Source organism: Nocardia sp. X0981, from assembly GCF_977089955.1.
Genome location: NZ_OZ372435.1, coordinates 5,904,999 through 6,132,320 on the forward strand (window position 1 = coordinate 5,904,999; position 227,322 = coordinate 6,132,320).

Sequence of the window (227,322 nt, forward strand, 5' to 3'; positions counted from 1 at the left end):
ACTCAGACTATCGGTAGGGCGGCCGACTACTGTGCACCCCATGACCTCACGGGGACCATCGGGCGGTTCGACCAGCGACGCGTCCGGTACGCAGACCGCCGCGGTGCGGGTGCGTCGGGCCCGCACCTCCGACGTCCCGGCGATCAAGGCGCTCGTCGATGTCTACGCGGGCCGCATTCTGCTGGAGAAGAACCTCGTCAACCTGTACGAATCGGTGCAGGAGTTCTGGGTTGCCGAGCTCGGCGGCCGGGTCGTGGGCTGCGGGGCGCTGCATGTGCTGTGGGCCGATCTCGGCGAGGTGCGCACGGTGGCGGTCCTGCCCGATGTCAAGGGGCACGGTGTGGGCAAGCTCATTGTCGAACAACTCATCGAGGTTGCCCGGGAGCTGGAGTTGAACCGGCTGTTCGTACTCACTTTCGAGGTCGACTTCTTCGCCCGGCACGGTTTCGCCGAAATCGACGGTACCCCGGTGACCGCCGAGGTGTACGCGGAGATGTGCCGTTCCTACGACACCGGTGTCGCGGAATTCCTCGACCTGAGTTATGTGAAACCGAACACACTCGGCAACACCCGGATGCTGCTCACTCTGTGAGCGGCGATCTCGCGGGCGGGCCTCCCCGTCGGCGGCACTTCCCCGTTAGAGTCCTCTGGTGCCGATCTTCGCCGTTCACTACACCTATTCCGAGGCCACCGTCCCCGCTCGGGACACCCATCGCCCGCGACACCGTGCCTGGCTCGCCGGTCTCGTCGAGGACGGCACGCTGCTCAGCAGCGGCCCGTATCCCGACGGTTCCGGAGCTCTGCTGCTGTTCCGGGCGCCGGACAGCACGGCGCTCACCGAGTTCCTCGGCGGAGATCCGTTCGCTCGGGAACAGCTGATCGACGAGGTGCGGGCCGTGGAGTGGCAGCCCGTACTCGGCGCGTTCGCCGACTGACCCGCTTTCCGCCGCGCCGGCCGGGGCCACCCGGCCGGCGCGGTCGGCGCTATTGCTTCGATTCCGGTGCGGAGCGCGGACGGGTGTTGCCCCGGGTGCGCAGCAGACTGGCCACCGTCGCGACGACCAGGATGCCGAGGATCACCGACAGCGACAGCGCGGTCGAGATCTCCGGCACACTCACGTGCTCACCGCCGTTGATGAACGGCAGCGTGTTCTCGTGCAGTGCGTGGAGCACGAGTTTGACGCCGATGAAGGCCAGGATCGCGGCCAGCCCGTAGGAGAGGTAGACCAGCCGGTCGAGCAGACCGCCGATGAGGAAGTAGAGCTGGCGCAGCCCCATCAGCGCGAAGGCGTTGGCGGTGAATACGAGGTAGGGCTCTTCGGTGAGGCCGTAGATCGCCGGGATGGAGTCGAGCGCGAACAGTAGATCGGCGAAACCGATGGCCAGCAGCGCGAGCAGCATCGGAGTCAGCGTCCGGCGGCCGTCGATCCGGGTCACCAGTTTGTCGCCGTCGTAGGTGTCGGTGGTCGGGAAAATCCGTTTGGTGAGCGCGACGATACGGCTGTCGCGTTTCTGTTCCTCCTCGACCTCGTGGCCGCTTTCCTTCAGGAGGTTGATCGCGGTGTAGACCAGGAACGCGCCGAAGAGGTAGAAGACCCAGCTGAACGCGCTGATCGCGGCGGCGCCCACGGCGATGAAGACACCCCGCATCGCCAGGGCGACCACGATGCCGATCAGTAGCACCTTCTGCTGGTAGATCCTGGGCACCGCGAAGGTGGACATGATGATCAGGAATATGAACAGGTTGTCCACCGAGAGCGCTTTCTCGGTGACGAAACCGGCGTAGTACTCGCCGGAGAACGTCCCACCCCATTTCCAGGCGACGAAACCGCCGAAGGCGAGGGCCAGGCCGATGTACACGGCCGACCAGAATGCGGATTCCCGGAAGGTCGGCTCGTGCGGGGTACGGACGTGGGCGAAGAAGTCGAAGACGAACAAGCCGAGGATCACCGCGATGGTGATTCCCCACACGAGAGCGGTTACCTGCATAGGGCGATCCGTTCAGCGGTACGAGTCATGCGGCCCATAATGCCCGATATGCCCGATTCGGGTATTTCAGGGTGGCTGTCGCATATCCTCGCATACGCCCGGACCGCAGAGCGGACCCCAGCCGCGCGCGTCACTACCCGGGCTGCTCCCCCGCCTCGTCACCACCACCGCGAATGGACCACAGCAAACCCTCGAGTTCGTCCGGTTTGACCAGGACATCACGTGCCTTGGAGCCCTCGCTCGGTCCCACCACACCCCGGGTCTCCATGAGATCCATCAACCGGCCCGCTTTGGCGAACCCCACGCGCAGTTTGCGCTGGAGCATGGAGGTGGACCCGAACTGCGAGGTGACCACCAGTTCCACCGCCTGCAGGAAGACATCGAGGTCGTCACCGATATCCGGATCGACATCCTTCTTCTCCCCGGCCTTGGCCGCGGTGACGCCCTCGGTGTAATCGGGTTCGGCCTGGTTCTTGGTGAACTCGACGACCGCGTGGATCTCCTCGTCACTGATGAACGCGCCCTGCAATCGGGTCGGTTTACCGGCACCCATCGGCAGGAACAGGCCGTCACCCATACCGATGAGCTTTTCCGCTCCGGGCTGATCGAGGATTACACGGGAATCGGTGAGCGAGGAGGTCGCGAAGGCCAGCCGGGAGGGCACATTCGTCTTGATCAGACCGGTGACCACATCCACCGACGGCCGCTGGGTGGCCAGTACGAGATGGATACCGGCGGCCCGCGCCTTCTGGGTTATCCGGACGATGGCGTCCTCCACATCGCGGGGGGCCGTCATCATCAAATCGGCGAGTTCGTCGACGATCGCCAGAATGTACGGGTACGGCCGGTACACCCGCTCGCTGCCCAGCGCAGTGGTGATGGCGCCGGATTTCACCTTGCGGTTGAAATCATCGATATGGCGGACCTTGCTCGCCTGCATGTCCTGATAGCGCTGCTCCATCTCCTCCACCAGCCAGGCCAGCGCCGCGGCGGCCTTCTTCGGCTGGGTGATGATGGGGGTGATCAGATGCGGGATGCCCTCGTACGGCGTGAGTTCCACCATCTTCGGGTCCACCAGGATCATCCGGACCTCGTCCGGAGTGGCCCGCTGCAACAGCGAGACCAGCATCGAGTTCACGAAACTCGACTTACCGGAGCCGGTGGACCCGGCGACCAGCAGATGCGGCATCTTGGCCAGATTCGCCGAGACGAACTCACCCTCGATGTTCTTGCCCAAGCCGATCACCAGCGGATGGTGATCGTTACGGGTGGCGGGCGCCTTGAGCACATCGGCGAGACGGACCAGTTCCCGGTCGGCGTTGGGCACCTCGATACCGACCGCGGACTTCCCCGGGATGGGGGCGAGGAGACGGACGTTCTCGGTGGCCACCGCATAGGCGATATTGCGGGTCAGCGCCGTGATCTTCTCGACCTTCACACCGGGGCCGAGTTCCACCTCGTAGCGGGTGACCGTCGGGCCCCGGACGAACCCGGTGACCGCCGCATCGATCTTGAACTGCACCAGCACCTCGGTGATCGCCTCGATCATCGATTCATTGGCGGCGCTGCGTTTCCGAGGAGGTTCGCCGTCCACGAGCAGGTTCATCGGCGGTAACGCGTAATCACCTTCGATGACCCGGTCGGTGACGAATTCCGGCTCCGGCGGCGGAGGCGGGGTCTGGTCGATCGGGGCGGCCGCGGTGGGCTTGCGCTTCCTACGGCTCGCCGGCCGCTCCGCCTCCGGAGCCGCGGTGATCGGTTTGGCATCACGCAGCGGCGGTTCGCCTCCCGGCTCCGCGAACAGGCCGGGATCGGCGAATTCCTCCGCCGGATAGTTCTCCGCCGGAGTACGCCCGCGGCGCCGGGAACGCCCGGCCGGGGGATCCGCCGCGGCCTCGTACTCGTCGACCGGATCGTAGCCGTCCCGATAGTCGGCCCCGGCGAGATCGGGAGCGCCGAAGAACTCCCGCAACCGCTGCGGCGCCTCCCGCACCGTGGTGCCGGTGACCAGGAGCACCCCGAACACCATGGCCAGCAACAGAATGGGCACCGAAAGCCAGGCGGTGAGGCCGTCGGTTACCGGACCACCGATGACGAAACCCACGAATCCGGCACCGTCGGCCCGGCCGGCCGCATCCGCCGGAGAACCGTCGGCGATATGCCACAGGCCGAGCACGGGCATCCCGATCAGCAAACCACCCAGCACCAACCGCGGCCGGATATCCGGCCGTGGTTCGGTGCGCATGAGGACCACGGCGATACCGGAGGCCACGAAAGGCAGGAGGGCGGAGGCGGAACCGAGGATCGCGCGGACCACGGTCTCCACCGCGCGTCCTATCGGTCCTCCCGCCGAAAGCCAGACCGCCACCGCGATCACCGCGCTCAACGCGATCAGGCCCAGCGCGATCCCGTCCCGGCGGTGGCCGTGTTCGATTTCCCCGGCCCGGCCGATCGCCCGGGTCGTCGCGCCGAGCCCACGAGCCGTCATATTCCAGCCGCGGCCCACCATCCGGCCGACAACGGCCAGCGGGGCGGTATCCGAGCGCGGCGGCGCCGGAGGACGGCGGGCCGCACCGCGCCGGGCCCGAGTACCCGCCGCCGGGCGGGCCGCCGCCTTCCGAGTGGTTTTCCCGGACGGACCCTGGGTTCGTGCCGTACCGGCCGCCTGGCGCGAACTGCCCGAACGAGAACGCGCCGCGGTGGTCCGCCCCCGAGCCGATCCCGCCCGCGCACCAGAGGTGGTTGTGCCGCGGGACTTACCTGCCATGGGCTCAGGCTAGCCGCAACGACCCCACCGGGACCATCCGCAACACTGGTACCACCCCGGGCGGACGGGGGCGACCGCTGTCGTGGCCGGGCGCCGGGCCGTTTCGCCGCCCGCCCGCGGGACGCTCGGCCACCGCGTCACGCCCGAATCTCCGGCTCAGATCGAACGGTCGAGTTCCAGCACCTGCCGGACCGCCACCGGATCGCCTTCCGTCTCGATACGCACCTGCTCGCGCCCGAAGGCGTGCAGCAACAGTTCGGCGGGCGGCCCGACGAGGGTGACCGCCGGTCCCTCCCCGCCGACGACCCGGACCCGATCGCCGCCGGGTGTCGCCAATTCCACCGGCACCGGGGATTTCCGGTACGCCATCTTGCCCATCCGGCGCAGGACCGACCACAGCCGCCGCTGATCCGCCGCGGGCAGTTCCCTGGGTTCCCAGCCGGGACGCGCCCGCCGGACATCCTCGTGGTGGACGAACATTTCGCTGAGATTGGCGACCGCGTCCACCGGCCGCAGTGGTGACCACCAGGGCGGGCCGGTGCGGATCCGGTCGAGCAACTCGGCGAACGGGCGGGTCGCGGCCTTGTCCTGGACCCGGCCGAGATATCCCGCGAACGGACGCAACATGATTCCCGGCGCCGCATCGGGCCGCCGCTCCCGGACCACCAGGTGGGCCGCGAGCTCGCGCACCGTCCACTCACCGCACAGAGTGGGGGCGTCCGGGCCGGCCTCGTTCATCGTTTCGACCAATGCACGGCGTTCACGCTGAGCCATGTTCACACGATGAATTTAGCCGAGACCCGGCCATCGGGGAGGTAACGAGAACCCAACCGGTTGCCACACGGCAGAGATGCTCTAGTACTTTGTCATTCGCGGTCCATAGGGTCGTGGACCGAAATACACAGATGGGAACACCATTGAAGAAGATTCTCACCGTCGCCGCCGTTCTGGTGGCGACCATCGGTTCGTTGTTCGCCGCTTCGGTGACGCCGGCGCATGCGCGTGCGGGCAGCTACTACGGCGCGATCGCGGTCTCCCTGTCGACGGGCAATTACGGCTGGTCCTATGACTACGACAGCTACTCCGAGGCCGAAGAGGCCGCGGAGGACAGCTGCGCCGCCGCCGACTGCGTCGCCAAGATCTCCTGGCGCAACGGCTGCGGCGCACTGGCGGTTTCGGACAACTGGCTGAGCTACGGCTCCGGCTCCACCCGGGCAGCGGCCCGCTCCAAGGCACTGGCCAACAACCCCGGCAACGCCTACATCGAGCACTGGAACTGCACGTCCGGTTACGACCTGTGAGTTCGTACCGACCACATATCCCGGCCGAGGCCGGACCAGCCGTCAACTCCGTAGGGGAATCGAAATCGTGAAAATCCGCCCGTTCCGGGTCGTGGCCGCCGTGACGATGGCCGCCGCCGCCCTCACCTTCACCGCCTGCTCCTCCACCGAGGACACCTCCACCGACTCCGCCGCCACCACCACCGAGGTGGCCGCCGAATTCGAGTCGGGTAAGAGCCAGGACGGCCGCGAGGAGGGTAAGGCGCCCACCACCACCGCCGCGCCGAATCTGCCCAAACCCACCGCCGAAGAGCTCAACGACAAGATCAACCGGGCACTCGACGGCTCGGTGAGCGAAGAAGAGAAGCTCAACTGGATCGAGGACGCCGAACAGGATCCGCAGCTGGTCGACAAGCTCGTCGAGGCCGCGAAGAAGAACGAGGTCACGGTTCAGATCACCAATGTCGGCGAGCCCGCCGACGGGAAGGTGACCGCCGACGCCGACGTCACCATCGGCGGCAGCCCGGTGGAGAACGCGACGGTCGAATTCGTGGCCGAGGGCGATCAGTGGAAGATCGCACACGGATTCGCCTGCAATATCGTCAAATCCGCTCAGCTGGATTCGGCTGCCTGCCAGGCCGACTCCTGATCCACCGGATACCGGAAAACCCCCGGAAGGCCCAGCCTTCCGGGGGTTTTCGTCTGCGCGGTCCCGGTCAGACGCCGAGAACGGTGGGCACGATCATCGGACGCCGCCGATAGGTTTCGGCGACCCAGCGGCCGACGATCCGGCGCACCGCCTGCGCGATGCGATGCGTCTCGGTGACACCCTCACCGGCCAACCGGAGCAGCTCGGCTTCCACCAGTTCGGCCGCTTCGGCCAGCGCGGTGGGATCATCGGAGAATCCGCGTCCGCTCACCTCCGGCGGGCTGATCGCCTTGCCGGTGGTCGCGTCGACCGCCACCGTGATGGCGATGAAACCGCCTTCGCCGAGCACCAGACGGTCCGACAGTGTCGATTCCCCGACATCACCGACCGACAGGCCGTCGACGTAGACGTGCCCGACGGGCACCCGGCCGACGATGGAGGCGATCCCGTCGACGAGATCCACCACCACACCGTCCTCGGCCAGCACCACCCGATCCTCGGGTACCCCGGTGGCGACGGCCAGTGCGGCGTTGGCCCGCAGATGCCGCCATTCCCCGTGCACCGGCATGGCGTTGGTCGGCCGCACCGCGTTGTACAGGTACAGCAGTTCCCCGGCCGAGGCATGCCCGGAGACGTGCACTTTCGCATTCTGCTGGGTGATCACCGTGGCGCCGAGCCGGGCCAGGCCGTTGACCACCGTGAACACCGAATTCTCGTTGCCCGGGATCAGTGAGGACGCCAGGACGACCAGATCGTCGGCGCGGATGTGGATCTGCCGGTGATCGCCGCGGGCCATCCGTGACAGCGCCGACAACGGTTCCCCCTGCGAGCCGGTGGAGATGAGCACCAGTTTGTCCGGCGGGAGAGTGGCGGCCTGATCGAGATCGACCACGATACCGTCGGGCACCGACAGGTAGCCCAGGTCCTGGGCGATCTGCATATTCCGCACCATGGACCGGCCCACGAAACAGATACGCCGCCCGAACTTCTGCGCGACGTCCACCACCTGCTGAATCCGGTGCACATGACTGGCGAAGGATGCCACGATCACCCGGCTCCGCGCCTTACCGATCACCGTGTCCAGGACACCGCCGATCTCACGTTCGGGGGTGACGAAACCCGGCACCTCGGCATTGGTGGAGTCCACCAGGAACAGATCCACGCCCTCGTCGCCGAGGCGGGAGAAACCGGCGAGATCCGTGAGCCGGCCGTCGAGCGGGAGCTGGTCGAGCTTGATGTCACCGGTGTGCAGGATGGTTCCGGCGGGCGTCCGGATGGCCACCGCCAACGCATCGGGGATGGAATGGTTGACGGCGAAGTACTCGCAGTCGAACGGGCCGTGCTCGGTGTGCTCCCCCTCGGTGACCTCCACCAGCCGGGGGTGCAGCCGGTGTTCCCGGCTTTTGGCGGCGACCAGGGCGAGGGTGAACTTCGAGCCGACCACCGGGATATCGGGGCGCAACCGCAGCAGGAACGGCACCGCGCCGATATGGTCCTCGTGGCCGTGGGTCAGCACCACGGCCACCACATCGTCCATCCGGTCCTCGATCGGGCGGAAATCGGGCAGGATGAGGTCCACTCCGGGCTGCTGATCCTCGGGGAAGAGCACACCGCAGTCCACGATCAGCAATTTGCCGCCGTATTCGAACACGGTCATATTGCGGCCGATTTCGCCGATACCGCCGAGCGCGAACACCCGTAGCCCGTGGCGCGGTAGTTTCGGCGGCAGCGGGAGCCGGTCCTGAGCGGCGGCTTCCGGGCCGGGAACGGGCGCCGGACGGGCGGTGTCCCCGCGGCCCCGCCCGGATTGCTTACCGCGGCCGCGACGCGGCCGTTCCCGTTGACCGCGGTTGTCCGGGACGGCAGCCGCGGATCCCACGACCCCGGTGGTGGCGGCCGGCGCGACCTCCGTGGCGGCGGGCTCGACAGGTTCGACGGCTTCTGCGGGTTCCACGACTTCCACGGCTTCCGCGGCCGGTGGGGCCGGTTCGGCCTGCGGTGCGGGAGCGGGCGCACCGGCTTCGCGGCGTGCGGTACGACGGGGACGGCGGGCGGCGGGTCCGGTCATTCGACGACCCCGGCGGCACGCAGGTCGGCGGCCAGATCCTCGAGCTGTTCGGGGCTGGGCATGATCTGCGGAAGCCGCGGTTCACCCACGTCCACCCCGAGCAGCCGCAGCCCGCCCTTGGTCATCGCGACCCCACCGAGGCGGGCCATCGCCGCATTGAGCCAGAGCAGGCTCGTATTGATCTCCCGGGCGCGCACCACATCGCCTGCGTTGAAAGCGTCCACCATCTCCCGCAACCGCTCCGGGACCAGATGTCCGATCACGCTGATGAACCCGACAGCACCCATCGCCAGCCACGGCAGGTTCAACATATCGTCGCCGGAGTAGAACGCCAGATCGGTTTCCGCGATCAGCGCGGCACCCGCGTTGAGGTCGCCCTTGGCATCCTTGACCGCCACGATGCGTGGGTGTTCGGCGAGCCGGCGGATCGTATCCGAGGCGATGGGAACCACCGAGCGCGGCGGGATGTCGTACAGGGTCACCGGTAGGTCGGTGGCGTCGGCGACGGCGGTGAAATGCGCGAACAGCCCCTCTTGTGTGGGCCGGGAATAGTAAGGGGTGACGACGAGCAGGCCGTGCGCGCCCGCGCGCTGAGCATTGCGCGCCAGTTCGATCGAATGCGCGGTGTCGTAGGTGCCGGCGCCGGCGATCACGGTGGCCCGGCTGCCGACCGCGTCGACGACGGCGCGCAGCAGATCGGCCTTCTCCGATTCGGTGGTGGTCGGCGATTCACCGGTGGTCCCGGAGATCGCGAGCAGGTCGACACCCCGATCGACCAGACGGTGCGCGAGGGCGACGCCGGTGTCTATGTCGAGCTTGCCCTCGGCGCTGAACGGGGTCACCATCGCGACACCTACCGTGCCTGACGCGCTCAGCGCCGGAGGCGTCGATTCACCGTTGGTCATGGTCAGAAAGGCTACCCGGTCACCTGCCCCCTCTCGACACCCTCATCCGTGTTCCGGGCCGCGACCGCCACCGATGACAGCACTCCATCCCCTGGCGATGTCATTCGAGGTCTTGAACGACATCAAACGAGACGTCACAATGATGTCATGGATCTCACCCGATACACCGCCCGCATTCGCGACGACCTGGTGGCCACCGCCGCCCTGGGCGACGAGAAAACCCAGGCCACGGCCGAAGCACTGGCCAATACGGTGGAGAACTCCACCCGGCTGGCCCTGCTCGCCGCACTCAGCGACCTCGCCGAAACCGTCACCACCGAACTGGGCGACCGCACCGTGCGCGTCTCGCTGCACGGAAACGAGGCCAGCGTCGAAGTACACCGCACTCCGGCCCACGACAACCCCAGCTTCGAGGAAATGACCGGTGATATCAGCCGGGTGACCCTGCGCCTGGTGGAGCAGCTGAAATCTCGCGCCGAGGAGGCCGCCGCGCAGAGCGGGCAATCACTGAACTCCTGGATGGCGGGAGTCGTCTCCGGGGCGCTACGCGACCAGATGCGCGGCGGATACGGCACCCCCGGACGCGACGACAAACCCGAAGCCTGACCGGCCGGTCCACCCCCTCCGGTACCGCCTCAGGTGGAGACCCGCACTACACCGGTGGTAGCGACCTCGGTGCGCCGGTCTCCCCCGGGAGCATTGGCGAGCACCGTGGCGATATTCCGCCGCCCCACCGGAAGCACCCGGACCGTGACCGACCCCGCCTCGGCCGCGTCGAGTTCCCGCACGGCGAGTTCCACCACTTGCCGGCGCACCGCTGGGGTCACCTCCACGAAACCACCGTCGTCGAGCAGCAGTACCTCCACCCCGCGCGCCCGGGCGCCACGCGCGGCCCTGCTCAGCTCGTCGGTCACCAGCTGCGGCGCCCGCAGGCCATCGCGGAGTTCGGCCTCCAGCAGCCAGCATTGCGCCCGCTCGCGGGCGCTGAGCTCGTCACCGCGGGCGATCCGCTCGAGCATCGGCCGCGCGACCTCGTCCAATCGCTCGAGTTGGCGCACCCGCTCGGCCTGTTCGGCTGCTATAGCGGCCTCGGCGGCCGCGCGCATGGCCGTCTCCTCGTGCAGTAGCCGCAGCGAACGCTGCATAGGACGCAGGATCAGCGCGCACACCGACGCCCCGGCCACGGTCGCCAGCGCGGCGATCAACACGTAGAGCGAGCCGATCGCGATATCCAGCACGAGAACGACAGCCGCGATGGTCACCGCGACAGCCACCACACCCAGCCATGCCGCGCCGATCCGGTCGCGTAACACCAGCACGCCCAGCACATAGGAGAAGGCGAAAGCCGCCCACGGCTGGCGCAGCGCGTCCTCCGCGATGTTCAGGTGGGTCAGTACCACGGCGAGCGGTCCCGCGACCAGCACGAGCGCCGTGGCCGGCCAGGAGAGCGGGTCACCGGGCACCAGCATCAGGATCGCCGCGGCGGCCAGCACGGCCGTGAAAGCCAGGACCGCCTGGGCATTCGGCACATCGCGGAAGGGCGGCACCATGTACAGCGCGATCGTGACGACGAGCCCGCCCGCGAAGACCCGGCCCGGCCGGCCACGCATACCCAGCAATGCCGGAAGTTCGATATCACCGGCCCGATCAGGCATCGGTATCTCCCTCGGAGCTACCCCACATCAGGGTCACCGTGGTCCCCTCTCCCGGTTCCGATTCCACGAAACCCGCACCGCCCGCCAGTTGCCGCATCCGGCCGAGCACACTCACCGAGATACCGAGCCGGTCGGCCGGCACGGCCGACCGGTCGAAGCCCACACCGTCGTCGCGCATCACCACCCGCAGGCCGCCCGCACCGACGGTGACGGTGACAGTGCGCCGCACGGGGCGGCCGGGCATCCCCGCGTGGCGCAGGCTGTTGCGAACGGCCTCCGCCAGTGCCGCCGCCAGCGCGCCGGCGGCGGCCACCGGGAGCCGTAGGTCTCCCCCGTTACCCCCGCGGTAGGCCTTGAACTCGAGCTCGGTGTGCACCTCACGCACCGCCGAACGCAAGAAACCGATCGCCGCGTCGACGTCCAGGTATTCCGGACCGGTAGCGCTGACCCGCATCGCGTCGAGCCGCTCGAGGGTGCGTACGGCCTGGGCCCGCAGCGCCGGCGAGGGGGTTTCGGTCCGGGACGCGTCCAGAAGTGTGGACAGCACCGCGTCGTGGATGAGCGCCGCGAAGCGCGCCCGCTCCCGCTCCCGGGCCGCGGTACCCGCGACCTTCGCCGCGCGTTCGCTCGCCACCGCCGATTCCCGGTCCACCCGCTCACCAGCGGCCCGGGCGTGTACCACGCACCACAGAACGAGCAGGCACAGCCCGGCGTGCCGTACGATCCGGCCGGCCGTGGCCGACACCGATGTGTCGTCGAACATGAAGAACAGCGCGATACCCGGGATCGCGGAGGCGATCACGAGATAGCCGCCCGCGAACACCGGCCGCCAGGCCAGCGCGGCCGCCAGAACACCCACGGCGATCAACCGATGCGCCCAGATCGCACCGGGGTCCTGCGCGGTCTCGTAGTGGTAGAGCGTCGCCAGCGTCATCGCCGTGAGATAGCCGACCGCGGCGGTGCCCGCCACCGCCCGGATGAGCCGCGGCCCGGCGACCACCGATACCACCGCGAGCACCGGCAACATACCGAAGGCCATCGCCACGGTGAGCGCGGTCCGGATCAGGGGCCCCTCGTGCTGCTGCAGGACGATCTCGGGTAGTTCGAACACGGCGGCGACGGTTCCGCCGATACCGATCACCAGGCTCAACCGGCGCACCACCCGGTCCACGGCGGGTTCGGGGCCGGAGCGGAGGGAACGGGAGAGAAATACGCGCACGCCTCGCGACAGTGCCGGGAGGGACAGCGCGGCCGGGCCCGCCGTCACGGGAGTCGCGTTCACGACGGGCGATGTTCCGGTACCGGAAGCCAGCCGTCCTCGATCGCCCGTTTGTACAGGTCGGTCTTGGTGGGCGCGGGACGTCCCGCATCGGCGTACTTCTGCCGGATCCGGCCCAGATAATCGTTGACCGTCTGCTCCGAGAGCCCGGTCATCCGCGCCACTCTCGACGCTTTCTCGCCGGACGCGTACAGCGTGAGCACTTCTTCCTGCCGTGGGCTCAAACCGACGCTGGCCAGCTGTGGATCGCCGTCGATGGCGGCGGCCCAGTCGGTGGTCACCACCTGCTCCCCGGATGCCGCGCGCCGCACCGCCGTGACCACCGCCGAGACGGCCTCGGATTTGCGGACCACCCCGAGCACCCCGGCCCGGGCGGCCGAACGCACCAGATAGGGGTTCTCGGCACCGGTGAACACCAGTACCTCGACTCCGTTCTCGCGTAACGCCCGCACATTGTCGCCGGGGGCGGAATCATCGGCGAGCCGCAGATCTAGCACGACCAGATCCAGCGACCACACGCCACCGAGACGACAGTCCGGATGCTCGAGCAGTTCGGCGACAGTGCCGGCGGTCGCCACCAATTCCAGATCCGGTTCCGGTCCGAGCATCGCCGCCAAACCGATGGCCACCGATTCGTGATCCTCCACCAGGCCGATCCGACGAGGAACATCCACCTCCGCGACACTCGCTGTCACCGCACAACTCCCTCGGACACGATTCCCACCCACAGCAGTATGGCGGTCTCCGCGCCGCACGGTCAGCCCCGGATTTCAGGGGGTGCCGACCCGGCCGGGCCCGCTGCTTCACTCCATCAGCGTGGCCGCTACCGTCGCGCCCAACTCCCAGCACTTCTCCAGATCCGCCTTCGCCGGTTTCCCCATCACCACAACCGGTTCCGCGGCCTTGACCCAGCCCATACCGGTGGTCACCGATTCGACACTGCGCTGCGCGCCCTCGGTGCCCTCGTTCCCGTGCACGTACAGGCCGTACGGCCGCCCCCGCGTCGAGTCCAGGCACGGGTAGTACAGGAGGTCGAACGCCACTTTCAGGGCACCGCTCATATAGCCCAGGTTCGCCGGGGTGCCGAGCAGGAAACCATCCGCACCCAGCGCGTCGCTCGGTGTCACGGCCAATGCGGCTCGGCGCACCACTTCCACACCTTCGATCTCCGGGTCGGTCGCCCCGGCCAGCACGGCTTCGAACATCTCCTGCGTATGCGGAGACGGAGTGTGATGGATGATCAGCAACCTCGGCACAGCGCCGAGCCTAACGCCCGCATCCACCCGGCGACCCGTACCCGGCCCGTGCGGCGGCGGCCGGGACGGCGCTCCGGGGCCGGGTCAGCGGGGCCCCGCCTCGCGTTCGCGCTTCTCCAACTCCACTGCCCGGCGCATGGTCTCGCGGGCACGCGCGCGGTCACCGGCGTAATCGTAGGCGCGAGCCAGCCGGTAGGAGACCCGCCAGTTGTCCGGGTCGGCTTCCCATTCCTTCCGCACGGTGCGGAACAGGTCGTCGGCGGCCTGGCGCTCGATACGGCCCGACGGCCGGCGCGGCAGGCCGGACACATCCAATTCCCGCCCCTCCTCGTGCATACGGCGGGCCAGCCGCTGATGTTCCAGCGCGGACCGGAGGGTGGACACCACCATCCACACCCCCAGCAGCGGCAGGATCATCACCCCGACGCCGAGCCCGATGGCCGCCGCATCACCGGAAGTCAGCAGGCGCACCGCGATCCGGCCGAGCCACACGAAGTAGAAGATCAGCGCCAGGACCAGCGCGGCCACCACGGCGACGATTTTCACGACGGCGCGGTCCGGGCCGGATCCGCCGGATTCGCTCACAGGTCGAGGAACGGGTCGAGCCCGACGGTCAGTCCCGGTCGCTGCCCGATCTCCCGGACCCCCAGCAGCACGCCCGGCGCGAACGACGAACGGTCGATCGAATCGTGCCGGATGGTCAGCGTCTCACCCTGCGTGCCGAACAGCACCTCCTGATGGGCGACCAGCCCGGCCAGGCGCACCGAGTGCACTCGCACCCCCTCGACTTCGGCGCCACGTGCCCCGGCGAGCTCGCTGGTGGTCGCGTCCGGGACGGGCCCCGCCCCGGCCTGTTTGCGGGCCTCGGCGATGATCCCGGCGGTGCGATAGGCAGTGCCCGAGGGGGCATCGGCTTTGTTCGGGTGATGCAGTTCGATCACCTCGACCGATTCGAAGAACCGGGCCGCCTGCTCGGCGAAACGCATGGACAGCACCGCACCGATCGCGAAGTTCGGCGCGATCAGTACACCCACTCCGGGGTGCTCGGCCAGCCAGCCGCGCACCCGGTCGAGCCGGGCGCTGTCGAAACCGGTGGTGCCGACCACGGCATGGATATCGTTCTCCACCAGGAACCGGAGATTGTCCATCACGACATCCGGGTGGGTGAAATCCACGACCACCTGGGCCCCGGTCTCGGTGAACCGGGTAAGGGGGTCGTCCTTGTCGACCTCGGCCACCAACTCGAGATCACCGGCCGCTTCGACCGCCGCGCAGACGGCCCGCCCGACCTTGCCCCGTGCCCCCAGCACACCAACCCGAACCGGTGCCGTCACCTGCTCACTCCCTACTCTCGCCGGATTATCGGGGCCAGTTTATTCCGCGGCACCGGCGGCACCGGCGGCGCACAGCTCAGAAGAGAATCATCTGCCGCAGCGCGTGCCCCGCGGCGAGTTCGTCCATGGCCTCGTTGATATCGTCCAGCCCGATTCGCGCCGAGATCAGTTTTTCCACCGGAAGCCGGCCCTCCCGCCACATCCGGACGTATTGCGGGATATCTCGCGCGGGCACCGCCGAGCCGAGGTAGCTGCCGACGATCGACCGTCCCTGCGCCACCAAACCCAGCGGGGAGATACTGGCGCGGGCGTCGGGAGAGGGCAGTCCCACCGTCACCGTGACCCCGCCCGGGGCCGTTGCCGCCACAGCGCTTTCGAAGGCCCGGGCCGAACCCACCGCTTCCACGACCACATCGGCCCGGATTCCCCGGTCACCGATGTCCTCGGGGGTGTGCCCGCTCGTCGCCCCGAGCTCGCGGGCCAGCGCCAGTTTTTCCGGCACCGTATCGACCGCGATCACCTCGCGCACCCCCAGCGATACCGCCACCAGGACCGCCGCCATACCCACACCGCCGAGCCCGACCACCATGACCCGATCCGAAGCGGTGGGCCGCGCCGAGTTCAGCAGCGCCCCACCGCCGGTCAGTACCGCGCAGCCGAGTACGGCGGCGATTTCCGGCGGGACGTCGTCGTCGACGGGCACCACGGAGCGCCGGTCCACCACGGCGTGGGTGGCGAATCCCGAGACACCGAGATGATGGTGCACTTCGATACCCGCCCGGTGCAGCCGACGGCCGCCGCCCAGCAGTTCCCCGGCGTTGTTGGCGGCGCTACCGGGTACGCACGGTGTGCGGCCGCCCGAGGCGCAGCCGGCGCATTCCCCGCAGCGCGGCAGGAAGGTCATCACCACCCGTCGGCCGGGCGGCAGATCGGCGCCGGCACCCGCCCGGACGATCTTCCCGGCGGCTTCGTGCCCGAGCAGCATGGGCACCGGGCGCACCCGGTTTCCGTCGACCACCGACAGGTCGGAATGGCACAATCCGGCCGCTTCGATCCGAACCAGGAGTTCGCCGGGTCGGGGTTCGGCGAGGTCGAGTTCACTGATGGTGATCGGCGCCGATTCCGCGTACGGCGCGGTGGCGCCGATCCGTTCCAGGACTGCCCCACGAATCTTCATGGTCACCACGTTAGGCGGCGAGGCCGCGATCTCGATCCGGATCGAACTATGATGGAGCACCGTGACGGTGCTCCCGTTGGCCGCCTTGTACCGAGCCCGGGGTCGGGACCGTCACGACTCGAGGAGAGTTCTCTTTGTCCATCCAGTTCAACCACACCATTGTCGGCTGTCGTGACAACCGGGTGTCGGCCGAATTCTGGGCCGATATCCTGGGTTTGGAACCGGGCACCGAATGGGGCCCGTTCATTCCGCTGCCCACCGCCAACGGGGTGACGTTCGATTTCGCGAATGTCCCCGCTCATGTGACCGAGATCCCGGCCCAGCACTACGCTTTCCTGGTCTCGGAGGCGGAATTCGACACCGCGTACGCCAAGATCCAGCGCTACGGCCTCCAGCATTGGGCCGATCCGCAGCAGAAGCATGCCGGCGAGATCAATCACCACGACGGCGGCCGCGGTGTGTACTTCCTGGATCCCAGCGGTCACTACATGGAGTTGATCACGGTCCCCTACGGGGGTTGGCCCGAGTAGCCGGCGGTCTCAGCTGCCGCCGCGGCGCAATCCCAGCGTCGCGGCGGCGAGACAGGCCACCGCCACGATTCCGACGAACCAGGGAAAGACGGTGTGCAGGCCCCACGTGGTGGCGGCCCATCCGGCCAGGACGGTCGGCAGTGCCATCGAGGTGTAGGCGAGGAGATAGTAGGCCGACATCGTCTCGCCGCGGCGATGCTGCGGGACCACATGCGAGAGATGACGCAGGGATCCGCCGAATCCGAGGCCGAAGGTGGCGCCGAGCAGCACTCCGGCCGCCAGGACGGCGACCCAGTTGTGGGTACCGAGCGCCGGCACGGTGAGGAGCAGGGCGAAAGCCATCCCGATATCTCCGGCGACGGCGGCGCGGCGGGCCGGAATCGCGGTGGCGAACAGCTGGGCGGCCGCGGCCGCGCTCGCTGTCGCCGCGACCACCACTCCGCCGAACACCAGATTGTGGATACCGGTCTGCTGGGCGGCCAGGGACGGGTACAGCGAGAGCAGGACGCCCAGTACCGACCATGCCGCCATGACGCCCATGGCGGAGAACCAGAAATCGCCCCGGATCTCGTGCGGTATCGCCGGGCGGGCGATCCGGATACGTCCGGCGATCCGTTCGGCGTGCGGTTCGCGTAGGGCCAGCACTCCGGCTGTGACGAGCAGGCAGACGATGCTGATCGCCAGATAGGGAGTGCGCAGTGGGTGCGGCGCGTATTGGGCCAGCAGGGCCGAACCCATGATCGCCACGGCCATACCGACATTGAACGCGACGCCGCTGAGCTGGCCGGAGCGCGCTCCGCGGTGCGGCCGCAGATCCAGCAGCGCCGCGGCGCCGGCGACCACTGTCGCACCGACGGCCATGCCGTGCAGGGCTCGGGCGGCGAGCAGCATCGGCACGGTGTCGGCGAGGACGAAGATCCCCAGCCCGGCGATCATGAGGGCGAATGCGCCGAGCAGCACGGGTTTACGGCCGACGACATCGGAGATCCGGCCGGAGACCAGGACCGCACCGAGCGCGGCGATCGCATAGACCGCGAAGACGATGGTGGTGGTGAGCGGAGAGAAGTGCCACTGCTGTTCGTAGAGGCCGTAGAGCGGCGCGGGCACTCCGGAGACGCCGAGGGCCACGCCGGTGGCGGCGAGGACCAGGGCATACGCCCACGGTTGGTTGGTTCTGGTGCCGGTGGGTACCGCCGGTGTCGCTGACATGGAATCCCCGAACAGGTAAGTTTGACGTGTATCGAACTTAATCGAGCCTATCCGAGGTTTGATGATCATCAAACCCGAGTGAGTAGATCATGACGCACACCACACCCCTCCCGGACACCACGAACCCACCGGTGGCCGCACTACCGGTGGTATTGGCCGCGCTGCAGGATCCGGTGCGCCTCGAGATGGTCCGCCGGTTACACAACGCCGACGAAGCCGTCCGCTGCGCCGCACTGTACGACGTGATCAACAAATCGACTGCCACCCACCACTTCAAAATCCTGCGCGAGGCAGGCGTGATCGAACGGCTCACCGTCGAGGGACAGACCTACCAGCGGCTACGCCGGCACGACCTCGACCGGGACCTGCCCGGCCTGCTCGATTCGGTGGTGAACGCCGCCAACCGCGCGGCCCGGACCTGACACACCCGGACACGGAAACGGCCCGGTCGCCGAAACGAACCGGGCCGCCCCCGAACCGTCCGGAAGCTAACCGACGAGCCGGCGCACGGCAGCGGGTAATTCGCGGGTCGACCGGTACGGCCCGGCAACCGAAGCGGCGAACGGCCGCGCCAGCAACGTACGCGCCGCCGCGGTGACCTCCTCGGTGGTGACAGCGTCGATCCGGGTCAGGGTTTCGGACACACTGCGATGGTTGCCGTAGCTGAGTTCGCTACGGCCGATACGGTTCATCCGGGAGCCGGAATCCTCCAGGCCGAGCACCAGCCCACCGCGCAGCGAACCCTTGGCCCGCGCGCATTCCGCATCGGTGATGCCGTCGGCGGCGACCTCCTCCAGCACCCCGCGTGCCAGTGCCGCCACCTCACCCAGATTCTCCGGTTGACATCCCAGATACACCGAGAACGCACCGGTGTCGGCGAAGGTGTCCACACTGGAGTACACCGAATAGGCCAGCCCACGCTCCTCCCGGATGCGCTGGAACAGGCGCGAGCTCAAACCCCCACCGATCACCGTGTTCAGCACCGACAGCGGCCACCGCCGCTCTCCCTCGTGCCGTCCGTAGGCCCGTACACCGAACACCAGATGGGCCTGCTCGCTGTCCCGGTAACCATGGGTCAGGGTGGGGGTCGATTTCGGGCGGAAACGACCCTCCCGGCGGGGCGCCGGCACAGCTACCGGATCGAGCCGGCCGGCGACGGCGCGGTGCACCAGTTCCACGGTGTGCTCGTGCTCGATGTTCCCGGCCACCGCCACCACCATCCGATCGGGGGTGTAGCGGCGCTGATGGAAGGAGCGCAGCTGGCTCGCCCGCATACCCTCGATGGATTCGACGGACCCGATGATCGGCCGGCCGATCGGATGATCGCCGAACAGCGCGGTGAGAAACGCATCGCCGACGAGATCCTCCGGATCGTCGTCGCGCATCGCGATCTCCTCCAGCACCACCTGCCGCTCCACATCCACGTCCGCGGCCCGGCACAGCCCGTTGAGCACTACATCGGTGACCAGGTCGACCGCCAGCGGCAGATCCTCGTCCACCACATGGGCGTAGTAGCAGGTCTGTTCCTTGGCGGTGAACGCGTTGAGTTCCCCGCCGACCGCGTCCATGGCCTCGGCGATATCCAGCGCCGACCGCGTGGGCGTGGCCTTGAACAGCAGGTGCTCCAAGAAATGCGCCGCCCCGGCGACGGTCGGGCCCTCGTCGCGCGAGCCGACCCCCACCCAGACCCCGACCGATGCCGAGCGCACCCCGGGCACCTGTTCGGTCACCACACGCAGTCCACCCGGTAGGACGGTTCGCCGCACTCCGTTGTCGATATCGACCGTTTCGCCGATCCGCCACGTCGATGACGAGCCCCCCTGCCCACTCGGGCGCAGGGGGGCCGTCGTTTTCTGCTCCGTCACACGACCAGTACTACTCGGCCGCCGCGTTGTCCGCATCGGCGGGCGCCTCGTCGGCGCTCTCCTCGACGGGCACCAGCGAGATCTTGCCGCGGTTGTCGATATCGGCGATCTCCACCCGCAGTTTGTCGCCGACGTTCACCACGTCCTCGACCTTGGCCACCCGCTTGCCGTTACCCAGTTTGGAGATGTGCACCAGGCCGTCGCGGCCGGGCAGCAGCGAAACGAACGCACCGAACGCCGTGGTCTTGACCACGGTGCCGAGGAACCGCTCCCCCACCTTGGGCAGCTGCGGGTTCGCGATGGCGTTGATCGCGTCGATCGCGGCCTGCGCCGAGGGCCCGTCGGTGGCACCGACGAATACGGTGCCGTCGTCCTCGATGGAGATATTGGCGCCGGTGTCCTCGGTGATCTGGTTGATCACCTTGCCCTTGGGGCCGATCACCTCGCCGATCTTGTCGACCGGGATCTTGATCGCGGTGACCCGCGGCGCGTAGGGGCTCATCTCGTCCGGGGTGGCGATGGCCTCGGCCATCACGTCCAGGATGGTGGTCCGGGCGTCGTGGGCCTGGCCCAGCGCACCGGCGAGCACCTGCGAGGGAATACCGTCGAGCTTGGTGTCCAGCTGCAGGGCGGTGACGAAATCCCGGGTACCGGCGACCTTGAAGTCCATATCGCCGAACGCGTCCTCGGCACCGAGGATATCGGTCAGCGCCACGTAGCGGACTTCCTGCGCGCCGGCCTCGTTGGTGACGGTGTCCGACACCAGACCCATCGCGATACCCGCGACCGGCGCCTTGAGCGGTACACCGGCGTTGAGCAGCGACAGCGTCGACGCGCAGACCGAACCCATGGAGGTGGATCCGTTGGAGCCCAGCGCCTCGGAGACCTGCCGGATGGCGTAGGGGAACTCGTCCTGGCTCGGCAGCACCGGGATCAGCGCCCGCTCGGCCAGTGCGCCGTGCCCGATCTCGCGCCGCTTCGGCGAACCGACCCGGCCGGTTTCACCGGTGGAGTACGGCGGGAAGTTGTAGTGGTGCATATAGCGCTTGGAGGTCTCGGGGCCGAGCGAATCCACCTGCTGCGCCATTTTGACCATATCCAGCGTGGTCACCCCCATGATCTGGGTTTCGCCACGCTCGAACAGCGCCGAACCGTGCGCCCGCGGCACCACGGCGACCTCGGCGGACAGGGCTCGGATATCGGCCAGACCGCGACCGTCGATCCGGAAACCGTCGGTGAGGATGCGCTGCCGGACCAGCTTCTTGGTGACCGAGCGGAACGCGGCGCCGAGTTCCTTCTCCCGGCCCTCGAACGCCTCGCCGAGGCGGGACAGCACGTCGAGCTTGATCTCGTCGATCTTCTCCTCGCGTTCCTGCTTGCCGGCAATGCTCAGCGCCTCCGACAACGCGGTTCCGGCGGCCTCCTCGACGGCGGTGTACGCGTCCTCGGCGTACGGCGGGAACAGCGGGAAATCCTCGGTGGGCTTGGCCGCCAGCACGGCCAGGTCCTGCTGGGCCCGGCAGAGGCGGGCGATGAACGGTTTGGCGGCTTCCAGGCCCTCGGCGACGACGGCCTCGGTCGGCGCCTGCGCACCGTCGGCGACCAGCTCGATCACCTTCTCGGTGGCCTCGGCCTCGACCATCATGATCGCGACATCGCCGCTGTCGGTGACCCGGCCGGCCACGACCATATCGAAAACGGCCTTCTCCAGCTGCTCGACGTTCGGGAACGCCACCCACTGGCCACCGGCGCCGGTCCCGGCGGCCGGGTCGTTGATCAGGGCGACCCGCACGCCACCGACCGGGCCGGAGAACGGCAGGCCCGCGATCTGGGTGGAAGCCGACGCCGCGTTGATGGCGACCACATCGTAGAGATCCTTCGGATCCAGGCTCAGCACCGTCACCACGACCTGGATCTCGTTACGCAGGCCGTCGACGAACGACGGGCGCAGCGGCCGGTCGATCAGGCGACAGGTGAGGATGGCGTCGGTGGAGGGACGTCCTTCCCGGCGGAAGAAGGAACCGGGGATGCGGCCCGCCGCGTACATCCGCTCTTCGACATCCACGGTGAGCGGGAAGAAATCGAACTGGTCCTTGGGGTGCTTACCGGCGGTGGTTGCCGACAGCAGCATGGTCTCCTCGTCGAGGTAGGCGACGACCGAGCCCGCGGCCTGTTTCGCGAGCCGGCCCGTTTCGAAACGGACGGTGCGGGTGCCGAACACGCCGTTGTCGATCAGCGCTACGGATTCGAAAACACCCGGTTCGACCTCGATGGCCGAGCTCTTCGAGCGTTCGGTGGTTTCTGGCATTCTCTGTTCTCAACCTCTCGTCTCGCCGGATACGGCGCCACAGTGGCGCGATCCGGCTGTGTCAGCCGTACCAGGTATGGACGCGGCGCGACGGCGGAACCGCGGTGACCGTCGGCGGTCAGCGGTGGCCGTATATGGGCTGCGGCGCGTACACCCGGCCGGTTCCCCTTGGAGCCGGCGACGCGGAGGCGGTCATCGATCGAAGCTCTCCGGCGCATCGCATCCGGGCCGAAAAGCCACTACCGAAGACCGACGCCACGAGCGCGGGTGTGCACGGCTGGTTCTGTCGTTCTCGGGTGCGGGACGTGACCCGCACACGAAAACGCCGACGAGGCGATTGTATGCGCCCCGTCGGCATGTGTGCCGCCCGGCTCGGGGAACCGGGCGTTTCACGGTCTGTCAGCGCCGCAGACCCAGGCGTTCGATCAGGCTGCGGTAGCGCTCGATATCCTTGTTCTGCAGGTACTTCGACAGCCGCTTGCGGCGGCCGATCAGCGCCATCAGCCCGTGCCGGGTGTGGTGATCGTGCTTGTGCTTCTTGAGGTGCTCGGTGATCTCGGAGATCCGCTTGGACAGCAGCGCGATCTGCGCCTCCGGCGAACCGGTGTCCTTCTCGTGCAGACCGTACTCGGCGAGAATCGACTTCTTCTGCTCGGTGGTCAACGCCATGGGGCATCCACTCCTGTATCTCAGTTCCGCGCTCGAGGAACCCGGCCGCCGGACCGTGGCAAGGTACCGCCGTAGACGGTTCCTCCGGCCGGTCGATTCCGGGATGGGCGCCGCCGCGGACCGCAGCAGACCCGAGGGGCCACCTTACCCGAGCCCCGCGGCCGGATTCCGCCGGGGCGGCCGGTCGGCCGCCTCGAGAATTCTGCGGGCGGCATCCACGTCCCGGCCCATGGCGGCGATCAACTCGTCGAGGGAATCGAATTTCTTCATCCCGCGCAGGTGATCCACGAAGTCCACCGCCACGTGCTGCCCGTAGAGATCGGCCTCCCGGTCCAGCACGTAGGCCTCGACGGTCCGAACCCGGCCGGAGAAGGTGGGATTGGTGCCGACGGAGATCGCCGCCATCGCGGGTTCACCCGGTGTGACGGTACCGGTGGTGGGGCCGGGCCCGAGAACGGTGAACCAGCCCGCGTAGACCCCGTCGGCGGGAATCGCGGCGTGCATCGGCGGGGCGACATTGGCGGTGGGGAAGCCCAGCGCGCGGCCGCGACCGTCACCGTGCACCACCACCCCCTCGACCCGGTGCGGCCGGCCCAGCGCGTCCGCGGCGGCGGCCATATCACCGGCGTCGACGCACGCGCGGATATAGGTGGAGGAGAAGGTGACGGCGTGTTCGCCCAGCAGGGTGACCGCGTCCACGGCGAAGCCGAATCGGTTGCCGAGTTCACGCATGGTGGCCACGGTGCCCGCGGCCTTCTTCCCGAACGTGAAGTTGTCGCCGACCACGACCTCGGCGACGTGCAAGCGCTCCACCAGCAGATCGTGGACGTATTCGGCGGGGGTGAGTTTCATGAAATCGTGGGTGAAGGGCATCACGCAGAAAACGTCCACACCCAGTTCCTCGGCGAGTTCGGCCCGCCGGGTGAGGGTGGTGAGCTGCGCCGGATGCGAACCGGGCCGGATCACCTCCCGCGGATGCGGATCGAAGGTCATCAGAACGGCCGGCACGCCGCGCGCGGCAGCGGACTTCACCGCCCGGCTGATCAGCTGCGCGTGCCCGCGATGAACACCGTCGAAAACGCCGATCGTGAGAACGCACCGCCCCCAGTCCGCGGGTACGTCGTCGAGACTTCGCCACCTCTGCACAGACGCCAAGCCTACGCAAACAAGTGGCCGTACCGTATTACGGGTGCGACCGGTCCGCGGCCGCGTCACGCCGGAGCGGATACGGGGTTTCCCGGCGGTGGCGATCGATGGTCTCCGCCTCCCGCGGACCGCGGCCGACCGGACCGTCTAGGTGGAGCACGCCCGGAATGCCTAAGCTCGGGGTCGTGCCCGGAAAACGAGATATCGCCACCCGAAGGGACCTCGCCGACGCCGGGGAATCGGCCGCTCCGGGTCTGTCGTCGGTGGCTCAGGACTACCTGAAAGTCATCTGGACCGCCCAGGAGTGGTCGCAGGAGCGGGTGAGCACCAAACTGCTCGCCGAGCGTATCGGCGTCTCCGCGTCGACGGTGTCGGAGGCGGTGCGCAAGTTATCGGACCAGGGGCTGGTGGAACATGCCCGCTACGGTTCGATCGCGCTGACCGAGGAGGGCCGCCGGGCCGCGATCACCATGGTCCGCCGGCACCGGCTGATCGAAACTTTCCTGGTGAGCGAGCTCGGCTACGGTTGGGACGAGGTGCACGACGAGGCGGAGATCCTCGAACATGCCGTCTCGGAGCTGCTGATGGCGCGGATCGACGCGAAACTCGGTTTCCCGGATCGTGATCCGCACGGCGATCCGATCCCCTCGGTGGACGGCGCGGTACCCACTCCACCGGCCCGGCGGTTGAGCGATTTCGCGGCCGGTGATTCGGGCCGGGTTGCCCGGATCTCCGATTCCGATCCGGAGATGCTGCGGTACTTCGATTCGGTCGGCATCGCCTTGGATACTCCGATCGCGGTGGTCGAGCGGCGCGATTTCGCCGGCACCATCGCGGTACGGATCGGTCGCGACGAATCATTGACGGACCTGGGCAGTATCGCCGCGGAGGCGATCTGGCTGGGCGAGTAGCTTCCAGCGTTCCGCATTCCCGATATCCCTCGATTCGCGCTCTTGCGCGCGCAGGCATTGCCGCGGGTCCGGCCTACGTGCTATCCATATTGTCAACAATCCGACAATTTTACGATCTCGCCCACTCGTCGGTCCGCACCCCGCGCCGACCCTCCCCAGAGGCGGAAACATGGCCGAACTCTCTCCGATCCTGAAGCAGGCCACCCCGGTCGTCGTCGACCACGGCACGGGCTGCTACGTCTACGACGCCGACGGCCGTCGATACCTGGATTTCACCGCCGGTATCGGTGTCACCAGCACCGGACACTGCCATCCGCATGTGGTCGCGGCGGCTCAGGCCCAGGTCGCGAAACTCATCCACGGCCAATACACGACCGTGATGCACCGGCCCCTGCTGGAGCTGACCGAACGGCTGGGCACGGTACTGCCCGAGGGACTGGACTCGGTGTTCTTCGCCAACTCCGGCAGCGAAGCGGTCGAGGCATCGCTGCGGCTGGCGCGGCAGGCCACCGGGCGGCCCAATGTGATCGTCTTCCACGGCGGCTTCCACGGCCGCACCGTAGCGGCTGCCACCATGACAACCTCCGGAACCCGGTTCTCCGCCGGTTTCAGCCCGCTCATGCCCGGCGTGCACGTCGCCCCTTTCCCCACCGCCTACCGGTACGGGTGGAGCGAGGCCGAGGCCACCTCGTTCGCGCTACGCGAACTCGACTATCTGTTCGCCACCCTCACCTCCCCCGCGGAAACGGCCGCGTTCATCGTGGAGCCGATGCTCGGCGAAGGCGGCTACATCCCGGGTAACCGGGTTTTCTTCGAGGGGCTGCGCGAGCGCGCGGATCGCCACGGCATCCTGCTGATCTTCGACGAGATCCAGACCGGTTTCGGGCGCACCGGAAAATTCTTCGGCCACCAGCACTTCGACGTACGACCGGATGTGATCACCATGGCGAAGGGGCTGGCCAGCGGGTTCCCGCTCTCGGGCATCGCCACCTCCGCCGAACTCATGGCCAAGGCCTGGCCCGGTTCCCAGGGCGGCACCTACGGCGGCAACGCTGTCGCCTGCGCCGCCGCGATCGCCACCCTGGAGGTGATCGAATCGGAGAACCTGGTGCAGAACGCCGCGATCCGCGGCGACCAGTTGCTCACCGGGGTGCGCGCGGCCGAATCCAAGGCCATCGGGGACACCCGCGGGCTGGGCCTGCTCGTGGGCGCCGAATTCACCGCGCCCGACGGCACCCCCGACCGGGAGACGGCCACCGCCGCCCAGCAACTCGCGGCTGCCAAGGGCCTGCTCCTGCTGACCTGCGGCGCGCATATGAACGTGGTCCGCATGATCCCCCCGCTCATCGTCACCGAAACCCAGATCGCCGATGCCCTCGACCTCTGGTCCGATGTGCTCGCCGAACTCGATCGCTGACCCGAGCGAACCTCCCGGCGGCACCGCCGGTTCCCTACGCCCGACGATCAGGACGGATTGATGGCGCGCTATATGACGATCACCCTCACCAAGGCCGGGATCACCTGCCGAGCCCGCCTACTCGATACCGAGGCACCGCGCACCTGCGCCGCGGTATGGGACGCCCTCCCGCAGGAGGGTGACGCCTTCCACGCCAAGTACGCCCGCAACGAGGTCTATACCCTGGTCCCCCGGATCTCCGGGGCCCCGCATCGGGAGAACCCCACCGTCACCCCGATACCCGGCGACGTCTGCCTGTTCGATTTCGAACCCTGGGAGATCGGCAACCCCGCCTACGGCTACGAGCCCGGTTCCGCCGCCCACCACGCCCAGGGCGCCACCGACCTCGCCCTCTTCTACGGCCGCAACAACCTGCTCATCAACGGTGACCTCGGCTGGGTCCCCGGCAATGTGTTCGCCACCATCGAGGAAGGGCTCGGCGAACTGGCCACGGCCTGCAACAACCTCTGGCTGCACGGGGTGGCCGGGGAAACTCTCGCCTTCGCCCGGGCCTGAAGAGACCTCCCGGCCGCCCGTTCGCAGCCCTTGTCTCCGCGAACCACAGCCCACTGAGGCTCGGCTGCACGCCCGCCTCCTTCACATGGCCGGCGTCCATGGGCGGGCCCCGCCCCGCGCCGCCGCAGGCGGCGCCATCGGACACCGCTCGCCCCCGCGCCGCCGGAGGCAGGGCAATTAATTCAACACTGCTTCCGCGTACCGCCCCACCGCCAGCACGAGGTCGTCCGAATGCCGGGGCCCCACGATCTGCATCCCCACCGGCAATCCCTCGCTCGTGCGGCCCACCGGAATGCTGAGGGCCGGTTGCTGGGTGAGGTTGAACGGGTAGGTGTAGGGCGTCCACTCCGGCCACCCGCTCATACCGCTGCCCGGCGGGACGTCGTGTCCGGCCTCGAACGCGGTGATGGGCATCGTGGGGGTGATCAATATGTCATAGGCGGTGTGGAAGGTGCCCATGGTGATAGCGACCTGGGCGGCGGTGTTACGTGCGTCGAGATAGTCGATCGCGCTGAGCGTTTCGCCGTACTCCCAGACGCGGCGCAGCCCCGGGTCCGCGTTCTCGCGGGCACCGGGCGGGAAACCCGCCAGCATGGCGGCGGCTCCGGCGGCCCACATCACGTCGAAGGCGGCACGTGGGTCGGGGAAACCCGGGTCCGCGACGGAGACGCGCAGGCCCGCCTCGTCCAGTTGCCGCACCGCCGCGGCAACGATCGACTCGACCTCGGGGTCGGGCCGCACATATCCGAGGGTCGGAGAGTAGGCGGCGGTCACCCCGCGCACTTCACGCTGGATCTGGCCGCGGAAGGTAGTGAGGGTGGAAGCGAGGGCGGTGGGGTCGCGGGGGTCGGGCAGCGCCACGATATCCAGCAGCAGGGCCGCGTCCTCGACGGTGCGGGTGAGCGGGCCGGCATGCGCCAGCGGACCGAACGGGCTGGCGGGGTAGAGCGGGATCCGGCCGTGGGTGGGTTTGAACCCGACGATGCCGCAGAACGCCGCGGGAATGCGGATGCTGCCGCCACCATCGGTACCCATCGACACCGGACCCATACCGGCCGCGACCGCCGCCGCGCTGCCGCCGGAAGAACCTCCGGCGGTACGGGTGGGATCCGCCGGATTGCGGGTGATCCCGGTGAGCGGGCTGTCGGTGACCGCTTTCCAGGCGATTTCGGGTGTGGTGGTCTTCCCGACGAGCACCATGCCGTCCTCGCGGACCCGGGCCGCGACCGGGCTGTCCACGGGCCACGGCCCGGCCGGGTCGATACTGCGCGAACCGCGACGGGTGGGCCAGTCCTCGGTGAGGAAGATGTCCTTGAGCGAAATCGGTACACCGTCGAGCAGACCGCGGACGTGCCCGGATTGCCAGCGGGCCGCGGAATCCTTGGCCTGAGCCAGTGCCCGGTCGGGATCGACGAGGCAGTAGGCGTTGATCGCGCCGTCCCGTTCGGTGACGGCCGCGAGCACCGCCTCGGTCGCCTCGACGGGGGACAGCGCTCCGGCGGCGTAGGCCGAGACCAGCTCGACGGCGGTCATCGCCGTCGGGTCGGTGGGTCGAGGGGTCTCCGGTTGGCTCATGCGGCCCTCCTTCAGCCGGGCACGTACCCGAGCGTTTTGTCGACGACGTTGTCCAGCGGCCGGCCTGCCGACCAGTGCGCGAAATTGGTGGTGAACGCGGTGACGATCGCGGCACGCCAGCCGATGAAATCACCTGAGTTGTGGGGGGTGATCCGGGCGTTCGGCAGGTCCCACAGCGGATGTCCGGAGGGGAGCGGTTCCGGTTCCACCACGTCCAGAGCCGCACCCGCGATCGAACCGGACCGGAGAGCGGCCACGAGGTCGTCGGTCACCACGAGCTCGCCACGGCCGACGTTGACGAAGCGGGCGTGCGGTTTCATGGCGGCGAACGCGCGGCAGTCGAACATCTGCCGGGTCTGCTCGGTGAGCGGGGCGATGGCGATGACGTAATCGGCCGCGGGCAGTTCGGCGTACAGATCGGTACTCACGGTGCCGAAATCCGGGTCGCCGGTACGGGGACGGCGCCCGACCGCACGGATGTGCATACCGACGGCGCGGAGCAGTCTCGCGATGGTGCGTCCGATCGATCCGGTGCCGACGACGAGGGCGGTGGCTCCGGCGATACGCTCGGATTCGCGGTGCCGCCAGATCCGCTGCCGCTGCAGCCGGTTCGAACCGGTCAGGTCTTTCGCGAAATCGAGGATCTGCCCGAGGACATACTCGGCTATAGCCGTATCGAAGACGCCGCGCGTATTGGTGACCACCACGTCGCTGGCGCGCAATTCGGGGAACATCACCGTATCGACCCCGGTAGCGCCGATGTGCAACCAGCGCAACCGGTCGGCCGCGGGCCATGCGGCGGGGACCGCGCGTGTGTGGAAGTCGTAGACGAACAGCACATCGGCGCCGGGCAACGCCTCCGCCAGGCCGGCGGAATCGGTGTACCGCACGGTGGCCCGGGCGCTCACCGGCGCCATCAGGGCCGGGTCGGGCAGCTGGTCACTGTGTACCACGGTGACAACGGGACCCGATTTCATATTGACACAGTATGATCACATCGTATGATTGTCAACAATCCGATCGTCCTCGGAGGTCTTCCCGGCTGAGTGCGAGAGGGGCCACAGTGGAGTTCGATTTTCCCGATATCGAGGGTCCTGTCGCACAACGGGGCATCGGCGTCATCGCACCGTTCGACCTGGCACTGGAACGTGAGCTCTGGCGCTGGGCCCCGCTGGAGGTGAGTCTGCATCTGGCCCGGACCCCGTACGAACCCGTCCCGGTCTCGCTGGCCATGGCCGAATTGGTTTCCGATGCCGTACATCTGACCGCCGCGACCCGCAACGTGCTGCACGTGGAACCCGAAGTGGTGGCCTATCTGTGCACCTCGGGGAGCTTCATCAAGGGCATCGAATACGAACGGTCGCTGCGCGAGACCATCTGCCGGGCCGGTGCCCCGAACGCGATCACCACCTCCGGCGCGCTGCTGGAAGCCGTCCGGCACCTGAACATCGGTCATATCTCGATCATGACCCCCTACGACGAGATCCTCACCGGCAAACTGCGCGACTTCCTCGACGAAGCCGGATGCACGGTGGTGCGTTCGGAACACCTGGGACTCGGTGGCGGGATCTGGAAAGTCAACTACCGCACCATCGCCGAGCGCATCCTCGGCGCGGACGACCCCCTGGCCGAGGCGATCTTCGTCAGCTGCACCAACCTGCCCACCTACGACATCATCGAACCGCTGGAAAAGATATTGGGCAAACCGATCCTGACGGCCAATCAGCTCACCATGTGGGCCTGTCTCGGGCGGATGAAACTGCCCATGATGGGTCCCGGCCGGTGGCTGCTGGAGGTTTTCTGAAACATGATGCCCACCAACCGGACTTCGACCGGAAACGGAGTGCCCATGTCGGTACCGACCATCGGCTTCATCTACCCCGACCACGCCGCCGAGGACGACTACCCGCGGGCGGAGGGCCTGCTCGGCGTCCGGCTGCCGGTCGCCCATATCTACGGCACCGATCTGCACGCGGTACCCGAACTGCTGGACCTCGGCAGCCCGGACAAGCTCCGGCACGGGGCCGCGCAGCTGGCCGCGTACACACCGGACGCCGTGGTCTGGGCATGCACTTCGGGAAGTTTCGTCTACGGACCGGACGGGGCACGCGAACAGGTCCGTGGACTGGCCGAGGCCGCGGGGGTGCCCGCCTCCAGCACCAGTTTCGCGTTCGTGGCCGCCGCCCGGACCCTGGGTGTGCGGCGAGTGGCGGTGGCCGCCAGCTACCCCGAGGACGTGGCCCGGCTGTTCGCCGATTTCCTCGCCGATGCCGGAATCACCGTGACCGCGTTCGGCAGCGCCGGGATCGAGACCGCGGCCGAGGTCGGCACCCTGCGACCGGAGCAGGTGCTGGAACTGGCCCGCGCGGGCGACCACCCCGAGGCCGAGGCCCTGATCGTCCCCGATACCGCCATGCACACCCTGGAGGTCCTGCCGCGGCTCGAGGCCGCGCTGGGCAAGCCGGTGCTGACCGCCAATCAGGTCACCATCTGGGAGGGGCTGCGGCTGGCCGGTACCGTCCGGATATCGTCGTCGCTGGGGGCGCTGTTCGCGGAAAGGTTTGCTCATGTCGGTGGTTGATTTCGAACCGGTCAACCAGCGGTCCACGGCCGAGATGATCGCGGACTCGCTGCGTGAGGCGATCATGCGCGGCGGACTGGAACCGGGCACACAACTGGGCGAGGCCGATCTGGCGGCACAATTCGGGGTCTCCCGGGGCCCCGTCCGGGAAGCCATGCAGCGGCTGGTGTCGGAAGGTCTGCTGTACAGCATCCGTAATCGGGGCATCTTCGTCATCGAGCTCACCCTCGCCGATGTCGTCGATATCTACCGCTCCCGCACCGCGATCGAAAGTGGCGCGCTGGCACTGATCCTCGACGGCCGCCGGGATATCGCCTACCAGGCTCTCGGCCCGAGTGTCGCGGCCATGCTCGACCATGCCGCGGCGGGTGACGCGGCCGGTGTTTCCGATGCCGACCAGCAGTTCCATGAGGCCCTCGTAGCGGCCGCGGGCAGTACCCGGCTGGTCCGGGCGGCCCGCACATTGCTGATCGAAACCCGGATGTGCCTGGGCGCCCTCCAGACCACCTATCCCGATCTCCGCGTACAGGCCCGGGAACATGTGGCGTTGCGGGAGGCCATCGGCGCCGCCGCGCCGGCGAAGGTACACGGTCTGCTCCGCGACCATATGGACGACGCGGTCGCGCGGTTACGCGAGCGGTACGCCGAGGAGACGGTGCCCGGCTGAGCGCGGCGAGTCAGTCGATCAGCCCGCGCGGACGCACCACGAACACCGGGGCGGCACGTTTCCCCTTCTCCTGCAGCAGAGCGATCGCGCTACCGTCCGCGGTGAGCGCGGCATAGGTTCCGGTGATCCCGGCCGGTTCCAGCCACCGGCCGTCCCGCAACTTCTCGGCTTCGGCGGTATCGATCGTGCGATGCGGGAAGGAGAGCCGGACCGCGGCGTCGATATCCAGGCTCGGCACCGGATCCTCGGCCAGCTGTTCCAGCGTGCGCGCGTGCTCGAGCCCGAACGGACCGACACGGGTACGCCGTAACGCGGTGAGGTGACCCCCCACGCCCAGCGCCGCACCCAGATCACGGGCCAGGGCCCGGACATAGGTGCCGGACGAACATTCGACCACCACATCCAGATCGACCAGGCCCGTATCGGTGAGATCGCGCCGGGCCAGCAGTTCGAAACGGGATACGGTGACCGGCCGTGCCGCGAGTTTCACCTCTTCACCGGCGCGATGCCGGGCATAGGCGCGTTCCCCACCGACCTTGATGGCGCTGACGGTTGCCGGTACCTGCTGGATATCACCGGTGAGCGCACCGATTCCACCGGCGATCTCGGCCGCGGTGACATGACCGGCCGCCGCGGTGGCGAGCACCTCGCCCTCGGCGTCGTCGGTCGTGGTGGAACATCCCAGCCGGATGGTCGCCGTATAGGCCTTCGTGGTCAGGGTGAGCAGCCCCAGCAGTTTGGTGGCCCGTTCCACACCGAGCACGAGCACACCGGTGGCCATCGGGTCGAGGGTGCCCGCATGCCCGACCTTCCTGGTGTGCAACAGCTTGCGCGCTTTCGCCACGATATCGTGGCTGGTCGGGCCCCCCGGTTTGTCGACGATCAGCAGACCGCCCAGTGCGTCGCCCATCAGCTGTGCGCGATCGCGGTCAGGATCAACCCGTCGGTGATCCGCCAGCGGCCGTCGAAAGAGGTCAACGGGGTACCTCCGTCACCGGTCTGTCCGGGCACCAGCAGTTGCGACCGGAAGGTCCCCGCCCCTGTACCGTCGGCGGCCTCCTCCACGGTGAAGGTGATGTGCGCGTCCTCGAATCCGAGCCAGCGTGTGGTGAGCGGGAACCACGCCTTGTAGGTGGCCTCTTTGGCGCAGAACAGCAGCCGGTCCAGATGCAGGGCGGAATCGGTGGTACGCAACCACTCTCGTTCGGCGGGCAGACTCACCGAATCCAACACACCGTCGGGCAGGGTGTCGTGCGGTTCGGCGTCGATCCCGATGGACCGGTATCGCATCTTGTGCGCAAGGGCCGCACCACGGAACCCGTCGCAGTGGGTGAGGCTGCCGACGATACCCCGCGGCCAGACCGGCGCCCCCCGCTCACCCTTACCGATGGCCACCGCCGGTTCACCCAGCTGGGCCAGCGCCTGCCGGGCGCAGTGCCGCGCACCGATGAAATCGCGCCGCCGCTTCTCCACCGCTTTCGCGATGAGATGCTCTTCGGCGGGGTGCGCTTTCAGGTCCTCCGGGTAGGCGAGCAATTCGGCGGTGGCGACATCGGCGGGCAGGATTGTCTCGATCATCGACAGTGAGAGTACCGGGGGTGCCCGCCCACGATCTCAGGCGAGGCCCCGTCGCCGCTCCGCCGCCGCCCGCATCTCCGCCGCCGCGGCGGCCATTTCCGGCGTCACCCGGAAATGCCCGCCCCACTCGTTCAGGTCGCCCGGGGCGTATTGCGGATCGGGCAGGATCTGGCGGAGCAGTTTGTCGGGTTTACCACGCTTCTGCCATTCCCGCGGATAACCGAGCGAGACCTCCTCGAATCGGACACCGTCGTAGAAGGTGGTGCGCGGTATGTGCAGATGGCCGTAGACGGCACAGACCACGTTGTAGCGGGTGTGCCAGTCCGCGGTGTGCTCGGTCCCGCACCACAGGGCGAATTCCGGGTACCAGAGCATATTCGTGGGTTCCCGGACGAGCGGGAAGTGGTTGATCAGCACCAGCGGGGTGTCCGGCGCCAGATTGTCGAGTTTGCGCCGGGTGGACCGCAGTCGCGCGTCGCACCAGGCATCACGGGTGAGGTAGGGGTCGGGCGAGAGCAAGAACTCGTCGGTGGCCACGACATTGCGTTCCCGGGCGATCGCCAGCCCCTCGTCCTTGGTACGCGCGCCCTCGGGCAGGAAACTGTAGTCGTACAGCAGGAACAGCGGGGCGAGGGTCACCGCGCCGCCGTACGCCTCGGCGCCCGCCCCCGTCCACACCGGGAAAGGGTCCTCGGGGGTGAGGACGTCCAGATCCCGGCACATCGACACCAGATAGTCGTAACGGGCGGCCCCGTGCATCTGGACCGGGTCCTTCGAGGTGGTCCAGAGTTCGTGGTTACCGGGCACCCAGATCACAGTGGCGAACCGCTCGCGCAGCAGCTTCAGCGCCCACCGGATATCGTCGCTGCGTTCGGCGACATCGCCCGCGACGATCAGCCAGTCTTCCGGGGAATCGGGACGGATCTCCTCGACCACCGGCTTATTGCCCTGGTGACCGACATGGATATCGCTCACCGCCATCAACTTGGGTATCACCACACCCACCTTCGCATATCGACTACTTCGCCGGCACGGACACACCGGAGGCCGTATCGCGACGGCCGGTCATACCGGGACGGCGGCCCCGACCCGGACCCAGCGCCCCGAAAGCGCCCGGGCGCTCACCGCCACGAGCCGCAACAGCATGAACGCGATCAAACCGCACCAGATTCCGCCGATACCCCAATCGAAGACCAGGGACAACCAGATCGCGGGGAGGAAACCGGCCAGGGCGGCACCGAGGGTGGTGGTGCGCAGATAGGCCGCGTCCCCGGCGCCCAGCAGCACACCGTCCAGCGCGAACACCACCCCCGCCACCGGAATCATGATCACGAAGAACCACCACACCACTGCGGTCCGGTCCAGGACCGCGGCGTCCTCGGTGAACAACGGCGGTATCACCGTCGCACCCGCCGCGAACACAGCGGCGAGCCCGAGCGCGAAAACCTCCGACCACGCGGTGACCCGCCGGGCCAGCGCCCGGGCGTCGGCCGCGTTCCGGGCGCCCAGCGCCGCGCCGACCAGGGTCTGCGCGGCGATGGCCAGGGAATCCAGGGTGAGAGCGAGGAAGTTCCACAGCTGCAGCACCAGCTGATGCGCCGCCACCGACGGCGCCCCGAACCGGGACGCCACCGCGGCCGCCGATACGAAGCAGGCCTGGAAGGCGAGACTGCGCGCGATCAGGTCCCGGCCCATCACCAGCTGTGCCTTCATCACCGCCGGGTGCGGCGCCAACGGCACCCGGGCCCGGGCCAGGGCACCCAGGAACAACCCGGCCGTCACCGTCTGGCCCACCACATTGGCCACCGCCGATCCGGGTAGCCCCAGCCGCGGCAGCCCGGCCACACCGTGCACCAGCAGCGGGCACAGGACCGCCGACAATGCCAGCCCTGCCACCACATAGGTGAGCGGACGCCGGGTCTGCTGAACTCCGCGCATCCACCCGTTACCCGCCATGGACAGCAGGATCAGCGGCACCCCGAACAGCGCGATCCGCACCCACGACAGCGCCTCGCCCGCGATCTCGGCATCACCCGCGATGGCACCCACGATGGGTGCGGCGGTGAACTGCACGACCACCAGGATCAGCAACCCGATCCCCCCGGCCAGCCAACTCGCCTGCACGCCCTCCTCGACCGCGCCCGCCTCGTCACCCGCCCCGTGCCGTCGTGCCGACCGGGCGGTCGTCCCGTAGGCGAGGAAGGTCAGCTGCGAACCGACCTGAGCGAGGATCAGCCCGCCCACCGCGAGCCCGGCCAGCGCCAGCGCACCGAGCCGGCCCACCACGGCGAGATCGAACAACAGATAGATCGGCTCGGCGACCAGCACCCCCAGGGTCGGCAGGGCCAGGCCCAGGATCCGTCGCGGCCCGGCGGTGCTCATCGGCGACGCGGGGTTGCGGCCCCGCGGCGTCATCCCAGCGCCGACCGCAGTTGGGCGAGGATTTCCGCCGGCTCACCGTAGGTCGTGTAACCGGCGGCGTAGCGGTGGCCGCCGCCGCCCAGCCCGGTGGCCACGGCCGCCACATCGGCGCCGTCGTCCACACCCGGGCCGCTGTCCTTGGACCGCAGCGAAACCGTCCAGCGGCGCCGCTCGTCGGCGGACCGGGCCTCCTTGAACACCGCCGCGATCCCGGCCTCCGCCGTCGCGCGCACGATGTCGACCACACTTTCGGCCTCCTCTTGGCGCACCCCCACCAAGTCGCTGGCCAGGACGAAGGCCGCGACGAGCCCGGTACCACCGTGGGCCATGGGATCCAGTTGCGCGGAGCCGAGCACCGTCGACAACATCCGCAACCAGGCGAACGGGTGGGTATCCATCAGCGTGCGGGTGATGGCGGCCCCATCGATGCCCGTCGCCAGCAGGCGCTCGGCCAGCGCGTGGGTGCCGGGAGTCACCCAGCGGAAGGAACCGCTGTCGGTGGCCAGCCCGGCGAACAGGCAGTGCGCGATCTCCGCGTCGATCGGTTCCCGCCAGGCGTCCAGCAGAGCGGTGAGAACACTGGCGGTGGACACCGCGTCCGCATCGACGAGGTTGATGGACCCGAACCGGGTGTTGGACCGATGATGGTCGATCACCAGCGTGGTCGTCGCACCCGCCAGCCGGTCGGCCAGCGCGCCGAGGCGGCTCACGCTGCCACAGTCCACCGCCACCAGCACATCGACCTCACCCGGCACCTCGGCGGGCGGGACCAGGAAACGCAGCCCCGGCAAGGTGCGCAGCGCGACGGACAGCTCGGCGGGTTCGGCGAAGGACACCCGCACCGGAACCCCGCGCCGGTCCAGGACCTGCGCCAGGGCCAGCCCGCTGCCGAGGGTGTCGGCATCGGGCTGGACATGGCAGATGATGCTCACCGAGCGCGCCTCGTCCAGCGCCCGGACAGCCGCGGTGAAATCCACGGCGGCACCGGTTGTGGTCATATCGGCCGCGACTCAGTCGTCGTCGCGGGGGGGTTTGTACGGGTCCGCCTCACCCGCCGGGGTGGCCTCGGCCGCCACCCGCGCCACCCTGTCGTCGGCCTCCCGCGCACGGGCCAGCAGATCCTCCATCTGCCGGGCCGCGTCGGGCACGGTATCGAGCACGAAGGTGAGGGTGGGGGTGAACTTCACCCCGGTTCCGGCGCCCACCTTCGACCGCAGCACGCCCTTGGCCTTCTCCAGCCCGGCGGCCGCGGCGGAGTAGTCCGGTTCGGCGTCGACGGTTTCGCCCATCACCGTGTAGTAGACGGTCGCGTCACGCAGATCACCGGTCACCTTCGCATCGGTGACGGTGACGAAACGCAGCCGCGGATCCTTGATCTCGTATTCGATCGCCGTGGCCACGATCGCGGAAATCCGCTTGGCGAGCCGGCGTGCCCTGGCCTGATCCACCATGGCCGCTCCTTTCCCTTCTCAGCGACGGCGGACGGTCCACGCGCGGACACACCGCACGGGTCCGAGCACACCGCTGCTATCCCTCGTGGCCGCTCAATCCTCGGGTCCGAAGACACGGCGGCGTACTGCCAGCAACTGTAACTCCGGACGCGCTGCGACGTGCCGCTCGCACCGGTCGAGCACAGCCGTCAGATGGTCCATACCCGCCGAGACCATCGCCACCCCGAGCAGGGTGCGACGGTACCGGTCGTGTTCCCCCGCCTCGGCGGTGCTCACCCCGAAGCGCTGGAGTTCGGCCAGCACCGGCCGGATCACCGAACGCTTCTCCTTCAACGAGTGCACATCACCCAGCAGGATGTCGAATTCGAGTGCACCCAGGTACACACGCCCTCCCAGTTGTCACGACGGCACGACCGTACGGACACGCCGAAAGCGGCGGGACCGGCCCGTCGTACCGGTATCGATTGGCTCGGGCCGGGCGGTTACCACCGCCCGGCCCGTAGCACGATCAGTCGCGTGGCTTCTCACGCAACTCGTAGGCCTCGATGACGTCGCCCTCCTTGATATCGGAGTAGGTCAGCGTCATACCGCATTCGAAGCCCTCGCGGACCTCGACGACATCGTCCTTCTCCCGGCGCAGCGAGTTGATCGTCGTCGATTCGGCGACCACCACGTTGTCGCGGAGCAGGCGGGCCTTGGCATTGCGCTTGACGATGCCCGAGGACACCATGCAGCCGGCGATGAGACCGATCTTCGACGAACGGAAGATCGCCCGGATCTCGGCCCGGCCCAGTTCCACCTCTTCGTAGACCGGCTTGAGCATGCCCTTGAGCGCGCTCTCGATCTCGTCGATGGCCTGGTAGATCACCGAGTAGTACCGGATGTCCACACCTTCGCGGTTGGCCAGCTCGGTCGCCTTGCCCTCGGCCCGGACGTTGAACCCGATGATGATCGCGTTCGACGCCGACGCCAGGTTGACGTTGGTCTCGGTGACACCACCGACACCGCGGTCGATGACCCGCAGCCGCACCTCGTCGTCGATCTCGATACCGAGCAACGCCTCCTCCAGCGCCTCGACGGTACCGGAGTTGTCACCCTTGAGGATGAGGTTGAGCTCGCTGGTCTCCTTCAGCGCGGCATCCAGATCCTCGAGGCTGATCCGCTTGCGGCTGCGCGCGGCCAAGGCGTTGCGTTTACGCGCATTGCGCCGGTCGGCGATCTGCCGGGCGATCCGGTCCTCGTCGACGACGAGCAGGTTGTCGCCGGCGCCGGGTACCGAGGTGAAACCGACGACCTGCACCGGACGCGACGGCAGGGCCGCCTCGACATCGGCGCCGTGCTCGTCGACCATGCGGCGGACGCGACCGTAGGCGTCGCCCGCCACGATCGAATCGCCGACCCGCAGGGTGCCGCGCTGGATGAGCACCGTGGCGACCGGACCGCGGCCGCGGTCCAGATGCGCCTCGATGGCCACACCCTGGGCGTCCTGCTCGGGATTGGCCCGCAGGTCCAGGGCGGCGTCGGCGGTGAGCAGTACCGCCTCGAGCAGGGCGTCGATATTGGTGCCCTGTTTGGCGGAGATGTCGACGAACATGGTGTCGCCGCCGTACTCCTCGGCCACGAGGTTGTACTCGGTCAGCTGCTGCCGGATCTTCTCCGGGTTGGCGCCTTCTTTATCGATCTTGTTGACCGCCACCACGATCGGCACATCGGCCGCCTGCGCGTGGTTGATCGCCTCCACCGTCTGCGGCATGACGCCGTCGTCGGCGGCGACCACCAGGATCGCGATATCGGTGGCCTTGGCACCACGGGCACGCATGGCGGTGAACGCCTCGTGACCCGGGGTGTCGATGAAGGTGATCAACCGGTCGTCGTCGCCGAGATGGGTCATCACCTGGTAGGCACCGATGTGCTGGGTGATACCGCCGGCCTCGCCCTCGCGGACGTTGGCCTTGCGGATGGTGTCCAGCAGGCGGGTCTTACCGTGATCGACGTGGCCCATGACGGTCACCACCGGCGGACGCTGCTCGAGGTCCTCCTCGCCGCCCTCGTCCTCACCGTAGGTCAGGTCGAACGATTCCAGCAGCTCGCGGTCCTCGTCCTCGGGGCTGACCACGTGCACCACGTAGTTCATCTCGCCGCCGAGCAGCTCGAGGGTCTCGTCGTTCACCGACTGGGTCGCGGTGACCATTTCGCCGAGATTGAACAGCGCCTGGACCAGAGCGGCCGGGTTGGCGTCGATCTTCTCCGCGAAATCGGACAGCGACGCGCCGCGGGCGAGGCGGATGACCTCACCGTTGCCGCGGGGCAACCGCACGCCGCCGACCGAGGGGGCCTGCATCGAATCGTATTCCTGGCGCTTCTGCCGCTTCGACTTACGACCACGCCGCGGTGCCCCACCGGGACGACCGAACGCACCGGCCGCGCCGCCGCGACCACCGGGACCGCCCGGACGGCCACCGCCGCCGGGACGACCGCGGAAACCGCCACCACCGGCGGGTGCACCCGTACCGGCGGGCGCGCCGCCACCACCACCACGGTAGCCACCGCCCCCACCACCGGGACGCCCGCCGCCACCGGCACCGGGACGCCCGGGACGACCACCGGCCGCCGGGCCGGGCCGGGCCGAACGCTGCGGCATGGCGCCGGGCGTCGGGCGCGGCGGCATGGAGGCCGGGCTCGGCCGCGGACCGCCGGGGCGGGGACCGCCCTGGGCCGCTGCCGGGCGCGGGCCACCGGGACCCGGACGCGGAGCGTTCTGGCCGGGACGCGGACCGCCCTGACCCGGACGCGGACCACCCTGAGCGGGGCCGGGACGCGGGCCGCCCTGGCCCGGAGTGGGCCGGGGACCCGGCTGCGGACGCGGAGTGGGACGCTCACGTTCCGGCGCGGAAGAGTACGGATTGTTGCCGACCCGCGGGGGCTTGGGGCCGGGCTTGGGACCGGGCCGGGCGCTCTGGGCCGGGGCGGGCCGGGGGCCCGGCTGTCCCGGGCGGGGACCGCCGGCGGCCGGACGCGCGCCCGGAGTGGCCGGTTTCGGCGCGGGTGCCTGTTCGGTCTCCCGGGCCGTAGCCGGTCCGGGCTTCGCGGGAGCCGGACCCGGACGGGGACCCGCCGGTTTCGGCGCGCCGGAGGCCGGGGCCGCGGTGGCCTCGGGGGCCGGTGCGGTATCGGCAGGGCCCGGTTTGGCCGCCGCGGCGGGCATACGCGGACCCGGGCGGGGGCCGGGAGCCGCGGGTTTGGCCGCGGTCGCCGGGCCGGGGCGCGCCGGGGGTTTGTTGCCGTTGGACCGGTCGGATTTCGCCGGCGCGGATTTCGCCGCGAACGACTCGCGAAGCCGGCGCGCGACGGGTGCCTCCACCGTCGACGACGCGGACTTCACGAACTCGCCTTGCTCCTTGAGCTTCGCGAGTAGTTCTTTACTCGTGACACCGAGTTCTTTGGCCAACTCGTGCACGCGGGCCTTGCCTGCCACTGCTCTCCTCACTGAGAGGTCGAGCAGCGCCGCCCGCCTGCTGGCGGGGACCCGCACGACCTCGGGTTAACTCCGATGGACGTTCATCGTTGGTACTTCACGGTGTGCTCATGAGTGCTCGTGCCTGTTCTCGAGGTGGTGCTCCAGGGCTGAGATATCCAGATGTCCGGACACTCGTAGTGCTCTGCCGATCGCTCGGCGCCGGACCGCAGCGCTCAAACAAGCCGAAAAGGGGTGCAGCCAGGCACCCCGTCCGGGAAGTCTGCGCTGTGGATCGGGAACGACCGTGACGACGTCCGTACCGTTTCCGGCCGTACGCCTGCACGCCACGATCCGCAGCAGTTCGGCGGCCGGTTCGCGTTTCCGGCATCCGACACACGTACGAATCGGAATCACCCGGCGCCGAGACGCCGCGGACTCACGACCGCGTTCGTGGCCGGTGACCGAAAACTCGGACCGAACCTCACACCACTCTACCGGGGACCGGTGCATGCCCTCCAACCCCGCCCCCGGAGACGTACCCGGAGACGGGTCGGCGCGGCGTGTTCCCTGGTCGGAACAACGCGGCGGAACCGGGTTCGATTCCCGACGGCGTGTCAACGGCGATGCACCTCGGTCCGCACCGCGCCACCCGCATCCGGGGCGGCGTCACTGCGGATATCGATCCGCCAGCCGGTGAGCCGGGCCGCGAGCCGGGCGTTCTGCCCTTCCTTCCCGATCGCCAGGGAAAGCTGGAAATCCGGCACGATCACCCGCGCGGCACGCGCATCGGGATCCACCACAGTGACCGATACCACTTTCGAAGGTGAGAGCGCATTACCCACGAAGGTCGCCGGATCCTCGGCGTAATCGATGATGTCGATCTTCTCCCCGGCCAGTTCGCTCATCACGTTGCGCACCCGCTGCCCCATGGGCCCGATACAGGCGCCCTTGGCGTTCACTCCGGGCACGGTGGAACGTACCGCGATCTTGGACCGGTGCCCCGCCTCACGCGCCACCGCCACGATCTCCACCGAACCGTCCGCGATCTCGGGAACCTCCAGCGCGAACAGGCGCCGGACCAGATTGGGGTGGGTCCGCGACAACGTGATCTGCGGGCCGCGCGGCCCCCGCGAGACCCCCACCACATAGCACTTGATCCGGTCACCGTGCTCGTAGCTCTCCCCCGGCACCTGCTCGGCGGGCGGGATCAGCCCCTCGGCGCCGTGCAGCTCGCTGCCGATCCGCACCACCACGGTGCCGCGGGCATTGGCACGCGCGTCGCGCTGCACCACGCCGCCGACGATATCGCCCTCGTGCGTCGAGAATTCGCCGAAGGATTTCTCGTTCTCGGCATCCCGCAACCGCTGCAGGACCACCTGGCGTGCCGTGGTGGCGGCGATCCGGCCGAAACCCTCGGGGGTGTCGTCCCATTCGGAGATCACCGCGCCGTCGGCGTCGAGTTCGGTGGCCAGCACCCGCACCAAGCCGGTCCGCTGGTTGATCTCGACCCGGGCGTTGGGCTGATGCCCCTCGGTGTGTTTGTAGGCGGTCAACAGTGCCGATTCGATCGCGGAGATCACGGTTTCGATCGAGATCCCCTTGTCCGCGACGATGGCGCGCAGGGCTTCGATTTCGATGTTCATTCCATGGTCCCTTCGGTCGAATCGGACGCGGCGACGGTGGTTCCGGTGGGCTCCGCGGCGTCCGCTCCCGCGGGTGGGCGGCCGGCGGCGAAGCCTCCGGCGAGTTCGAGTTCACGCGCATTCGGTGGGGAGAACTCCACCTGCACCACCGCGTGTTCGATATCCCCCAGTGCGACGGTAACCGGGCGCGGTGCGCGTTTACCGCTCAGCACCAGCGTGATCCGGTCGCCCTCGAGGGCGCCCACGCGCGCCTCGAATCGGGCCGGTGATCCGGGTTCGGGGGTGGCGGCGCCGGGCCGCAGCGTAATACCGACTTTACGCCCGCGCGCCCGGCGCCAGTGCCGGGCGGCGGTCAGCGGGCGATCGATACCCGGCGTGGTCACCTCGAGCAGGTAGCGGGTGTCGCCGAATTCGTCCTCCGCCTCGTCCAGCCGCGCCGATACGCGTGTGCTGAGTTCGGCGATACTGTCCAGATCCGCGGCCCGGTCGCTATCCACGATCACTCGCACCCGGGTCTGCCCCGCCGCGGTCGATACCTCGACACCCTCGAGATCGAATCCTCGACCGGCGACGAGTCCGGCAACGAGCCGGCTCACCCTCTCCTCGGTCGGCATCGGCATATGGGCAGCTCCTGGTTCAGTTGTTACGCGGACGGAATGTTCTGTGCCGGTGACCTAGCGTAACGCGCCACGAGAGGGTGAAGGACCAGCGGTCGGCGGTAAGTTCCGCCGGGTGGTGCCCATGGGCCGGCGGCAGCGGGAATCTGGCACGATGGTCCGGTGACCGAGCGTGTTACCGACCGGCCCGCAGCCGGGTGTCCCCGCGGATCGTCCTCCGACCGGTACGACAGCAAACTTCGCGGCGTCGATCGCCGGACCGTGTTACGGGTCGCGGGCGGCGGCACGATCGGACTGTTCGCTCTCCCGGCACTCGCCGCCTGCGCCGAGGACCCCATCACCGAGCCGGATGTGCTCGTGGCCCAGGAGTTCTCGGCCCGATCCGATGCCGCGGCAGCTTCCGCCGCGATCGCCGTCGAGCCGCAGCGCACCGCCGCGCTCACCGTTGTCGCCACCGAACGCACGGCACATGCCGATGCCCTGCGCGCCGAGATCGATCGGGCCATCGGCGTCTACGGCGACGGCACCACACCCGCGGTGCGCACCCCGGCCCCCACAACGACCCCGGCGCCGGCGGAGCCGCCGAGTATCGCGGCGCTACGTGACCAGCTCACCGCCTCGCAACGCGCCGCCACCGAACTGGCCGTCACCCAGACCGGGTACCGCGCGGGGCTGCTCGCCTCCATCAGCGCGGCTTGCGCGGTACAGGTGGGGGTGCTGCTGGTATGAGCGGTACCGAACAGCAGGCCCTGCACGACGCGCTGGCCGCCGAGTACGCCGCCGTTTACGCGTACGGCCTGATCGCGGCCCATACCGACCCCGATCGGCGCCGGATGGTGGGGCAGTACACCGGCGCGCACCGGGCGCGGCGCGACGCGACCGTCGACCTCCTCACCGGGAAGGGGGGCACGGCACCTCCGGCGGAACCCGCTTATACCGTGCCGATCCCGGTGACGGACCCGGACTCCGCCGCCCGGCTCGCGATCGTGGTCGAAACCGATACCGCGGTGGCCTGGCGCGCGGTCGCCGAATACGCGCGGGGCGAGGCGGTCCGCCGGGCGGCGATCGAGGCGCTCACCGAATCCGCCCTACGGCGCGCGGCCTGGCAGACGATACGCGGCACCGACCCCGCGACCACCGCGTTCCCCGGCCGCCCCTGACTCCGGCGGCCGGCCGGTTCGCCGCCGGTGGCCGCATTTCATTCGGTCCGGCCGGGTGCGACCGGCTGCTCGGGGCGGGGCCGGGGGAACACCGTCCCGTTGCGGCCGGCCCGGTCCCGGGACCAAGGGGCGCCGCGTGGCGGCCGTTCCTGGGGGGTCAGCGAGCCCATACCGCCCGGCATACTCGGGAGGTAGGGCATCGACGAACCGGTACCGCTGTTCCACGGTGTAGAGCCCGGCGTATGCGCCGGATCGAGGCCGCCGGGCGCCGGCCCGGATGTCCACGGCGTATGCCCGGCGGACACCGGCGCACCCGTGGGATCACCGGGCGCCGAAATCGCCGTGCTCCGCGTCTCGGCGGCTTCGGGTGGGCTTCCCGCGGTGGCGGCCGGCTCACGCGCTCCGGCCGGCGCTTCCCTTGTATCCGGGCTGCCGGTGGGAGCCGCGGGTGCCTCCGCGACGAGGACAGGGGGGCCGTCGGCGCCGGTCCCGGCGGAACCGGATGGCATCGGGCCGGGAAGCGGGAGATCCGGGGGCGCCGGATTCGGCGGGCTCGTATCGGCCGCCGCAGGGAAGCCGGACGTGATTCCGGCTCCGGGACGAGAGCCGGGCGCGGGGTTTTCGGCCCGCTCCGCCGCACCGTGTCCGGCGTGGTCGTCCGGCTCGGGCCCCGCGATCCGCCGGGCGCCGTCCTCGTCCACCTGTATCAGCAGCGCAATAGTTTCCGCACCGCCCGCCGCATCCCGGACATTGCGCCGCATCACCGCACCGGCCGATTCCCCTACCGCACCCAGCCGCATCGCCAGCTGTCCCGTCACCGAGTCCACGGTCACGGAATCGGCAACCGGCGCACCCTCATCGGCCATCGGCACCCGCCTCACCCATCTCGCCGCGAACGCAACCTCCTGAGCCGGTGTGCGAGACCATGTCCCGTCCGGCGCCGCGGCTGTCGACCCGCACCGGCGGAATCGGAGCCACCTCGCCACCGTGGCATGTGACCGGCGTCATTTGCCCCTACCGGTATCACCGCGGCTGGGAAGCCCGGATCCGGGGCCGCCGTACGGCCGTCACTCGTACGAGGCCACCCCGACCGGGCCCACACCCAGGCATATATGCGATCCGGGAGTCCGGCCCTGTACGAGGAGCGCCGAACCGCTGCCGACGATCCGCGCGAAAACCGTCCCGGTCCCGGCTCGCACCGGAACCGGGACCTTCTCGCCGCGTTCGAATCCCACGGTGATCTCGCCGTCCCGGGCGGCGAAATAGTTGAGCTGCGCGGTCCATTCATGGGCGATCATGGGTCCGTCGAGCGGGACCCGCACGGGAAGGTCACCGTCGATGCGATGGCCGCAGCCCGGGACCGGCCCCGGCCGGATGGCACGGTTCCACCAGACCCGCGCGTCGGCGAACTTCCCGGTGTCGGTGATCATGCGCAGGCGCTCGGTGGCGGGGGCGAAGGCCCCCGGCGGAGCGATCGGGGACAGTACCCGGCTCGCCTCGTTCTGCGGGTGGGCCGTCGGGTTCAGCACTCCCCACGGCACCTCCTGTTCGAGCAGCGGATTGCCGTCCCAGTGGGCGAACTCCGATTTCACCGTGGTCACGTAGGCTTTCGTGGGTCCCTCGGCCCACAGGCGGGTGAAAGTGGCGGTCGACCAGAGGCTGCTCACGACGAACGCCGGCACCGCGGCGCACACCACGAGCGTATGCCGCCACCGGCGCGGCCGAGCCGCGGCCGGCGTCGTGGGGGCGGGCGCGAAAGCACGCAGCAGCAGCGCGCCCGCGAGCGTGAGAACCACCGCGGCATCGGCGAGATAGCGCAGTGACATCATCAGTTCGTCGACGGTGTTGGGCCCGGCGCGCATCAGCACCACCGGGATCTGTACCACGGGCACATACACCGCGGCCGCCAGCCAGACCGCCCCGGTCCTCCGTCTCGCCCGGACGGTTGTCACCACCGCCGCGACCAGCAGCGCCCACGACAGCCCGGCCGCCCACCCCGGCGCCACCGCCCAGGGCGCCGAGGGCACCCAGCGCTCCCACTCCCACGGCCCGCCGAGCAACGCCGTCACCACCCCGGCCCATGCCGCGCGCGGCAGCATCGCGGCCAGATCGGCCGACCCACCATCTCCCGCCGTGATCCCGGCCACGGCGAAATAGCTCAGTGCCCAGCCGGCGAGTACCGCCGCGGCACCGGCCCACAGCTCCGCACCCCGGCGCAGCACTCGCCGGGGCCTCATCCGCCGTCCGTCGACATACCGGCACAGCAGGACCACGGCGAAGGCCACGAACGGCACCACCACCGCTTTTTCGAAGAAGAGCAGAGCCACCGCCGTGACCATCACCCCCGAGACCGCGTACCGGCGCCGGCCGGTACGGTCCAGCAGCACCGCATCGGCGGCCACCCAGGCGAGCGCGAACTGCAGCGGTAGCGCGTTCAGCGCCGCCGACCACCAGGCGAACGCGGGCAGGGTCAGCGGGCAGAACAGGTAGAAGGCCAGCGGTATCAGCAGGGCCCGGCGCCGGCCGAGCAGCACCAGCAGCGCCCGCAGCACCGCGAGCGAGGCGGCCAGCTGCATGCCCAGCGCGACCGCGGCGGCCGCACTCCATTCCAGTGGCGCTACGGCAGTGACCAGCCAGGCCACCGCGAAGGCCAGCGGCATGAAATGTCCGTCGTGATCATGTAGCAACAGCTCGGCGGACAGCGGGGAATAGGTCCCGGCCCGGCCGGCCAGGATCAGATCGTCCCAGTAGAAGTATCCGTGGGCGGCCACCATCGTCCGGACCCCGAGCTGCGACAGGATCAGCAGACAGGCCGCGGCGAGTACGGCACGGCCGGGGGTCCCCGCCCAGCGCGCGAGCGCGGCCCGGGCCGGCCCGGTGGACGCGGGCACGGCGTTCCGGATAGACCTACGCTCCGCTGCGACGGCCGGAGCGCTTCCCATGTCCATCCACCCTACAAGTGGGTAGGGCAGAACACCGGCTGATCACGCCGGGGTTGTCGCCGGGTCGCCCGGCCACCCGGTCAGCGTTCGGACTCGCCCCCCGCCCCGGGATCGCCCCCGAGGTCGTATTCGCTCAGATCCACGGCATCGGTACGTTCGTCACCGATATCGAGCAACTGCGCGACGGCGTCGGAATCACCGTGAGCCGCACGTTCCCGCAGTTCGGACAGGTTCGGCTCGCGCGGGCCGGACCGGTCGGGTTCATACATACTGCGCAACCTTCCTGGGGTCGGCGACGAGCCGCCGGCTCGTACGCTTCGGTCACCGAGCTTAGGCGGGGCGGCGCGGCGCCGCCGAATCCGCGGGACCGAAGACGAGGTCAGGACGGAGCGGTGAGCGCGGGACCGGTGCGCACCGGCAGGTCAGCGGTGGTGCGGATACCCGGCTCGGCGGCTACGACCGCGGGTATGGCGTTGACCACCCGGCCCACCCCGGCCAGGATCGCGGCGTAGTTGTGGTCGCCGTCGCGGCTGACGGGGCAGATATCGATCCCGTAGGACGGTTCGCCGGTGATCTCCACCCGTCTCCGCCGCCGTCGCCCGGATCATGCGCCGTCTCGATACCCTCCCACCGACACCCCTGTCCGCGTTCATGCAGGACACACCGATCGACGTCGCAGGGGAACCGTTCGACCCCCGCGCCGCCCGGCGTCTCGCGGTCTATACGAGGGAACTACTCGACGGCGCCGGCCTCGGCCGCCGCTGACGACAACCGGAGCCGCCGGGGCCGGCCGACCCGAGCCGTCCCCGGACCGCGCGGATATCCTCCGCGACCGGCCGCCCCCGCCGGGCGCCGTCCTCCGGTACGGCATGGCGGATGCCGTGACCGGCGTGCACCCCGGCCGCGATATCACGTGCGAATCGGAGCAGCTTCCGAGCCGTTCGCCCCATACCGACCTCCGCTATACAGATCTGTGAAGTCCAGCCCCGGTTACGATAGGTACACAGACCTGTGAATGCAAGGGAGCCGGTGTGCCCGCACGCCACGAGAAAAGCGAGGGGAATCGCCCCCTCACCCCGGCGGCCCGGCGCATCCTCGACACCGCCGCCGAACTCTTCTACGAACGCGGTATCCACGCCGTTGGCGTCGATACCATCGCGGCGGAATCCGGAGTCACCAAGCGGACGCTCTACGACCGGTTCGGTTCGAAGGACGGACTCGTCGTCACCTACCTCACCGATCGCGACCGCCGCTGGCGCCTCCTGATCGACGCGCGACTGGCCGAGCGGACCGACCCGCTACAGCGACTGCTCGTACCGTTCGACGTACTTCCCGAATGGCTCGCCCACAACAGCAGAGGGTGCAGTTTCATCAACGCCTTCGCCGAACTGCCCGAATCGGAGCACCCCGGCCGGCAGGTGATCGTCGCCGAGAAGACCTGGCTGCGCGACTTCTTCCGCGAACTGGCCGGCGCGGCGGGCGCCGCCGCGCCGGAACTGCTCGCGGTGCAACTCCTGAGCCTGCACGAGGGCGCGATCATCAGCTATGCCATCGCCGGCGAGCGCGATGCCCCGGCCACGGTCCGCGCGGCCGCCACGGCACTCGCCGAACACGCCATGCGGGCGTGACCGGATCGTGCGGCGCCGTTCTCCGCGCCGCACGGGAACTCAGCCGCGTACCCGGGCAACCACCGTCTCGACCGCGGAGCCGGCGGGCACGTCCTGGGCCTCCCCGGTGAAGCGGTCCCGCAGTTCGACCTTGCCCTCGGCCCAGCCGCGGCCGATCACCAGCACATACGGCATACCGAGCAGTTCGGCGTCCTTGAATTTCACACCGGGCGAAGCGGTACGGTCGTCGAACAGGACATCCAGCCCCTGGGCGTCCAGAGCCGCGACCAGTTCCTCCGCGCCCGCCCGGGCGGCCTCGTCCTTGTTCGCGATCACCACATGCACGTCGTAGGGCGCGACCTCGGACGGCCAGCGCAGTCCCTTCTCGTCGTGCTGCTGTTCGGCGATGACCGCCACCAGCCGCGAGACGCCGATCCCGTACGAACCCATCACGAGCCGCACCGGTTTGCCGTTCTCCCCCAGCACATCCACTTCGAACGCGTCGGTGTATTTGTAACCGAGCTGGAAAATATGACCGATCTCGATCCCGCGGGCCGAGACCAGCGGCCCGCGGCCGTCGGGGGACATATCACCGTCCCGCACCTGCGCGGCCTCGATGACGCCGTCCGGGGTGAAATCGCGCCCGGCGACCAGACCGACCACGTGTTTGCCGGTTTCGTCCGCCCCGGTGATCCAGGACGTCCCGGTGACGACCCGGGGATCGACCAGATAACGGATACCGTTGGCCTGCAGTGCCTTCGGGCCGATATAACCCTTAACCAGGAAGGGGTTCGCAGCGAAATCCGCCTCGGTCAGCAGTTCCACCTCGGCCGGTTCGACCGAGGCCCCGAGCCGCTTGTCGTCCACCTCCCGGTCACCGGGCACCCCGATACCGAGGATCTCGGTTCTACCGTCCGGGTGCCGCAGTTTCACCATGACGTTCTTCAACGTATCCGCGGCGGTGACGGGCCGCCCGTACCGTTCCGCGATACCGGCCGCGTTGGCCCAGTCCACGAGGGTGGCGATGGTCGGGGTGTCCGGGGTGTCGTGTACCTGCGCCTCGGGCTGTCCTTCGATCGGCAGAGGATCGGGCGCGGGGGTGACCACGGCCTCCACATTGGCCGCGTATCCGGACTCCCGGCACACCACGTAGGTGTCCTCGCCGACCGGGCTGTCCGCCAGGAACTCCTCGGAGGCGCTACCGCCCATGGCACCCGAGGTCGCGGCGACGATCACGTACTCGACTCCGAGCCGGCCGAAGATACGCTGATAGGCCTCGCGATGGGCGTTGTAGCTCGCCTTCAGGCCGTCCTCGTCGAGATCGAAGGAATAGGAGTCCTTCATGATGAATTCACGACCGCGCAGAATTCCGGCGCGGGGCCGCTCTTCGTCGCGGTACTTCGCCTGGATCTGATAGAGAGTGACCGGCAGATCCTTGTAGGAGTTGTACTCACCCTTCACGGTGAGGGTGAACAGCTCCTCGTGTGTGGGGCCGAGCAGATAGTCGGCGCCCTTGCGGTCCTGCAGCCGGAACAGGCTGTCGCCGTACTCGGTCCAGCGATTGGTGGCCTCGTAGGGATCGCGCGGCAACAGCGCCGGGAGCGAGATCTCCTGCGCGCCGATGGCGTTCATCTCCTCGCGCACCACCTCCTCCACCTTGTGCAGCACCCGCAGGCCCAGCGGCAGCCACGAGTACACACCCGGCGCGATCCGGCGCACATAACCGGCACGCACCAGCAGCTTGTGGCTGGGCACCTCGGCATCGGCGGGGTCGTCACGCAGCGTACGGAGGAAAAGTCGGGAGAGGCGGGTGATCACGGTTGCTCAGCGTAGCCCCTGCCCCATCGCCACCTGCACTCTGTTCCGGGTGCGCGTCGGCCGGTGCGCAGCCGGGGCCGGCAGCGGATATCCGCGGTGATCAACGGGTGTCCCGGGCGGCCGGGCGACCGGCCGCGACGACCGGTACCGTACCGCTCGTGCTGGTGCTGCTCCCTCCTTCCGAAACCAAATCCGACGGCGGCTCCGGCGGCCCGCTCGATCTCGAGGCACTCGCGTTCGCTCCGCTCACCGATACCCGCGACGAGCTGATCGACGAGGTGGTGAAACTGTCCGGCGATCCGGAGACCGCCCGAGTGGCACTGGGCCTGGGCAAGAACGCGGCGGCGGAGCTGGCCCGTAACGCCGCGCTGCGCACCTCACCCACCCGCCCGGCACTCGAGCGCTACACCGGTGTGCTCTACGACGCCCTCGACGCCGCCTCGTTCACCCGGGCGCAGCGGGCGAAGGCCCTCGCCCGCCTGGCCATCGGGTCGGCGCTGTTCGGTGCCGTACGGGCCGGCGATCCGATTCCCGCCTACCGCCTCTCGGGCGGCACCAAACTCCCCGGCCGGCCGACACTGGCCGCGGTCTGGCGCGACCGGCTCGGCCCGGCCCTGGTCGAGGCAGCGGCCGGCGAACTGGTCGTCGATCTGCGGTCGGGCACCTATCAGCAACTGGGCCGGGTACCGGGTGCGGTCACCGCGACGGTACTCACCGAACACGAGGACGGGTCGCGCACCGTGGTGAGCCACTTCAACAAGCACCACAAAGGGCTACTGGCCCGGGCACTCGTACTCACCCGGGCCGAACCCGCGGATATCCATGCCGTCGCCCGGGTGGCGCGCAAGGCGGGACTGCGGGCCGAGGTCGCCTCCACACACGAATTGCTCGTCCTCACCTGACAGCTCCCCGCCGCTCTCCGCACGGTCCCGTGGGCGGGTGGCTACGGGTACCGGGGCACTGGGACGTAGGCTCGAGCCTTGTGCCGAATACGTCAGCCGATACCGACAACCTGTCCGCCGGGGACTCGAACTACCTGGTGGGACTCGATCTGAACGGGCGACGGGTCGTCGTCGTCGGCGGCGGTAGCGTGGCACAGCGCCGGCTGGGCCTGCTCATCGCCTCGGGCGCCGCCGTCGAGGTGATCACCCGCACCGCCACCCCCGCCGTCGAAGGAATGGCGGGAGCCGGACAGATCACGCTCACACTGCGCGCCTACACCGACGGGGATCTCGACGGCGCCTGGTACGCCATCGCCTGCACGGACGAACCGGAGACCAATGCCGCCGTCGTCGCGGAAGCCACCCGGCGCCGCATCTTCTGCGTCCGCGCCGATCACGCGCAATCCGGGACCGCGGTGACCCCGGCCACCGCCCGCTACGCCGGGATGAGCCTGGGCGTCCTCGCCGGCGGACGGCACCGGCGTTCCGCCGCCGTGCGCACGGCGCTCCTGGAAGCACTGCAGTCGGGAACGGTCACCGACGACGCCACTCCGATGACGCCGGGCGTCGCCCTGGTCGGTGGCGGGCCGGGGGATCCGGACCTCATCACGGTGCGCGGCCGGCGGCTGCTGTCCCGGGCGGATCTGGTGGTCGCCGACCGGCTCGCGCCGCCGGAGCTGCTGGCCGAGCTCGGTCCGGATGTGGAGGTCGTGGACGCGGCCAAGATCCCCTACGGCCGGGCAATGGCCCAGGAGGCCATCAACGCCACCCTCGTCGAGGGCGCGCGGGCGGGCAAATTCGTGGTCCGGCTCAAAGGCGGCGATCCCTATGTGTTCGGGCGCGGCTACGAGGAACTGGAAGCCTGTATCGATGCCGGGATCCCGGTGACCGTGGTCCCGGGTGTCACCAGTCCGATCTCGGTGCCGGCCGCGGCGGGTATTCCGGTCACCCACCGGGGTGTGACCCACGAGTTCGTGGTGGTGAGCGGGCATATTCCGCCCGATCATCCGGACTCGCTGGTCGACTGGCCGGCCCTGGCGCGGTTGCGCGGCACCCTGGTGCTCATGATGGCGGTGGAGCGCATCGAACAGTTCGCGGCGGTATTGCGCGAGGGTGGCCGCCCGGCCACGACCCCGGCCACCGTCATCCAGGAAGGCACGCTGCGCGGCCAGCGGGTACTGCGTGCCACCCTCGCGGATGTGGCCGAGCGGGTGCGGGCCGAAGGAATCCGGCCGCCCGCGATCGTTGTGATCGGGCCCACGGCCGGCTTCACCGGCGCACCGGAAGCCGCCGATAACGGTCGGTTACAGTGACCCACTGTGCTCGATAACCCCCCTGCTGTGCAGTATCCGGTGACGAAACGGGCCTTCGGACTCGCCATCCTCGTCCTGAGCGGGCTACAGCTGATGGTGGTGCTGGACGGCACCGTGGTGATCCTCGCCCTGCCGCGCCTGCAGGCGGAGATGGGCCTGTCCAGTTCCGGTAGCGCCTGGACCATCACCTCCTATGGACTCCCCTTCGCCGGGTTGATGCTGCTGGGCGGGCGGATCGGCGACTCCTTCGGCCGGCGGCGCATGTTCGTGCTCGGGGTGGGGCTGTTCACCCTCGCCTCCTTGCTGTGCGGGCTCGCCCAAAACGAAGCCATGCTGATCGCGGCGCGCGCGTTCCAGGGCACCGGTGCCGCGCTGGCCGCACCCACCGCGTTCGCCCTCGTCGCGAGCACCTTCGCCCCCGGCAAGGTGCGTAACCAGGCCTTCGCCATCTTCGGTTCCATGGTCGCGTTGGGCTCGGTCGGCGGGCTGGTGATCGGCGGCGCCCTCACCGAGGCCAGCTGGCGCTGGATCTTCCTGATCAATGTGCCGATCGGCATACTCATCGTGATCGGCGCCCTCGTCGCGTTGCGCGATACCGGCCACCAGCGCCTCACGCTGGATGTGCGGGGGGCGTTCCTGGGCACCCTGGCCTGCGCGCTGATCGTTTTCGGTGCCACCGAGGGGCCCGAACTCGGCTGGGACAGCCCGTATGTCTACGGCTCGCTGATCGCCGGGGCCGTGCTGCTGCCGGTCTTCGTGTTCGCCGAACGCTATGTCGACAACCCGCTGCTGCCGTGGTCGCTGTTCGACAGCCGCGACCGGGTCGCGACCTTCGTGGTGATCCTGCTCGCCAGCGGTGTCCTGGGCGCCACCACCTATTTCGCCGGGTTGTTCGTACAGAACGTGGTCGGTTACAGCCCTCTCGTGGCCGGGGTGTCGTTCATTCCGTTCACCGTCGGCGTCGGCGTCGGCAGCGCGGTGGCGACCCGGCTGGCGCTCTACATCGCGCCCCGCTGGCTGCTGGTGGGCGCGGCGGTGGTACTGGTGGTCGGGCTGGGTTACGGGTCCACCCTGGACGGCGGGGTCGGCTACTGGACCACCCTGCTGCCGCTGTTCCTGGTGATCGGCTTCGGTATCGGTATCGCCATGGTGCTGATCCCGCTGTGCGTACTGGTCGGGGTGCCGCCGGACGAGATCGGCCCGCTGTCCGCGATCGGCCAGATGTTCCTGAACCTGGGCACTCCCATCGCCATCGGCGTACTGACCCCGCTGGCAGCGTCCCGGACCCTGTCCGAAGGCGGCACCACCGGCAAACCGGCCGATATGACCCCCGCGGAGATCGTCGCGCTCGGCCACGGTTACACCCTGGCCCTGCTGGTGGCCGCCATCGGTGCGCTGCTGGTCGGGCTGATCGCGTTGACGCTGCGCTACACCGCCGCGGAAGTGGCCCGCGCCCAGCACGCCCAGGACGAGGCGCAGTCCGCGTGATCCCCTGCCGCGCCGATTCCGTCGGCGCGCGGCAGGGGAGGGTTACGCCCCTCGTCGGTCACAACTGTCCGGTGATCTTGGTGGGAGTGATCCGGACACTCACCCGGGGACCGTCGTTCACGGAGTCCGGATTGAACTCGGCATAGGGTTTCCCGGTGTATTTACGTGAGATCCGGTTGCCGACCACCATATCGGGGTCCGGCGTGAGGGTGGCGGTGCCCCGGATCTCCGCGTACACATAGGGATTGTCCGGCGGGTTGATCAGTACCGAGATCCGCGGATCGCGGGCGAGGTTCTTGCCCTGCACCCGGTCGGTGGTGGTGGAGTAGAGCAATTCGTCGCCGTCGCGATCGAGCCAGGTAACCGTGAGATGCGGATGCCCGTCCCGGCCGATGGTGGCCACGGTGACGAACAACCTGTTCTCATCGATGTATTTCTTGAGACTGTCGGACAACACGATCTTACTCATGCTCACGATCAACTCGCGGTCTCGCCCGATCATTCCGGTTCCTCCGTCTCAGCCGGCCGGATGCCGCCTTTCCCGCCGAGCGATGCCGATCGCCGGGGCCACCACCGCGGCGATACCGCCCTTCCGGCCGCTCGCGGGATCCGTCGAATCGACTCCACCCCACGATGAAACGCGTTACAGTTTCCGGCACCCGGGCGCCCCGGCGCACCTCCGGCGCCGCCGCGGTGGCCCGGGCCGGATCCGCGCCGTGGCCGGATGGCGTCAGGAGGACGATGATGCCCGACGAAATAGATCCCACCGAACATCTGCGGCTCACCACCAGCCGACGCGATCTGGACACCCTGACAGAACAGCTCACGCACTGGCTGGGCGATCGCGTACACGCCGACGAACCACCGGTGATCAGTTCGCTGTCCCGGCCGCAGGCCGGCGGACTGTCGAGCGCCTCGGTGCTCTTCGACGCGCACTGGATATCCGGTGGCGAGCCCGACAGCGGGTCGTTCGTCGCGCGAATGGTGCCGGAGGAGGGCGCCTTCCCGGTATTCCAGCACTACGATCTGGAACTGCAGTACCGGATCATCGGCGAGATCGCCGCGGCGACCGATGTGCCGCTACCCCGGCTGCGCTGGCTGGAAACCGACAGCGCCGCCTGCGGTTCCCCGTTCTTCGTCATGGACCGGGTGGCCGGGCGAATTCCGGGCGACAACCCGCCGTATGTCTTCGCGGGCTGGCTGTACGACGCCACACCCGCCGAACGATCCGAACTCGCCCACAACACGCTGGACGTTCTGGCCCGGATCCACGCCGTTCCCGCCCCGGCGCAGCGTTTTCCGCAATTGGACGGCCCCGGGACCGCCCTGCGCCGCCACCTCGACGGCCAGCGCACCTGGTACGAATGGGCCCTGGCGGCCGACGGATTCGACATTCCGCTGATCGAGCGGGCCTTCGACTGGCTCGAGGCGCATTTCCCCGCCGACCCCGGTCCCGAGGTACTCAGCTGGGGCGATGCCCGGCCGGGCAACATCATCTACGACGGGTTCACTCCGATCGCGGTCCTGGACTGGGAGATGGCCGCGCTGGGGCCGCGGGAACTGGACCTGGCCTGGATGATCTTCCTGCACCGGTTCTTCCAGGACATCGCCACCGGCTTCGATATGCCCGGCCTCCCCGACTTCCTGCGCCGCGACGATACCGTGGCCCGATACGAGCAACTCAGCGGTCATACCGTCCGGGACCTGGACTTCCATCTGACCTACGCCGCGCTGCGGCACGCGATCGTCATGGCGCGGATCAAACGCCGGATGATCCATATGGGTGAGGACACCGCACCGGCCGAGCGCGACGACTACATCATGCACCGCGCGTCCCTGGAAGCCATGCTCGACGGCACCTACGGATGGGAATGAGATGAGCGAGACCACCCCGGCCTCGGCACCGGGCCCCCTGGACGAGTATCCGATCCACCAGACCCCACTGCCGATCGGCCGGGCGGCCACCAGCGACCGGAACTTCTACGACCGCAGTTACTTCAACGCTCACAACCGGGACGGCGCGCTCATGCTGGTGACGGGGTTCGGGGTGTATCCGAACCTCGGTGTCCGCGATGCCTATGCCGCCCTGCGCCGGGGGGACGAGATCGTCTCGGTGCGGTTCTCCGACGCACTCACCGAGCGCAGCCTGGACATGGCGGTCGGCGGCTACCGGATCGACGTGGCGGAACCGCTGCGGCGGATCAGGGTGCGATGCGAACACGACGAACTCGGTTTCGACCTCCGCTGGACCGGCACGTTCCCCGCCGTCCAGGAACAGCCGCACGTCATGCTCGCCGGGAACCGTCCGACACTCGACGCCTCCCGGTTCGCGCAGGTCGGCTCATGGGAAGGCACGATTTCGGTCGCCGGCGAGGAGATCGCCGTCTCCTCCGAGGAATGGATGGGCACCCGGGACCGCTCCTGGGGTATCCGGCCCGTCGGTGAAGCCGAGCCGCCCGGCCGGTCGGCCGCCGAGAACGCGGGCGGATTCTGGTGGCTGTACGTACCGCTGCGGTTCGACGATTTCGCCGTCGTGGTGATCATCCAGGAGAACCCCGACGGCTACCGCACCCTCAACGACGCGGTCCGGGTGTTCCCGGACGGTTCGGTGGAGCAGCTGGGCTGGCCACGGATCACCATCGACTACCGCTCCGGAACCCGTCACCCCGAGCGGGCACGCCTGGAGCTGTGCACATCCGACGGGAAGCCGCTGACCCTCGATATCCGCACCGTTACCGGGATACCACTGCACATCGGCTGCGGCTACGGTGGCGACCCGGACTGGCAACACGGGCAGTGGAAGGGCCGCGACTGGGCGCTGGCCGGGCGCTACGACCTCACCGCCCCGGATATCGCCGGACGGATCCCGTGGGGGGTCACCGACCATATCGCGCACGCACGCTGCGGCGATGCCGAGGGCTGGGGCCTGTTCGAACACGCCAGTGTCGGACGGCACGACCCCACCGGTTTCGCGGATCTGGCGGCCGTGGCGCCCTGATACCGGCGTAGTGGGCTCCGGTTCCGGCTGCTGGGAATCAGGACACCTGATCCTCGCCCGGCCGGACCACGGCCGCGGCGACGACCACACCGGCCACCACTCGCCGGGGTACGACCAGCGGTCCCCCGCCGACGAGCAGGGCCGCGGCCTCGGCGACGCCCGGAATTCCCAGTGCCGCCGCGACGCGCGGCGACGGGTTGGGCACCCGGACACCGGCGAGCCGATCGGGAGAGCAGCCGTGGAGGGGCACTCCCAGCGTGGCCGCGGCGAGCCGGGGACCCGCTTCCGCGGCTCGGCGGTCGAGAGTCGCCAGGCAGGCGATCCGCTGTCCGGGCAGCGCCTCCGCCAGGGCCTCCAGGATGCGCTCGGCGGGAAGGCAGGGCCGTAAGCCCAGCCCGACGGCGAGTCCGTCCCGCGGCGATTCAGCCGAGCCCGCGTAGGTTTCCCGCGGTCTCACCGGACCGGAGCGGCCACGTCGCCGAGGCGGTGGGCACGCGCGGCGGTCACGAACCGGTTCACCGCCGCCGGGTTCCCGGCCGGGTGGGTGTGCAGATAGGACGCGTGCACGGCATGGACGAGCGCGCCTTCACGCACCCGCTCCCCACCCGAACGCCATCCCCATGCCGCCGGCGCCGCGGCGCTACGCAGCAGCCGGGTGCGGTGGAACTCGTGACCGAGCACCCGCTCGCCGGCCTGCCACAGCGGGGAGTCGGCCAATGCGACGGCCTCCCGATAGCCCAGGGTCAGCCGGGGCCCGAATTCGGCCACCGCATCGATCACACCCGCCATCGGATGGCCGTCCAGAGAGTGGGTCAGGTACAGCAGCCCGGCGCATTCGGCGTGCACGGGCAGGCCCTGCCGCGCCCGCCGCGCGACCTCCTGCCGGAGCCCGCTGTTGGCCGCCAGGGCATCCGCGTGTTCCTCCGGGAAACCACCCGGTAGTACCAGCCCGGCGGTGTCCGCGGGCAGCGGATCGTGCAGCGGATCGAAGACGACGACCTGCGCGCCCGCGGCGGTGAGCAGTTCCCGGTGCTCGGCGTAACCGAAGGTGAAGGCCGGACCACCGGCCATCGCGATCACCGGGCCCGTCCCTTCCCGATACGTTTCCCCCGTGGCGGATCCGGCCGCGGCTTCGATATGCGGATCCCAGGCGGGGCCGGGGGCCGGCGCGGTGGCCAGAGCCGCCACCGCGGGTAGATCGATATGGCGAGCGACCAGCTCGGTCATGGCCTCGACCGCCCGCACGGCCGCCACACCGTGTTCCACCGCGGGGATCAATCCCAGATGCCGGGAGGGAACCTCCAGATCGGGCAGTCGCGGAAGCGCGCCGAGTACCGGCAGGCCCACTCGATCACAGGCCGCCCGCAGCACCTGTTCGTGCCGAGCGCTGCCCACCCGGTTCAGGACGACACCACCCAGCCGGACCCCGCTGTCGAAGGTCGCGAACCCGTGCAGCAGCGCCGCCAGGCTCTGACTGTGCCCGCGCGCGTCCACCACCAGGATCACCGGCAGCCCGAGCAGGCCGGCGACCTGCGCGGTGGATCCCTCCGCGATCGGGTCCGCGGACCGGTCGTCGATACGCCCGTCGAACAGACCCATCACCCCCTCGACGACCGCGAGGTCCGCCTCGGCCGAGCCGTGGCGGTACAGGGGCGCGACCCGGTCCCGGCCGACGAGGACGGGATCGAGGTTGCGGCCCGGCCGTCCGGCGGCCAGCCCGTGATAGCCGGGATCGATGTAGTCCGGTCCCACTTTGAAGGGCGCGACCCGGTGGCCGGCCCGGCGCAGGGCGCCGATGAGTCCGGTGGCCACCGTGGTCTTTCCGCTGCCGGAAGCGGGTGCGGCCAGCACCACCCCCGGCGCCCCGGCGTTCATCGCGTCGCGCTCCGGCGGCCGGGGCACCGGTAGGACCCGTTCCGGGTCCGCGCCCCGCGGGTACCCACGCGGCTCACCATTCGATTCCCCGCTGGCCCTTACGTCCCGCGTCCATCGGGTGTCGGACCTTGGTCATCTCGGTGACCAGATCGGCCGCCTCGAGCAGCGCCGGGGGCGCGTCCCGGCCGGTGATGACGACATGCTGGTTGCCGGGCCGCGCGCGCAGCGTTTCCACCACCTCGTCCACCTCGACCCATCCCCACTTCAGCGGATAGGTGAATTCGTCGAGCACATAGAAACGGTGTTCCTCGGCCCGGAGCCGCCGGGCGATCTCCCGCCAGCCGGCCAGCGCCGCGGCGGCATGATCGGTTTCGGTGCCCTGTTTACGGCTCCACGACCAGCCCTCCCCCATCTTGTGCCACTGCACCGGGCCGCCCACACCGGTGTCGGCGTACACCCGGCCCAGTTCGCGGAACGCCGCCTCCTCGCCGACCTTCCATTTGGCGCTTTTGACGAACTGGAAGACCGCGATATCGAAGCCCTGGTTCCAGGCCCGCAACGCCATACCGAACGCGGCGGTGGATTTCCCCTTACCGGCCCCGGTGTGGACGGCGAGCACCGGCTGGTTGCGCCGCTGGCGCGTGGTGAGCCCATCGTCGGGCACGTGCTCGGGTACCCCTTTGGGCATGAGATCTCCTCGGTATCGTTCGGGATCGTGCGCGTCAGGCCGCTCGGCGACCGGCCGCACCGGTCCGGACCACCTCGGCCACCGCCGAACCGGTCAGTTCGGTGAGCCGCACCGGCGTGGCGCGTAGCGCGGCGGCCAGCTCGGCGGCCAGGCCGAGCCGGATCATTCCGCGTTCACAGTCGACGACGATCGCGGTGACGCCGTCTCCGGCGAGCGCGGCGGCGGCCGCCCGGGCCCGCGGGACGGGATCGGCGCCGCCGGTGGCGCGTCCGTCGGTGAGCAGGACCAGCATGGCGCGGCGCTGCGGATCGCGGACCCGTTCCCGCAGCACCACCTCCCGCGCGGTGCGCAGACCCGCGGCCAGCGGGGTCTTACCGCCGGTGCGCAGACCGGCGAGGCGGCGCACCGCGATATCGACCGAGGAGGTCGGTGGCAGTACCAGCTCGGCTTCGCTGCCCCGCACCGAGATCACCGCGACCTTGTCCCGCCGCTGGTACGCGTCGCGCAACAGTGTCACCACGGCTCCGGTCACCGCGGCGAGCCGGTCGCGGGCGGCCATGGACCCGGAGGTGTCCACCACGAACACCACCAGATTGCCTTCGCGCCCCTCCCGGTATGCCCCGCGCAGATCATCCGGCGCGAGCATCAGCGGCCCGGTGCGGCGGCCACGCGCGCGCTGATGCGGCGCGGCCGCCCGCAGGGTGCCCAGTAGATGGAGACCACCGGCGAGGTCGGGAGTCGAGTTCACCACCCGGCCCTGCCGGGTGCGGGCCCGGGAACGCCGGCCGGGAGCGCCTTCGCCCACTCCGGACACTTCCCAGCGCGGCGGGCGGACCGGGGCCGCCACCGGGGCGCTCGTCTGCCCGGTGCGGGCTGGGCCGTCCGGGGAGGTCGGCCCGCCCGGGTTCTCCTCCCCGGGCCGCCCGGCGCCACCGCCGGGTCCGTCGGGATCGTCGTCGGGATGCTCCGGGCCCGCCCCGGACTCCGGCTCGGGCCCCTCCGCGCCGGCGGGCGAATCCGGCGGATCTCCGGCCTGTTCCGCCGCCTCGCGCATGGCGTCGTCGAGTTGCTCCTCGGTGATGCCCGGTTCGTCGAACGGATCCCGGCGGCGCCGGTGCGGTAGCGCCAGCTCGGCGGCCACCCGCACATCCTCGGCGGTGACAGCGCCGCGGCCGCACCAGGCGGCGTGCGCGGCGGCGGTCCGGGCGACCACCAGATCACCGCGCATACCGTCCACATCGAACGAGGCACAGACCGCGGCGATCCGCCGCAGTTCGCCATCGTCGAGGGCGATCCCGGGCAACCGGTCGCGCGCGGCGAGGATGCGCTCGGCGATCTCGGCATCCGCGGGGGCGTAGGCGGCGGCGAAACCGGCGGGGTCGGCCTCGTAGTCCAGGCGGCGCCGTACCACGGCCATCCGCACGTCCACCTCCCGGGAGGCCGTCACGTCCACGGTGAGACCGAACCGGTCCAGCAACTGGGGACGCAGTTCGCCTTCTTCCGGATTCATCGTGCCGACCAGCACGAATCGGGCGGGATGGGAATGCGAGATACCGTCCCGTTCGATATGGACACGGCCCATCGCCGCCGCGTCCAGCAGAATGTCCACCAGATGGTCGTGCAGTAGGTTCACTTCGTCCACGTAGAGCACACCGTGGTGGGCCGCGGCGAGCAGACCCGGCCGGAATGCCTGCTCACCGTCGCGCAGGACGCGCTCCAGATCGACCGAACCGACAACCCGATCCTCGGTGGCCCCGACCGGCAGTTCCACCAGCCGCGCCGGGCGGGCCCCGGATTCGTCCACCACCGGCGGCAGCAGCCGCGCCAGCGCGCGGACCACGGTCGATTTCGCGGTGCCCTTCTCACCGCGCACCAGCACTCCGCCGATACCGGGATGTACGGCGCACAGGATCAGCGCCAGCTGCAGCCGTTCCTGACCGACCACCGCGGAGAAGGGGAACCCGGCCTCCCCGGCATCGGTGACGAGCGTGCGGGGGGCGGGCCGGGCGGTTTCGGTATAGGACACGGCCCCACTCTAAAACGTGACGGCCGCCGCCCGGCTCTCCCCTACCCGGACGGCCGGTCCCGCTTGCGTATCCGGCTAACCGCGGCGCATGGGCACGTGCGCGACCCCGTCCTCGACGAATTCCTCCCCGTCGACCTCGAAGCCGTGCTTGGTGTACAGGTCGATCAGATAGGTCTGCGCGCTCAGCCGGACCGTATGCGACCCGGCCTCCGCCAGCGCGGCCTGCAGCAGCCGGGTGGTGTAGCCGTGGCCGCGGGCCTCCACCGCGGTACACAGCCGGCCGATCCGGAACGATTTCACCCCGTCCTCGTGTTCCTCGAGCAGGCGCAGGGTGGCGATGACCTCGCCCTCGTCGTCCAGCCAGAAATGCCGTGTCTCGGGCAGCAGATCCTGCCCGTCGAGTTCCGGGTACGCGCATTTCTGCTCGACCACGAACACTTCGACTCGCAGCTTCAGCAGCTCGTACAGGATGGCGGTGTCGAGATCCTGCGCCCATGACCGTCGGAGTGCAACCGTAGACATCATCGCGCCTTGCTATCACACCTCGGCGCCGGATGCACGCGAATGCCCCCATGCCGCCGATCGCAGCCGTGGGGCATGCGCGAAAGGACCCACGGGCCGGTGCCCGTGGGTCGCTGCCGCAGCCGGACGCGGTGTCAGGCTCCGGCGTGGGCCCCGGCGGGGGCTGCCCGGCCGGTGAGCTGCAGGGTTTTACCGGTCCACTCCCAGACCTCGGCGAACAGCCCCTGGTTCTCCGAGAGCTTCACGCCCAGCGACGGAACCATTTCCTTCAGCTTGGGGGTCCAGGTGGCGTATTCGGCCGGGAAGCAGCGCTCGAGCACATCCAGCATGGCGGTCACACACGTCGAGGCACCGGGCGAGGCGCCCAGCAGACCGGCGATGGACCCGTCCTGCGCGGCGATCACGGCGGTACCCAGTTCGAGTACCCCGCCCACGCCCTTACGGCGGATCATCTGCACCCGCTGCCCGGCGGTGATCAGTTCCCAATCCCGGCCCTCGGCGCGGGGGATGAACTCCTCCATCGTGTAGACCCGGCCCGCCTGCGATTTCATCAGCTCGGTGACCAGGTACTTGACCAGCCCCAGCTCGGTGACACCGACACCCAGCATCGGGGCCAGATTGCCGGGTTTGATGGATTTGAACAGGTCGGCATAGCTGCCGTCCTTGAGGAACTTCGGGGTCCATCCGGCGTAGGGGCCGAACAGCAGACCCGGTTTACCGTTGATGACCCGGGTGTCCAGATGCGGTACCGACATGGGGGGCGCGCCGACCGCGGCCTTGCCGTACACCTTGGCCTCGTGCTTGTCGATCAGCTCGGGGTTGGTACAGCGGAGGAACTGGCCGGAGACCGGGAAGCCGGCGAATCCGCGGATCTCCTTGATTCCCGATTTCTGCAGCAGCGGCAGCGCACCACCGCCCGCGCCCACGAAAACGAACTTGCTGATCAGGGTGCGGCTACGCCCGGTACGGGTATTGCGCACGGTGACCTTCCAGCTACCGTCGCGCTGTTTGGCGAGATCGCGCACCTCGTTACCGAACGCGATCTCGCCGCCGCTGGCCCCGATATAGGCGAGCAACTCCTTGGTGAGCGAACCGAAATCGATATCGGTCCCGCCGTCGGTCCAGTTGAGCGCCACCGGCTCGGAGAAATCACGGCCGCGGGCCATCAGCGGCAACCGTCGGGCGAACTCGTCGGGGCTGTCGATGTACTCCATCCCCGCGAACAGCGGGTGCCGCGCCAGCGCCTCGTACCGTTTGCGCAGGTACTCCACATCGGCGGCGCCGTGCACGAAACTGACGTGCGGAATGGGGTTGATGAAGCGGGAGGGGTCGGACAGGATGCCGTTCTCCACCGCGTATGCCCAGAACTGACGCGATACCTGGAACCGCTCGTTGATATCGACCGCCTTGCCGACATCGACCGAACCGTCCGGCCTCTGCGGGCTGTAGTTGAGCTCACACAGCGCCGAATGCCCGGTACCGGCGTTGTTCCACGGATCACTGCTCTCGGCCGCGGCGGCGTCCAGTCGTTCGAATACCGTGATCGACCAGTCCGGCTGCAACTGGCGCAGCAGTGCGCCGAGGGTGGCGCTCATGATGCCGGCACCGATGAGGACTACATCGGTCTTTTCAGTCTGGGCAGCGTTCGGCACGGGTGTTCGACTTCCTTGTCCTGGTGCGCGGGGCGCACATCCGCTCGGGATGCGGCCCGCTGGGGCACGGGCGCATATGCAGTTGTGTACGGCGGCTGTTATCGGTGGCGACGCCGGGCCCGCGGGCCCGGCCGAATGTAGGTTACCCGTCGTTCACTACTGCTAATTGTGCACCTCGACACGCGCGGAATCCGCAGCCAGTGCGGCGATTGTGACGTAGATTCCTCCGCTGTGAAGCGGTCACCCGTACCGCCGCGGACAGGCCGTCACCTAGATTGGAGGCCGTGACGAACGAATTCCCGGCAGGTACGAGCGCGCCGGGACGGGCCGCTACCTGGCAGCCGGATGTCCTCGGCGACGGCTACGAATACCGCACCGTCGACCTCGGCCCCGACCCGGACGGCGAGGGCGATATCGTCGCCACCTTGGTCCGCCACCTACCCGAGCCGGATACCGCCGGCACGGCCGGTCCGGTGCTCTACCTCCACGGCTTCACCGACTATTTCTTCCACCGGCACGTCGCCGAACATCTGACCGCCCGGGGCCATCGGTTCTACGCGTTGGATCTCCGCAAATGCGGCCGCTCCCTGCGTCCGGGACAAACCCCCCACTTCATCGGCGATCTGGCGCTCTACGACCGTGAGCTGAACGAGTCACTGCGCATCATCCGCGCCGAGGCGGGGCCGGATGTGGTGATCATGGCCCATTCCACGGGTGGTCTGGTGACGCCGCTGTGGCTGGACCGGCTCAACCGTTCCGGCGGTGCCGCCGAGGCCGGTATCAGCGGCTTGGTCCTGAACAGTCCCTGGTTCGATCTGCAGGGTCCGGCCTACGTGCGCACGGTGGGCACCCAGGTGATCAACACCCTGGGCCGGTTCCGCGCCAAGTCGGCGCTACCGCTCGGCAAATCCAGCGCCTACGGCGACAGCCTGCACCACACCGCGGCCGGGGAATGGGACTACGACCTGGACTGGAAACCCCGGCACGGCTTCCCGGTGCGCGCGGGCTGGTTGCGGGCCATCCGCAGAGGTCACGCCGAACTGCACCGCGGCCTGGATATCGGCGTCCCCGCCCTGCTGCTGCGGTCCAGGCTCACCCGGTTCGCCCGGGAATACGGCCCGGCCGTGGACGTGGCGGACGCGGTGCTGGATGTCGCGCAGATCCAGCGCTGGGCGGGCTGCCTGGGCGACCGCACCAGTATCGTGCCGATCGACGGGGCGCGCCACGATGTGTTCCTCTCCGCGGAGGGCCCGCGGAACGAGGCGTTCCGGGAGCTGGACAACTGGCTGGACTGGCTGACCGGCTACCGCGCGTCCCGGCGTCCCTGACCCGCGCCGAAGCGGCTCCGGCCGCGTTCACCACATACTGGTGCGCAGGACGATCTCGGTGGCGAACTCCTGATCCGCCTCGGCAGCCACATTGTCGACATCGATACCCACCACCCGGAATTCGCCGTACACGTACCGCCCGGAGCTGTCGGCGACCGACCGCGGCAGCCCCTTGGTCACCAGAACGGTGGTGGGCAATTCCACCGCCGGACAGCTGGGGTCCCCGACCGCGCCGGAGCCGTGGGGGACCGCCGGATGACCGCGGTCGGCGACGATCAGGCTGACGAACCGGCCGAATCCGGTGGCGCACACCCGCCACGCCACCTCGGCGCCCGAACCGCGGGCAGCGACGTTCGCCCAGGGCACCCCGATCTCGTCGAGGGCCGCGTAGACACCCGCGGTGTCCAGTCCGTCGGTGTCCTCGAAAACAATGGTCCGCAGATCGGAACTGTGCAGCCGCGCGCATACCCGGTCGTAGACATCCGGTGGGTCACCGGAATCGGGGAACAGCAGGACACAGTGCCGGGTCACCGGTCCATCCACCCGGAGGGTCCAGCCCCGGTCACCGACCGTGATGCGCCGAGATTCCATGCCGCTCGACGCTACACTGCGCACCGGCGCGGCACGGCGGTCACCGCGGAACCGGAGGGCGATCGTGACGCAGTATCCCGCCCCGGGCCGACCGGATCCGGGTCATCGCTCAGCCGGTCTCCGAAAGCACCGCCGGGGTAACGCGGATCACCGGCAGCCCGGATGGAACGCCTTCGGCGAGGAGCCGGTCGAGCCGGGACACCTCGAGATGTTCGGCCACGAGATCGGCGAGCAGATCGAGCTGGGCGGCGCGGACGGCGGCCACGCGGGTGTCCGCGGCGACGGTGAAACCGGTCCGGCCCGCGGCCCGGGCGACCTCGGTGAGCCAGGCGCGGCGGAATTCGTCGGATTCCAGCAGACCGTGCAGGTGGGTGCCCCAGAGCGCGCCCCGGACGCTGCCCTCGCCATCCGCGGCGGGCTCGGCGCGGTCGGCCGTGGGCTCCGACCACCCCGTGAGGTGCAGCCACGCGGTCTCGGTGCTGCCTCGGACCAGACCGTGATGGATCTCGTAGCCGGACGCGGCGATACCCGCCCCGGCGGCGAGTCCCGGCGCACCCACCGCCGTGGTGCGCCGCAGCACCTTGCGCGGACCGAATTCGATATCCAGATCGAGCAGCCCCAATCCCGCGACCTCGCCCGCACCGGATTCCACGGTGTCCACGATGCGCCGGCCCAGCATCTGGTAGCCGCCACAGATGCCCAGGATCGGCAGCCCCGAGGCCGCCCGCCGGGCGAGCGCATCGGCGATTCCGGTGCGGCGCAACCAGTTCAGGTCATCGACGGTGGCCTTGCTGCCGGGCAGGACCACCAGATCGGCGCCCGCCAGCGCGGCGGCATCGCTCACCCAGCGCACCGCGACACCGGGTTCGCAGGCGAGAGCCTCCACATCCGTCGAATTGGAGATCCGGGGAAGCCGCACGGCGGCGACGGTGAGCCATTCACTGCCGACCGGTGCGCCCGGCCGGCCGACCGGTGCCCCCGATACCGTCCCCAGCGAGTCCTCGGCGTCGATCCAGAGATCGTCGCGGTACGGCAGCACACCCAAGGTCGGGCGCCCGGTCAGCGCGGCCAGCTGATCCAGGCCGGGACGTAGCAGCCCCACATCCCCGCGGAACTTGTTGATCACGAAGCCGGCGATCAGCCGTTGATCCGCGGGCTCCAGCACCGCGAGGGTACCGAAGAGATGCGCCAGCACCCCGCCACGGTCGATATCGCCGACCACCAGCACCGGTAGTTCGGCCGCCCGGGCCAACCCCATATTGGCCAGATCGGTGGCCCGCAGATTGATCTCCGCGGGTGAGCCCGCGCCCTCACAGATCACCACATCGAACTCGTCCCGCAGCGCGGCCAGTTCGGCGGCCACCACATCCCGCAGCCGGGCGCGGTGGGCCATGTAGTCGGCGGCGCCCACGGTGTCCACGACCCGGCCGCGCACCACCAGCTGCGAACGCCGGTCGCTACCGGGTTTCAGCAGGATCGGGTTGAAACGCACACTCGGTTCGAGATCGCACGCCTGAGCCTGTAGCGCCTGCGCACGACCTATTTCGCCGCCGTCCAGGGTGACGACCGAGTTGTTCGACATGTTCTGCGCTTTGAACGGTGCCACCCGGATCCCCCGGCGCCGCAGCATCCGGCATATCCCGGCCACCAGGACGCTTTTTCCGGCATCGGAGGTGGTGCCGGCCACGAGCAGCGCCGCACCGGGCCGGTTCACGGGAGGGTGAGGATCTCGGCCCCGGTCTCGGTGACCACCAGCGTGTGCTCGAACTGGGCCGTCCATCGACGGTCCTTGGTGACCACGGTCCAGCCGTCGTCCCAGATCTCGTAGTCGATACCGCCCAGGTTGATCATGGGCTCGATGGTGAAGGTCATCCCCGGTTCGATCACCGAGTCCACGGCGGGCTGATCGTAGTGCAGGATCACCAGGCCGCTGTGGAAGGTGGGGCCCACACCGTGCCCGGTGAAATCGCGCACCACCCCGTAGCCGAACCGGTTGGCGTAGGACTCGATCACCCGGCCGATCACGTTGAGCGCGCGACCGGGGCGTACCGCCTTGATGGCCCGCATGGTGGCTTCCTCGGTACGTTCCACCAGCAGTTTCACTTCTTCGTCGACATCACCGGCGAGGAAGGTGGCATTGGTATCGCCGTGCACCCCGTGGATGTAGGCGGTGACATCGATATTGACGATGTCACCGTCCTCGATCACCGTGCTGTCGGGGATACCGTGGCAGATCACCTCGTTGAGCGAGGTGCAGCACGATTTGGGGAATCCCTTGTAACCCAGGGTCGAGGGGTAGGCCCCGTGGTCGCACATGTACTCGTGCGCGATCCGGTCCAGTTCGTCGGTGGTGACACCCGGAGCCACCGCTTTACCGGCCTCGGCCAGCGCCCGCGCGGCGATCTGCCCGGCGATCCGCATCTTCTCGATGGTCTCCGGGGTCTGCACCCACGGTTCGGAGCCTTCCCGGGCCGTCTTCTTCCATACGTACTCCGGCCGTTCTATCGCCCGCGGGACCTCGCGGATGGGGGTGGGGGTTCCGGGGAGCAGTGGCTGTCGGGTACGCACGGACATGGTTCCAGAGTAGACTGCGCGCGCCCGCGGGTCGCCGGAACGGTCCGGCACCCGCGGGCAGACCCGTCCGCTCGCCCGGACGCCGCCGGGGCGCTCAGCGAGTGCGGCCGCCCGTGCGCGTCTCGAACGCGACCCGGTCACCGCGGTACAGCGCGGCCACTCGTTCGATCGGCCGGCCCTGGGTATCGATTCCGCGGCGCACCACCCGGAACAACGGCACGGCGGGGCGGCAGCCGAGCAGCCCGGCTTCTCGCGGCGCGGCCAGGACGGTTTCGATCCGCTCGGTCGTGCCGCCGTACTCGACACCGGAATCCTCGATGGTGGCCGCGAGCGAACCGAGCGGGTCGAAACCCGCGCGCAGCCATCCGAATCGGTCCAGCGACAGATCGATCCGCTCCAGCGCGATGGGCTCGCCGTCGGCGTGCAGCAGGCGTTCCAGGGTCATGATCGGGGTCCGGGGCGGTAGTTCCAGATCCCGCGCGATCTCGCCGTCGGCGATACCGTCTTCCCAGGAGAGCAGGCTGCGGACCACCCCGGTGCCGTCGTCACCGGTGGGTTCGGGCGCGAGTGGGCGCACCACTTTCGGCCGGGCCAGCACGGTTCCACGGCCCTGTCGCCGGATGCGGCCCTCCACGGCCAGATCTCGTAGAGCATGCCGGACCGTTTCCCGGGCGACACCGAAACGGCCCGCGAGTTCGCGTTCCGCGGGCACCCGATCACCGGGACGTAGCGCGTCGAGCATCGTATCGAGTTCCGCGCGTACGCGATACACCTTCGACAGGGACCCGATATCCGGCGGCACCGCGACCGCCGCACCGAGATCGTTCCGCGCCGTTACGGCGCCCTCCGGCTGCCTCATGGCAGAAGCTACCTCCCATTGGCCGTACCACTCGGTAACCGGTCGTTCGCCACCGACCGGCCTTCAGGTCTGGGCCATTCGATATTCCACGGTCGTTCACGGGCCGGTCCGCCACGCTCGGACAGCGGACCGAACGCGGCGGTGACCCGCGGACCCCTACTGCACCGGCAACCGGCGCCGCCCGCCTGCCACCTCGGCGATCAGATCCGTATAACCGTCCACGAGTTCGGCGAGGTGGTACCAGTGCCGATGTGTCCGGTCACTGCGCACCCCGTCGGCTTCGATGGCCTGGTTCGCCGCGACCCAACTGCGTGCCATCCGGTCGATCACCGCACCCAGGCTTTCGGTGTGCAGGGAGGCGCCGTTGCGGTGCTGTGGCATCTTACGGGTGATCCAGTCGTTGATGTCGTCCATGAGTTCGGTTCGGCGGCAATCTATTTCGACTATCTCGGCCATATCCCGAACATGCGCCCGGCGCTTGTGCAGTTCGACGAGCGCGTGCGCGAAGCGCAATAGCACACGCTCTTGGACCCGCCGCCCCTGGAACGCGCACAGGAGTTGCGGCGCGGTCGGCAGGGCCCCCAGAGTGGGTGCGCTCATCGGCACCCCTCGGGCTCACCCGGCACCATCACACTCTGTACCAACATGATCGGCTCTCGATTCGGTTATCCCGGACATCGGATCGTTGTTCACAACAAGGCTAGCTGGATCATGCTCTTACAAATGCAAGAACACAAGACTTCAGTACGCAATGTTGCGAACAGCGTCATGCGCAAGCCTAACGATCCTTCCCGTGGAACCAAGCGCGGTCCCGTCGAAAAGGCATACCCGCCATGCTCGTTCCCGCCGGCGGTCCGAATCCCCGCCGCGCCGAACGATACCCGCATTACCGCCCGAACCAGGCCCGACATGGCAATACGCGACCACATCGCAACCGTGCCGAGATGTATTCGCGGCGCGCCCCGCGGACCGTACCCGAGCCTATGGTGTTGTCGCGCAAGGACCCCGGGCCCGTCGCCCGCTTGTCCAGACGCCTTTTTCCCGCTGCGACGGCGATGTTCGGCCCGCCCGCCGGCGGCACCTCCCCCACCCCTGCGAACGCACGCGCACCGGCCATCGTGATTGCTCCCCATTTGCCGATGGTGTCCGGAAGCCCACCCCGGCTGCGGCGCGGTACCGGCTACCGGGACCCCGCGGACCCACCTGCACCGATGGCCACCTACGGACCGGTCGGATGCGGTATGGATTCTCGGGAGAGTTGTCGACAAGGATGTGGACGCCATGAGCAATGCAGCCGACCCGCGTGCCGCGCGGGTGTCCGCCGAACTCACGGGACCGGGTGGACCGTTCGAGACGACGGAAGAGGAGGTGCTCGGCGCCCGCATCTCGGTACTACGCCATCGGCGCCGATCGCTGCGTGAACTGCTCGACGCATCGACGGCCTGGGGCGAGCGCGATTATCTCGTCACCGCGCAACGCCGGATCTCTTTCACCGAACACGCCGCCGCCGCGACGGCACTGGCGCGCGGTCTGGCCGACGAGTACGGAGTCGGTCGCGGCGACCGCATCGGCATCCTGGCCGCCAACACCCCCGAATGGGTGATCACCTTCTGGGCGGCACAGTGCCTGGGGGCGATCGCCGTCGCGTACAACGCGTGGTGGGCCGCGCCGGAAATCGCCTACGGCCTGCGGCACACCGAGCCGGTCGTCCTGGTCGCCGATACCGCACGCGCCGCGGCCGCCGCCGGAGCCGGGATCCCGGTCCTCACCATGACCGAAGACCTGCCGCGCCTCATCGCCGAGCACACCGGCGTGGTTCCCGTCGTACCGGTCACCGAGGACGACCCGGCCGTCGTGCTGTACACCAGCGGGACCACCGGCCGGCCCAAAGGTGTGGTGCACACCCACCGGAATCTGATCGCCGTCAGCGACTACCACCGCTACACCGACGCGGCCGGCGCGCTGCTGGCCGGTCGGCCCCACCGGGAACCCAGTGACAAACGGTTCCTGCTCACCTCACCCCTTTTCCATATCGCCAGCCTGCACAATCTCGCAGTGCCCCGGCTCGCCACCGGTGCCGCGGTGGTCCTGCACACCGGCCCGTTCGACGCCGCCCGCGTGCTGTCGCTGATGGCCCGGGAACGAATCACCAACTGGGGCGCGGTACCGACCCTCGCCGCCCGGCTACTGGAACACGATCCGGCCGGCTACGACCTCTCCGCGCTCACCGCGCTGTCCCTCAACGCCGCACCGTCCTCCCCCGCCTTCCAGCAGCGGCTGCGGGCCCGCCTGCCCGCGGCGGGGGTCGCGCTCACCACCAGCTACGGTCTCACCGAGAGTGGTACCGCGGCGACCGTGGCCACCCCGGCCGAACTCGCGGCCGATCCCGAGACCGTCGGCCGGCCGATACCGGGCGTCTCGATCGAAATCCGTGATCCCGACGGGACTCCGCTGCCCGAGGGCAGCGAGGGCGAGATCTGGATCCGCAGTCCGTATGTCATGCGGGGCTATTGGCGCGACGAGGCGGCTACCGCGGCCGCCATCGACTCTCGGCGTTGGTTACGCACCGGCGATTTCGGCACACTGCGCGAAGGCCGGCTGCGGATGACCGGCCGCCGTACCGATCTCATCCTGCGGGGCGGAGAGAACGTGTACCCCACCGAAATCGAGAACGTGCTCGACGAACACCCCGCCGTACTGGAATCGGCGGTACTGGGTGTACCCGACGACGAGATGGGCCAGCGGGTGGCGGCGGTGGTGGTGACCCGGGACCCGGCGGCGCTCACCGCCGCGGAACTCCGGGCGTTCACCGCCGAACGTCTCGCCTACTTCAAGGTTCCGGAGCGCTGGAGCATCACCGCGACACCGTTACCGCGCAATGCCACCGGAAAAGTGTTGCGCCGCGAGGTCGCCTTGTGAAAGCACGCCGGTCCACCGGCCACCGGCACCGTCCGGCCGGCCGCGGTGTCGTCTCGTTTATTGTGGCGGCACAGAGTGTGCGGTATCCGGGGCCCACGGTCGCCGGATACCCACGGTGCGCCGGGCGAAAGGGATGACATGGCAGGCAAACGCACCGTCCTCACGGCGGGTTTGCGCCGGCTCTCGGTGTTGCTGCTGGAGATGCGCGAAGATGCCGAACTCAGCAAAGAGGAGGTCAGCGCCCGCACCGGAATCAATGTGACCACCCTGTACCGCATCGAGACCGCCCAGGCCCGTCCGCAGCGGCGCACCCTGATGACCATGCTGGATCTCTACGGCGTGGAGGCGGCCCGGCGGCAGGAGGCTTTGGAACTCCTCTCCGACGCGCAGAAACCCGGGATGTCGCGACCCTACGAGGCCAGCCTGTCCGAGGTGTACGCGGCGTACATCAACTTCGAATCGGTGGCGTTGTCGGCGCGGCACTATCAGACCTCGTTCATCCCCGGCCTGCTGCAGACCGAGCAATACGCCATGGCCGTGATCGATACCTGTATGCCGAAACTGGAAGCCTCCGATCTGGAACGCCGGGCGCGCGCCCGGATGGACCGCGCGGCGGTACTTGCCAAGGACGAACCGCTGGAACTGTGGGTGGTGCTCGACGAGGCCGCTATCCGCCGGGTGGTCGGCGGTCCCGAGATCATGAGCGGGCAATTGCGCCGGCTGGCCGAGGCGACCAAACGCAAGAACGTGATCCTGCAGATCCTGCCCTTCGACGCGGGGGCCCACCCCGGGATGGCCGGATCCTTCACCGTCCTCGATTTCCCGGACCCCACCGATCCCGAACTGGTCTACGTCGAAGGGATTTCCGGAGACGCACTCATCGAGGGACATACCGAGATCCGGCGTTTCGGGGTGATGTTCGACCAACTCCGGGCCATGGCGCTGAGCCCGCGGGATTCGGCGGAAGTGATCACCGCGGCCGCCGAATCCCTGGGCTGATCATGTGAACAGCAGGTGAAACAGGAGTTCGCGCACTGCCGAGTGGGTATATAGATCGAACGTGTTCGATCGGGGCACGTACCGGCCATTGTGGAAATGAGGGGTTCCCTTGGCAGATGTCACCGCCCGGCCCGAGCCGTCCCGGCAGCCCGAACTGAAGCGGGTCATCGGCCCGTGGCTGCTGTTGCTCTTCGTCGTCGGGGATATTCTCGGCACCGGTATCTACGCCCTCACCGGCCGCGTCGCCGGAGAGGTGGGCGGCGCCGTATGGGTGCCGTTCCTGGTCGCCTTCGGGGTCGCGCTGATCACCGGGTTCAGCTACCTGGAACTGGTCACCAAATATCCGCAGGCGGCCGGAGCCGCGCTCTATACGCACAAAGCCTTCGGCATCCATTTCGTGACGTTCATGGTGACGTTCACGGTTATGAGTTCCGGTATCACCTCCGCGGCCACCGCGGCCAAGGCGTTCGCCTCGAACTTCGGCGCGGCCTTCGCACTCGACCTCGGTGACGGTTTCGCCGTCACGCTGATCGCGCTGGCGTTCATGGCGGTCGTCGCCGCGGTCAACCTGCGCGGTGTCGGGGAAAGTGTGAAGGCCAATGTCCTGCTCACCTGCGTGGAACTGTCCGGCCTGCTGATCGTGATCTGTATCGGTATGTGGGCACTGGGCACCGGCGAGGGTGATTTCGGCCGGATCGTCGACTTCGACACCGGAGACCGCACCGCCTTCGGCGGCGTCATCGCGGCCACGACACTGGCCTTCTTCGCCATGGTCGGTTTCGAGGATTCGGTGAACATGGCCGAGGAGACCAAGGAGCCCAGCCGGATCTTCCCGAAGATCCTGCTCACCGGGCTCTTGATCACCGGGGCGATCTACGTGCTGGTGTCGATCACAGCGGTCGCGCTGGTGCCGCTGGAGCAGCTCTCCGAAGGCGATACCCCGCTCCTGCAGGTGGTCGAGATCGGCGCGCCCCGTTTCCCGACGGAGATATTCGCCTTCATCACGATGTTCGCCGTCGCCAACTCCGCACTGATCAATATGCTGATGGCGAGCCGGCTGCTGTACGGCATGGCCAAGCACAAGGTGGTACCCCGCCCGCTGGGCCGGGTACACCGATCCCGGCGCACACCGCATATCGCGATCGTCTTCACCACACTGCTGGCCTTCGGTCTGATCCTGTTCGTCGGTGCGGTCCCCGAACTCGGCGGCACCACCGCTCTGCTGCTACTGGTCGTCTTCACCATCGTCAACATCGCGGTGCTGGTGCTGCGCCGCGACGAGGTCGGGCACGACCATTTCCGCACCCCCACCCCACTTCCGGTACTCGCAGCGCTGGCCTGCGGCTATCTGGCCACCCCGTTCACCGATCGCAACCCCCAGCAGTACGCCATCGCGGGTGTCCTGCTGGCCGTGGGTGTGGTGCTGTGGGGGTTGACGGCGCTGTGGAACAAACCACACAATGTCCGGCCCGTCGATCCGGGGGTCGATCTCTGAGGTCACCATCACCTGCCCACCTCCGCCGGTTCACCAGTGGGAAGCGGGAATTCGTGGAAGTGACGAGCGCCCGTACGATCGGTAACGTATTCGCCGATGACAAGCATGGACGCCAGGTTCGGCGATGCTGCTGGGTCGGTGCCCCTGCCCAGCCCGTGGAACCTCAATGCCTACCTCGCCGAGGTGGCCGCACACCGGAAGCGGCCGATTTCCCTGCAGCCGGCGCACCGGTCGGCGCTGGCCGATCTGGGCTGCAACGGTAACGGTCTGTGGATCGCCCGCAAACACGACGACATCATCGTCTACGACGCCTCGGCCTCGGGCCGCAACGCCGATCACATCGTGCTGCACGCGATCGGTCATATGTTGCTGGGCCACGGTGGGCCGGCCGCGGAGGATCCCGAAACCACCCGGATCTCGCTCGGCGCGTTGAACGCCTCACTACTCGACGCGCTCGCGACGATCGCACCCGGCTCGATCACCCAGATCCTGGGGAAGGACGATTTCGGCGCCGACCGGGAACGGGAGGCCGGTGTCTTCGCCGAGATGACCATGGTCTACGCGGCGCTGCCGCGGCGGCGCAGCAGGTCTTTCTGGCCGTTCGGCCGGCGCCGGACCGGATAGGCGGACGGCACACGGGCGGGCAGGCGTATCCGGTTCCCGGCCGAACGTCTACGCTGTGCGCCGTGACCGAACCGCAACTCCCCCCGCATCCGGGGATCGCCCCGTTGGCCGGGCTGCTGGGTACCTGGTGCGGAGCCGGACAGGGCGACTATCCGACGATCGACTCGTTCGGGTACCTCGAGGAGATCACCTTCGGTCATCTCGGCCGGCCCTTTCTCACCTACCGGCAACGCACCCGCCATGCCGATGACGGCCGTCCACTGCACGTCGAAACGGGTTACCTGCGTTGCCCCGGCTCCGACCGGGTGGAACTCGTACTCGCCCACCCCACCGGCATCACCGAGATCTGCGAGGGCGAACTGATCCGCACCGGCGAGGAGATCCGCATGGAACTGGAGGCCACGTCGATCGGCACGAGCACGACGGCCAAGTCGGTTACCGCGCTGAGTCGCTCCATCCGCCTGCACGGCGATGTCATCGACTACACGCTGCGGATGGGTGCGGTCGGGCTAACCCCGCAGGATCACCTCACGGCGAATCTGCACAGGGTATGAACAGAACATAACGCGACGATCACGGACTCCACCCCGCCGGTCACGATTCATCCCGCATCGGTTTTCCTCGGCTGTCCGCCTTGTCTCGGTCCCTGATTCCGGCTTAGGTTGACCTGACAGCAAATCACCAGACAACTCTTCCGCAGAGCCCGGTAGCGCAGGAGCCCCCCGAGCTCGCTATCTGTCGAACCTCTGAATCGGAGGGAGCCGGAAATGAAGCGTTACACCGTTGCTTTCATCACTGCCGGAATGATTCTCGGCGGTACCGGTGTCGTCGAAATACTCGGGACCGACACCGCCTCGTCCGCACCGATCTCCGATCGGACCGTATCGGTCGTCGCGCCCGCCGGGGTGAGCGGGCCCGGATCGACCGATACCGCCACCACGGAAACCGGTGACCGTTACGCAACCGGCGCGGATACCACCACCACCGGGCCGTGACCGAGCCGGCGCTGCCGCCGGTTCAGTACCCGGGCGGCAGCGCCACCAGCATCTCCCGGGTCACCGCCACCGCGTTATCGGAACTACCACCCCTGACCAGCAATGTCGCGAACGCGAGATCGCCCCGGTACCCGACGAACCAGGAATGCGATCCGCCGTCTACCTCGGCTTCTCCGGTTTTGCCGAATACCGCGCCCTGATCGGCGATACGGTCGGCGGTGCCGCCCACCACCACCTGCCGCATCATCATCCGCAGCCCCCGCACCGTTTCCGGATCCAGTGCGGGTCGTTGCCCCTCGACCAGGGTGGGACGGTCGGCGATCAGATACGGGGTCGGCGCGGTTCCCGAGGCAACGGTCGCGGCCATGAGCGCCATACCGAAGGGGCTCACCACCACCCGCCCCTGGCCGATTCCGTCCTCCGTGCGCTGGGTGCGATCCTCGGCTACCGGCACCGAACCGGAAAAGGTCGGTAAACCGGGAATCGTGTAATCCGGTCCCACCCCGAAAGCGGCCGCGCTCTCCGACAGAGCCACGGGGGACAACCGGCTGGCCAATTTCGCGAACGAGGTATTGCAGGACCGCGCGTAGGCGGTAGCCAGCGGGACGTCACCCACGGTGAAGCCGTTGTAATTCGGAATGGTCCGCTCCCCGATGGTGATCGAGCTCGGGCACGACACCACCGTCTCCGGGCCCACCATGCCCGCGGCCATCGCGGCGGCCGCGGTCACCGTTTTGAATATCGAGCCGGGCGGATACTGCCCGATGGCGGCCACCGGTCCGTCCCGATCGGCGGCGGCGTTCTGCGCGATCGCGAGAATGCCGCCGGTCGAGGGCCGGATCACCACCATCATGGTTTGTTCGCGACGCCCGTCGACCGCGTGCTGGGCCGCGTTCTGGATCCGGCGGTCCACGCTCAGGGCGAACGACGGTGCCGGCTGCGCCGCCACCTCGTGCAGAATCCCTGTTTCCGCGCCGCCGGCATTACGCGCCACCACCCGCCAACCGGCTCGGCCGTCCACCTCGTCGATCACCGTCTGCCGGATCTGGGTCAGCAGATCGGGGGCGAAGTGCCGATCGGTGGGGGCCATATCCCACTCCTGGGTCACCCGCACTCCGGGAAGCCCGATGAGCTGGGGGCCGGCCCGGCCGAATTCCACTTCGTTGAGCACGATCACCGTATAGGCCCCGTCCGCCGCGCGAGCGGAGTTCAGGATCCGCGCCGGGGTGAGGCGTTCGTCGATCCCGATCAGCGCCTGCGACAGCGCCGCCGCCACCCGCCGCGGATCCGCGCCGGCGCCGGCATCGAAGGTCACCCGCGAGACCGTACCCGGTACCAGGACATCGCTACCGGACTGCTCGTTCACCCGGGCCTGCGGCGCGGGCCGCACCAGCAGCGCCATGGTCTGCGTATCACCGAGCCGAGGGTGTACCACGGTGCCGCTCCAGCGCACCGTCCAGCCGGCACCACTGCGCACCAGCGGCAACTGCCCGGTATAGGTCCAGCCGCGACCGCCGGCCAGCCGCCATTCGTAGGTGTAGTCGACGGTGGCGGTATCACCGGTGATCCGAGCCGCCCCGGACCGGGCATGTAGTTCCTCGGCGCCCAGCTCCTCCCATGCGGAAGTCAGCGCGGACAAGGCTTTCCCGGGCCGGCTGGTGCGGTTCGCGGCGGCCTCGATATCGCGGGCGGCGAAGGCCGCGAGGAAAGTATCCGCGGCGGTGATCGGGCCGTGTGCGCCCGCGACGCAGGCGGTCGCGGCGACAGCGAGTACCGCGACCACGACGGCGAGCACCCGACGGATCGTCATGGCCGCAGATCGTAGGCGACCGGTGGCCGTGATCACCTGCGGCACACCGGATCCTGTCCGATCAGTCCAGGAGAACGGTGGCGAAGGTGGCGATCTGCCGGAATCCGACCGTGCGGTAGGCGCGCCGCGCCGTCTCGTTGTAGTCGTTGACGTACAGGCTCGCGGTCCGGCCGGTGGCGACCACGGCGTTCGCCACGGCCGCGGTACCCGAGGTGCCCAATCCGCGTCCCCGATGCTCGGGATGGACCCACACTCCCTGGATCTGGCCGGTACGCCGGGACAATGCCCCGACCTCCGCCTTGTACACGACCTCGCCCTCGGCGAAGCGGGCCCAGGCCCGGCCCGCCTCGATCAGCCCGGCCACCCGCCGCCGGTAACCGCGACCACCGTCACCGGCGCGGGGATCGATCCCGACCTCCTCGATGAACATGGCGATCGCGGCGGCGAGATACCGGTCGAGTTCCTCGGGCCGGACCCGGCGCACCTCGGGGTCCGCGGCGGACAGGGCGTAACCGGTGAGAGCCAGGAGCGGCTGGGTGGCGCGCAGTTCCCGTTCCGGGCCCCAGTGCTCGGCGAGCATCTCCCACAGCGGCAACGCCAGTTCCTGCCGGCCGACGATCGAGGAACATAGTCGCGGCCAGCGGATCGCACGGTCGGCGAAAGCACGCAGCGCCTCACGACCACCCCGTAGCGGGATCAGGTTGACTCCGGAGAAGCACAGCGATTCGGCCGGCCCACCGTGACTCCACAGCTCGCCCTGACCGTAGCGGTTGTCCAGACCGTATTCCTGTAACCGGGCGGCGACCATACAGGTGGCCACCGGATCCTCGTCGAGCACCCGCAGCACCTGCGGCAGGTCACGCTTGGCGAGCTGGCGCGCGGGGGTATATCTCGCGCGCCGGGCCGGCTCCAGCAGACTCCGCACCACCACAGCCTGCCACGAACCACGACGGTACGGTACGAATATGCCGAAAGCGCCCGCTGTCACCGGCCGGCCGGGGCAGCGCGGCGCCGTCCGCCGGCGCCGCGCAGCGGTGGACGGTAACGATCAGCCCACGCTGACGACCGGCTGACCGGTCCCCGCGTCCTCACCCATCTCCTCGGCGATCCGCATGGCTTCCTCGATGAGGGTTTCCACGATCTGCGCCTCGGGCACCGTCTTGACGACCTCACCCTTGACGAAGATCTGCCCCTTACCGTTACCCGACGCGACACCGAGATCGGCTTCCCGCGCCTCCCCGGGGCCGTTGACCACACAACCCATGACCGCTACGCGCAGCGGTACCTCCAGCCCGTCCAGACCGGCGGTGACCTCGTTGGCCAGGGTGTACACATCGACCTGCGCACGACCACAGGACGGGCAGGACACGATCTCGAGCTTGCGCGGCCGCAGGTTCAGCGACTGCAGGATCTGCCCGCCCACCTTCACCTCTTCGGCAGGTGGCGCGGACAGCGAGACCCGGATGGTGTCACCGATGCCCTCGCTCAGCAGCGCGCCGAAGGCGACCGCGGATTTGACGGTGCCCTGGAACGCCGGGCCCGCCTCGGTGACGCCCAGATGCAGCGGATAGTCGCACTGTGCCGCCAGCTGGCGGTACGCCTCGACCATGACCACCGGGTCGTTGTGCTTGACCGAGATCTTGATATCGCCGAACCCGTGCTCCTCGAACAGGCTCGCCTCCCACAGCGCCGACTCCACCAGCGCTTCCGGCGTGGCCTTGCCGTACTTGGCCATCATCCGCTTGTCGAGGGATCCGGCGTTGACACCGATCCGGATCGGGATACCGGCGTCCCCGGCCGCCTTGGCGACTTCTTTGACCCGCCCGTCGAATTCCTTGATATTGCCCGGATTCACCCGCACCGCCGCACAGCCGGCGTCGATCGCCGCGAAAATGTAGCGGGGCTGGAAATGAATATCGGCGATCACCGGGATCTGCGATTTCTTGGCGATCACCGGCAGCGCGTCGGCATCCTCCTGCCGCGGGCACGCCACCCGCACGATATCGCAGCCCGAGGCGGTGAGTTCCGCGATCTGCTGCAACGTCGCGTTCACGTCGTGCGTCTTCGTCGTCGTCATCGACTGCACCGAGATCGGGTGGTCACTGCCCACACCGACACCACCCACCATCAGCTGACGGGTCCTGCGCCGCGGCGCGAGAACCGCCGCCGGGGCGGTCGGCATCCCCAATCCGATTGTGCTGGTCACTTTCGGCTGCCTACTTTCGTACTGGTCCGGCCGGTCGGTGCCGAGTGTAGTCCGGCCGGACCCGGGCGCCGCCGAGACATGGGCAACAGCGCAGCCCGTCGACCGCGCTTCGACGGGACGTAACCTGCCGGTACCCCGGCAGTACTGCAACCGTGACCGGAACAGCGGATCAGCGAGGTTTACGCCGCAGCACCACGTCGCGGATCAAGATCCCGGCCAGCAGGGCCGCGAATCCGACCAGGAAGATGTTCTCCACGTTGCCGGAGTGATTGCCGATCAGCATGCCGAGCAGGGCGATGATGACGAAGACCGCCGCCACCTGGTACGTCCTGCGAGATTCGCCGCTCCAGCCCCAGGCCGCGGACGGAACCTCCGCCGGGTCCACCTTGGTGACGGTACGGTCGGTGGCGGGTTCGACTTCCGTGGCGGCCACGATCGCTCCTCCTCGCGAGAACGGATACTGCTCGATATCGTGGCATACGACCGCCCGTCGTAGCCAGCAGGGGCCCGGTCGGTGACAATGGGCGGGTGTCAGATCTCCGCAGAGTCCTCCTGCTCGGCAGCACCGGTTCCATCGGCACCCAGGCGCTCGAGGTGATCGCCGCCAATCCGGACAGATTCGAGATCGCCGGTCTCGCCGCGGGCGGGGGTAATACCGAACTGCTGGCCGCGCAGATGGCCGCCACCGGCACCACGAATGTCGCCGTCGCCGATCCGGCGGCGGCCGCCCGGCTCGGGGTGCCGCTGTCCGGCCCGGACGCGGTGACCGAACTGGTGCGCCGCACCGACGCCGATGTGGTGCTCAACGCGCTGGTCGGTTCCCTGGGGCTGGAGCCCACCCTCGCGACACTGGAATCCGGCGCGACCCTGGCGCTGGCGAACAAGGAATCCCTGGTGGCCGGCGGCTCCCTGGTCACCCGGGCCGCGCGGCCCGACCAGATCGTGCCGGTCGACTCGGAACATTCCGCCCTGGCGCAATGCCTGCGCGGCGGCCGGGCCGAGGAGGTCGACAAACTCGTGCTCACCGCCTCCGGCGGGCCGTTCCGCGGCTGGACCACCGAAATGCTGGACGGAGTGAACCCCGCCGAGGCGAAAACCCATCCGACCTGGTCCATGGGCCCGATGAACACCCTCAACTCGGCCTCCCTGGTGAACAAGGGCCTGGAGCTCATCGAAACGCATCTGCTGTTCGGTATCCCCTACGACCGCATCGAGGTGACGGTGCATCCACAGTCGATCGTGCACTCCATGGTCACTTTCACCGATGGCTCCACCCTCGCCCAGGCCAGCCCACCCGATATGCGCCTGCCCATAGCCCTGGCCCTGGGCTGGCCGGACCGGGTGCCCGGAGCCGCCGCTGCCTGTGATTTCGGCACCGCCACCACCTGGAGCTTCGAACCCGTGGACGATGCGGTCTTCCCGGCCGTGCGCCTCGCTCGGGAGGCGGGCACGGCAGGCGGCTGTGTCCCCGCCGTGTACAACGCGGCCAACGAGGTCGCGGTCCAGGCATTCCTCGACGGCCGAATCCGGTTCCCGGAAATCGTGCGCACCGTGCAGGAAGCGGTCCACGACGCCGGCCAGTGGCGTGGCGAGCCCACCGAACTCGCCGAGGTGCTCGCCGCCGACGCCTGGGCCCGCGACCGCGCCCACACCCTGACCCACCGGTAATCCGTGTCCCAGATGGTCGAGGCCCGGCGCGCGGACGGTTACTGTGGACACGTGCTCGCGGCCGCTCCGGTCTTCGTGCGGGCCGGAGGTAATGATCTGCGCACCGCAGGAGGGCTGTAGACCACATGCTGTTCGTGTTGGGGTTCGTGCTGTTCGCCCTCGGCATCACGATTTCGATCGCGCTGCACGAATGCGGGCATATGTGGACCGCGCAGGCGACCGGGATGAAGGTCCGCCGGTACTACATCGGATTCGGTCCGAAGATGTTCTCGTTCCGGCGCGGGGAAACCGAGTACGGGGTCAAATGGCTACCGCTCGGCGGGTTCTGCGATATCGCCGGCATGACCGCGCTCGACGAACTCGAACCCGAGGAAGTCGACCGTGCCATGTACCGGCAGGCCACCTGGAAACGCCTGGTGGTGATGTCCGGCGGGATCGCGATGAACTTCCTGCTCGGTTTCCTGCTCATCGTCGTTCTGGCCGTCGGATGGGGTTTGCCCCAGCTGAACCAGCCGGAGACCGGCCTCGGCGCAATGAGCTGTGTGGCACCCCAGCGTCCCGACGGCACCCTCGAGCCCTGCACCGGCCTCGGCCCCGCGCAGCGCGCCGGACTCCAGCGCGGTGATGTGGTGACCGCCGTCAACGGTACGGAGGTGAGTACCTGGGAGGAGTTCCAGAGCCTCACCCAGGAACAGACCGGTCCCTTCTACTACACCGTCGACCGCGACGGGCAGACGATGGACATACAGGTCGTCCCGGAACGGACCCTTCGGTACCCGAAGGACGGCGGCCCCGGCCGGGAGGTCGCCGCGGTGGGTGTGGGCAAGAACTTCCTGGAGCCGGTCGACTACGACCTGCTGCCCGCGATTCCGGCATCCGCCGCGTTCACCGGCGAGATGTTCGTCCTCACCTTCCAGTCACTGCTGCAGATGCCGGCCAAGGTCGCGGCCCTCTGGGATGCGGTCACCGGCGGCGAACGCGACGCGGATACCCCGGTCAGCGTCTACGGTGCCAGCAAGATCGGCGGTGAGACCGCCGAACGCGGTTACTGGGACATGTTCATCATGGTGCTGGCCAGCCTGAATTTCTTCCTCGGCGCATTCAACCTCCTGCCGTTGCTGCCGCTGGACGGTGGGCATATCGCGGTGGTCTTCTACGAGAAGATCCGCAACACCATCCGCGGTTGGAAGGGGCTGGCGCCGGGCGGCCCCGTGAACTACCTGAAACTGCTTCCGCTCACCTATGTCGCGGTGGTCATCGGCGGCGCGTACATGATGCTCACCCTCGCGGCCGACATCATCAACCCGATCCAGCTGTTCCCCTGAGCACGGGACCGGTATGTGCCGGGCCGGCCCGCCGGACCCGGACACCTGCCTTTCGCGTGCGGAACGACACCGCCCCGCAGACCGCTTACCCACCGGATGCTCAGCGGATGGCCGGGTCCCTGCCTTCGATGACATCGACCACATATTCGGCGATCGCGAGCGAGGAGGTCGCCGCGGGGGAGGGCGCGTTACGCACAGCGGTCACCGGGCCGAGCCGATCGATCCGGAAATCGTCGACCAGTGTGCCGTCGCCGTCGAGCGCCTGGGCGCGCACCCCGGTATGCCCGCGCACCACGTCCGCGGCACCGATCGCCGGAATATATCGCTGGGCTCTCCGCATATACGCCCGGGTCGACAGCGACCCCCACATCTCCTCGATACCGGTCCGCCAGTGTTGTCGCGCCATGCGCCGGAATCCCGGCCAACGCAAGGTCTCCGTGAAATCGCGTGCCGAGAACTGCCCCCGCCGATACCCCTCACGCGCGAAGGCGAGAACGGCGTTCGGCCCCACTTCGACCGTCCCGGAAACCCGCCGTGTGAAGTGCACACCGAGAAACGGGTAGCGCGGATCGGGCACCGGATACACCAGGCCGCGCACCATCTCCGCTTTCGTGGCAACGACATTCATGTACTCACCGCGAAACGGGACGATCCGCGGGCCGGGAACCGCACCGGCCGAACGCGCGACGGTATCGGCATGCAGACCGGCGCAGACGATCACGCGGTCGGCGTGCAGCACCTCGCCCCCGTAGAGCACATCGAGACCCGCCGCACCGCGCCGGAACCCCGACACCGCGCACGAGAGCCGTATTTCGCCACCCGCCTCGACCAGATCGGCGGCGAAGGACTCCGCCACCCGGCGGAAATCGGTGATCGCGGTCCGCGGCGAATACAGGGCCGCGATTCCTTCCGCGAACGGTTCGATCTCCCGGATCTCCGACCGGCCCACCCGGCGCAATCCCGGGACCCCGTTGTCCCCCGCCCGCGCCTGCAGAGCGTCGAGGCGGGGCACCTCCTCGGCGTCCACCGCGATCACGAGTTTGCCGCATTCCTCGTAGGGCAGCCCTCGTTCGGCGCAGTGGTCCCGCAGCAGCGACCGGCCCCGGGCGCACAGCACGGCCTTCAGGCTTCCCGGCTGGTAATAGATTCCGGCGTGCACCACCCCGGAGTTGTGGCCGGTCTGATGCGCCGCCACACGATCTTCTTTCTCCAGCACCACGATCCGGTCTCCGGGGCGCCGGCGGCTGATTTCCCGGGCGATCGCCAGACCCACGATCCCCGCTCCGACGACCGCGACAACCTGATCGCCCATCCGCGATTCCTTTCGGTCCGTACCCGAGGCACGCTTCGGCCCGCGCCCCGGCCCGCCGGGATCGTCCCCGGCCGAAGCGCTACCTACCCGTTCACCCCTCCGCCGCGAGCTGCCCGCAGGCCGCGGCGATCTCCTGCCCACGGGTATCACGAACCGTGCAGGGCACGCCCTGCGCCTCGACCCGGCGGACGAATTCACGTTCCACCGGTTTCGGGCTGGCATCCCATTTACTGCCCGGCGTCGGATTCAGCGGAATCACATTGACGTGCACCCGGGGGCCGAGAGCTTTGTGCAGTTTCGCCCCCAGCATGTCGGCGCGCCACGGCTGATCGTTGATATCACGGATGAGCGCGTACTCCACCGAGATCCGCCGGCCCGTCTTATCGGCGTAGTAGCGCGCCGCGTCGAGGACCTCGCTCACCGGCCAGCGATTGTTCACCGGGACGAGGGTGTCACGGAGTTCGTCATCGGGTGTGTGCAGGGAAACCGCCAGCGTCACCGAGAGCCCCTCGTCGGCCAACTTCCGGATGGCCGGGGCCAGGCCCACCGTGGAGACCACCACATTGCGCTGGGAGATACCGAGCCCGTCCGGCGCGGGCGAGGTGATGCGGCGAACCGCGTTCACCACCCGCTTGTAGTTGGCCAGCGGCTCGCCCATACCCATGAAGACGATATTGGACAGCCGGCCGGGCCCGCCGGAGACCGCGCCGTCCCGCAGGTCGGCGGCGGCGGCGCGGACCTGGTCCACGATTTCGGCGGTGGACAGATTACGGTTCAGGCCGCCCTGACCGGTGGCGCAGAACGGGCAGGCCATCCCGCACCCGGCCTGACTGGAGATACACAGGGTGGCGCGGTCGGGATAGCGCATCAGCACGCTTTCCAGCAGCGTCCCGTCGCCCGCCCGCCACAATGTCTTGCGGGTCTCCCCGGCGTCACAGACCACCTGACGCAGCGGCGTCAGCAGCGGGGGGAACAAAGCCTCGGCCACCTTTTCCCGGACGGCGGCGGGCAGATCCGTCATCTGCTCCGGGTCGGCTTGCAGCCGCCCGTAGTACTGGCGGGCGACCTGATCGGCGCGGAACTTCGGCAGACCGAGTTCGGCCATCGCGGCGTGGCGGCCCGCAGCGTCGAGATCGGCGAGATGACGGGGCGGCATACCGCGGCGGGGAGCGTCGAAAACCAGAGGCAAGGGGGCGGCGGTCATAGTTCCTCCAGTGTGTCATCTCCGGGAATGTGACCCTCGTCGAGGCATCGCTACAGGACCACGATGAGCGATATCGACGAGCGGTCCGGAAATCCGTGCACGACTGATAGCAGTCGGGAATCATCGACATATGGCGACTTCAGACGACCGCATACCCGACCCGGGCTCTTCGACCGGGAACATCCCTCCGACGGGAGCCCCGGGCGGGGTACCACCGGCAAGCCCCGGCCCGGCAGAACTCGGGGGTTACGAACCGGTGCCCGGCACGCACGGTCGTGACCCCGCCGAGGCAGCGCACGGACGCAAGGAGATCGGCCGATCCCGGGTCGGCAACACCTGGGTAGCGCTGATCGTGGCCGCGCTGCTCGGCATCGTCCTGCTGATTTTCATCCTGCAGAACTCCGAGAACGCCGATGTCGAAATGCTGTTCTGGAACTTCTCCCTACCGCTGGGCGTGACCATCCTGCTCTCGGTGATCGCGGGCGCGCTGGTGATGGCACTGGTGGGCGGGGTGCGCATCGTCCAGTTGCGGCGCGCCGTACACCGGGAATGAGGGGGCAGCGGCTCAGGCCAGGGTGCTGAGCACGAGCCAGGACACGAAGGCCGACGGCAGCATGGAATCGAGCCGGTCCATGATGCCACCGTGCCCGGGCAGCATGGTGCCCATATCCTTGATCCCCAGCTCCCGTTTGATCTGCGATTCGACCAGATCCCCGAGGGTCGCCACGACCACCAGTCCGATACCCAGGACCACCCCGATCATCGAATTGGCTTCGAGGAGCAGCGTGACGGTGAGCAGCCCGCCGATGATCGCGAAAAGCAGCGAACCGCAGAAACCCTCCCAGGACTTCTTCGGGCTGATCGAAGGCACCATGGGATGGCGGCCGAACAGCACCCCGGCGACGTAACCGCCGACATCGGAGCACACCACCAGGATCATGAAGGTCAGCACCCGCAGGTTGCCGTCCGGCTCCTCCAGCAGGAGCAGCACCGCGAACGACGCCAGCAACGGAATCCACGCCAGGGTGAACACCGTGATCGCGGTATCGCGCAGAAAGTTGCGCGGCGCGGTACGCAGGCCGTGGTCGAACAGCCGCCATACCATACAGACCAGCGCCGTCGCCGCGAAAGCGCCGGTCACACCACCCGCGCCGAACGGCCAGCCCAGCCAGAACACCGCCTGGCCGCCGGCTATCAGCGGAACACGTGGCACCAGCACATCGGCTTCCCGCAGCCGCTTGGCCACCTCCCAGGTGGCGATACCCACCGCGACACCGGCAACACCGATGAACACCTTCGGTACGAACAGCAGGACGGCGATACACATCACGCCGAGGGTCAGGCCCACCGCCAATGCCGCGGGGAGATTCCGTCCCGCGCGGGAGCGCCGCGGCTCGGCGGCCGCGGACGCACCGTTCGGTGCCGGTGCCGGTTCGGATATGCCCTCGGCCGGCGGCTGCGGTCGGGCCGCACCGGTCGCGGCGGCTTTCTCGGCCACGATTGTCCCGTCGCTCAACTCGTCGTCGTTCCGTTCGTTCCCACCCGAAGCGGGCATCGCTCGCTCCGCTGTTCTCATTGTGCGGCAGATCCACCGGCTCGGGGCCGGGTGGGCTGCCGATTCCGGCGTCCGTTCGATCCGGACGCCGCGTTCCGCGCGGCACCACCACTCGTGCCGCTACCGGGCGGTCCGGTCACGAGGCCTACCGCGCTTGCGCAAGGTACCACCGCGCGGACAGCGGAGAAATCGCCGACCGCCGATCAGACCTCGAGCAGTTCGGATTCCTTGTGTTTGACCAGCTCGTCGATCTGCCCGACATATCTGGCGGTGGTCTTGTCGAGTTCCTTCTCGGCCCGCCCGACCTCGTCCTCGCCGGCCTCGCCGTCCTTCTGGATCCGGCCCAGCTCGTCCATGGCCTTACGCCGCACGTTACGGATGGCGACTTTGGCGTCCTCACCCTTCTGTTTGGCCTGTTTGACCAGTTCCCGGCGCCGCTCCTCGGTGAGCTGCGGAATCGTGATACGTAGGATGTCGCCGTTGTTCGTCGGGTTCACGCCCAGATCGGAATTACGGATCGCGGTTTCGATGGGGCCCAGCTGAGCCTGCTCGTACGGTTTGACGACCACCATCCGCGGCTCCGGCACGGTGATACTCGACATCTGGGTGATGGGCGTCGGCGAACCGTAGTAGTCGACCACGACCCGGGCGAACATACCCGGATTCGCGCGCCCGGTTCGGATGGTGCCGAGATCGTCCTTCGCCACCGAGACAGCCTTCTCCATCTTCTCCTCGGCGTCGAAGAGCGCTTCTTCAATCACGACCGTTCCTCCACTGCGTCGTCATCGTCATGACCCGCGGGCCCGCGGTATCAGGATCGAACCAATGTGCCGATCTTCTCACCGGCCACCGCCCGGGCGATATTGCCCTTCGTCAACAAATTGAACACCAGGATGGGCATCTGGTTGTCCATGCACAAACTGAACGCGGTCGCATCCGCGACCTTCAGATCACGCTCGATCACTTCCTTGTGCGTGATCTCCTGATACATGGTCGCGTCCGGATCCAGGCGCGGGTCGGCGGTGAAAACCCCGTCGACCGCCTTGGCCATCAGCACCACCTCGGCCCCGATCTCCAGGGCCCGCTGCGCGGCCGTGGTATCGGTCGAGAAATACGGCATCCCCATACCGGCACCGAAGATCACGACCCGCCCCTTCTCCAGATGCCGTTTGGCCCGCAGCGGTAGGTAGGGCTCGGCGACCTGCCCCATGGTGATCGCCGTCTGCACGCGGGTGTCCACCCCTTGCTTCTGCAGGAAATCCTGCAGCGCAAGGCTGTTCATCACCGTTCCGAGCATGCCCATGTAATCGGAACGAGCACGTTCGAGCCCGCGTTCCTCGAGTTCGGCGCCGCGGAAGAAATTCCCGCCCCCGATCACCACCGCGACCTGCACCCCGCTGGCCACCACCTCGGCGATCTGCTCGGCCACGGTCTGCACCACATCCGGATCCAGACCCACCGTGCCACCACCGAACATCTCACCACCGAGTTTCAGTAGTACCCGGCGATATCCTGGGCGATCGATCCCCGGGTGCGTCATCGGTCGGCATCTCCTTACTGCGGTCGGATATTTCTCTGCTCGGACGGAAGCGACTCGGAGCGGCCCCTATCCTGCCTTATCCCCTGGACCGGCGGCGCAAGCCCCCACCGATCTAGAACAACCCGACGGTGAACCCCTCGTCTCGTACGCCCCGGTAACGCGCACCGCCGAACCGCCGGAGCCCCGCGTCGAGCCGCGGTAGCAGTTCTCCCGCCTGACCGAACGGTACTCGGTATCCGTTGCGCATCCGATGGAACTCCCACAAATGCTCCATCTCCGGGTGCCGCTGCCGGACCCCGGCGTCCGCGGGGAACAGATCGAGACGCACCATCGTCTCGGCGGGTGTGAGCTTCGGCCGCCGGTTCACGGTCCGTGAGATCGATACGGCCGCGAGCTCCGGCCAGGCCAGCGCCCATGAGGTGCCCGCGGGATCCACCCAGCGCAGGCCCGCCTGTTCGATGATCAGACGACGGTCCCGCGTGAGGGTTTTCCAGGAAAGTGCCCCGATGAGCGCGAGTACCGTCAGCAGTCCGCCGAACAGCCCCGCCGCGATCTCGAACACGGCACCGCCCGGTACCCGGCCGGTGAGGGTCGCGGCCACGGCACCGATACCGGCCCCGCCCGCGACCAGCATCGCGGCGAGCGTTTTCGGGCGGGCACCCCGAGCAGGATCGATCACGACCGGGGCATCATCGGCTTGCGAATACACGGAAACAGCGTAGGCAGATACGGCTCCGCCCCGGATATCCGCCGGTTCCCGTCCCACCGGGTTCCCGCGCCGACGGCACGACAGAGCCCCTCCGGCACACACTGCCGGAGGGGCTCTGAGCGTCGTATCAGCTCGCGCCGACCTCGAACCGGGCGAAGCGGGTGACGGTCACGCCCGCCTCGTCCAGCAGCGCCTTGACGGTCTTCTTCGAATCGGTCACCGACGGCTGCTCGAGCAGCACGACATCCTTGAAGAAACCGTTGAGACGCCCCTCGGTGATCTTCGGCAGCGCGGCCTCCGGCTTGCCCTCCTCGCGCGCGGTCTGCTCGGCGATGCGGCGCTCGTTCTCGACGATATCGGCCGGGACCTCGTCACGGGTGACGTACTTGGCCTTGAGCGCGGCAACCTGCATGGCGGCGCCCCGGGCGGCCTCGGCCGCGGCATCACCGGAACCGGTGTACTCGACCAGGACACCGACGGCCGGCGGCAGATCCGAGGCGCGCTTGTGCAGGTAGGTCGCGACCGGGCCGTCGAGGGAGACGACGCGGCGCAGTTCCAGCTTCTCGCCGATCTTGGCGGCCAGCGCCTGCAGCGCCTCGTCGACGGTCTGCCCGTCGAGGGCAACGGCCTTCAGGGCGTCCACATCGGCCGGTTTGGCGGCCGCGGCGGCACCGACGATCTTCTCGGCCAGCGCCTGGAACTCGGCGTTCTTGGCCACGAAATCGGTTTCGGAGTTGATCTCGACCATCACGCCGTCCTTGGCGATGACCAGACCTTCGGCCGTGGTGCGCTCGGCCCGCTTACCGACGTCCTTGGCGCCCTTGATGCGCAGCAGCTCCACGGCCTTGTCGAAATCGCCGTCGGTTTCGGTCAGGGCGTTCTTACAGTCCATCATTCCGGAGCCGGTGAGCTCCCGGAGCCGCTTCACGTCAGCGGCGGTGTAGTTCGCCATCGGGGCGAGCCTCCTTCGAGAAAGTCAGATACCGGGCAGCGGTGGCCACGGACTCGCCGAGCCGTGACCACCGCTGCAGGAAGTTCGGTTCGGCGGCGCTCACCTTGGCAAGGGCCGGTGAGTGCCCGCCGAACGAGAGGTTACGACTCAGGCCTCGGCCGGGGTCTCCGCCGGAGCTTCGGCGTTCTCGGCGGCCGGCGCGGCCTGCGCCAGCAGCTCCTGCTCCCACTCGGGCAGCGGCTCGGCGGCAGCGGCCTCGGGCTTGTCGTCACCGGCGGAGCGGCCGGCCCGGGCCTGAACGCCCTCGGCCACCGCCGACGCCACGACCTTGGTGAGCAGCGCGGCCGAACGGATCGCGTCGTCGTTACCCGGGATCGGGTAGTCGACGAGATCGGGGTCGCAGTTGGTATCCAGGATCGCGATGACCGGGATGTTCAGCTTGCGGGCCTCACCGACGGCGATGTGCTCCTTGTTGGTGTCGACGACCCAGATGGCCGAGGGCACCTTCTGCATATCCCGGATACCGCCGAGGGTGCGGTCCAGTTTGTTCATCTCACGCGTGAGCATGAGGATTTCCTTCTTGGTGCGCCCCTCGAAACCACCGGTCTGCTCCATGGCCTCGAGTTCCTTGAGGCGCTGCAGACGCTTGTGCACGGTGGAGAAGTTGGTGAGCATGCCACCCAGCCAGCGCTGGTTCACATAGGGCATACCGACCCGGGTGGCCTCGGCCGCGATGGACTCCTGGGCCTGCTTCTTGGTGCCGACGAACAGGACGGTGCCGCCGTGGGCGACGGTCTCCTTGACGAACTCGTAGGCCTTATCGATGTAGGTCAGCGTCTGCTGCAGATCGATGATGTAGATGCCGTTGCGGTCGGTGAAGATGAACCGCTTCATCTTCGGGTTCCAGCGACGAGTCTGGTGCCCGAAATGCGCGCCGCTGTCGAGCAGCTGCTTCATGGTTACGACAGCCATGGCTCCCGTATCTCTCTTTCGTTGCCGGTTGTCGCAGCGGGCCGGCGGCCTGCTGCCCTGGCACCACTGACCCCTCGGACCCGATCCGCGGATCGGGACCAGCCGAGAGTCCCCTGTTCCGGAATGCGCCGACGGCCCACGGCTCCGGAGGAGCACGCGACGGGCGGCGCCGTGATGAACAAGCACGGTGGTGCGCGAAGTCGGCCGGCGCGAACACCGACCGCTCGGCCAGTTTACGGCGTGCGCTGCGGTAATCGGAAATCGGGCGGCCCACGGGTGCCGACGTCCCGGGCGCACGACACTCGAATGAAATATGAGTTGTTCACAGTGCCGAGGTTGTCCACAGGTGCCCGGATTGCGGGTTCCGGCCGGCTCCCGCTCCGGGCACGCTGAGCATATGACCTGTGACGATGCTCTCCACCGGCCCCACCCGGCCGGTACGACGCCCGCGGAGCTGCCACCCGCGCCGCGCAGCTGGCCCCATATCGCGGTCCGCGATCGCCCACCCGGCGGGCCCCGGCTGCCCACCGTCCGGCGGACGCCGCAATGGCCGCGCCGCACCGGCGGGCCCGCCGCCGGATGCCGCGGGCGTGCGGTCGGCGCGGAGCGCGCCGACCGCGACGAGGTTCCCCGGCGCCGGAGCACGGACCTCTACCGGGCCCGGATGCATACCGCCGCGGGCCGTGGCACCGGACAACCGGGCGGTACCGGCTCCCACCGCCGGGAGTCCCGCATCGAGTCGGCGATGGCGCCGCCGGGCCCCGGCGCGGACCATCCGGCCGGACCGAGCGATATCGAGCGGCGGGCCCGGCGCTACGACCGCAGAATGGCCCGCGGTACCCGCCGCGCCCGGATCCCGTCCTCGGCTGCTGAAGCGCTGCCCGCATACCCGGACCGGTGGTCACAACGCATCGCTCCCGTACGGACCACCCGTTTCCCGGCCATACCGCCGAACTCGCCACCGCTTCCCGGCGCCGTGCCCACCCGGCCCGGCCCCGAGCGCCGGTACCGGCGCTCACCCGAGCGGAATCCCATTCGCCGAACGGAGACCGAGGAACATCGGGCCCGCCCCGCCGCGGCTTCTCGACATCTCCGCCGGGCCCGCGTCCCACGACGGGCGGATATGCTGATCAGCGCCGCACTGACCACGGTATTCATCGCTTTTCCCCTCGGGCCGGGCACAACCGCCGCGGCGTACACCGGCGGCCCCGCCGTGCTCGCCCGGACCGAGGCCGCGCCACCGGACCCCGGTCCGGGAGCCCGAGTCGGCTCACCGGTTCCCACGCACCCGTCACGCACGCACGAGGCGGCGAACCGATCCCCGCGAGGAACGCAGCCGGCTTCTCCGGCCGTGGCGATCCCGGCGGCAGGCACGGCGAAGACCGCTGCCGACATTGCCGGTACCCCCGAAGGGATGATGAGCGACGGCGCGGAAACGCCGAGCGGCGATACAGCCGTCGGCGCCCCGGAAACCACAGTTACCGGCATAACCGTCAGCGGCCCGGAAATCGCGGTGTCCCCACCCCTTTCGCCGACCACGGCCGGCGAGACGGCCGCACGAAGGCTGCCGGCGGCCGGTTGCGGCACCGGATCGGGTTCGGGTTCCGCGAGCGGCTCGGCAAGCCTTTCGGCCTGCCGGCTGATCCCGCTCCTGGGGGATCTGGTGCGCGCGCTCATCCGGTTCACCCCGCGACCGGCCACGCCCTGTATGTGCCACGACCGTGAACCGTGACAGGTATTCGTCCGAGCCGGGCGTACGGAGGGGGTACGTCCGGCCCGGAACGGCTCGCCTGCTGTCGGTGCTGATACCGGCGCTGGTGGGCTCGGCCACCTCCTCCGGGACCGCCGCGGCGGTCCCGGAGGAGGGGTTCGGCTGGCCGTTGCTGCCGCGTCCGGCACTCATCCGGCCGTTCGACCCGCCCGAGCGGGAATGGCTACCGGGGCACCGCGGAGTCGATCTCGCCGGAACACCCGGACAAGCCGTCCACGCGGCGGGACCGGGAATCGTGGTCTTCGCCGGAACAGTGGCGGGTAAACCGGTCGTTTCCGTCCTTCACGAAGGAGGCCTGCGCACCACCTACGAACCGGTCGAGGCCGAGGTCCCGGTGGGAGGACGAGTGGCCCGCGGCACCCGGATAGGGATCCTCCGCGGTGGCCACGAAGGATGCGCGCCGACCTGCCTGCACTGGGGTCTGCGGCGGGAGAGCGCTCGATACGGGCGGTACGAATACCTCGATCCGCTCCGGCTCCTGCGGCCGGCGCCGATCCGGCTCGAACCGGTGGAACCCGGCGACCGGCAATCCGGGTGAACAGCGGTACACCGGCCGAACACCCGCTCTCGGCGCCGCGACCGCTGCGTGGCCCGCGCAGAGCAGGGGTCGAACGTTGTGGCTTCGATGTGGAGTGCGGCCGCACGATCCGGGTGGCCTGCGCTCGCGTAGTGGGCGGAACCCGGACCGGCCGCGCTGTCCTCGACGGCCCCGGGCGGTGCGTGGCCGTGCCCGGAACATACGTGGTACAGCCGCACGGTGTGGCCCCGAACGCCGGTGCGTTCACCCGCGGAAGGCCAGAGCGAACCCGGCGTCGATGAGCGCGGCGAGCGCCACCGCTACCGTCACCCAGGAGATGGCCCGCCCCGCCGATCCGCTCCTGGCCCGGCGCAGCGCCAGATTGCGCCGGTATCCCACCGCGGCAACGGTGAGCAGCACCAGACAGGAGCCACCGGGGGCCAAGGCGGCCGGATCCCACCCCGCTTCCAGGACGGCGCGCAACATCAGCAGAGCCACCGCGACGGAACCCAGGCAGGTACGCCGCCACGACAGAGCCGTTCGCTCCGCCGCCAGGCGCATCTCGGTGGTATCGGTCATCGTCGCTCTCAGTGCAGCAGAACGGCCGCGCACGCGAGGATCGCCACGAAAGCGGTTCCGGCGGACAACAGCGGCACGAGAACCGTGCCCGGCAACGGCCGGCCCGCATGCATCGCCGCGCGGATCCGCCGCCAGTGCAGATAGGCCCCGACGGCGACGAGCAGCGACAGCAGCAGGCAGCTGATCGCCAGCGCGGTACGGAAATTCGTTTTCCACTGCTCCAGCACGAGGGTGTGCACGGCCACTCCTCCGGCCAGCAGGCCGAGAGCGGTGCGGATCCAGGACAGAAAGGTCCGTTCGTTGGCGAGTGTGAAGCGGTAGTCGATCGGCGGTGTGATCTCTGCCCGGTCCCCCACGGCCTCCGGCTCGGAAGTATCTCCCCGCGCCGCGGTCATCCGGCGCCCGTATGGGTCATGATCTGCACCGCTACCTCCCGGATGCCGCTGCCAGACGGATCGCCGGCCAGCGTAGAACGCCGCACCGGATCCCGTCCACATCCCCGTTCCCGCCGGTCCGGCACGCAGAGGCGTTCACGCTCTGGGGTGGGCTCGATCATGCGCCCTGCGCAGACGGTCGACGGAGACATGGGTGTAGAGCTGTGTGGTCGCCAGGCTCGCGTGACCGAGGAGTTCCTGGACCACGCGCAGGTCGGCGCCGCCTTCGAGCAGATGGGTGGCGGCCGTGTGCCGAAGCCCGTGCGGCCCCATATCGGTGGTGCCGGGGACCGCGGACACCACCGCGTGCACGACGGCCCGTGCCTGGCGTTGATCGAGCCGGCGTCCGCGCCGGCCCAGCAGCAGGGCCCGGCCGGATCCGGGAGTCGCCAGCAGCGGCCGTCCGTAGCGCAGCCACTCTCCCAGGGCATGGTCGGCGGGTGTCCCGAAGGGCGCCGCCCGCTCCCGGTTGCCTTTGCCGAGGACCCGAACCACCCGGCGTTCCCGGTCCACATCGTCGATATCCAGCCCGCACAGTTCACTCACCCGGATGCCCGTCGCGTACAGCAGTTCGACGATCAGCCGGTCACGCAGCGCCGTGGGGTCCCGCTGCGCCGCTCCCGATTCCGCGGCCGCCATCACCCGGCCGGCCTGCTCCTGCCCCAGTACGGGGGGCAAACTGCGATGCGCTTTGGGCGCGGCGAGCCGTAATCCCGGATCGGTGCCGAGCCGTCCCGTGCGGGTGAGCCACGCCGTGAAGGAACGTGCCGCGGAGGCTCGCCGCGCGATACTGGTACGGGCCGCGCCCCGCTCGGTATGCATCGCCAGCCAGGAGCGCAGCGTCGTCAAGTCCAATTCGCGGATCGAGGCGTCGGCCGCGGGCCCGACCAGATATGCCAGTAGCGACCGGGTATCGCCCAGATACGCGCGCACCGTATGCGCGGACCGGTTCCGGCCGAGCCGCAGATACCTCCCGTACTCGGCCAGCAATGCTTCCAGATCCTCCGGCAACTCCTCCACCGCCCCACCGTCACCCGCCGGTCCCGGCAACGCAAGTCCCCGCGCCGCACCGGTTTCCAGCCGCCGCCCGCGCCACGGTACTCGCGGACCCGCCGAGGTCACCGCTGGACCGCCGCCGCGCCCCGGCGATCACCTGCGGCGCGGATGCCCCGGCCGGTACCATCCCGCCCGCCCGTTCTCGGCCAGACCGGCCAGTTCGAGTGCGGCCAAGGCGGCCCGCACCTCCTCCGCCGCGAGCCCGGTGACCGCGGTGAGGTCGTGCGGCCCCCGCCCGCCGGCCGCGGGTAGAGCCGCGTGCACACGCGCCGCTTCCGCGCCGAGCCGTTCGGCATCCGGAGGGCCGGTGGCGCCGGTGCCGGGCAGGTGCAGCGGTGCCGCTTCCGTGACCACATCGTCGGCCCCGGTGACGAGTACGGCTTCCCCGTCCCGGATCATCCGGTGACAACCCGCCGACGCCGCCGAATCCACCGACCCCGGAACGGCCAGCGCCGGACGCCCGATCCGGCGCGCCCATTTCACCGTATTCCGGGCACCGCTGCGTAGGCCTGCCTCGACCACCAGCACACCGTCCGCCAGCGCGGCCACGAGGCGGTTCCGAGCCAGGAAATGGTGCTTCCGTGCCGGGGTTGCGGGCGGGTACTCGCTGATCACCAAGCCGGTTTCGGCGATACGCGCGATGAGGCGGTCGTGCTGGGCCGGGTACGGGCGATCGGCACCGCAGGCCAGCACCGCGATGGTGGCACCGCCCACCGCGAGCGCCGCGCGGTGGGCCACCCCGTCGATACCGAAGGCCGCACCGGAGACGATGGTCCAGCCGTGCGCGGCCAGCTCGCCGGTTATCGCCGCGGCCACCCGATCGCCGTAGCCGCTACTGCACCGGGCACCGACCACTGCCAGCGACCGCTCGGTGAGCTCGACCAGGTTCCGGTTCCCGCGTACCCAGAAGACCAGCGGTACGGCGCCGTCGGGATCGCGCCCGGGGGTGAGCCGGGACAGGCTCAGCATCCGCCACGCCGGCCATTCCGCGTGCTCCGGAGTGACCAGCCGACCACCCAGGGCCCTGATGATCTCCAGGTCCCGGGCGGCGAGATCCAGTTCCCGGCGCTGTGCTGTCGCCGCGCGCAAAACCTCCGGCAGCGCCCGTTCCCGCACCGCCCGGGCGGCCTCCAGGACCCCTACCGAGTCGATCAGCGCCGTGAGGGCCGGACACGGTCCCAGCACCACCCGTGACAGATAGGCCCAGGCCAGTTCCCGCTGTTCGGTTGCGGCGGCTTCCGGCGCCGCCGGCGGACCGATCCCGGCGGAGCTCATTGCGCGCCCCGCTGCCGGAAGGTGAGGGCCTGCATCACATCCTGCGCAGTCGGGACGTCGCCGCCGCGCAGATCGCAGATCGTCCACGCGACCCGGAGGGCACGGTCGGCACCCCGCGCCGATATCCGGCCCAACCGCAATGCCGCCTCCACGGGGGCCGTCGTCTCCACCGGCAGCGGAAACCGGCGCCGCAGCATATGACCGGGCACCTCGGCATTGGTGCGCCATCCGTATTCGTGCCAGCGGGCGGCGGCGGCCGCCCGCGCGGCGGTGACCCGGCCGCGCACCGTGGCGCTGTCCTCCGCCTCCTCGGCCGCCAGACCGGCATCCGACATCGGATGCATCTGTAGCCAGATATCGATGCGGTCCATCAGCGGCCCGGATAGTTTGCCCAGGTAGCGGCGCCGGGCCAGGGGTGCGCAGATACAGTCCACATCACGAGCGGGGGCGCAGGGGCAGGGGTTCGCGGCGAGGATCAGCTGGAAGCGGGCCGGGAAACGAGCGACGCCGTCCCGGCGTGCGATACGCACTTCGCCCTCCTCCAACGGTGTCCGCATGGCTTCGAGAACCTTCGCCCCGATTTCGGGGCATTCGTCCAGGAACAGCACGCCGCGGTGCGCCCGGCTGACCGCCCCGGGCCCGGCCGACCCCGATCCACCACCGACCATGGCGCTCACCGAGGTCGAATGATGCGGGGCGACGAACGGCGGCGTGGTGATGAGCGGCTGGTCGCCGGAGAGGGTACCGGCCACCGAATGGATGGCGGTGACCTCCAGCGCCTCGTCGTCCGAGAGGGGCGGTAACACTCCGGGAAGCCGTTGCGCGAGCATGGTCTTCCCGATGCCGGGCGGGCCCGTGAGCAGGAGGTGGTGCCCGCCCGCGGCGGCGACCTCCAGCGCCCACCGGGCGTCGTGCTGCCCGGCGACGTCCCGTAGGTCTCCGGTCGGGGCCGCCGGCCGCGGGCGGGCTCCGGATGCTCCGGCGAGTTCGCATTCGCCCCGCAACCAGTCCAGGGCCGCGCGCAGCGTCGGCGCGCCGAGCACCTCGATACCGGTGACCAGCCCCGCCTCCGGTAGGGCCGCTTCGGGAACGAGCACGGTTTTCCGGCCGGCTCTCCGGGCCGCGAGTACGGCGGGCAGGATCCCCCGCACCCGCCGCAACCGGCCGTCCAGCGCCAGCTCGCCCAGCAGCACGGTTCCGGAAAGGCGCGCCGAGGGCACGATATCGGCCGCGTCCAGGACCGCGACGGCCAGTGCGAGGTCGTAGACCGAACCGACCTTCGGCAGCGTGGCCGGAGAAAGCGCCAGGATCACCCGGCCGTCCGGCCATTTCTCGCCCGTATTGGCGACCGCGGCCCGCACCCGGTCCCGGGATTCCTGCAGCGCGGTATCCGGCAGTCCGACCAGATGCACCGAGGGCAGCCCCTGCCCGATATCGGCTTCGATCTCCACGATCTGCCCGTCGATTCCGCGCACCGCGATCGAGCAGGCCCGGCCCAGCGGCATCAGAACACCGCCTCGAGGTGGTCGATCACCGGCTCACCGCTACGCGGCAGCAGTACCGAGACCACATCGAACCGGATGCGCTGCCAGGGCCGTTCCTGTTCGGTGAGCCAGAGCAGGGCCAGGCGGCGGATACGCTGCCGCTTACGGAAGGTGACGGCCTCGGCGGGTATTCCGTAACCGAGCCCCGATCGGGTTTTCACCTCGACGAACGCGGTCACGTCCGCGTCCCGCACCACCAGATCCAGTTCGCCGTACCGGCAGCGCCAGTTGCGGCAGACGATATGCATTCCGGCGGCCTGCAGATATCGCGCCGCCAGTTCCTCCCCTTGTGCGCCGAGCGCCGTGTTGTGTGCCACCCGCCCAGCATCTGCCGTGGTTCAGTGATGGTTCGGGGACCGACCTGCGCCGATACCAGACCTGTGGACAACCCCGCCCTGTGGACAACCCATGCCGGCGGGCCCTCGGGCCACTTCTCCCGAGGCCGTCACACCGCTGCGGCGGGATATCCGATATCCGGGCCGGCGGCTATCGGGGTTCGCATGCACCGGTGGCGAGAAGTGCCCGCGGGCCGTCACGGACGAAGCGGTCTCCCCCGGCAACCGCTCACTCGGGCAGGCGCAGGTCCGGTTTCTCCAGCTCCTCGATATTGACGTCCTTGAAGGTGATCACCCGGACGTGTTTGACGAAGCGCGCCGGCCGGTACATATCCCAGACCCAGGCATCGCTCATCCGCACCTCGAAGTACACTTCGCCGTCCGCGTTCTGCGGCCGCAGTTCCACGGAGTTCGCCAGATAGAAGCGGCGCTCGGTTTCCACCACGTACGAGAACTGACCGACGATGTCCTTGTACTCCCGGTACAGCGAGAGCTCCATCTCGGTTTCGTATTTCTCGAGGTCCTCGGCACTCATCGGGTGGAATGTCCTCCTTCTCGCCGCCTGCGTCTGTTCACATCATCGCTCATCCGGCGGTGGCATGTCACCGTGGGCTCGACCGGGCGCTGCCGGCCCACCGGCGAGCGGAACTCCCGGTCCGGCGTACCGGACGGTCCGATCGGCGCCGGTCAGGCCGCCCCACCGGCGCCCGTGCCCACCTCCACCGCGGTTTCGGCGCTCGAGGACACCGGGACGAGGCAGTCACGCACATTGCGCCACGACCGGCGGTGTTCCGGACACGGCCCGAGCCGGCGCAGCGCCTCGGTGTGCCGCGCCGTGTTGTAGCCCTTGTGTTCGGCGAACCCGTACCCGGGCAGTCGCCGGTCGAGCTCCACCATCATCCGATCCCTGGTGACCTTGGCCAGCACACTCGCCGCGGCGATACAGGCCGCGGTGGCATCCCCGCCGATCACCGGCAGTGACGGTACCGGCAGTCCGGGCACCCGGAAACCATCGGTGAGTACGTAGCCGGGCGTGCGGCCCAGCCCGGCCACGGCCCGGCGCATACCCTGGATGTTGGCCACATGGATGCCGATGGTGTCGATCTCCGCCGCGGGGATCACCACCACCGACCACGCGACCGCCAGCCGGGTGATCACCGGGTAGAGCGCCTCACGGGTGGCCTCGGTGAGTTTCTTGGAATCGTCGAGTCCGGCCAGCGCGTCGTGGGTCCTGGGCCCGAGCACACAGGCCGCTACCACCAGCGGGCCCGCGCTGGGACCCCGTCCGGCCTCGTCCACTCCGGCGACCGGCCCCAGCCCGCCGCGGTGCAGGGCCGCCTCCAGCGTTCGCATACCGCCGGCGCGGCGCATCACCACCCGAGGCGGCCAGGCGCGGTCCTGTGCCACTGTGCGCACACTCGTACCCAACTCGTACCGTCCCGGCTCAATTCTCCTGCGGATTCACGCCGTCGAGCGGACCGATGCGCCCCGGCGGCCAGATCTTGAACACGGCCTTACCACGGACATTGTCCACCGGCACCGTGCCCTGGAACTCGTCACCGACATGGGCCCGGGAATCCGCCGACTCGTTACGATTGTCACCCATCACCCACAGGTTCCCCTCGGGCACGGTGATCGGCCCGAATACCCGGCCGACCGGGTAGGAGGCGTTCTGCTGGCCGGGGAGCCACGGATAATCGTCCTCGACGTACGGCTCGTTCAGCGGTTCCCCGTCGACCATGACCCGGCCCTGTTCGTCGCAGCATTCCACGGTCTGGCCGCCGACCGCGATCACCCGTTTCACCAGATCGTTCTCGTCCGGCGGCACCAGGCCGAAGAACGAGAAGAAGTTCTGTATCCCCCGGACGGCCGGATTGTCCGATCGGATGGACCGGTAGTGCCCGTTCCACGACGGCGGGCCGACGAAGACCACCACGTCGCCGGGTTGCGGATCGCTCCAGTAGTAGCTGAGCTTCTGCACGTAGATCCGATCGCCGGTACAACCGGCGCAGCCGTGCAGAGTGGGTTCCATCGATTGCGAGGGGATCACATACGGCCGGCCGACGAAGGTCACCATCAGGGCGGCGATAACCGCCGCGATCACCAGCAGGATGGGCAGTTCCTGCCAGAACGGCCGCTGCTTCTTCGCTTTGACGGGCCGTCGCGCCCGACGCCTACGCGGCTGCGCGTCCGCGGATTCCGACCCCGACACCGACCAACTCTCGTCTGCCACGCGAACAGCGTAGCCCGGTGCCGCAACGGATTCGCGACACCGGGCTACATATGCCGTTCGCCGAGGTCACCGGCGTACCACGGGGTGCCCGGGTAGCGGCGACAAGCGGCAGGTCAGCGCTTTTCTTTGATCTTGGCGGCCTTGCCGCGCAGCTCCCGCAGGTAGTACAGCTTGGCGCGGCGAACATCACCGCGGGTCACCACATCGATGTGATCGATGGTGGGGCTGTGCACCGGGAAGGTGCGCTCCACGCCGACACCGAACGACACCTTGCGCACGGTGAAGGTCTCGCGGATTCCGCCGCCCTGGCGCCGGATGACGACGCCCTTGAAAACCTGGATACGTTCTTTGGAGCCCTCGATGACCTTCACGTGCACATTGAGGGTATCGCCCGGACGGAAGTCGGGGACGTCGCTGCGCAGCGAGCTCTCGTCGACGAAATCAAGGGTGTTCATTGATCATCCTTCTGATGGTCGCGCGAACAGAGGAACCTGGCGGCGCGGGCGCTCGACCGGTTCGTGCTCCGAATTGGGGGTGCGCCGGGGAGGTGCCCAGGGCAACCTGTGCATTGTGCCAGATCAGCGATCGATTCCGGAAACCGGCCCCGTACGCTCCGGACCGTCGGGGACCCGGGGTCCGGGGCCGGACGCCACGGTGCCGGTCGATGCGGAATCCGGCGGTCCGGGATCGGCGGGCGGACCGGTGCCGGAGAACGTGGTATCCGGCGGTCCGGGACGCGGTTCGTGCGGCCACAGGTGCAGTTCGTGCAGGAGCGGATGGTCACGGTGGGGGGCGGGTGGCGCCGCGACCACGGTACGGGTCAGTTCTTCCTCGGCCGCCGATCGGGCATGCCCGACATCCGGCTTCCCGGCGATCAGATCCTGGACGAAGATCTTGCCCCGGATCACGGGCCGGCGGTACCGGCGTTCCCGCACGATCGCCCGGTACATCAGCCGCCGCCGCCCACCGTATCGCCAGCGCGCCCAGGGGGCGCCCGGCCGGCTCAGCCGCAACGCGCCGACCACCAGCAGCGGGAGGAAGAACATGCCGAACAGCCCGGTCCAGATCTTGCCCTTGGCGATGACCACGGCGGCCAGCGCCAGGTTCACCACTGCGAAACCGGCGATGAGCAGCCGCGCCGGGAGGCCGAGCCGATCGGGCACATCGTTGATCTCCAGCAGCCACAGCGGATGGAAACCCAGCAGCAGCAAACCGGTGACGGCGAGCGCGACGAACACCGCGTCGACCGAGGTGCGCCCCTGCTCTTCCCAGTAGACATCGCGCAGGTAGTACAGGAGCGCGAACTCGTCGAGTACCAGTGCGGCACCGACCCCGAACGCCGCCGCCAGCCCGGCCGCGACCCCCGGACCGGTACTGCCGTAGCCGACGATCATCCCGATCCCGGAGATCAGCACGAGCACCACACCGAAAACCATGTGGTGGATGTGCACCCCGCCGGTCTGCAGGTTACCGGGCCACCAGCGCACCCGGGCCCGGATCAGCCGGACGCTGAGCCGGATCACCAGGAAGCCGATGATGAAACCGAGCAGGAAACACAGGAGCGGGAGCCGGCCCGCGGCGATCACATCCTCCGACAGCCACCGCCGCATCCCGGCCCCCGTTCCCGAACTCGGTTACTTCCCGAAGCCCGCCCGCCGCAAGGCGTCGGCCATGGCCCCGTTCACAGGTGCATTATCGCGCCGGCCGTCGCGGCTCTGCCCCCGATTGCGGCCGCCGCCGCCCTGGCCGCGGTTCTTGGCCCCGCGCCCCTGGCCGCCGCGATCCGAACCGCCCGAGCGGACCCCGCCCTGGCCACGGCCACGCTCCCCGGCACTCTGCCCGCGGTCGGGTTTCGCCGCCGCGGGGTCGTCGTCGAGTCGCAGCGACAAACCGATGCGCTGGCGGGCGATATCGACCTCGAGTACTTTCACCTTCACCACATCACCGGATTTGACGATCTCACGCGGGTCGCGCACGAAGTTGCGTGACATCGCCGATACGTGTACCAAACCGTCCTGGTGCACACCGACGTCGACGAAGGCCCCGAACGCGGCGACATTGGTGACCACGCCCTCGAGCACCATTCCCGGCCGCAGATCGGCGACCTTCTCGATTCCCGCCGCGAACTCCGCGGTTTTGAACTCCGGACGCGGATCGCGGCCGGGTTTCTCCAGTTCGCTGATGATATCGGTCACCGTGGGTACACCGAATTTCTCGTCGGTGAAATCGGCGGGCCGCAGTGTGCGCAGAACCGAAGCGTTACCGATGATCTCGGCGATACCGCCGCCGGTGGAGTCGAGGATGCGCCGCACCACGGGGTAGGCCTCGGGGTGTACGGCCGAGGTGTCGAGCGGATCGTCACCACCGCGGATACGCAGGAAGCCGGCACACTGTTCGAAGGCCTTGGGCCCCAGCCGGGGAACGTCGAGAAGCGCGGTGCGGCTCCGGAAAGGACCGTGCGTATCCCGGTGGGACACGATGCTCTCCGCCACCGACCCGGTGATACCGGAGACCCGCGACAGCAGCGGTACCGAGGCGGTGTTCACATCGACCCCGACCGCGTTCACGGCGTCTTCGACCACCGCGCCCAGGGAGCGCGCCAACAACGTTTCGGAGACATCGTGCTGGTACTGCCCCACCCCGATGGATTTCGGCTCGATCTTGACCAGTTCGGCCAGGGGATCCTGGAGCCGGCGCGCGATGGAGACGGCACCGCGCAGCGAGACGTCCAGATCGGGCAGTTCCTGTGCGGCATAGGCCGAGGCGGAGTACACGGAGGCCCCCGCCTCGGAAACAACGATCTTGGTGGGTGTGTTCTCCGGGATGCGCTCGATCAATTGCGCGGCGAGAGCATCGGTTTCCCGCGAAGCGGTCCCGTTCCCGATGGCGATCAACTCGACTCCGAACCGCGCCACCAGGGCGGCCAGCACCGCGAGCGATTTCTCGGTCTGGTTCTGCGGTTTGTGCGGATACACGACCTCGGTGGCCACCACTTTGCCCGTGGCGTCGACCACGGCCACCTTGACTCCCGTGCGGTAGCCGGGATCCAGCCCCATGGTGGCGCGGGTACCGGCCGGCGCGGCGAGCAGCAGATCACGAAGATTGGCGGCGAACACCTCGACCGCATCGCGTTCAGCGGCCTGGCGCAATCGCATCCGGGTATCGATACCGAGACTCACCTGCAGTTTCGTCCGCCAGGCCCAGCGCACGGTATCGAGCAGCCAGCTATCGGCGGCACGGCCCCGGTCGGCGATCGAGAAACGTTGTGCGATCCGGGTCTCGTAGACACTGCGCTCGCCCGGAGCGAGTTCGGTATCGGCCGGATCGGGATCCAGATGCAGGGCGAGCACCTCTTCCTTCTCCCCGCGCAGCAACGCGAGAATCCGGTGCGAGGGCAGGCTGGTGAATTCCTCGGCGAAGTCGAAGTAATCGGCGAACTTCGCCCCCGCCTCTTCCTTTCCGGCCCGGACCGTGGCGGTGACCCGGCCGCGGTTCCACATGAGTTCGCGCAGCTCGCCCACCAGATCGGCATCTTCGGCGAACCGCTCGACCAGGATGGCGCGGGCGCCGTCGAGTTGTTCGGCGGAGTATCCGGCCGGATCGGTGTCCGGATCGCCGAGCAACGCATCCGCCACGGGTTCGTGCCCGGCTTCCCGCGCGATCTGAGCCTTGGTGCGGCGCTTGGGTTTATAGGGCAGGTAGATGTCCTCGAGCCGGGCCTTCGTCTCGGCCAGGAGCAGCTGCCGGTGCAGGGCTTCGTCGAGTTTGCCCTGGTTGCGAATGGATTCGATGATGGTGGCGCGGCGTTCGTCGAGTTCGCGCAGATAGTGCAGACGCTCTTCGAGAGTGCGCAACTGGGTGTCGTCGAGCCCGCCGGTGGCCTCTTTGCGGTAGCGCGCGATGAACGGCACGGTCGAGCCGGCGTCGAGAAGTTCGACGGCGGCCGTGACCTGGTTCTCACGCACCGCCAGTTCATCGGCGATACGCCGGCTGACGGTACCGGAAACCGCCGGGCCGGTACCGGCGGCTGGGATCGAGTCGGTAGGCATCGTCTCGGGACTCGAGGTCTCTGGCGCTGTCGTCACGACCCGCACCCTACCGCCGTCCGCCGACAGCGGGTCCGCGCCCGGTCCGGCAGTGTCGTTTCACTTCTTCCGGGTGTCGCGGACCTGCTGCCGCAGCAGAAACCGCTGCACTTTCCCGCTGGGGGTCTTGGGCAGATCGGAGACGAAGTGGACGCGGCGCGGATAGGCGTGCGCGGCGAACTTCTTCTTCACCAAGGTCTGCAGTTCCGCTTCCAGCTCCGCGGTCCCGGTCGCGCCCGCGCGCAGCACCACGAACGCCTCCAGTACCTCACCACGTAATTCGTCCGGCACCCCGATCACCGCGGCCTCGGCCACCTCGTCGTGTACCACCAGCACGCTTTCCACCTCGAACGGGCCGATCCGGTATCCGGCCATGATGATCACATCGTCGTCGCGCGCGGAGAAGTGGAAGAACCCGTCGGCATCACGCGCGCCCGCGTCACCGGTCAGATACCACCGGCCATCCGCGGTGTAACGCCGCGCGGTCCGCTCCGGCTCGTCCACATAGCCGAGGAACCACAGCAGCGCGCTGCGCTGGGCATCGATGGCGATACGTCCCAGTTGTCCGGCCGGCGCCTCGATATCGGCATCCTCGGCCAGCACCGCGCATTCCCACCCCGGCAGCGAGCGCCCCATCGAACCGGGTGGCGCCTCGGTGTTCAGGTCGTCGTGCCAGGCATTGCAGATGACCATGCCGTGTTCGGTCTGCCCGTAGTGATCCCGGACCGCGACCCCCAGGGTCTCCACTGACCAGGCGACCACCTCCGGGGTCAGCGGTTCTCCCGCCGACGAGGCCCGGCGCAGCCGAATCCGTTGCGCCGGCGGCCCGGAGGCGCGCAGCGCCCGGTAGACGGTGGGCGCGGCGGCGAAATTGGTGACCCCGAACCGGTGCAGCACCTGCCAGGTGAGTTCCGGGGAGAAACCGGCGTGCAGCAGCAGGCTGCGGGTACCGGAGGCGAGCGGACCGAGGATGGCGTAGTAGAGACCGTATGCCCAGCCGGGGTCGGCGGCATTCCAGAAGACGTCGTCGGGACGGACGTCCAGCGCGAACTCCTGATAGGCGTGGAAGGACGCCAGGGCGCGTAAGGGGATGGGCACGCCCTTCGGAGTCCCGGTGGTCCCACTGGTGAACAACTCCACCAGCTGACCGTCGCCGCCGGCCACCGCGGCGGGGACGAAATCGACGTCGGCGACCGGCAGGTCCGCCAGCCGCAGCGCGCCGGGCAGCGTCGCGTCACCGGCCACGATCACCTGCCACGGCGGCGTCTCGGGCATATCCCCGCCGGGAGCCAGTTTGCCCGCCTGGTCGCCGTCGGCGATCACGATGGAGGCCTCGGCGGCACGCAGCCGGAAAGCGATCGCCGGCGCGGCGAATGCGGTGAACAAGGGGACGTGAACCGCCCCGCGCCGCCAGATACCCAGCAGTGCCACCACCAGATCCACCGATTTCGCCATCAGGGTGGCGACCCGGTCGCCGTGTTCCACACCGAGCCCGGCCAATGCGGCGGCGAAGCGTTCGGACCGCTCGCGCAGTTCCCCATAGGTGAGATCCACGGCCGACAGATCGCTGTCGACGACGGTGAACGCGACGGCGTCGGCCGGGTGCCGGTCGCACAGCAACCACGCGGCGCAGGCGTCGGGGTGATCGTAGATGTCCAGCAGTTCGCGCACCCGCTCGTTCGGGTCGGCACCCATGTCGCATCTCCTCGGTCGTCATCCGGCTCACTCGCCGTTGCCATAGGATGTAGGTCACACCGTGTACGGCACTACCCCCGAAAAGGGGTGAAACTCGAATGGCTTCCGCCCCTCCGCTGCTGCGCCCCCGCGACCGCGATGCGCTGCGTGCCGAGATCCGCCGGTTGGGCGCCACCGGTGTCCCGGTGGTGTTCGGTGGCGAGGTGCACGCCGATACCCTGCTGCTGACCGAGTTCTCCGGGGTACGGACCGACGGGTTACGCGGCTTGTCGGTGACCCGCGCTTCCGGGCTGGGCGGCCGGGTGGTCGATTCCCGCCGACCCGCCTCGGTCGCCGACTATCGCAGTGCCCTGTCGATCACCCATCACTACGACGAGCCGGTGCTCACCGAGGGGATCCGGTCGGTCCTCGCGGTTCCGGTGGTGGTGGCGGACCGTCCGCGGGCGGTGCTGTACGCGGCGGCCCGCGAAATCGGTCCGATCGGCGACCGCACGATGACCGCTCTGCTCCACGCCGGTCGCCGGCTCGCGAACGAGATCGCCGTCCGCGACGAGGTGGATCGCCGGTTGCGACTCCTGCGGACCGCCGCGCCGGTCCCGGCCGTCACCGGTGCCACCACCGAGGAACTGCGTGCTGTCCAGGTGGAGCTCCGCGAGATGTCGGCGACGACCACCGACAGCCGGTTACGGGAACGGCTGCGAGCGTTGGACGATCGGTTGACCCGTACGCTGGCGGGTGAGCCCGCTCCCGGCGCGCCCCGGCTGTCCCGGCGGGAGATCGACGTACTGCTCCAGGTGGGCCTGGGCTGCTCCAACAAGGCCGTGGCCCAACGGCTCTCGCTCGGCCCCGAAACGGTCAAGAGCTATCTGCGCAGCGCGATGCACAAACTCGACGCGAGCTCCCGGCACGAGGCCGTGGTCACTGCCCGCCGCCTCGGCCTGATTCCCTGACGGGTCGTATCCGGGCGGCGGGCGCTGCCGGTCGGTCGGTTTCCGGCAGCAGGTCCGGACGGCGTGCCCGGGTACGGAGCAAGGACTGTTCCCGGCGCCAAGCGGCGATGCGGGCATGATCCCCCGAGAGCAGGATCGGCGGGACGTCGAGGCCGCGCCAGCTCACCGGGCGGGTGTAGCTGGGGCCTTCGAGCAGTCCGTCGGAGAACGAATCCTGTTCGTGCGACTGCTGATTGCCCAGCACGCCGGGTATCAGCCGGACCACCGCCTCGGTCATCACGAGCACCGCGGCTTCCCCGCCGATCAGCACGTAATCGCCGATACTGACCTCTTGCACGCGCACCCGGCGCGCGGCGTCCTCGAACACCCGCTGGTCGATCCCCTCGTACCGGCCGCAGGCGAAGACCAGATGCGATTCGGCCGCCCAGCGCTGGGCGGTGGCCTGGGTGAACGGCATACCGGCGGGTGTCGGAACCACGAGCAGTGCGTCGTCGGGGCACACCTCGTCGAGCGCATCCCCCCACACCGTCGGCTTCATCACCATGCCGGGCCCGCCGCCGTACGGCGAATCGTCGACGGATTTGTGGACATCGTGGGTCCAGCGGCGCAGATCGTGCACCGCTACGGAGATCACACCCTTGTCGATGGCCTTGCCGAGCAGTGCGGTGCGCAGCGGCTCCAGATACTCCGGGAAGATGGTGAGTACGTCGATCTTCATGACGTCCACCTCACTGCGGGTCCAGCAGGCCTTCGGGCGGATCGATCACGATCAGTCCGTCGGCGACCGATACCGTGGGCACGATGGCGGTGACGAACGGGATGAGGATCTCGCGGCCGTCGTCGGCGGCGCGGACCGAGAGCAGCTCACCCGCCGCCGAATGCAGCACCTCTCGCACGATACCCACGGCCGTGCCGTCGGCGAGTTCCACGCGCAGACCCTCGAGCTCATGATCGTAGAACTCGTCCGGATCCTCGGAAGGCCCGAGCTCCTCGCTGTCCACCAGGAACAGGGCGCCGCGTAACGCGTCGGCGGCCGTCCGGTCGGTGACGCCGGCCAATTGCACCAGGAGCCGGCCCGAATGTTCCCGGGCCGACTCCACGGTGAAACGACGGACCTCGGCCGAACGCGGCAGCCGGGTACGCAGAGTAGCGCCGACCGCGAAGCGTTCCTCCGGCTCGTCGGTGCGTACCTCGACGACCAGCTCGCCGCGCACGCCGTGCGATTTGGCGATCCGGCCGACTACGAGTTCCATCTACTGATCGGTGTCGACCACGTCGACCCGGATACCCCGGCCGCCGATACCGGCGACGAGGGTGCGCAGCGCCGTGGCGGTGCGCCCGCCGCGCCCGATCACCTTGCCCAGGTCGTCGGGGTGGACGTGGACCTCGACGGTGCGTCCACGCCGACCGGTGATCAACTCGACCCGGACATCATCGGGATTGGCGACGATACCGCGAACCAGGTGTTCGACGGCATCGGCGACGACGACGCTCATTACTCGGCGGCCTCGGTGGACTCGGCGGCCTCGGCCTCGCCTTCCTTGTCCTTCTTGGCCTTCTTCTTCGGGGTCACGGCCTCGGTGACCGGCTCGTTCTCCGCGGCGGCCAGCGCGGCGTTGAACAGATCCAGCTTGGACGGCTTGGGTTCGGCGACCTTCAGGGTGCCCTCGGCGCCCGGCAGGCCCTTGAACTTCTGCCAGTCGCCGGTGATCTCCAGCAACCGCTGTACCGGCTCGGTGGGCTGCGCACCGACACCCAGCCAGTACTGGGCCCGCTCCGAGTCGATCTCGATCAGCGACGGCTCTTCCTTGGGGTGGTATTTCCCGATGGACTCGATGGCCCGGCCGTCACGACGGGTGCGGGCGTCCGCGACGACGACGCGGTACTGCGGGTTTCGGATCTTGCCCATACGAGTGAGCTTGATGCGAACAGCCATCTGCTGATCTGCCTTTCATAGTGGTCACGGCGCAATTCAGCGACTCACGCGGTATCGCGAGCCCGGTTTTGCGAATGAAGTGTGTGACCGCCGCGCGGTACGTAACCGGAGACGGGCTGACACTGTCCAGTAGGACGGTCGACCATTCTGCCAGACATCGCGGCCGGCCCGGAAATCGCCTCGCTACACGAAGCGACGGGGGCGCCACCGGGCAAATCGTCCGGCAGCGGGAAATGTACCGCTTGGCAGCTGGTCAGTCCTCTGAGTAGCGTCGCTCAGCCGTATCCCACCTGGACGCGGCCGAGTCGAATGGGAGTACCGACCACGTGTCATTCTCGAACAGACTGGCGTACCGAGTGCGTTTCGCCGAGGTACCCGAGCGCGGCAGCGATTACGTGTCGAATATCGACACCACGGTCTACAACCCCTACCGGGCGGAACTCGACTCCGATTTCGCCGCCTACACCGGGACCGAGACCGTCCTGCCGACCAGCGGCACGGCACTGGCCACCACGCCGATCCGGTACCTGAACCGGGAAGACGGCGAGGCCTCGGTGCGCGGCCAAGCGGTGCCCGGCTGGTACTCCATCTCGGTGAAGCTGAGCCCGTCCCTCGATGAGCAGGCGCAGGTCGCGCCCGTTCCGATCGAGCTCGAGGTCGATGTGACGGGCGCACCGGAACCGGGTCCGCGCTATATCGGCGATACCGCGAGTACGAGTATCTTCGGCGCCGACCCGTAATACGCCGGGACGGCGGATACCACCGCCGCGGCCGATACAGCCGCCGACAGCGTATCGCCGCTGGTATGGGTGGCCGTCGGTGTCGGTGTCGGGGTGCTGGCGCCGGTGATCGTGGCGACGGCCACCTTCCTACTCGTCCGCCGCAGCCGACGCTGACCGAACGCGCCGGGGCACAGCCGGGACGCATTCCCGCTGTGTCCCGGCTTCCGGTCCCGAAGCGTCGAACGCGACGCACCCACCGGCCCCGAACCGCGGATCCCGACGCGACCATACGAGCCGAGTTCTCCGGGACATCGCGAAGAATCGAGGCCCGTCTCGCCGTTCCGGCCTCGAAGCGTATGCGGCGAAGCCGCGAGTCTCAGGACCGGAACAGCGCGACCGAGGAGGCCGCGACCCCGCGGCGCCGCGGAACACAGCTCATTTGCCCGGGAACTTGAACTTGGAGATATCGAAGTTCTCCAACCCCGGCGGCAGCTGATCGAGACCGGGCGGCATATTCGACAGATCGGGCATACCGCCGCCGGGCAAGCCCGGCATCCCGGGGAAACCGCCGCGCATCTTCGGCTGGGTGGGTCCACGCCCGCCCTTCTTCCCCTTCTTGCCCTTCTGCTTCTTGTTGCGACGGTTGGCGCCGGGCATCCCCATCTGCCGACCCATCATCGCCATCATCTTGCGGGCCTCGAAGAAGCGGTCGACCAGCTGATTGACATCGGAGACCTGGACTCCCGACCCGTTGGCGATCCGCAGCCGGCGGGACGCGTTGATGATCTTCGGGTTCTCCCGCTCGGCCGGAGTCATACCGCGGATGATCGCCTGGATCCGGTCGAGCTGTCTATCGTCGACCTGGGCGAGGACATCCTTCATCTGACCGGCTCCCGGCAGCATCCCGAGCAGATTGCCGATGGGACCCATCTTGCGGATGGCCAGCATCTGGTCGAGGAAATCCTCCAGGGTGAGCTCACCGCTGCCGATCTTGCGCGCCGTCTCCTCGGCCTGCTGCGCGTCATAGACCTGTTCGGCCTGTTCGATGAGGGTGAGCACATCACCCATACCGAGGATGCGGCTGGCCATCCGGTCGGGATGGAAGACGTCGAAATCCTCGAGCTTCTCCCCGGTGGAGGCGAACATGATCGGCGCGCCGGTGACGTTGCGCACGCTCAGCGCCGCACCACCGCGGGCGTCGCCGTCGAGTTTGGTGAGTACCACGCCGGTGAAGCCGACGCCGTCGCGGAATGCCTCGGCGGTGGACACCGCGTCCTGGCCGATCATGGCGTCGAGGACGAACAGGATCTCGTCGGGTTTCACGGCGTCGCGGATCCCGGCGGCCTGCGCCATGAGCTCGGCGTCGATACCGAGGCGGCCGGCGGTGTCCACGATCACCACGTCGTGCTGTTTGGCGCGGGCCTCGGTGATACCGGATTCGGCGACGGCGACCGGATCGGCCGCGGTGATGCCGAGCGCGTTGTCGCCCCCGCCGATCGAGGTACCGGGATGGGGCGCGAACACCGGGACGCCCGCGCGTTCACCGACCACCTGCAGCTGGGTGACCGCGCCGGGGCGCTGCAGGTCGCAGGCCACCAGCAGGGGCTGATGGCCCTGGTCGCGCAGCCATTTGGCGAGCTTTCCGGCCAGGGTGGTCTTACCGGCACCCTGCAGACCGGCGAGCATGATCACCGTGGGCGGTGTTTTGGCCAGGGTCAGCCGCCGGGTCTCACCGCCGAGGATCCCGACGAGTTCCTCGTTGACGATCTTGACGACCTGCTGGGCCGGATTGAGCGCGGCGGACACTTCCGCACCCTTGGCGCGTTCCTTGATCCGGGAGATGAACCCGCGGACCACGGGCAGCGCGACATCGGCCTCCAGCAGGGCCAGGCGGATCTCCCGGCAGGTGGCGTCGATATCGGCCGGCGACAGACGTCCCTTACCGCGAAGATCCTTCAGGGCACCGGTCAACCGGTCGGATAGGGATTCGAACACCTGGCGCGCTCCTGATCTCGAGTGACGTCACTGCGTCCCAGGGTAATGGGCGTCCCAGAGTAGCGGGCGGCCCGGCGGGGCCGGGGCCCGCACCGCACTGCTCGCAGACATCACCGGAGATCGTCACCGCACCGCCGGCCCCACGCACCCGAGACGGCGCCATCGGCACTGCCGGGGCCGCAGCGCCCCTACCCGCGCCGCCCGAGGCAGCGCCATCGGCACAGCGGGGTCACGCGGGCCCCGAGCCCGCGCCGCCCAAGGCGGCGCCGTCGACACAGTCGGGCGTGGGGGTGGAGAACCCGCGGCTGTAGTCGTGCTGTTCCACGGCAACCAGATAGGCGGCCTCCCGGCCGGTGAGCCCGAGTTGCCGCGACAGCGTGTCGAGTTGCGACCAGTCGTCGCCGGGCGGCAATCCGCCGGTGGCGACGGCGGCGGCCACGGTCATCGCCGCCATCGCTTGCGATTCGGTGAGCGTACGGCCGGGCAGCCAGGAAACCACCCAGTAGGCATCCCCCACGCAGCGGGCGATATGGGGGGTCGTATCGCTGGTCATGATCGACGAGGTCACCACTTGGATTGCCACCGAGCTGCTCCCCTCGTGAGCGCGACAGTTGACCTCCCGAATGTTAGGGGTCGCCCACGATATCACCACGACCTCTGCAGCAAACGGTTGGCAATCGACGCGCAACGGTGACCTCGGTCGCGGCCGCTAGTCGCCTTCCGGATCCGGAGGGCGGGGCGGTGCCGGCCGGGGAACCACCGCGAGGACGGCCGTTTCGATCGCGGCCCGCCGAGCCGGTCCCGTATCCGCGCCCAGCTCCACGCAGAAGACGTCCACCACGAACGACCCCATCGTGACCACCTTCGCCCAGCGGACATCGGCACCCGCACCGGCCAGGGCCGCGGCCAACCGGCAGAGCAGGCCGATGCGGTCCTCCCCGCGCAACTGCAGGATCAGCTGTCCGGCGACCCCGGTTTCCGACCACAGCAGCCGGGGCTCGGCCCGGGCATGCCGGATATCCCGTTCCCGCTGTGTGAGTACCGCCCGCACGTCGAGGTCGCCCGCCACCGCACGCTTGAGTTCCTGCCGGAGCAGACCGGCGTCCGGCGGTCCGCCGAACGTCGGTGTCACGACGAAAGTGTTGACGGCCGACTCACCCACCGCACGGACCGAGGCCGACAGCACCCGCAGCGAATGCAGGGCCAGGACCCCGGCCGTATTCGACAGCAAACCCGGAGTATCCGGAGCGATGACGGTGGCGATATGCGTGAATTTCCCTTCGCCCGGCGCCAATTCGACATGGATACCACCGGCGGCGGCGCGGGCGAGCAGTTCCTCGGGGACGGGCTCGGGCTCGGGCAGCACCTCACCGGCCATCACGGTGCGGCAGCGGCGGACCAGTTCCCCGATCAACGTCGCCTTCCATTCGCCCCAGACCCCGGGGCCGGTGGCCAGCGAGTCCGCTTCGGCCAGTGCGTGCAGTAGTTCGAGGCGACGCGGATCGTTGTCCAGTGCCTCCACCACGTACCGGATGGTCGCGGGGTCGTCGATATCGCGGTGGGTGGCGGTATCGGGCAGCAGCAGGTGGTGGCGTACCACGGCGCTGAGGACCTGCACATCCGAGGGCCACAGCCCCAGCCGCCGGCCGATCTGGGTGGCCAATTCGGCCCCGACCAGGCAGTGGTCTTCCGTGCGGCCCTTACCGATATCGTGCAGCAGCGCACCCAGCGCCAGCAGGTCCGGCCGGGCGACGCGGGTGCTCAGGGCACTCGCGTAGGCCACGGTTTCGATCGAATGCCGGTCGACGGTCCAGGTGTGCAGTGCGTCTCGCGGCGGCAGATCGCGGACCGCGCCCCATTCGGGAAGCAGCCTGCCCCATAATCCGGTCCGGTCCAGTGCCTCCACCGCGTCGATCACTCCACGGCCCGAACCGAGCAGCACCAGCAGATCGTTGAGCGCGTCCTTCGGCCACGGTTCCCGCAATTCGGGCGCATCCTCCGACAACCGGTTCAGTGTGGTCGCCGACATCGGCAGCCCCGTCTGCGCCGAGGCAGCGGCCACTCGCAGCACCAGCCCCGGATCCCGCTGTGGCCGGGCATCGCGGGCCAATACGACCTCACCCGCGTGTTCCACCACTCCTTCGTCCAGTGGCCGCCGCACCGGCATCCGCCGCAATCGGGCCAATCCCTTGCGTGGCAGGGCGTTGCCCGCGGTACGCAGACCGACCTCCACCGAATACCCGACCGTACGTGCCGCGTCGCTGAGCGTGCGGGCCAGATCGAAGCGGTCGCCGATGCGCAGCGCCGCACCGATCTCGTCGGCGTCCTGGGCGTGCAGCTGGTCCCGTGCCCGGCCCGCGACCCGGTGCAGTTCGGTGCGGACATCGAGCAGACGCCGGTGCGCCTGAGCGAGCCCACCGCCCGGCGCGTCCGGTCCGAGGCCCGGCATGGCGTCGGTGAGCTGGGCGATGGCGAGCGCGTCGAGCAACTGGATATCGCGTAATCCGCCGCGCCCGTTCTTCAGGTCGGGTTCGGTACGGTGGGCGACCTCACCGCTGCGTTCCCAGCGGGCGCGGACACCGGCGAGAAGTTCGTCGAACCGGCCGCGGATCCCGCTGCGCCAGTCCTTGCGCACCCCCGCGATGAGCCGGTCGCTGAGTTCGGCGTTGCCGACGATATGGCGGGCGTCCAGCATGCCGAGCGCGGCGACCAGATCGTCGGCGGCCACCTTCAACGCGTGTGGAACCGTGCGCACGCTGTGATCGAGTTTGATATGCGCGTCCCACAGGGGGTACCAGAGCCGATCGGCGATTTCGGCCACCCGTTTCGGGTCCATGTCCTCGTGCAGCAACACCAGGTCGAGATCGGAGTACGGCAGCATCTCGCGCCGCCCGAGCCCGCCCACGGCGATGATCGCCAGTCCGCTGTCGGCCGTGATCCCCACCTCGGCGCCTTTACTGGTGAGCCACAGCTCGTACAGATCCACCAGGGCGGCCCGCAGCGATTCGGCATCGAGCCGTGGATGCCTGGGCACCCCGCCACCGAGCAGCTGGTCCCGCGCCCGTACCAGGTCCGCGGCGCCGTGTGACAGCGTCGCGGATCCATCCGGCTGCCCATCCGCTACCCGCCCGGATTCCCGCGCCTGCCGGTTCCTACCCAACGCAACCACCACCCGTCCCACACGGGCGGCCCCGCCCGACCGCAATGGTGGGGCGGGGCCGCCGTTATCGTTCACACCCGCTGTCGCGACGCGGGTTACAGCGCGTCGATGCCGCGTTCGCCGGTGCGTACCCGGACGATCGTTTCCACCGGGGCCACCCAGACCTTCCCGTCACCGATCTTGCCGGTCCGGGACGCCTCGACGATCAGGTCCACGACCCGGTCCACCGATTCGTCGTCCACCACCACCTCGACTCGTACCTTCGGCACGAAATCGACCGAGTACTCCGCCCCGCGGTAGACCTCGGTGTGCCCCTTCTGCCGCCCGTATCCCTGGACCTCGCTCACGGTCATCCCGAATACGCCTGCCTGCTCCAGGCCGGTTTTGACGTCTTCGAGCGTGAACGGTTTGACGATTGCGGTGATCAGTTTCATGGGTTCATGCCTCCTTGCCGGCCGAGCGAGCGGTACCACCCAGTGCAGCGAAATCGTATGCCGTCTCCGCGTGTTCGGAATCGTCCATACCGCCCGATTCCGCGTCGGCGTCGGCGCGCAGACCGATGGTGAACTTGATCGCGTACGCGATAACCAGGGCGATCACGAAGGAGTACACGAGCACCGCGACCGCGCCGAGCGTCTGCCGGCCCAGCAGTTCGAGGTCACCGCCGTAGAGCAGGCCCGTGGCGCCCGCGGGCGCCTCGGGAGCGGCGAACAGGCCGATCAGCACCGTGCCGAGGATACCGCCGACCATATGGATACCGACGACGTCGAGCGAATCGTCGTAACCGAATTTGAACTTCAGGCTCACCGCGAGCGCGCAGACCGCACCGGCGATGACACCGATGGCCAATGCGCCCAGTACGTTCACCGAGGAGCAGGAGGGCGTGATAGCGACCAGCCCGGCCACGATACCGGAGGCGGCGCCCAGCGAGGTGGGTTTACCGTCGCGGATCTTCTCGACCACCAGCCAGCCGATCATCGCGGCGGCGGTGGCGACCAGGGTGGTGACGAAGGCGGCACCGGCGACACCGTCGGCGGCCGCCGCCGAACCGGCGTTGAAACCGAACCACCCGAACCACAGCAGCGCGGCACCGAGCATGACGAACGGCAGGTTGTGCGGGCGGAAGGGGGTCTGCGGCCAGCCCGCACGTTTGCCGACCACGATGGCCAGCGCGAGCGCGGCGGCGCCGGAGTTGATGTGGACGGCGGTACCACCGGCGAAGTCGATGGCCTCGACCTTCTCCATGATCCAGCCGCCGCCCCAGACCCAGTGGGCGACCGGGAAGTACACCACGGTGGCCCAGATGGCGCTGAAGACCAGCCACGCACCGAACTTCAGCCGGTCGGCGACCGCACCGGAGATCAACGCGACGGTGATGATCGCGAACATCGCCTGGAAGGCGACGAAAACGGTCGCGGGAATGTTCCCGATGAGGGGGACTCCTGCCGATTCCTCACCGAACCCGGCGATCAGGGTCTTCAGGCCGAAGAACTGACCCGGATCCCCGAACAGACCGCCTTTGTCGGTACCGAATGCGATCGAGAAGCCGTACAGCACCCAGAGCACAGTGACCACAGCCATCGCGCTGATGCTCATCATGATCATATTGAGCACGTTCTTCGCGCGGACCATACCGCCGTAGAAGAACGCCAGCCCGGGTGTCATCAGTAGAACGAGCGCCGCGCTCGTCAATATCCATGCGGTATCGCCGGCGTTGGGTGCGCCGATCACGGTTTCCACCAGTTTCCTCCCTCATCCGTCCGGCCCGCCGCCTTCGCGACATCGGGCCCGCTACAGAAGGGTCCTCATTCGGTGTTTCATCCGTGACGCCCGCGTGTTTCACCTAGGTGAATGGATCGCGCTGCGATGTTTCGGGTGTGTTGCACGCACTGCGCGCGGGTTCCGCGACCGCTGTGAGCAGGGCCGGAACGCCGGCGGTCGAGGGGCCGATGCGGTACGGCGGGAGGTGCCGCGCCGCACCGGCCCGCCGGATCAGCCGAGCAGCGCGTCCACGAAGGCGGCCGGTTCGAACGGGGCCAGATCGTCGGCGCCCTCACCCAGGCCCACCAGTTTCACCGGTACACCGAGCTCGTGCTGGATCTGGAAGACGATTCCGCCTTTGGCCGTTCCGTCGAGCTTGGTCAGGACCACGCCGCTGATATCGACCACCTCGGCGAAGATACGGGCCTGGGCGAGCCCGTTCTGACCGACGGTGGCATCGAGTACCAGCAGTACCTCGTCCACCGAGGCCTTCTTCTCCACGACGCGTTTCACCTTGCCGAGCTCGTCCATGAGCCCGGTCTTGGTGTGCAGGCGCCCCGCCGTATCGATGAGCACCGCGTCCACTCCGGTGTCGATACCGGTGGCCACGGCATCGAAGGCCACCGCGGCCGGGTCGGCCCCCTCGCGACCGCGTACGGTTTCCGCGCCGACCCGCTCGCCCCAGGTCTGCAACTGGTCGGCCGCGGCGGCGCGGAAGGTATCGGCGGCGCCGAGCAGCACCCGGCGGCCGTCGGCCACCAGGACCCGGGCGAGTTTGCCGGTGGTCGTGGTCTTACCGGTGCCGTTCACCCCGACGACCAGCAGGATCGACGGGTGATCGGGATGCGGTAGCGCGCGTACCGAGCGGTCGAGCTCGGGCCGCAGCGATTCGATCAGCACATCCCGCAGCACGGCCCGGGCGTCGTCGGCGGTGCGCACGCTGCGCGCGGCCATCTCCTCCCGCAGCCGTTCCACGATGACCGTGGTGACCGCGGTCCCGATATCGGCGAGGACGAGGGTGTCCTCGACCTCCTCCCAGGACTCCTCGTCGAGGTCGCCGCCGCCGAGCAGACCCAGCAGGCTCTTGCCCACCGCGTTCTGCGACCGGGACAACCTTCCCCGCAGCCGGGTCAGCCGGCCGGAGGTGGGTTCGATCTCCTCGACCTCCGGCACCAGATGGGCTCCGGCCGCCGTATCGGGGGCGACGACCGCGGGTTCGGTGGTCTCGGTATCCGCGGGAGGGACAGCGGCCCCCCGGTCCGTGGTGGTTTCCGGGGTCGCGCTCGGCGGCTCGGCGACCCGGCCGGGTTCTCCGTCGACGACCGGCCCGGGTTCGGTGGCCGACGGTGCCGTGGCCGGGGGCTCGGTGGCCGGCGGTTCCGGGGCCGCCGGTTCGGTGGTCGGCGGTTCCGGGGGAGCCACGGCGGGGCTCCCCGTGGCCGCTTCCGGGATCACTTCTGTGGAGTCCCCGGGTCGGACAACGGTCTCCGGTTCCACGGTGGACGCCGCGTCCTCGGGGGCGAGCGTGTCCGGGAGCGGGACGTCGGTGATCCCGCGGCGCGGAGCGTCCCGCGGTACGGCGGCGTCGTCACCGATATGCGGCTGGCCCTCGGTATCGGTCCGCTCAGTGGGACTCGGCCCGGGAGGCGCCGCGGTGACGCCCTGCCCGCCTCGGCTGAAGGAGAAGCCACCTGCGGCCTGATACCCGCCCGACCGGTCGGTGAGCTCCTCCTTTCCGGCCGGTGGTGTCAGCGAGACCCGGCCGCGTTTGTACCGGACGAAGCCGGCCACGAGCGCGACCAGCAGTACGGCGGCGATCGCTGCGATCAGAATCCAGGCTTGGGCACTCACGCCGACCATCCTTGCAGAGCGGGCCGGGGCCGGAGGCGACCCGGCCCGGCACGCGCGGCGGGCTCGCCGGGCAAAAGCCCGGTAGCCAGTGCTTTACCGGTCCGGTCCGGCGAATAGGGGCCGGTGAGATTTCTTGTCCTGCGGAACTTCTCGCGGCAGGCCAATAGGATCGGCGATGTGACCGATCGAAACGTGCTTGGGGGTCCGCTACAAGAGTGCGGCACCGATCCGCTGACCGGGTTCTACCGGGACGGCTGCTGTAGCACCGGCCCGGAGGATCTGGGTAGCCATACCGTGTGCACGGTCGTCACAGCCGAGTTCCTGGAGCATCAGGCGTCCATCGGCAACGATCTGAGCACACCCCGCCCGGAGAACAATTTCCCCGGCCTCCAGCCCGGGGACAGATGGTGTGTGGTGGCGGTGCGTTGGTTACACGCGCACGAGGACGGTGTGGCCGCGCCGGTGGTCCTGGCGGCGACCCATGAGAACGCCCTGGAAGTGATATCGATGGAGATCCTGCGCAAATACGCGGTCGACGTACCCGACGACGTCAGCGATCTGCTCTGACCGCCCGCGCGGCGGATCCCCCGCACGGGCGGGCCGTCAGCCCGCCGTACCGGCCGGGGTGAGGTTCTGCCCGCGCAGCCGCTGGGAGATGACCTGGGTGATCCCGTCACCGCGCATACTCACCCCGTAGAGCGCGTCGGCGATCTCCATGGTCGGTTTCTGGTGGGTGATCACGATCAGCTGGCTCTTCTCGCGCAGTTGTTCGAACAGCCCGATGAGACGACGCAGATTGGTATCGTCGAGCGCGGCCTCCACCTCGTCCATCACGTAGAACGGCGACGGCCGGGCGCGGAAGATGGCGACCAGCAGCGCCACCGCGGTCAACGATTTCTCCCCGCCGGACAGCAGCGACAGCCGTTTGACCTTCTTGCCGGGTGGACGCGCCTCCACCTCGATACCGGTGGTGAGCATATCGCCGGGGTCGGTGAGCAGCAGACGGCCCGCGCCGCCGGGGAACAGCGCGGCGAAGACCTGGACGAACTCCCGTTCCACATCGGCGTAGGCATCGGTGAAAACCTGCAGGATGCGGGCGTCCACCTCGGCCACCACATCCAGGAGGTCCTGCCGGGCCTTCTTCACGTCCTCGAGCTGGGTGGCCAGGAAGTTGTAGCGTTCCTCGAGGGCCGCGAACTCCTCGAGGGCCAGCGGGTTCACCTTGCCGAGCGTGGCCAGATCCTTTTCGGCGCGTTTGGCACGGCGTTCCTGCGAGGCCCGGTCGAACGGCATCGGCGCGGGGGCAGTGACCTGCTCACCGCGTTCCTTGGCCTGCTCGTACTCCCGCATCTCCAGTTCACTGGGCGGCAGCGGCACATCGGGCCCGTATTCGGCGATCAGATCCTCCAGTGCGATACCGAACTGTTCGGCGATCGTCGTCTCCAGCTGTTCGATACGCAGCGCCGCCTGCGCCTTGGCCACCTCGTCGCGGTGCACGGCGTCGGTGAGCTGGGTGAGCTGCGTGCCGAGCGCGCGCACCCGTTCCTTGATCCGGTCGACCTCGGTGGCGCATTCGCTGCGCCGACGGACCAGTTCGTCACGGCGGGCCGCGGCAGCGGTCACCACCTGCTCCAGCTCCGCGGCCAGATCGGCGCCGGCTTCGGCGACCGCGGCGGCGACCTGCGCGGCCTGCCGACGGGCGGCCTGAGCACGTTCGGCGCGGGCCCGCGCCTCCCGTTCCGCGCGGGCGGCGCGGCGCAGCGAATCGGCCTTACCGCGCACCGATTCGGCGCGCTCCTCGGCCGTGCGTACCGCCAGCCGCGCCTCGACCTCCATGGCCCGGGCCTCGGCGAGGGCGGCCGCGGCCTCCTCCCGGGCCAGCGCGGCGGCCTCGGTTCCGGCGGTTCCGGCGGTATCCCCCGTCTCGGCCTGTTCACGTTCCGCGTGGCGGAGCCGGTCCTCGAGCTCGGCCAGGGCCGTGATCGCCTCCTCACGGGCGGTCTCGGTGTCGGCGCGCTGGGTGACGAGCCGCTCGGATTCGATTCGCGCCGCGCGCACCGCCGCACCGAGCCGGCCCAGCCGCTCGTAGATCGCGTTGAGGGCCTGATCGGATTCGTGCAGCGCCAGCAGTGCCTGATCGACGGCGTCCTTGCGGTCGGACTGTTCCTCCAGGGCGCCCGCCAGGCTCGCTTCCAGCTCCTCGGCGCGCCGCTGGGCGGCGGCCAGTTCCGCCGCCGTGGCATCGATATCCGCCTGGATCTCCAGCCGGCTGGGTGAGCGGTCCGAGCCGCCGATCAGCCAGCCCGTACCGGCCAGATCTCCGTCACGGGTGACGATCCGCACATCGGGATACTCGGTGAGCAGGGCCGCCGCGGTATCGAGATCGTCCACCACCGCGACCCGGTGGGTGAGGGCGGCCACCGCCGCCTGTACCGAACCGGGGCAGTCGACCACCTCCCGCAGCCACCGGGCCGAGCCGGACAGCGCTCCGGTATCCGCGTCCGGAGCGGGGCTCGGGCCCTCGTACACCAGTGCGGCCCGCCCGCCGTCCGCCTTTCCGAGGGCGCGCAGGGCGCTGAGCGCGGTGTCGCCGGTATCGGCCACCACAGCCTCGGCCACCGGCCCGAGTACCGCCGCGACCGCGGTCTCGTACCCGGCGTGCACCCGCAGCACTCCCGACAGCGGCCCCAGCAGGCCGGCCGGATGGTTCTCGGTGAGCCAGGCCGCGCCGTCCCGGCTGGCCAGGTTCATACCGAGCGCTTCGATCCGCGCGCTCAACGAGGCGACCCGGCGGCTCGCCTCCCGGTCCTCGGCGCGTAGTTCGGTGACCCGCCGGTCGGCCAGATCGAGCGCCTCCACCGCGTGTTCGTGCTGGGCGTCGAGCCCGGCTTCGCCGGCGTCGAGTTCGGCCAGTTCGTCCTGAACGGTGTCGTATTCGGCCTGGGCGGCGTCACCCCGGGCACGGGCCTCACCGATCGTGGTGGACAGCCGCACGATCTCGGCGTCGAAGGACTGGGCCCTGGTACGCAGATTCTCGACCTGGCCCGCGAGCCGGACCAGCCCTTCGCGCCGGTCGGCGATGGCCCGGACCGCGGCCAGATGTGCCTGTTCGGCGGCCTTGGCGGCGTGTTCGCGGTCGGCGAGTCCGTCGCGGGCGGCCTCCAGTGTCTCGGTCGCCATCTCCACGGCTTCCCGGAGTTCGGCCTCCTCGGCCTCGACCCGGTCGGCCTCCGCCTCGAGCTGGTCGGGGTCGCGGCCGGGGTTCGCCGGCGCGGCGGTATCCAGATGCCGGGCCCGGTCGCCGGCGATCCGGATGGTCGCGTTGACTCGTTCGGCCAGTGCGGAGAGCTGGAACCACAGCTGCCCGGCGGCCTCGGCGCTCGGGGTGAGCCGGGAGAGCTGGAACTCCTGCTGGGCGAGTGCGGCGTTGGCCGCGTCGAGTTCGCTCTGCACGGTGATCTGTTGTTCCCGCGCGTAGGCCTCTTTACTCTGCCGGCTCTGCAGCTCGGCCCGCCGGGTGACCAGATCGTCGGCGGCCAGGCGCAACCGGGCGTCGCGGAGATCGGCCTGGACCGTCTGCGCCCGGCGCGCGACCTCGGCTTGGCGCCCCAGGGGTTTGAGCTGACGGCGCAGTTCGGTGGTGAGGTCGGTGAGACGGGCCAGGTTGGCCTGCATGGCGTCCAGTTTGCGGACGGCCTTCTCTTTACGTTTGCGGTGTTTGAGCACACCGGCGGCTTCCTCGATGAAGGCACGGCGATCCTCCGGCCTCGATTCGAGGATGGCCGACAGTTGCCCCTGGCCGACGATGACATGCATCTCCCGGCCGATACCGGAGTCGCTGAGCAGCTCCTGGACATCCATCAAGCGGCAGGAGTTGCCGTTGATCTCGTATTCACCGGCTCCGTCCCGGAACATCCGGCGGGTGATGGAGACCTCGGCGTAGTCGATGGGCAGGGCACCGTCGGAATTGTCGATGGTGAGCGTGACCTCCGCGCGGCCCAGTGCCGCCCGGCCGGAGGTTCCGGCGAAGATGACGTCCTGCATCTTGCCACCGCGCAGGGCTTTGGCGCCCTGCTCACCCATCACCCAGGTGAGCGCGTCGACGACATTGGATTTCCCGGACCCGTTGGGCCCCACCACACAGGTGATACCGGGTTCGAACCGCAGGGTCGTCGCGGACGCGAAGGATTTGAAGCCCTTCAACGTCAAGCTCTTCAGGTGCAACGCCGACGACCCTTTCCGCCTCCACGTACTGTCCGCCTCACCCAGGCCGATCAGCCATGGTATAGGCCCGCGCCACCGGATTCCCATCCGGCGCACCGGCTGTGCCGATCGATTGCCGGTGGACGCGGGTACGGCGGCCCGGCGGTTCGACCGACCGGGTACCGCCGAGGCTACCGGGCGTTATACGGCGCGGCGATGGCAGCGGCCCGCTTCGATACCGGTTGCCGCCCGCAATGCCAGCACCGCACCCCATGGGCCGATGACCCAGATGGGCCAGAAATAGGTGAGGGCACCGCTGCCGAGGGATATCGCCGCCCAGATCACCAGTACCAGCACGCTGACGAAGAGCCAGGCGCTCGCCTCGATCCGCTGCCAGATGGGGAACCGCGAGCGCGTGACGCGGTTCGGCTCGGGTGCCGCCGCGGGTAGGTCCGCGAGGACGTCCTTCAGCTCTTCCCGTGTCGTGGTCCGGTAGACCTGCGCGACCCGCTGGTCGTATTCGGCGAGATCGAGGCGGCCGTCGCCGAGGTGCCGGCTCAGTTCCCGCACGATCCGGTCGCGTTCGGCGTCCGAGGCCCGGGTGCCCGTCGTGATCTCCATAGCGCTCCCCTTAGCGATCGACCCACATTCCACTGTGGAATAGAATCAGAATGAGCCTTCCACTATGGAATGTCAACCCCTTTCGCGAGGACCGAGCGGGCCCAGGACCGGCTACCGCTCGGCGAAACCCTCGAATCCGCCCCGCGCCTGCTCCCACGACTCCACCACCAGATCCACCCGGCCCGGTGTGGTCCCCGACCGCAACAGGGCCAGCAGTTCGGCCGCGGCGGCGCGCGGGCCCTCCGCGATCACCCGCACCCGCCCGTCCGCGGTATTGGCCGCATACCCGGTAAGTCCGAGTTCCAACGCCCGCGACCGCGTCCACCAGCGGAAACCCACCCCCTGCACCCGGCCGTGCACCCAGGCCCCGAGCCGCACCCGCTCGGTCGCGCCCGTGTCCTCACCCGCCATGATCAGTCGACGGTGTCGATATCGAAGGACAACGTCACCTTGCTCCCGGCCTGCAACGTACGACCGACCGTGCACACCTTGTCGATGGCGCGTTGCACCGCAACCAGCAACCGTTCCCGAGCCGCCGCGTCCAGCTCACTGAGATCGAGCTCGAACACCTCGTCCAGCTGCGGGTACACCTCGTTCTCGCGGTCCGCGGCGCCCGAGACCCGGATGGTGGCGTCGTAGTCGTCACCGAGCCGGCGCGACAGCGGGAAATCCGAACTCATCCCGGAACAAGCGGCCAGTGCGATCTTCAGCAGCTCACCGGGGGTGAAAACACCCGGTACCCCGTCCGACCCGATCAGTACCTCTGCGCCGCGCGAACTGCGCCCGGTGTAACGCCGGGTCCCCGTGCGTTCCACCCACAGCGTGGTCGGACCGGGCTGAGCGGCGGGAGCGGGGGCGCCGGCCGGTGCCGGCACGGTAGCCGCGGCGGTGTCATCAACCATGGTTGCGATCCTGCCATCCCCGGGTGGATATCCGCGCACCCCCATGGGCCCGGCCGTCATCTCACGCCCGGCTCGCGCCGGGCCGGGCGGGCAACGCACGGATCCACCGGATCGGATCAATCCTCGACGAGAACCTCCCCGCCGGGATCGGCGGCAACGAACGCCAGCAACCGCTCGGCCTCGGCCACCACCTGTTCGCGTTCGGTCGCGGTCAACGGGTACCAGGGCGCGATACGCAGGTGCGGACCGTCGAGCCACCATCTGCCGTGCGCGAAACCGTCCACCAGGTAGACCGGCACCCCTGCCGACCCCTCCTTCGCGATCCGGCGCCGGTCCTCCTCGGCGATGATGCGACGCCGATCCTTGTAGCCGAGCAGGGCGTTGTCGAACGCGGGCAGGAAGCGCACCGGCGCCTCCAGATCAGCGTCGGCCAGCGGCGCATCGGGTAGGTCGAAAAGCTCCACCCCCTCCGGCCCGCGCAGGACCCGCAGCTGCGGACGCAGCGGATCGACCACCTCGCGCAACCGGGTCAGACCCGACCATGCCTGGATATCGGCCACCGTAGCCGGGCCGAACGCCGCGAGATAGCGCCCGACGAGGGCGGCCGGATCCGGCTCGCCGAGTGGCGCGCCGATCCATTCGTCGGCCGTACCGACGGTGACGTAGCGGTTGTGCCAGCGACCCCAGGCACCGGTCTCCGCGCCGTGCGCCAGCGGTACCAGGATCTCCACCGTTTCCGCGAGGCGGCGGGTATGCCGCTGCGGGAAGCGCTCGGCCAACAGCAGACCCAATTCGCGGCGCGACATCTGCCGGCCCGCCAGCAGCTCACGGCCGGCCGCGACCAGCTCCGCATGGTCGAGCCCGGTGATCTCGTTCCGGTAGTAGGCCGTATTGAGCAGGCCGCGCACACAGGGCTGCAGCGTGGGCCGTAACCAGCGATAGTCCTCGGCGGTGCTCAGATGCACGGTGCGCCGGAGGGTGGTGGAGCGCACCAGCTTCCGATCGCGCAACAACCCGGCGAGCTCGTCGTGGCCGAATCGCGCCAGGCGTGTCCACAGCCCCACATAGGGCCAGTTCGGCTCCTGCCCCTGTACCGCGACCAGATGCCGGATCAGGTCGTAGGGCGTACGCTCGGTGCGGCCGGCCAGATGTTGGCGCACCAGCAGGGTACGGTTCAGCACACGTAACGACAGTTCGGGCATGCGGCGCATTATGGCCGCACCCACCGACATTCCGGCCGGGTCGTGATCCGGAAGGCGCGTATCCGTCCCGGCAACGGGTCCACGGGACGGATATCGGCGCTCAGTGGATCCTGGCGTACTTCACGAACACGACCCCGTCCTCGAAGGTCTGGCTGGTGATGGCCCGGAACTGCGCCGGCTCCGGCAGCCGCGGGCCGGTACCGAACAGCGGCCGGCCCCGGCCGAGCACGACCGGATACAACTTGAGGAAGATCTGATCGATCTCCGGGAGCAGCGTATGCGCCAGCTCACCGCCGCCGCACAGCCAGATACCCGGCCCCTCCTCCTTCTTGAGCTCACGGACGCGCGCGAGCGGATCGCTGATCAGCGTCACCGCCGGATCCGGTGAAGTGGCCAGGGTCTTGGACGCCACGTACTGCCGCAGATGCGCGTACGGGCTCGTGGTACCCGTCCGGACCCCGAAATCGTGGGTCTTACGGCCCATGATCACCGTATCGAAGGTTTCGTTGGGTTTATCGATACCGAAGGTCTCGCGCACCTTCGAAGGCAGCGTTTCGGGGTACTGCGCCGCGATGATCGGGCCGTGGTCGCCCCCGACGGGGAAGAAATCGAGCGAGCCGTCCTCGGTGGCGATGAACCCATCGATGGTGGCGGCGACGAAGTAGGTGAGCTTGCGCATGACGTCCCTCCCAGACATACCGGGTCGGTGATCCTGCCCTCTTCCGAAACCGTAGCCCGCCGCCGCTGCCGGGGCGAGGTTCTAGCTACCGCGGCCGCGTGGCTGGCAGCGCGGGCACGAGAACGAAGAGCGGTTCATGAACTTCTCCCGCACGATCGGCGCCCCGCACCGCGGGCAGGGCCGGTCCCCACGCCCGTACACCGCCAGCGCGCGTTCGAAATACCCCGATTCGCCGTTCACGTTCACATACAGCGCGTCGAACGAGGTCCCGCCCGCGGCCAGCGCATCGGTCATCACCGCCCGCGCCTCGGCGAGCAGGGTGCGCACCACCGGCCGGGTGAGCGTCGCCGCGGTCCGGGCACCGTGGATCTTCGCCCGCCACAGCGCCTCGTCGGCATAGATATTGCCGATCCCGGAGATCACCGACTGGTCCAGCAGCACCCGTTTGATCTCGGTGCGTTTCGCGCGCAATGCGGCCACCACGCTCTCGGTGTCGAACCGGGGGTCCAGCGGGTCGCGGGCGATATGGGCCAGCAGATCGGGCAGCAGATCCCCGTCCACCTCGACCAGCGGTGCCAGTACCCAGCCGCCGAAGGTGCGTTGATCGACGAACCGCAGTTCACGACCGTCGTCGAGGGTCGCCCGGATATGCGCGTGCTTCTCCACCGGCGCGTCCGCGGGCTGCACCAGCATCTGCCCGCTCATACCCAGATGGACAACCAGGGCGGTGTCGGCGGGAGCACCATCGAGTTCGGTGAAGGTCAGCCACAGGTATTTACCCCGCCGCCGCGCCGCCGCGATCGTCAGGCCGGTGAGCCGGGCGGCCATATCCGCGGCACCCGCGATATGCCGGCGCACCGACCGCGGATGGGTAACGGTCACCGATTCGACGGCGCGCCCGCACAGATGTTCGGCCAGGCCACGACGGACGACCTCGACCTCGGGAAGTTCGGGCACCTCAGGGTTCGCCGGTCAGTGCCCGATAGGCGGCGCCCGCCGCCTTCTGTTCGGCTTCCTTCTTGGAGCGGCCGACACCCTGGCCGTAGGCCTGCCCGGCGATCATCGTGGTCGCGGTGAATTCCTTGTCGTGATCGGGACCGGTCGAGGTGATCTCGTAGCTGGGTACACCGAGACCGCGCTCGGCGGTCAGCTCCTGCAGGCTGGTCTTGAAATCCAGGCCCGCGCCCATTCGGGGGCCGCGTTCGAGCAGATCGGCGAACAGCCGCAGGACGACCTCCCGGGCCACGTCGATCCCGTGCTCCAGGTGGACGGCGCCGAGCAGCGATTCCATACCGTCGGCCAGAATGCTGGGCTTGTCCCGGCCACCGGTGAGCTCCTCACCCTTACCGAGCAGCAGGTGGACGCCCAGGCCACCCTCGCCCAGGCCGCGTGCGACCTCGGCGAGCGCGTGCATGTTCACCACACTCGCGCGCAGCTTCGCCAGCTCACCCTCGGACTTACCGGGGTGCTCATGGTAGAGCCGTTCGGTGATGCTCAGACCGAGCACCGAATCGCCGAGAAACTCGAGCCGCTCGTTGGTCGGCAGGCCGCCGTTCTCGTATGCGTACGAGCGATGTGTCAACGCCAGGCGCAGCAGCTCGGGCTGTATCTCCACACCCAGCGCGGTGAGCAGACTCGTGTGATCGCTCCGCTCACCGGCTTCGTCCTTGCCCACGGTCAACGGTCGACCGGGGATCAGACGGCGGACGTGACCTGGCGGCCCTTGTAAGTACCGCAGGAGGGGCACGCGATATGGGGCAGGGTCTTCTGACCGCAGGCCCGGTTCGGGCAGGTGATCAGGGTGGGGGCGGCGGCCTTCCACTGGCTGCGCCGCGACCGGGTGTTGGAACGGGACATCCGGCGCTTGGGAACGGCCACGACTACTTCTCCTCTGTGCTGTTACGTGCTGTCTCGGTGGATTGATCTCCGGTGGCCGCACCCTCGTCGGGGCTGCCGCTGCCGGGCGATCCGGAGGCGAATTTCGCCAGCCCGGCCCAGCGGGGATCCAGTATCTCATGCCGGTGATCGGAACCCGCAATCGCCATCCGAACCCCGCACTCCGGGCACAATCCCGCGCAGTCGGGGGTGCACAGCGGCTGCAGCGGCAGCTCCAGGCCGAGCTGGTCGATCACCAGGGGTTCGAGGTCGATGAGATCGTCGACCATCCGGTAGATCTCGTCGTCGTCGGAAGTGCGGTCGGTGGTGCTGTCGGGGTAGGCGAACAGCTCGGTCAGCGACAGTTCGACCGTATCGGTGAACTGCTCCAGGCAGCGTGAGCATTCGCCGGTGAGCGGCGCGGTGAGGGTACCGGTGACGAGCACACCCTCGGACACCGACTGCAGCCGCAGATCGAGTTCGACCTCGGAACCGACGGGGACCCCGATCAGATCGAGTCCGAGCCGCTCGGTCGTGGTGACCGTGCGGCGCAGTTCGCGCATCGTTCCGGGGGCGCGACCGAGGCTGCGGACATCCAGCACGAAACCCGCGCCGTGTGCACGGGGTGCACCGGAGCGCGAGCGCGCGGTGGTATCGGCGGGCATCGAAATCACTCCACTGGTTCGGTCGGCAATGGTGGTTTCTCGCCGGAATCGGCAGGCAACCACTCCACAGTACGCGAATCGAGGTCCCGCCCCCAAAACCGGCGAACGGACTAGCGGCCGAACTCCGCGGCGTAGTCCGGTACACCCGCCCCGTTGCGCAGTTGCTGGCGGCCGCGGCCGACGGTGCGCAGTGCCCCGGCGAGGGTTTCCTCGAATTCGGCGAGTTTGGTGTCGACGTAGTGGTCGCAGTCGGCGCGCATCCGGTCGGCGTCGGCGTGCGCGGCATCGATGACCCGAGCCGATTCCGCGTGGGCCGCCCGCACCACCTCGGTGTCCTCGACGAGCCGCCGCTGTTCGGCCTTCCCGTCGGCCACCGAGCGGTCGTAGGACGCCTGGCCCGCCTCGACCATACGATCGGCCTCGGCGCGGGCCCGGCCGGTCACCGCCTCGTATTCGGCCTTGGCGTCGGCGATCAGGCGTTCGGCCTCCGCGGTGGCCGTATCGACCAGCCGGTCGGCATGCGCGGTGGCCTCGGCGACCATACGGTCGGCGTGCGCTTTGGCATCGGCGAGGAGCCGGTCCGCTTCCGCGCGGGCGGCGGCGACGGTTCCGGCCGCCTGGTCGTCCGCGGTGCGGATCGTCTCCTCGGCCAGTCCGCGGGCATCGTCGACGATCTTGTCCCGATGGTCGAGAACGTCCTGGGCGTCGTCGATCTCGGCCGGTAGGGCATCGCGGACATCGTCGAGGAGATCGAGCACTTCCGGGCGCGGGACGATGCAGTTACGCGTCGCCGGTATCCCGCGTGCCTCCTCGACAATCGCGACCAACTCGTCGAGCGACTCGAATACCCGGTACATACTCACTGTCCTCCTGCTGACGATCGGCGAATATCACGCCGTTCCCAGTGTGCCCCGGCTGCTGTGCTCCGCCGAGCCACCTTTCGGTGTGTCGTTACTTCCACCGGATATCCACAGATTCGACAATCGAACTGGAGAAGTGTTCTCCGCTTGGTGTTAGATTCGTAGCAGCCCCACCGCACCGCGGCGGCGAATGTCACTTGCCCGATCGGAACCGCCCATGACCATCCTGCAGCTGCCCTCCTCGAGGACACTGACTCCCGCGGATATCGATTGGCCGGGCCCGTTCACGCCCGGCGCGTGGCAGCGGCGACTACTGCGATCTCTGCGCGGCGATCGCCCGTTCCCGCAGCTGATCCGGTTCGCGCTGGTGGGCGGGCTGAGCAATGTTTTCTACGTGCTGCTGTTCCTGAGCCTCACCGGAGCCGGGACACTGCCGGCCAATGTGGCCGGCTCACTGGTGAGCACCGTGCTGGCCAACGAGTTGCACCGCCGGCTCACCTTCCACGCGGCGGAGCGGGTCGGCTGGTTCGCCGCACAGTGGGAAGGCGGCGGCCTGGCGCTACTCGGACTGGGTATCAGCACGGCGGCGCTGGCCGTGCTGGAAGTCGTGGCTCCGGATCTGGCCGACCCGGCGCGGGCGGCCGCGGTCCTGACCATCAGCGCCGCGGTGGGCGGATTACGTTTCCTGGCGTTGCGCGGCCTGGTGTTCCGGCCGCTGCGACGGGCACGGGAAGTGACCGCGCTGCGGGCCGGATCAGCTCGCGCGCTCGGCCAGCCGGTCGAGTAGCCGCTTGTGCACCAGCGGCGGCAGCATATCGCTGACATCACCGCCGAACGCCGCCACTTCCTTGACAAGGGAGCTGGACAGATAGCTGAAGGCGGGGTTAGTGGCGATGAAGAAGGTGTCGACCCCGGAGAGCTTCTTGTTCATCTGCGCCATCTGGAGTTCGTAACCGAAATCACTGGCATCGCGCAGCCCTTTGACGATCGCGGTGATCCCCTGTTCCCGGGCGAAATCCACGGTCAGCCCGTCCCAGGACGCGACCCGCACGTTCGGCAGGCCCGCGGTGGCATCGCGCAGCATCTCGATCCGCTCGGCGACGGTGAACATGCCCTGCTTCTTCTTGTTGACCATCACGGTGACGACGACCTCGTCGAACTGGGCCGCGACCCGCTCGAACACATCGAGATGGCCGTTGGTCACCGGGTCGAACGACCCCGGGCACAATGCTCCTGCCATGGGTCAGACGCTAGCAGGTGCGCCGGGATTTCCGCCGATGGCGCCGGTGTACACGGCCGACTCGACCCGGGTCTCGCCGTAGCGCCGCGCGGCACGGCCGGCCAGTCCCGGGGGCCAGGCGATCTCCGCCGACCGCACCGAACGTTCCACCAGCAACAGCGCCTCCGGCGCGAGCCAGCCGTGCTCGACGAGAGCGGTGAGATCGGCGTGTACGGCACCGGTGGGCAGATCGTAGGGCGGATCGGCGAAAACGAGATCGAATGTTCCCGCACCGCCGTGCGCCAGCACCTGCGCCACCGAGCCGATCCGGACCTGCGCCCCGGTCAGGCCCAGTTCCGCGATATTGCCGCGGAGCACCGCCGCCGCCCGGCGATCGGATTCCACCAGCAGGGCCGCCGCCGCACCACGCGAGAGCGCCTCCAGTCCCAGAGCACCCGACCCCGCGTAGAGATCGAGCACCCGGACCCCGTCGAGATCCATCCGGGCCTCGATCGAGGAGAACAGCGCCTCACGCACCCGGTCCGAGGTCGGCCGGGTCCCGGCGGGCGGCACCCGTAGCCGCCGGCCGCCGGCGATCCCGGCCACGATCCTGGTCATTCGGAAGCGCGAGCGGTCAGCTCGACCAGCAGGTCACCACCCTCGACCTGCTGCACCTGGGTAATGGCCACCCGGCCCACCACGCCGCCACGCGGGGCGGTGATGGCAGCCTCCATCTTCATGGCCTCGATGGTGCCGATGGTATCGCCGGAGGCGACGGTATCGCCCTCGGCGACCGTCAGTGTCACAACGCCGGCGAACGGGGCGGCGATATGGTGCGGATCGTTCTTGTCGGCTTTTTCGGCGGCCGGGATCTCGCTGGCGATGGAGCGGTCACGGACCGAGACCGGGCGCAGCTGGCCGTTGAGAATGCACATGACGGTACGCATCCCCCGCTCGTCGGGTTCGGAGATGGCCTCCAGGCCGATGAGCAGGATGACGCCTTTCTCCAGTTGCACCCGGTGTTCCTCGCCGTGGCGCAGCCCGTAGAAGAACTGGTTCGCCGAGAGCCCGGTGGTATCGCCGTACTTCTCGCGGTGGGCGAGGAATTCGGCGGTCGGGCCGGGGAACAGCAGCCGGTTCAGCGTGGCGCGCCGCTGTTCGGAGGTGCCCGCGAGCCCGGTTTCGTCCTCGGGGGTCAGCGGGGTCTCCGGTTTGGCCGCGCCGCGGCCCTCGAGTGCCCTGCCACGGAAGGGTTCGGGCCAGCCGCCCGCCGGGGTGCCGAGTTCCCCGCGCAAGAAGCCGATCACCGAATCGGGGATGTCGTAGCGCCCCGGATCGGCCGCGAAATCCTCGATCTCCACCCCGGAGCCGACCAGCGACAGCGCGAGATCACCGACCACCTTCGACGACGGGGTGACCTTGATCAACCGTCCGAGCAGGCGATCGGCGGCGGCGTACTTCGCCTCGACCTCTTCGAAGCGGTCACCCAGGCCCAGCGCGATCGCCTGCTGACGCAGATTCGACAGCTGCCCGCCGGGAATCTCATGGGTATAGACGCGGCCGGTCGGGGCGGGCAACCCCGATTCGAACGGCGCGTACACCTTGCGCAGCGCTTCCCAATACGGTTCCAGGTCACAGACATTGGCCAGGTTCAGGCCGGTGTCGTATTCGCTGTGGGCCGCCGCCGCGACGATCGCCGAAAGCGCGGGCTGGCTGGTGGTCCCGGCCATCGCGGCGCTGGCGCCGTCGACCGCGTCGGCCCCGGCCTGCCACGCCGCGAGATAGGTGGCCAGCTGTCCGCCCGGAGTGTCGTGGGTGTGCACGTGTACCGGTAGATCGAAATTCGACCGCAGCGCGGTGACCAGTTTCGCCGCCGCCGGAGCACGGAGCAGACCGGCCATATCCTTGATCGCCAGCACATGCGCGCCCGCGTCGACGATCTGCTCGGCCAGCTTCAGGTAGTAGTCCAGTGTGTAGAGCTTCTCGTCGGGGTCGGTCAGATCGCCGGTGTAGCTCAGCGCGACCTCCGCGATCGCGGTGCCGGTTTCCCGGACCGCGTCGATCGCCGGGCGCATCTGGTCGACATTGTTCAGCGCGTCGAAGATCCGGAAGATATCGATACCGGTTTCGGTGGCCTCGGCGACGAAGGCGCGCGTCACCCGTTCCGGGTAGGGGGTGTAGCCCACGGTGTTGCGGCCGCGCAGCAGCATCTGCAGACAGATGTTCGGAATCGCCTCGCGCAGCGCGGCGAGGCGCTCCCACGGGTCTTCGTAGAGGAACCGCAGGGCCACATCGTAGGTGGCGCCGCCCCACGCCTCGACCGACAACAGTTCCGGGGTGAGACGCGCGACGTGCCCGGCGACATCCAGCAACCCGTTGGTGCGTACCCGCGTCGCCAGCAACGACTGATGCGCATCGCGGAAGGTGGTATCGGTGACCCCCACCGCCTTCTGTTCCCGCAGTGCCCGCGCGAAACCCTCCGGCCCCAGCGCCAGCAGCTTCTGCCGCGAACCGTCCGGCGGCGGTACCGACAGGTCGATCGCCGGCAGTTTGTCGTGCGGGTACACCGCCGTCGGCCGGGCACCGTGCGGTTTGTTCACGGTGATATCGGCCAGATAGTTCAGGATCTTGGTGCCGCGGTCGGCGGACTCGCGGGTGGCCAGCAGACCCGGGCGTTCATCGATGAAGGAGGTGGTGATCCGGCCCGCCGTGAAATCCTCGTCCGCGAGTACCGCGAGCAGGAAGGGAATGTTCGTGGTGACACCGCGGATCCGGAACTCCATGAGCGCGCGCCGCGCCCGCGCCACCGCCACCGGGAAATCCCGGCCCCGGCAGGTGAGCTTGACCAGCATGGAATCGAAATAGGCCCCGATCTCGGCGCCGAGATTCGCGCCACCGTCCAGGCGGATACCGGCGCCGCCGGGGGTGCGGTAGGCCGTGATGCGGCCGGTATCGGGCCGGAAACCGTTGGCGGGGTCTTCGGTGGTGATCCGGCACTGCAGGGCGGCACCGCGAATGGTCACCGTGTCCTGAGCGAGCCCGAGATCGGCCAGGCTCTCCCCCGCGGCGATACGCAACTGCGATTGCACCAGGTCCACATCGGTGATCTCCTCGGTCACCGTATGCTCGACCTGGATCCGCGGATTCATCTCGATGAACACATGGTTCCCGCGCGCGTCCAGCAGGAATTCCACCGTACCGGCGCAGCTGTAACCGATCTCGCGGGCGAAGGCGACCGCGTCGGCGCAGATACGGTCGCGCAGCTCGGGGTCGAGATTCGGCGCGGGTGCCAGCTCGATCACCTTCTGGTGCCGCCGCTGCAGCGAACAGTCGCGCTCGAACAGATGCATCACATTGCCGTGGGTGTCGGCCAGGATCTGCACCTCGATATGGCGCGGGTCGACCACGGCCTGTTCCAGGAAGACGGTCGGATCACCGAAGGCCGATTCCGCCTCCCGCGAGGCTGCCTCGATCGCCTCCCGCAGCGCCGCGGGCTCGGCGACCCGCCGCATACCCCGGCCACCGCCACCGGCGACGGCTTTGACGAAAAGGGGGAATTCCATGGATTCGGCCGCCGTCAGCAGTTCCGCGATATCGGCCGAGGGTGCGCTGGAAGCCAGTACGGGCAGCCCGGCCGCCTTCGCCGCGGCGATCGCGCGGGCCTTGTTCCCGGCGAGTTCGAGAACCTCGGCCGACGGCCCGATGAAGGTGATCCCTTCCCGTGCGCAGGCCGCGGCCAGATCCGGGTTCTCCGACAGGAAGCCGTACCCCGGGTATATCGCATCCGCGCCGGCGGTCTTGGCGGCCTCGATGATCGCTTCGACGGAGAGATACGCACGAACCGGATGGCCCTGCTCACCGATCTCGTATGCCTCGTCCGCCTTCAGGCGGTGGACCGAATTCCGGTCCTCGTGCGGGAAGACGGCAACCGTCCCGATACCGAGCTCGTACGCCGCGCGGAAGGCTCGGATGGCAATTTCGCCGCGGTTGGCAACCAAGACTTTCGAGAACATTGACCCAAGGTACCCGGCCCCACACCCAGGTTCGACAGCGAAGTCCACTTCGCAGGAACTTCACAAAGCGGTTTCGCATCGCTGCGAACCAATGGTCACCGTGGCGTCACGGCTCACCGCCCGCGGGGGCGGGCTGTGCGGTACCGCCGTCCCGGCCAATATCCGGCTATCCTCCCTGCACCCGCGCCCGCGTGGCCGGCCGGAATCTCTACGCCGCCACTCCGAGTGCCCGAGCGAACCGGGTACCGGAATGGAACCGGGCTAGAGTGGGTCCCGCAGCTGGTTCGCCGGCCGGACGAATTGGAGCCCCGAACGTCCGCCCCGGCGTCGAAGCCCGCGACGCGCGGGTGAGAGGGAATCCGGTGGGAATCCGGAACTGTCCCGCAGCGGTGAGCGGGAACGACCGCCGTCATGAGCACTGGGCACACAACCCGGGAAGCGACGGCCAGTAGGTCGGCCGGATCGGCCGGTGCCCGCGAGTCCGAAGACCTGCCCGTTGTACCGGATACGCCGTATCCGGTGACCACCGCCTCGTGGACAGGGCGGCACGGTCCACCAGTGTCGACATCCGAGCCCGGCCGTGCGCCGGGCTCGTCCGGGGTCTCATCGGTGCCCGTGCACCCGCGTAAGGCGATGGTCGTCGAACTTCAGCACTGGAGAACACCATGACTTCTCTTTCGCGAACACCCTTCACCGCAACGGTTCTCGGGCTCCCCCGGGTGGGGCCGCGCCGCGAGCTCAAACGCGCCACCGAATCCTATTGGGCCGGGCGCAGCGATGCCGCGCAGCTGCGCGAAACCGGTCGTACGCTGCGCCGTGACCAGTACGCCGAACTGCGAGCCGCCGGCTTGGACTCGATACCGGTGGGCACCTTCTCCTATTACGACCAGATGCTCGATACGGCCGTGCTGCTGGGCGCGCTACCACCGCGGGTCGCCGATATCACCGATCCGCTGGACCGCTATTTCGCCGCCGCCCGCGGTACCGATTCGGTGGAGCCGCTGGAGATGACCAAGTGGTTCGATACCAACTACCACTATCTGGTTCCCGAAATCGGCCCCGAGACGACCTTCGCGCTGCATTCCGCGGAGTTGCTGGCGCAGGTCCGCGAGGCGATCGAGCTCGGCGTCGCGGCCCGGCCCGTCGTCATCGGGCCGATCACCTTCCTGAAACTGGCCAAGACGACCGGCGGCGCCGGAACGGACCGGGTGGACGAGCTGATCCCGCTGTACCGGGAGCTGCTGCGGGAATTCGACGCGGCGGGCGCGGAGTGGGCGCAATTCGACGAACCGGCGCTGGTCACCGACCTGACCGGCGACGAGCTGGCGGCCGTACGCCGTGTCTACACCGAGCTGACGACCGGCCGGGACCGGCCCGCGCTCCTGGTCGCCACCTATTTCGGGGATCCGGGTCCAGCGCTGGCCGCCCTGGCCGGAACCGATATCGAGGGCATAGCCATCGATCTGGTGTCCGGCACCGATATCGCCGCTCCGGCCGCGGTACCGGCGCTGGCGGACAAGCTCGTGGTCGCGGGTGTGGTGGACGGCCGCAATGTCTGGCGTACCGATCCGGACCGGGCGTTGTCCACGCTCGCCACCCTGCTCGGGTCGGCGCGGTCGGTGGCGGTGTCCACCTCGTGCTCCCTGCTCCACGTGCCGTACACACTGGCCGTGGAAACCCGGTTGGACGACACCCTGCGCTCCTGGCTCGCTTTCGGGGCGGAAAAGGTCGCCGAGGTCCGGTTACTGGCCACCGGACTGAACAAGGGAACCGAGGCGGTGGCGGCGGAGCTGGCCCGGGCACGGGACGCGGCGGCGAGCCGCCGGGCCGATCCTCGGATCAGCAACCCGCGGGTGCGGGCCCGGCTGGCGGCCCTGGGGCCGGATGCCCTCCGGCGCGGTCCCGCCGACGAGCGGCGGGCCCTGCAGCAGGACCGTCTCCAGTTGCCTCCGCTGCCGACCACCACGATCGGTTCCTATCCGCAGACCCCGGCGATCCGGGTGGCCCGCGCCGCGCTGCGCAAGGGCGAGATCGATCAGGCGGAATACGAGCGCCGCATGCGCGCGGAGATCAGCGCGGTCATCGCCCTGCAGGAAGAACTCGAACTGGATGTGCTGGTGCACGGCGAACCGGAACGCAACGATATGGTGCAGTACTTCGCCGAACAGCTCGACGGTTTCGCGGCCACCGATATGGGCTGGGTGCAGTCTTACGGCACCCGCTGTGTGCGGCCGCCGATTCTGTTCGGTGACGTCGCGCGCCGGGCGCCGATGACCGTGGACTGGGCGACTTTCGCCCAGTCGCTCACCGGTAAACCGGTGAAGGGCATGCTCACCGGGCCGGTCACCATCCTGGCCTGGTCCTTCGTCCGGGACGACCAGCCGCCGGCGGATTCGGCGCGCCAGATCGCGCTGGCCATCCGGGACGAAACCGTCGATCTGCAGAACGCGGGTATCCGCATCATCCAGGTCGACGAACCGGCGCTGCGCGAATTGCTCCCGCTGCGCACAGCGGATCAGCAGGCCTATCTGGACTGGGCGGTGCAGGCGTTCCGGCTGGCGACCTCCGGGGTCGCCGATTCGACCCAGATCCATACCCATCTGTGCTATTCGGAGTTCGGTGAGGTGATCGACGCGATCGCCGGCCTGGACGCGGACGTGACCTCGCTCGAGGCGGCTCGCTCGCGTATGGAGGTACTCGACGATCTGAACGCCGCCGGCTTCGCCGCCGGTGTGGGCCCCGGTGTCTACGATATCCACTCCCCCCGGGTGCCCGGCGTCGCGGAGATCACCTCGGCCCTGCGTGCCGCGATGAAAGCCGTACCCGCCGATCGCCTCTGGGTGAACCCCGACTGCGGCCTGAAAACCCGTGGCCCGGCCGAAGTGGAGGCTGCCCTGCGGAATATGGTGACCGCCGCCCGCGCCGTGCGCTGATCCCCCGGCCCGGGCCGCGCGCTACACCGGCGCGGCCCGGGCCCGGTCAGCCGTCGAGTTCCCCCGCCCCCGATTCGCGGCGTCTCGTCCGCTCGGCCACACATTCCGGGCAGCGCCGCGTCATCCGCAGCACCGGCCGCACCCACGACTGCGGCGTCGTCCGCGGACGACGCACCGACCGGCAACCCTGTTCTTCTTCCATCCGACCGACCCTTCCCCTCGGCGATATCGTTCACCGGGTTCGACGCCGTTCGCGATGCCCCGGTTCCCGTTCACCGGGCTTTCCGGGTCAGGATTTCGCCAGATACTCCAGACGCTCGGAGTCGACGGCCGCGTCCATCATCGCCGCCAACCCGGGGTGCCGCGTCAGCCCGGGATCCTCGTCGACCACCGCGCGCGCCAATTCCTGCGCCGCGGTGATCACTTCGAGATCGTCGAGCAGGGAGAGCAACCGCAGCGAACGGGCGGTACCCGACTGGGCGGAGCCCAGGACATCGCCTTCGCGCCGCTGCCGCAGATCGAGCACCGACAGCTCGAACCCGTCGGTGGTCGCCGCGACGGCCTCGAGGCGGGCCATCGCCGGCCCGCCGGGAGCGGCATCGGTGATCAGCAGGCACAGCCCGGCATGCGCGCCGCGACCGATCCGGCCACGCAGCTGGTGCAGCTGGCTCACGCCGAACCGGTCGGCGTCCACGATGACCATCACGGTCGCGTTCGGCACGTCCACACCGACTTCGACGACGGTCGTACAGACCAGGACATCGATATCGCCGGCATTGAACTCGCGCATCACCTGGTCCTTCTCGTCGGCCGGTAACCGCCCGTGCAGAAGTCCGACCCGGAGCCGCGCCAACGGTCCGGTGCGCAGGCGTTCGAAGACATCGAGTACCGCCTGGGTGGGCGGCGCCTCCTTATCGGTGTCCGGGCCCCGGGATTTCCCGCCGCGCGAACGCCCGGGCCCGTCCTCGTCGTCACCGATCCGCGAGCACACCACATAGGCCTGCCTGCCTTCGCGCACCTCTTCGGTGATCCGCTCCCAGGCGCGGTCCACCCAGTTGGGGTGTACCCGGCGCGGCACCACCTTCGAGGTGATCGGTGAGCGCCCCCGGGGGAGTTCGGTGAGGGTGGAGGTCTCCAGATCCCCCAGGGTGGTCATGGCGATGGTGCGCGGTATCGGGGTGGCGGTCATCACCAGCAGGTGGGGGGAAGTACCCGCTTTCGCCTTGGCGCGCAGCGCGTCACGCTGCTCCACTCCGAAGCGGTGTTGTTCGTCCACGACGACCATGCCCAGATCGAAGAATTCGACGGCGTCCTGGATCAGCGCGTGGGTACCGATCACGATCCCGGCTTCCCCGGTCACCGCCTCCAGCAGCGCCGCGCGTTTGGCGGCGGCCGGCATCGAGCCGGTGACGAGGGTGACCCGGGTCGCGGTATCCGCCGCACCGAGTTCGCCGGCCTGTCCGAGCTCCCCCAGCATCCCGCGCAGCGACCGATAATGCTGCGCCGCGAGTACCTCGGTGGGGGCGAGCAGGGCGCACTGCTGCCCGGCGTCGACCACCTGCAGCATGGCGTGCAGCGCGACAATGGTCTTACCCGACCCCACTTCGCCCTGGAGCAGCCGGTGCATCGGATGTTCCCGGGACAGATCCGCGGAGATCTCGTCGATGACCAGGCGCTGGCCCGCGGTGAGTTCGAACGGCAGCCGTTCGTCGAAGGCGGCGGCGATACCGTCGGTCCGGGGCGGACAGGGCCGGGCGGTGCGGCCCGACACCTCGTGCCGGCGTTCGGCGAGAACCAGTTGCAGGGCCAGCGCCTCGTCGAACCGCAGCCGCTGCCGGGCCCGCTCGATATCGGAATCGTGCTCGGGCAGGTGGATCAGGCGCAGCGCGTCGCCCACGGGCATGAGCTCGCGTTCGGCGCGGATACTCTCGGGCAGCGGATCGTCGAGCGGGTCGAGCTGATCCAGCACCTGACGCACACAGGCGAGGATCTCCCAGCTCTGCAGCCGCGCGGTCGCCGGATAAACCGGGAGGAACTCGCGCTCGAAGAACGACATGTCCACCCCGTCCGAGCCTTTGGCGCTCTGCGCGATCCCGCGCAGGTCACCGCCACCACGCACCGTGGTGAGGGTCGGTTCGTCCGCATCCGCCTCCGGCAGGATCAGATAACCGGGGTGGCTGAGATTCCACTGGCCGGGCCGCCAGTAGTTCACCGTGCCGGACATCATGGCCCGCGCACCTTCGCGTACCGCGTATTTCACCTTGTCGCCGTTGAAGAAGGTGACATCCACACCGCGGCCCGATCCGGTATCGAGCACCACCTTCAGCAGCGAACCCCGCCGCTGCCGCATCGGCCGGAGCTCCGCCTTGGTGATCCGCCCGATCACGGTGATGTGCGCGCCGTCCTCGGGCGCCTCCTCCGTGAGCGGCTGCCCCTGGGTCGCGTAGCGCAGCGGATAGTGGCGCAGCAGGTCCTCGACCGTACGCATATCGAACGCGTCCGCGAGCGAGCCCGCGGCTTTCGCGCCGAGCACATGATCCAGCCGGTCGCTCAGTGTCGCCATCGCCCCACTCCCGTCACCACCGGCCGCCGGGTTCGCCGGATTCTCATTCCACCCCGATCTGTATCAGATCCCCGCGTTGACCGCCCGAGTACACCGTCACCTCGACACCGGGGAACTCCGCGCCGATATGCCGCGCGAGTGCGTCCGCGAGACCGTCCGGCGCGTCCGCGCCGACCAGCAGGGTCACCAATTCGCCGCCGAGCCCGAGCATCCGGTCCAGCAGGGTCTGCCCCGCGGTGCGCGTATCCCGGTCGATCACCACCACATCGGGACCGACCAGGCCGAGCCCGTCTCCGGCCGCGCAGGTGCCGACCATGGTGAGCGCCCGGCCGGCGGCGCGGCGCAGCGAGCCCCAGCGGGTTCCGGCGGCGGCTTCGGACATGGCGAACGCGTCGTCCACCGCGATCCGGCCGCGGTCGTGCACCGCGAGGGCGGCCAGACCCTGCACCATGCTGGCGCTCGGGAGCAGCAGGACATCGCGGTGCGCGTCGCGTGCCGCCGCGCCGACGGCGACCAGTTCGTGCGCCGGCAGAGCACCGTTGGGCAGCACCAGCACCTCACGGTGGGGCAGCCGCCGGATGGCCGCGAGCAGTGCCGCCGACTCCAGCGCCGGTTCCGCGTCCAGTACCACCGCACCGGCCGCTTCGAACAGCGCCCGCGCATCCGTTCCCGCGGCGACCGCCAGGACCCCGCGGTCGGCGTTCCCGGCGCCCGAACGCGGCGCGTGGCGGCCTTCCGTGCTCCCGCCGCCGCGGCTTTCCCACAGCTGGTCGATCCGGATTCCGTGCAGCCCTCCGGCGGCCAGGCCGGTTTCCACCGCCGCTCCGGCGTCCGCGCAGTGCACATGGACGGACCAGCCGCCCTCGCCGTCGGCGGCCACCACCACCGAATCCCCCAGCCGGGTCAGCCGGGAGCGTAGTGCGGCGATGCGCTCGTCGGTGGTGCCGGTGATCCGATACATCACCTCGTAGCGTGGGGCCCGTACCTCGGCGCCGCCGCGGCGCGGCCGAGGACCGGCGCCCCGGTATTCGGGCCGGACCGGACGCTCGCCGGTCACCACCGCGACCATGGCATCCAACAGGACCAGCAGCCCGCGCGCACCGGCATCCACCACTCCGGCCGCACACAGCACCGGAAGCTGATCGCGGGTCTCGGTCAGGGCCCGCGCCGCCGCCTCGGCGCCGGTACGCACCACGGCGGCCAATCCGGTGTCGGGGCAGTCACGCGCCGCGGCCCCGGCCCGGTCCAGGACGGTGAGGACGGTGCCCTCCACCGGGTCGCTCAGACCGGTGCGCGCCAGCGCCGCCGCCCGGCTGAGCGCCGCCCGGTAACCGGCGGCGGTCAGGGCCCGCGCCGCGGCGGCCTCGGCGATCCCGCGCAGAATCTGCGACAGGATGAGGCCCGAGTTGCCTCGGGCCCCCGCTGTGGCGCCCCGGGCCAGCGCGATGGCGACCCGGTACACCGGTGGTGCCGCCCCGGGCGCAGCGGCGGCCACACCGTCGGCCTCCGCCACCGCGGCGCGCATGGTCGCCAGCAGATTGGTCCCGGTATCGGAGTCCGCCACGGGGAAGACATTGAGCGCGTCGATCTCCGCGCGCCGCTCCTCGAGCGCGACCACGCAGTCCCGCCCCCAGCGCAGGAGCTCGGCTCCGCCCAACTCGGTGAGCGGGTAACCGGTGGTCGCCGCGGTCGGGTCCGGTGAGCCCCGGAACCGCCCAGCCGGGACACTGCTCACCTGCCGGGTTCCGGGCACCGCCACCTCGTTTCTCGTCGTCGGATCGTCGCCCGCCAGGTTAACCGCCGCTCCCGACACCACCCCGACCGCGCACCCACCCCGGTTTGGTGGATCCTCGCGGGTCGGGCTACCCTTGCAGGGTTGCCTGGCGCGGCCTACCGGTCGGCGCCGTCCGGTATCGCGTTCACCGATACCGGCAGGCATGACGACATTGATTTCGGATCGGCCGCCGTACCGGTGTTCGGTCCTCATGATGACACGAAGGAGTTCGCGACTATGGCTGCCGTCTGCGACGTCTGCGCCAAAGGCCCCGGCTTCGGTAAGTCGGTCTCGCATTCGCATCGGCGCACCAGCCGTCGCTGGAACCCGAATATCCAGACCGTGCGTGCACAGGTCGCCCCGGGTAACACCCGCCGGATGAATGTGTGCACCTCCTGCCTGAAGGCCGGCAAGGTCGTACGCGGCTGATACCCGGGTGATCCGCGTTCGCGCGGTCGCGCAGATTCTCGATACGGCTTTCGCCCCGGCTTCCCCACGGGAGCCGGGGCGAGGTCGTGTCCGACTCCGTGCGGTGCCCTATCCGTCGGCCACGCCCGGAGTGCCGGTATGACGCCCGAGCGGCCCTGGACCATCGTGCCGCTCGGGCCGGAGCATTCCCGCGCGCTGGCGGAATGCCATATCGCCTGCTGGCGGGAAGCCTATCGGGGCCTGGTACCCGATCATGTACTCGCCGCGTTCGACCTCGATCATCGCGCCGCGAGTGTGGAACGCCTGGCCCGGGCGTATACCGGGCAATTCCTGATCGCCCTGTCGGGTGAGCAGGTCACCGGATTCGTCCGATACGGCCCGCCACGCGAGGAGCCGGCGGTCGCCGAACGAGAACTGGGCGCGCTGTACGTGCGGGCCGCGTGGTACGGCACCGGACTCGCCCACGCGCTGCTACGGGCAGTGCTCGAACCGGATCGCTCGTGTTCGCTGTGGGTTTTCGAACGCAATCCCCGAGCCCGCGCCTTCTACACCAAGTACGGTTTCGTACCCGACGGCACCGCCCGGGCCGAACGGTTCGCCACGGCAACCGAGATCAGGATGGTGCGCCCGGCAGTAAGGTCTCGGTCATGAGCACCGCAGCCGACTACGTCCGGATCGCCGAGGGGGTCCTGGAGATCACCCTGTCCACCGCCGCCAAAGGCACATCGCTGAATTTCGACGCGGTCGCCGCCGGTACCGCCGCCCTGAAGGCGCCGGGCCCGGAGGTGGGTGCGGTGCTGCTCACCGGTTCCGGTCCGAATTTCTGCGCCGGCGGCGATGTGCGGGATTTCGCCGCGGCCGCGGACCGTTCCGCGCACCTGTACCACCTGGCCGATACTCTGCACGTTTTCGTCCGCGTGCTGGACGCCGCTCCGGTGCCGGTTGTCGCGGCGGTCCACGGATGGGCGGCCGGGGCCGGGATGAGCCTGGTGTGCGCGGCCGATATCGCGGTCGGCGGTCCCGGAACCCGGATGCGGCCCGCCTACCCGGGGGTCGGGTTGAGTCCGGACGGCGGTATGTCCTGGACGCTCCCGCGGCTCGTGGGAGCGGCGAAGGCACGCGAGATCCTGCTCACCGACGCGGTACTCGACGCCACGGAAGCACACCGCCTCGGCATTCTGGCGCGCTTGGCCGGTAGTGACGACGCGGTCGGTGACAACGCTCGCGAGCTGGCCCGCACCCTGGCCCGCGGTCCGCGCGCGAGCTACGCCTCCATCCGCGCGCTGTTGAGCCGCTCGGCCACCGCGACACTGAGCGAACAGCTGGATGCCGAACGCGATGCCATGGCCGCCGCGGCGGGTAGCCCCACGGGACACGAAGGGGTGGACGCCTTCCTCGCCAAACGCGCACCGGATTACACCGGGCTCGGCTGAGCGGAGGTCTCGGTCCTCGCTCAGCGCGCCCGCAGGACGAACTTCGTCACCGCCTCGGTGAAGGCATCGTTGTCGTCACCGGCCGCGGTATGCGCGGCATCACCGATTTCCGCGATCTCCGCATGTGGCACCAATCGCTGGAATTCGGCTGCTCCAGCGGCGCTGACCACATCCGACCGCAGCCCGCGCACCAGCAGCACGGGAATGGTGAGCGCACGGGCCACACCTTCGAGGCTGCGCGCCATCTCGTCCGGATCGGCGGCCTTGTCGCCGAGAATGCCCGGATCCCAATGCCAGTACCAACGGCCGTCACGTCGGCGTAGATTGCGCCGCAGTCCCGCGGTGGATTTCGGCCGGGGCCGGTGCGGCAGGTATTCGGCCACGGCGTCCGCGGCCTCGTCGAGGGTGGCGAATCCGTCGGGGTTCTTGCTCAGGAAGGTGAGCACCCGGTCGACGCCCTCGGGTTCGGGGCGGGTCACGATATCGACGAGGACCAGTGCCGAGATGGCGTCTCCGCCCGGCGCGGCGGTGGCGAGCAATCCGGTGATCCCACCCATACTGGCCCCGACGAGCACCGCGGGCCCCCCGCCGAGTTGTTCCAGAACCGCGAGCACATCTCCGACCATGGCCTCGTAGCGGTAATCCCGATCGAGGGCCCACTGGCTGTCGCCGTGCCCCCGCGCGTCCAGCGCGACCGCCCGGATCCCGGCCGCGCCGAGCTGCGCGCCGGTCCCTTTCCAAGAATGCCTGGTCTGACCACCGCCGTGCAGGAACAGCACGGGCGCGCCGTCGGCGGGGCCGTACTGGTCCGCAACGAGTTCGATCCCGCCCGCGCCGCGTAACCGCAGCCGGACGGGATCGAGCAAATTGTTCGCACTACTCACGATTTTCAGCATCGCAAATATGCGGACGTTACACCGTACGAACGGGCAAATCAGCAGTCCAGGTCCATGGCACTCAGGGTCCGCTGGAACAGGCAGGCTCCCTTGGCGTTCACCGATGCCGAAATGGTGGACGAACCGGTCGAGGTGAAATCCTCGGCGATCGGCCCGGGTTCGGTAACCGGCTGGGCCGGTTCCAGGGTCAGCGGGGCCGCTCCGGCCGTCGCCCCGGCAGCGCCCGAGAGGGCGGCGCTCAGCGCGAGCGTGGCGGTGATGCCGCGCAGTTTCATGGTGTGCTCCTCACTTGTTTCTCATTCGACGCCCGGTCAGGGCAGGCGCCAGTCCACCGGTTCGGCGCCCAGTTCGTCCAGGAGTTCGTTGACCCGGGAGAACGGACGTGAACCGAAGAATCCCCGCGACGCCGACAGCGGTGACGGATGCGCGGACTCGATAAAAGGCACCTCCGCCTGCACCAGCGCCGGTTTCAGCGAACCCGCGTCGCGGCCCCACAGCACCGCGACCAGCGGCTCGTCCCGGGCCACCAGGGCACGGATCGCCTGCTCGGTGACTTCCTCCCAGCCCTTGCCGCGATGCGACGCCGGTTTACCCGGGCAGACGGTCAGCACCCGGTTCAGCATCAGCACACCCTGATCCGCCCAAGGGCTCAGATCACCGGTGCTGGGCGTGGGGTGGCCGAGATCCTTGCTGTACTCGGCGAAGATATTGGCCAGACTGCGCGGTACCGGCCGCACATCCGGGGCCACCGAGAAACTCAGGCCCATGGGATGGCCCGGCGTCGGGTAGGGGTCCTGACCGACGATCAGCACCCGGACGGCCTCGAACGGTTGCCGGAAAGCACGCAGTACGTTTTCCCCGGCGGGGAGATACCCGCGGCCCGCGGCGTTCTCGGCACGCAGGAATTCGCCCATTGCCGCGATACGGTCGGCCACCGGTTCCAGTGCTTTCGCCCAGCCCGGATCGATGATTTCCGCGAGTGGTTTCGTGCCCATGACCGCACAACCTATCGTGACCGGCCCGGTTTCGCCGAGTCCGTCCCGGAGAACGCTTCCCAGCCGCCGGGACCGTGGTACTCGGCCCCGTCCACGGTTACGCCCTGACCAGCCTCGATACGCCCGATCGGGGTCCATCCGGCCGGTGGCGCCGTTCCCGGGGGCCAGGCACCGGCGAAGACATGATCCTCGCCACCGGTCAGGATCCATTGCCGCGCATCGGCTTCCAGCTCCAGCGCACACCGCTCCAGGGCCGGGTCGCGCAGCGCCGCGTAGTCCACCGCGACGGCCACCTCCGAAGCCCGTGCCAGATGCCCGAGATCGGCGAGCAGCCCATCGGAGATATCGGTGAGGGCGGCGGGCGCGCTGCCCCCGGCCACCGCCGCACGCACCTGATCGTAGGAGGGGCGGGGGGCGCGATGCGCGGCGACGGCGGCCGCCGCCTCCGGTTCCGCGCCGCCGTACCCGCGTGCCACCGGATACCCGCCGGTGAGCAGCGCGAAGCCGGCCGCCGACCAACCCGGCCGGCCGGCGATCGCGACGGTTGCGCCCACTCGCGCGCCCGCTCGGGTGATCGGGCGCGCGCCGAGCGGATCCCCGAAGGCCGTCACCGAGATCACCAGCTGGGGGCCGCGCACGATATCCCCACCCGCGATCGAACCACCCGCGCGGGCGGCTTCCGCCCAGAACCCGTCGGCGAGCGCGGTGACGAATTCCACCGGGGTGTGCTCCGGAAGGGCGAGACCGACGACGTACCCGACGGGTTCGGCACCCATGGCGTAGATATCCGCCGCGTTCTGCGCGATCGCCTTACGGCCGATGTCCTGCGCGCTCGACCAGTCCAGGCGGAAATGCCGATCCTCGATCAACATATCCGTGCTCACCAGGTACTGCCCGCGCGCGGCCGTGAAAACCGCCGCGTCGTCGCCGGGCCCGAGCCGGACGGCCGGCCCCTGGGCCCGGCCCGCGTTGATCCGCGCGATCAGGGCGAATTCGCCCAGCTCGCCCACTGTCGGTCCGGTATCGATCGTGCGGCCTTTCCGTTCGTTGTGCCCGCGCCGGCTCACCCGTGTCCGGCGCCACCCTCCGCACCGGCCCGGGCGCCCGGCTCGGAAAGACCGGTTCCCCGGCCGCGGCCGTCCGGGCGGTCCTTCGGCGGCATCGCCCTGACGGTACCCTGTGCCGGTGACCGGACGGTGCGGACCTGCATCGCAGCACCGCAGCGCCGTGGAACAGGCCGAGGAAAGGACCACCGAGGATGCCGGGTACGGACCAGGACACCGATACCCCGGACAACACCGACCCCGAACGGGCGCCCTATCCACCCGCGCTCATCGCGACCGCGGTCGCGCTGCCGGTAGCGCTGTTGGTCGCGGTGGTGGTCGCCGCGGTCCTCGTCCTGCGGTCCCCCGCCGAGCGGGAACCCCTGGCCCTGGGGCCGGTTCCCGCCCCGGCCGCCGACGGCCCGGCCTGCGCCGCGCTCCTGCCCGCTCTCCCGGCCGAACTCGGTGAGTTCACCGCCGCCACTCTGGTGGAACCGGCACCCCCCGCCACCCGGGCCTGGCAGCTCCCCGCCGGCGGGGAGCCCGTCGTGCTGCGCTGCGGTTTGGACCGCCCCCTGGAATTCATTCGGTCCTCGCCGCTACAGCTGGTCAACGGCGTGCAATGGTTCGAGATCCGCGACGAGGCGGGCGATACGGCCACCTGGTTCGCGGTGGACCGCGAAACCTATATCGCCCTCACGGTTCCCGACGGTTCCGGCCCCACTCCGCTGCAGGCGGTGTCCGATACGATCACCGCGCGGCTCCCGGAGCGCCCGATCGACCCCGGTGAGCTGCCGAACTGAACTCGGGCTCAGCGCAGCCCGGTACCCCGGGCCAGCGCGGTCTCGATAAGGGTGGTCAGCAGCGTCCGGTAATCGATTCCGCTCTCACCCCACATCCGCGGATACATGGAGATCGGCGTGAAACCGGGCATGGTGTTGATCTCGTTGATCACCGGTCCCTTTTCGGTGACGAAGAAATCGACCCGGGCCAGCCCCTGGCAATCCAGCGCCCGGAAGGCGCGCACCGCCAGCGCTCGGACCTCCTCGGCGAGCTCGTCCTCCAGTTTCGCCGGCACATCGAATTCGCAGACGTCATCGAGGTATTTGGTGTCGAAATCGTAGAAGGCCGGCCCCGGCTGTTCCCCCGCCTCGGCGTCGGCCAGATCCTCGGGCATCTTGATCTCGGCGAGCGCACTGGCCTCCACCCGGCCGTCCGGGAATTCCAGTACTCCGCATTCGACCTCGCGGCCCACGATCCCGGCCTCGACGATCACCTTGGGATCGTGTCTCCGAGCGGTGGCCACCGCGGCATCCAGGTCGGCCCAATCGGTGACCTTGGTGATCCCGATGGACGACCCGCCGCGCGCGGGTTTCACGAACACCGGCAGCCCCAGCCGCTCCCGGTCCGCCGGTGCGACGGTCTCGACCCCCGGACGCAACACCACCTGCACTCCGACCGGCAGGCCGTCGGCGGCGAGAAGTTTCTTGGTGAATTCCTTGTCCATCCCGGCCGCGCTGGCCAGCACCCCGGGGCCCACGTACGGGATACCGGCCAGTTCCAGCATTCCCTGTACGGTGCCGTCCTCACCGAACGCGCCGTGCAGGACGGGGAACACCACATCCACCGCGTCCAGCGCGGCCTGCGGATCATCGAGCGGGACCAGCGTTCCGGCGTGGCTGGGGTCGGTGCTCAGCACCAGCGCGGGCCCACCGCCGGGGACCGAGGGCAGCGTCCGGCCCCGGCGAGCAAGCGAGGTGACATCGTCACCGGCGAGTATCCAGGTGCCCGCGGGGGTGATTCCGATCGGTACCGCCTCGTACCGCGCCGGATCGAGATTGCGCAGCACCGCACCGGCAGACACACACGACACCGTATGCTCGTTGCTACGTCCGCCGAACACCACGGCAACCCTGATCCGGTTCATGCCCGAACGGTACCCTGCCGGGGCCCCGGCTCCGTGCAGCGGACGGTCTGTGTGGGCTATTCGGGTTTGATCCGGCGGCCGAGGAGACGTTCCACCGCCGACTGCACCGCCAATCCTTCGTGGCAGACCTCGTGCACGGCCTCGGTGAGCGGCATCTCCACCCCGTGGGCCGCGGCCAGGGCCCGTATCGAAGTGCAGGATTTCACACCTTCGGCGACCTGCCCATGGGTCGCTTCCTGCGCGGCCTGCATGGATCCGCCGGTGCCGAGCACCTGGCCGAAGGACCGGTTCCGCGACAGCGGTGAGGTACAGGTGGCGATCAGATCGCCGACTCCGGCCAGCCCGGCCAGCGTGGCGGGTTCGGCGCCGAGCACCACACCCAGCCGGATGATCTCGGCGAGTCCCCGGGTCATCAGACCGGCGAGGGAATTGTCGCCGAACCCCATTCCGGAGGCGATCCCACAGGCGAGCGCGATGACGTTCTTGCAGGCACCGCCGATTTCGCAGCCGATCACATCGGTATTGGTGTAGGGCCGGAAGTAGCCGGTGACACAGGCCCGCTGCACCGCGGCCGCCCGGTCGGCGTCGGTGCAGCCGACGACCGTCGCGGCAGGTTGTCCCGCGGCGAGTTCCTTGGCGAGATTGGGTCCGGACAGGACCGCGATCCGGCTCGGATCGGCCGCGGCGACCTCGGCGATCACCTCGCTCATCCGCAGCAGTGTGCCGTTCTCTATTCCTTTGACCAGACTCAGCAGCGTGGCATCGGGGCCGATGGCCGGCGCCCAGGTCTTCAGGTTCGCGCGCAACGACTGTGACGGCACCGCGAGCACCACGATATCGGCGCCGTCCAGGGCACGGATGTAGTCGTCGGTGGCGGCGACGGGCGGTAACTGCACTCCCGGCAGGTAGTAGGGGTTGCGATGATCGGTCGCCAGGGCTTCGGCGACCTCCGGTCGCCGCGCCCAGATGGTGACATCGGTTCCCGCGTCCGCCAACACCTTCGCGAACGTCGTTCCCCACGATCCCGCACCCAGTACCGCCGCCCTCGTCATCAGCCCAATATGCCATGACAGGATGGGGCCATGTGCCCGCACACCGTGCACGCCGTTATCGCGGTGAAGACCCTGGACAGTGCCAAGAGCCGGCTGGCCGGGACACTGGACCCGCCCCAGCGGTCCCAGCTCGTGCTGGCCATGCTCACCGATACCGTGCGCGCGGCCGGCGCGGTACCGGCGATCGCCTCGATCACGGTGGTCACCCCCGATCCGTCGGTCGCGCGGGCGAGCCGCGCGCTGGGCGCGGAGATCCACCCGGAACCGGCCGGCGCCACCACCGATCCCGATGCCCTCAACACCGCTCTGGCCGAGGCCGCGGCGAGCCTGCGGTCCCGGCACGGCGCGATCGGCCTGGTGGCCCTGCAGGCCGACCTGCCCGCGCTACGCCCCGCCGAACTGGCCGCCGTCCTGAGCGCCGCGCCGCGCGATACCCGCGCGCTGGTCACCGATCACGCCGGTACCGGCACCGCGGCGCTGCTCGCGCCGGCCGGTATCGCGTTGCGGCCGCGGTTCGGCCGGGACTCGGCACGCCGCCACCGCGCCGAGGGCGCCGTGGACCTTCCCGGCGAATGGCCGGGGCTGCGGCGCGATGTCGACACCCCCGGCGATCTGGCGGCTGTCCGGGTGTTGGGAGCGGGCCGTGCTACCGCCGCCCTGCTGGACGAACCGGGTTGGCCACATCGGGTTCGGGAAACGGTCACCCAGGTGTGCTAGGCAGTCGCCACCTCGTGAACTCGAGATAACAGTCACCCCCGGGACATGCGCACCGGCCGGTTCTTAGGGAATGATCGTAGGCGTGAGCGATACGGAAATTTTCAAGCAACAACAGGTGCTACCGACTCCACCTCCGGCCGCCACGCTGATCCCTGCCGATGGAGATGCGCCCCGTTTGCCCGCCGATCGCTACCTCAACCGCGAGTTGAGCTGGCTCGATTTCAATGCCCGTGTCCTGGCGCTGGCCGAGGACGGTTCGCTGCCGTTGCTGGAGCGCGCGAAGTTCCTGGCCATCTTCGCCTCGAATCTGGACGAGTTCTACATGGTGCGCGTGGCCGGTCTCAAACGCCGCGCCGAAACCGGGCTTTCGGTCCGCTCGGCCGACGGCCGCTCGCCGAACGAACAACTCACCCTCATCGCGGCCCGCACCCAGGATCTCGCGGTCCGTCATGCCGAGGTGTTCCTCACCGATGTGCGGCCGGCGCTCACCGCCGAGGGCATCGAGATCATCGACTGGGCCGATCTGGACGAGGCCGAACGGGCGCGGCTGTCCGCCCATTTCCAGGACCAGGTGTTCCCGGTCCTCACCCCGCTCGCGGTCGATCCCGCCCATCCCTTCCCGTACATCAGCGGCCTGAGCCTGAACCTGGCGGTCACGGTCCAGGACCAGACCACCGGCGGCGAACATTTCGCGCGGGTGAAGGTTCCCGACAATGTGGACCGTTTCGTGCGGGTACGCCGCCCCGGACCGAGCGGCGGCGGGATAGCGGCTTTCCTTCCGATGGAAGCCCTCATCGCGGCTCATCTGGACCAGCTGTTCCCCGGGATGACCGTCGTGGAACACCATTCGTTCCGGATCACCCGCAATGCCGATTTCGAGGTGGACGAGGACCGCGACGAGGATCTGCTGCAGGCACTCGAACGGGAACTGGCCCGTCGCCGCTTCGGTTCCCCGGTGCGGCTCGAGGTGTCCGACGATATGACCGAGCACATGCTCGATCTGCTGCTGCGCGAGCTCGAGGTGGACCCGGCCGATGTCATCCAGGTGCCGGGCCTGCTCGATCTGTCCTGCCTGTGGCAGGTGTACGGGGTGGACCGCCCGAATCTGAAGGACACACCCTACGTTCCCGCCACTCCGCCGGCATTCGGGGAACGGGAGACCCCGCGCAATGTCTTCGCCGCGCTGCGGGAGGGCGATGTGCTGGTGCACCATCCCTACGATTCGTTCTCCACCAGCGTGCAACGTTTCATCGAGCAGGCCGCCGCCGACCCGCAGGTACTGGCCATCAAACAGACCCTGTACCGCACCTCCGGCGATTCCCCGATCGTGAACGCGCTCATCGACGCGGCCGAGGCGGGTAAACAGGTGGTGGCGCTGGTGGAGATCAAGGCCCGCTTCGACGAACAGGCCAACATCAAATGGGCCCGCACCCTGGAACAGGCGGGTGTGCACGTGGTGTACGGCCTGGTCGGGCTGAAAACCCATTGCAAGACCTGCCTGGTGGTGCGCCGGGAGGGCTCCACCATCCGCCGCTACTGCCATATCGGCACCGGTAACTACAACCCCAAGACCGCGCGGCTGTACGAGGATGTCGGACTGCTCACGGCCGCGCCCGAGATAGGCGCCGATCTCACCGATCTGTTCAACTCGCTCACCGGCTACTCCCGGAAGGCGGACTACCGCAATATCCTCGTGGCCCCGCACGGTATCCGGTCCGGGATCATCAGCCGGATCGAGCGGGAGATCGAGCTGGCCGGTTCGGGTGCCGAGGCCGGTATCCGGTTGAAGGCCAATGCGCTCGTCGACGAGCAGGTCATCGACGCCCTCTACCGCGCTTCCCAAGCCGGGGTGCCGGTGCGGATCGTGGTGCGCAGTATCTGCGGCCTGCGCGCCGGCGTGCCCGGGATGAGCGAGAACATCGAGGTTCGCTCCATCCTCGGCCGGGTTCTGGAGCATTCACGGATCTTCCATTTCCGGGCGCAGAACGAGTTCTGGATCGGCAGCGCCGATATGATGCACCGCAACCTGGATCGCCGGGTGGAGGTCATGGCGCAGGTGAAGGATCCGAAACTGTGCGAGCGGCTGGACGGGATCTTCGAATCCGCACTGCACCCGATGACCCGCTGCTGGGTACTGGACCCGGACGGCAACTGGAGATCCAGTCCCGACCAGGCCCGTACCGGACCGGAGGGTGACGGTAGCGGGGTCCGCGACCATCAGGTGTCCCTCATGCGCCTGCGCCGCCCGGATCAGCAGTGAACGCCGCGCACGAACCGCCGTCGTACCCGGATCCCCGGACCGCCCCCAATATCCACGCCGCGGGCACCGTGTTGTGGCGCCACGCGCCCGGTTCCGCCGGCGGGCTGGAGATCGCGGTGATCCGGCGGCCCAAATACCAGGATTGGTCGCTGCCCAAGGGCAAACTCGATCCCGGCGAGACCCCGGTGCTGGCGGCGGTCCGGGAGACCGAGGAGGAAACGGGGCTGCGGCCCAGGCTGGGCCGGTATCTCGGGAAGGTCGTCTATCCGGTCACCGGCCATCGCAAGATGAAACGGGTCGACTACTGGGCCGCCGAAATCGTCGAGGGGGAATTCAGCGCCAACAGTGAAGTCGACGAACTGCTCTGGTGCCCCTTGGAGACGGTGATGTCGGCCCTGTCGTATCCGATGGACCGCCAGATAGTACGGGCATTCACCCGGCTACCCGCCGATACCCACACCGCGCTGCTGGTCCGGCATGCCAAGGCCGGGCGGCGCGAGCGGTTCAAGGGACCGGACAAAGAGCGCCCGCTCGAACCGGCGGGGCATCGGCAGGCACTGGCGTTGGTTCCCAACCTGCTGGCGTTCGGCGCGCGCGAGATCTATTCCGCCGAACCACTGCGATGTGTGCAGACGGTTGCCCCGCTGGCCGCCGAGCTCGGCGTGGAGGTGACGGTCGAACCACTACTGGGCGATATCGGCTATGCCGAGAATCCGGACAAGGCCAGAGAACAGATCCGGTCCCTGGTGGCGACGCATCGGGTTCCGGTGCTGTGCAGCCAGGGCGACACCATTCCGGACCTGGTCCGCTGGTGGGCGGACAAGGACGGTATGCGGCTGTCGCCGGCCCGCACTCGTAAGGGTTCGGTCTGGGTGCTGTCGTTCTCCGGCGACCGCCTGGTGGCCGCCGATCATCTCGACAGGTCGCTGTCGGTGGATACCGCGCCGGCCGTCGGCGGCTGACACCACACCGGCCTCGGGCCGGAAAGCGGTCACGCCCCCGGGGATCGCCCGGGGGCTGTCCGTCCGGCGTTGCGATTGTGGGGGAATCGCGAGCCGCCGAGTCCGGCTCGCCCGCTCGTCGACGGATACCGCTCGCGGGGTGGCGCGCCGTCGCGACGCGCACCCGGATCCGGCCGGGGTTGTATTCCGGCCTCGTCGGGCGAGGGCAGGTTACACACGACCCGATCCTGCCTGCGATCGGGCGAGATCCCGCCGGCACGCCCTGACGGGAGGTCAGCGCGCCTTTTTGGCGGTTTTCTTCGCCGTGGTCTTCTTGGCCGTGGCGGTCTTCTTCGCCGCCGTCTTCTTGGCGGGGGTGGCCTTCTTGGTGGCCTTGGCGGTGCTCTTCGCCGCCGTCTTACGGGCAGTGGTCTTGGTGGCGGCCTTCTTCGCGGCGGTGCTCTTGGCGGGCGCCTTGGTGGCCGTCTTACGCGCCGTTGTTTTGGCCGGCGCCTTCGTGGCGGTCTTCTTGGCGGTGGTTTTCTTCGCCGTGGTCTTCTTCGCCGTGGATTTCTTGGCGGCCACAGGAGCATTGACACCGCGTTTCACGGCGGGACCGGTCGCCGCGAGCTTCTGCTTACCGGCGATAACCGCCTTGAACTGGGCTCCGGGCCGGAACGCCGGAACCGAAGTGGGCTTCACCTTGACGGTTTCCCCGGTACGCGGATTCCGCGCCACTCGGGCCGCCCGCTTACGCTGTTCGAACACACCGAATCCGGTGATGGTGACGCTCTGCCCTTTGTGTACCGCGCGCACGATGGTGTCGACCACATGCTCGACTGCCGCGGTGGCCGTGCGCCTGTCAGTACCCAACTTTTCGGTCAGAACGTCGATCAGTTCCGCCTTGTTCATTGAATCCTCCGCAGACTAATGGCCCGTCGTCGGACCGACTAGGTACCACGGTAAACCCACATTGGGCAAGAGTCTATGTGCCACGCCAAAATTCATGTGGTCTAGCACACGCACAGCTACCACGACATCTGAGCGGCCTCTAAGAGGCCGAGAACATTACACCTGCGAAATAGGTTCCGGCAGGGTCTTTGGTTTCCAAGCCGGCCTTGTCTTTTCGAACTCGGCGATCACATCGCTACGCCGCAGCGTCAGGCCGATGTCGTCCAAACCCTCCAACAGGCGCCACCTGGTGTAGTCGTCAATATCGAACGGCAACACGATGGTTCCCGCGGTCACCGTACGCTCCTGGAGGTCCACTACCAATTCCAGTCCGGGCTGTTCCTCGAGCAACTTCCAGAGCATTTCGACATCATTCTGTGACATTCGCGCGGCCAGCAGTCCGCCCTTGCCCGCATTACCGCGGAAGATGTCGGCGAAACGTGAAGAGATAACTACTCGAAAGCCATAGTCCATGAGCGCCCATACCGCGTGCTCACGCGACGATCCGGTACCGAAATCCGGCCCGGCCACCAGGACGGTGCCGTGCTTGTACGGCTCGGTGTTCAGAATGAAGTCCTCTTCGCCCCGCCAGGCGGCGAACAACCCGTCTTCGAATCCCGTTCGAGTGACGCGCTTCAGATAGACGGCAGGGATGATCTGGTCGGTGTCGACATTGGACCGGCGCAGCGGAACGCCGATCCCCTTGTGCACGGTGAAGGCTTCCATCGTATTTCTCCTGTTTCGGCGATAAGGGTGTTTCGGAATGCGGGTCGCGGGCTCAGTCGAGGTCCGCGGGCGCCGAGAGAGTGCCGCGCACCGCGGTCGCGGCGGCCACTGGCGGCGACACCAGATGGGTTCGCCCACCTTTGCCCTGCCGGCCCTCGAAATTGCGGTTGGAGGTGGAGGCACAGCGCTGACCGGGGGAGAGTTGATCCGGGTTCATTCCCAGGCACATCGAGCAGCCCGCCTGGCGCCATTCGGCGCCGGCCGCGGTGAAGATCTCCCCGAGGCCCTCCTTCTCCGCCTGGGCGCGGACCCGCATGGATCCCGGGACCACCAGCATCCGGACACCGTCGGCGATCTTGCGGCCCTTCAGTACATCCGCCACGGCCCGCAGATCCTCGATCCGGCCGTTGGTGCAGGACCCCACGAACACCGTGTCCACCGCGACCTCACGCAGCGGCGTACCGGGGGTCAGATCCATGTATCGCAGGGCCTTCTCCGCCGCCTGACGGGCGTTTTCGTCCGCGATCCGCGCCGGGTCGGGGACGGTCTCACCGAGGGGCGAGCCCTGGCCGGGATTGGTGCCCCAGGTGACGAACGGGGTGAGCTTGCTCGCGTCGATACGCACCTCCCGGTCGAAAACCGCATCGTCGTCGGTCTTCAGCGCGTCCCACGCGGCGACGGCGGCGTCCCATTCCGCGCCCCGGGGTGCGTGCGGACGTCCTTTCAAGAACTCATAGGTGGTTTCGTCCGGGGCGATCATCCCGGCCCGCGCGCCGGCTTCGATGGACATATTGCAGATCGTCATCCGCGCTTCCATCGACATATTGCGAATGGCCTCTCCGCGATACTCGAGCACATAGCCCTGACCGCCGCCGGTGCCGATTTCGGCGATCACCGCGAGAATGAGGTCCTTGCTGGTGACTCCCGGCGGCAGCACACCGTCCACGGTGATCGCCATCGTTTTGAACGGACGCAGCGACAGGGTCTGCGTGGCCAGCACATGTTCTACCTCGCTGGTGCCGATGCCCATGGCCAGCGCGCCGAAGGCGCCGTGGGTAGAAGTGTGACTATCCCCACATACCACCGTCGTTCCCGGCTGGGTCAACCCCAGCTGCGGACCGACCACATGGACGATGCCCTGTTCCAGGTCGCCCATCGGGTGCAGCCGGATCCCGAATTCCGCGCAATTACGCCGCAGCGTCTCGACCTGGGTCCGGGAAATCGGATCGGCGATCGGTTTATCGATATCGGTCGTGGGGACATTGTGGTCCTCGGTCGCGATGGTGAGATCGGGGCGACGTACCGAGCGACCGGCCGCGCGCAGACCGTCGAAGGCCTGGGGGCTGGTCACCTCGTGTACCAGGTGCAGATCGATGTAGATCAGATCGGGTTCGCGCGCCTCACCTTCACCTTCCCCCCGGGCGACGACGTGCTGTTCCCATACCTTTTCGGCCAGCGTACGTGGCATTGTGGCGATCACCTTTCGGGTCCGGCATCCGTTCCGGGCCTCGGAACCCGGCGCCGGATACGACTAGCTGTGGGATAGTGCGACCCCATTCCACGACTCCACCAGGGCTGTTTGCGATGGCATCTCAGAATGCAGGACGCTAATATCGTTGTATGAGACAGCATAGCGGTATCGGCGTTCTGGACAAAGCAGTGGCAGTGCTGTATGCGGTTGCCGAACGGCCCTGCGGTCTCAACGAGTTGTGCGATCGCACCGGCCTCCCTCGCGCGACCGCCCACCGCCTCGCCGTGGGCCTGGAAACCCACCGTCTGCTGGCCCGCGACGGCGCCGGCGCCTGGCGTCCCGGGCCCGCTCTCGCCGAACTCGCCACCGGGGCCTCCGACCCGCTGGTCGAGGCCGCCGCATCGATCCTGCCCCGCCTCCGCGAGATCACCGGGGAAAGCGTGCAGCTGTACTGCCGCGACGGTAAAGAACGGATCTGCGTCGCGGCTCTGGAGCCCCCGGCCGGTCTGCGGGATACCGTCCCGATCGGCTCCCGGCTCCCACTGACGGCGGGGTCGGCCGCAAAAGTGCTGCTCGCCTGGTCCGATTCCGATCTGCAGCGCACCGTGCTCGCCGAGGCGGTGTTCACCGAACGCACCCTCGCCGAGGTCCGCAAACGCGGCTGGGCACAGAGCGCCGGCGAACGCGCCGCCGGAGTGGCGAGCGTTTCGGCGCCGGTCCGCGATCAGCAGGGCGCGGTGGTGGCCGCGATCTCGGTATCGGGTCCGATCGACCGGATGGGCCGGCGCCCGGGCGCCCGCTGGGCGGCCGATCTGGTGGCGGCGGCGGAGGCCCTGCATCGCCGGCTCTGAGCGGCAGGCGGGTGCCTTCACTTATGGTTGCGCCATGGGAGTGAACCAACGGGCGCAGATCGTGATGACCGACGCCGAGATCACCGATTTCCTCACCCGCAGCCGCGTGGCCACCCTGGCCACCCTGGGCCCCGACGGAAAACCGCACCTCACGGCCATGTGGTATGCCCTCATCACCGACCCGGCCCGGCCCGGCTCGATCCCCGAACTCTGGTTCGAGACGAAGGGCAAATCCCAGAAAGCCGTCAACCTGCGCCGGAATCCCACCGTCACCTGCATGGTCGAGGCCGGAAAGACCTACGACACCCTGCGCGGAGTTTCCATCGAAGGGCGCGCCGAGATCATCGACGACCCCGAGCGGCTCTTCGCCGTCGGGGTCAGCGTCTGGGAACGCTACACCGGCCCTTACACCGAGGATATGCGCCAGTTCGTCGAGGGGATGCTGAACAAGCGCGTCGCGGTCCGGATCGTCCCCGAACGTATCCGCAGCTGGGACCATCGCAAACTCGGCCTCCCCGAAATGCCCCTCGGCGGTTCCACCGCCCACGCCCTGGACGACTGACCCGCCCCCGGGTGCCACCCCCGGCACCCGGGCGCCCCACCGGTCTCCGACGCCGAGACGACAGAGAAACGGCCCGCCCGCCGGGCACTCGGCCCGGCAGCCGATTCACGACCCTCGTGCAGCCGCCGACAACCGATACGCGCCGCCTTCCCCGCCGGGCAATCGTGCGAACGCATTCCCGAGCCCACAGGCACGCCTCCGGGCCGTTCGGCCACAGCGGACACCCAGAAGGCCCGATTCCCGCCCCCAGCGCCGCTGGAGCCTGTTCCGCCCCCGGTCTCGGGGCCGAGCGACCGCCGAAGGGTCCGGGGTCACCGAAATACAGCAGAACCTCCCCGAACCCGCCCACGAGGAGAAGGCCCGGGACACGACCCGGCATCACAATCATGCGAACCCTTCCGGCCCCGCCGGTCCGGGCAGCCGCCGACCGCACAGGTGTCCGGCGACGCGAGCCCGCCGGATCCGGCCTCGTGGGCAACCCATCCGCAAAGGGATCCAAGGGTGCGTGCCCCGGCCCGCCTCCGACCGGTCGGCATTACGCGAAGAGGGGTCCGGGGGCGCCGAGCCCCCTGGGCGGGGTGTGGGGGGGTTGCACCCCCACAACACACCGCGAATCAGAAAAGGCCCATGCTCTCCATGAGCATGGGCCTTCCCTCTGAGTAGCCCCGACGGGATTTGAACCCGCGCTACCGCCTTGAGAGGGCGGCGTCCTAGGCCGCTAGACGACGGGGCCAGGACTGTGATCGACTCCTTGCGGGAGCTGATCGGGGATCTTTCGATCCGAAGCTCGATCAGCGTAACCGACCGGGCGGCGGCGACCAAATCGCCTGGATATTCGTTCACGCCCGCATCTGGAGGATGTAGTCGAGATCGATCTCCGCTGGGGTACCAGGACTCGAACCTAGAATGGCTGAACCAGAATCAGCTGTGTTGCCAATTACACCATACCCCAATGACCTGGGCTTTCGACCTCACCGCCGGCTGCGGTGGGACCGTCGTTCCGGCCGAGAAAGAGAGTACCAAACCGCTCGGGGGAAACTACAAATCGCCAGGTCAGATGGGGTGTATGGCGTCGCGTACCGATAGTTTCGGGCGTTACCGGCCGCTACCCCGCCGGAGACGGCCCGGGTGCCGGGCCGTCTCCGGGCGCGAGCTCATTCGCTCGGCGCCACCCATGTGCGCCCGGCACGCAGGCGCCGCATGGTTTCCTCGCGGCCCAGCAGTTCCAGCGATTCGTAGAGCGGTGGGCTGATATGCGATCCGGTGACCGCCACCCGCACCGGCGCGAACGCCTTTCGTGGTTTCAATTCCATACCCTCGATGAGCGCGATTTTCAGCGCCTCCTCGATCTCGGCGGCGGTCCACGCCGTCAGCGGTTCGAGTGCGGTAATTGCCGCGTCCAATACGGGCACGGCATCCGGGCCCAAATTCTTCTTACCCGCGGCGGGATCCACGGTGAACTCTTCGGCGGGAGCCAAAAGGAATCGCAGCAATCCCCAGGCGTCGTCGAGGACGACAATTCTCGTCTGTACGAGATCGGCGGCAGCCGCGAATACTTTTTCGTCGATTCCGCCACTGACGTACCCGCGCCGGTCGAAATATTCGCGCAACCGTCCGGCGAAATCCGCCGGCGCCAGCAAACGGATGTGCTCGGCATTGATGGCGTCGGCCTTCTTCTGGTCGAAACGGGCCGGATTCGAATTGACCTTCGATATATCGAACGCGGCGATCATCTCGTCCATGGAGAACACGTCGTGGTCGTCGGCGATGCTCCAGCCGAGTAGCGCGAGATAGTTCAGCAGACCTTCGGGAATGAATCCCCGGTCGCGATGCAGGAACAGGTTGGACTCGGGGTCGCGCTTGGAGAGCTTCTTGTTCCCCTGGCCCATGACGAACGGCAGATGCCCGAATTCGGGGGTGAAATCCGCGACGCCGATCCGCTGCATCGCGGCATAGAGAGCGAGCTGCCGCGGCGTAGAGGAGAGCAGATCCTCACCCCGCAATACGTGCGTAATCCGCATGGTGGCGTCGTCGACCGGGTTGACCAGCGTGTAGAGCGGGTCGCCGTTACCGCGGGTAAGTGCGAAGTCCGGGACCACCCCGGCTTTGAAGGTTGTTTCCCCTCGCACCAGATCGCGCCAGGTGAGATCGGTATCGGGCATCCTCAGCCGGACCACCGCGGGCCGTCCGGCGGCTTTGTATTCGGCGATCTGCTCGGGGGTCAGGTCGCGGTCGTAATTATCGTATCCGAGTTTCGGATCGCGACCGGCCGCACGATGCCTTTCCTCGACTTCCGCTGGGGTGGAGAAGGATTCGTACGCTTCTCCGGCTTCCAGTAGTTTGCGGACCACGTCCATATGGATTTCACGCCGCTGCGACTGCCGGTACGGGGCATAGGGCCCACCGATTTCCGGACCTTCGTCCCATTCCATACCGAGCCAGCGCATTGCGTCCAACAGCGCCTGGTAGGAATCTTCGGAATCCCGTGCGGCATCGGTGTCTTCGATACGGAAGACGAAGTCGCCGCCGTGATGTTTGGCGTAGGCCCAGTTGAACAGCGCCGTGCGGATGAGCCCGACATGCGGTGTCCCCGTGGGTGACGGGCAGAAACGGACCCGTACGTTTGTCATGTCTCTCTTTCGTTCAGCGTTTCGCGGCAACAGGATTGGTGAGGGTTCCGATACCGGAGACGGTGACGGATACGGTCTGCCCGTCTTTCATCGGGCCGACCCCTTCGGGTGTGCCGGTGAGAATGACATCACCGGGCAGCAGGGTCATGATCCGGGTGACCCAGGAAACGAGTTCCGGAATATCGTGCAGCAGTAGTGATGTCGTGCTGCGCTGGCGGACTTCGCCGTCGAGTTCGGTGGTGATCTCCAGATCCGCCGGGTCGAGCTCGGTCTCGATCCACGGGCCGAGCGGGCAGAAGGTGTCGTACCCCTTCGCGCGGGTCCACTGCCCGTCCTGGGCCTGTTGATCCCGGGCGGTGACGTCATTGGCGACGGTGTAGCCGAGGATGACGTCCTTGACCCGGCCCACCGGTACGTCCTTGCACGGGCGGCCGATCACCACCGCCAGCTCTCCCTCGTAGTCGACGCGGGAGGAGTTGGGGGGCAGCAGGATCGGCACCTGGGGTCCGATGATGGAGGTGTTGGGTTTCATGAAGACGACGGGTTCGGCCGGGGCCTCGCCGCCCATTTCCGCGGCGTGCGCGGCGTAGTTCTTACCCACGCACACCACCTTGCTCGCCAGGATGGGAGCGAGCAGGCGGATATCGGCCAGCGGCCAGCTCCGGCCGGTGAACGTCGGCGTTCCGAACGGGTGCTCGGCTATTTCTCTGGCGGTCTCGCCTTCGATGGAGACGAAAGCGACCCCATCGGGGCTGGCAACTCGACCTAGACGCATGGTCGGAGTCTATCCAGCCGGGTTCACCAGCCCGAATGCGCCCGACCGGTGGGTCCGGTACGCCGCCGGGAGCACCGGGCCGCCTGGAGCATCCGCGGCCCACGGGTGTACGGTGAGCAGTGGCAGTTCAAAGAATGAGAAGTGTTTCTCAAATATTGAGATACTAATATTCGAGACAACGCTGCTGCACTCCGAGATGGGGAACAATGGCGCACAGCTCTTCGACGGCCGGTACGGTCACCGCTTCCGGCAAACAGGCAGCCCCGGTCTCCCCGGCCCGCCGCTGGCTCATGCTCGCTCTCGGCGTTTTCGCCCAGACCTCGAGCGCGATCTTCGTCCACGGCGTGCCGTTCCTGCTCCCCGCGCTCACCGCCGCCGGTATGCCGCTGCCCACCGCCGGCCTGCTCGTCGCCATGCCGACCGTCGGCCTGTGCTGCACCCTCATCGCCTGGGGCTATCTGGTCGACCGGCTGGGCGAGCGGATCGCGCTCGTCGCCGGGCCCCTGATCATGTGCGTGGCGGGAACGGCCGCCGCGTTCACCTCCGGCTATCCCGCGCTCGGGGTGCTGCTGTTTCTCGGCGGTATGGGCGCCGCCAGCACCAACGGCGCCAGCGGCCGGGTCATCGTCGGCTGGTTCCCGCCCGAGAGCCGCGGGCTGGCCATGGGAATCCGCCAGACCGGCCAGCCGCTGGGCGTCGGGATCGGCGCCATGTCCATTCCGCTGGTCGCCGAAGGTTCCGGTATCGCCCCCGCGCTGGCCGTACCCGCCGCGCTGGCCGGTCTGGCGGCGGTGGGCTGCCTGCTGGGCATCATCGATCCGCCCCGTCCACCCCGCGCCCAGGCCGCCGGCGCGAGCCCCTACCGCGGCAGCGGCACACTGTGGCGTATCCACGGCGTCTCGATCCTGCTGGTGGTCCCGCAGGCCACCGTCTGGACCTTCGCCCTGCTCTGGCTGCACCGCGACCTGGGTTGGTCGCTGGCCACGGCCGGCGCCCTGGTCACCGGCACCCAGATCCTGGGTGCGCTCGGCCGGATCGGCGCGGGCGCCTGGTCGGACAGGGTGGGCAGCCGGATGGGGCCGCTGCGCCAGGTCGCGACAGCCGCGGGCATCACCATGGCACTACTTGCGCTCACCGCTTGGACCCACTGGTGGTGGGCGGCTATCCCGCTCCTGGTCGTCGCCTCGGTGGTTACGGTCTCCGACAACGGCCTGGCCTTCACCGCCATCGCCGAACGCGCCGGGCCGTTCTGGAGCGGTCGCGGACTGGGAATCCAGAACACCGGCCAGAATCTGGCCAGCGCGGCGGTGCCGCCGGTGTTCGGCGCGATCGTCACCGCCACCGGTTTTCCCGCGGCATATCTTGTCGCGGCCGCACTCGCCGCGCTGGCTGTCCCGCTGGTACCCGTGGACTCGGAGAAACCTCTGGAGTGAACCCACGCCCTACCGTCCGTGGCCGCGGGCTATGAGCCGGCCCGCTGGACCTGAGCCGGTCAGATCTCGATCAGTACGGCTGGATCGAATGTCACGCGAACAGGCGTATCCGCTTCGATTTCGGCGGTGAATTCCTTGCCCTTGCCCACCGGGCGCTCCCAGCGATACGTGGGGCCGTCCAGGATCCCCTGGTGAACCTGGACGCTCGGCTGGTGTTCGACTATCCAATACTGCGGAATTCCCAGAGCCGCGTACTCGCGCACCTTGCGCACGCGATCGGTACGTTCGCTGCCGCTGCCCGGGGATACGACCTCGACAACCAGCTGCAGGTCGATACCCGGGATGAGCTTGGGCGATTCGTCGATGATCGCGGCCCGGGCGATCGCTCTGGGCACCACGAACACATCGGGTTTCCGCACCCCCGACGGCGTGCTGACCTCCCACTCGCCCCCATCGCATACGAATACGTCCGCGTGTTCGGCAGCGGCCCGGATCCGTCCCGCGAGGGACCAGCCGATGAAGTTGTGCCGCGCCCCCGCTGCCACCTCGACCAACCACCCGTCTTCGAGTTCGAAACCCTTACCGTCTTCCGGCAGGTCGTAGAGATCCAACACCGTGTACGGGCCGAAGCCGGCGTCACGGGTGGCGTGCCACGCGGTCATGCTGCCTCCAAGCGCTCGGACCGTCCATCGGGGACCACCCCGGTAGTCCCCGATGGTATCGGAGTTCTGTGCCGTCCCGGCCGGCACAGAACTCCGGAAGTGGCGAGGTCAGACCACGGCGGCGATACGGTCGCCGATCTCGGTGGTCGAGGCGGCGCCGGTGCGGCCGGACAGATCCTTGGCCACGGCCTCCTGGATCCGCGCGGCGGCCTCCGTCTCCCCCTTGTGTTCGAGCAGCAGCGAGACCGACAGGATCGCGGCCGTCGGATCGGCCTTGGCCTGGCCCGCGATATCGGGGGCGCTGCCGTGCACGGGTTCGAACATGCTCGGGTTGGTGCCGGTGGCGTCGATATTGCCGCTGGCGGCCAAGCCGATACCGCCGCTGACCGCGGCGGCGAGATCGGTGATGATATCGCCGAACAGGTTGTCGGTGACGATCACATCGAAGCGGCCCGGATCGTTGACCATATGGATGGTCGCCGCATCGATGTGCTGGTAGGCCACCTCGACATCGGGGTATTCGGCGCCCACGGCGTCGACCGTGCGCTGCCACAGCGAACCCGCGAAGGCGAGCACATTGGTCTTGTGCACCAGGGTGAGATGCTTACGGCGCGTCCGCGCCTTGGCGAAGGCGTACCGGACCACCCGCTCGACCCCGAACCGGGTGTTGGTGCTCACCTCGGTGGCGACCTCGTGCGGCGTATCCACCCGGATGGCACCGCCGGTTCCGGTGTACGGGCCCTCGGTACCTTCCCGGACCACCACGAAATCGATATCCGGCGACCCGGCCAGCGGGCTGCCCACCCCGGGGTACAGCTTGGAGGGCCGCAGGTTCACATGGTGGTCCAGGGCGAAACGGGTGCGCAGCAGCAGCCCGCGCTCGAGGATCCCGCTGGGCACCGACGGGTCGCCGATGGCGCCCAGCAGGATCGCGTCGTGCTGCTTCAGTTCGGGCAGCACCGAGTCGGGCAGGATCTCGCCGGTGGCGTGGTAGCGCTTGGCACCTAGGTCGTATTCGGTGCGTTCGACACCCGGCAGCACCACATCGAGCACCTTGAGCGCCTCGGTGACGACCTCCGGCCCGATACCGTCACCGGGGATCACGGCGAGCTTCATGACAACCACGCTTTCTACGAACGACGAGGAATCAGAACAGGTCGACCAGCACGACCTTGGCGGCACCCACCGCGGCGGCGATCTCCGACCGCACCGCCTCGGGCACCTCCTTGTTCACCCGGAACATCACGGTGGCGCCTTCTTTGTTCACGTCCTGGGTGAGCTGGGCGGCGAGGATATCGACCTCGGCGGCACCCAGCGCGGTACCGACCTTGCCCAGCGCGCCGGGCTTGTCCTCGTAGTTGAGGACGGCCAGGTTGATACCTTCGGCGCGCATATCGTAGTTGCGGCCATTGATGTTGACGATCTTCTCGACCTGCCGCGGCTCGGTCAGCGTGCCGGCGACGTTCAGGGTGTGGCCGTCGCCGAAGACCGCGCGCAGGTCCACCAGGCTGCGGTGGCTCGGGCTCTCGGTCGCCGTGGTCACCTCGGCGGTGATCCCGCGGGCCTGGGCCAGGGCGGGGGCGTTCACGAAGGTCACCTGATCGTCGACATGGGCGGAGAACACGCCACGCAACGCGGCGAGCTGCAGCACCTCGACATCGGAGGCGGCCAGTTCACCGCGGACCTGCACCTCGAGGCTCACCGGCAGTTCGTCGGCGAGCGCGCCGAGCAGCGCGCCCTGTTTGCGGACCAGATCCAGCCAGGGCGCCACCTCGTCGCCGACCACGCCGCCGGTCACGTTCACCGCACCGGGGACGAATTCACCGGCCAGGGCCAGCAGCACCGATTTCGCCACATCGGTGCCCGCGCGGTCCTGCGCCTCACCGGTGGAGGCGCCGAGGTGCGGAGTCACCACGACCTGCGGCAGTTCGAACAGCGGGCTGTCGGTGCAGGGCTCGGTTTCGTAGACGTCGATACCCGCGGCCCGTACATGCCCGGACTTGATGGCTTCGGCGAGTGCCGCTTCGTCCACCAGCCCACCGCGTGCCGCGTTCACGATGATCACGCCCGGTTTGGTCTTGGCGATCGCCTCCTTGCCGAGGATGCCCTTCGTCTCCGGCGTCTTCGGCAGGTGGATGGAGATCAGGTCGGCCCGTTCCAGCACCTCGTCCAGGGACAGCAGTTCGATACCGAGCTGGGCGGCGCGCGCCGGAGAGACATAGGGGTCGTAGGCGATGACCTCGGTTTCGAACGCCGCGAGCCGCGCGGCGAACAGCTGACCGATCCGGCCGAGGCCGATCACACCGACTGTTTTGCCGAAGATCTCCACCCCGTTGAAGCTGCTGCGCTTCCAGGTGCGCTCGCGGAGGGTGGCATCGGCCGCGGGGATCTGACGGGCCGCGCTCAACATCAGGGTGACGGCGTGCTCGGCGGCGGTGTGGATATTGGAGGTGGGGGCGTTGACGACCATGACACCGCGCTCGGTGGCGGCCGGGACGTCGACATTGTCCAGGCCGACCCCGGCCCGGGCGACGATCTTGAGGTTCTTGCCCGCCTCGAGGACCTCGGCGTCGACGGTGGTCGCGGACCGCACGAGCAGCGCGTCGGCCTCCGGCACCGCGGCGAGCAGCGCGGGACGGTCGGGGCCGTCGACCCAGCGGACCTCGACACCGTCACCGAGCGCGTCGACGGTCGACTGGGCGAGCTTGTCGGCGATCAGAACTACAGGACGGCCTGCTTGGCTCACGGTGGGGTACTCCTGGATGAGTGGGGACGGCCAATTGACGCGGCCAAGCTTAGTTCGGCCGGATCCGGTCCCGAGCCGCCCCCTCTCGGTCCGGCGTCGTCACCGGCGCGGAAGCCGGGTCGTGGGTGGGCGGAATCACGCCCGGAGGGTCACCCGGCACCGTGTGCGGGGCCTACGGAACGCGGAGAGCCCCGGTCTCCACGTAGGCGGGAGACCGGGGCTCTCGGTGCGCGGATCAGCCGAACAGCAGAGTCCACAGCGTGGTGAACAGGCCGTTCAGCGCGGCCGAACCGGTATCGATGATGACGGGGATCATGGAATGTCCTTTCGACTACTCAAACCAGCCGGAATCGACTGTCACGCGATACATCGGCACTACCCGGAAGCGCATTACGAAATTCCCCGATATCATGACCCACATCACAGTATATAGTTACGATATATAGCCTTAATACTGTATAAAAACTTCTTCTACCAGCTCTTTTGCTTGATTATCCGCGCGCGTCCACACCCCTGGGAGGCCTTCGTCACACGAAGGTGAGCCCACTCCGAAGCCGGAGAAAGGGGCCGCATCTCCAGACATATACTCGAGGAGTATTCCGCTCCGGAGCTCACGAAACAGCCATCGACACAAAAGAAAACGAAATAAAAGCCCCGAATTTCGAGGGGCATTACCGATGTCGCCGTACGACTCGCCCTCCACCGGTCACGATGCCTGTCCGCTCCCGTCGCCCGGGCCGCGGCAGAGCCCGGATACGCCGCGGGGCCCCGCACCATCCGGTGCGGGGCCCCGCTACTTCGTCACATCACTCAGATGGAGCGAACATCCTGAGCCTGCGGACCCTTCTGGCCCTGGCCGATCTCGAACTCCACCCGCTGACCCTCTTCGAGGGTGCGGAAACCACTGCCGGCGACTGCCGAGTAATGCACGAAGACGTCAGGACCGCCCCCGTCTTGCGCGATGAAGCCGAAGCCCTTCTCGCTGTTGAACCACTTCACACTGCCTTGAGCCATGTTGCTTACTTCATACTTTCTGTTGCGAGCCAGGCGGATCTCGGTCGATCTGCCTGATCTCTCTGACAACGATGCCACGGTCCGGAAAGTTCCACCACATCGAAAAGCCGCCACTGTGAGGCAGGACATGATGGCCCGGGCAGGCGTCGGACGTGGTCGCGGACACGCACGACCAGCGACCCGCCCATTGCGCATTCGGGGGCGCAACCCAGGGAAATCCTGTAGTACCCAGGGATGATTCTGCCCCGAAACCTCCGGTATCCCGGTGACATTCACCACCGACTGCGCGAGAGTGGGTCCCTATCGCCTTCGGCGCGGTCCCCACCGCGCCGGGGCACGCACGAGAGGATTCGAAGTGTTACGCACGAAAAGTGCATTCGCGAAACGCCGGGCGGGTACTCGGGTAGCCGTCGCGGGCGCCATCACCCTGCTCCCCCTGGTGGCAATGGCCGCACCCGCTGCCGCGGACCCGGCCGCACCGGCCCCCGCTCCGGTCCAGGGCGACCACAGCCGGCTCCACGACCGGCCCCATGATCACAGCCGGTTCCACGACCACAGCCGGCTCCACGACCGGCCCCATGATCACAGCCGGTTCCACGACCACAGCCGGTTCCACGACCCCAGCCAGGTCCACAACCGGGACCGGGATCGAGACCGGGACCGGGATCGGGATCGGGACTGGGATCGGGACCGGGACCGGGACCGCGGCCGGGACGATCCGGGGCGCTGGTGGCGCCACCAGTTCCGGGGTCTGTTCGGCAGCAGCTGACCGAGCGCGGGCCCGCATCCGTGGATGCGGGCCCGTCCGGGTACGCCCACAGCGTAATCCGCCTCCCGCCCGGTATCCGGGACCTAGGCTCTATCCATGACCGAGCCCCGCAGACTCCACGCGATCCCCGGCGGCCGCGCCGATCGGCCGGCCCGGCAACCCTCGAACGAACCCGAACCGCTGTGGCGCGAGCTGCTGGGCGGGCAATTGCGCACACTGCGCCGGGAGCAGGGTGAGACGCTCGCGGAAACCGCTGAGCGCGCCGGTATTTCCCCGCAGTACCTTTCCGAGGTCGAACGCGGCCGCAAAGAACCGTCGAGCGAGATGATCGCCGCCCTGGCCGGCGCCCTCGGCACCTCCCTGGGCGAACTCACCGAACAGGTGGCCGATCAGCTACGCCCTCGGCGCCGCCCCCTCGCGGCACCGCGCTCCACCACACCGGATCTTCTGCTACTGGCGGCCTGACCGCCCGCTCACCCCCGCGGTCGCAGGATCTTGTCCACCAATCCGTATTCGACCGCCGCGTCGGCGGTGAACACCCGGTCCCGATCCGTATCGTGACGCAACCGTTCCACGGGTTGCCCGGTATGCCGGGACAGGATGGATTCGATCTCCGCGCGCATTCGCACCAGCTCGTCGGCCTGCAGTATCAGGTCCGGAATGGCGCCCTGACCGCGTGCCGCCGGTTGATGCAGCACCACCCGGGCGTGCGGCAGCATCGACCGGTGCCCGGGGGCGCCACCGGCGAGCAGCACCGCGCCGACCGCGATGGCCTGGCCCACGCAGGTGGTGTGCACCGGAGCGCCGATGTGCTGGATGGTGTCGTAGACCGCGAGCATCGACGGCAGATCACCTCCTTCACAGTTCACATAGAAGTCGATCTCCTGGCCGGGGCTCTCCGATTCCAGGTGCAGTAGTTGTGCGATGAGTGCGTTGGCGACACCGGAATCGATGGGCGTGCCCAGATAGACGATCCGCTCGGCGAGCAGATGGGAATAGATATCGGTGATCCGCTCGCCCCGCGGATGCTGGGCGATCACATTGGGAATCGTGTAAGTGCTCATGCTGTCCTCCTTCGGCACGACCGCACAGCGCACTCCGTGGTCACGCACACTGCCGCCGCCGGGCGCCGCCCGCTCATGCTGTTCTCCTTCGACCTGACCGGCCGGCGTCCTCCGTCGTTACGCACACTGCCGCCGCCCGCTCATGCCGAGATCCCCACTCGGCGCCGCTGCGGGACGATCTGTTCGAAATCACCGACGATATGGTCGATGAAACCGTATTCCTTGGCCTGGGCGGCGCTGAACCAGCGATCGTGCAGGGAATCCTCGTACACCCGGTCGTACGGCTGCCCGGTATCCGCGGCGATCAGGCCGAGCACGGTTTCCACGGTGTAGCGCAGATCGTCGGCCTGGACCTCCACATCCACGGCACTACCGCCGATACCCGCCGACCCCTGATGCATCAGGATCCGGGCGTGCGGGAGCGCGAAGCGTCTACCGGGGCTGCCGGACGAGAGCAGGAATTGCCCGGCGCTGCAGGCCAAGCCCAGCGCGAGAGTCGATACCGGGCAGGGCACCAGCCGCATCACATCGCGGATGGCGAGCATCGCCGGTACCGAACCACCGGGCGAATGGATCCACAGCGAAATTCCGGTTTCGCCGTCCTCGGCGGCGAGGGTGAGCAGCTGGGTGGTCAGCAGGGTGCCGTTGTCGTCGTCGAGGGGTCCGTCCAGTACGAGGATGCGCCGGGCGAATAGTTGTTCCCTCGCCCGCCAGCCGAACAGCGGGGATTTGTCGTCGTGAGCCATGTTCTCACCGTGCCCGAGTGAGCCGGGATCCGGGAGTGCGCGCTGCTGTGAGCGGATCCGCTCTCAGCAGCGAGGCCGGGATGGGCCGGCGATCGATACTCGAGTTTCACGCGGGGATACGTCGCGGAAACACAGTGTCCCTAGCGTGTTTCCACGTATACGCCGCTGTATACAACGAGCGAATCAGCAAGTCAGCGGGCTGACCTTTCCTGAGTGGAGGCCGAACGGTCATGAATGCAGCCAGATCCGACGAACCCGGAAAAAGCCCGGCAGCTACGGCGTTCCGCCACGCCCGCAACGGTCGGCGAGCACGGAAACTGCTCGCATTGCCGGTGGCCCTGTGCGTAACCGCGCTGGCGGCCACCGCCTGCGGGAGTCCGGCCTCCGATCAGGCCGGCGCCGGCGCCGAATCCTGTGTCGATACCGCGAGTCCCACCATCAAGGTCGGTTCCCTGAACTCGCTGTCGGGCACCATGGCGATCTCGGAGGTCACCGTCCGTGATTCCATCCGGCTCGCGGTCGACGAGATCAATGCCGCCGGTGGCGTACTGGGTAAGCAGATCGAACTGGTCGGCGAGGACGGCGCCTCCGAACCCACGGTCTTCGCCGAGAAAGCGGAGAAACTGATCAGCGCCGACTGTGTGGCCGCGGTATTCGGCGGCTGGACGTCCTCCAGCCGTAAGGCCATGCTGCCGGTATTCGAGGACCGCAACGCACTGCTGTACTACCCGGTGCAGTACGAGGGCCTGGAATCCTCGGAGAACATCTTCTACACCGGTGCCACCACCAATCAGCAGATCGTGCCGGCACTGGACTATCTCAAAGGCCGCGGCGTGAAATCGCTCTATCTGGTGGGCAGCGATTACGTTTTCCCGCAGACGGCGAACCGCATCATCAAGGCCTACGCCGAGGCCAACGGCATGGAGATCAAGGGCGAGGACTACACCCCGCTGGGTTCCACCGATTTCTCCACGATCGTCAACAAAGTGCGTTCGGCCGACGCCGACGCGGTGTTCAACACCCTCAACGGTGACTCCAATGTGGCGTTCTTCCGGGAGTACCGCAATGTCGGCCTGACCCCGCAGGAGATGCCGGTGGTCTCGGTATCCATCGCCGAGGAGGAGGTCGGCGGTATCGGCGTCCAGTACATCGCCGGTCAGCTCACCGCCTGGAACTACTACCAGACCGTGGACAGCCCGCGCAACAATGCCTTCGTCCGGGCGTACAAGGCGAAATACGGGGCGAACAAGCCGACCTCGGATCCGATGGAAGCCGCTTACGTCTCGGTGTACCTGTGGAAGAACACCGTGGAGAAGGCGCGGTCCTTCGCGGTGCCGGATGTGCAGGCGGCGGCCGGGGGTGTCACCTTCGAGGCGCCCGAGGGCACGGTGACCATCGACGGCGAGAACAACCACATCACCAAAACCGCTCGCATCGGCGAGATCCGCCCGGACGGCCTGATCTACAGCGTGTGGGATTCCGGGCAACCCGTCGAACCGGACCCGTACCTGTCCGGCTACTCGTGGGCCGAGGGACTCGGGGGCTGACCCGTCGTGGAAGCAGTCATCGGCCAGCTGTTCACCGGCCTGAGCCTGGGTTCCATCCTGCTGCTCGCGGCCCTGGGGCTATCGCTGACCTTCGGGCAGATGGGGGTCGTCAACATGGCCCACGGCGCGTTCATCATGGCGGGTTCCTATACGGCCTACACGGTGCAGGAGTACCTGGTTTCCGACGCCGAGGTCTCTCTCCTGGTATCGCTGCTCATCGGATTCCTGGTCGGTGGCCTGATGGGCGTCCTCCTCGAGGTGACATTGATCAAACGCATGTACGACCGGCCGTTGGACACGCTGCTGGTGACCTTCGGTGTGGGCCTGATCCTGCAGCAGGCCGCCCGGGACATCTTCGGCGCGCCGGCCGTACGGGTGGTGTCGCCGGAGTGGCTCGGCGGTGGGGTGGAGATCCTGGGAGCGGTGGTGCCGAAGACCCGGATCTTCATCATGCTGCTCGCCGTGCTGTGCGTGACGGCCGTCGCGGCGACCATGAAGTACACGGCGATGGGCCGGCGTATCCGGGCCGTGGTGCAGCATCGTGATCTCGCGGAAACCAGCGGGATCTCCAGTCGCCGCACCGATATCACCACCTTCTTCATCGGTTCCGGTCTCGCCGGAGTGGCCGGGGTGGCGCTGACGCTGATCGGTTCCACCAGTTCCAATACCGGCGCCGCCTATCTGGTGGACGCCTTCCTGGTGGTGGTCATCGGCGGTCTCGGACAGATCCGCGGCGCGGTCCTGGCCGCGGTGGCGCTGGGGTTGTCGAACTCGTTCATCGAATACAGCACCACCGCCTCGGTGGCGAAGGTGATCGTATTCGTCGTCATCGTGATCTTCCTGCAGGTCCGCCCGCAGGGACTGTTCACGGTCCGGTCGAGGAGTCTGGTATGAGGGGATTCTTCGCGACCCGGTGGAAGGTCTGGTCGGGTTTCGCGTTCGCCGCCGTACTGCTGTTCGCGGTGGCGCCCGCGGTGCTCTCGGATTTCCGGCTCGGGCTGCTCGGTAAGTTCCTGTGCTTCGGCATCGTCGCGGTGGGCATCGGCTTGGCCTGGGGCCGCGGCGGCATGCTCACCCTGGGGCAGGGCGTGTTCTTCGGGCTCGGCGCCTACATCATGGCCATGCACCTGAAGATCTCCGACGCCCGGCTGCGCGGCGACGACGTCCCGGATTTCATGCAGATCGCCGGTATCGGTGAACTGCCCGGCTACTGGGTGCCGTTCGCCTCGCCGGTGGTGACGATCCTGGGCATCCTGATCGTTCCGCCCCTGGTGGCGGCGCTGCTCGGGCTCGGCGTGTTCAAGCGCAAGGTCAAAGGCGCCTATTTCGCCATCCTGTCCCAGGCGTTGGCGGCGGCGTTCGCGATCCTGCTGGTGGGGCAGCAATCCACCGGCGGCAGTAACGGTCTCAACCGGTTCCGCGGTTTCTTCGGCCTCGCGCTCAACGATCCGGTCAATCGGCGGCTGCTGTTCTTCATCGCGGCGGGCACGCTGCTGGTGATCGTGGCGGTGACCCGGCAGTTGATGTACAGCCGCTACGGCGAACTGCTGGTCGCGGTACGGGATCAGGAGGAGCGCGTACGGTTCCTCGGCTACGACCCGGCCACCGTGAAAGTGATCGCCTACTCCGTGGCGGCGCTGTTCGCCGGGATCGCGGGTGCGCTGTTCGTACCGATCGTCGGGATCATCTCCCCGGCCGATATCGGGATCGTGCCCTCCATCGCCTTCCTGACCGGTGTCGCCATCGGTGGCCGCAGCACCCTGCTGGGCCCGGTGCTGGGTGCGATCGCGGTGGCGTGGGCGCAGACCGGCCTCTCGGAGAGTTTCCCGTCGGGCTGGGTCTACGCGCAGGGTGTGCTCTTCATCGTCGTGGTCGGTTTCTTCCCGGCGGGCCTGGCGGGTGTGGGGACGCTGCTGCGCCGGCGGAACCGCACCCGGGGCAAGGACCCGGCACCGCCCGGCCCGGCACCGGAACCCGTCTCCACTACCCCGGTAGGAGTATCGCCATGACCCAGCGGATATCGAACGCTACGGCCGGGGCGCCGGTCGCCGGCGGTAACGCCGGAATGCGCAGCGATTACCTCGAGGTCCGCGGATTGACGGTGGAGTTCGACGGCTTCACCGCGGTCTCGAATGTGGACCTGACCCTCTTCCAGGGTGATCTGCGATTCCTCATCGGCCCCAACGGCGCGGGAAAAACCACCATGATCGACGCCATCACCGGTCTGGTACCGGCGACGGGGTCGGTGCGGAAATCCGGTGTGGAGCTCCTGGGTGAGAAGGTCCATCGGATCGCCCGGCTGGGTGTGGGCCGGACCTTCCAGACCGCCAGCGTTTTCGAAGAGCTGTCGGTACTGCAGAACCTCGATATCGCCGCGGGAGCGGGCCGGTCGATCTGGACCATGCTGCGCCGCCGGCCGGTGGAGGTCTCCGCATCGATCGAGCAGGCGCTGGAGACCATCGGGCTCACCCATCTGCGGAACGAACCCGCCGGAGTACTGGCCCACGGACAGAAGCAGTGGCTCGAGATCGGCATGCTGCTGGTCCAGGACGCCTCGGTGCTGTTGCTGGACGAACCGGTCGCCGGGATGAGCCAGGAGGAACGCGAGGAGACCGGTCACCTGCTGCGCCGGATCGGCGGTGAACGCACGGTGGTGGTGGTCGAACACGATATGGATTTCATGCGGAATTTCGCCACCTCGGTGACGGTGCTGGCCCGGGGCGCGGTACTCGCGGAGGGGTCGGTCGCCGAGGTGCAGGCCGACCCACTGGTGCAGCAGGCCTATCTGGGCACCGCCGATCCGAGCGGGCCGGTTCCGGAGGCGGCAGCGCGGCGCGACCACGCAGGGCCCCCGGCCGGGCTCGATCGACAAGGAGAGTGACGCGATGCTGGAACTCGTCGATATCCACGCGGGATACGGCCGGACCGAGGTCGTGCACGGGGTCGGGATCGAGGTCCCCGCCGACGGTGTCGTCGCGGTCATGGGGCACAACGGCGCCGGAAAGACCACCCTGTTGCGGGCGGCCGTCGGACTGGTCCGCGCCCAGCGCGGCCGGATCCGGTTCGACGGCGCCGATATCACCGCGCTGCGGCCGAGCGCCCGGGTGCGCCGGGGCCTGGCCTATGTGCCGCAGGGCCAGCAGTGCTTCGGTCATCTCACCACCGCCGAGAACCTGCGGGTGGTGGCCGACGGGCGGAAGCGGGGTACGGCACTCGTCGACGAGATGCTGGACCTCTTTCCCGCGCTGAAGGATCTGCTCGATCGTCGCGCCGGGTTGCTCTCCGGCGGACAACGCCAGCAGCTGGCCATCGCGCGGGCGCTGATCACCGAACCCCGCATGCTGATCCTGGACGAGCCCACCGAGGGGATACAGCCCTCGGTGGTCGCCGAGATCGAGAAGACCGTCACCGAACTGGTGAACCGCGGTGGACTCGGCGTGCTTCTGGTGGAGCAGCACATCGGTTTCGCGCTGCGGGCCGCGAACCGCTACTACGTGCTGGAGAGTGGCCGGGTCACTTCGAGCGGGGAGGGTGGTGCCGGTGCTGTCGACACCGTTCGTGCCGCCCTGACTCTCTAGGCTGCGCGTCGTGACCGAACGAAGTAAACGCGAATCACGTACCGGCGTTGTGTACAAAGCACTTCGAGACGAACTCATGTCGGGCGCACTGGCACCGGACGAGCGGCTCGGCGAGGAACGACTCGCCGAACGGTACGGGGTCTCCCGGACTCCGGTGCGCGAGGCCCTGGCCCGGCTGCAGGCCGACGGCCTGGTCGAACGGCACGAGGCCGGTTTGTTCCCGTACCGCCCGCGCCTGGACACCCTGGGTGACTACTACGAGTTGCGGATCACCCTCGAGGTGCAGGGTATCGCCCGGATTCTCGAGGATCCGGAGTTGCGCCACGATCGCGCCGTTCTCCTCCCGGAGATCGAACGCTGGCGGGCCTTCCGTACCGCGCCCCCGGAGCCGGACGCCGGGTTCGTCGACGCCGACGAACAGTTCCACACCGTCCTGCTCGCCGCCTCGGGCAATCATGCCCTCACCGAGGCGCTGACCACGGTGAACGCCCGTATCCGGCCGGTCCGGATGTTCGACTACCTCACGCCCGACCGCATGCTCGCGACGATCGAGGAACATATCGCCATCGGCGAGGCGGTCCTCGAGGGTGATCTCCCCGAGGCGCGTGCGCAGTTACTCGCCCATATCGACCAATCCCGCCGCGTGGTGGCCGATCGCGCCGGTCAGGTGCTGCAGCTGACCCGCCTGGCCCGCGCGACCAAGACCTGACCCGGCGCCCGGCGCCGGGCAGCCGCTCTGTCCGCCGAGAGGATCGACCGTGACCGAAACCGCCCCCCGGTTGTATACGCAACCGCATACGCCCTTGCCCGCATGCCTGCTGATCGCCAACCGCGGGGAGATCGCCTGCCGCGTTCTGCGCACCGCCGCCCGGCTCGGAATCGAGACGGTCGCGGTGTATTCCGACGCCGACGAGGGCGCCCGGCATGTGCGGATGGCCGACCGCGCGGTACGGCTCGGGCCCGCGCCGGCCGCCGAGTCCTATCTCCGTGCCGACGCCGTGATCGAGGCCGCCCTGTCCACCGGCGCCACCGCCATCCACCCCGGTTACGGATTTCTCTCCGAGAACGCCGATTTCGCCGCGGAGGTCGAGGCCGCCGGAATATCCTTCGTCGGCCCGGCGGCCGAGCACCTGCGATTGTTCGGCGATAAGCACAGCGCTCGCGAAGCGGCGGCACGGGCCGGTGTGCCACTGGTCGCGGGATCGGGGCTGCTCACCGATCTCGACGAGGCGCGGGCGGCGGCGGACCGGATCGGTTACCCGGTGATGCTCAAAGCCGCCGGGGGCGGCGGCGGTATCGGCATGGCCGCCTGTGCGGATCCGGACGAACTCGCGCAGGCGTATCAGCGTGTCCTCCGGTTGGCACGCGCCAACTTCGGCTCCTCGGCGGTCTATCTGGAACGTTTCGTGGCCCGCGCCCGGCATGTGGAGGTCCAGATCTTCGGTGACGGCCGGGGGCGCGCGATCTCCCTCGGCACCCGCGACTGCACACTGCAGCGGCGCAACCAGAAGGTCATCGAGGAGGCACCCGCCCCCGGTCTGTCCTACACACTCACCGAACGCCTGCTCGCCGCGAGCCGCACTCTGCTCGGCACGGTCGGTTACCGCTCCGCCGGAACCGTGGAGTTCCTCTACGACGTGGACCGCGGCGAAGCATCGTTCCTCGAGGTGAACACCCGCCTGCAGGTGGAGCATCCGGTCACCGAGGCCGTGACGGGCGTCGACCTCGTCGAATGGATGCTGCGGCTGGCCGGCGGCGATACCGCGTTCCTCGACGAGGTGCCCGACGCCGGCCCTCCGGCCACCGGGCACGCGGTGGAAGCCCGCGTCTACGCCGAGGATCCCGGCAACGACTACCGGCCGGGCGCGGGCACTCTCACCGAGGTACGGGTGCCCACGGCGACCGCGCGGGTGGAGACCTGGGTGGAGACCGGCACCGAGATCGGCCCCTTCTACGACCCGCTGATCGCCAAGATCGTCACCTCCGGCGCGAGCCGCACCGAGGCCCTGCACCGGCTCCGCTCGGCACTCGACGAAACCCGGATGTTCGGTATCACGACGAACCTCCCGCAGTTGCGCGCCGCCGCCACCAGCGCGCCCATGCTGGACGCCCGGCACACCACCGCGACCCTGGCGAGCCTGGCCACCGTCCGGCCGCGACTGGAGGTGCTGCGCGCCGGAGTCTCCACCACCATCCAGGATTTCCCGGGCCGCCTGGGGTTGTGGAACGTCGGTATCCCACCCTCGGGCGCCTTCGACGATCTGTCCTTCCAGCTCGCCAATCGCGCCGTGGGGAATCCGCGGGGCGAGAACGGTCTCGAGGCCACCCTGCTGGGCCCGCGCCTGCGGTGCACCGACACCACGATCGTCTGCGTCACCGGCGCCGCGGCCCCGGTCACCGTGGACGGCGAACCCGTACCCATGTGGGAGCCGGTGGCCGTACCGGCCGGCTCGGTCCTCGATATCGGCGCTCCGTACGACACCGGCCTGCGCACCTATCTCGCGGTCCGCGGCGGCATCCTGGCCCCCGAATACCACGGCAGCGCCGCCACCTTCGCGCTCGGCGGGTTCGGCGGTATCACCGGCCGCGCCGTCGCGGTGGGCGATATTCTCGGCATCAAACCGGACGCCGGTGGTCTGCTCGCCCCCGAACCGGTTCCGGCCGCGGAGCGCCCGGAGTTCGCCCACACCTGGTACGTCGGCGTCGGCGAGGGCCCGCAGCCGGCCCCCGAATACTTCACCGCGGCCGGTATCGCCCAGTTCTACGAGGCCACCTGGCAGGTGCAGGCGCACGCCAACCGCACCGGCCTGCGGCTGGCCGGGCCGAAACCGGTCTGGGCGCGCTCCGACGGCGGCGACGCCGGACTGCACCCCTCCAATCTGCACGACTGCCCGTACAGTGTGGGCGCCCTGAACCTCTCCGGCGACACCCCCATCCTGCTCGGCCCCGACGGCCCCAGCCTGGGCGGTTTCGCCTGCCCGCTCACCGTGATCGCCGCGCACCGCTGGAAACTCGGTCAGATGCGCCCGGGTGACCGGGTGCGGTTCGTCCCGGTCGCCGACGACCGCACCGCCGCGCTCCGTGCGTCGCCGGCCCTGCGCGGCCGCAACCTCTCCGCCGCCCCCGATCTGCTTGGTACCCGAGAGCAGGACAACGGCGTCCTGGGCCGCCGCGACGCCGGGCCCCGCACACCCGCTGTCGCCTATCTGCGCGGCGGCGACGACAATGTGCTGGTCGAGTACGGGCCGATGGAGCTCGATCTCGGCCTGCGGATGCGGGTACACGCGCTGAGCGAACGGCTGGAACAGGCCGCCGTGCCCGGCCTGATCGACATCACCCCCGGGGTCCGTTCCCTGCACCTGCATTTCGACCCCGATCTGATCGATCAGCGCACGGTGGTCCGGCTGCTGGGCGAACTCGAGGACGATATCCCCGATACCGCCGAGCTGCGGGTACCCAGCCGCCATATCGAACTGCCGCTTTCCTTCGACGATCCCACCATCGGGCAGGCGATCGAACGCTACCTCCGCGGTGTCCGCGCGGACGCGCCGTGGCTGCCGTCGAATATCGAGTTCATCCGGCGGATCAACGGCCTGGACAGTATCGAGCAGGTCCGCGATACCGTTTTCGCGGCCCAGTACATGGTCCTCGGCCTCGGCGACGTCTATCTCGGCGCCCCGCTGGCCGTCCCGCTCGACCCCCGGCACCGCCTGGTGACCACCAAGTACAACCCCGCCCGCACCTGGACCCCCGCGGACGCGGTGGGTATCGGCGGCAAATACCTGTGCGTGTACGGCATGGAGTCCCCCGGCGGCTACCAGCTGGTCGGCCGCACCGTCCCGATCTGGTCCGGTTATCGCCGGCGCCCGCCGTTCGAGCCCGGCAAACCGTGGCTGCTGCGGTACTTCGACCGGATCAGCTGGTACCCCGTCTCCGCCGGGGAACTGCTGGACCTGCGCGCCGAGATGTCGGCGGGCCGGTTCGAGATGCGCGCCACCACGGGTGAATTCGCCTTCGCCGAGCATCTGGAATTCCTGCGGGACAATGCCGCCGATATCGCGGCCACCGACGAGCACCGCCGGGCCGCGTTCACCGCCGAGCGGCAGCGCTGGGAGGCCGGCGGCGAGATCGGCGACCGGCCCGGACCCGAACCCGTCCCCGATCCCCCCGACGATCTCGACCTGCCCGCGGACGCCCATATCGTCGCGGCACCCATGATGGCGAACGTCTGGCGGGTGGAGGTCGCCGAGGGCGAGCACGTGGCGGCCGGCAGCACCCTGCTCGTGCTCGAGGCCATGAAGATGGAGCTGCCAGTGCTCGCGGAGGTCTCCGGTACCGTCCGCGCGATCACCGTCGCGGCGGGCGATCAGGTCACCACCGGCGCACCCCTGGTGGCCATCGACAATCGAGGAGAGCTGTGACCACGAAGCGACTGTCCCCGGCGGAAACGGTGGCCGGCCGAGTGACCGCGGCGTACCGGACGATCCGGGCCCACGACCGGCCGGAGATCTGGATCGCGCTGCGCGACGAAGCCGAGGTGCTGGCCGAGGCCACCGCACTCGACGCCCGCGTCGCCCGGGGGGCGGAGCTGCCGCTGGCCGGACTGCTCCTGGCCGTCAAGGACAATATCGATATCGCGGGCATACCCACCACGTGCGCGTGCCCCGGATTCGCGACGATCCCGCCCCGCACCGCACCCGCCGTGGCCCGGCTGATCGAGCGGGGCGCGATCGTCCTCGGCAAAACGAACCTGGACCAGTTCGCCACCGGCCTCGTGGGCACGCGCAGCCCGTACGGCCCGGTGCGCAACAGCCGGTTTCCCGACCGCGTATCCGGCGGCAGCAGTTCCGGTTCGGCGGTGGCGGTGGCACTCGGCATGGTGGATGCCGCCCTGGGCACCGATACCGCCGGCTCCGGCCGGGTGCCCGCCGCGCTGAACGGCATCGTGGGTATCAAACCGACCCTCGGGCTCGTCCCCACCACCGGCGTCGTCCCCGCCTGCCCCGACTACGACGCCGTCACCGTGTTCGCCCGCGATCTCGGCACGGCCACCGCGGTCACCGCCGCCATGACCGGTCCCGATCCGGGCGATCCCCGCTCCCGTGCCTGGCCGGCCGACACCCCGCTCGCCGCCCCCGGCCACGCTGTTCTCGCCGTGCCCGCCGACCACAATCTGCAGGCCCTGATTCCCGCCTACCGGGCCGCGTTCGACGCCACCGTCGACCGCTGGCGCGCCGCCGGGGGCGAGATCGCCCCGGTCGATATCACCGAACTGCTGGAGGCCGCGAAACTCCTCTACGACGGCGCCCTCGTCGCACAACGCTATGCCGCGGTCGGCGAATTCCTCGGCGGCGAGCCCGAAGGCGCCGATCCGGTGGTGTCGGCGATCGTCACGGGCGCGGCCCGCCCCGCCGCGCACTCCTACGTCGCCGATCTCGACCGCCTCGCCCACGCCGCGGCCGCCGCCCGGCGTCTGTTCGCCGACCATCCGGCCCTGCTGCTGCCCACCACCACCGAGCACCCCACCCTCGCCGCCGTGGCCGCCGATCCGCTCGCGATCAACAGCCGGATGGGCACCTTCACGAACTTCTGCAATCTGCTGGATCTCGCCGCGGTGGCGGTGCCGGGTGCGGACACCGCCGACGGCGACCCGTTCGGGGTGATGCTGGTGACGCCCGCGTTCGCCGACCAGATGGGTATCGACCTTGCCGCCCGGCTGCTCGGGGAGCCGGCTCCGCTGCTCACCGATACCGGCATCGATCTGCTCGTCGTCGGCGCGCATCTGCGTGGTCTGCCCCTACACCACCAACTGCAAGAGGCGCGGGCCCGTTTCGTCGGCGAGGTGGCGACCGCGTCCGCGTACCGGATGGTCGCGCTACCGGCCTCCCCGCCCAAACCGGGGCTGCTCCGGGTGGGATCCGGCTCCGGCCGCTGTCTGCCCGGCGAACTGTATCGCCTCTCCCCCGCCGCCCTCGGCACCTTCCTGAGCAAGCTGCCGGCGCCGATGACATTGGGCAAGGTCGAATTGTCTTCCGGGCAGTGGGTGACGGGTTTCGGCTGTGACCACGAATCATCACGTGACGCCGAGGACATCACCGATCACGGGGGGTGGCGGAACTACCTGAACGCCGTGCACTGACACCGTTCCCGATCTCCGCTTCGCAGTTGGCACGAAGCGGCGGGCCCACCGTACCGATGAGGGGCGCGGTGGGCCTCCCCGAGGGCCACGGCTCTCGATCCTCCCCGACGGGAGCCGCCCCGGCCGGCGGAGCACGTATTGTCCGAACGTGCTCCGCCGGTCGGCGCATATCGCCCTGGGGCGCCGTAGCATTCACCGAAATCGGGCGGTTATGGCGTAGTCGACCGGTAGGGGCGACCCGGCCGGACCTTTATCCGGCTCGTCGAGCAGTAGCAGGAGGTACAGACGTGCCCGACCGTTCCGCCGGAAAGGTTTTCTACACCCCCGAGGAGTGGGAGGCCGCTGGTCACATGCCACTTCAGCGCCCCCTGGCGAGTAAGAGCCGCTACTGCTGTCCGTCCGGGCTGTACTCCAGACCGTTGCCGACCGTGTAGCAGCAGGATCGGCGCTTCCAGCTCCGAATGATCGTCGATGAGACAGGGACCGGCAGATGCCGTCGGGCCGTGACAAGCGGCACTGCCACGTGATCTGAGGAAAGGATGGGACCGGTAGCGTGAGTAGCTATCTGGTTGTCCAGCTGTACTGCACACCTGCGCAGGCGGAGGCTGTACGTACAGCGTTGACAGAGGAGTTGGCGAAGTCGCCGGAGTTCGCCCGAGCCCGGGTCGGCCTGGAGCAGAAGTCCGAGTCCGACTACGAGATGCATTCGACCTGGGCAGAAGAACATCCGGGCCAGGACCCGGGCGATCGAGCGTACTTCCTGGTCGAGATGACCTCCCCTGCTGATGTACCGGAACCGGTCTTGCGCAAGGCAGAGGACGAAATCATCGAGTGGATCGACGCGAACTACAACGACGAGGACAACGGCATCGCCGAAGTCCAATGGGGCAGCTACGCAGGTACCGAACAACACGCCTGAATTACAATCCACGCGCACCATAATCGAACGAGGGGGAAATCCGTTGTGCTCGTTCTCGATTCCGCGATTCATCCCACGATCGAGCACCCGGCCGGCCCGCCACCCCCATCTGTTCCACCGCGCACCCGGCACGCTGCCCGTCGTATCTCCCGCCCGCTGCCCCGACCCCGACGACAGGAGCACCGCATGACCCAGGAACAGTCGCAGACCGAACCGCTGGTGCTCGACCCCGCCGGCGCCGATTTCCACACCGAGATCCGCCGTATCCGCGCCCGCGGCCCGATCACCGTGATCGAACTGCCCGGCGGGGTGCCCGCCTGGTCGGTGGTCGACGCGGACCTGCTGAAGAGGCTGCTCACCGACCCCCGGGTCTCCAAGGACGCGAACCGGCACCGGCCGGCCCTGCGCACCGGCGGGATCCCGCCGGACCGGGCGCTGTGGCCGTGGGTGGCGGTTTCGAACCTGCTCACCGCCTACGGCGACGACCACCGCCGGCTGCGCGAACTGGTGGCCCCCGCCTTCACGCATCGCCGCACCGAATCCCTGCGCCCCCGCATCGAGGCGATCACCGCGGAGCTGCTCGACGATATCGCCGGCACCCCGCTCGGTGAGCCGGTCGATCTGCGCGACCGTTTCGCCTGCGCACTGCCGATCCAGGTGCTCGGTGAACTGATGGGTATGCCCGCCGAACTGTCCGCGGCCCTGCACGGCTACGCCTGCGGCACCCTCGACACCACCCGAACCCCGGCGCAGGTCCAGGCCGATTTCGCCGGCCTCTACAGCACCCTGCACGAACTCGTGGCCCATAAACGCCGCAACCCCGGCGACGATCTGACCACCCTTCTGATGACGACCCGCGACGAGAACGGCTCGCAACTCGGCGAGCAGGAACTCGGCGACACCCTGCTGCTCATCGTGGTCGCCGGCCACGAAACCACCGCTGATCTCCTCGATCACGCCGTCCACGCTCTGCTCACCCACCCCGAGCACCGCGCCGCCGCACTGGCCGGACGCCTCACTTGGTCCGACATCATCGAGGAAACCCTGCGCTGGCAACTCCCGATCGCGCATATGCCGATGCGTTTCGCCATCGAGGACATCGACCTGCCGGGCGGTCACCGTATCGCCGCGGGCGACGCGATCCTGGCCGTTCTCGCCGGCGCGGGCCGCGACCCGAAGCTCCACCCCGTAAATCCCGACATCTTCGACCCGACCCGCTCGAACAAGGACCACCTGTCCTTCGGCCACGGCGTCCACCACTGCCTCGGCGCCCCGCTGGCCCGCCTCGAAGCGGCGGTCGCCCTGCCGGCCCTCTTCTCCCACTTCCCCGAGATGCGGCTCGCCGCCGACAGCGCGGAACTCGGTAACGCCCCGAGCCTGATCACCAACGGCAACCGGACACTACCGGTCCTGGTATGAGCGATACACCCGGTTACTGCTCGACCGCTCAACCGGTCGAGCCTGTCCGAGCCCGCAGGTTCGCCACGGCAGGCCGGACAATCTCATAAGGGTCCGACAACAACGGCTCGATCACCGGGATCGTATCGGCCGACCCGAGGGCGACGGAACCGCCGCCCGGCCGAACGGTCAGGAGCGACCCCGAAAGGTAGCGCACACGCCACCATGAAATGGTCCTGCTCACCACCGACTTCCCGCAGCCGGCGCCCTGTAATAGGGGTATGACTACAGCGTTGACCGAGCGGGAGCCGTGCGGGCACAACACCGTAACGCGGCAGAAAGGCATCCGCTGGTTCCTGCTCCTCGCCTTCGCGGGAGCATGGATTCCATGGGGGATCGCCGGAGCGGCCGGGTACTCCCTCGACAATCCCGTTGTCCAACTGCTGACCGGCGCTTTCGTGCCCGCGCTGGCCGCGATCATCACCCGCCGGTGGATCACCCGGGAAGGTTTCGCCGATTCCGGTCTGCGGCCCCGGATGAGGAAGCAGTGGCGCTCGTACCTGATTGCGACGCTGCTGCCGATCGGTGTTCTCGCCGCCGCGCTCACGCTTGCGGTACTGCTGGGAATGTGGCGTCCCGAGCTGCGAGACTTCGGTTCCGGTGCGGTGTTGTTCCTGGTGCTCATGCCGATCATCCCGGTGGTGGCCGCCCCGATCTTCTTCGGCGAGGAGTTCGGCTGGACCACCTATCTCCGCGACCGTCTCCTCCCCGGTCGCCCGGTGGCCACCACATTCGCGACCGGCGTGATCTGGGGTGTGTGGCACTGGCCGCTGCCGTGGGTGGGTTATCTGGGCGCGGGTGGTTCGGCCGCCGATGCGGTCGTCGCCATGCTGATGTGGCTACCGCTCTCGATCGAGCTGGAGTTCCTGATCGGCTGGTTGTGGGCGCGTAGCGGTTCGGTGTGGCCGCCCGCCTTACTCCACGGCGGCAGCAATCTCGTGGTCGCGTTGGGTCTGGAACTGTTCGTCGGTAACGCCGGCCCCTCCGGCGCTACCACTACTCTGCTGATGTGCGCAGCGTATCTACCCGTGGTCACGTGGATCGTCGTGACGACGAGGCTCGGCGGCCCGCGGAACGCGCGCCCGGCGGCAGGAGCGGGGCGGTGACCGCGGTCGGATCTGCACTCCGGACAGGCCCGCGTTTCCTGATCTCCCGATGGCCGTGGCGCGCGCTGCTCTCCGTGTTCCTCGGGGGCGCTCTGTCGGCGCTGACCGTGATCGGTTTCGTACCGGTGGTACTGCTCGGCCTCACCCGTACGCTGCGGGCCGCCCTGTGGGAACCGATGCTGCGGCTGCACTGCGCTCGGCTCCGGCTGATCGACCCCGATACCGCCGTCCGGGCCGATACCCGGGTGCGAGAGGCGAGCGCCGGGCGCCGATTGCCCACGCTCCGGCACATCACCTACATCGTCGCCGCCACAGTGTTCGGCGGTTCGATGTTCTGCCTGGCCGCCTTCGGATTCTCCCTCGCCGCGATCCTGCTCGCCGCGCCGCTGATCGTCCGGGACGATTACTTCAGTCTCGGACCCTGGAGGATCGACGCGACCGCAGAGGCCTGGACCGTCACGCTCGCGGGGGCTCTCGCCACGCTCCTGCTCCTGGCACTCGCTGGCGCCTGGTCGGCACTCGAGGCGCTGGCCGCGCGGGCCCTGCTGACCCCCGATTCCGAGCGTTGGCGGCACGAAGCCGTACGGATCGAGAACTCCCGCTCGGCCCTGCTGGAAGCGGAGGAATTCGAGCGGGAACTACTCGAATCCGAGCTGCACGATCGGGTCCAGCACCGGCTCGTCGCCTTGTCGATGACACTGGGGTTGACCGAAGCGCAGGACGCGAGCGGCCCCGCTGGCCGCCTCGCCGCCGAAGCCCACCGGCAGGTCGACGAAACCTTGAGCGAACTGCGCGCTGTCCTCCGCGGTTTCTCGCCTCGTGTGCTCTCCGAACGTGGACTCGAACCGGCCTTGACCGACCTCGCGGCGGACCTGCCGCTGGATATCCGTATCGACCTCGCCGGCCCCGGCCACCGGCTGCCACCGGCGGTGGAGCACATGTCCTATGTACTCGTCGCCGAATGCCTCACCAATGTGGCCCGACACACCGACGCGGTCCGAGTCGACGTACGCGGCGCCCGCACGGGTGCGCGGTGGAGGCTGAACGTCACCGACGACGGCCCGGGGGGTGCGCATATCGTGCACGGCCACGGCCTCGACCGGCTGCGGCGCCGGCTCGAGGCCCTGGACGGCCACCTGGCGGTGACCAGCCCACCCGGTGGGCCGACGACCATCCGGATGGAGTGCGCGGTGTGACAGCCCTCCCCTCCCGATTACGGATCGTGCTGGCCGAGGACAGCCCGTTGCTACGGGCCGGGCTGGAGAGCGTGCTCACCTCGGCCGGACACGAGGTGAGCGCGGCGGTCGGCGACGCGCCGGGACTCGTCCACGCCTGCGCGGCCCACACGCCGGACCTGGTGATCACCGATGTCCGGATGCCGCCGAACGGCACCGACGACGGCCTCCGCGCCGCGGCCGAACTACGCCGCCGAGACTCTCACCTTCCGATAGTCGTTCTTTCACAGTATGTTTCGGTCGCCTATCTCGATGATCTCCTCGGTGACGACTCGACCGCCGGTGTGGGCTATCTCCTGAAGGAACGCGTCGGGCATGTGCGGCAATTCCTCGACACCGTAGCCCGGGTTTCCGCAGGCGAGACGATCGTCGATCCCGAGGTCGTCCGGGCACTCGTCAAATCGAGCCGGAACCGCGCACCCCTGGCCGCTCTCACCGCCCGGGAGCGGGAAGTGCTCGCGCTGGTAGCGGAGGGGCGGACGAATTCCGGAATAGCGGAGGTCCTGACGGTTTCGGAAGCCGCCGTGCGCAAGCACATCGGCGCCATATTTTCGAAACTCCCGCTCCACGACGGTGATCGCCGAGTTCAAGCGACACTCATCTATCTGCGTTCACTCGGACAACACCCGGCCCACTGACCACCACGGTGAGGACGACGAACTCGGCTTCGTCCCGGTAGGGCGCCTGTGTAAGTAGCAGGCGGGGTATCCGACGATGCCCCACATAGCGCTGGCCACCGAGCACGCTGTGCGTGAAAACAGGCCGTGCCCTTGGTAGTAAGAAAAATTTTCTAAGTCTGTGGAACCGATCGTATGAGAGCAACGTCTGATCTTGTAACGGAACAAGGTTCGGGCCAATACGCGTCCGAATCTGACCGTTCGAGCTCTGTGTACGAGTAGCTGATGCACAGAGAACGGGGTTGAGGAGCGCAATCCCCAACCCCGGGCAGCCGTGATACCGCACGGTCTGCAAGCAACGACCACCGAAAGGTTGCTTCATGAAGAACAGTCGGCAGATGATCGTCGCAGCCACGATCATACTCTCAGGACTTGGCCTTGGAGTTGCTGTTACTCCGCAGGCCGCAGCGTTGCCCCCTGGCGTCGGCATCATGCATGCGGCGCCGCAGCCGGCTCAGCTGTCAGCAGAGGAACAGGCCGCCGTGGACAACAAGAACGCGGGGCGACCGTACGATAGGGATGCGTACAACCGTGCCCAGAAAAAGATCCAGCAAGCCGAGAAGTACAACGGTGACCGCAACAAGCAGAAGCGCGGTAAGAAGAAGTAAGAGAAGGAAACGAGGAAATGATGGCAGTACCGCGATACACGATCTCCCACTTCTCACAGGCGAATCCGGCTGGGGAGAGCCAAGGAGACCTCGTCGCATTGTTGCGGACGATAGCTGATTCGATCGAAAGTCTCGGCGAGGTTTCGGTGCAGGATCTGGTCCTGCACAATGAGATCACCGCAGATGGCCCATGGCCGTCGATCACTGTCTACTATTCCGAGGCTCCGAAAGAGTAGACCCCGCCACCAGAATCGGCTGCACGGCCCCGCCGTGTCCGAGTAGATAGGGCGCCAACCTAGCGACTGGGTCAGGAGCCCCCTGGCCCAATCGCTTAGTTATGAAACTTTTTTATCTTACAAACTTTCGCCCGAGTGATTCTCGATCGGTTGACGAGCGCCGAGGTGATCGCGTACCCGAAGGACACTTCGGAAGAATCTTGTCACCGGAGTACCCCCAGCACCCAGCGAACCGTGTCCCTGTAGAGCCTGCGCAGGTCCTGTCGGCAGCCACCGATCCGTAGGTTGTCATGGTCGGAAGCAAGGTTTGCCCGTACATGTCGATATCGGCGGCAATCCGCTCTTCGGTCGTGGGCAGGCGGGGACCAGGACGGCACGTGGTGCGCCATAGGAACGGACACTTTCCCGCTGTACGCATCGCCTGCCGCGTAATGATCAATGCCATCGCCCCAACGGCTTACGCCGTGTCCCCGGCCACCGCTGAACTGGTGCGTTCACTCCCGACCTCCGCCTCCACCGAACAGCATCCGACGGGGGCGACCCACCCGGCCCGGCACCGGCAGACTTCTCGGCTGAGGCCGACCCGACCCCACCCGGCACGCGCAGGGCACTATCGCCGGCACCTCAACCTTCATCGCGACCGACTTCATCGGCCCCGCGTATGAGGCGGGATGCTCGGCCCAGAGCCCTCACCACATCACGAAATCAGCGCCAGGAACGCAAGACGGCTTCTACGTGTGCCGGATCCACCGGTTCGGGCAGGCCCCAGATCGCCCGGCCCGCCTCCAGCTTGGCCGCCAGATTGGCCACCAGCGCTTGCTCGCCCTCCGGCCCCCGGCTCCCTTCGGCCAGCACCTTCGCATAGCGAACAGCATCGACAACAACGGATTTGACGCGCTCGTGGTTCAGGTAGGTCTGCAGGTCGGTGGCCCATTCACCGGCCGCGGCGTCGGGTTCGGCGCTCGCCCACGCGGCGAGCAGCGCGTCGCGCTCGTGCGGGAAGTAGCCCATCTTGTGCACGTGGGTGGCCACGTCGTAGAGCGGGTCCCCGTACAGCGCCAGTTCCCAGTCGATGAACACCACCCGGCCGGCCCGAACGATCATGTTCTTCCGGTGCACATCCGCGTGGATCAGGCGGAACGGTCTGCTTCGCAGCGTGTTCCACGCCTCGACGATGCCTTCGAAGGGGTCCGTGGGCACACCCAGTTCACGGTAGACCCGCCCGAAGGATCCCCCGGCCTCCCGGAACACCCGCCGCGAGACATCGGACAGCCGGTTCGCGAAGGCCACGGGATCTCCCCGGCGCTCATCGGGCGCCGGGGGCAGCAGCGTCGCCGGGACCTGCCGCAAGGCGCCGAACAGCGCGGCCACATCGGTGGGCACGTGCGCGGGCACCGCGATGCCCCGCGGGGCGATCCGATCGAGCAGCTCACCCTCGATGTGGTCGTGGATCTGATACACCGGCGAGCGCGAATCCCAGCGCAGCCGCGGCGCCGATTCCACCGCGGCCTCGATGGCCCGCAGCACGTCCGCCTCCGGGAACTGCCGCAGGTCCATGATGTCGGCGCCGGGAACCGGGATCCGGACATTGACGGCGCCCAGCGCACCGTCGAGCCGTATGTTGTGGTTGTAGTAGCCGGCCGCGGAATCGGTGCGGGCGAGGGCTTCGTGATAGAAGGTGTCGGGTTCGATCCCCAGCACGCGGGCCATCAACCGTTGCGCGCCCCGATCCAGATCGGCGTCCGGGGCCGGGGGCCGGATCCGGTCCAGCGCCCGCAGCGCCGCCGCCGACACATCCGGTTCGGTCCAGCCGTAGAGCGCCAGGACGGCCCGCGCCACCAGAATCAGCCCGGGATAGACTTCCGCGGCCTCCAGCTCCGATATCGCCCACCTGGCGCAGCGCAGCGCCTCCGCCCGCAAGCCGCGCCGGGCGTGGACACCCGCGCGGAACAGTTCCGCCCGCGCCCGGCCGGATCGGTATCCCGCTTCCTCCAGCACATGGCAGGCATCGGTCAGCGCGGCCTCCGCGGCGTCGAGGTCCGCGAGCGCCAGCCGCGCCAAACCCAGAGCGGTATAGGCCTTTCCGAGCTCGTGCAGCGCACCCAGTTCGCGTTGCCGATCGATCGCCGCCCCGGCGGCGGCAATGGCGGAACCCGGGTCGGTCAACGCGAGCAGTTCGGCACGGTTGGTCACGATGTTGGCCTGCCCCACCACGCTGCCCGCGGCGAGATAGTGCGCCTCGGCCTCGGCCAGATACCGGGCCGCCGCCTCGGTATCGAAAGCGAGCCGATAGGAGAGGTGGCGCAGGCGCGCGATATCCCCCAGGAATTCCCGGTCATCGCCGGCGTCGGCGACCAGGTCGTCGCACAACGCCAAGGCCTGCGCGAAGCGCCCCTGACACATGTGCAGATCCGCGGCCCACAACCCCGCCTCGAGCCGCGCCCGGCCCGAGCCGGTGTTCCAGACGGCGGTGTAGAGCGTCAACGCCGCGTCGGTTTCCCCGAGTATGCGACGTGCGTGTGCTGCCGCCACCGCGAGCCGATCCGCGATCGGCCCGCTGCGTTCCAGGTCGACGTCCCGTGTCAGCCGGTCGGCGGCCTTCGCGTTGCCGAGCAGTAGAGCCGCTTCCGCTTCCAGGCATATCGCCAGTTCCGAGAGTTCCGCCATAGCCGCTCCGTTCCCGTGCTGCTCGCGTAGATAACGGGCGAGATCGCTGATCACCCCGCCGATTCCCTGGTAACCGCCCGCAGCCACGATACGGTCGACATAGCCGAGCAGATCGACCGCCGTAAGAGCCCCGGACCAGAGCCCGTGATAACCGGCTTCCCGCCACGCCGCCACTCGCCCACCCGGTTCCTGCGCCCGCTCCCGCCACAGCGTGTGCAGTACCGCGTGCAGCTCCGAGCACACCGCGGGGTCCAGTCTCCGACGCAAAGCGGCGACCATCAGCTGGTGGAGCTGATAGCGTTCACCGTCACCGTCACCGTCACCGTCACCGTCACCGTCGGCGGAGTAGACGAACGAGTAGCCGATCAGCGAGTTCCACAGCAGCGGGTGGCCGGGCAGCTCGAAACGACCAGTGATCGCCCGGAAGATCTCCTGGTCGAAGGTCCGCGGCAAGCCGAGCAGTTCGAGTATCCGTATCTCGTCCTGCGGTACGTAACGCAGAAAACGATCGAGTATTGCCTCCGGCGACACCAGCTCGTCGGCACCCACCACACCCAGGTGCCCCTGCGCGTCGATCGCCAGGTGCAGATAGAACGGAACTCCGGCGCTGGAAATCGCGATGGTTTCACGTTCGGCCGGGTTGTCCACCCCGCAGGCATCCAGAAGCGCGTAACGCGCCTCCATCGGCAGATCGTCGACCCGGAGTTCGCGCACTCGTTCATCCCATTCCGGGTCGTGCCGCCCCCACCCGAGGGGTTCCCGGCTGGCGATCACCACCAGCCCGGTATCCAGCTGTGCGACGACATCACGCAGCCACAGATCGGCGGCGGCCACCCGGCCCTCACGCTGCGCCCCACCCATCATCGCCTCGTAGGCGTCGAGAAAGATCACATAGGAGCGATCGGACGTGCCCGCCTTCAAATCCTCGGCGAACAGATAGGACACGGCCGCCTCCAGCTGCCCCAGGCTCATCCGATCCAGTTCCCGCAGCACCGCGTCGTTGCGGATCCGATGACTGCGCACCACCCGCCGCGCCCCGGACTCGAGCAGTTTCGCCGCGGTACCGAATACCGGCACCCCGGTCGCGTCGTTGAGCACCTCGGTCAGGATTTCGCTGTGCTCCACCAACGCCAGCGACTCTGCGGTGAACCGGAGATGCGGATGCAACCGCTGCCAGAGCACCGCACACGCGATATCGAAGCGGTGGAACTTGACCTTCTGTGAGCCGAGCTGAATACGCAGGGCCACCAACGCCTCCGCCGGCTGCCGCTGGCTGGGCACCTGCAGGTCCAGCAGAGCCGTCGGGCGTTTCTTCCCGACCCGCGACCGCAACTCCGTGAGCAGACGTGACTTGCCGATTCCGCCGATACCACTGAGCAGCAACACCCGGGGCAGGTCCGCGGTATCGGTGAGCATCTCGTCGAACTCGGCCAATACGGTCTCGCGGTCCACGAACGGCCGCCGGGTGGAGCCCGGCTGGAAGCGCGCGGTCAACGCCATGCTGTGTCCCCCTTACCGCGGTTACGGCCATGCTCGCACCCGCCCGGTTGTACACAGCGAATCCTATTGCAATCGAAGAATTGTCGACCACGCTTGCATTACAAGAATCGGCGTGATCTCCCTACTTCGCGTAGATGATCAGCATTGGACGCAGCGCCTCGGGACCGGAGTTCCGCCCGGCCGACATCTGCCGAGCGACCGTCCTCATCAAGCGTTCGCTCGGCTATCCCGCGGCTCGCCGACAACGCGGCACGCGTCACGCGGCTTCGAGCGTGGTCTCGACCGGTGTCGCGCCAGTGGTGAGATCCAACACCGGGCAGTGGGCCTCGACAGCGGCCTGTAGTTCCGCATAGCGCGCCGGTGTTTCGGGCCCGGCGACTCGCACCCGGACCCGCACCGCCTGGAAACCGGCACGAACCTGCTCGTCGATTCCGAAGAATCCGCGAACATCCAGGTCGCCTTCGGCTTCGATCGACAAATCGTCGACAACGATGCCCAGCCGCTGCGCCCAGAACCGATAGGTGACGATCTGGCAGGAGATCAGCGCGCCGAGATAGACCTCCACCGGGTTGGCTGCGGTGTCTCCACCGCCCAGGGTGAGCGGTTCGTCCACCCGAATGTAGTGCCCGCGCGCGATGATCGTGCTGCCCACGGTGCCCTGCGGGGTTCCCGATGCCCGGAAAACCACTGCGGCGTTCGCCGGGTCCTGCGCTACCGCGTTCGCGGTAGCGGCGGAAATATCGTTGAGCGAGGAAGTACCGGTGGTCATGGTCGTGACACTAAGTTCCGGGATGCACCGGCACCAGGATTTCACTCGCGCTGAGTCGATCGGCGAACACAAGGTTCACGATGGCCGTCTCCGTATCTTGTGTGCACCGACGAGCCGCGTCACTGTAGTCGATAGCTGAATTTCGGTGAAACCGGCGTGCCCAGACTCTGCACCGTGCAGTTGTGATGGCGGCGAGGTCTCAGCAGGCTGGGGCTAGACAAGGTCTGCTTCCGATACCCGACGCCGACCGACCGTGCCTGGCAGAATCCACTGGTGGACATCAGTGCTGAAACCATTCTGCGCCAGGCCATTTTCGATCGTCTCGAGGAGATGGTTCGCGATACCGGGGTCGTCACCCGGGAGCAGCTTTCCCGCTTCAGTGTCGACGGCGAAGTGCATCGGCTGATAGATCACAGTCGTGGCATCCGCAACCCCGTCACCATGCACGGGACGTTGTCGATCCTGTCCGATCCGAAGGGAAGATATGCGGACGAAGATGTCACCGAATCTCTCTTCGCGTACGCGTATCGAGAGGGCAGCACCGCCGGAGACAACAAGAAGCTGCGACGAGCCTACGAGCTCAAACTGCCGTTCATCCTGCTCCGGAAGATCGAGCCGGGGCTGTTCGTACCGATCTTTCCCGTTTACGCGGTGGCGGACGACCCAGCGAACAGGCGGTTTCTCATCGCCCTCGACGAGACACTGCTCTCGGTGGACGACCCACTCCATCTTCATCCGTTGGAGAAGAAGTACGCGGAAAGAATCACTAAGCAGCGCCTACATCAGCCGGAATTCCGTGGAAGAGTTCTGCATGCTTACCGCAGTCAGTGCACGGTCTGCAACCTGAAACACGGCCCTCTGCTCGATGCTGCCCACATCATTTCCGACACAAAGCCGCATGGCAGCGCAGAAGTCAACAACGGTTTGAGCCTCTGCAAGATCCATCACGCAGCTTACGATCGCAATTACTTGGGGATTTCTCCGGACTACCGAGTGGCAATCAATCAGGACCTTCTCGAGGAGCAGGACGGCCCGATGTTGAAACATGGGCTGCAGGAGATGCACGGCCGAGAAATCTTCATTCCTCAACGACCCGTTGACAGGCCCTCACGAGATAGGTTGGCGGAAAGGTACGCGGAGTTCACCGGTTCGGCGTAGCCGCCTGCCGGACCGAACCCCGAAGCCGGTCTCGGCGGTGACGCCGCTGTCCTGAGCCACGGATTCGGTCCGGCCGAACTGTTCTCTGTTGACGAGATCTTCTCAGGTCGAGTGGACGCGATGCCTTACACAACGCCATGCCTTCCTGTGCTGGCATCGAACTGTCAAGGGCCAGAATCTCAGCCGGGGTCGAACCGTCAGACACGCGGCCAGCTCAGCAGCAACACTGACGACTGCAGTAAAGAGTTGATGTGAAGGGGGCAAACGCGCCCATCAACTCTGGGCGAACCGACCGGCGGCCAGATCGGTGACAAATGAATCCCAGTGGTCTGCAGCGAAAACCAAAGCCGGCCCAGCCGGGTTCTTGGAGTCACGCACGCCTACCGCCTCCTGACCGACGAACGCGACCTCCACGCATTCCTTGCTGCCAGAGCTGAAGCTGCTCTTACGCCAGTTCGCAGCGGATAGGTCGATGTTGCGCAGATCGCTCATGAGGCATACTCCCTGGCCGTCTGTCGGAGCAGAGTTCTACTTGCGTTTTCATCCAACGCCGCGGCGAGGAGCGCGCGGTGCACTTCATAGTAGCGGCGGACGTCCTCGAACTTCTCCAAATACAAGTCTCCGGTATAGCTTTCGAGGTAGACGACAGATGGCTCGACGGGCTTGCCCTTCTTGTCTTCGCCGAAGTTCAGGATCACGAACGAACCAACGGGGTCCCCCAGTGGGATCCCTGCCCGGAACGGCAGTACACGGATCCGCACGTTGTCTCGGGTGGACATGTCAGCGATATGCCTGAGCTGCGCAGCCATAACTTTCGGACTGCCCACCAGTCGCCGGAGTGCGCACTCGAGCAAGACCACATCGAGCTCCGCGGGCTGCCGCTTGCGAACGACCAGCCCTTGGCGCTTCATTTTCAGCTCCACACGCCGGTTGATCTCGTCGCACGTGTCTGTCGGATTGTTGGCCCGAGCCAGTACGCGAGCGTAGTCGGGCGTCTGTAGGAGTCCGAACACCACATCGGGCGCGTACGAGGTGACCCGGCGGCAAGCCGATTCCAGACCCACGTACACATCGAAGTCGTCCGGGATCAGGTTCCCGTATTCGTGCCACCACGACCTCCCCGCCGCCTGCTGCGCTAACCCCATCAACCCCTCGGTCTCGGTGGCGGTCGCGTTGTACACACTGCACAGCTCCCGGATATCCGGAAGCCGGATCCGTTCGGATCGCCCGGTTTCGAGCCGCTGCAGCGTGCTCGCGCCGCGTTCGATCAGTCGTGCGGCCTCCGGGATGGTCATCCCTACTTGCAGCCGCAGGTCCCGCAGGTATCGCCCGAGTTGGCGACGCGGCAGTGTGCTTCCCGGTTCTGACATATGACGAGCCCCCATTCTGGTTGTCGGCACACCGGTTGTTCCACCGGACGTGCCGTGCGAGCGGTTTCCGTCCTGCGGTTTCGCTGCAAATCCCTGGGAAAATCGAAGTTTCGTACCCGCATGACGTGGACGTGGTGTCCTGAACCCGTGCCCGGTAGGGGAAGCAACTCCGCCGACAACCCTCCGCAACCCCGCACCGATTTTCCCTCGGGCCGGGCACGCACACATCGATACCACGAATCAGGGGTCATATGTCCACACCGGTCGCAACCGACGTCTTCGCCTGCTGCCACTCCTATCGCACCGTGTGCGGATCACCTTGTCCTATAGTCGAAACCGGTCGCCCGGTGGTCGCCGGTATGCACGCTCTCACCACTCCAGCACTGCTCGGCGCGCGCCTGCACACCCACCTCGCCGGCCATGACGCCCTCCGCCCCACCATGACCCCGGTCCTCGACGCTCCCCTGGATTGCGGATGACGGCCGGCGATCCCGACGTGCACCTCAGTGTGTTCCTGCACGGCGCCCGCTTCGACTTCGCCGCCCGCAGCTCCGCCGCACACCTGTTCCGCGCCGAATGGAACGCCGTCCACTGTGCCGAGGCGGTGACGATTCTGCCCGGCCCACCCGGTGATATGCCCAGACTGCCGTGCGAACGGCTCTATTGCTCATGAACCGGCCGGCGTCCGCCCGTCGCCAGCCTCCTCCGCCACGCGCTGTCGGCGAGTGTCATTCCGTCGGCGTGCCGATCCGAAGCCGGTTGCCGTCGGGGTCGCGCAGCTCGATCTCACGCGCCCACGGAGCCTCCTCCACCTGCACACCGAACTCGGAAGCGATGGCCTCGACATCACGAACGCGGAGGTAGATCAACGTATCGGGGCGAGCGTCGCCCTGGTGCTCCGATAAGAACAACCGCACCCCACCCCGGGCTACCTCGACGAAGGCGGGGAATCCCGGTTCGAAGCGGTGCTCCCACCGCTCGGTGAAGCCCAGTCGGGCGTACCACGCGACCGCCGCCGCGGCGTCCTCGACACGGAGAATGGGAATGACTTCCTCGTCCATGAAGCCATGGTTACAGACCCCCTGGAGCGAACGTTGCCCGATGCGACGCCGGCGCGCAGACAACGAGGACGCCGGACCATCCGCGCTACCTCCGGGTGGAGGTGGCCGAGGAATCCGGCGCCCTGTCGTCGCCCCGGCACCGGCCGCGCCTGCCGCGCACACCGCCGCCACGAGGCGAAAGGCTATTCGTCGACGACCTGGGTGCCGCCCGCGGCCTGGTCGTGCCAGCCCTGCTTCGTCGGGCTGCCGTTCACCGTCACCGCGATGGCGATGGCCGCCGCGAACCACAGCAGCCCGCCGATCCAGGGGATCAGGTTGAGCAGCATGTAGGCGTTGCGGACCGCGGAGTCCTTCAGACTGGGTTTCGGCGCCCCGCCCGAGCCGTTCACATGCAGCCCGAGCAGTTTCTTACCGGGCGTCGAACCGGAGGCCACCTCGAAGAAGAGGAAGTACAGCCAGCCGAAGGCCGCGCCCGGGAGTACCGATACCCATCCGGGCAGGTCGAAGATCGAACCCAGGAGCCAGAAGAAGACGGCGCCGATGATGCCGGCGAGGATCCAGTCGATGAACCGTGCCGCGGCGCGTTTGCCCAGGCCGGCGGGTTGGGTGTGGGTCGGCGGGCTCGTAGGGCTGAAGGTCGGGTCGAATCCACCTGTGGTCATCACGCCTCCTAGCGAACGCGGTGCGGCTTCGGGTGCCTCTCGGGTGCTGATCACGGCATATCGATCTCCAAGGATGGCACACCCGCGGGCGGCGGCGCCGGGATCGACACTGTTTCGTGTCCATCTCGAGTCACGGGTCCGGTACGCGCCGCCGGGGAGCCCGCCGGCCCTGCTACCGCTTGCGGCCCACGGCGGCGTAACCGGCGGCGGGTGGCCGCGGCGCGCCGGTCGGCAATGCGGTGACACCGGAATCCGGGTGTGTCCCCGCCGGGTACCAGTTCTCGATGGCGACGATACCGGGGTCGAGTACTTCCATATCCCGGAAGAAGTGCGCGACGCCGGCGTATGTGCGGGCCTCCATCTCGATACCGCTGTGGCGGTACGCCTGCACGGTGCCCTCCACCATGGCGGGATCGAAATCGGTTGTCAGATGGGTCATCAGCAGCAGCGAACCGGAAGCCAGTGGCGCCAGCAGGGTGTCGACTATGTCGTAGATCCGGCTGCCGGGAACGAAATGACACAGCGCGATGAGGCTCAACGCCACCGGCTCATCGAAATTCATGGTCCGCTGCAGCTCGGGGTCGGCCAGGATCAGATCCGGTTCCGTCACATCGGCCTGCACGTACCGGGTTACGCCCTCGGGCTTCCCGACCAGCAGCGCCCGCGCGTGGGCGAGCACGATCGGATCGTTGTCCACGTACACCACGCGCGCCTCGGGTGTGAATTCCTGGGCCACCTGGTGCAGGTTCGGTTCCGTCGGGATACCGGTGCCGATATCGAGGAACTGCCGGACGCCCAGCTCACTCGCGTAACGCACCGCACGCACCATGAACGCGCGATTGTCCCTGGCCACCGCGCGGACCGAGGGGATGGCCTGCTCGATCTTCGCCGCGGCTTCCCGATCGGCGGGGTAATTGTCCTTGCCGCCGAGGAAATAATCGTAGATACGGGCACTGTGGGCCCGGTCCTGCTCGAGATCCACCGATGTCCGACGGTCGGTCACAACCTGCTCCTCGCTCCAGTTCTCACACCCCGGCTACGAGTCAACCACTCCATTACGCACCGCGCGGAAACTATTTCATTACAGCCGCTTCGGAGAACTCATCCCGCCTGCGTAACCACTCACGCAATCCTCCCTGCGGCATACGTTTACCGGATAACCGAACCGGCGGCCGCGGGAGCATACGGCCCACACAACACCGGCGGCGCGCCTATACTCCGCCCCACAACTGTAGTGAGGCGCCACGGCAGCAGGCGCCGGACGAGTCGGAAGTGTCGGCGTGCTGATCCGGTCCGAAGTCATCGCACGAGCCGTGAACCGCCTCACCCGTCATCTGAACGCCGAAATCGCCAAGGGCGCACAGGTCGCCGAGCACGGCGTACGGTCCGCGGGACGTGCCGCCGAAGTGGCCGGCGAGATATTCCGCCGAGCCGACAAGGGATTCCACCACGACCTCACCACCACACACGACCCACCGGCGCGGAGCCCGCTGGAAGCAGCGCCCGGCGCGCAACCCTCCCCTGTGCAGGGCGGCCCCGACCCCCGACGGCCGTTCCGCGTGGTGACCTGGAATATCGCCGGTGGCCGGCGCGCCTTGTCGACGGAGGCATTCGACTACGACGAGATGGACCTGCCGTATTTCGCCGAGCAGCTACGGCGGCTCGACCCCGATGTGGTCAATGTGCAGGAATCGGAGATCGGCCCCGACGGTTCGACGGCCCGCGATCTCGCCGCGCTGCTCGGCTATCGGCACGTCTACGAAACCGGGATGTGCCCGTCCCATATCAGCGACGACAGAACGTTGAGCCTCGCCGTGCTCAGCAGGATACCGCTGGAAGACACCCGGGCCCAACGATTACCGACCACCCGGCTCGACCTCAGGGTCGGTGGACGCAGCGTCGAACCCTACGACCGCTATGCCCAGCGGGTCACCGTAGGGGGGATCAATGTGGTGAATCTGCACCCCACACCGCTGGGCTTCTTCGGGCACAGTTACGAGGAAGGCGGTGGCGCCGAACACGCGCGGGAAATCGGGTCCACACTGCGTGAGCTGGTCGACGGCCCGACCGTGGTGGCCGCCGATCTCAATACCGATCGCCCGGCGGCGGTGTACGGGAGCACTTTCCAGGACATGGGTATGAGCGCGGCGCTGGAGCCGGGGGCCCGGACGGTTCCGGGCTGGGACGGCGCGCCGGACCAGATCTACTCGTCCCGGGAATTCCAGACGGTGAACCAGGGGATCGAGCGCACCGAAACCGACCACCACCTGGTGTGGGCCGATCTCGAGGTCACCGATTCGCGGCTCCTCGATTCGCTGGCGGAGGCAAGAGAATCGAGTAGGTAGCCAGCAACGGCAACGGGTATCCCGCGCTACGGAAACAGAACGCTGCGACACTTCACTCGTGGAATCCTCGATCTTCCCGGCGCGGCATGCCCGGTGCGTCCCACCCGCACCGAGCAGTCCCGGTGAGTACCCGTTCTCGAAGGCCGGGAATGCGAACCGCTGACCCGGCCGATCACCCGGACCCGTGGCCTGGTTCGGCGGGGTACGCGCGCAAACGCCTGCTGTCGATGCTCGTCCTCATCTGCCTGGCCGTGCTCTGCGCGGGCAGCGCGGTGGCGATGTGGGGCAGCGATGACCAGGCCGCGAATATCGCGGCGAAGTATGTGGCTGTTTTCGGTCTCACCACGCTCACCGTCGTAGTGCTGGGTGCGGTGCCTTCCTTCCCGGTAATCGGCCGGGCTCGTGCAGCCGGCCTCGGCTCGGTGGATGGCGGGCCCGCGACCGTGATCGCCGGTTCCAGGTGGTATTTCGTCCTCTACCACCTCATCTGGCTCGGTTTCGCCGGTATTTTCCTGGGGGCGGCGATCGAGACCGCGGCGGCGTGGCGCACTCACTGGCCCTTGGCCCTGGTGTTCGCCGTACTCGGATCGGGTAGCGCTGCCGCGCCTGCGCTCGCGCTGATCGGCGCATCGCGCCCCGGACGGCTCCTGCTGACCGAGGAGGAGATCGTCCACGACGCCTGGAGTTCGCGAACCCGTATGCCCTGGACGGATATCGCCCGGGTGACTCCCGCGTTCGACCGGCGCGGCCTGATCCTGATCAGCGGCCGGACCGGCGCGCGGTGGAGTCACCGGGCACGCACCCCCACGGTGCGCCTGGGCGGTGGAGCACGTCGGATCTGGAGGTCGGACAACCCGGCGATCGGTGGAAGCATCGCCCTGGAGGGCGACCGGTTCGCCGTCGACGAGCATCGCCTGTATCGGTTCCTCGCCTTCTATGCCGGCAACCCTTCCGCGAGAACGGAACTGGGCTCCCCGCAAGCGCTGGATCGCTGGAATTCGGTGCTCTGATACGGAGCTCCCTGGGCGCCCTCTCCGAGCCGGGCATCGCAGGCGGCGGCGATCCCGCGGATCAGCCGGGCCGAACGCTCCGATGCGGTGAGCGGGAGATGGTGAGCGTCGCGCGGCACGAGCAGCCCCGCCCACCCGACCCGTTGGCATGCGGACCGGCCGATTCCCTACCCGGCGATGCTCCGGTCGGCGCCCCGGGCCCACCACGCGAAAACTTAGAAACATCGCGTCGCTATGATGCGGACATGATGTTTCCAACTTTCGCCGAAAGACGGCCCAGATGTTCCTAGCCATTCGAGAACTACGCTTCGCCTGGGTCAGGTTCTCCCTGGTCGGTGCGGTGATCGCACTGATCTCCGTCCTGATGGTCATGCTGTCCGGGTTCTCCCAGGGCCTCGTCCGCGACGGCGTATCGGGACTGCAAAAGCTGCCCGTCACATCCTTCGCCTTCGCCGACACCGTGCACACCGACTCCGCGTTCTCTCGCAGCGTCATCGACCTGGACGCGGTGGACAAGTGGGCGGCGCAACCCGGCGTCGAACATGCCGCACCATTCGGCAACACCCTGATCAACGCGCGCAGCGATTCCGGAGTCGATATCGACCTGGCGCTGTTCGGCGTCCAGGCGGATTCCTTCCTCGCCCCGGCCGTAGCCGCAGGTGAGAGACTGGCCGCCGCGGACGGGATCGTGGTCGGCGAAACCGCGATCGAACAGGGGCTGCGGATCGGCGACACCCTCACCGTCGATCGCGTCGGCACCCGGCTGCGCGTAGTGGGCTCACTCAGCGGCCAGCACACCTACGGCCACGTGGACGTCGCGTATGTGCCGCTGCCCCTGTGGCAGGAGATCCGAGCCGGAGTCGCGCCCGGCAGCCCGGTACCCGCGCACGTCCATCGGGAAATCACCGCCGTGGCTGTGCAGGCGACCGACGCCGATATGGACTTCGGCGCCGGTGACGCGGCAGCGGGTACGAAGAGCCTCTCGCTGGAGAAATCCTTCGACGCGTCCCCCGGTTACAGCGCGGAGACGCTGACCCTGGCCATGATCCAGGTCTTCCTGTACGCCATCTCGGCGCTGGTCGTCGGCGCGTTCTTCACCGTCTGGACCATCCAGCGACGGCAGGAACTGGCCGTATTGCGGGCGATGGGCGCACCCACTGGATACCTGCTGCGCGACGGCCTCGCCCAAGCGTTGATCATCCTGCTGCTCGCGGTGACCGTGGGCGTGGGTGCGGGGGTGGGCCTCGGCAGCCTGATGGGCTCGGCCGTTCCCTTCGCACTGACCACTTCGGCCATCGGATCGGCCGCCGCGCTACTCATCGCCCTCGGCCTGGCGGGCGCGGCCGCGGCCATCATCCGGATCGCGGCCGTCGATCCGCTCATCGCCCTGGGAGGTCACCGATGACCGGCGCAGCTGTCCACGACACCGGCACAGGCCTGGTGATGCACGAGGTCACCCTGCGGTTCGGCGACGGTGACGAAACCGTGCGGGCACTCGAGGATGTTTCGCTGACAGTGGCTCCCGGTGAATTCGTCGCCATCGTCGGTCCGTCGGGTTCGGGCAAATCGAGCCTGCTGGCAGTCGCCGGTGCGCTGACCCGGCCCGACTCGGGCACGGTGACCGTGGCCGGGCAGGACATGACGGTGTCCAGCCGCAAGGAACGTGCCCGTCTGCGCCGGGACCTCGTCGGTTTCGTCTTCCAGTCCGGTAATCTCCTGCCGGCCCTGACCGCCGTCGACCAACTGCGGCTACCCGCCGCGTTCGGCGGCAAGCGCGCCGCCCGCGACCCGCACCAGCTGCTGGCCGAAGTCGGCTTGGAGCAGAAGGCACACCGCCGGCCGCACCAGCTCTCCGGCGGCGAGCGGCAACGTATCGGTATCGCTCGCGCGCTGATCGCCGCCCCGACGCTGCTACTGGTGGACGAACCGACCGCGGCCCTGGACCGGTCCCGCAGTCAGGAAGTGGTCGAATTGCTCGCCGAGGAGACCCGCGCACACCGCGCGGCAACCGTCATGGTCACCCATGACCACGACGTGCTCGGCCATTGCGACAGCGTGTACGAGATGATCGACGGGAAGCTGACGCGGATCGACTGATACCGGCCGCGTCACCGTCGCCGAGAAGAGGGAAGTGCTCGCCCATGCCGAAGATCCAGGCGGCCACTGTCGCTGAGCATCGCGCAGCGCAGCGCCGCGCCATCCTGGACGCGGCCCGCGAGCTACTGGCCGAAGGCGGGACCGAAGCGCCGGGCCTGGCCGCTGTCGCCGAGCGTACAGGTCTGGCGCGCCCCAGCGTTTACCGCTACTTCCGTTCCCGCGACGATCTGCTGGAGGCAGTTATCGCCGACAGCTTCCCACGCTGGTCCGCCGCGGTCACGGACAGAATGGCGGGACTGGCGGATCCCGCCGCGCGGGTTCTCGCCTATGTCGACGCGAACCTGCATCTGGTCGCCTCCGGCGAGCACGCCGTCGTCCGGGGGCTCGCCGCGGTCGTCCCCGGCGAACGGCTGGCCGAGGACAGCAGAATTCTGCACGAACAGCTACGCGTGCCGCTGACCGCGGCGCTCACCGACCACGGCGCCACCGACCCGGAAGGAATATCCGATCTGATCCAGTCGATCGTTCTGGCAGCCGGCCGCATGATCGAGAGCGGTACACCGGAAGCGCATGTGCGGGGGCTCGCCCACCAACTGCTCGAACCCTACCTTCGAAAAAGGTAGAGGCGAACGGCGAGCCGAAGCGGTCTGCGCGTCCGGCGGCCCCTTCGTATGAGGTGCCGGCGGCGTGGTGGCGATCACCGTGTGGGAAACCGTCGAGGTCCCCGACTACAAAGCCTTCCGGACCACCCGGGAGCGGCCGATCGGCCGACGGGGACGGCCCGTGGGCCGGGCGGCCTTCGCACCGCCACCCGACTACGCGCGCGCCGAGGAATTGGCCGGCCTCCTGCTTTCCCCCTGCGGCATTACCGGCCGATCTTCCACCAGATCCGCAACGAGGTAGCCGAACTCCAGCTCCAGATCGCCGGCGAGCTCAGGCAAGCCGGCGAGCACGACCGAGCGCTCGGGCACTGCGCGCGAGCCTGCGCTCTGCGCCGGCGCATCTTCACGGAATCACGGCTGCGGGAGCACTATCTGCCCGACTTCGCCGACGCACTGGCGTATTGGGCCGATTACCTGACCGAAGACGGTCGCCTCGACGCCGCGGTGGCCGTGGGCGCCGAATCGGCCACCGGTTCGATGAACCCGACGGCATGACCGTTCGAGGTTCCGTATGCCCACACAGGTGAACGCTGTTGTGTCGATGTGCCCGAGATCGCCGCGAAGCCACTCGGAGGAGAACCGGAGGTCTCCGCGGACATGGCGGAGCTGCACATCGATCAGAAAGCTCCGGGCCGGGCCTCGCAGGCAGCGGCGATATCGCGGATCAGCCGGGCGAAACGCTCCGGTTCGGCGAGCGGGAGATAGTGGCCGGCGCGCGGCACCACCAGCAGCCGGGTTCGCGGCGAGGCGGCGGCGAAGCGCTGTTCGTGGGCGCGGAAGTGGTCACGACTGCCGTTGATCAGCCATACGGGGCCCGGGTAGCGCGCGAGGCCGCCTATGGGGTCGAAATCAGCGGCGGCGCGGACGACATCGGGGATCACCTCGGTAGCTATTCCACCGTGCTCGATTTCGGCTGCTGTTCTTCGCGGCAGGACGGCGGCGAAGAGCCGGGCGCTGAGCCGCTCGCCCCCGTCGCGCCGGGTGGACAGCAGGCGATGAGCGAGGCGGAAGGGTGTCGTCGCTCCCCTGCTCGGCACGCAGGTGCTTCCGGCGATCACCAGGCCGGCGATCCGGTCGGGAAAGCGGGCCGCCGCGGCGATTGCGGCATATCCGCCGAGCGAATGACCCACGACCAGGGCAGAGCCTCCGGCCGCCGCGACGGCCGCGCCTATGGCGTCCGTGGCGGCGGGCAGGGTGAAGGCCTCGCCGCGGCGGGTGCCGTGGCCCGGGAGATCCACCGCGGTCACCGGACGTTCGGGCGCGATCTCGTCGAGCACACAGGCCCAGGATCGGCCGCTGAGCCGGATACCGTGCACCAGCACCACCGGAAGAGTTCCCATGACAACCTCCAATTGCAACGCAACGTTGCGTTGCAATGTATCGGGCCATCAAATGCAACGCAACGTTGCGTTGTATTCTTCCGATGTGAAGGCATCCCCCGAGCAGCGCACCGGTCGCCCGCGCCGCGCCGACGATATTTTCGCGGCGGTTCTCGAACTCCTCGTCGCCACGGGATACGAAGGCCTGACCATGGAAGCCGTCGCCGCACGGTCCGGCGTCAACAAGACCACGCTCTACCGATGGTGGGCGTCGAAGGACGATCTGCTCGCCGCCGCCCTGACCGACTCGGACCTCCTCGCCTTCCCCGTCCCCGATACCGGGAGTCTGCGCGGCGACCTGATCGAGACAGCCCACGGCATTCACCGGCTGCTCACCGGCGACACCACCGCCCCGATCGCGGCCGCGGTACTGGCAGCCGCGCCGCACCGCCCCCAGCTCGCGGCAATCGGCCGGAACTTCTTCGCCGACCGAGCCGCTCGGGAACATCCGATCTTCCGGCGCGCGGTCGAACGGGGTGAACTCCCGGAGCACGTGGATCCCCGGCTGATCATGGACGCCGTCGCGGGCGCCATCTGGTTCCGGCTGTTCCTCCGGGCCGAACCACTCGACGCGGCAGAGCTCGCCACGGCAGTCGATATGGTGCTGGACGGCGCGACGACCCGATGACCGATTCTCGGTAGAGCAGGGCGTGCCGCCTCCGGCGAGGAGATATGAGGGTCGGCGACACCACGGCGGAGTCGGTAGCGTCATCGAAGCCGGTCCGGCCGAATCGGTTGCCGTGTGATGGATGACAGACTGGGCCGATGAACGACTCGGTACAGCGTCGGGGGCGTCCGGCCAGGTTGTCGCGGGATGCGGTTGTCGCGATCGCGGAGCAGATCGTGGAGTCGGAAGGTGTCGACGCATTGACCATGCGCCGGGTCGCGGATCGACTGTCGAGTTCACCGACGGCCATCTACCGGCATGTGCGGGACAAGGACGAAATGTTGCTGGCGCTACTGGACCGCCTCGCGGCCCGGCTCGAGCGGCCGGAGCTACCGACCGATCCGCGGCAGCGGCTGGAGGTGCTGTGGCGGCTGCTGTACGACACCCTTGCCACGCATCCGTGGGCGGTCGGCGTGCTGGTCGGTGGCGATCTGTCCAGTCGAGAGATCCTGTGGTTGATCGAGGAGATCTTGCAGTCGTTTGTGGCATGCGGACTGGATCATGCCCAGGCGGGCTCGGCCTATCGCGCGGTGTGGCAGTTCACCGTGGGTGTGCTCACGATCCGCACCGGCTCGGGTCGCGCCGGCGCGGATCCGGATCACCCGCACCGGCCGCGCATGGTGCTGGAGGCCGATCCGGAGCAGGCGCCGACGGTCGCGGCGTTGGCGTCCGGCTGGCCGCATCCCTGGGAGAACTACGACTACGGACTCCGCGCCTTACTCGAGGGTGTGATTTCACGGTCTTGATCCTCCTCAGGTATTTGTTAACGTGTTAACAAATACCTGAGGAGGAACTCGTGGACGATGTCGATGTAGTGGTGATCGGTTCGGGCGCGGCCGGACTCGCGGCGGCGCTCGCCGCCGCGGCCGGAGGTGCCGAGGTGGTCGTACTGGAGGGATCGTCGCGGTGGGGAGGATCGACGGCGGTCTCCGGTGGACAGGTTTGGGCGCCGGTCAACCATCGGCTGCGCGAGGCGGGCTATACCGATTCCCTCGAAGACGCACTGGCCTACTGCCGTGCCGCCGCACCGGGCCGCGACGACGCCCTGGTGCGGACTTTCGTGCACGCGGTCCCGGAGGTGGTGCGGTTTCTCGAGCAGCACACCCCGATCCGGTTCTCGACCGTGGACGCCTATCCCGACACGTTCGCCGAACTGCCCGGCGGACATGGCGCACGCCACGTCGAGGTCCAGCCGGTGGATCTCGGCGACCTCGGCGACCTCGACGAACTGTTCTGGCCGGCACCGCTTTTCACGCCGGTACTCACCAACCAGGAGGCCTTCGAACACCGCCTGTTCGCCGGCGGGCCACCGCCGCTGGAGCTCATCGCGCAACGTACCTCGGACAAGGTGGTGACTCTGGGCGCGGGTTTGGTCGTCGGGCTGCTGCACGGCTGCCGCGCCGCCGGGATCGAGCTGCTGCGTGAGTGCCGAGTCACCGAGCTGCTCCGCGCCGCGGACGGCCACATCACCGGCGTCCGCGCCGAACGGAACGGCGCCACTCACACCGTATCCGCCCGGCGGGCTGTCGTATTGGCCAGCGGCGGATTCGAGCACGACCAAACCCTGCGGTCACAGCTGCTGTCCGGGCCGCTCACCCATCCGGTGACACCACCGGTCCAGCACGGTGACGGTCTGCGGCTGGCGGCGCAGGCCGGTGCGGCGCTGGCCTACACCGGCGAATACTGGTCCTGGCCTGCCTGCCAGGTCCCCGGCCGGGTCTGGCCCGACCCCGCAGCGACACCACAGGCACAGCTGGCACTGTCCGAACGCTCACTGCCACATGTACTGTGGGTCAACGCAGCCGGACGCCGATTCGTCAACGAAGCCGGCCACAACTGCGCCGCCGCGTTCGCCGAACTCGACGCCAACACCCATCGGCTCCGCAACCTACCGGCCTGGGTGATCGGCGACGCCCAATTCCGCGCCCGGTACTCGGTCGCAGGCATCCCCGCCCGAACGAAGGCCCCGGACTGGTTGATTCAGGCCGATAGCGTCGCCGACCTCGCCGGCCGACTCGATATCGACCCGAGTTCGCTGACCGACACCCTCACCCGGTTCAATGTCATGGCCGCAGCCGGCCATGACGACGACTTCGGCCGTGGGCGCACCCGCTACGAACACGCCTTCGGGGACCCCGGCGCGGCCCACCCGAACCTGGGCACCATCTCCGAGCCGCCGTTCTTCGCCGTTCCCGTGCACCCGGGAGCAGTCGGCACCAAGGGCGGTGCCCGCATCGACCGGCACGCCCGCGTTCTCGACTGGACCGGCCGAGCGATTCCCGGCCTCTACGCCGCGGGCAACGCGTCCGCCGCCGTCTTCGGCCCCGGCATCATCGCCGGCGGCCTCACCATCGCTTCCGCTCTCACCTGGGGCCGGATCTCCGGCCGCCACGCGGCCGCGACGCACTGAACCCGCTCGCACAGTAGCCAGGAGAACACCATGTTCCTGATCACCGGAGCCACCGGTAACGTCGGACGAGCCCTCATCGAGCGGCTCCTCGCCGCCGGCGCCGAAGTCCGAGCCCTGAGCCGCAACCCCGCTGCCGCCGGCCTGCCTCCTGCCGTCGACACGGTCTCCCTCCGGGACGGGCGATTCCCACTCGACGGGGTCACCACGATATTCCTCAACCCCGCCGCCGTACACGACACCGCCGATCAACTCCTGTCCCGAGCCACGGCATGCGGAGTACGGCGGATCGTCCTGCTGTCCTCGTCATCGGTGCTCGACGACCACCCCGACAACCACACCGGTGTCGCGCACGAAACCTTCGAACGCCGCATCGAACAGACCGGAATGGAATGGGTCTTTCTCCGATCCGGCATGTTCGCCACCAATACTCTGTGGTGGGCGCCGCAGATCCACGCGCACGGCATCGTGCGCGCCGCGCACGCCGAAGCTCGCATCGCACCCATCCATGAACAAGACCTCGCTGCCGCTGCTGCCACCGCCATGCTCGAGGACCGTCTCACCGGGACCGCTCCCGTGCTCACCGGCCCGGAATTGATCACCCAAGTCGGGCAAGCCGAGCTGATCGGCGAAATCCTCGGAATACCGGTCCGGTTCGAAGAAGTCACCCCCGCCGCCGGTCACCGGCTGATGACCGAACAGAACATGCCACCCCACATTGCGGACTCGCTGCTGCGCTACTACCACCGCGCCATCCTGCAACCGATCGAACCCACTCCCGTCTCGACGATTCTGCCCACCGAACAACCGCGCACCTACCGCCACTGGGTCCACGACCACAGCACGGACTTCTCCCCCGCCTAGCGCGAAAGGGGCCCTTCCGCGAATTCGCGGAAGGGCCCCTTTCAGCGCTGGATCAGCGAACCGTTCAGGCGGTTTCGGTGATCGGCCGGTCCACCCAGCTCATCAGGTCGCGCAGCTTCTTGCCGGTGACCTCGATCGGGTGCTCGGCGTTCTGCTTGCGCAGGCCCTCGAGCTCCTTGTTGCCACCCTCGACATTGGCGACCAGGCGCTTGACGAACGAGCCGTCCTGGATATCGCGCAGGATCTCCTGCATCCGCTTCTTGGTGTCGGCGTCGATGACCCGCGGGCCCGACAGGTAGCCACCGAACTCGGCGGTATCGGAGACCGAGTAGTTCATCCGGGCGATACCGCCCTCGTACATCAGGTCGACGATGAGCTTCAGCTCGTGCAGCACCTCGAAGTAGGCCATCTCCGGGGCGTAGCCCGCCTCGACCATGACCTCGAAACCGGTCTTCACCAGTTCCTCGGTACCACCGCAGAGCACGGCCTGCTCACCGAAGAGATCGGTTTCGGTCTCTTCCTTGAAGGTGGTCTTGATGACGCCGGCGCGGGTGCCACCGATGCCCTTGGCGTAGGAGAGGGCCAGGGCCTGGCCTTCACCCTTCGGGTCCTGGTCGATGGCGATCAGGGCGGGCACGCCCTTGCCGTCGACGAACTGGCGGCGCACCAGGTGGCCGGGGCCCTTGGGGGCGACCATGCCCACGGTGACGTCGGCCGGCGCCTTGATCAGGCCGAAGTGGATATTGAGGCCGTGGCCGAAGAACAGGGCGTCGCCGTCCTTCAGGTGGGGCTCGATGTCATTGGTGAAGATCGAGGCCTGAGCGGTGTCGGGGGCCAGCAGCATGATCACATCGGCCCACTCCGACACCTCGGCGGGGGTACCGACGGTGAGGCCGGCCTCTTCGGCCTTGGCCCGCGACTTGGAGCCTTCCTTGAGGCCGATACGGACCTCGACACCCGAGTCGCGCAGGCTCAGCGAATGCGCGTGCCCCTGGCTGCCGTAGCCGATCACCGCGACCTTACGGCCCTGGATGATCGACAGGTCGGCGTCGTCGTCGTAGAACATCTCGACTGCCACTTGGTGGTATCCCTTCTGACTATTTCGAACCCGCGAGGCGCGGGAAACGGTAAACGAGGCACGGAAGACGGCCGGGCGCGGGGTGCGCCCGGCCGTGGGTTCAGCGGGTGGCGGTGATGGACTTCGGGCCGCGGCCCACGGCCACCACCCCGGATTGCACGATCTCCCGGATCCCGTACGGCTCGAGCATGCGCAGCAGCGCGTCGAGCTTGGAACGGGTACCGGTGGCCTCGATGGTGAGGGCGTCGGGCGAGACGTCGATGACCTTGGCGCGGAACAGGTTCACCGATTCGATCACCTGGGTGCGCACACTGGCGTCGGCGCGGACCTTCACCAGGATCAGTTCCCGGGCCACCGAAGCCTCCGGGTCCTGCTCCACGATCTTGATGACGTTCACCAGCTTGTTCAGCTGTTTGGTCACCTGCTCCAGCGGCAGTTCCTCCACCGTGACCACGATGGTCATCCGGGAGATGTCCTTGACCTCGGTGGCACCCACCGCCAGGGATTCGATATTGAACCCACGGCGGGAGAACAGGCTCGCCACCCGGGCCAGCACACCGGGCTTGTCCTCGACCAGCACGCTGAGGGTGTGGGTGGTGCTCATGACGGATTCCCCTCGGTCTCGTTCTGCTCGCGGGTCATGGCCTCGTGGATGACGGCCGGTTCGGCGGCCTGCTCGTCCTCGTCGAACAGCGGACGGATACCGCGGGCCGCCATGATCTCGTCGTTACTGGTGCCGGCGGCGACCATCGGCCACACCTGGGCGTCCTTGCCGACGATGAAATCGATCACCACGGGCCGGTCGTTTATCGACTGGGCCTCGCGGATGGCCGCCTCCACATCCTCTTCCTTCTCCACCCGGATACCGTGGCAGCCCAGCGCTTCGGCGAGTTTCACGAAATCGGGGATGCGCAGGCCGTGGGTTTTCAGGTCGGTGTTGGAGTAACGCTGGTCGTAGAACAGGGTCTGCCACTGCCGGACCATGCCCAGGTTGCCGTTGTTGATCAGCGCGACCTTGATCGGCACACCCTCCACCGCGCAGGTGGCGAGCTCCTGGTTGGTCATCTGGAAGCAGCCGTCACCGTCGACCGCCCACACCTCACGGTCGGGCTGTCCCATCTTGGCGCCCATGGCGGCGGGCACGGCGTAGCCCATGGTTCCGGCACCGCCGGAGTTCAACCAGGTACGGGGCTTCTCGTACTTGATGAACTGGGCGGCCCACATCTGGTGCTGGCCGACGCCCGCGCAGTAGATGGCGTCGGGCCCGGCCAACCGGCCCAGGGTCTCGATGACGTACTCCGGGGAGAGCGCGCCGTCCGACGGCGCGGTCCAGCCCAGCGGGTAGGCCTCGCGGACACCCTCGAGGTAGGTCCACCAGGCGGTGAGATCCAGTTCGATACCGGCCGGGTCGGCGCGCAGGGTCTCGATGAGCTCGGTGAGCACCTCGCGGCAGTCACCCACGATCGGCACGTCGGCGTGCCGGTTCTTCCCGATCTCGGCGGGGTCTATATCGGCGTGGATCACCTTGGCGTCGGGAGCGAAGGAGTCCAGCTGCCCGGTGACGCGATCGTCGAAGCGGGCACCGAGGGTGATGAGCAGATCGGATTTCTGCAGGGCGGCGACGGCGGCCACGGTGCCGTGCATACCGGGCATACCCAGGTTCAGCCGGTGGCTGTCCGGGAACGCGCCGCGGGCCATCAGTGTGGTGACCACCGGGATACCGGTGAGTTCGGCCAGCTCCAGCAGTTCGGCCGAGGCCTCGGATTTGATCACGCCGCCGCCGACGTAGAGCACGGGGGCGGTGGCCTCGGCGATCAGCCGGGCGGCCTCACGCACCTGCTTACCGTGCGGTTTGGTGACCGGCCGGTACCCGGGCAGCCGCATCTCCGGCGGCCAGCTGAAGGTGGTCTGCTCCTGCAGCACATCCTTCGGGATATCCACCAGCACCACCCCGGGGCGGCCGCTGGAGGCCAGGTAGAACGCCTCGGCCAGGATGCGCGGGATATCGGCGCCCTCGGTGATCAGGAAGTTGTGTTTGGTGATCGGCATGGTGATGCCGGAGATATCGGCTTCCTGGAAGGCGTCGGTGCCGATCAGGCTGCGGCCGACCTGCCCGGTGATGGCGACCATGGGCACCGAGTCCATCTGGGCGTCCGCGATGGGGGTGACCAGGTTGGTCGCGCCCGGCCCGGAGGTGGCCATACAGACACCGACCTTGCCGGTGGCCTGTGCGTAACCGGTGGCCGCGTGACCGGCGCCCTGCTCGTGGCGCACGAGCACATGGCGCACCTTGGTGGAATCGAACAGCGGATCGTAGACAGGAAGGACTGCACCGCCCGGAATGCCGAATACGGTATCGACACCGAGCTCCTCGAGCGAGCGGACGACGGACTGCGCGCCGGTGACCCGCTCGGGCGGGACCTGGCGGCGATTCGCCGGAGTGGTCGGAGCGCCGGCCGAAGCCGGCGGGTTCGAAGGCGCGGGCCTGCGGGCCGCGGGCCCGGGCCGGGTAGTTGGTGCGCTCACCGTCTTGGTTCCTTACTGCTTGTCGTTCACTTGTCCCGACATAAAAAATCCCTCGACAGCCGGTGGCTGTTCGAGGGTGGCGCGTCGCAGTGCGAGCTGACGTATACGACTGATCGTCGGGCTCAGCGCTGGACGCGCCGGCCGATTACGAGCAACTCGATTCGATTCACGCGCATGACGGTATGTGTGCGTGTGGTGCAGAGTCAAACAGCTGACCGCTGTCTTCCCATTATGTGGGAAGGTAGCGGGTGCTCACGCCCGTCCACCATGATGCGAGGATGGTGGTGTGTCATCACCGCATCAGTCCGTGCCACCTCCTGAATCGTCCCACAACCCCGCCGCCGCGGAGGTAACGGGTGGCGATACGGCGCCGCCCGGGCCCACCCGTGTGATCCGCATGACACGACTGGCCTTCCTCGGGGTATTCATCCTGGCGATGTGCGTGTTCTTTCCCATCGTCGGATGGCCGGCCGGGCTCTTCTGGCTGGCGCTGATCCCGATCGTGGTACTCGTCTGGATCCTGCGGACACAGACGACGGTATCGCCCCGGGGCCTGGATCTGCGTTCCCTGTTCTCCTCCCGCCATATCGACTGGGAACAGGTGAAAGGGCTCCGCATCCCCAAACGCGGATACGTGCGGGTACATCTCGACGATGACAGCGAGGTGCCCCTCCCGGCGGTAGGCTACGACCGGCTGCGCGATCTGGTGGACGCGGCGGGCGGGCGAATCCCCGACCCCTTCGCTCTTCCCGAGCCGGACGCGGCCGACGACTCCGCCGCCGAGCGCGACTCCGCCGCCGCGGCCCCCGGCCCGACCACGGCCGATACCGACCCCGAGGCCGACTCCGAACGGGAGTAGCCTGGACGATCGCCGGTCGCACCGGTCACGCGCGCAGCTGCCACCGGGCGATACGGCGATGTCGCCTCCTCTCAGCCCCGCGACCAGACCGAGGACACCATGCCACCGCTTCGTTCCCGAACAACCACCATCGGCCGTAATGCCGCCGGCGCCCGCGCCCTGTGGCGGGCCACCGGTATGACCGATTCCGATTTCGGTAAGCCGATCGTCGCGATCGCCAACTCCTACACCCAGTTCGTGCCCGGGCACGTGCATCTGAAGGATGTCGGGGAAATTGTGGCCGACGCGGTGCGCGAAGCGGGCGGGGTACCGCGGGAATTCCACACCATCGCCGTGGACGACGGCATCGCCATGGGTCACGGCGGCATGCTGTACTCGCTGCCCAGCCGCGAGATCATCGCCGACTCGGTGGAATACATGGTGAACGCGCACACCGCCGACGCGCTGGTGTGCATCTCCAACTGCGACAAGATCACCCCCGGCATGCTGAACGCGGCCATGCGGCTGAACATCCCCACCGTGTTCGTCTCCGGCGGCCCGATGGAGGCCGGTAAGGCCGTGGTCGTGGGCGGGGTCGCGCAGGCGCCGACCGATCTGATCACCGCCATCTCCGCCAGCGCCAACACCGCGGTCACCGACGACGGGCTCACCGAGGTCGAGCGCAGCGCCTGCCCGACCTGCGGTTCCTGCTCCGGCATGTTCACCGCCAACTCCATGAACTGCCTCACCGAGGCGCTGGGCCTGGCGCTGCCGGGTAACGGCTCGACGCTGGCCACCCACGCGGCGCGCCGGGCGCTGTTCGAGCGGGCCGGGCGCGTCGTCATCGATATCGCGACCCGCTGGTACCGCGACGACGACGCCTCGGTGCTGCCGCGCAATGTCGCCGACGAGAAGGCCTTCCGCAATGCGATGGCCCTGGACGTGGCGATGGGCGGGTCCACGAACACCGTGCTGCACACCCTGGCCGCGGCCCAGGAGGGTGAGATCGATTTCGATCTGCACACCATCGACGCCATCAGCCGCAAGGTGCCCACCCTGTCGAAGGTCTCACCGAACTCCGACTACCACATGGAGGACGTGCACCGGGCCGGCGGCATCCCGGCCATCCTCGGCGAACTGCGCCGGGCCGGCCTGCTGGAAACCGATGTGACCACCGTGCACTCCCCGACGCTGGACGAATGGCTCGACACCTGGGACATCCGCTCGGGTAAGGCGTCGGCGGAGGCGCTCGAACTCTTCCATGCGGCGCCGGGTGGGGTGCGCACCACCGAACCGTTCTCCACCGAGAACCGGTGGTCGTCGCTGGACACCGACGCCGCCGGCGGCTGCATCCGCGATATCGAACACGCCTACACCGCAGAGGGCGGTCTGGTGGTGCTGCGCGGCAACCTCGCGACGGACGGCGCGGTACTGAAAACCGCCGGTATCGACGAGGAACTGTTCACCTTCCAGGGTCCGGCGCGGGTGGTGGAATCCCAGGAGGAAGCCGTCTCGGTGATCCTCGGCAAGCAGGTCCAGCCGGGTGATGTGCTGGTGGTGCGCTACGAGGGTCCGGCGGGCGGCCCGGGTATGCAGGAGATGCTGCATCCGACCGCCTTCCTGAAGGGCGCGGGCCTCGGCAAGAAATGCGCGCTGATCACCGACGGCCGGTTCTCCGGCGGCACCTCCGGCCTGTCCATCGGACATATCTCGCCCGAGGCGGCCAGCCGGGGCACGATCGGGCTGGTGGAGAACGGCGACCAGATCCGCATCGATGTCGCCACCCGCACGCTCGAGGTACTGGTCGACGACGCGGTGCTGGCCGAACGCCGGGCCAAGATGGAGGCGAGGGAACGTCCCTGGCAGCCGCAGAACCGGGAACGGCCGGTCACCACCGCCCTGCGCGCGTACGCCGCGCTGGCCACTTCGGCCGATAAGGGCGCGGTCCGGCGGGTGCCCTGATCCGCGCGCATCCTTTACGAAGAACAGGCCGTCCCCCGCGAAAGCCGGGGGACGGCCTGTTTCGTGTCACAGCTCAGTCGAACGGCCCGATACCGGTCAGCGGGTTGCCACCGTGCAGGTACCAGTAGGTGAACACGGCGGCCGCGACGGCCAGCAGCAGAACCACGAAGGAGCCCGCCCCGGGCCGGGTGGCCCAGCCCCGGCTCCGGTCCAGCGACCACCGGCCGGGGCCGGTGAAGAGAACGGCGAGTGTGGCGCCGACCAGGATGCTGTCCATTTCGACCGCCCCCGGCCCCTCCTTGTACTGGAAACCCGGGTGCAGGCCCTGTTTGAACATCCAGGCGTCCAGGATCACCGCGAGTATCGCACCGGCGGCCAGCGGAGTGGCCAGACCGAGGATCAGCAGAATACCGCCGGCCACCTCACCCGCGGTAACCAGCGCGGCAGCCACCGCGGGATGGTCCCAGCCGCCCTCCTCCATCATGGCCTTGGTGCCGTCCAGACCGGGCCCGTGGAACCAGCCGGTGAGTTTCTGCAGGCCGTGATAGAGGAACGTGGCGCCCACGACGAGCCGGAGGATGAACAGCCCGAGATCCAGGGTGCCGCGCCGGTAGTCGCCGTTGCGCCGGCGCAGTCCACCCCGGGGCTGGTTACCCGCCGGCGGGATGCTGGCGTAGGAGTAGGTGCCGCCGGCGCCGGTTCCGCCGGGAGTATCGGGCGGTGGGACATCGCCGGGCGTCCCACCGGCGGCCCCCGACGAAGCGTTCACCGGCAGGTCCTTGGTCATGGCCACCCTGGGGAATTGGCCGGTCGGGGAATCGTAGGGACTCCCGACCCCACCCGCGGTCGTCGAAACCGCGCGCTGCTCTGCGGTGGACAGATTCCCGGACCCTTCGGATTCGGAGGGCGTGGACCCGTTTCTCGCCTTGGCACTCACCCCTCAACAGTAAGCCGACGAGCCGCCGCGGTCCGCTCTGAAACAGCGGCGTGTCCGAGCCACTTCGAGTGACGCGGAAGTGTCCGCTGACGCACATTCCCGGCGCGATCGCGCAACGCGACGCCGGCGCCGCCTATCGGCCCGCGGGTCGCGCCGGGGAGGCGCCCCTGTCCGGGCGAGCACCGGGAAGAGCCGGACCCCGCCTCATCTCGGCGCGCCACGGCGCGTGACCCGGCAACGGCGGCGATAACGCTCGCTCGTGGCAGGGGCATGGCGGCACGCCGGAAGGCATTTCCACTACGTTGGGTGCTTATGAGGTCGGTTGGCGCGCGGCGCGTGACGGTGGGGCTGGTACTCGGGGCGTTGATCCTCGGCGGATGCGCGCGATTCGACGATTCCGCGTCCAGTCCGTTCACACCGGAACCCACCCTGGAGGGCGCGGAACTCGAACCGAAGAAACCCCGGCATTCCGAGAGCTCCCCCACCCGGCCGAGCGGCCCCTGTATCGACCCCGATCCGGCCGTCGTCGTCAGCTGTCTGGACACCACCGGCGGATTGATCGAACTGGGCGGGTACGCGCTGGTCGCGGAACGGCGTACCGGGCGGATCCTGCAGGTGGCGCCGGAACAGCAGCCGGTCGAGGTGGCTCGCGTCGATGTCGACCCGGCGGGCGACGGCGGACTCAGCGATATCGCCATCTCCCCCACCTACGGTGAAGACGGGCTGATCTACGCCTACGTCACCACCCCCAGCGACAACCGGGTGGTGCGGATCGCGGAGGGCGGCGCGCCGAAACCCGTCTTGACGGGAATCCCCAAGGGCGCCACCGGTAACCGCGGCGCGATCGAATGGTCGTCGCCGGAGCAGATGCTGGTACTCACCGGCGACGCCGGCGACCCCGGCGCGGCGGCGAACCCGGCCAGCACCGCGGGCAAATTGCTGCGGGTGACCAACCCCACCAGCAATGGCAACGCGCCCACCGAGGTCGCGGTCTCCGGAATCGGTTCGGCCGGAGATATCTGCCTGGGCGGCGACCAGATCTGGATCACCGACCGGACCCCCACCATGGACCGGTTGCAGCGCATCGCCCCCGACGGCACGGTCACCACCGCATGGACCTGGCCCGACCGGCCCGGTGTGGCCGGCTGCGCGGTCACCCCGGAAGGCGTGGCGATCTCCCTGACCGAGGCGAAGGCGCTCGCCATGGCGAGCCCGGATCCCCAGAGCTACGCGGTCACCGCCCCACCGAGCGTATTCATCGCGAACAAGTACGGCCGCCTGCTCGGCGCTTCCCCGGCCATGGACGGAACCATCTGGGTATCCACGGCGAACAAATCCGACGGCGGACAACCCACCCCCAACGATGACCGGGTGGTCCGTATCCCGCCGCCGTCGGCCGGAGGCGGCGGACCGGACTGAGTGCCGTGTTTCCGGCGCGGCCGGATGCATTCCGGTGGCGGCAGCGCAGTGGGGATCAGGCGCCTCGCGGGGCGTACATGATGACCGCGACGCCGGCCAGGCAGATGAGCGCGCCGATCACATCCCAGCGATCCGGCCGGAATCCGTCCAGTGCCATGCCCCAGAGCAGGGATCCGGCGACGAAAACACCGCCGTAGGCGGCCAGGATCCGGCCGAAGTGGGCGTCGGGTTGCGCAGTGGCGACGAACCCGTAGATACCGAGGGCGAGGACGCCGGCGCCGATCCAGGCCCAGCCGCGGTGTTCGCGCACTCCTTGCCACACCAGCCACGCGCCCCCGATTTCGGCGAGGGCGGCCAGGACGAACAGCAGGATCGAGCGCACCACGGTCATGGTCGGAGCCTAGGTGTCCGGCGGGGGAGGTGCGGGCCGGGCAGCCGCCCGGCCTGGGCCCGGACTCGGCCGGTCGATGCGCTCGCCGAGCACGGTGTCACCGATCGCGATCAGGGCCGGGGTGTGGTCTCGCCGGCCTTACGGGTGAGCGCGGTGAGGGCGGCGAGGTGCGAGTGATAAGCGATACGCCCCTGGTGGGTGAGGGCGAGCCAGGTTTTCGGTTTGCGGCCCACGTAACCCTTGGTGACGGTGAGGTATCCGGCGGTCTCCAGCACTGTCATCGCCTTCGACAGAGTGGATTTGTTCAGCTCGCACAGTTCGGTGATCACCATGAATTCGGCTTCGCTGCATCCGTCGAGGAAGCGACGAGTTTCAGCCGCGGCAGGGAAGCGAACAGCTCGTTCAGCTCTTCCACTGCGCGGTCCGTTGCTGTGCCAGAGAAAGCCAGATCCATCCGCCCAGGATCGCCCCGGCCAGGAGTCGAAGCCATCCGTCCATGCTCGCACCTACCGCCCCGAGGAGTAGCGGCGGGAGTACCAGCAGCAGGTTCTGCTTCCACTGCGCGAAGGGCCGCTCCGCCGGTGGACGGGCAACGATGCCGCGTGCACGCCCGGTTCGGGTCGACCAGCGCACCAGCGCGTAATACGCGAGCCCGGCGGCGATTCCGGCGATCCATACGAGTGGGTTGCCCGCGCCCTCGTCGACCGCCGTGCAGATCAGTACCCCGGCGAGCCCTCCGGACAAACCACCCGCGAAGGGCACCCATCCGGGCGGAGCGGCGGCTGCGGGCGTCACCCTGAGCCGAAGTGAACGCCGCGAGCTCGGTCCGGTCGTTGCCGCACAGCGTCGGAGATGACCGCTGCCACGAATGTCTCGAGCGCCGATACGGTCGGCGGACCGGTGTCGCGGTCCGCGAACAACAGATGCCCACCACCGACCAGAGACAGAGCGAGTGAATCGATATCGGCATCGGCCGCGATACGGCCCAATTCCCGCTCGTCGATCAGATACGCGGAGATCGCGGCCGTTGCCTCGGCGAGAATCGCCATACCACCGCCGGGCCTGTCTCGGCGCAGTCGCGCGCGCAGCTCGTCACGGAAGGCGATGAGCGGGAGGATCGCCACCGTTACCGGACCGAACACAGCGGCCAGCGCGCCGGCCAGAATGGAGACCACCGCGCCGGTTCCGGCGGACGCGCGCAGCGCACTCCCCTGCGCTTCGAGCCGTGCGGCCCGGTCGAGCACGAGCGCGGCGAGGAAGGTGTCGAAATCGGCGAAGTGCCGGTGCAGAACACCTTTGGCGCAGCCCGCCTCATCGGTGACCGCCCGGCTGGTCAGCCCATTCGGCCCGTCGCGCAGCAGGACGCGTTCGGCAGCGTCGAACAGTTGCTGCCGAGCGTCGCGGAGGTGCACCCCGGTCGGCATTTCCGTTCCTTTCGCGCGTCGAGTACCGACGCGATTGCTCAGTGGGCATGCGCCCACTTAAAGTGGGCACATGCCCACATTACCTGGAGAGCAACCCGAACCACCCTCAGGACCTCGGGAATCCGAGAAGATGGCCACGTCGTTCGGTGTGGACGCACAGCGCTACGACCGGGCTCGACCCCGCTATCCCGAGGCCCTCGTAGCGCGGATCATCGCCGGCACGCCCGGAGCGGACGTGCTCGACATCGGCTGCGGAACCGGCATCGCGGCCGGCCAGTTCCGAGCCGCAGGCTGCGCGGTGCTCGGCGTCGAACCCGACGCGCGAATGGCCGATTTCGCCCGAGCACGTGGCCTGCGGGTCGAGGTCGCCACCTTCGAGACATGGCAGCCGGGCGACCGGAAGTTCGACGCCGCCATCGCCGCTCAGTCGTGGCATTGGGTGGACCCGATGGCCGGCGCCGCGAAAGCGGCCCGCGTGCTGCGCCCGGGAGGACGGCTGGCGATCTTCGGTCATGTGTACGAACCCCCCGCCGAGGTGGCAGAACCACTCGCGGCGACCCTCCGGCGGGTGGCGCCGGACTCCCCCATCAGCGGCCAACCGGCTCGGCGCCCCCTCGAGCTCTATCGAGCGGGATACGCGGAATTCGCCGACCGGATGCGCGAGACCGGACAGTTCACAGAACCCGAACAGTGGCGATTCGACTGGCAGCAGTCCTATACGCGCGACCAATGGCTGGAACTGCTCCCCACCACAGGCGGTCTCACCAGGCTCCGGCCCGAGCAGCTGGCCGTGGTGCTGGGCGAGGTCGGCAACGCCATCGACGCACTGGGTGGATCCTTCACGATGGACTACATCACCTTGGCCACCACCGCCGTCCGAACAGGCACCTCCTGATACCGCTCCCGGCCACCGTCCACGAGCCGGCAGTCGCCGGCCGACCGAAGTGCGCACGACGGCCACGATCCTGTAGCGATCGTCCTACCGGATCGAAGCTTTTGTGGCACCGGCCTGCGAAGTGCCGACTAGAGCCCCAACCGGCGATTCAAAGATACGGTCGAGTGACATGACACCGAGCGCCGAAGAGCTGACGATCGAACTGACTACGGCCGAACTGCGCGAGATCACAGGCTATGCCGTGGCATGCGCGGAGCCCGCCCTGGCGATCTTCGAAAAGGAACGCCCGGACGATCCGCGCCCCCGAGCCGCGATCGACACCGCACGAGCCTTCGCGAACGGAGCCGAGCGGACCAAAACGATCCGCGACACAGCGTGGGCGGCGCACCGAGCGTACCGCGAGGCGCGCGACACCGGCCGGGTCGCGGCCGGTGAGGCCGCGCGTGCGGCCGTTGCCGCAGCCGGCGCGGCATACCTCCACCCTTTGGCGAAGGCCACTCAGGTGCTGCACATCCTCGGGCCGGCCGCCCACGCCGCCCTGGCTTTCGAACTGGACGCCGGGGGCGACCGTAACGTCGGAAAGGACTACATCGAGAAGGCACGGAATATGGCCTGCCCCACCGTTTCGAACGTCCTCGCGCGTTATCCGAAGGCGCCCAGTGGTCGCGGCCGTGCGGGTGAGCTGGTGCGGGAACTGGACGCGTCGTTACGGTAACCAACGCACCCGCTGGTCGACCGCCCCCTCGACTCACGGCGCCCCACCGAACCGGGCGCATCGGTGTCGAGGGCTTCGCCGACAACCGAGCACAGGTCGGCCCGGATGATGCCCGGCGGAACGGCGTCCGGACCGAGGAACAGGACACCGATCCGGATGCGCGGACGGGTGTCGCTGATGCGTTACCCCACAGTTCGTAACGGCGCACCGGAGCCGATCGATGCTCTGACGACAGTAGGCAAGCGAGAGAGGGGATTTCGTATGCGAAGGACGACAACGGTCGCCGTACAGGCCATCGTTGCCGCCGCCGTGGTTGCGGGTTTCGCCACGGTACTCGGCACCGGATCCGCCCACGCCGCACCGCAGGACTGAGTGGTCACACGGGACTTGACCGGCGCGACGGCGACGTGCCACGACAACGGCCCCGCAGGGCGGGAATACGCGCTGATCCTCGAGTGTTTCGGTCTGCACGGTGTGCCCAATGCCTTTCCGCACCGAGGAAGTACGGAAGCGATAGGACAGGAAGATCCCGAATGGACGACGACGAACGTGGAGTGTGGGAGCTCTCGGTGGAGCTCGGTCCGCCCGAGACCGCGGGGCCGGGCGCGTTCGACGGCGAAGGTATCCATCCCGTGGCATTACTCCTGGAGGAGAGCGCCCAGCGCATCCGCGGAACGAACCGCATTCCGTGTTTCACCGCGTTCGGTGGGGTTACCGCGCTCGACGAGTTCGCTCAGCGCGCATGGGGAGAGGCATACAACCAGGAAGACGTCCCCGTCGAATGCCGTCTCGCTGTCTATGCGACCGACGAAGAACTGGACGACCTCACGAAGGCGATCGTGGAGGATCTCGGCCTGTCCCGGGACGGATACTCGTCGGCAGCCGGCCGAAAGGTCATCGTGAGCCTGCGCCCGATCTCCCTGGAAGACCCCGCGAACAGCTTCTACCACCACCTCGTCGACCAGTACGAAAACAGGTGATTCCGCCGCGGCGAAAGCTTCCCTTCCGGACCATTCGTCCATCACCCCCTCATGCACATCACCGCGCGGACCGACGGTTCAGCGCATCGTGGTGGTGGTGAGATAGTCGTGCCCGCCGACGAGGAAGGTGTACCCGTGGGCGGCGGGGGTGTCGATCGCGGCGACGATGGCCGCGGCGAAATCGTCGACAGTGGGCAGGGGCCCGTGAGTCCGGCGGGCGGCGACCGCGTCGGGATCGCGGCGTTCCAGCAGCCGGATGATGATCGTCCCGTCGATCATGTCGCCGGAGACCACGACGAACCCGACACCGCGATCGGTGAATTCGGGGATGAGGGCGCGTAGGGCGTCCTCGCCGGCGCGTTTGCTCACCGCGATCGGCTCGTACCCGTCGGGTAGCGGACCGCCGTGGGTGTGGAAGTGCGCCTGGTGGCTGGTGACGAACACGATCCGCCCGCCGGGCGGTATGAGGGGCAGGGCGAGGGTGGCGAGCCGGACCTGGGCGTCGCGGTTGAGGCGCAGGGCGTAGCCGGGGTCGGCGCCGCGTTCGAGTCCGCCCGAAGCGTTCAGCACGAGCGCATCGAGTCGGCCGTACTGGTCGCGGATGTGGTCGATCATCTCGGTGACCGCGGTGCCGTCGGACAGGTCCGCCCCGACTGTCGAGGCGCTACCGCCGGCACCGGTGATCGCGTCGGCCACCGTCTGCGCTCGTTTGACCTTCTCGCGGTAGTTCACCAGAACATGGGTGTCCGGGCCGGCCAGTCGCTGGGCGGTGGCGGCGCCGATACCGCGTGAGGCGCCTGTCACCAGCACGATTCGTCGCGGGGACGGGTCCGGTCGGTCCATCGGGTGTTCTCCTCACTCGCCCGGATGCTTCTGATTCAGAAGCAACTATGGTGCTTCGAAATGAGAAGCGCAAATGATCGCGAGTCCGCCGGGCCGGCCGATGAGTCCGGCAACGCACCGGTCCTGGCGGCGATCGAACTGCTGGGGCAGCGGTGGATGCTGCGGGTGGTGTGGGAGCTCGAACCCGGCCCGCTGGGGTTCCTGGAGCTGCGCCGGCGGATGGGCAACTGTTCGTCGAGCATGCTGTCGAACCGGCTCCAGCAGCTTCAGGCGGCCGGGCTGCTGGAGAAGCACGGCCCGAAAGGTTCCTACGAACTGACCATCGCCGGGGTCCGCCTCGGGGAAGCCCTGCAACCGCTGTGGGACTGGTCGGAGATCTGGACCGATCGGCCCCACGACTTCCGCTGGCCCTGAACCACCTCGGCAAGGTCGGTGCCGCGACCGCACGGAGTTGTTCACGAATCGATCTCGGTCCCGATCGTTCACGAGGCACCCCGACGCGGAAATCCGGGAATCACACCGCGAACGGGTTGTGCGGGTCCGTCATCGATTCGATCTGCTCGCGCAGGATATCTCCGTGGCCGGCATGCCGAGCGAACTCAGCGGTCATGAACACATAGATCCAGCGAAGGCCGACGAGGGCTCCGGTGTGTGGATGGATGCGGGCCTCGTCCAGGGAGAGCCCCGCGGCGATGGACCGGGCTCGGGCGCCAGCGCGTTCGAACTCCGCGATCACCTCGGCCACGGTCTCCTCATCGCCCACCTCGAACCCTCCGTGTGCCCACAGCGGACCGTCGCAATCGTCGTCGGCGAGTCGTCCGAGCGTGCGCTGGAACCACATTCGCTCAGCGAAAGTGGCATGTTTGATCAGAGTTATCGGCGTGGTCAGCGAGGGTACGAGCCGAGTCCTGGCCTCGGATTCGGACAGGCCACGCACCGTATCGATGAGATCGGCCCGCGCCTGGTCGAGCAGGGCCTCGAGCACCTCACGTTCGGTACCGGCGGTATACGGTGCGACGGTCATGGCGGACTCGTCCTTCCTCGGCCGGTCCGGCCACACGCCGGACAGACCGATCTGCTGGGGTGGTTCGGGGAACGGCTCACCGGAAGAAGCCGGTGCCGGGGTGGTCGCGTATTTCGCGACCGGAATCCTGATTCGGGCCACCGAGAGTGTGCGATCACATCGGAAGTGAGCGCGGCGGACCGATCACGACTCTACCCCGTACCACCGCGATACAACGGGCCCGGCGCGGGGCACCGAGGCCGAAAGTGGTGTTGTGGCCGAGATTTCCGACGAGGAAACGACAGCGTTCGCCGAGTCGGGAGCCGGCGAACGCACCGGCGCTGAACCAGGTGAGGCCCACGGCCGCGAGCGTCCAGCGACACAGATTTCGTTGCCAGGTGACAGTTCTACGCGAAGAGCGGTGTGGCGCCTCGCGCAACCGGGGACCGGCAGGGGATCCACCCGCGCCGCCGGAGGCCGCGCGGGTGGATCGTGATCAAGCGGAGCAGGCAGCGAGGACCAGTTCGCGGACCCGGGCCGCGTCGGCCTGCCCGCGGGTCGCTTTCATGACATCCCCCACGATCTTGCCCGCGGCCTGCACCTTGCCCGAGCGGATCTTGTCGGCGATATCCGGATTGGCCGCCAGCGCCTTGTCCACCTCCGCCTGCAGTGCGCCCTCGTCGCTGACCATGCCCAGGCCCTTGCTCTCGACGATCGCGCCGGGATCACCTTCACCGTCGAGCACCAGATCCACGACCTGTTTGGCGACCTTGTTGTTCACCGTCTTGGCCTCCACCAGCGCGATGACCTCGGCCACCTGGGCAGGGGTGATCGGCAGTTCCTCGAGGGTGACACCGCGCTCGTTGGCCTTCTCGGTGAGGTAGGCGACCCACCAGGAGCGGGCCTCCTTGGCCGGGGCACCCGCATCGACGGTGGCGATGATGAGGTCCAGGGCGCCCGCGTTCACCAGGTCGCGCATGACCTCGTCGGAAATACCCCACTCGCTCTGGATCCGGGCGCGGCGCAGCCACGGGTACTCGCCGATGGTGCCGCGCAGACTCTCCACCCATTCGGCATCGGGGGCGACCGGTTCGAGATCGGGTTCGGGGAAGTAGCGGTAGTCCTCGGCGGTTTCCTTGCGCCGGCCCGGGGAGGTGGAGCCGTCGCCCTCGTGGAAATGGCGGGTCTCCTGGACCACCGTACCGCCGGTCGCCAGAATCGCGGCTTGACGACGCATTTCGAACCGGACCGCGACCTCCACGCTTTTCAGCGAGTTCACGTTCTTGGTCTCGGTACGGGTACCGAAGACATCCGCGCCGACCGGCATGAGCGAAACGTTGGCGTCACAGCGCAGCGAGCCGTGCTCCATCCGCACATCGGAGACGTTCAGCGATTTCAGCAGGTCCCGCAGCGCGGTGACGTACGCGCGCGCCACCTCGGGGGCCCGTTCCCCCGCCCCGGTGATGGGTTTGGTGACGATCTCGATGAGCGGCACCCCGGCCCGGTTGTAGTCGAGCAGGGAGTGGCTGGCGCCGTGGATCCGACCGGTGGCGCCGCCGACGTGCACCGATTTACCGGTGTCCTCTTCCATATGCGCGCGTTCGATCTCGACCCGGAAGGTGGTGCCGTCGTCCAGCGGGATATCGAGGTAGCCGTCGGTGGCGATCGGCTCGTCGTACTGGCTGATCTGGTAGTTCTTCGGCTGGTCCGGGTAGAAGTAGTTCTTGCGCGCGAAACGGCCCCACGGGGTGATGGAACAGTTGAGTGCCAAGCCGATCCGCACCGCCGACTCCACGGCCTGCTGGTTCACCACGGGGAGCGCGCCGGGCAGACCGAGACAGACCGGGCAGACCTGGGTATTGGGCTCGGCGCCGAACGTGGTGGGGCATCCGCAGAACATCTTGGTCGCGGTGTTCAGCTCGACATGGACCTCCATGCCCAGCACCGGCTCGTACCGGCTCACGACTTCGGCGTAATCCATGAGTTCGACGGTGGGTGCGCTCATGGCCGACAGTCTATGCGTACCCCCATATCCGCTCCGGCCTGCGCGGGTCTGTGGACCGGCTCCGCCCCGCCGCACCTATCATGCGGGTAGGTACGAGCCGCCGGTGGACGGTCAGTCCGCCGGGGCGTATTCGCCGAGCCAGCCGGTGACGGTATCGAGGGCCAGCGGATCCATGGTGATCTCGATCGACTCGTACTCGGTGGGCCGGCCGGTGTACGCGGGCTGCATCAGATGATTCAATCCCGCGAGTACGGAGACCGTGGCGTCCGGGTTCGCCGCGAGCAGCCCGCGCATCGGCGCCGCGTTCTGCGCCGGGGACACCTGCACATCCTTCGACCCGAAGAGCGCGAGCACGGGCATCCGCAGCGCCGAGAGCGCGGGCGCGGGATCATAGGACATCAGCGCGGCCGTATACGGGGTGTTCCGCCGGTTGAGGGCTTCGCTGAGGGCGCGCAGGTCCGCGGGCAGGGACCGATTGTAGGTTTCGGCGAGCCGCGCGGCCTTGGTGAGCTGCCCGGCCCGCAGCGCCGCGGTCCAGTCGGTGAGGAACGCCTGATGAGCGGCGAGCTGCTCCGGGGTGGCGCCGGCCGCGGTGAAACTGTCGCGGCCCTGCTCGAGAACGATATCGGCACCGAGGACGGCGGGCCCGGCCAGCAGGATCACGAACGCGACACCGCTGTCCGGCCGCGCGGCGACGAGCGGCGCGAGGTACCCGCCCTCACTGTGCCCGAGCAGGCCGATCGCGGCCGGGTCGATCTCGGGGCGGTCGCGCAGGAACCGCAGTCCCGCCTCGATATCGGCGGCCAGGTCGGAGTAACGGGACTGGTGCAGGTTGCCACCGGTGCCACCGACTCCGCGGTCGTCGGTGCGCAGCACCGCGTAACCGGCGCGGGTGAGGGTATCGGCCAGCAGCAGGAACGGCTCATGGCCGACGATCTCCTCGTCGCGGTCCTGCGGGCCGCTGCCGGTGATCAGGACGACCGCGGGTACGGGACAGTCGGTGGCGGGCCGGGTGAGGGTGCCCGCCACGGTGATGTCCCCGCTCGGATACGAGACCT

General features: G+C 68.6%; 216 protein-coding genes, 2 tRNA genes, 2 pseudogenes and 1 riboswitch (1 of these 221 cut by a window edge). Of the genes and pseudogenes, 83 read left to right on the forward strand and 137 right to left on the reverse strand.

Annotation, left to right across the window (positions count from 1 at the left end; all coding sequences use genetic code 11):
- Positions 1–40: 40 nt before the first annotated feature.
- Positions 41–592, forward strand: coding sequence for an amino-acid N-acetyltransferase (locus tag ACYR7D_RS26140; protein WP_459547161.1), 552 nt, complete (start codon positions 41–43; stop codon positions 590–592).
- A 58-nt stretch (positions 593–650) separates the two neighbouring features.
- Complete coding sequence (locus ACYR7D_RS26145; protein ID WP_459547162.1) at positions 651–935, forward strand: YciI family protein; 285 nt, start codon at positions 651–653, stop codon at positions 933–935.
- A 49-nt stretch (positions 936–984) separates the two neighbouring features.
- On the opposite strand, the gene ACYR7D_RS26150 is transcribed toward ACYR7D_RS26145, so the two are convergent.
- From ACYR7D_RS26150 to ACYR7D_RS26160, 3 genes are all read right to left on the reverse strand, one after another.
- Positions 985–1,989, reverse strand: coding sequence for a TerC family protein (locus ACYR7D_RS26150; RefSeq protein ID WP_459547163.1), 1,005 nt, complete (start codon positions 1,987–1,989; stop codon positions 985–987).
- A 133-nt stretch (positions 1,990–2,122) separates the two neighbouring features.
- Positions 2,123–4,756, reverse strand: coding sequence for a DNA translocase FtsK (locus ACYR7D_RS26155; protein ID WP_459547164.1), 2,634 nt, complete (start codon positions 4,754–4,756; stop codon positions 2,123–2,125).
- Positions 4,757–4,912: 156 nt separating this feature from the next.
- Positions 4,913–5,536, reverse strand: coding sequence for a TIGR03085 family metal-binding protein (locus ACYR7D_RS26160; protein ID WP_459547165.1), 624 nt, complete (start codon positions 5,534–5,536; stop codon positions 4,913–4,915).
- 125 nt (positions 5,537–5,661) lie between these two features.
- Between ACYR7D_RS26160 and ACYR7D_RS26165 the strand changes: the two genes are divergently transcribed.
- Positions 5,662–6,057, forward strand: coding sequence for a DUF4189 domain-containing protein (locus tag ACYR7D_RS26165; RefSeq protein ID WP_459547166.1), 396 nt, complete (start codon positions 5,662–5,664; stop codon positions 6,055–6,057).
- A gap of 67 nt (positions 6,058–6,124) precedes the next feature.
- The gene (locus ACYR7D_RS26170) at positions 6,125–6,685 is read left to right on the forward strand and encodes a hypothetical protein (protein WP_459547167.1); all 561 of its coding nucleotides are present in this window, start codon (positions 6,125–6,127) and stop codon (positions 6,683–6,685) included.
- 67 nt (positions 6,686–6,752) lie between these two features.
- On the opposite strand, the gene ACYR7D_RS26175 is transcribed toward ACYR7D_RS26170, so the two are convergent.
- Both ACYR7D_RS26175 and dapA read right to left on the reverse strand, forming a co-directional pair.
- Positions 6,753–8,753 (reverse strand): ribonuclease J, encoded by a 2,001-nt coding sequence (locus ACYR7D_RS26175; RefSeq protein WP_459547168.1) that lies wholly within the window; start codon positions 8,751–8,753, stop codon positions 6,753–6,755.
- On the reverse strand, positions 8,750–9,658 hold the full coding sequence (gene dapA, locus ACYR7D_RS26180; protein WP_459547169.1) for a 4-hydroxy-tetrahydrodipicolinate synthase: 909 nt from the start codon (positions 9,656–9,658) through the stop codon (positions 8,750–8,752). Before dapA ends, ACYR7D_RS26175 begins: the two co-directional genes overlap by 4 nt.
- Before the next feature lie 147 nt (positions 9,659–9,805).
- On the opposite strand from dapA, the gene ACYR7D_RS26185 reads away from it, so the two are divergent.
- Positions 9,806–10,264 (forward strand): hypothetical protein, encoded by a 459-nt coding sequence (locus ACYR7D_RS26185; RefSeq protein WP_459547170.1) that lies wholly within the window; start codon positions 9,806–9,808, stop codon positions 10,262–10,264.
- A gap of 29 nt (positions 10,265–10,293) precedes the next feature.
- Here the strand turns inward: ACYR7D_RS26185 and ACYR7D_RS26190 are convergent, their stop codons facing one another.
- The 7 genes from ACYR7D_RS26190 to ACYR7D_RS26220 form a co-directional block, all read right to left on the reverse strand.
- Entirely contained in the window at positions 10,294–11,313 is a 1,020-nt protein-coding gene (locus ACYR7D_RS26190; protein ID WP_459547171.1) for a hypothetical protein, read from the reverse strand.
- The gene (locus tag ACYR7D_RS26195; protein WP_459547172.1) at positions 11,306–12,595 is read right to left on the reverse strand and encodes a sensor histidine kinase; all 1,290 of its coding nucleotides are present in this window, start codon (positions 12,593–12,595) and stop codon (positions 11,306–11,308) included. The genes ACYR7D_RS26190 and ACYR7D_RS26195 overlap by 8 nt, the downstream gene beginning before the upstream one ends.
- The gene (locus ACYR7D_RS26200; protein WP_459547173.1) at positions 12,592–13,287 is read right to left on the reverse strand and encodes a DNA-binding response regulator; all 696 of its coding nucleotides are present in this window, start codon (positions 13,285–13,287) and stop codon (positions 12,592–12,594) included. Before ACYR7D_RS26200 ends, ACYR7D_RS26195 begins: the two co-directional genes overlap by 4 nt.
- A 108-nt stretch (positions 13,288–13,395) precedes the next feature.
- Entirely contained in the window at positions 13,396–13,797 is a 402-nt protein-coding gene (locus ACYR7D_RS26205; protein ID WP_459550300.1) for a flavodoxin family protein, read from the reverse strand.
- Between the two features lie 135 nt (positions 13,798–13,932).
- Entirely contained in the window at positions 13,933–14,433 is a 501-nt protein-coding gene (locus tag ACYR7D_RS26210) for a hypothetical protein (RefSeq protein ID WP_459547174.1), read from the reverse strand.
- A complete protein-coding gene (dapB, locus tag ACYR7D_RS26215; protein ID WP_459547175.1) occupies positions 14,430–15,182 on the reverse strand; it encodes a 4-hydroxy-tetrahydrodipicolinate reductase in 753 nt (250 codons plus the stop codon). The genes ACYR7D_RS26210 and dapB overlap by 4 nt, the downstream gene beginning before the upstream one ends.
- Positions 15,183–15,258: 76 nt before the next feature.
- Positions 15,259–16,359 (reverse strand): zinc-binding dehydrogenase, encoded by a 1,101-nt coding sequence (locus tag ACYR7D_RS26220; RefSeq protein WP_459547176.1) that lies wholly within the window; start codon positions 16,357–16,359, stop codon positions 15,259–15,261.
- A 134-nt stretch (positions 16,360–16,493) separates the two neighbouring features.
- Here ACYR7D_RS26220 and ACYR7D_RS26225 point away from each other — a divergent pair, with 134 nt between their 5' ends.
- Positions 16,494–16,889, forward strand: a complete 396-nt coding sequence (locus tag ACYR7D_RS26225; RefSeq protein WP_459547177.1) for a VOC family protein — start codon at positions 16,494–16,496, stop codon at positions 16,887–16,889.
- Positions 16,890–16,898: 9 nt separating this feature from the next.
- On the opposite strand, the gene ACYR7D_RS26230 is transcribed toward ACYR7D_RS26225, so the two are convergent.
- Positions 16,899–18,098: an MFS transporter gene (locus ACYR7D_RS26230; protein WP_459547178.1), complete on the reverse strand. Its 1,200-nt coding sequence runs from the start codon at positions 18,096–18,098 to the stop codon at positions 16,899–16,901.
- Between the two features lie 89 nt (positions 18,099–18,187).
- Between ACYR7D_RS26230 and ACYR7D_RS26235 the strand changes: the two genes are divergently transcribed.
- Positions 18,188–18,520 (forward strand): ArsR/SmtB family transcription factor, encoded by a 333-nt coding sequence (locus ACYR7D_RS26235; protein WP_459547179.1) that lies wholly within the window; start codon positions 18,188–18,190, stop codon positions 18,518–18,520.
- A 66-nt stretch (positions 18,521–18,586) separates the two neighbouring features.
- Here ACYR7D_RS26235 and ACYR7D_RS26240 read toward each other — a convergent pair whose 3' ends face one another.
- From ACYR7D_RS26240 to ACYR7D_RS26255, 4 genes are all read right to left on the reverse strand, one after another.
- Entirely contained in the window at positions 18,587–19,999 is a 1,413-nt protein-coding gene (locus ACYR7D_RS26240; protein ID WP_459547180.1) for a M16 family metallopeptidase, read from the reverse strand.
- Positions 19,974–22,271: a polyribonucleotide nucleotidyltransferase gene (locus ACYR7D_RS26245; RefSeq protein WP_459547181.1), complete on the reverse strand. Its 2,298-nt coding sequence runs from the start codon at positions 22,269–22,271 to the stop codon at positions 19,974–19,976. Before ACYR7D_RS26245 ends, ACYR7D_RS26240 begins: the two co-directional genes overlap by 26 nt.
- A gap of 399 nt (positions 22,272–22,670) precedes the next feature.
- Positions 22,671–22,940: a 30S ribosomal protein S15 gene (rpsO, locus tag ACYR7D_RS26250; RefSeq protein ID WP_459547182.1), complete on the reverse strand. Its 270-nt coding sequence runs from the start codon at positions 22,938–22,940 to the stop codon at positions 22,671–22,673.
- A 144-nt stretch (positions 22,941–23,084) separates the two neighbouring features.
- The gene (locus ACYR7D_RS26255; protein ID WP_459547183.1) at positions 23,085–24,086 is read right to left on the reverse strand and encodes a bifunctional riboflavin kinase/FAD synthetase; all 1,002 of its coding nucleotides are present in this window, start codon (positions 24,084–24,086) and stop codon (positions 23,085–23,087) included.
- A gap of 167 nt (positions 24,087–24,253) precedes the next feature.
- Between ACYR7D_RS26255 and ACYR7D_RS26260 the strand changes: the two genes are divergently transcribed.
- From ACYR7D_RS26260 to ACYR7D_RS26270, 3 genes are all read left to right on the forward strand, one after another.
- Positions 24,254–24,997, forward strand: coding sequence for a metal-dependent transcriptional regulator (locus ACYR7D_RS26260; RefSeq protein WP_459547184.1), 744 nt, complete (start codon positions 24,254–24,256; stop codon positions 24,995–24,997).
- Between the two features lie 169 nt (positions 24,998–25,166).
- Complete coding sequence (locus ACYR7D_RS26265) at positions 25,167–26,414, forward strand: aspartate aminotransferase family protein (RefSeq protein WP_459547185.1); 1,248 nt, start codon at positions 25,167–25,169, stop codon at positions 26,412–26,414.
- Positions 26,415–26,474: 60 nt separating this feature from the next.
- Positions 26,475–26,969 carry a DUF3830 family protein gene (locus ACYR7D_RS26270; RefSeq protein WP_459547186.1) on the forward strand — a complete coding sequence of 165 codons (495 nt, stop codon included), beginning with the start codon at positions 26,475–26,477 and terminating at the stop codon, positions 26,967–26,969.
- Between the two features lie 177 nt (positions 26,970–27,146).
- Here ACYR7D_RS26270 and ACYR7D_RS26275 read toward each other — a convergent pair whose 3' ends face one another.
- Positions 27,147–28,544 (reverse strand): amidase, encoded by a 1,398-nt coding sequence (locus ACYR7D_RS26275; RefSeq protein WP_459547187.1) that lies wholly within the window; start codon positions 28,542–28,544, stop codon positions 27,147–27,149.
- 11 nt (positions 28,545–28,555) lie between these two features.
- Positions 28,556–29,521: a D-2-hydroxyacid dehydrogenase gene (locus tag ACYR7D_RS26280; RefSeq protein ID WP_459547188.1), complete on the reverse strand. Its 966-nt coding sequence runs from the start codon at positions 29,519–29,521 to the stop codon at positions 28,556–28,558.
- A gap of 86 nt (positions 29,522–29,607) precedes the next feature.
- Here ACYR7D_RS26280 and ACYR7D_RS26285 point away from each other — a divergent pair, with 86 nt between their 5' ends.
- The 3 genes from ACYR7D_RS26285 to ACYR7D_RS26295 are packed head-to-tail and all read left to right on the forward strand — an operon-like array spanning position 29,608 to position 31,792.
- The gene (locus ACYR7D_RS26285; protein WP_459547189.1) at positions 29,608–30,348 is read left to right on the forward strand and encodes a maleate cis-trans isomerase family protein; all 741 of its coding nucleotides are present in this window, start codon (positions 29,608–29,610) and stop codon (positions 30,346–30,348) included.
- A 45-nt stretch (positions 30,349–30,393) separates the two neighbouring features.
- Positions 30,394–31,125: a maleate cis-trans isomerase family protein gene (locus ACYR7D_RS26290; protein ID WP_459547190.1), complete on the forward strand. Its 732-nt coding sequence runs from the start codon at positions 30,394–30,396 to the stop codon at positions 31,123–31,125.
- Complete coding sequence (locus ACYR7D_RS26295; RefSeq protein WP_459547191.1) at positions 31,112–31,792, forward strand: GntR family transcriptional regulator; 681 nt, start codon at positions 31,112–31,114, stop codon at positions 31,790–31,792. Before ACYR7D_RS26290 ends, ACYR7D_RS26295 begins: the two co-directional genes overlap by 14 nt.
- Positions 31,793–31,802: 10 nt before the next feature.
- Here the strand turns inward: ACYR7D_RS26295 and truB are convergent, their stop codons facing one another.
- From truB to rimP, 11 genes are all read right to left on the reverse strand, one after another.
- Entirely contained in the window at positions 31,803–32,702 is a 900-nt protein-coding gene (gene truB, locus ACYR7D_RS26300; protein WP_459547192.1) for a tRNA pseudouridine(55) synthase TruB, read from the reverse strand.
- Complete coding sequence (gene npt / locus ACYR7D_RS26305) at positions 32,702–33,370, reverse strand: 4'-phosphopantetheinyl transferase Npt (protein WP_459547193.1); 669 nt, start codon at positions 33,368–33,370, stop codon at positions 32,702–32,704. Before npt ends, truB begins: the two co-directional genes overlap by 1 nt.
- Before the next feature lie 36 nt (positions 33,371–33,406).
- Positions 33,407–34,351, reverse strand: a complete 945-nt coding sequence (locus ACYR7D_RS26310; RefSeq protein WP_459550301.1) for a metallophosphoesterase family protein — start codon at positions 34,349–34,351, stop codon at positions 33,407–33,409.
- Positions 34,352–34,435: 84 nt separating this feature from the next.
- A complete protein-coding gene (locus ACYR7D_RS26315; RefSeq protein WP_459547194.1) occupies positions 34,436–35,752 on the reverse strand; it encodes an MATE family efflux transporter in 1,317 nt (438 codons plus the stop codon).
- 29 nt (positions 35,753–35,781) lie between these two features.
- On the reverse strand, positions 35,782–36,789 hold the full coding sequence (locus tag ACYR7D_RS26320; protein ID WP_459547195.1) for a DHH family phosphoesterase: 1,008 nt from the start codon (positions 36,787–36,789) through the stop codon (positions 35,782–35,784).
- Between the two features lie 12 nt (positions 36,790–36,801).
- Positions 36,802–37,242, reverse strand: coding sequence for a 30S ribosome-binding factor RbfA (gene rbfA, locus ACYR7D_RS26325; protein WP_459547196.1), 441 nt, complete (start codon positions 37,240–37,242; stop codon positions 36,802–36,804).
- Positions 37,243–37,335: 93 nt separating this feature from the next.
- Positions 37,336–37,626, reverse strand: a complete 291-nt coding sequence (locus tag ACYR7D_RS26330) for a DUF503 domain-containing protein (RefSeq protein WP_459547197.1) — start codon at positions 37,624–37,626, stop codon at positions 37,336–37,338.
- Between the two features lie 124 nt (positions 37,627–37,750).
- Complete coding sequence (infB, locus tag ACYR7D_RS26335) at positions 37,751–40,717, reverse strand: translation initiation factor IF-2 (protein WP_459547198.1); 2,967 nt, start codon at positions 40,715–40,717, stop codon at positions 37,751–37,753.
- Between the two features lie 108 nt (positions 40,718–40,825).
- Positions 40,826–41,209, reverse strand: a complete 384-nt coding sequence (locus tag ACYR7D_RS26340; RefSeq protein ID WP_459547199.1) for a YlxR family protein — start codon at positions 41,207–41,209, stop codon at positions 40,826–40,828.
- 104 nt (positions 41,210–41,313) lie between these two features.
- Positions 41,314–42,342 carry a transcription termination factor NusA gene (gene nusA / locus ACYR7D_RS26345; protein ID WP_459547200.1) on the reverse strand — a complete coding sequence of 343 codons (1,029 nt, stop codon included), beginning with the start codon at positions 42,340–42,342 and terminating at the stop codon, positions 41,314–41,316.
- The gene (gene rimP / locus ACYR7D_RS26350; protein WP_459547201.1) at positions 42,339–42,962 is read right to left on the reverse strand and encodes a ribosome maturation factor RimP; all 624 of its coding nucleotides are present in this window, start codon (positions 42,960–42,962) and stop codon (positions 42,339–42,341) included. The genes nusA and rimP overlap by 4 nt, the downstream gene beginning before the upstream one ends.
- Before the next feature lie 159 nt (positions 42,963–43,121).
- Here rimP and ACYR7D_RS26355 point away from each other — a divergent pair, with 159 nt between their 5' ends.
- Together ACYR7D_RS26355 and ACYR7D_RS26360 are read left to right on the forward strand one after the other, a co-directional pair.
- Positions 43,122–43,688: a hypothetical protein gene (locus tag ACYR7D_RS26355; RefSeq protein ID WP_459547202.1), complete on the forward strand. Its 567-nt coding sequence runs from the start codon at positions 43,122–43,124 to the stop codon at positions 43,686–43,688.
- Positions 43,685–44,119, forward strand: a complete 435-nt coding sequence (locus tag ACYR7D_RS26360) for a ferritin-like domain-containing protein (RefSeq protein ID WP_459547203.1) — start codon at positions 43,685–43,687, stop codon at positions 44,117–44,119. The genes ACYR7D_RS26355 and ACYR7D_RS26360 overlap by 4 nt, the downstream gene beginning before the upstream one ends.
- A 38-nt stretch (positions 44,120–44,157) precedes the next feature.
- Here ACYR7D_RS26360 and ACYR7D_RS26365 read toward each other — a convergent pair whose 3' ends face one another.
- From ACYR7D_RS26365 to ACYR7D_RS26380, 4 genes and pseudogenes are all read right to left on the reverse strand, one after another.
- Entirely contained in the window at positions 44,158–44,985 is an 828-nt protein-coding gene (locus ACYR7D_RS26365) for a hypothetical protein (protein WP_459547204.1), read from the reverse strand.
- Positions 44,986–45,186: 201 nt separating this feature from the next.
- Entirely contained in the window at positions 45,187–47,010 is a 1,824-nt protein-coding gene (locus ACYR7D_RS26370) for a hypothetical protein (RefSeq protein ID WP_459547205.1), read from the reverse strand.
- 131 nt (positions 47,011–47,141) lie between these two features.
- On the reverse strand, positions 47,142–47,330 hold the full coding sequence (locus ACYR7D_RS26375; RefSeq protein WP_459547206.1) for a hypothetical protein: 189 nt from the start codon (positions 47,328–47,330) through the stop codon (positions 47,142–47,144).
- A 110-nt stretch (positions 47,331–47,440) separates the two neighbouring features.
- Positions 47,441–47,644: pseudogene (locus ACYR7D_RS26380) on the reverse strand (diacylglycerol kinase); the annotation flags it as partial.
- A 448-nt stretch (positions 47,645–48,092) separates the two neighbouring features.
- On the opposite strand from ACYR7D_RS26380, the gene ACYR7D_RS26385 reads away from it, so the two are divergent.
- Entirely contained in the window at positions 48,093–48,689 is a 597-nt protein-coding gene (locus ACYR7D_RS26385) for a TetR/AcrR family transcriptional regulator (protein WP_459547207.1), read from the forward strand.
- A 39-nt stretch (positions 48,690–48,728) separates the two neighbouring features.
- Here ACYR7D_RS26385 and ACYR7D_RS26390 read toward each other — a convergent pair whose 3' ends face one another.
- Positions 48,729–50,486 (reverse strand): proline--tRNA ligase, encoded by a 1,758-nt coding sequence (locus tag ACYR7D_RS26390; protein WP_459547208.1) that lies wholly within the window; start codon positions 50,484–50,486, stop codon positions 48,729–48,731.
- 158 nt (positions 50,487–50,644) lie between these two features.
- On the opposite strand from ACYR7D_RS26390, the gene yaaA reads away from it, so the two are divergent.
- The 3 genes from yaaA to ACYR7D_RS26405 all read left to right on the forward strand — a co-directional run bounded on the left by yaaA (position 50,645) and on the right by ACYR7D_RS26405 (position 54,228).
- On the forward strand, positions 50,645–51,388 hold the full coding sequence (gene yaaA / locus ACYR7D_RS26395) for a peroxide stress protein YaaA (protein ID WP_459547209.1): 744 nt from the start codon (positions 50,645–50,647) through the stop codon (positions 51,386–51,388).
- Positions 51,389–51,468: 80 nt separating this feature from the next.
- Positions 51,469–52,740, forward strand: a complete 1,272-nt coding sequence (gene cobA / locus ACYR7D_RS26400; RefSeq protein ID WP_459547210.1) for a uroporphyrinogen-III C-methyltransferase — start codon at positions 51,469–51,471, stop codon at positions 52,738–52,740.
- A gap of 6 nt (positions 52,741–52,746) precedes the next feature.
- Positions 52,747–54,228: an MFS transporter gene (locus ACYR7D_RS26405; RefSeq protein ID WP_459547211.1), complete on the forward strand. Its 1,482-nt coding sequence runs from the start codon at positions 52,747–52,749 to the stop codon at positions 54,226–54,228.
- A gap of 58 nt (positions 54,229–54,286) precedes the next feature.
- Here the strand turns inward: ACYR7D_RS26405 and ACYR7D_RS26410 are convergent, their stop codons facing one another.
- Positions 54,287–54,697, reverse strand: coding sequence for a PPOX class F420-dependent oxidoreductase (locus tag ACYR7D_RS26410; RefSeq protein WP_459547212.1), 411 nt, complete (start codon positions 54,695–54,697; stop codon positions 54,287–54,289).
- Between the two features lie 272 nt (positions 54,698–54,969).
- Between ACYR7D_RS26410 and ACYR7D_RS26415 the strand changes: the two genes are divergently transcribed.
- On the forward strand, positions 54,970–56,103 hold the full coding sequence (locus ACYR7D_RS26415) for a phosphotransferase family protein (RefSeq protein ID WP_459547213.1): 1,134 nt from the start codon (positions 54,970–54,972) through the stop codon (positions 56,101–56,103).
- A gap of 1 nt (position 56,104) precedes the next feature.
- Positions 56,105–57,226, forward strand: a complete 1,122-nt coding sequence (locus tag ACYR7D_RS26420) for a hypothetical protein (RefSeq protein ID WP_459547214.1) — start codon at positions 56,105–56,107, stop codon at positions 57,224–57,226.
- Between the two features lie 37 nt (positions 57,227–57,263).
- Here the strand turns inward: ACYR7D_RS26420 and ACYR7D_RS26425 are convergent, their stop codons facing one another.
- The 6 genes from ACYR7D_RS26425 to mqo all read right to left on the reverse strand — a co-directional run bounded on the left by ACYR7D_RS26425 (position 57,264) and on the right by mqo (position 63,932).
- Positions 57,264–57,683: a cobalamin biosynthesis protein gene (locus tag ACYR7D_RS26425; protein WP_459547215.1), complete on the reverse strand. Its 420-nt coding sequence runs from the start codon at positions 57,681–57,683 to the stop codon at positions 57,264–57,266.
- Positions 57,680–59,101 (reverse strand): cobyrinate a,c-diamide synthase, encoded by a 1,422-nt coding sequence (locus ACYR7D_RS26430; protein WP_459547216.1) that lies wholly within the window; start codon positions 59,099–59,101, stop codon positions 57,680–57,682. The genes ACYR7D_RS26425 and ACYR7D_RS26430 overlap by 4 nt, the downstream gene beginning before the upstream one ends.
- A 73-nt stretch (positions 59,102–59,174) precedes the next feature.
- Entirely contained in the window at positions 59,175–59,789 is a 615-nt protein-coding gene (gene cobO, locus ACYR7D_RS26435) for a cob(I)yrinic acid a,c-diamide adenosyltransferase (protein ID WP_459547217.1), read from the reverse strand.
- A 34-nt stretch (positions 59,790–59,823) separates the two neighbouring features.
- The gene (locus tag ACYR7D_RS26440) at positions 59,824–61,734 is read right to left on the reverse strand and encodes a VWA domain-containing protein (RefSeq protein WP_459550302.1); all 1,911 of its coding nucleotides are present in this window, start codon (positions 61,732–61,734) and stop codon (positions 59,824–59,826) included.
- Between the two features lie 156 nt (positions 61,735–61,890).
- Positions 61,891–62,340 (reverse strand): GNAT family N-acetyltransferase, encoded by a 450-nt coding sequence (locus ACYR7D_RS26445; protein ID WP_459547218.1) that lies wholly within the window; start codon positions 62,338–62,340, stop codon positions 61,891–61,893.
- Positions 62,341–62,471: 131 nt separating this feature from the next.
- A complete protein-coding gene (gene mqo, locus ACYR7D_RS26450) occupies positions 62,472–63,932 on the reverse strand; it encodes a malate dehydrogenase (quinone) (RefSeq protein WP_459547219.1) in 1,461 nt (486 codons plus the stop codon).
- A 341-nt stretch (positions 63,933–64,273) separates the two neighbouring features.
- Here mqo and ACYR7D_RS26455 point away from each other — a divergent pair, with 341 nt between their 5' ends.
- The gene (locus tag ACYR7D_RS26455) at positions 64,274–65,317 is read left to right on the forward strand and encodes an alpha/beta hydrolase (protein WP_459547220.1); all 1,044 of its coding nucleotides are present in this window, start codon (positions 64,274–64,276) and stop codon (positions 65,315–65,317) included.
- A 27-nt stretch (positions 65,318–65,344) separates the two neighbouring features.
- Here the strand turns inward: ACYR7D_RS26455 and ACYR7D_RS26460 are convergent, their stop codons facing one another.
- From ACYR7D_RS26460 to ACYR7D_RS26480, 5 genes are all read right to left on the reverse strand, one after another.
- Positions 65,345–65,908: an alpha/beta hydrolase gene (locus ACYR7D_RS26460; RefSeq protein WP_459547221.1), complete on the reverse strand. Its 564-nt coding sequence runs from the start codon at positions 65,906–65,908 to the stop codon at positions 65,345–65,347.
- 109 nt (positions 65,909–66,017) lie between these two features.
- The gene (locus ACYR7D_RS26465) at positions 66,018–67,622 is read right to left on the reverse strand and encodes a cobyric acid synthase (RefSeq protein WP_459547222.1); all 1,605 of its coding nucleotides are present in this window, start codon (positions 67,620–67,622) and stop codon (positions 66,018–66,020) included.
- Complete coding sequence (gene map, locus ACYR7D_RS26470) at positions 67,619–68,482, reverse strand: type I methionyl aminopeptidase (RefSeq protein WP_459547223.1); 864 nt, start codon at positions 68,480–68,482, stop codon at positions 67,619–67,621. Before map ends, ACYR7D_RS26465 begins: the two co-directional genes overlap by 4 nt.
- 94 nt (positions 68,483–68,576) lie before the next feature.
- The gene (locus tag ACYR7D_RS26475; protein WP_459547224.1) at positions 68,577–69,341 is read right to left on the reverse strand and encodes a GntR family transcriptional regulator; all 765 of its coding nucleotides are present in this window, start codon (positions 69,339–69,341) and stop codon (positions 68,577–68,579) included.
- 156 nt (positions 69,342–69,497) lie between these two features.
- Positions 69,498–69,941, reverse strand: coding sequence for a DUF4254 domain-containing protein (locus tag ACYR7D_RS26480; protein WP_459547225.1), 444 nt, complete (start codon positions 69,939–69,941; stop codon positions 69,498–69,500).
- Positions 69,942–70,622: 681 nt separating this feature from the next.
- Here ACYR7D_RS26480 and casG point away from each other — a divergent pair.
- The 6 genes from casG to ACYR7D_RS26510 all read left to right on the forward strand — a co-directional run bounded on the left by casG (position 70,623) and on the right by ACYR7D_RS26510 (position 76,373).
- Positions 70,623–72,260 carry a steroid-24-oyl-CoA synthetase gene (gene casG, locus ACYR7D_RS26485; protein ID WP_459547226.1) on the forward strand — a complete coding sequence of 546 codons (1,638 nt, stop codon included), beginning with the start codon at positions 70,623–70,625 and terminating at the stop codon, positions 72,258–72,260.
- 138 nt (positions 72,261–72,398) lie between these two features.
- Positions 72,399–73,259: a helix-turn-helix domain-containing protein gene (locus tag ACYR7D_RS26490; RefSeq protein ID WP_459547227.1), complete on the forward strand. Its 861-nt coding sequence runs from the start codon at positions 72,399–72,401 to the stop codon at positions 73,257–73,259.
- 109 nt (positions 73,260–73,368) lie between these two features.
- Entirely contained in the window at positions 73,369–74,754 is a 1,386-nt protein-coding gene (locus ACYR7D_RS26495) for an APC family permease (protein ID WP_459547228.1), read from the forward strand.
- A 96-nt stretch (positions 74,755–74,850) separates the two neighbouring features.
- Positions 74,851–75,378, forward strand: a complete 528-nt coding sequence (locus ACYR7D_RS26500) for a hypothetical protein (protein WP_459547229.1) — start codon at positions 74,851–74,853, stop codon at positions 75,376–75,378.
- Between the two features lie 62 nt (positions 75,379–75,440).
- Positions 75,441–75,932 (forward strand): peroxynitrite isomerase, encoded by a 492-nt coding sequence (locus ACYR7D_RS26505; protein WP_459547230.1) that lies wholly within the window; start codon positions 75,441–75,443, stop codon positions 75,930–75,932.
- Between the two features lie 213 nt (positions 75,933–76,145).
- The gene (locus tag ACYR7D_RS26510; protein WP_459547231.1) at positions 76,146–76,373 is read left to right on the forward strand and encodes a hypothetical protein; all 228 of its coding nucleotides are present in this window, start codon (positions 76,146–76,148) and stop codon (positions 76,371–76,373) included.
- Positions 76,374–76,395: 22 nt separating this feature from the next.
- On the opposite strand, the gene ACYR7D_RS26515 is transcribed toward ACYR7D_RS26510, so the two are convergent.
- The 4 genes from ACYR7D_RS26515 to ACYR7D_RS26530 form a co-directional block, all read right to left on the reverse strand.
- Complete coding sequence (locus ACYR7D_RS26515; protein ID WP_459547232.1) at positions 76,396–78,183, reverse strand: penicillin-binding transpeptidase domain-containing protein; 1,788 nt, start codon at positions 78,181–78,183, stop codon at positions 76,396–76,398.
- Positions 78,184–78,244: 61 nt separating this feature from the next.
- Positions 78,245–79,108: a GNAT family N-acetyltransferase gene (locus ACYR7D_RS26520; protein ID WP_459547233.1), complete on the reverse strand. Its 864-nt coding sequence runs from the start codon at positions 79,106–79,108 to the stop codon at positions 78,245–78,247.
- A gap of 123 nt (positions 79,109–79,231) precedes the next feature.
- Positions 79,232–80,389: a flavodoxin-dependent (E)-4-hydroxy-3-methylbut-2-enyl-diphosphate synthase gene (gene ispG, locus ACYR7D_RS26525; RefSeq protein WP_459547234.1), complete on the reverse strand. Its 1,158-nt coding sequence runs from the start codon at positions 80,387–80,389 to the stop codon at positions 79,232–79,234.
- A gap of 169 nt (positions 80,390–80,558) precedes the next feature.
- Entirely contained in the window at positions 80,559–80,822 is a 264-nt protein-coding gene (locus ACYR7D_RS26530; protein ID WP_459547235.1) for a DUF2631 domain-containing protein, read from the reverse strand.
- A 95-nt stretch (positions 80,823–80,917) separates the two neighbouring features.
- Between ACYR7D_RS26530 and dxr the strand changes: the two genes are divergently transcribed.
- Both dxr and ACYR7D_RS26540 read left to right on the forward strand, forming a co-directional pair.
- Positions 80,918–82,057: a 1-deoxy-D-xylulose-5-phosphate reductoisomerase gene (dxr, locus tag ACYR7D_RS26535; RefSeq protein WP_459547236.1), complete on the forward strand. Its 1,140-nt coding sequence runs from the start codon at positions 80,918–80,920 to the stop codon at positions 82,055–82,057.
- Positions 82,058–82,182: 125 nt separating this feature from the next.
- On the forward strand, positions 82,183–83,382 hold the full coding sequence (locus ACYR7D_RS26540; protein ID WP_459547237.1) for a M50 family metallopeptidase: 1,200 nt from the start codon (positions 82,183–82,185) through the stop codon (positions 83,380–83,382).
- 100 nt (positions 83,383–83,482) lie between these two features.
- Here ACYR7D_RS26540 and lhgO read toward each other — a convergent pair whose 3' ends face one another.
- Both lhgO and rlmN read right to left on the reverse strand, forming a co-directional pair.
- Complete coding sequence (lhgO, locus tag ACYR7D_RS26545; protein WP_459547238.1) at positions 83,483–84,694, reverse strand: L-2-hydroxyglutarate oxidase; 1,212 nt, start codon at positions 84,692–84,694, stop codon at positions 83,483–83,485.
- Positions 84,695–84,785: 91 nt separating this feature from the next.
- Positions 84,786–85,898 (reverse strand): dual-specificity RNA methyltransferase RlmN, encoded by a 1,113-nt coding sequence (gene rlmN, locus ACYR7D_RS26550; RefSeq protein ID WP_459547239.1) that lies wholly within the window; start codon positions 85,896–85,898, stop codon positions 84,786–84,788.
- A 256-nt stretch (positions 85,899–86,154) separates the two neighbouring features.
- Here rlmN and ACYR7D_RS26555 point away from each other — a divergent pair, with 256 nt between their 5' ends.
- Positions 86,155–86,451, forward strand: coding sequence for a LapA family protein (locus ACYR7D_RS26555; protein ID WP_459547240.1), 297 nt, complete (start codon positions 86,155–86,157; stop codon positions 86,449–86,451).
- A 12-nt stretch (positions 86,452–86,463) separates the two neighbouring features.
- Here the strand turns inward: ACYR7D_RS26555 and ACYR7D_RS26560 are convergent, their stop codons facing one another.
- The 6 genes from ACYR7D_RS26560 to rpsB all read right to left on the reverse strand — a co-directional run bounded on the left by ACYR7D_RS26560 (position 86,464) and on the right by rpsB (position 91,626).
- Positions 86,464–87,453 (reverse strand): phosphatidate cytidylyltransferase, encoded by a 990-nt coding sequence (locus tag ACYR7D_RS26560; RefSeq protein ID WP_459547241.1) that lies wholly within the window; start codon positions 87,451–87,453, stop codon positions 86,464–86,466.
- Between the two features lie 203 nt (positions 87,454–87,656).
- Entirely contained in the window at positions 87,657–88,214 is a 558-nt protein-coding gene (frr, locus tag ACYR7D_RS26565; RefSeq protein ID WP_459547242.1) for a ribosome recycling factor, read from the reverse strand.
- A gap of 50 nt (positions 88,215–88,264) precedes the next feature.
- Entirely contained in the window at positions 88,265–88,993 is a 729-nt protein-coding gene (gene pyrH / locus ACYR7D_RS26570; RefSeq protein WP_459547243.1) for a UMP kinase, read from the reverse strand.
- Positions 88,994–89,105: 112 nt separating this feature from the next.
- A complete protein-coding gene (locus ACYR7D_RS26575) occupies positions 89,106–89,702 on the reverse strand; it encodes a hypothetical protein (protein WP_459547244.1) in 597 nt (198 codons plus the stop codon).
- Between the two features lie 127 nt (positions 89,703–89,829).
- Complete coding sequence (gene tsf / locus ACYR7D_RS26580) at positions 89,830–90,654, reverse strand: translation elongation factor Ts (RefSeq protein ID WP_459547245.1); 825 nt, start codon at positions 90,652–90,654, stop codon at positions 89,830–89,832.
- A gap of 147 nt (positions 90,655–90,801) precedes the next feature.
- Positions 90,802–91,626, reverse strand: a complete 825-nt coding sequence (gene rpsB, locus ACYR7D_RS26585; RefSeq protein ID WP_459547246.1) for a 30S ribosomal protein S2 — start codon at positions 91,624–91,626, stop codon at positions 90,802–90,804.
- Between the two features lie 397 nt (positions 91,627–92,023).
- Here rpsB and ACYR7D_RS26590 point away from each other — a divergent pair, with 397 nt between their 5' ends.
- Both ACYR7D_RS26590 and ACYR7D_RS26595 read left to right on the forward strand, forming a co-directional pair.
- Positions 92,024–93,358 carry a hypothetical protein gene (locus ACYR7D_RS26590; RefSeq protein WP_459547247.1) on the forward strand — a complete coding sequence of 445 codons (1,335 nt, stop codon included), beginning with the start codon at positions 92,024–92,026 and terminating at the stop codon, positions 93,356–93,358.
- A gap of 70 nt (positions 93,359–93,428) precedes the next feature.
- Positions 93,429–93,935, forward strand: coding sequence for a M23 family metallopeptidase (locus ACYR7D_RS26595; protein ID WP_459550303.1), 507 nt, complete (start codon positions 93,429–93,431; stop codon positions 93,933–93,935).
- 243 nt (positions 93,936–94,178) lie between these two features.
- On the opposite strand, the gene ACYR7D_RS26600 is transcribed toward ACYR7D_RS26595, so the two are convergent.
- The 13 genes from ACYR7D_RS26600 to ACYR7D_RS26660 all read right to left on the reverse strand — a co-directional run bounded on the left by ACYR7D_RS26600 (position 94,179) and on the right by ACYR7D_RS26660 (position 107,150).
- Positions 94,179–94,493: a DUF202 domain-containing protein gene (locus ACYR7D_RS26600; protein ID WP_459547248.1), complete on the reverse strand. Its 315-nt coding sequence runs from the start codon at positions 94,491–94,493 to the stop codon at positions 94,179–94,181.
- An 8-nt stretch (positions 94,494–94,501) separates the two neighbouring features.
- A complete protein-coding gene (locus ACYR7D_RS26605) occupies positions 94,502–94,888 on the reverse strand; it encodes a YidH family protein (protein ID WP_459547249.1) in 387 nt (128 codons plus the stop codon).
- 135 nt (positions 94,889–95,023) lie between these two features.
- Positions 95,024–95,947 (reverse strand): tyrosine-type recombinase/integrase, encoded by a 924-nt coding sequence (locus ACYR7D_RS26610; RefSeq protein WP_459547250.1) that lies wholly within the window; start codon positions 95,945–95,947, stop codon positions 95,024–95,026.
- A gap of 129 nt (positions 95,948–96,076) precedes the next feature.
- Positions 96,077–97,258, reverse strand: coding sequence for a DNA-processing protein DprA (gene dprA, locus ACYR7D_RS26615; protein WP_459547251.1), 1,182 nt, complete (start codon positions 97,256–97,258; stop codon positions 96,077–96,079).
- Positions 97,255–98,763, reverse strand: coding sequence for a YifB family Mg chelatase-like AAA ATPase (locus tag ACYR7D_RS26620; RefSeq protein WP_459547252.1), 1,509 nt, complete (start codon positions 98,761–98,763; stop codon positions 97,255–97,257). The genes dprA and ACYR7D_RS26620 overlap by 4 nt, the downstream gene beginning before the upstream one ends.
- Positions 98,763–99,119: a YraN family protein gene (locus ACYR7D_RS26625; RefSeq protein WP_459547253.1), complete on the reverse strand. Its 357-nt coding sequence runs from the start codon at positions 99,117–99,119 to the stop codon at positions 98,763–98,765. Before ACYR7D_RS26625 ends, ACYR7D_RS26620 begins: the two co-directional genes overlap by 1 nt.
- A gap of 247 nt (positions 99,120–99,366) precedes the next feature.
- Positions 99,367–99,672, reverse strand: coding sequence for a DUF2469 domain-containing protein (locus ACYR7D_RS26630; protein ID WP_011210678.1), 306 nt, complete (start codon positions 99,670–99,672; stop codon positions 99,367–99,369).
- Between the two features lie 152 nt (positions 99,673–99,824).
- Positions 99,825–100,544, reverse strand: coding sequence for a ribonuclease HII (locus ACYR7D_RS26635; RefSeq protein ID WP_459547254.1), 720 nt, complete (start codon positions 100,542–100,544; stop codon positions 99,825–99,827).
- Positions 100,545–100,581: 37 nt separating this feature from the next.
- Positions 100,582–101,370 (reverse strand): signal peptidase I, encoded by a 789-nt coding sequence (gene lepB / locus ACYR7D_RS26640; RefSeq protein WP_459547255.1) that lies wholly within the window; start codon positions 101,368–101,370, stop codon positions 100,582–100,584.
- A gap of 113 nt (positions 101,371–101,483) precedes the next feature.
- Entirely contained in the window at positions 101,484–101,825 is a 342-nt protein-coding gene (rplS, locus tag ACYR7D_RS26645; protein WP_030521783.1) for a 50S ribosomal protein L19, read from the reverse strand.
- Between the two features lie 123 nt (positions 101,826–101,948).
- Positions 101,949–102,980: a hypothetical protein gene (locus tag ACYR7D_RS26650; protein ID WP_459547256.1), complete on the reverse strand. Its 1,032-nt coding sequence runs from the start codon at positions 102,978–102,980 to the stop codon at positions 101,949–101,951.
- A 24-nt stretch (positions 102,981–103,004) separates the two neighbouring features.
- Positions 103,005–105,419, reverse strand: a complete 2,415-nt coding sequence (locus tag ACYR7D_RS26655) for a Tex family protein (protein WP_459550304.1) — start codon at positions 105,417–105,419, stop codon at positions 103,005–103,007.
- A 96-nt stretch (positions 105,420–105,515) separates the two neighbouring features.
- Complete coding sequence (locus ACYR7D_RS26660; RefSeq protein WP_459547257.1) at positions 105,516–107,150, reverse strand: AMP-binding protein; 1,635 nt, start codon at positions 107,148–107,150, stop codon at positions 105,516–105,518.
- A 98-nt stretch (positions 107,151–107,248) separates the two neighbouring features.
- On the opposite strand from ACYR7D_RS26660, the gene ACYR7D_RS26665 reads away from it, so the two are divergent.
- A complete protein-coding gene (locus ACYR7D_RS26665; RefSeq protein ID WP_459547258.1) occupies positions 107,249–108,100 on the forward strand; it encodes a helix-turn-helix transcriptional regulator in 852 nt (283 codons plus the stop codon).
- Here ACYR7D_RS26665 and trmD read toward each other — a convergent pair.
- The 4 genes from trmD to rpsP are packed head-to-tail and all read right to left on the reverse strand — an operon-like array spanning position 108,069 to position 110,036.
- A complete protein-coding gene (gene trmD, locus ACYR7D_RS26670; protein ID WP_459547259.1) occupies positions 108,069–108,818 on the reverse strand; it encodes a tRNA (guanosine(37)-N1)-methyltransferase TrmD in 750 nt (249 codons plus the stop codon). The genes ACYR7D_RS26665 and trmD overlap by 32 nt on opposite strands.
- 10 nt (positions 108,819–108,828) lie before the next feature.
- Positions 108,829–109,353 carry a ribosome maturation factor RimM gene (gene rimM, locus ACYR7D_RS26675; protein ID WP_459547260.1) on the reverse strand — a complete coding sequence of 175 codons (525 nt, stop codon included), beginning with the start codon at positions 109,351–109,353 and terminating at the stop codon, positions 108,829–108,831.
- Positions 109,354–109,596, reverse strand: coding sequence for an RNA-binding protein (locus ACYR7D_RS26680; protein WP_030521790.1), 243 nt, complete (start codon positions 109,594–109,596; stop codon positions 109,354–109,356).
- Positions 109,596–110,036, reverse strand: coding sequence for a 30S ribosomal protein S16 (rpsP, locus tag ACYR7D_RS26685; protein ID WP_459547261.1), 441 nt, complete (start codon positions 110,034–110,036; stop codon positions 109,596–109,598). The genes ACYR7D_RS26680 and rpsP overlap by 1 nt, the downstream gene beginning before the upstream one ends.
- Before the next feature lie 326 nt (positions 110,037–110,362).
- Between rpsP and ACYR7D_RS26690 the strand changes: the two genes are divergently transcribed.
- The gene (locus ACYR7D_RS26690) at positions 110,363–110,776 is read left to right on the forward strand and encodes a hypothetical protein (protein WP_459547262.1); all 414 of its coding nucleotides are present in this window, start codon (positions 110,363–110,365) and stop codon (positions 110,774–110,776) included.
- A gap of 417 nt (positions 110,777–111,193) precedes the next feature.
- Here ACYR7D_RS26690 and ffh read toward each other — a convergent pair whose 3' ends face one another.
- The 6 genes from ffh to ftsY all read right to left on the reverse strand — a co-directional run bounded on the left by ffh (position 111,194) and on the right by ftsY (position 119,525).
- Positions 111,194–112,753: a signal recognition particle protein gene (gene ffh, locus ACYR7D_RS26695; protein ID WP_459547263.1), complete on the reverse strand. Its 1,560-nt coding sequence runs from the start codon at positions 112,751–112,753 to the stop codon at positions 111,194–111,196.
- A gap of 229 nt (positions 112,754–112,982) precedes the next feature.
- Positions 112,983–113,336 (reverse strand): hypothetical protein, encoded by a 354-nt coding sequence (locus tag ACYR7D_RS26700; RefSeq protein ID WP_459547264.1) that lies wholly within the window; start codon positions 113,334–113,336, stop codon positions 112,983–112,985.
- A 126-nt stretch (positions 113,337–113,462) separates the two neighbouring features.
- Positions 113,463–115,922, reverse strand: coding sequence for a [protein-PII] uridylyltransferase (locus ACYR7D_RS26705; RefSeq protein WP_459550305.1), 2,460 nt, complete (start codon positions 115,920–115,922; stop codon positions 113,463–113,465).
- A gap of 86 nt (positions 115,923–116,008) precedes the next feature.
- On the reverse strand, positions 116,009–116,347 hold the full coding sequence (locus tag ACYR7D_RS26710) for a P-II family nitrogen regulator (RefSeq protein WP_459547265.1): 339 nt from the start codon (positions 116,345–116,347) through the stop codon (positions 116,009–116,011).
- A gap of 4 nt (positions 116,348–116,351) precedes the next feature.
- Positions 116,352–117,641 (reverse strand): ammonium transporter, encoded by a 1,290-nt coding sequence (locus ACYR7D_RS26715; protein ID WP_459550306.1) that lies wholly within the window; start codon positions 117,639–117,641, stop codon positions 116,352–116,354.
- Positions 117,642–117,905: 264 nt separating this feature from the next.
- Positions 117,906–119,525, reverse strand: coding sequence for a signal recognition particle-docking protein FtsY (ftsY, locus tag ACYR7D_RS26720; RefSeq protein WP_459547266.1), 1,620 nt, complete (start codon positions 119,523–119,525; stop codon positions 117,906–117,908).
- A 177-nt stretch (positions 119,526–119,702) separates the two neighbouring features.
- Between ftsY and ACYR7D_RS26725 the strand changes: the two genes are divergently transcribed.
- Positions 119,703–120,092 carry a DUF2237 family protein gene (locus ACYR7D_RS26725; protein WP_280401323.1) on the forward strand — a complete coding sequence of 130 codons (390 nt, stop codon included), beginning with the start codon at positions 119,703–119,705 and terminating at the stop codon, positions 120,090–120,092.
- 36 nt (positions 120,093–120,128) lie between these two features.
- Here ACYR7D_RS26725 and smc read toward each other — a convergent pair whose 3' ends face one another.
- The 11 genes from smc to ACYR7D_RS26780 all read right to left on the reverse strand — a co-directional run bounded on the left by smc (position 120,129) and on the right by ACYR7D_RS26780 (position 130,529).
- Entirely contained in the window at positions 120,129–123,749 is a 3,621-nt protein-coding gene (gene smc / locus ACYR7D_RS26730; RefSeq protein ID WP_459547267.1) for a chromosome segregation protein SMC, read from the reverse strand.
- Positions 123,750–123,929: 180 nt separating this feature from the next.
- Complete coding sequence (locus ACYR7D_RS26735) at positions 123,930–124,349, reverse strand: DUF1707 SHOCT-like domain-containing protein (RefSeq protein ID WP_459547268.1); 420 nt, start codon at positions 124,347–124,349, stop codon at positions 123,930–123,932.
- A gap of 111 nt (positions 124,350–124,460) precedes the next feature.
- Positions 124,461–124,760: an acylphosphatase gene (locus ACYR7D_RS26740; RefSeq protein WP_459547269.1), complete on the reverse strand. Its 300-nt coding sequence runs from the start codon at positions 124,758–124,760 to the stop codon at positions 124,461–124,463.
- Positions 124,761–124,762: 2 nt separating this feature from the next.
- Positions 124,763–125,251, reverse strand: coding sequence for an OsmC family protein (locus ACYR7D_RS26745; RefSeq protein ID WP_459547270.1), 489 nt, complete (start codon positions 125,249–125,251; stop codon positions 124,763–124,765).
- 116 nt (positions 125,252–125,367) lie between these two features.
- A complete protein-coding gene (locus ACYR7D_RS26750; protein ID WP_459547271.1) occupies positions 125,368–126,453 on the reverse strand; it encodes a winged helix DNA-binding domain-containing protein in 1,086 nt (361 codons plus the stop codon).
- 100 nt (positions 126,454–126,553) lie between these two features.
- Positions 126,554–127,132, reverse strand: coding sequence for a dihydrofolate reductase family protein (locus ACYR7D_RS26755; protein ID WP_459550307.1), 579 nt, complete (start codon positions 127,130–127,132; stop codon positions 126,554–126,556).
- An 81-nt stretch (positions 127,133–127,213) separates the two neighbouring features.
- Positions 127,214–128,089, reverse strand: a complete 876-nt coding sequence (gene mutM / locus ACYR7D_RS26760; protein ID WP_459547272.1) for a bifunctional DNA-formamidopyrimidine glycosylase/DNA-(apurinic or apyrimidinic site) lyase — start codon at positions 128,087–128,089, stop codon at positions 127,214–127,216.
- A 1-nt stretch (position 128,090) separates the two neighbouring features.
- Positions 128,091–128,813: a ribonuclease III gene (rnc, locus tag ACYR7D_RS26765; RefSeq protein ID WP_459547273.1), complete on the reverse strand. Its 723-nt coding sequence runs from the start codon at positions 128,811–128,813 to the stop codon at positions 128,091–128,093.
- Between the two features lie 14 nt (positions 128,814–128,827).
- Positions 128,828–129,010 carry a 50S ribosomal protein L32 gene (rpmF, locus tag ACYR7D_RS26770; protein ID WP_062995681.1) on the reverse strand — a complete coding sequence of 61 codons (183 nt, stop codon included), beginning with the start codon at positions 129,008–129,010 and terminating at the stop codon, positions 128,828–128,830.
- Positions 129,011–129,012: 2 nt separating this feature from the next.
- Positions 129,013–129,672 (reverse strand): YceD family protein, encoded by a 660-nt coding sequence (locus ACYR7D_RS26775; RefSeq protein WP_459547274.1) that lies wholly within the window; start codon positions 129,670–129,672, stop codon positions 129,013–129,015.
- A gap of 110 nt (positions 129,673–129,782) precedes the next feature.
- A complete protein-coding gene (locus ACYR7D_RS26780) occupies positions 129,783–130,529 on the reverse strand; it encodes a DivIVA domain-containing protein (protein ID WP_459550308.1) in 747 nt (248 codons plus the stop codon).
- Between the two features lie 220 nt (positions 130,530–130,749).
- Here ACYR7D_RS26780 and ACYR7D_RS26785 point away from each other — a divergent pair, with 220 nt between their 5' ends.
- Complete coding sequence (locus ACYR7D_RS26785; RefSeq protein WP_459547275.1) at positions 130,750–131,319, forward strand: GtrA family protein; 570 nt, start codon at positions 130,750–130,752, stop codon at positions 131,317–131,319.
- Here ACYR7D_RS26785 and coaD read toward each other — a convergent pair.
- From coaD to ACYR7D_RS26800, 3 genes are read right to left on the reverse strand one after another with little or no spacing between them, the layout of a single operon-like run.
- Positions 131,287–131,772, reverse strand: coding sequence for a pantetheine-phosphate adenylyltransferase (gene coaD, locus ACYR7D_RS26790; protein WP_459547276.1), 486 nt, complete (start codon positions 131,770–131,772; stop codon positions 131,287–131,289). The two genes, ACYR7D_RS26785 and coaD, sit on opposite strands and share 33 nt — an antisense overlap.
- Positions 131,773–131,775: 3 nt before the next feature.
- The gene (gene rsmD / locus ACYR7D_RS26795) at positions 131,776–132,369 is read right to left on the reverse strand and encodes a 16S rRNA (guanine(966)-N(2))-methyltransferase RsmD (RefSeq protein ID WP_459547277.1); all 594 of its coding nucleotides are present in this window, start codon (positions 132,367–132,369) and stop codon (positions 131,776–131,778) included.
- Positions 132,366–135,764: a pyruvate carboxylase gene (locus ACYR7D_RS26800; RefSeq protein ID WP_459547278.1), complete on the reverse strand. Its 3,399-nt coding sequence runs from the start codon at positions 135,762–135,764 to the stop codon at positions 132,366–132,368. Before ACYR7D_RS26800 ends, rsmD begins: the two co-directional genes overlap by 4 nt.
- Positions 135,765–136,116: 352 nt before the next feature.
- Positions 136,117–136,255, forward strand: a riboswitch (cobalamin riboswitch).
- 174 nt (positions 136,256–136,429) lie between these two features.
- Between ACYR7D_RS26800 and metE the strand changes: the two genes are divergently transcribed.
- A complete protein-coding gene (gene metE, locus ACYR7D_RS26805; RefSeq protein ID WP_459547279.1) occupies positions 136,430–138,697 on the forward strand; it encodes a 5-methyltetrahydropteroyltriglutamate--homocysteine S-methyltransferase in 2,268 nt (755 codons plus the stop codon).
- Positions 138,698–138,986: 289 nt separating this feature from the next.
- On the opposite strand, the gene recG is transcribed toward metE, so the two are convergent.
- The gene (gene recG, locus ACYR7D_RS26810; protein WP_459547280.1) at positions 138,987–141,260 is read right to left on the reverse strand and encodes an ATP-dependent DNA helicase RecG; all 2,274 of its coding nucleotides are present in this window, start codon (positions 141,258–141,260) and stop codon (positions 138,987–138,989) included.
- A gap of 43 nt (positions 141,261–141,303) precedes the next feature.
- Positions 141,304–142,917, reverse strand: coding sequence for a DAK2 domain-containing protein (locus ACYR7D_RS26815; protein ID WP_459550309.1), 1,614 nt, complete (start codon positions 142,915–142,917; stop codon positions 141,304–141,306).
- A 354-nt stretch (positions 142,918–143,271) separates the two neighbouring features.
- Here ACYR7D_RS26815 and rpmB point away from each other — a divergent pair, with 354 nt between their 5' ends.
- The 3 genes from rpmB (at position 143,272) to ACYR7D_RS26830 (ending at position 144,896) form a co-directional block, all read left to right on the forward strand.
- On the forward strand, positions 143,272–143,463 hold the full coding sequence (gene rpmB / locus ACYR7D_RS26820) for a 50S ribosomal protein L28 (RefSeq protein WP_459547281.1): 192 nt from the start codon (positions 143,272–143,274) through the stop codon (positions 143,461–143,463).
- 138 nt (positions 143,464–143,601) lie between these two features.
- Positions 143,602–144,114 (forward strand): N-acetyltransferase family protein, encoded by a 513-nt coding sequence (locus tag ACYR7D_RS26825; protein ID WP_459547282.1) that lies wholly within the window; start codon positions 143,602–143,604, stop codon positions 144,112–144,114.
- Positions 144,111–144,896 carry an enoyl-CoA hydratase/isomerase family protein gene (locus ACYR7D_RS26830; protein WP_459547283.1) on the forward strand — a complete coding sequence of 262 codons (786 nt, stop codon included), beginning with the start codon at positions 144,111–144,113 and terminating at the stop codon, positions 144,894–144,896. Before ACYR7D_RS26825 ends, ACYR7D_RS26830 begins: the two co-directional genes overlap by 4 nt.
- Before the next feature lie 20 nt (positions 144,897–144,916).
- On the opposite strand, the gene ACYR7D_RS26835 is transcribed toward ACYR7D_RS26830, so the two are convergent.
- The 4 genes from ACYR7D_RS26835 to ACYR7D_RS26850 are packed head-to-tail and all read right to left on the reverse strand — an operon-like array spanning position 144,917 to position 147,854.
- Positions 144,917–145,780, reverse strand: a complete 864-nt coding sequence (locus ACYR7D_RS26835) for an alpha/beta fold hydrolase (RefSeq protein ID WP_459547284.1) — start codon at positions 145,778–145,780, stop codon at positions 144,917–144,919.
- Positions 145,781–145,830: 50 nt separating this feature from the next.
- Positions 145,831–146,067 carry a hypothetical protein gene (locus ACYR7D_RS26840; RefSeq protein WP_459547285.1) on the reverse strand — a complete coding sequence of 79 codons (237 nt, stop codon included), beginning with the start codon at positions 146,065–146,067 and terminating at the stop codon, positions 145,831–145,833.
- A 36-nt stretch (positions 146,068–146,103) separates the two neighbouring features.
- Complete coding sequence (locus tag ACYR7D_RS26845; RefSeq protein ID WP_459547286.1) at positions 146,104–146,787, reverse strand: uracil-DNA glycosylase; 684 nt, start codon at positions 146,785–146,787, stop codon at positions 146,104–146,106.
- Between the two features lie 11 nt (positions 146,788–146,798).
- A complete protein-coding gene (locus ACYR7D_RS26850; RefSeq protein ID WP_459547287.1) occupies positions 146,799–147,854 on the reverse strand; it encodes a thiamine-phosphate kinase in 1,056 nt (351 codons plus the stop codon).
- Positions 147,855–148,045: 191 nt separating this feature from the next.
- On the opposite strand from ACYR7D_RS26850, the gene ACYR7D_RS26855 reads away from it, so the two are divergent.
- Complete coding sequence (locus ACYR7D_RS26855; RefSeq protein ID WP_459547288.1) at positions 148,046–148,633, forward strand: DUF3515 domain-containing protein; 588 nt, start codon at positions 148,046–148,048, stop codon at positions 148,631–148,633.
- 8 nt (positions 148,634–148,641) lie between these two features.
- Here the strand turns inward: ACYR7D_RS26855 and ACYR7D_RS26860 are convergent, their stop codons facing one another.
- Complete coding sequence (locus ACYR7D_RS26860; RefSeq protein ID WP_459547289.1) at positions 148,642–149,757, reverse strand: D-alanine--D-alanine ligase family protein; 1,116 nt, start codon at positions 149,755–149,757, stop codon at positions 148,642–148,644.
- Between the two features lie 56 nt (positions 149,758–149,813).
- Positions 149,814–150,809 carry an NAD(P)H-dependent glycerol-3-phosphate dehydrogenase gene (locus tag ACYR7D_RS26865; RefSeq protein ID WP_459547290.1) on the reverse strand — a complete coding sequence of 332 codons (996 nt, stop codon included), beginning with the start codon at positions 150,807–150,809 and terminating at the stop codon, positions 149,814–149,816.
- 30 nt (positions 150,810–150,839) lie between these two features.
- Here ACYR7D_RS26865 and cofC point away from each other — a divergent pair, with 30 nt between their 5' ends.
- The 3 genes from cofC to ACYR7D_RS26880 all read left to right on the forward strand — a co-directional run bounded on the left by cofC (position 150,840) and on the right by ACYR7D_RS26880 (position 154,748).
- Positions 150,840–151,526 (forward strand): 2-phospho-L-lactate guanylyltransferase, encoded by a 687-nt coding sequence (gene cofC / locus ACYR7D_RS26870; RefSeq protein ID WP_459547291.1) that lies wholly within the window; start codon positions 150,840–150,842, stop codon positions 151,524–151,526.
- A gap of 70 nt (positions 151,527–151,596) precedes the next feature.
- The gene (locus tag ACYR7D_RS26875; protein WP_459547292.1) at positions 151,597–153,786 is read left to right on the forward strand and encodes an RNA degradosome polyphosphate kinase; all 2,190 of its coding nucleotides are present in this window, start codon (positions 151,597–151,599) and stop codon (positions 153,784–153,786) included.
- Complete coding sequence (locus tag ACYR7D_RS26880; protein WP_459547293.1) at positions 153,783–154,748, forward strand: NUDIX hydrolase; 966 nt, start codon at positions 153,783–153,785, stop codon at positions 154,746–154,748. Before ACYR7D_RS26875 ends, ACYR7D_RS26880 begins: the two co-directional genes overlap by 4 nt.
- 273 nt (positions 154,749–155,021) lie before the next feature.
- Here ACYR7D_RS26880 and ACYR7D_RS26885 read toward each other — a convergent pair whose 3' ends face one another.
- From ACYR7D_RS26885 to leuC, 3 genes are all read right to left on the reverse strand, one after another.
- On the reverse strand, positions 155,022–155,639 hold the full coding sequence (locus tag ACYR7D_RS26885) for an HU family DNA-binding protein (protein ID WP_459547294.1): 618 nt from the start codon (positions 155,637–155,639) through the stop codon (positions 155,022–155,024).
- Positions 155,640–155,795: 156 nt separating this feature from the next.
- On the reverse strand, positions 155,796–156,404 hold the full coding sequence (gene leuD / locus ACYR7D_RS26890; RefSeq protein WP_459547295.1) for a 3-isopropylmalate dehydratase small subunit: 609 nt from the start codon (positions 156,402–156,404) through the stop codon (positions 155,796–155,798).
- Between the two features lie 52 nt (positions 156,405–156,456).
- Positions 156,457–157,872, reverse strand: a complete 1,416-nt coding sequence (gene leuC / locus ACYR7D_RS26895) for a 3-isopropylmalate dehydratase large subunit (protein WP_459547296.1) — start codon at positions 157,870–157,872, stop codon at positions 156,457–156,459.
- A gap of 152 nt (positions 157,873–158,024) precedes the next feature.
- Between leuC and ACYR7D_RS26900 the strand changes: the two genes are divergently transcribed.
- Together ACYR7D_RS26900 and ACYR7D_RS26905 are read left to right on the forward strand one after the other, a co-directional pair.
- Positions 158,025–158,726 carry an IclR family transcriptional regulator gene (locus ACYR7D_RS26900; protein WP_459547297.1) on the forward strand — a complete coding sequence of 234 codons (702 nt, stop codon included), beginning with the start codon at positions 158,025–158,027 and terminating at the stop codon, positions 158,724–158,726.
- Between the two features lie 34 nt (positions 158,727–158,760).
- Positions 158,761–159,288, forward strand: a complete 528-nt coding sequence (locus ACYR7D_RS26905; protein WP_459547298.1) for a pyridoxamine 5'-phosphate oxidase family protein — start codon at positions 158,761–158,763, stop codon at positions 159,286–159,288.
- Between the two features lie 660 nt (positions 159,289–159,948).
- Here ACYR7D_RS26905 and ACYR7D_RS26910 read toward each other — a convergent pair.
- From ACYR7D_RS26910 to ACYR7D_RS26925, 4 genes are all read right to left on the reverse strand, one after another.
- Positions 159,949–160,021, reverse strand: a tRNA-Glu gene (locus ACYR7D_RS26910).
- Positions 160,022–160,168: 147 nt separating this feature from the next.
- Positions 160,169–160,240 (reverse strand) — tRNA-Gln (locus ACYR7D_RS26915).
- A 202-nt stretch (positions 160,241–160,442) separates the two neighbouring features.
- Positions 160,443–161,918, reverse strand: a complete 1,476-nt coding sequence (gene gltX, locus ACYR7D_RS26920) for a glutamate--tRNA ligase (RefSeq protein WP_459547299.1) — start codon at positions 161,916–161,918, stop codon at positions 160,443–160,445.
- A 13-nt stretch (positions 161,919–161,931) separates the two neighbouring features.
- Positions 161,932–162,693: a fumarylacetoacetate hydrolase family protein gene (locus ACYR7D_RS26925; RefSeq protein ID WP_459547300.1), complete on the reverse strand. Its 762-nt coding sequence runs from the start codon at positions 162,691–162,693 to the stop codon at positions 161,932–161,934.
- Positions 162,694–162,899: 206 nt separating this feature from the next.
- Here ACYR7D_RS26925 and ACYR7D_RS26930 point away from each other — a divergent pair, with 206 nt between their 5' ends.
- The gene (locus ACYR7D_RS26930) at positions 162,900–164,126 is read left to right on the forward strand and encodes an MFS transporter (RefSeq protein WP_459547301.1); all 1,227 of its coding nucleotides are present in this window, start codon (positions 162,900–162,902) and stop codon (positions 164,124–164,126) included.
- A gap of 59 nt (positions 164,127–164,185) precedes the next feature.
- Here ACYR7D_RS26930 and ACYR7D_RS26935 read toward each other — a convergent pair whose 3' ends face one another.
- The 4 genes from ACYR7D_RS26935 to ACYR7D_RS26950 all read right to left on the reverse strand — a co-directional run bounded on the left by ACYR7D_RS26935 (position 164,186) and on the right by ACYR7D_RS26950 (position 168,548).
- Positions 164,186–164,788, reverse strand: coding sequence for a Uma2 family endonuclease (locus tag ACYR7D_RS26935; RefSeq protein WP_459547302.1), 603 nt, complete (start codon positions 164,786–164,788; stop codon positions 164,186–164,188).
- A gap of 108 nt (positions 164,789–164,896) precedes the next feature.
- Complete coding sequence (locus tag ACYR7D_RS26940) at positions 164,897–165,904, reverse strand: 3-isopropylmalate dehydrogenase (RefSeq protein WP_459547303.1); 1,008 nt, start codon at positions 165,902–165,904, stop codon at positions 164,897–164,899.
- Positions 165,905–165,935: 31 nt separating this feature from the next.
- The gene (serA, locus tag ACYR7D_RS26945; protein ID WP_459547304.1) at positions 165,936–167,534 is read right to left on the reverse strand and encodes a phosphoglycerate dehydrogenase; all 1,599 of its coding nucleotides are present in this window, start codon (positions 167,532–167,534) and stop codon (positions 165,936–165,938) included.
- Between the two features lie 810 nt (positions 167,535–168,344).
- Complete coding sequence (locus ACYR7D_RS26950; protein ID WP_033241329.1) at positions 168,345–168,548, reverse strand: cold-shock protein; 204 nt, start codon at positions 168,546–168,548, stop codon at positions 168,345–168,347.
- A gap of 355 nt (positions 168,549–168,903) precedes the next feature.
- Here ACYR7D_RS26950 and ACYR7D_RS26955 point away from each other — a divergent pair, with 355 nt between their 5' ends.
- The gene (locus tag ACYR7D_RS26955; RefSeq protein WP_459547305.1) at positions 168,904–169,317 is read left to right on the forward strand and encodes a hypothetical protein; all 414 of its coding nucleotides are present in this window, start codon (positions 168,904–168,906) and stop codon (positions 169,315–169,317) included.
- Positions 169,318–169,413: 96 nt separating this feature from the next.
- Entirely contained in the window at positions 169,414–169,782 is a 369-nt protein-coding gene (locus tag ACYR7D_RS26960; RefSeq protein ID WP_459547306.1) for a helix-turn-helix domain-containing protein, read from the forward strand.
- Positions 169,783–169,790: 8 nt separating this feature from the next.
- On the opposite strand, the gene ACYR7D_RS26965 is transcribed toward ACYR7D_RS26960, so the two are convergent.
- Both ACYR7D_RS26965 and ACYR7D_RS26970 read right to left on the reverse strand, forming a co-directional pair.
- A complete protein-coding gene (locus tag ACYR7D_RS26965) occupies positions 169,791–170,381 on the reverse strand; it encodes a ClpP family protease (RefSeq protein ID WP_459547307.1) in 591 nt (196 codons plus the stop codon).
- Between the two features lie 140 nt (positions 170,382–170,521).
- Positions 170,522–171,127 (reverse strand): ClpP family protease, encoded by a 606-nt coding sequence (locus ACYR7D_RS26970; protein ID WP_459547308.1) that lies wholly within the window; start codon positions 171,125–171,127, stop codon positions 170,522–170,524.
- 230 nt (positions 171,128–171,357) lie between these two features.
- Between ACYR7D_RS26970 and urtA the strand changes: the two genes are divergently transcribed.
- The 14 genes from urtA (at position 171,358) to ACYR7D_RS27040 (ending at position 188,394) form a co-directional block, all read left to right on the forward strand.
- Positions 171,358–172,674 carry an urea ABC transporter substrate-binding protein gene (gene urtA / locus ACYR7D_RS26975; protein ID WP_459547309.1) on the forward strand — a complete coding sequence of 439 codons (1,317 nt, stop codon included), beginning with the start codon at positions 171,358–171,360 and terminating at the stop codon, positions 172,672–172,674.
- A 6-nt stretch (positions 172,675–172,680) separates the two neighbouring features.
- Entirely contained in the window at positions 172,681–173,568 is an 888-nt protein-coding gene (gene urtB / locus ACYR7D_RS26980; protein WP_459547310.1) for an urea ABC transporter permease subunit UrtB, read from the forward strand.
- Positions 173,565–174,683: an urea ABC transporter permease subunit UrtC gene (gene urtC, locus ACYR7D_RS26985; RefSeq protein ID WP_459547311.1), complete on the forward strand. Its 1,119-nt coding sequence runs from the start codon at positions 173,565–173,567 to the stop codon at positions 174,681–174,683. Before urtB ends, urtC begins: the two co-directional genes overlap by 4 nt.
- Positions 174,680–175,555: an urea ABC transporter ATP-binding protein UrtD gene (gene urtD, locus ACYR7D_RS26990; RefSeq protein ID WP_459547312.1), complete on the forward strand. Its 876-nt coding sequence runs from the start codon at positions 174,680–174,682 to the stop codon at positions 175,553–175,555. The genes urtC and urtD overlap by 4 nt, the downstream gene beginning before the upstream one ends.
- Before the next feature lie 4 nt (positions 175,556–175,559).
- Entirely contained in the window at positions 175,560–176,252 is a 693-nt protein-coding gene (urtE, locus tag ACYR7D_RS26995) for an urea ABC transporter ATP-binding subunit UrtE (RefSeq protein WP_459547313.1), read from the forward strand.
- A 10-nt stretch (positions 176,253–176,262) separates the two neighbouring features.
- Positions 176,263–176,961, forward strand: a complete 699-nt coding sequence (locus ACYR7D_RS27000; RefSeq protein ID WP_459547314.1) for a GntR family transcriptional regulator — start codon at positions 176,263–176,265, stop codon at positions 176,959–176,961.
- Between the two features lie 49 nt (positions 176,962–177,010).
- On the forward strand, positions 177,011–180,673 hold the full coding sequence (gene uca / locus ACYR7D_RS27005; RefSeq protein ID WP_459547315.1) for an urea carboxylase: 3,663 nt from the start codon (positions 177,011–177,013) through the stop codon (positions 180,671–180,673).
- Entirely contained in the window at positions 180,670–182,391 is a 1,722-nt protein-coding gene (gene atzF, locus ACYR7D_RS27010) for an allophanate hydrolase (protein ID WP_459547316.1), read from the forward strand. The genes uca and atzF overlap by 4 nt, the downstream gene beginning before the upstream one ends.
- Before the next feature lie 553 nt (positions 182,392–182,944).
- The gene (locus tag ACYR7D_RS27015) at positions 182,945–183,310 is read left to right on the forward strand and encodes a hypothetical protein (RefSeq protein ID WP_459547317.1); all 366 of its coding nucleotides are present in this window, start codon (positions 182,945–182,947) and stop codon (positions 183,308–183,310) included.
- A 186-nt stretch (positions 183,311–183,496) separates the two neighbouring features.
- Entirely contained in the window at positions 183,497–184,729 is a 1,233-nt protein-coding gene (locus ACYR7D_RS27020; RefSeq protein WP_459547318.1) for a cytochrome P450 family protein, read from the forward strand.
- A gap of 260 nt (positions 184,730–184,989) precedes the next feature.
- Positions 184,990–185,874: a CPBP family intramembrane glutamic endopeptidase gene (locus tag ACYR7D_RS27025; protein ID WP_459547319.1), complete on the forward strand. Its 885-nt coding sequence runs from the start codon at positions 184,990–184,992 to the stop codon at positions 185,872–185,874.
- Positions 185,871–187,070 carry a sensor histidine kinase gene (locus ACYR7D_RS27030; protein ID WP_459547320.1) on the forward strand — a complete coding sequence of 400 codons (1,200 nt, stop codon included), beginning with the start codon at positions 185,871–185,873 and terminating at the stop codon, positions 187,068–187,070. Before ACYR7D_RS27025 ends, ACYR7D_RS27030 begins: the two co-directional genes overlap by 4 nt.
- The gene (locus ACYR7D_RS27035; protein WP_459547321.1) at positions 187,067–187,747 is read left to right on the forward strand and encodes a response regulator; all 681 of its coding nucleotides are present in this window, start codon (positions 187,067–187,069) and stop codon (positions 187,745–187,747) included. Before ACYR7D_RS27030 ends, ACYR7D_RS27035 begins: the two co-directional genes overlap by 4 nt.
- 359 nt (positions 187,748–188,106) lie before the next feature.
- Positions 188,107–188,394 carry a hypothetical protein gene (locus tag ACYR7D_RS27040; RefSeq protein WP_459547322.1) on the forward strand — a complete coding sequence of 96 codons (288 nt, stop codon included), beginning with the start codon at positions 188,107–188,109 and terminating at the stop codon, positions 188,392–188,394.
- A gap of 941 nt (positions 188,395–189,335) precedes the next feature.
- Here the strand turns inward: ACYR7D_RS27040 and ACYR7D_RS27045 are convergent.
- Positions 189,336–192,797: a phosphotransferase gene (locus tag ACYR7D_RS27045; protein WP_459547323.1), complete on the reverse strand. Its 3,462-nt coding sequence runs from the start codon at positions 192,795–192,797 to the stop codon at positions 189,336–189,338.
- Positions 192,798–193,053: 256 nt separating this feature from the next.
- A complete protein-coding gene (locus ACYR7D_RS27050) occupies positions 193,054–193,566 on the reverse strand; it encodes an OsmC family protein (RefSeq protein ID WP_459547324.1) in 513 nt (170 codons plus the stop codon).
- 273 nt (positions 193,567–193,839) lie between these two features.
- Here ACYR7D_RS27050 and ACYR7D_RS27055 point away from each other — a divergent pair, with 273 nt between their 5' ends.
- Positions 193,840–194,724: an HNH endonuclease gene (locus ACYR7D_RS27055; RefSeq protein ID WP_459547325.1), complete on the forward strand. Its 885-nt coding sequence runs from the start codon at positions 193,840–193,842 to the stop codon at positions 194,722–194,724.
- Positions 194,725–194,997: 273 nt separating this feature from the next.
- Here ACYR7D_RS27055 and ACYR7D_RS27060 read toward each other — a convergent pair whose 3' ends face one another.
- The gene (locus ACYR7D_RS27060) at positions 194,998–195,216 is read right to left on the reverse strand and encodes a DUF397 domain-containing protein (RefSeq protein ID WP_459547326.1); all 219 of its coding nucleotides are present in this window, start codon (positions 195,214–195,216) and stop codon (positions 194,998–195,000) included.
- On the reverse strand, positions 195,213–196,109 hold the full coding sequence (locus ACYR7D_RS27065) for a helix-turn-helix domain-containing protein (protein WP_459550310.1): 897 nt from the start codon (positions 196,107–196,109) through the stop codon (positions 195,213–195,215). Before ACYR7D_RS27065 ends, ACYR7D_RS27060 begins: the two co-directional genes overlap by 4 nt.
- 460 nt (positions 196,110–196,569) lie before the next feature.
- On the opposite strand from ACYR7D_RS27065, the gene ACYR7D_RS27070 reads away from it, so the two are divergent.
- Positions 196,570–196,767 (forward strand): hypothetical protein, encoded by a 198-nt coding sequence (locus ACYR7D_RS27070; RefSeq protein ID WP_459547327.1) that lies wholly within the window; start codon positions 196,570–196,572, stop codon positions 196,765–196,767.
- A 55-nt stretch (positions 196,768–196,822) separates the two neighbouring features.
- Here ACYR7D_RS27070 and ACYR7D_RS27075 read toward each other — a convergent pair whose 3' ends face one another.
- The 3 genes from ACYR7D_RS27075 to ACYR7D_RS27085 all read right to left on the reverse strand — a co-directional run bounded on the left by ACYR7D_RS27075 (position 196,823) and on the right by ACYR7D_RS27085 (position 198,820).
- Positions 196,823–197,155: a glyoxalase superfamily protein gene (locus tag ACYR7D_RS27075; protein ID WP_459547328.1), complete on the reverse strand. Its 333-nt coding sequence runs from the start codon at positions 197,153–197,155 to the stop codon at positions 196,823–196,825.
- 182 nt (positions 197,156–197,337) lie between these two features.
- Positions 197,338–197,817 (reverse strand): RDD family protein, encoded by a 480-nt coding sequence (locus ACYR7D_RS27080; RefSeq protein WP_459547329.1) that lies wholly within the window; start codon positions 197,815–197,817, stop codon positions 197,338–197,340.
- 172 nt (positions 197,818–197,989) lie between these two features.
- Entirely contained in the window at positions 197,990–198,820 is an 831-nt protein-coding gene (locus ACYR7D_RS27085) for an SAM-dependent methyltransferase (protein ID WP_459547330.1), read from the reverse strand.
- A gap of 277 nt (positions 198,821–199,097) precedes the next feature.
- On the opposite strand from ACYR7D_RS27085, the gene ACYR7D_RS27090 reads away from it, so the two are divergent.
- From ACYR7D_RS27090 to ACYR7D_RS27115, 6 genes are all read left to right on the forward strand, one after another.
- Complete coding sequence (locus tag ACYR7D_RS27090) at positions 199,098–200,162, forward strand: endonuclease/exonuclease/phosphatase family protein (protein WP_459547331.1); 1,065 nt, start codon at positions 199,098–199,100, stop codon at positions 200,160–200,162.
- A gap of 149 nt (positions 200,163–200,311) precedes the next feature.
- The gene (locus ACYR7D_RS27095) at positions 200,312–201,172 is read left to right on the forward strand and encodes a hypothetical protein (protein ID WP_459547332.1); all 861 of its coding nucleotides are present in this window, start codon (positions 200,312–200,314) and stop codon (positions 201,170–201,172) included.
- Between the two features lie 280 nt (positions 201,173–201,452).
- The gene (locus ACYR7D_RS27100) at positions 201,453–202,577 is read left to right on the forward strand and encodes an ABC transporter permease (RefSeq protein ID WP_459547333.1); all 1,125 of its coding nucleotides are present in this window, start codon (positions 201,453–201,455) and stop codon (positions 202,575–202,577) included.
- Positions 202,574–203,269 (forward strand): ABC transporter ATP-binding protein, encoded by a 696-nt coding sequence (locus ACYR7D_RS27105; RefSeq protein ID WP_459547334.1) that lies wholly within the window; start codon positions 202,574–202,576, stop codon positions 203,267–203,269. Before ACYR7D_RS27100 ends, ACYR7D_RS27105 begins: the two co-directional genes overlap by 4 nt.
- 44 nt (positions 203,270–203,313) lie before the next feature.
- Complete coding sequence (locus ACYR7D_RS27110; RefSeq protein ID WP_459547335.1) at positions 203,314–203,892, forward strand: TetR/AcrR family transcriptional regulator; 579 nt, start codon at positions 203,314–203,316, stop codon at positions 203,890–203,892.
- Positions 203,893–203,973: 81 nt separating this feature from the next.
- Positions 203,974–204,426 carry a hypothetical protein gene (locus tag ACYR7D_RS27115; protein WP_459547336.1) on the forward strand — a complete coding sequence of 151 codons (453 nt, stop codon included), beginning with the start codon at positions 203,974–203,976 and terminating at the stop codon, positions 204,424–204,426.
- A gap of 122 nt (positions 204,427–204,548) precedes the next feature.
- Here ACYR7D_RS27115 and ACYR7D_RS27120 read toward each other — a convergent pair whose 3' ends face one another.
- On the reverse strand, positions 204,549–205,271 hold the full coding sequence (locus ACYR7D_RS27120; protein ID WP_459547337.1) for an alpha/beta fold hydrolase: 723 nt from the start codon (positions 205,269–205,271) through the stop codon (positions 204,549–204,551).
- Positions 205,272–205,356: 85 nt separating this feature from the next.
- Here ACYR7D_RS27120 and ACYR7D_RS27125 point away from each other — a divergent pair, with 85 nt between their 5' ends.
- The 4 genes from ACYR7D_RS27125 to ACYR7D_RS27140 all read left to right on the forward strand — a co-directional run bounded on the left by ACYR7D_RS27125 (position 205,357) and on the right by ACYR7D_RS27140 (position 209,248).
- Positions 205,357–205,938 (forward strand): TetR/AcrR family transcriptional regulator, encoded by a 582-nt coding sequence (locus ACYR7D_RS27125; RefSeq protein ID WP_459547338.1) that lies wholly within the window; start codon positions 205,357–205,359, stop codon positions 205,936–205,938.
- A gap of 137 nt (positions 205,939–206,075) precedes the next feature.
- Positions 206,076–206,723: a TetR/AcrR family transcriptional regulator gene (locus ACYR7D_RS27130; RefSeq protein WP_459547339.1), complete on the forward strand. Its 648-nt coding sequence runs from the start codon at positions 206,076–206,078 to the stop codon at positions 206,721–206,723.
- Positions 206,724–206,773: 50 nt separating this feature from the next.
- Complete coding sequence (locus tag ACYR7D_RS27135; protein ID WP_459547340.1) at positions 206,774–208,387, forward strand: FAD-dependent oxidoreductase; 1,614 nt, start codon at positions 206,774–206,776, stop codon at positions 208,385–208,387.
- Positions 208,388–208,417: 30 nt separating this feature from the next.
- The gene (locus tag ACYR7D_RS27140; RefSeq protein WP_459547341.1) at positions 208,418–209,248 is read left to right on the forward strand and encodes an SDR family oxidoreductase; all 831 of its coding nucleotides are present in this window, start codon (positions 208,418–208,420) and stop codon (positions 209,246–209,248) included.
- A gap of 64 nt (positions 209,249–209,312) precedes the next feature.
- Here ACYR7D_RS27140 and ilvC read toward each other — a convergent pair.
- The 3 genes and pseudogenes from ilvC to ACYR7D_RS27155 all read right to left on the reverse strand — a co-directional run.
- A pseudogene (gene ilvC / locus ACYR7D_RS27145) lies at positions 209,313–210,344 on the reverse strand (ketol-acid reductoisomerase); the annotation flags it as partial.
- An 82-nt stretch (positions 210,345–210,426) separates the two neighbouring features.
- On the reverse strand, positions 210,427–210,930 hold the full coding sequence (gene ilvN / locus ACYR7D_RS27150; protein WP_459547342.1) for an acetolactate synthase small subunit: 504 nt from the start codon (positions 210,928–210,930) through the stop codon (positions 210,427–210,429).
- A complete protein-coding gene (locus tag ACYR7D_RS27155) occupies positions 210,927–212,852 on the reverse strand; it encodes an acetolactate synthase large subunit (RefSeq protein ID WP_459547343.1) in 1,926 nt (641 codons plus the stop codon). The genes ilvN and ACYR7D_RS27155 overlap by 4 nt, the downstream gene beginning before the upstream one ends.
- A gap of 397 nt (positions 212,853–213,249) precedes the next feature.
- Between ACYR7D_RS27155 and ACYR7D_RS27160 the strand changes: the two genes are divergently transcribed.
- Positions 213,250–213,711 carry a PH domain-containing protein gene (locus ACYR7D_RS27160; RefSeq protein ID WP_459547344.1) on the forward strand — a complete coding sequence of 154 codons (462 nt, stop codon included), beginning with the start codon at positions 213,250–213,252 and terminating at the stop codon, positions 213,709–213,711.
- Positions 213,712–213,810: 99 nt separating this feature from the next.
- On the forward strand, positions 213,811–215,652 hold the full coding sequence (gene ilvD, locus ACYR7D_RS27165; RefSeq protein ID WP_459547345.1) for a dihydroxy-acid dehydratase: 1,842 nt from the start codon (positions 213,811–213,813) through the stop codon (positions 215,650–215,652).
- Between the two features lie 73 nt (positions 215,653–215,725).
- On the opposite strand, the gene ACYR7D_RS27170 is transcribed toward ilvD, so the two are convergent.
- Complete coding sequence (locus tag ACYR7D_RS27170) at positions 215,726–216,589, reverse strand: DoxX family protein (protein ID WP_459547346.1); 864 nt, start codon at positions 216,587–216,589, stop codon at positions 215,726–215,728.
- Between the two features lie 312 nt (positions 216,590–216,901).
- Here ACYR7D_RS27170 and ACYR7D_RS27175 point away from each other — a divergent pair, with 312 nt between their 5' ends.
- Positions 216,902–218,008: a PQQ-dependent sugar dehydrogenase gene (locus ACYR7D_RS27175; RefSeq protein WP_459547347.1), complete on the forward strand. Its 1,107-nt coding sequence runs from the start codon at positions 216,902–216,904 to the stop codon at positions 218,006–218,008.
- A gap of 55 nt (positions 218,009–218,063) precedes the next feature.
- Here ACYR7D_RS27175 and ACYR7D_RS27180 read toward each other — a convergent pair whose 3' ends face one another.
- The 4 genes from ACYR7D_RS27180 to ACYR7D_RS27195 form a co-directional block, all read right to left on the reverse strand.
- On the reverse strand, positions 218,064–218,399 hold the full coding sequence (locus tag ACYR7D_RS27180) for a YnfA family protein (RefSeq protein WP_459547348.1): 336 nt from the start codon (positions 218,397–218,399) through the stop codon (positions 218,064–218,066).
- Between the two features lie 110 nt (positions 218,400–218,509).
- The gene (locus ACYR7D_RS27185) at positions 218,510–218,905 is read right to left on the reverse strand and encodes a transcriptional regulator (RefSeq protein ID WP_459547349.1); all 396 of its coding nucleotides are present in this window, start codon (positions 218,903–218,905) and stop codon (positions 218,510–218,512) included.
- Positions 218,802–219,194: a hypothetical protein gene (locus ACYR7D_RS27190; RefSeq protein ID WP_459547350.1), complete on the reverse strand. Its 393-nt coding sequence runs from the start codon at positions 219,192–219,194 to the stop codon at positions 218,802–218,804. Before ACYR7D_RS27190 ends, ACYR7D_RS27185 begins: the two co-directional genes overlap by 104 nt.
- A complete protein-coding gene (locus ACYR7D_RS27195) occupies positions 219,191–219,823 on the reverse strand; it encodes a TetR/AcrR family transcriptional regulator (RefSeq protein ID WP_459547351.1) in 633 nt (210 codons plus the stop codon). Before ACYR7D_RS27195 ends, ACYR7D_RS27190 begins: the two co-directional genes overlap by 4 nt.
- Positions 219,824–219,953: 130 nt before the next feature.
- Between ACYR7D_RS27195 and ACYR7D_RS27200 the strand changes: the two genes are divergently transcribed.
- From ACYR7D_RS27200 to ACYR7D_RS27210, 3 genes are all read left to right on the forward strand, one after another.
- Entirely contained in the window at positions 219,954–220,718 is a 765-nt protein-coding gene (locus tag ACYR7D_RS27200) for a class I SAM-dependent methyltransferase (protein ID WP_459547352.1), read from the forward strand.
- Positions 220,719–220,887: 169 nt separating this feature from the next.
- Entirely contained in the window at positions 220,888–221,433 is a 546-nt protein-coding gene (locus ACYR7D_RS27205; protein WP_459547353.1) for a putative immunity protein, read from the forward strand.
- 533 nt (positions 221,434–221,966) lie between these two features.
- A complete protein-coding gene (locus ACYR7D_RS27210; protein ID WP_459547354.1) occupies positions 221,967–222,413 on the forward strand; it encodes a hypothetical protein in 447 nt (148 codons plus the stop codon).
- Between the two features lie 78 nt (positions 222,414–222,491).
- Here ACYR7D_RS27210 and ACYR7D_RS27215 read toward each other — a convergent pair whose 3' ends face one another.
- Positions 222,492–223,256, reverse strand: coding sequence for an SDR family oxidoreductase (locus tag ACYR7D_RS27215; protein ID WP_459547355.1), 765 nt, complete (start codon positions 223,254–223,256; stop codon positions 222,492–222,494).
- A gap of 60 nt (positions 223,257–223,316) precedes the next feature.
- Here ACYR7D_RS27215 and ACYR7D_RS27220 point away from each other — a divergent pair, with 60 nt between their 5' ends.
- A complete protein-coding gene (locus ACYR7D_RS27220) occupies positions 223,317–223,670 on the forward strand; it encodes a winged helix-turn-helix transcriptional regulator (protein ID WP_459547356.1) in 354 nt (117 codons plus the stop codon).
- 100 nt (positions 223,671–223,770) lie between these two features.
- Here ACYR7D_RS27220 and ACYR7D_RS27225 read toward each other — a convergent pair whose 3' ends face one another.
- From ACYR7D_RS27225 to ACYR7D_RS27235, 3 genes are all read right to left on the reverse strand, one after another.
- The gene (locus ACYR7D_RS27225; protein WP_459547357.1) at positions 223,771–224,280 is read right to left on the reverse strand and encodes a DinB family protein; all 510 of its coding nucleotides are present in this window, start codon (positions 224,278–224,280) and stop codon (positions 223,771–223,773) included.
- Positions 224,281–224,755: 475 nt separating this feature from the next.
- A complete protein-coding gene (gene gatB / locus ACYR7D_RS27230) occupies positions 224,756–226,264 on the reverse strand; it encodes an Asp-tRNA(Asn)/Glu-tRNA(Gln) amidotransferase subunit GatB (RefSeq protein WP_459547358.1) in 1,509 nt (502 codons plus the stop codon).
- 111 nt (positions 226,265–226,375) lie between these two features.
- On the reverse strand, positions 226,376–227,322 hold the 3' portion of the coding sequence (locus ACYR7D_RS27235; protein WP_459547359.1) for an alpha/beta hydrolase family protein. It continues 445 nt past the right edge of the window; only the last 947 of its 1,392 coding nucleotides appear in the window; its start codon lies off the right edge, out of view; its stop codon occupies positions 226,376–226,378.

What these genes read in the sequence shown, in the direction of transcription:
- ACYR7D_RS26420 (WP_459547214.1), top strand. Translation starts at nt 56,105, where the DNA reads ATGAGCGAGACCACCCCGGCCTCGGCACCGGGCCCCCTGGACGAGTAT.
- ACYR7D_RS26140 (WP_459547161.1), top strand. Translation starts at nt 41, where the DNA reads ATGACCTCACGGGGACCATCGGGCGGTTCGACCAGCGACGCGTCCGGT.
- ACYR7D_RS26655 (WP_459550304.1), bottom strand. Translation starts at nt 105,419, where the DNA reads ATGCCTACCGACTCGATCCCAGCCGCCGGTACCGGCCCGGCGGTTTCC.
- ACYR7D_RS26500 (WP_459547229.1), top strand. Translation starts at nt 74,851, where the DNA reads ATGACAAGCATGGACGCCAGGTTCGGCGATGCTGCTGGGTCGGTGCCC.
- ACYR7D_RS26165 (WP_459547166.1), top strand. Translation starts at nt 5,662, where the DNA reads ATGGGAACACCATTGAAGAAGATTCTCACCGTCGCCGCCGTTCTGGTG.
- ilvD (WP_459547345.1), top strand. Translation starts at nt 213,811, where the DNA reads ATGCCACCGCTTCGTTCCCGAACAACCACCATCGGCCGTAATGCCGCC.
- ACYR7D_RS26970 (WP_459547308.1), bottom strand. Translation starts at nt 171,127, where the DNA reads ATGGCTCACGACGACAAATCCCCGCTGTTCGGCTGGCGGGCGAGGGAA.
- ACYR7D_RS27200 (WP_459547352.1), top strand. Translation starts at nt 219,954, where the DNA reads ATGGCCACGTCGTTCGGTGTGGACGCACAGCGCTACGACCGGGCTCGA.
- urtC (WP_459547311.1), top strand. Translation starts at nt 173,565, where the DNA reads ATGAGGGGATTCTTCGCGACCCGGTGGAAGGTCTGGTCGGGTTTCGCG.
- rbfA (WP_459547196.1), bottom strand. Translation starts at nt 37,242, where the DNA reads ATGGTGGATCAGGCCAGGGCACGCCGGCTCGCCAAGCGGATTTCCGCG.
- ACYR7D_RS26900 (WP_459547297.1), top strand. Translation starts at nt 158,025, where the DNA reads ATGAGACAGCATAGCGGTATCGGCGTTCTGGACAAAGCAGTGGCAGTG.
- mqo (WP_459547219.1), bottom strand. Translation starts at nt 63,932, where the DNA reads ATGAGCGCCACCCTCGGCGCACTGCTGCGCCAGTTGCAGCCGGACTGG.
- pyrH (WP_459547243.1), bottom strand. Translation starts at nt 88,993, where the DNA reads ATGACGCACCCGGGGATCGATCGCCCAGGATATCGCCGGGTACTACTG.
- ACYR7D_RS26480 (WP_459547225.1), bottom strand. Translation starts at nt 69,941, where the DNA reads ATGAGCGCACCCACTCTGGGGGCCCTGCCGACCGCGCCGCAACTCCTG.
- ACYR7D_RS27160 (WP_459547344.1), top strand. Translation starts at nt 213,250, where the DNA reads ATGACACGACTGGCCTTCCTCGGGGTATTCATCCTGGCGATGTGCGTG.
- ACYR7D_RS26220 (WP_459547176.1), bottom strand. Translation starts at nt 16,359, where the DNA reads ATGAAGATTCGTGGGGCAGTCCTGGAACGGATCGGCGCCACCGCGCCG.
- ACYR7D_RS26775 (WP_459547274.1), bottom strand. Translation starts at nt 129,672, where the DNA reads ATGCCCGCCGATACCACCGCGCGCTCGCGCTCCGGTGCACCCCGTGCA.
- ACYR7D_RS26320 (WP_459547195.1), bottom strand. Translation starts at nt 36,789, where the DNA reads ATGACCACAACCGGTGCCGCCGTGGATTTCACCGCGGCTGTCCGGGCG.
- ACYR7D_RS27095 (WP_459547332.1), top strand. Translation starts at nt 200,312, where the DNA reads ATGCGAACCGCTGACCCGGCCGATCACCCGGACCCGTGGCCTGGTTCG.
- ACYR7D_RS26365 (WP_459547204.1), bottom strand. Translation starts at nt 44,985, where the DNA reads ATGGCCGATGAGGGTGCGCCGGTTGCCGATTCCGTGACCGTGGACTCG.
- ACYR7D_RS26875 (WP_459547292.1), top strand. Translation starts at nt 151,597, where the DNA reads ATGATCGTAGGCGTGAGCGATACGGAAATTTTCAAGCAACAACAGGTG.
- rlmN (WP_459547239.1), bottom strand. Translation starts at nt 85,898, where the DNA reads ATGACCGCCGCCCCCTTGCCTCTGGTTTTCGACGCTCCCCGCCGCGGT.
- rimP (WP_459547201.1), bottom strand. Translation starts at nt 42,962, where the DNA reads ATGCCGATGCCGACCGAGGAGAGGGTGAGCCGGCTCGTTGCCGGACTC.
- map (WP_459547223.1), bottom strand. Translation starts at nt 68,482, where the DNA reads ATGTCCGTGCGTACCCGACAGCCACTGCTCCCCGGAACCCCCACCCCC.
- ACYR7D_RS27065 (WP_459550310.1), bottom strand. Translation starts at nt 196,109, where the DNA reads ATGGGGGCTCGTCATATGTCAGAACCGGGAAGCACACTGCCGCGTCGC.
- ACYR7D_RS27110 (WP_459547335.1), top strand. Translation starts at nt 203,314, where the DNA reads ATGCCGAAGATCCAGGCGGCCACTGTCGCTGAGCATCGCGCAGCGCAG.
- ACYR7D_RS26275 (WP_459547187.1), bottom strand. Translation starts at nt 28,544, where the DNA reads ATGAGCCAACCGGAGACCCCTCGACCCACCGACCCGACGGCGATGACC.
- gltX (WP_459547299.1), bottom strand. Translation starts at nt 161,918, where the DNA reads ATGACAAACGTACGGGTCCGTTTCTGCCCGTCACCCACGGGGACACCG.
- ACYR7D_RS26855 (WP_459547288.1), top strand. Translation starts at nt 148,046, where the DNA reads ATGCCGGGTACGGACCAGGACACCGATACCCCGGACAACACCGACCCC.
- cobO (WP_459547217.1), bottom strand. Translation starts at nt 59,789, where the DNA reads ATGCCCAAAGGGGTACCCGAGCACGTGCCCGACGATGGGCTCACCACG.
- ACYR7D_RS26540 (WP_459547237.1), top strand. Translation starts at nt 82,183, where the DNA reads ATGCTGTTCGTGTTGGGGTTCGTGCTGTTCGCCCTCGGCATCACGATT.
- ACYR7D_RS26925 (WP_459547300.1), bottom strand. Translation starts at nt 162,693, where the DNA reads ATGCGTCTAGGTCGAGTTGCCAGCCCCGATGGGGTCGCTTTCGTCTCC.
- ACYR7D_RS26185 (WP_459547170.1), top strand. Translation starts at nt 9,806, where the DNA reads ATGGATCTCACCCGATACACCGCCCGCATTCGCGACGACCTGGTGGCC.
- ACYR7D_RS26620 (WP_459547252.1), bottom strand. Translation starts at nt 98,763, where the DNA reads ATGCCGCTGGGCCGGGCCTGCTCGATCGCGGTGCGCGGAATCGACGGG.
- dapA (WP_459547169.1), bottom strand. Translation starts at nt 9,658, where the DNA reads ATGACCAACGGTGAATCGACGCCTCCGGCGCTGAGCGCGTCAGGCACG.
- ACYR7D_RS27020 (WP_459547318.1), top strand. Translation starts at nt 183,497, where the DNA reads ATGACCCAGGAACAGTCGCAGACCGAACCGCTGGTGCTCGACCCCGCC.
- ACYR7D_RS27195 (WP_459547351.1), bottom strand. Translation starts at nt 219,823, where the DNA reads ATGCCGACCGGGGTGCACCTCCGCGACGCTCGGCAGCAACTGTTCGAC.
- ACYR7D_RS26295 (WP_459547191.1), top strand. Translation starts at nt 31,112, where the DNA reads ATGTCGGTGGTTGATTTCGAACCGGTCAACCAGCGGTCCACGGCCGAG.
- rpsO (WP_459547182.1), bottom strand. Translation starts at nt 22,940, where the DNA reads ATGGCGTTGACCACCGAGCAGAAGAAGTCGATTCTCGCCGAGTACGGT.
- ACYR7D_RS27075 (WP_459547328.1), bottom strand. Translation starts at nt 197,155, where the DNA reads ATGGACGAGGAAGTCATTCCCATTCTCCGTGTCGAGGACGCCGCGGCG.
- ACYR7D_RS26630 (WP_011210678.1), bottom strand. Translation starts at nt 99,672, where the DNA reads ATGAGTGCCGAGGACCTCGAGAAATACGAAACCGAGATGGAGCTCTCG.
- ACYR7D_RS26410 (WP_459547212.1), bottom strand. Translation starts at nt 54,697, where the DNA reads ATGAGTAAGATCGTGTTGTCCGACAGTCTCAAGAAATACATCGATGAG.
- ACYR7D_RS26415 (WP_459547213.1), top strand. Translation starts at nt 54,970, where the DNA reads ATGATGCCCGACGAAATAGATCCCACCGAACATCTGCGGCTCACCACC.
- ACYR7D_RS26230 (WP_459547178.1), bottom strand. Translation starts at nt 18,098, where the DNA reads ATGTCAGCGACACCGGCGGTACCCACCGGCACCAGAACCAACCAACCG.
- rimM (WP_459547260.1), bottom strand. Translation starts at nt 109,353, where the DNA reads ATGGAACTCGTAGTCGGCCGGATCGCCAAATCGCACGGCGTGCGCGGC.
- ACYR7D_RS26280 (WP_459547188.1), bottom strand. Translation starts at nt 29,521, where the DNA reads ATGAAATCGGGTCCCGTTGTCACCGTGGTACACAGTGACCAGCTGCCC.
- ACYR7D_RS26950 (WP_033241329.1), bottom strand. Translation starts at nt 168,548, where the DNA reads ATGGCTCAAGGCAGTGTGAAGTGGTTCAACAGCGAGAAGGGCTTCGGC.
- leuD (WP_459547295.1), bottom strand. Translation starts at nt 156,404, where the DNA reads ATGGAAGCCTTCACCGTGCACAAGGGGATCGGCGTTCCGCTGCGCCGG.
- ACYR7D_RS27120 (WP_459547337.1), bottom strand. Translation starts at nt 205,271, where the DNA reads ATGGGAACTCTTCCGGTGGTGCTGGTGCACGGTATCCGGCTCAGCGGC.
- ACYR7D_RS26905 (WP_459547298.1), top strand. Translation starts at nt 158,761, where the DNA reads ATGGGAGTGAACCAACGGGCGCAGATCGTGATGACCGACGCCGAGATC.
- ACYR7D_RS27140 (WP_459547341.1), top strand. Translation starts at nt 208,418, where the DNA reads ATGTTCCTGATCACCGGAGCCACCGGTAACGTCGGACGAGCCCTCATC.
- ACYR7D_RS26650 (WP_459547256.1), bottom strand. Translation starts at nt 102,980, where the DNA reads ATGCGGCGGTGGCTGTCGGAGGATGTGATCGCCGCGGGCCGGCTCCCG.
- gatB (WP_459547358.1), bottom strand. Translation starts at nt 226,264, where the DNA reads ATGAGCGCACCCACCGTCGAACTCATGGATTACGCCGAAGTCGTGAGC.
- ACYR7D_RS26750 (WP_459547271.1), bottom strand. Translation starts at nt 126,453, where the DNA reads ATGCCCGAACTGTCGTTACGTGTGCTGAACCGTACCCTGCTGGTGCGC.
- ACYR7D_RS26240 (WP_459547180.1), bottom strand. Translation starts at nt 19,999, where the DNA reads ATGCGGACAACGCGGCGGCCGAGTAGTACTGGTCGTGTGACGGAGCAG.
- trmD (WP_459547259.1), bottom strand. Translation starts at nt 108,818, where the DNA reads ATGAAGATCGACGTACTCACCATCTTCCCGGAGTATCTGGAGCCGCTG.
- truB (WP_459547192.1), bottom strand. Translation starts at nt 32,702, where the DNA reads ATGGGCGACGCACTGGGCGGTCTGCTGATCGTCGACAAACCGGGGGGC.
- tsf (WP_459547245.1), bottom strand. Translation starts at nt 90,654, where the DNA reads ATGGCGAACTACACCGCCGCTGACGTGAAGCGGCTCCGGGAGCTCACC.
- ACYR7D_RS26825 (WP_459547282.1), top strand. Translation starts at nt 143,602, where the DNA reads ATGACGCCCGAGCGGCCCTGGACCATCGTGCCGCTCGGGCCGGAGCAT.
- ACYR7D_RS27225 (WP_459547357.1), bottom strand. Translation starts at nt 224,280, where the DNA reads ATGACCGTCGCACCGTATACCGCCGGTACCGAACGTGAGGTGCTCGAG.
- ACYR7D_RS26475 (WP_459547224.1), bottom strand. Translation starts at nt 69,341, where the DNA reads ATGAGGCAGCCGGAGGGCGCCGTAACGGCGCGGAACGATCTCGGTGCG.
- ACYR7D_RS26235 (WP_459547179.1), top strand. Translation starts at nt 18,188, where the DNA reads ATGACGCACACCACACCCCTCCCGGACACCACGAACCCACCGGTGGCC.
- ACYR7D_RS26740 (WP_459547269.1), bottom strand. Translation starts at nt 124,760, where the DNA reads ATGGCGGGTGAGGACACGGGCGCGACCGAGCGGGTGCGGCTCGGGGCC.
- dprA (WP_459547251.1), bottom strand. Translation starts at nt 97,258, where the DNA reads ATGAGCTCCGCCGGGATCGGTCCGCCGGCGGCGCCGGAAGCCGCCGCA.
- ACYR7D_RS26445 (WP_459547218.1), bottom strand. Translation starts at nt 62,340, where the DNA reads ATGATGTCTACGGTTGCACTCCGACGGTCATGGGCGCAGGATCTCGAC.
- ACYR7D_RS26665 (WP_459547258.1), top strand. Translation starts at nt 107,249, where the DNA reads ATGGCTTCCGCCCCTCCGCTGCTGCGCCCCCGCGACCGCGATGCGCTG.
- ACYR7D_RS26830 (WP_459547283.1), top strand. Translation starts at nt 144,111, where the DNA reads ATGAGCACCGCAGCCGACTACGTCCGGATCGCCGAGGGGGTCCTGGAG.
- ACYR7D_RS26340 (WP_459547199.1), bottom strand. Translation starts at nt 41,209, where the DNA reads ATGCACCGGTCCCCGGTAGAGTGGTGTGAGGTTCGGTCCGAGTTTTCG.
- ACYR7D_RS26430 (WP_459547216.1), bottom strand. Translation starts at nt 59,101, where the DNA reads ATGAACGCCGGGGCGCCGGGGGTGGTGCTGGCCGCACCCGCTTCCGGC.
- ACYR7D_RS26785 (WP_459547275.1), top strand. Translation starts at nt 130,750, where the DNA reads ATGACCATCCTGCAGCTGCCCTCCTCGAGGACACTGACTCCCGCGGAT.
- ACYR7D_RS26710 (WP_459547265.1), bottom strand. Translation starts at nt 116,347, where the DNA reads ATGAAACTGATCACCGCAATCGTCAAACCGTTCACGCTCGAAGACGTC.
- ACYR7D_RS27180 (WP_459547348.1), bottom strand. Translation starts at nt 218,399, where the DNA reads ATGACCGTGGTGCGCTCGATCCTGCTGTTCGTCCTGGCCGCCCTCGCC.
- ACYR7D_RS26360 (WP_459547203.1), top strand. Translation starts at nt 43,685, where the DNA reads ATGAGCGGTACCGAACAGCAGGCCCTGCACGACGCGCTGGCCGCCGAG.
- ACYR7D_RS26735 (WP_459547268.1), bottom strand. Translation starts at nt 124,349, where the DNA reads ATGGAGATCACGACGGGCACCCGGGCCTCGGACGCCGAACGCGACCGG.
- ACYR7D_RS27025 (WP_459547319.1), top strand. Translation starts at nt 184,990, where the DNA reads ATGACTACAGCGTTGACCGAGCGGGAGCCGTGCGGGCACAACACCGTA.
- ACYR7D_RS26860 (WP_459547289.1), bottom strand. Translation starts at nt 149,757, where the DNA reads ATGAACCGGATCAGGGTTGCCGTGGTGTTCGGCGGACGTAGCAACGAG.
- ACYR7D_RS27215 (WP_459547355.1), bottom strand. Translation starts at nt 223,256, where the DNA reads ATGGACCGACCGGACCCGTCCCCGCGACGAATCGTGCTGGTGACAGGC.
- ACYR7D_RS26510 (WP_459547231.1), top strand. Translation starts at nt 76,146, where the DNA reads ATGAAGCGTTACACCGTTGCTTTCATCACTGCCGGAATGATTCTCGGC.
- ACYR7D_RS26310 (WP_459550301.1), bottom strand. Translation starts at nt 34,351, where the DNA reads ATGGCGGTGAGCGATATCCATGTCGGTCACCAGGGCAATAAGCCGGTG.
- lhgO (WP_459547238.1), bottom strand. Translation starts at nt 84,694, where the DNA reads ATGGGCGATCAGGTTGTCGCGGTCGTCGGAGCGGGGATCGTGGGTCTG.
- cofC (WP_459547291.1), top strand. Translation starts at nt 150,840, where the DNA reads ATGTGCCCGCACACCGTGCACGCCGTTATCGCGGTGAAGACCCTGGAC.
- ACYR7D_RS27040 (WP_459547322.1), top strand. Translation starts at nt 188,107, where the DNA reads ATGAAGAACAGTCGGCAGATGATCGTCGCAGCCACGATCATACTCTCA.
- ACYR7D_RS26245 (WP_459547181.1), bottom strand. Translation starts at nt 22,271, where the DNA reads ATGCCAGAAACCACCGAACGCTCGAAGAGCTCGGCCATCGAGGTCGAA.
- recG (WP_459547280.1), bottom strand. Translation starts at nt 141,260, where the DNA reads ATGGCGACACTGAGCGACCGGCTGGATCATGTGCTCGGCGCGAAAGCC.
- ACYR7D_RS27220 (WP_459547356.1), top strand. Translation starts at nt 223,317, where the DNA reads ATGAGAAGCGCAAATGATCGCGAGTCCGCCGGGCCGGCCGATGAGTCC.
- leuC (WP_459547296.1), bottom strand. Translation starts at nt 157,872, where the DNA reads ATGCCACGTACGCTGGCCGAAAAGGTATGGGAACAGCACGTCGTCGCC.
- ACYR7D_RS26660 (WP_459547257.1), bottom strand. Translation starts at nt 107,150, where the DNA reads ATGGGTGCCGACCCGAACGAGCGGGTGCGCGAACTGCTGGACATCTAC.
- ACYR7D_RS26885 (WP_459547294.1), bottom strand. Translation starts at nt 155,639, where the DNA reads ATGAACAAGGCGGAACTGATCGACGTTCTGACCGAAAAGTTGGGTACT.
- rpsB (WP_459547246.1), bottom strand. Translation starts at nt 91,626, where the DNA reads ATGGCTGTCGTAACCATGAAGCAGCTGCTCGACAGCGGCGCGCATTTC.
- ACYR7D_RS26965 (WP_459547307.1), bottom strand. Translation starts at nt 170,381, where the DNA reads ATGAGCACTTACACGATTCCCAATGTGATCGCCCAGCATCCGCGGGGC.
- ACYR7D_RS26780 (WP_459550308.1), bottom strand. Translation starts at nt 130,529, where the DNA reads ATGTACCGGGTATTCGAGTCGCTCGACGAGTTGGTCGCGATTGTCGAG.
- ACYR7D_RS27100 (WP_459547333.1), top strand. Translation starts at nt 201,453, where the DNA reads ATGTTCCTAGCCATTCGAGAACTACGCTTCGCCTGGGTCAGGTTCTCC.
- ACYR7D_RS26315 (WP_459547194.1), bottom strand. Translation starts at nt 35,752, where the DNA reads ATGAGCACCGCCGGGCCGCGACGGATCCTGGGCCTGGCCCTGCCGACC.
- ACYR7D_RS26260 (WP_459547184.1), top strand. Translation starts at nt 24,254, where the DNA reads ATGCCTAAGCTCGGGGTCGTGCCCGGAAAACGAGATATCGCCACCCGA.
- ACYR7D_RS26935 (WP_459547302.1), bottom strand. Translation starts at nt 164,788, where the DNA reads ATGACCGCGTGGCACGCCACCCGTGACGCCGGCTTCGGCCCGTACACG.
- ACYR7D_RS27045 (WP_459547323.1), bottom strand. Translation starts at nt 192,797, where the DNA reads ATGGCGTTGACCGCGCGCTTCCAGCCGGGCTCCACCCGGCGGCCGTTC.
- nusA (WP_459547200.1), bottom strand. Translation starts at nt 42,342, where the DNA reads ATGAACATCGAAATCGAAGCCCTGCGCGCCATCGTCGCGGACAAGGGG.
- casG (WP_459547226.1), top strand. Translation starts at nt 70,623, where the DNA reads ATGAGCAATGCAGCCGACCCGCGTGCCGCGCGGGTGTCCGCCGAACTC.
- rplS (WP_030521783.1), bottom strand. Translation starts at nt 101,825, where the DNA reads ATGAACACCCTTGATTTCGTCGACGAGAGCTCGCTGCGCAGCGACGTC.
- urtD (WP_459547312.1), top strand. Translation starts at nt 174,680, where the DNA reads ATGACCCAGCGGATATCGAACGCTACGGCCGGGGCGCCGGTCGCCGGC.
- ACYR7D_RS26490 (WP_459547227.1), top strand. Translation starts at nt 72,399, where the DNA reads ATGGCAGGCAAACGCACCGTCCTCACGGCGGGTTTGCGCCGGCTCTCG.
- ilvN (WP_459547342.1), bottom strand. Translation starts at nt 210,930, where the DNA reads ATGAGCACCACCCACACCCTCAGCGTGCTGGTCGAGGACAAGCCCGGT.
- npt (WP_459547193.1), bottom strand. Translation starts at nt 33,370, where the DNA reads ATGATCGAGACAATCCTGCCCGCCGATGTCGCCACCGCCGAATTGCTC.
- urtA (WP_459547309.1), top strand. Translation starts at nt 171,358, where the DNA reads ATGAATGCAGCCAGATCCGACGAACCCGGAAAAAGCCCGGCAGCTACG.
- ACYR7D_RS26175 (WP_459547168.1), bottom strand. Translation starts at nt 8,753, where the DNA reads ATGACCGGACCCGCCGCCCGCCGTCCCCGTCGTACCGCACGCCGCGAA.
- ACYR7D_RS26845 (WP_459547286.1), bottom strand. Translation starts at nt 146,787, where the DNA reads ATGGGCACGAAACCACTCGCGGAAATCATCGATCCGGGCTGGGCGAAA.
- ACYR7D_RS26155 (WP_459547164.1), bottom strand. Translation starts at nt 4,756, where the DNA reads ATGGCAGGTAAGTCCCGCGGCACAACCACCTCTGGTGCGCGGGCGGGA.
- metE (WP_459547279.1), top strand. Translation starts at nt 136,430, where the DNA reads ATGACTTCTCTTTCGCGAACACCCTTCACCGCAACGGTTCTCGGGCTC.
- ACYR7D_RS26375 (WP_459547206.1), bottom strand. Translation starts at nt 47,330, where the DNA reads ATGTATGAACCCGACCGGTCCGGCCCGCGCGAGCCGAACCTGTCCGAA.
- ACYR7D_RS26190 (WP_459547171.1), bottom strand. Translation starts at nt 11,313, where the DNA reads ATGCCTGATCGGGCCGGTGATATCGAACTTCCGGCATTGCTGGGTATG.
- ACYR7D_RS26940 (WP_459547303.1), bottom strand. Translation starts at nt 165,904, where the DNA reads ATGAAGCTCGCCGTGATCCCCGGTGACGGTATCGGGCCGGAGGTCGTC.
- rpsP (WP_459547261.1), bottom strand. Translation starts at nt 110,036, where the DNA reads ATGGCTGTTCGCATCAAGCTCACTCGTATGGGCAAGATCCGAAACCCG.
- ACYR7D_RS27105 (WP_459547334.1), top strand. Translation starts at nt 202,574, where the DNA reads ATGACCGGCGCAGCTGTCCACGACACCGGCACAGGCCTGGTGATGCAC.
- ACYR7D_RS26265 (WP_459547185.1), top strand. Translation starts at nt 25,167, where the DNA reads ATGGCCGAACTCTCTCCGATCCTGAAGCAGGCCACCCCGGTCGTCGTC.
- ACYR7D_RS26605 (WP_459547249.1), bottom strand. Translation starts at nt 94,888, where the DNA reads ATGACCGCGGCGCGGGGAGATACTTCCGAGCCGGAGGCCGTGGGGGAC.
- ACYR7D_RS27205 (WP_459547353.1), top strand. Translation starts at nt 220,888, where the DNA reads ATGACACCGAGCGCCGAAGAGCTGACGATCGAACTGACTACGGCCGAA.
- ACYR7D_RS26460 (WP_459547221.1), bottom strand. Translation starts at nt 65,908, where the DNA reads ATGGAATCTCGGCGCATCACGGTCGGTGACCGGGGCTGGACCCTCCGG.
- ACYR7D_RS26865 (WP_459547290.1), bottom strand. Translation starts at nt 150,809, where the DNA reads ATGACGAGGGCGGCGGTACTGGGTGCGGGATCGTGGGGAACGACGTTC.
- ACYR7D_RS26755 (WP_459550307.1), bottom strand. Translation starts at nt 127,132, where the DNA reads ATGCGCAAGCTCACCTACTTCGTCGCCGCCACCATCGATGGGTTCATC.
- rsmD (WP_459547277.1), bottom strand. Translation starts at nt 132,369, where the DNA reads ATGACCAGGATCGTGGCCGGGATCGCCGGCGGCCGGCGGCTACGGGTG.
- ACYR7D_RS27210 (WP_459547354.1), top strand. Translation starts at nt 221,967, where the DNA reads ATGGACGACGACGAACGTGGAGTGTGGGAGCTCTCGGTGGAGCTCGGT.
- ACYR7D_RS27130 (WP_459547339.1), top strand. Translation starts at nt 206,076, where the DNA reads ATGAACGACTCGGTACAGCGTCGGGGGCGTCCGGCCAGGTTGTCGCGG.
- ACYR7D_RS26680 (WP_030521790.1), bottom strand. Translation starts at nt 109,596, where the DNA reads ATGAGCGTCGTCGTCGCCGATGCCGTCGAACACCTGGTTCGCGGTATC.
- ACYR7D_RS26290 (WP_459547190.1), top strand. Translation starts at nt 30,394, where the DNA reads ATGTCGGTACCGACCATCGGCTTCATCTACCCCGACCACGCCGCCGAG.
- ACYR7D_RS26205 (WP_459550300.1), bottom strand. Translation starts at nt 13,797, where the DNA reads ATGTTCGAAGCCGTGCTGGCCGGGGCGACCGACCCGGAGATCGAAGGT.
- ACYR7D_RS26745 (WP_459547270.1), bottom strand. Translation starts at nt 125,251, where the DNA reads ATGGTTGATGACACCGCCGCGGCTACCGTGCCGGCACCGGCCGGCGCC.
- ACYR7D_RS27070 (WP_459547327.1), top strand. Translation starts at nt 196,570, where the DNA reads ATGACGGCCGGCGATCCCGACGTGCACCTCAGTGTGTTCCTGCACGGC.
- ACYR7D_RS26840 (WP_459547285.1), bottom strand. Translation starts at nt 146,067, where the DNA reads ATGAAACTGCGCGGCATCACCGCCACGCTCGCGCTGAGCGCCGCCCTC.
- rpmB (WP_459547281.1), top strand. Translation starts at nt 143,272, where the DNA reads ATGGCTGCCGTCTGCGACGTCTGCGCCAAAGGCCCCGGCTTCGGTAAG.
- ACYR7D_RS27050 (WP_459547324.1), bottom strand. Translation starts at nt 193,566, where the DNA reads ATGACCACCGGTACTTCCTCGCTCAACGATATTTCCGCCGCTACCGCG.
- ACYR7D_RS27175 (WP_459547347.1), top strand. Translation starts at nt 216,902, where the DNA reads ATGAGGTCGGTTGGCGCGCGGCGCGTGACGGTGGGGCTGGTACTCGGG.
- ACYR7D_RS26960 (WP_459547306.1), top strand. Translation starts at nt 169,414, where the DNA reads ATGACCGAGCCCCGCAGACTCCACGCGATCCCCGGCGGCCGCGCCGAT.
- ACYR7D_RS26590 (WP_459547247.1), top strand. Translation starts at nt 92,024, where the DNA reads ATGACCTGTGACGATGCTCTCCACCGGCCCCACCCGGCCGGTACGACG.
- ACYR7D_RS26270 (WP_459547186.1), top strand. Translation starts at nt 26,475, where the DNA reads ATGGCGCGCTATATGACGATCACCCTCACCAAGGCCGGGATCACCTGC.
- ACYR7D_RS26800 (WP_459547278.1), bottom strand. Translation starts at nt 135,764, where the DNA reads ATGTTCTCGAAAGTCTTGGTTGCCAACCGCGGCGAAATTGCCATCCGA.
- ACYR7D_RS26930 (WP_459547301.1), top strand. Translation starts at nt 162,900, where the DNA reads ATGGCGCACAGCTCTTCGACGGCCGGTACGGTCACCGCTTCCGGCAAA.
- ACYR7D_RS26600 (WP_459547248.1), bottom strand. Translation starts at nt 94,493, where the DNA reads ATGACCGATACCACCGAGATGCGCCTGGCGGCGGAGCGAACGGCTCTG.
- coaD (WP_459547276.1), bottom strand. Translation starts at nt 131,772, where the DNA reads ATGGCAGGAGCATTGTGCCCGGGGTCGTTCGACCCGGTGACCAACGGC.
- ACYR7D_RS27080 (WP_459547329.1), bottom strand. Translation starts at nt 197,817, where the DNA reads ATGACCACAGGTGGATTCGACCCGACCTTCAGCCCTACGAGCCCGCCG.
- ACYR7D_RS27060 (WP_459547326.1), bottom strand. Translation starts at nt 195,216, where the DNA reads ATGAGCGATCTGCGCAACATCGACCTATCCGCTGCGAACTGGCGTAAG.
- ACYR7D_RS26150 (WP_459547163.1), bottom strand. Translation starts at nt 1,989, where the DNA reads ATGCAGGTAACCGCTCTCGTGTGGGGAATCACCATCGCGGTGATCCTC.
- ACYR7D_RS26560 (WP_459547241.1), bottom strand. Translation starts at nt 87,453, where the DNA reads ATGCCCGCTTCGGGTGGGAACGAACGGAACGACGACGAGTTGAGCGAC.
- ACYR7D_RS26515 (WP_459547232.1), bottom strand. Translation starts at nt 78,183, where the DNA reads ATGACGATCCGTCGGGTGCTCGCCGTCGTGGTCGCGGTACTCGCTGTC.
- urtE (WP_459547313.1), top strand. Translation starts at nt 175,560, where the DNA reads ATGCTGGAACTCGTCGATATCCACGCGGGATACGGCCGGACCGAGGTC.